A 209985-nucleotide genomic window follows, 5' to 3' on the forward strand; every position below is an offset into this window, starting at 1 on the left:
CTCGTCGTTGTCGAATGCCGTCTGCCGGATCCAGCGCTCGGGCCGGGTGCCGCGGACGATGAAGCCGCCCGGGGTCTCGGGATCGGCGATGACGCTGAAGCCCGTCTCGTCCTTGGCAACCGGGCGGATGATCTGACGCTTGGGCTCGGCCTTCGGGTGCGCCAGACGGTACTCTTCGACCATCTTTGCGAGAGCAAAGGTCAACGGGCGCAGCCCTTCCCGGCTGACCGCCGAGATCGTGAACACGGGCCAGCCGCGCGCCTCGAACTCGGGGGTGATCATCTCCGCGAGCTCCGCCGCGTCGGGGACGTCGGCCTTGTTCAGGATGACGATCCGGGGCCGATCGGCGAGATCGCCGAGGCTCGCGTCACCGGAGAGCGCGGGCTTGTAGGCGGCGAGCTCGGCCTCCAGCGCGTCGACGTCGGAGACCGGGTCTCGGCCGGGCTCGAGGGTCGCGCAGTCCACCACGTGCGCGAGCACCGCGGTGCGTTCGATGTGCCGCAGGAAGTCCAGTCCCAGCCCGCGTCCCTCGCTGGCGCCCGGGATCAGTCCCGGCACGTCGGCGACGGTGAACGTGGTGTCGCCGCTCGAGACCACGCCGAGGTTCGGCACCAGCGTGGTGAACGGGTAGTCGGCGATCTTCGGCTTGGCGGCCGAGAGCACCGAGACCAGCGAAGACTTGCCCGCGGAGGGGAAGCCGACGAGTCCGACGTCGGCGACCGACTTGAGCTCGAGCACCAGATCGCGTTCGACACCCTCCTCGCCGAGCAGGGCGAAGCCGGGCGCCTTGCGGGCCTTCGAGGCCAGCGCCGCGTTGCCGAGGCCGCCGCGGCCGCCGGGGGCCGCGTCGAAGCGGGAGCCGGTGCCGATCAGGTCGGCGAGGACGTTGCCGTCGGTGTCGAGGACCACGGTGCCGTCCGGCACCCGCAGGACCAGATCCGAGCCGTTGGCGCCCTCACGGTTGCCGCCCGCGCCCTGCTTGCCGTTGCCGGCCTTGGCATGCGGGTGGAAGTGGAAGTCCAGCAGGGTGTGCACGTTCTCGTCGACGACGAGCACCACGTCACCGCCACGCCCGCCGTTACCACCGTCCGGTCCGCCGAGCGGCTTGAACTTCTCGCGGTGAACGGAGGCGCAACCATTGCCGCCTTTTCCGGCGCTGACGTGCAGCACCACGCGGTCAATGAATCGGGACATGACTGCCGGATCCTTCCTCAGTCTGGAAAAAAGCAATAGGGGCGGGCCGGGTATGAGACCCTGGCCCGCCCCTATTGGGGAGCTTAGAACGCGTCACGCCTCGATCGAGAAACGATCGGACGAAAGTCGCGGCAGAATCAGGCCTCTGCCGCGGCCGGGACGATGTTGACGGTCTTGCGTCCACGCTTGGTGCCGAACTCGACCGCACCGGCGGCGAGCGCGAACAGGGTGTCGTCGCCGCCACGGCCGACGTTCACGCCGGGGTGGAAGTGGGTTCCGCGCTGACGCACCAGGATCTCGCCTGCGCTGACGGACTGGCCGCCGAAGCGCTTCACGCCGAGTCGCTGGGCGTTCGAATCGCGACCGTTACGGGAGCTGGATGCACCCTTCTTATGTGCCATGTTGTTGACCCTCCTCGGGTGAAATCAGCTGAAGAAGCGCTAGTTACTTGATGCCGGTGACCTTGAGGACCGTCAGCTTCTGCCGGTGGCCCTGACGCTTGTGGTAGCCGGTCTTGTTCTTGAACTTGTGGATGCGGATCTTCGGACCCTTGGTGTGCTCGACGACCTCGCCGGTGACCGTGATCTTGGCCAGCTTGGCGGCGTCGGTGGTCAGCTCGGAACCGTCGACGACGAGAACCGGGGCCAGCGAGACAGCAGTGCCGGGCTCACCCTCGATCTTCTCGACCTTGACGAGGTCGCCGACAGCGACCTTGTACTGCTTTCCGCCGGTCTTGACGATCGCGTACGTTGCCATCGGAGGGCTACCCCTTGCTTCTTCGAACGTGCTCGCGCGGCTTGAACCGCGCGACTGGTCTGGTGTGCTTGCTACCTCGGGCCGGCCCGCCGCCGCCCTCACGGGCGCAGCAGAGCCATATCGCCGGGTAGCGACCGGTCAAGGTTACGGGATGGAGAACCGCAGGGTCAAACTGGTGGACTCCCACTCCCCTCGACCGGCCGTCGGTCAGGCGTCGACGTCCGCCGGCGGTCCCGCCGGCCTGGCCGCGGCCCGACGGCGGGGCCTGCGAGCGGGTGCGGTGGGGGCCGCCACCGTCTCGACCACGCTCGGCTCGACAGCCTTCGGCTCGACAACCTCCGGCTCGACGACCGCGGGCTCGACAACCTCCGGCTCGACAACCGCGGGCTCGGCCGGCTCGGTGGACTCGATCACGACCACGGCGCCGGCCTCGGCCGCCTCCGGGGCCTCTGTCGCGGGGGCGGCGGCCGAACGGGACGCGCGCCGGGAACGACGCCTGCCCTTCGCGGGCGCCGCGGGGGGCTCGGCGGCCACCTCGGCCTCCGGCTCCGCTGCGACCGCGACCTCGACCTCGACCACCGGCTCAGCAGCGACCTCGACCTCGACCTCTGCCGGCTCCGGGGAGACGGCCGCGGGCGCGGCTTCGCCGGCCTCCGCCCGGCGCTCGGCGGACTCGTCGTCGTGGTGATGCGCGGCCATCGCGAGCGCCACCGGGTGGGCGCGCTTGACGGTCGCGTCGACCTCGACTGCGGGCGCCTGACCGTTCTTGGGAGCTGCGGCCGCGGACTCCGCGGCACCGGACTTGTCACGTCCACGCTTCTTGCGTCCGCCGGACTCGCCCTTCGGCGCGCCCGAGCGTCCGGCGTCCTCTCCGGAGCGCACCTCGACCGGTTCCGCATGCACGAGGATGCCGCGGCCGTGGCAGTGCTCGCAGGTGGTGGAGAACGCCTCGACGAGCCCCGTGCCCAGCTTCTTGCGGGTCATCTGGACCAGGCCGAGCGAGGTCACCTCGGAGACCTGGTGACGGGTCCGGTCGCGGCCGAGTGCCTCGGTCAGTCGACGCAGGACCAGGTCCCGGTTCGACTCGAGCACCATGTCGATGAAGTCGACCACGATCATGCCGCCGATGTCGCGCAGCCGCATCTGGCGCACGATCTCCTCGGCCGCCTCCAGGTTGTTCCTGGTGACGGTCTCCTCGAGGTTGCCGCCCGCACCGGTGAACTTGCCGGTGTTGACGTCGACGACGGTCATCGCCTCGGTGCGGTCGATCACCAGGGTGCCGCCCGAGGGCAGCCACACCTTGCGGTCGAGCGCCTTGGCCAGCTGCTCGTCGATCCGCTTCGCCTCGAACACGTCGGGGCCGCCGTTGCCCTCGTACTTCTCGACCCGCGGCAGCAGGTCGGGCGCGACGGTCTTGATGTAGTTCTCCACCGTCGACCAGGACTTCTCGCCCTCGATGACGATCTTGGCGAAGTCCTCGTTGAACAGGTCGCGGACGACCTTGACCAGCAGGTCCGGCTCCTCGTACAGGGCCTTCGGGTTACTCCCCTTGCCCTTGTCCGCGGCCGCGGCCTGCTTCTCGATGTCGTCCCACTGGGTCTGCAGACGCTTGACGTCGCGGGCCAGCTCTTCCTCGCTCACGCCCTCGGACGCGGTGCGGATGATGACGCCTGCCTCCGGCGGCACGATCTCGCGCAGGATCTCCTTGAGTCGCTTGCGCTCGGTGTCGGGCAGCTTGCGGCTGATGCCGGTGGAGCTGCCGCCGGGCACGTACACCAGGAATCGCCCGGCCAGGGAGATCTGCGTGGTCAGGCGGGCACCCTTGTGTCCGACCGGGTCCTTGCTGACCTGGACCAACACCTGGTCACCCGGCTTGAGGGCCTGCTCGATCTTGCGGCTGTTACCGCCGAGCCCCGCGGCCTCCCAGTTGACCTCACCCGCGTACAGCACGCCGTTGCGGCCGCGGCCGATGTCGATGAACGCGGCCTCCATCGAGGGCAGCACGTTCTGGACGCGGCCGAGGTAGACATTGCCGACCATCGACGCGGAGGCCGAGCTGGTGACGAAGTGCTCGACGAGGATCCCGTCCTCGAGCACGGCGACCTGCGTCAGGCCCTCCGCGTGCGCACCGTTCTTCTCCCGGACCACCATGACGCGATCGACGGCCTCGCGGCGCGCCAGGAACTCGGACTCGGTGAGGATCGGCGGGCGGCGGCGGCCGGCGTCGCGTCCGTCGCGGCGGCGCTGACGCTTGGCCTCGAGCCGGGTCGACCCGGAAATGCCCTGGACCTCGTCCTTGACGCGGGCCTTCGTACGCGGCTCGCGCTCGTGCACCACGGTGGTGACGCCGTCATCCTCGGCGGCGGTCTCCCCGTCACCACTGCCCTTGCGACGGCGGCGACGACGACGCCGGCGGCTCGATCCGTCCCCGGCCTCCTCGGCCTCCTCCGCCTCGACGGCTTCGGCCGCTTCGGCCTCCGACTCGGCGGGCTCGGCCGGCTCGGCGCTCTCGGTGGCGGCCTCGCCGCCCTCGGTCACGCCCTCGGCCTCGGTCTGCTCCTCGTCGGCCGCCTGCTCGCCACGACCGCGGCCACGACCGCGACGACCGCGACGCCTGCGGCGGCCCTGCGCCTCGCCGCCCTCCTCCTCGGACTCGGCCTCGACCTCTGCCTGTGCGACCTCCTCGACCACCGAGGTGTCGGCCTCAGGGGCCACGCGCTCCTCGTGCTCGACGACGGTGGTCACCTCGATGGGCGCGTCCTCGCTGGGCGCTGCCGCGCCGCGGCGGGCGCGCCGACGTCGGGGTGCGGCCTCGGCTGCCGCGGCGTCGGGCTGCAGGAACAGCGGGGCCTGGAAGACGGGCGCGACGTCGGCGACGACGTGCACCTCGGGCTCAGCGGTGTGGGTGAACAACGGCGCGGGGGCCTGCTCGGCGACGGCCTCGGGCTGCGCCACGGCCTCAGGCGCCGCCTCGGGCACGGGCGCCGCCTCGGGCTGGGCCACGGCCGCGGGCTCGGCCTCGGTGGCGGGCGACAGCGCGGCGTGCACCCGCTCGGCGAGCGCACGGTCCACGCTGGACTGCGCGCTGCGCACCTCGGCTCCGAACTCGGCGACCTGCGCGAGCACCTGCTTGCTGGTCAGACCCAGCAGCTTGGCGAGCGCGTGAACCCGAATCTTGTCCGGGAAGGTCGGCACCGCATTCGCTGCGGATGAAGTCTGTGAATTTTCGGGCGGCGCTTGATCGGCCACGTAGTCTCCTCGGACCCCCGGGCGCGTCCACCCAGACTCCTACCGGGTGTGACGCGGCCACGCGAGGGCGCTGCTTGTGTACTCATACCGGTGGGCATGAGATTGTCTGGTCTCGCCCCGCACGTCTCGCAGTGACCCGTTAAATCACTGCCAGCTCGCCCGGCGCCTGGCTGGATGGCCGTTCTCCGTGGTCCGTGCGCCTGATCATCCAGCATGCTCACGACCGCGAGGGATTTCCTGCGTGCCGTGGCAGCGATGACCGGGCATCGAACCGTGGTGTCATCCGATCGGACCCGTATGGAACACATCGCGGGTCGACCGCCATCAGTATCCCACACCGGCCGGCCCGACCACGCCAACGGCGCACCGGCACCGATCGAGCGTGGCGGGTTCGGACCGCGTCACGGTACGCGGATCAGCGGCCGGCCAGCTCCGGGAACCAGAGCGCGATCTCCCGCTCGGCCGACTCGACGGAGTCGGAGCCGTGCACCAGGTTCTGCTGACCGTCCAGTGCCAGGTCGGCACGAATGGAGCCGGGGACGGCCTTCTCGACCGGATCGGTGCCGCCCGCGATCTGACGGAATGCCGCGATCGCGCGCGGGCCCTCGAGCACCGCGGCGACCAGGGGTCCGGACGTGATGAACTCGATCAGCCCCGGGTAGAAGGGCCTGCCCAGGTGCTCGGCGTAATGCTGTCCCGCCAGCGCCTCGTCCGCGGACTTCAGCTCGAGGGCCGTGATGGTCAGCCCCTTGCGCTCGACTCGGGAAAGGATTTCTCCGACGAATCGGCGGGCGACGCCATCGGGCTTGATCAGTACCAGGGTGCGCTCAGTCACGGCGGACAGCTTAAGGGGTCAGTCCCGTTGCCCCGGAAGCAGACCCTGTTCGATCCGGTCGGTGAGGTCCCGCTTGAGGTACAGCAGGTAACCCCACACCGCACCGAACAGCAGTCCCACCGCACCGATGGCCGGGTGCACAAAGAAGCCGGCGATCAGCGCGGCCTGCAACGCGAAGTTGTAGGCCATCGCCCACGACTTGCCCTGCACACCTCCGCCGAGCACCATCAGCACCGCGAGTCCGACCAGGTAGACCCCGGACAGCCAGGTGATCCCGCCGCCGACGGTGGCGACCACGGGCAGCGCGAGCAGCACGACGATCGCCTCGAGGATCAGCGTGCCCGCGCAGACCCCGCGAAAGCCCTTCCAGGGGTCGTTCACCGGTGGCCGGAACCGCGGGGCGCCCCCGTCGTCCGCGCTGTCGGGTGTGTTCGATCCCTCAGGTGTACTCACGCCGGGTCCTTTCCGAACAGGGTGCGGGCCATGCCCGCGGTGACCACCGATCCGGTGACCACGACACCGGCGCCCGACACCGACTCACCGGGTTCGGCGACCTCCTCGGCGAGTCCGATCGCGGTCTCGAGCGCATCCGGGAGCGTTTCCGCCACCACGACGCGCTCGTCCCCGAACCGGGCCACCGCCAGGTTGGCGAGCTCCTCGACATCCATGCCGCGTGGGGATCCGTTGTGTGTCACCACGATCTCGTCGAGTACCGGTTCCAGCGCGGTCAGGATCCCCGCCGCGTCCTTGTCGGCCATCACCGCGACGACCCCGACCAGCTTGCGGAAGTCGAACTCCGCGACGAGCGCGGCGGCCAGCGCCTGCGCCCCGTGTGGGTTGTGCGCGGCGTCCAGGAATACCGTGGGCGCGCTGCGCACCCGCTCGAGACGTCCCGGATTGGTCAGCGAGGCAAAGCCTTCCCTGATCGCGTCGACGTCGAGCTGGCGATCAGCCCCGGCCCCGAAGAACGCCTCCACCGCGGCGAGCGCGAGCGAGGCGTTGCGGGCCTGGTGTTCGCCGTGCAGCGGCAGGAAGATGTCGCTGTAGACGCCCGAGAGTCCCTGGAGTTCCAACTGCTGTCCGCCGACGGCGATCCGGCGTGCCAGTACCGAGAATTCGGAACCCTCGCGCGCTACCGCGGCATCGGTCTCGACGGCCCGACGAAGCAGGACCTCGGTCACCTCCGGGGTCTGCTCCGCGAGGATCGCGACGGTCTCGCGCGGCACCAGCGACTCCGGCGCCTTCTTGATGATCCCGGCCTTCTCGGCGGCGATATCGGTGATGTCGGGCCCGAGGAACTCGACGTGATCGAGCCCGATCGGGGTGATCACCGCCACCTGGCCGTCGATGACATTCGTTGCGTCCCAGCGGCCACCGAGCCCGGTCTCGACCACGGCGACGTCCACCGGAGCCTCCGCGAAGGCCGCGAAGGCCATCGCGGTGAGCACCTCGAACTTGCTCATCGCGGGGCCACCCGCGGCCTGGGACTGCGCGTCGATCATCTCGACGTAGGGCGCCAGTTCGCGGTAGGTGTCGACGTAGTGGCGCGGCGAGATCGGCTTGCCGTCGATGCTGATCCGCTCGGTCGCCAACTGCAGGTGCGGGCTGGTGGTCCGCCCGACCCGACGGTGCAGCCGCGTCATCAGCGCGTCGATCATCCGGGTGACCGAGGTCTTCCCGTTCGTTCCCGCGACATGGATGGCCGGGTAGCTGCGCTGCGGCGAGCCGAGCAGGTCCATCAGGGCCGCGATGCGGGCGGTCGAGGGCTCGATCTTGGTCTCGGGCCAGCGCTTGTCCAGCTCGGCCTCGACGAGGGCGAGCTCGGCCAGGTCGACGGGCGAGGGTTGCGATCCCCCGTCCCACCGCTCGGGTGTGTCGGCGTTCACGACTGCGCCTTCAGATCCACGTTCTTCATGTCAGCAGCCTTGAGTCGGGCGGTGATCCGCTCGACCTCCTCGGCGGCCAGGGTCTGCCGGGCACGGATCCTGTCGACCACGTTGTCCGGTGCCTTGCCGAGGAACGCCTCGTTGGACAGCTTGGCCGCCGTGCCCGCGAGCTCCTTCTCCGCCGCCGCCAGGTCCTTCTCCAGACGCTTGCGCTCGGCGACCAGGTCGACGGTGCCCGAGGTGTCCAGCTCGACGGTGACGGTGCCGCGGCTGAGCCGGACCTCCAGCGAGGCCGTCGCGGCGAAGTCGTCGGCCGGGTCGGTCAGCTTGACCAGCGAGGCAACGGCGGCCTGCTTGCCCTCGAGGTCGGCCTCGCCGATGCCGGTCAGCCGCGCGGCCACCTTCTGACCGGGATTCAGGCCCTGGTCGCTGCGGAACCTGCGGATCTCGGTGACGAGCCGCTGCACATCGGCAATGCGCTGCGCGGCAACGGCATCGACGGTCTCGCCGGTCTCGGTCGGCCACTGGGCGATCACCACCGACTCCCCGCCGGTCAGCACCTTCCACAGGGTCTCGGTGACGAACGGCATGACCGGGTGCAGCATGCGCAGCAGCGCGTCGAGGACGTTGCCGAGCACCGCCTTGGTGCCCTCGGCCTCTTGTCCCGCGAACTGCACCTTGGCGAGCTCGAGGTACCAGTCACACACCTCGTCCCAGGCGAAGTGGTACAGCGCATCGCAGGCCTTGCCGAAGTCGTAACGGTCGAACGCGGCGTCGACCTCGGACCGCACCTGCTCGAGCCGGTCCAGGATCCAGCGGTCGGCATCGGTGAGCTCGGCGGGCAGCGGCGCCGGTGCGGCGCCGTTCATCAGGGCGAACTTGGTGGCGTTGAACAGCTTGGTGGCGAAGCTGCGGGAGGCCTTCGCGTGGTCCTCGCCGACGGAGAGGTCGCTGCCCGGGTTGGCACCCCGGGCGAGGGTGAAGCGCAGCGCGTCCGCACCGAACTCGCGCACCCAGTCGAGCGGGTCGATGCCGTTGCCCTTCGACTTGGACATCTTCCTGCCGAACTCGTCGCGCACCAGGCCGTGCAGGAACACGTCCTTGAACGGCACCTGCGGGCCGGACTTGCCCTCGCCGGTGCTGATTCCCCCGTCGCTTCGCTCGCCCCGGCCGGTGATCGCGTCGTCCTCGGAGACGAACGTGCCGAACATCATCATCCGGGCCACCCAGAAGAACAGGATGTCGTAACCGGTGACGAGAACGCTTGTGGGGTAGAACTTCTCGAGCTCCGGGGTCTGCTCCGGCCAGCCCATCGTGGAGAACGGCCAGAGCCCGGACGAGAACCAGGTGTCCAGGACGTCGGGGTCCTGCTCCCAGCCCTCGGGCGCGGTCTCGTCGGGACCGACGCAGCGGACCTCACCCTCGGGGCCGTACCAGATCGGGATGCGGTGACCCCACCACAGCTGACGCGAGATGCACCAGTCGTGCATGTTGTCGACCCAGCCGAACCAGCGCGGCTCCAGGCTGGCGGGGTGAATCGTGGTGTCGCCGTTACGGACCGCATCGCCCGCCGCCTTGGCGAGCTCCTCGACCTTGACCCACCACTGCAGCGACAGCCGCGGCTCGATGGACTCGCCGCTGCGCTCGGAATGCCCGACGCTGTGCAGGTAAGGGCGCTTCTCGGCGACCACACGACCCTGCTCGGCGAGCGCCTCACGCACCTTCACGCGGGCCTCGAATCGGTCCATGCCGTCGAACTGCGTTCCGGTGTCGGCGATCTTGCCGGTCTTGTCCATGATCGTGGGCATCGGCAGGTTGTGCCGCAGGCCCATCTCGAAGTCGTTGGGGTCGTGCGCGGGAGTGATCTTCACCGCGCCGGTGCCGAACTCCGGGTCGACGTAGTCGTCGGCGATGATCGGGATCTGGCGGCCGGTGATCGGGTGCTCGAGGGTGGTGCCGAGCAGGTGCTGGTAGCGCTCGTCGTCGGGGTGCACCGCGACCGCGGTGTCACCGAGCATCGTCTCCACACGGGTGGTGGCCACGATCACGTGCGGCTCGTTGTCGTCGAGCGAGCCGTAGCGGAGCGACACCAGCTCGCCCTCGACGTCCTCGAACTTCACCTCGATGTCGGAGATGGCCGTCTGCAGCACCGGAGACCAGTTGACCAGGCGCTCGGCCCGGTAGATCAGCCCCGCGTCGTACATCCGCTTGAAGATGGTCTGGACGGCCCGCGAGAGGCCCTCGTCCATGGTGAACCGGTCGCGGCTCCAGTCGACACCGTCGCCGAGTCGGCGCATCTGGCCGCCGATGGTGCCGCCGGACTCGCGCTTCCAGTCCCAGACCTTGTCGATGAACAGCTCGCGTCCGAAGTCTTCCTTCGTCTTGCCGTCCGCCGCAAGCTGCTTCTCCACCACGTTCTGGGTGGCGATGCCCGCGTGGTCCATGCCGGGCAGCCAGAGCACCTCGTAGCCCTGCATGCGCTTGCGGCGCGACAGCACGTCCATGAGGGTGTGGTCGAGGGCGTGGCCCATGTGCAGGCTGCCGGTCACGTTCGGCGGCGGCAAGACGATCGAGTAGCCGGGCTTGTCGCTGGTCGGGTCCGCCGTGAAGTAGCCGGCGTCCACCCAACCCTCGTACAACTCCTGCTCTACCGCGCTGGGGTCCCAGCTCTTCGGGAGGGCGTCGGCGGGGTTCTTGGGGTCCTGCGGCACGGCACTGGTCACCCGGTGATTCTAGAGAACCCGCGGGGTCCCCCGACACCGCCGTCCGGTCAGCGCGGCGCCCGCCACATCGCCCACAGCGTCGGACCGCCGTTCGGGATGACGATCTCGCCCGTCACCTCGAAGCCGAATCGCTCGTAATACGGCACGTTCGACTCCTTGCTCGACTCCAGATACGCCGGCGCACGCTCGGCGTCACAGCGGTCGAGCCGCGAGTTCAGCAGCGCCTTGCCGTGACCCGCGCCACGCGCCGAGGGATCGGTACCGATGGTGCTCAGATACCAGTGCGGCTCCTCCGGGTGCGCCTTCTCCACCGCGCCCGCGAACTCGGCGCCCACCATGATCCGGCTACCGAAGGCGCGGACCAGTCCGGGCATCGCCCGCAGCTGGCTCAGTGCCGACTGCCGCCAGCGCCCCGGCGGGTCCCACATGGTGGCCCCGGCCACCGACCCGTCCGGCGCGAGCGCCATCTCGACGCCGCCGAGTGGGAAGTGATGGTGCCGGATGAACGTCCCGAACAGCCGCGGCAGCCCGGCCCGGCGGGACGAGACCTCCGGCCACATCCATTCCATGACCGGGTCGTCATCGAAGGCCGCGGCCAGCACGCGTGCGGCGGCGGGGATGTCGGAGCGGGCGGCGGGTCGTACCGTGACGGCGGCCATGGCGTGAGGCTACCGCCGGGGACGGCTGTCGGCTCGCCGCCGCGCGGCCGGCAGCGAGCGGACTACGCCGGCCGCCCCCTACGTTGTAGGTATGACGGTGGCATGGCTGTTCCTGTCGGTGGCGATCTGTGCGGAGGTGCTCGGCACCAGCCTGCTGCCCCGAACCGAGGGTTTCCGGCGACCGGGGCCGACGGTCCTGGTGCTGGCGCTGTACGGCGTGGCGCTGTACTGCCTCTCGCTGACGCTGCGGACCCTCGACGTCGGTGTCGCGTATGCCATCTGGGCCGGTGTCGGTACCGCCGCGATCGCCGCCATCGGGATGCTGGTCCTGCGTGAACCTCGGTCGGCCAGCCGAATCCTCGGCATCGCCTTGGTGGTTGCCGGCGTGGTCGCACTCAACCTCGGCGGCGGCGGATGAGCGACCGTCAGCGGGCGTGGGCCTTCCTCGCCGCGGCCATCACCTGCGAGATCCTTGCCACGGTGTCCCTCGGCAGCACCGAGCAGTTCAGCCGACCGCTGCCGACGGTCGCCGTCCTGCTCGGCTACGCCACGTCCTTCGCCTGTCTGGCCGAGGCGCTGCGGTCGCTGCCGGTGAGCCTGGCGTACGCGCTCTGGTCCGGGATCGGCACCGCGACGGTCGCCGTCATCGGCATGACCTTTCTCGGCGAAGAGTCATCGGCGATCAAGGTGCTCGGACTCACCCTGATCATCGCCGGCGTGGTGATCCTGAACCTGCGGCAGCCGGCGCCCGAGTAGCGACCCTCGGGCCGTCCATTCCGGCTCATCGCCCTACCGCCGGACGGGGAGGGTGAGGCCGTGCTGTCCGATCGTGTTGTAGATGTGCATGATCGCGCCGGCGAGCATGTCGTGACGCCAGAGTCCGGCGGTCTTGAGTTGGTGATGCAGGACGCACAGGCATTGCAGGTTGGTGAGGATGGTCCAGCCGCCGAGGATCGGGCTGCTCCTGTTGAACGCGACGACGTGGTCGATCTGGCAGTCGGCGGCGGGGATGAGGCAGTCGGGGTGGCGGCAGGTGCCGTCGCGCAGCCGAACGGCCGCGGCGAGTAGGTCGCTGGGTCGGTAGGTGAGGGCGCCGGGCGGCGGCTGCGTGAAGCCGCCGTGGCCGTCCGGGAACGCGGCAACGAGGTCCGCGGGGTTGTCCAGGATGGTGCGGAACAGGCCGGCGATGGCGTCGGCCGGCGAGACGATCCCCGGCTGAGGGAGTTTGCGGACCGGTAGCGCGATCGTGCCCGCGGGCAGGATTGGGCTCCTGAATACGAGCAGGCCGGAATCGGTGGTCGGCTCGGGCGGCGCGTCGGGCTCGGCTTCGGCTTCGGCTTCGGCTTCGGCTTCGGCTTCGGGGCACGGATCTCGCGGGTCGGATGGGTATGGCGGGTCAGGTTCGTGCGCTTCGGGTTCCGCCCCGTTGCCGGTCGGCGAGTGGTCCGATTGCGCATCGACGTCGCCGCCACTTTCGGTGCCATCACCGCTGTCGGTGGCGTCGCACGGGTCGGCACCTGGGTCGTCGGCACCGTCGGTGCAGTCGTGGTCTACACCAATCTCGCGCTGTAGGCGTTCGAGTGTCTGCGTGGCACAGTCGATGATCGCCTGCCAGGTTGCGTCACCGGCGATGGCGCGGGCCTGCCCGGCATCGAGATATCCGTAGCCCTCGAGGTAGGCGGGGTTGTCGGCGAGCCCGAGCAACGTCTCCAGCCCGCACGAGATGCTCAGATTGACCTGCGGGGCAGCGGGTTCGCGATTGCCGGTGGCCGCGCATTCCTTGTCGCCGCATTCGCAGGCCAGGGCCCTCCCGCCCTGCATCAGAACCACGAACGCGTCCGCACACCGCGCATCGAGGGGACGCGGATCGGCCCGGCACACCGTCTTGGCAACCGTCACGATCAGCCCGGTGACCGAAGCCAACTGAGTCGCCGTCAACGTCACCGACAGCACACCCATCCCGTGGGGCAGGCGACGGGAGCGGACCTTGCGTGTGGCCTCGGCCTCGTCGCGGGCGCGTTCCGCCCAGGCGGCGTCGTCCTCGATCAGCAACCGGTCGATCTCGATTCCGAGTGGGGTAGGTGCGAGTCGCCGCGCGGCAGAGAGGATGTCGGCGTCGAGGCGCAGCACCGCGGCGGTGGTGGCCTTGCGGGTGCGCTCGTCGATCACCCGGATCTTCGCCAACGACACCCGTCCCGCCTTGAAGGCGTCGCGGACCTCCGGCATCCGTTCGAGGGTGAACCCGAGTCGCATCAGCGACGACACCGACCTGAAGGTGCTCGACAGCGCCAACGCGACCTCCGCGATCGCGGACCGCTCCGCCTGCTCGGTGTCGAACCCGGCGCCGGGAGCACGGTGGTCGAATGTGCCCCGAGAGTTGGCATACTCCATGATCTGCCCGATCAACCGGGCCGCCGCCGCATTCTCGACGCGCGAGGTCTCGGCGATCGCGTCGAGCAGGGACCGTTCGTGATCGGTCACCACCGAGGCCGTCATGTCCACCACCCCCCGAGATCAATAGAACATATGTTCGAGTCTACTCGGAAACGGCCCGCCCGCAAGGGGTTTTCGAACTCACCCGCAGTGAACTGACGCCACCGGCGGGTCCGGCTGGCCCATTCGTCATCGACTTTGGGATGCTGGACGCATGGCAGTCGGCGCGACGGACGCGGGTGGTGGTCGCTGGGGCGACCACAACGCCGAGCGGCGGCGTCAGATCCTCGAGGCCGCGATCGCGGTGATCGGGGAGAGCCCGCCCGGAGCCGACATCCCGGTACAGCTCATCGCCGATCGGGCCGGGGTGAAGCGATCGGTCATCTACCGCCACTTCGCCGACCGCCAGGACCTCGACCACAGGATCCGCGAGTTCGCGGTCCAGCAGGCGACGGCCCAGCTCGTCCCGGCGCTGAGCCTCGAGGGCAGCCTGGAGGACGCCATCTTCCACGTGGTCGACACCTACGTGCGGATGGTCGCGGCGAACCCGCGCATGCACGAGTGGATCGAGCGGGGACCGGGTAGCGAGGCCCCCTCGGGACAGGCCCTGGTTGCGGGCACGAAGGCGGCCATCGCGACCCAGCTCGGCGAGATGGTCACGCTCGTGGCGGCGATGCTCGGGCAGAGCGATCCCGCGATCGACTCGGGCGCATTCGGCGTGGTCTCGATGGTGGACGGCATGGTCACGAGGTGGCTGGACACTTCCCCGTCAGGGCTCGACGCGGCGCGGCTGGCCGACCTCCTGACGTCATCCATCTGGTATCTGATCGACGGTCACGCACGAGCGAGGGGCGTCGTCCTCGATCCGAAGGCGCAGATCGCCGACCTTCTCGGCGCCGCGTCGAACCGCGGCTGACCCACCCACACCCCCTCGGCTCCCGCACAGCCACTTCCGCGCCGTTCGCCGGGCCGGGCCTTGTCCTCGATCCCAGACCGGCGGTACCGTACGCGATGAGCGCGACAGCGTGTCGCGCTCGCATGGCTTGGTCGAAGGGACACCGATGTCACCATCCGAGACGAGCACCACCCTCGCCGACGCGAGAGGCGACGACACCCCCACCGAGTACACCGAGCTGCTGCGGACGCTCTCGCACGGCTCGGTTCATCGCCGGTTCGACCCGTACCTCGACATCGCGTGGGACTCACCGGATTTCGCCGTTGACCCCACAGATCCGCGGTGGAAGCTGCCGGCTCAGGACCCATTGGGTGGACATCCGTGGTATCTGTCGCTGCCCGAAGACCGGCAGATCGCGCTCGGCCTGTGGCGGCAGGCGAACATCGCCAAGGTCGGCCTGCAGTTCGAGAACATCCTGATCCGCGGCCTGATGCAATACGTCTTCAGTCTGCCGAACGGATCCCCCGAGTATCGGTACTGCACCCACGAGGCGGTCGAGGAGTGCAACCACACCATGATGTTCCAGGAGGTGGTGAACCGCCTCGGGGCCGATGTCCCCGGAATGCGCCGCAGCATCAAGCTGATCGGACCCCTGATCCCGTTCCTGGCCTCGGCTTTCCCCGAATGGTTCTTCGTCATGGTGCTCGCGGGCGAGGAGCCGATCGACCATGCACAGAAGGGCGTGTTGCGGGCCGGAGCGGCCGGCCACCCGATGGTCGAGCGCGTGATGTCGATCCACGTCGCAGAGGAGGCCCGGCACATCTCGTTCGCGCACGAGTACCTGCGCCACCGGGTGCCCGCGATGGGCCGCATCCGCAGGTTCGTGCTCTCACTGCTGTTCGCGCCGACCATGCGGATCACGTGCGACCTGATCGCCGTTCCCACCCGCGAGTTCCGGACCACCTTCTCCGTGCCGAGGTCGGTCCTGCGGGATGTGTACTGGCGCAGTCCCGAATCGCGCGAGTTGCTCGCCGACTTCTTCGGCGACGTGCGGGCGCTGGCCGTGGAGACGGAACTGATGAACCCGGTGTCACGTGTGATGTGGAGGATCTGCCGAATCGACGGCCGGGCCTCACGATTCCGTGGCGAACCGGCCAGGGCTCGCGGCGCGGTGCGGAGAAGGATTCCGTTCGCCTGAACACGAGGATTCCCCGGCGACTCTCCCCCACCGGGGAATTCTCATCGCATGAAGCGGACCAGCGCGCCGACCTCAGCGGAATGACGCAGGTTACCTCGAGCGACTTCAGGCGAGTGTGTCGCGCGCACGCAGCCGCTCGACATGCCTGCGCTGGACCTCTGCGGCTCGGGTGACGAAGCGTTCCACCACGTCGAGCTCGTCGACCGTGAAGTGCGCCGTCACGTTCTGCGTAGCATCCTCGAGCATCGGTCCGAGCATCTTCCATACGCATTCGCGGCCGGCCGGCGTCGCATGCACCAGGACCTTTCGCCGATCGCTGGTATGCCGGGCCCGGGTGAGGTAGCCGGCGCGCTCGAGCCGGTCGAGCATCGTCGTGACGCTCCCCGTCGTCAGGCCGAGGTTGTCTGCGATCGCGCGCGGGGTGACCTCGGATTCCTGTTCGTCCAGAAGCATCTCGAGGCAGCGCAGATCGGTGTTGTTCACGCCCAGCAGCCTCGCCATCTCCCGATCGAAGTCGTCGACGGCCGCCTGGTAGCGCTGCATGGCTTGCCCCACCACATATCCCTTGACGTTCAAGTCGCTTGACATTCAAGATTCCTTTGCTGCAAGATTGCTTGATCATCAAGGTACTACAGATGGGAGACGAGCTCATGACCAAGGCAGTCATCATCGGCGCCGGCATCGCCGGCCCCGCACTAGGGGTGGCGCTGCGACGGATTGGGATGGAAGTGGAGATCTTCGAGCAGCTGCCGGCGGACGCCGATCAGCGGGGCTCGTGGCTGAACTTCCAGGCCAACGGGCTCGATGCGCTCCGCGCGATCGATGCCGGCAGCTGGGTGGGGAAGCTGGGCTACCCGGTCGACACCATGAGCTTCGTCAACGGCAAGGGCCGCGTTCTCGGCGAGCTCCCGATGGCGTTCCGCCGCCCGGACGGACTCACCTCACGGATGATGCCCCGCGCCGGATTGTTCACCGCGATGACCGACATGGCTGTCCACCACGGCATCGCCGTGCACCACAACAAGCGACTCCTGGACGCCCGCAACACCGGGACGGGTGTCGTCGCCCGCTTCGAGGACGGGACCGAGGCGACCGGCGACATCCTGATCGGATGCGACGGCATCCACTCACGCATCCGCAAGATCATCGACCCCGGCGCCATGGCGCCGCGTTACGTTCCCGTGCTCAACACCGGCGGCTACATTCCCGACTTCACGGTCGATGTCCCGCCGAAAGACTTCCGCATGCAGTTCGGAACCAAGTGCTTTTTCGCCTGGATGCCGACCGGCGACGGAGGCACGATCTGGTTCGCGAACCCGCCGATGGCCAAGGAACCACCTCGCGGCGTCCTGTCAGCCATGTCCGACGCGCAGTGGCGCCAATGGCTGCACGAGCTGATGGACGGTGACGTGGGGCCGGCATCTGACATCATCGACGCCGCTCCCGGACCGATCATGGGTTGGGCAACCTACGACATGCCGGTCGTCAAGCGTTGGCATGACAGCTCGCGCATGATCGTCATCGGTGACGCCGCGCACGCCACATCCCCGGCCGCCGGACAGGGCGCCTCGATGTCGCTCGAGGACGCCGTGACCCTCGCGCAGTGTCTGCGTGACTGCCCCGACACCGCATCGGCTTTCGCGACCTACGAGTCGCTTCGTCGCGAGCGGGTGGAGCGCATCGTCGCCAACGGCCACAAGTCCTCCGCCGACAAAGCCGCGGGCCCGTTCATGCGTGTCATCCGTGACCTGATCTTGCCGTTCACGTTCCGAGCAGGAGCGAAGGACGGGGGCCAGTCGATGATGTGGCTACAGGGTCACCACATCGACTTCGACGAGCGCCTCACCCCGGCAACGGCATGACGCGATCGGAGTGAACGCACCACCGCGACTTTCACTCCGATGACGACGCCTGCGCGTACTAACCTTCCCCCATGCGCGCAGTCGTGATCACCAAGCACGGGGACGCCGACGTCCTCCAGGTCCAGGAACGTCCCTCGCCGCCGCTCCGTCCCGGCGGGGTCCGCATCGACGTCCGGGCCGCGGGCGTCAACTTCGCCGACGTGATGGCCCGGCTCGGCCTGTACGCCGACGCCCCGCCGCTGCCGAGCACCGTGGGCTACGAGGTCGCGGGCACGATCGGCGAGGTCGCACCCGACGTGACCGGTCTCGCCGTGGGCGACAGGGTGATCGCGGGCACGAGATTCGGCGGGTACGCCGAGCAGGTGTGCGCCGACTCGCGTGACGTGATCGCATTGCCCGACGCGCTCAGCTTCGAGCAGGGCGCCGCCATTCCCGTCAACTACGCGACCGCGTGGGCGGGACTGGTCGGCTACGCGAATCTCCAAGCGGGAGAGAGGGTTCTGATCCAAGCCGCGGCGGGCGGGGTCGGAATCGCATCCACACAGCTCGCCAAGCACTACGGCGCCGAGGTCTACGGAACCGCGTCGCCAGGCAAACACGACGCCATCCGGGGATTCGGCGTCGACGTGGCGCTGGACTACCGAAAACGCGGATGGGACAGCGGGCTTCCGCCGATGGACGTGATCATGGATGCGATCGGCGGGGAGTCATTGCGACGAAGCTACGGCCAGCTGCGCCCCGGCGGCAGGCTCGTCGCCTTCGGGGCCAGTTCGGTGGTCGCGGGCGACAAGCGCAACCTGCTGCGCGCGGCGCCGCAGGCGCTACGCATGCTGCGGGGGTTCAACCTCATCGACCAGATGAGCGAGTCCAAGGCAGTGATCGGCCTCAACATGCTGCGGCTGTGGGACGACCGCGGCACCCTGGAGCCCTGGATCACGCCGCTGCGGGCACTGATCGAGAACGGCGTCGTGGCTCCCGTGGTGTCCGATGCCGTGCCGTTCGCCAACGCGCCAGAGGCCCACCGGATCCTCACCGAACGCCGCAACGTCGGAAAGGTCGTCCTGGTCCCCTAGCGCGTCGGACGAACAACCACCGGAACTACTTGGTGAGCAGCGGCGCGATCCGCGGCGGGATGTTCTCCAGCGCGTACGGCAGCGACAGGACGGTGCTCCAGGTCATCGCCTCGGCGGCCTCGTCTTCGAGGATGATCGTGCGGCCGTCCTTGACGACGTTCAGCTCCTGATAGACCGGCGTCTTGTCGAGCTCGGCCCGCAGCTTGTCGCCGTAGCCGCCGCCCGCGTACCAGACCAACAGGTCGGCGTCGGCGAGCGAGAGCTGCTCCGTGCTGATCGGAGCGAAGTTGGTGGTCGTGATCTGCTGCGTGACAGGCGGATTGACGAAGCCGAGTTCGGTGAAGAAGCGAACCTTCGGATCCTCCGGCCCGTAGACACCGAACTGACCCGGCCCCTTGAGGGCGCCCACGATCACCGTCTTGCCCGCGAAGGCCGGGTTGGCGGCCGCGACGTCGGTGAACTGCTTCTCGACGGAGGTCACCAGCTCCTTCGCCTTGTCCTGCTTGCCGAGCGCCTCACCGATGATCCGGGTCTGGTCCTGCCACGGCACCCCGTAGTCGGCGAACTCCTTGGGCTGCGCGGCGGTCGGCGCGAGCGCGCTGAGCTTGTTGTACTGGTCCTTGGTCAGGCCCGAGTAGGTGCCGACGATAAGGTCTGGGCCGGTGGCGGCCACCTTCTCGACGTCGATCCCGGTGTTCGCACTGCCGATGATCGCGGGCGTCGCGCCTGCGAGCAGGTCCTGCGCCCAGGGCCACACCGCATTCGGGTAGTTGCCGTACCAGTCGAACACGCCGACCGGAGTGGAGCCGAGCGCCAGGAGCGCGTCCTGGTCGTTGTATCCGACACTGACCACGCGCTGCGGGTCGAGCGGGACCTGGGTCTCGCCGTACTTGTTGCCGATGGTCGCGCCGGTGCCGCCGGACGCCGATCCGCCGTCGCCGTCACTGCTGCACGCAGCGGCGAACGCGAGCAGTGCGCCCGACGTCCCGATCAGAAATCCCCGCCGCGTCAACCTACTGACGTCTGCCATCGACTCTCCTCCATCGTCAACCAAGCTAGGTAAGGCTAGCCGAAATAGTAGGCAGAGTGGCTGAGCCCACTTTCGGCGGGCCTGTCGCGGGACCAGTATGGAGGCATGACTCGCAAGGGACCCGAACGCGACATCGACGAAACAGCGCTGGTCGTCACGCACAGCAAGGACCACGCGGCGGGCATCCCCGCGGTCCTGGTCTCCCTGCAGCGCGGCTTCGAGCAGATGGGTGCGATCCGCACCGCCCGGACGCTGGCCAGGCTCAACCAGCGACACGGGTTCGACTGCCCCGGGTGCGCCTGGCCCGAGACGCCGGGGCACCGCAGGCCCGCCGAGTTCTGCGAGAACGGGGCCAAGGCCGTCGCCGAGGAGGCGACGCTGCGCCGGGTCGACACCGAGTTCTTCGCCGAGCACTCGGTGGCGGAGTTGGCCGGCAAGACCGACTACTGGCTCGGACAGCAAGGGCGATTGGCGCACCCGATGGTCCTCCGCGAGGGCGCTACCCACTACACCCCGATCGAGTGGGACGAGGCCTACCGCCTGATCGCCGACCACCTGCGCGCGCTGCCGAGTCCCGACGGGGCGGTCTTCTACACCTCGGGCCGGACCAGCAACGAGGCCGCATTCCTCTACCAGTTGATGATTCGCAGCTTCGGCACCAACAACCTGCCCGACTGCTCCAACATGTGCCACGAATCCTCGGGCAGCGCGTTGAGCGAGTCGATCGGGATCGGCAAGGGTTCGGTGACGGTGCCGGACCTGGAGTACGCGGACCTGATCCTGATCGCCGGCCAGAACCCCGGCACCAACCATCCCCGGATGCTCTCCACCCTGGAGAAGGCAAAGGAGAACGGCGCCAAGATCATCGCGGTGAACCCGTTGCCCGAGGCGGGGCTACGACGGTTCAAGGACCCGCAGAAGGTCGGCGGCGTGCTCGGTCGCGGCGTCGACATCGCCGACGAGTTCCTGCAGATCCGACTCGGCGGCGACATGGCCCTGTTCCAGGGACTCGGCCGGTTGTTGCTCGAGGCCGACGACGCGGACCCGGGCTCGGTGGTGGACCGCGCCTTCATCGAGCAACACTGCGCGGGGTTCGCCGAGTACGAGAAGAATGTCCGCGCTGTCGATCTCGACGTCGTGCTCGAGGCCACCGGACTGACGATGACGCAGTTGCGCGAGACCGCCGCCGCAATGGCCCGGTCCGAACGGACGATCGCGTGCTGGGCGATGGGACTCACCCAACAGGCTCATGGGGTCGCGACCATCCAGGAGATCACCAACCTGCTGCTGATGCGCGGCATGATGGGCAAGCCCGGTGCGGGCGTCTGCCCGGTCCGCGGGCATTCCAACGTCCAGGGCGACCGCACCATGGGCATCTGGGAGAAGATGCCCGACTCGTTCCTCGACGCACTGGACCGCGAATTCTCGATCGTCAGCCCCCGAAAGCACGGCTGGGACACCGTCTCCGCCATCCGCGGCATGCGCGAGAACCCTGGCAGCGTCTTCATGGCGATGGGCGGCAACTTCATCCGGGCCACCCCGGACACCGACGCCACCGAGGAGGCGCTGCGTTCGTGCGCGCTGACCGTCCAGGTCTCGACCAAGCTCAACCGCTCGCACGTGGTGACCGGACGGACCGCCGTCATCCTGCCCACCCTCGGACGCACCGACAAGGACATTCAGGCCGGCGGGAAACAGATGGTGTCCGTTGAGGATTCGATGTCCATGGTGCACCTCTCGCGTGGCAGCCTGACACCGGTCAGCGAACACCTTCGCAGCGAGGTCGCGATCGTGTGCGAGCTCGCCGAATTCCTGATGGGCGCTGATCATTCGGTGCCGTGGGCCGACTTCAAGGCGGACTACGACCGGATCCGCGACGCGATCTCGCGGGTGGTGCCCGGCTGCGAGAACTACAACGAACGGGTCCGGCAGCCCGACGGGTTCCAGCTGCCGCATCCGCCGCGCGACCGGCGCGAGTTCCCCACCAGCACCGGCAAGGCCAACTTCAGCGCCAGCCCGTTGCAATGGCTGCCCACTCCCCCCGGCCGGCTGATCCTGCAGACCCTGCGCAGCCACGACCAGTACAACACCACCATCTACGGCCTCGACGACCGCTATCGCGGTGTGAAGGGCGGCCGCCGGGTGATCTTCGTATCCGCGGCAGACCTCACCGAACTCGGCCTGGTCGACGGGGCGGCCGTGGACATCGTCTCCGAGTGGACGGGGCCGGACGGCGTGCTGCAGGAGCGGCGGGTGCGGGACTTCCGGGCCGTCGAGTACAGCACGCCCAAGGGCAATGCCGCCGCCTACTACCCGGAGACCAACCCGCTGATCCCACTCGATCACGTCGCCGCGAAGTCGAACACACCGGTGTCCAAGGCGGTGCTGGTGCGCCTCGAACCGGCCGGGGTGCACTGATGGGGCGGGTCACCACGCGCAGGCCGGTGCTGCGGATCAGCGAGGGCGCCACCGTTCGCAGGCCGGACAGCCTCGCGGTGGAGGAACCGCTGGAGATCCGACTCGGCGGCCGATCACTGTCGGTGACCATGCGCACCCCCGGGGACGACATCGACCTGGTGCACGGATTCCTGCTGGGCGAGGGCATCATCGGCTCGGCGGACGACGTCTCGGTGATCCGATACTGCGACGGCGTCGATGCCGACGGCGCCAATACCTACAACGTGCTCGACGTCGCGCTCGCTCCCGGCGTTCCGCAGCCGACCGGCCCCGACCGCCAGTTCCTGTCCACCTCGGCCTGCGGGGTGTGCGGCAAGGCCTCGCTCGAGGCGGTCCGGGTCCGCTCGCCCTACGACCTCACCGATCCCGTCCCGATCGTGACCACCACGACGCTGGCGTCGATGCCGGCGAGCCTGCGCGCGCGACAGCGGGTCTTCGACTCGACCGGCGGCCTGCATGCCGCCGGGCTCTTCACCGCCGACGGCGCCCTGCTCGCGGTTCGAGAGGACGTGGGCAGACACAACGCGGTCGACAAGGTGCTCGGCTGGGCGTTGACCGACGGCCGGGTACCGCTGCGCGAGGCGATCCTGGTGGTGAGCGGGCGCGCGTCCTTCGAGCTCGTCCAGAAGGCCGTGGTCGCGGGCATTCCGATCCTCGCCGCGGTGTCCGCCCCCTCATCGCTGGCCGTCGATCTCGCCACAGAGTCCGGGCTGAGCCTGGTCGGGTTCCTGCGCGGCGACACCATGAACGTCTACAGCGGCGAGGCCCGGATCAAACCCGCCTGACGCCGCACGTCTCCAGGCATCACTCCTGTGGCGCTTCTCGCATCCCGTTCTTATACCCCCTGGGGTATGGTCGACGCATACCCAGCCAGATACCCCCAGGGGCATATCGAGGAGACAGGCATGACGAGCAACACAGCCGAGGTGGACAAAACCCGGTCGGCAACAGCGGTCGGCGACGGCCCGCCGCCGACCGCGCCGGCGGGAGGACTCCTCGGCCGGCTCGGCGCAGCGATGGTCGGGCGCGCGCGGTGGGTGTTCGGCATCTGGCTGATCGCACTGGTCGCGCTCGGCGCCGCCGCGCCGTCGGTGTTCACGTCGCTGGCGGGTGCGGGCTGGCAGGCCAACGGTTCGGAATCCGTGCAGGTCCGCGAGCTCGCCCAGGAGCACTTCGGGGGGAACTCCTCCGCCGCGGTGCAGGTCGTGGTGCACTCGGACACCCTCGCCGTCACGGATCCGCAGGTTCAGGACGTGATCGCCGAGGCCACCTCGGCGTTCGCGGACGACCCTCGGTTCGGCGAGGTCATCGCCCCGCAGCCCGGCATGTCCATCAGCCCGGACGGGCACACCGGCATCCTGATCGCCGGTGCGAACGCGAGCACCGACGACATGGTCAAGGCCGTCGACGAGCTCAAGGGTGAACTGGGCGCGCTGTCCACGGGGGACATCGAGGTCTATCCCACCGGCGCATCGGCGCTCTGGAGCGACTTCAACAAGGCCAATCACGACGCGATGATCCAGGCCGAGATGCTCTCCTGGCCGGTCACGCTCGCGATCATGGTGCTGGCCTTCGGGTCGCTGGTCGCCGCGGGACTGCCACTGTTGCTGACCATGGCCGGCCTGATCGCCTCCGCGGGCGGTCTGGTCCTGCTCAACACGGTCACGCCGATCTCGGTGTGGGCCATGAACTTCGCGATGATGTTCGCCCTCGCCCTCGGCATCGACTACGCCCTGTTCATCGTCTCGCGATTCCGGGATGCGCTGAGCAAGAGCGGTGACCCGCGCGCCGCGGTCGCGGAGACGATGGACACCGCGGGCAAGGCGGTCGTGCTCTCGGGGCTGACCGTGCTCGTGAGCCTGTCCGCGGTGCTGCTGGTCCCGGCGCCGGCGGTGCGGACGATGGCCGTCGGCATCATGCTCGCCGTCACCTTCGTCCTCGCGGCCACGCTGACCCTGCTCCCCGCGGTCCTCGGCAAGCTCGGCGCCAAGGTCAACGCCGGCTCGCTCCCCCACGCCAAGCGGCAGCAGCACCGTTCGCCGCGTTTCGCTGCGTGGGCCAACCTCCTGCACAAGCACCCGTGGCCGTTCGCGATCGGTTCGCTCCTGATCCTGATCGCGCTGTCCCTCCCGGTGCTCGGCCTGAAGGTCGCGATGCCGTCGATCGAGGTGGTCCCGTCCGACGCACCGGTCCGGCAGGGCTACGAGCTCGTTCAGGCACAGTTGGGCGAGGGCGCGCCCGGAATGCTGCAGATCATCGCCCCGGCATCCGACGCCGAGACCACGGCCGATGCCGCGGCCGCCGTCGACGGGATCGCGATGGTCACCCCGCCGCAGCCCGCGATCGACGGTTCCGGCCACGTCATGCTCCAGGCGATCCCGAGTGTCGACCCCTCCGACGAGGCGATGGGCTCGATCCTCACCCAGTTGCGGTCCGAGCTGCCCGCTCAGGCCCTGGTCGGCGGCGCCCCGGCCGAGAACCTCGACCTGCAGCAGGCACTGAACGACTACCTGCCGCTGATCGTCGGCATCATCCTGGTCCTCGGATTCCTGCTGCTGCTGGTCGCGCTGCAGGCACCGCTGATCGCCATCCTCGGGACCGTGGTGAGCCTGCTCTCGACCGCCGCCGCGTTCGGGGTCGCCACGTTGATCTTCCAGGACGGACACGGCGCGGGCCTGCTCGGCTTCACCCCGCAGGGATTCCTCGACGGCTGGGGACCCGTGTTCTTCTTCGCGATGATCTTCGCGATCGCGATGGACTACACGGTCTTCCTGCTGTCCACCGCGAAGGAGCACTACGAACGATCCGGCGATCCGAAGATCGCGCACGTCGACGGGCTCGCGCATTCGGGCCGAGTGATCGCCGCCGCGGCCGCGGTGATGGTGGCGGTGTTCTTCACGTTCGCGCTCGCCGATCCGCTCCCGCCGAAGGAGATGGGCATCATCCTCGGCGTCGCCGTCCTGCTCGACGCGGTACTCATCCGACTCGTCCTGCTGCCGGTCCTGCTGCGGCTGACCGGGCACGCCGCCTGGTGGTCCCCCACCTGGCTGCGACGGGCACTGCCCAACATCAGCTTCTCGCACGGCTGACCCGACACAAGGAGATCCCACATGGCAACACTTCCCCGCCACCAGGGTTGGACGGTCGAGAGGCTCGTACCACTCCTCGCCGGCACCATGGTCCTACTCAGCGTCGCACTCACCGTCGCGTTCTCGTCCTGGTGGCTGATCCTGACGGGATTCGTCGCCGCGAACCTGCTCCTGTACGCCGCCGTCGGATGGTGCCCGGCGAGCCTGCTGATGCAGCGGCTCGGCCTCGAGCGCGTCCAGGACACCACCCACACCCGGAACGGAGACAACTCATGAACCTCGCACTGTCTACGACGCTGCAGTCCTCCTTCGCCGATGCGGTCGCGAAGACCCGAATCGCCCTGCAGGAACAGGGCTTCGGTGTGCTCACCGAGATCGACATGCGGGCCACCCTCAAGGCGAAGCTCGACGAGGACATCGAGGACTACCTCATCCTCGGGGCATGCAACCCGCCGCTCGCCCACCGAGCCGTCACCATCGACCGGCAGATCGGATTGCTGTTGCCCTGCAACGTGATCGTGCGCGCCGATACCAGCACGGACGGCAACGTCATCGTCGAGGCGATGAATCCGGACCTGATGGTGCAGGTCACCGGCGAACCCGCACTCGGGCCCGTCGCGACGGAGGCCGCCACGCGGCTACGGGCGGCGATCGCCTCGCTCGGTGGCGTCGCCGACTGACGCCGGCCGTCGGCAGAGCCACTCGACGGCGGCGCGGTAGCCCTCCACCCCGAGGCCGCACACCACGCCGTCGGCGACCGGCGACACGAGCGACCGGTCCCGGAACGCCTCACGGCCGTGGATGTTGCTGATGTGCACCTCCACCACCGGCACCCCGACGGTGGCGAGGGCGTCGCGCAGCGCCACCGAGGTGTGCGAGTAGCCGCCCGGATTGATCACCACGCCCGACGCGCCGTCGCGGGCCTCATGGATCCAATCGATCAGTACGCCTTCGTGATTGGACTGGCGCGCGTCGACCTCGCGGCCGTACCCGGCGGCGGCCTGCCGGCACAGTGCCACCACGTCGTCGAGAGTGGCCGCCCCGTACACGTCGGGCTGTCGCCGGCCGAGCAGGTTCAGGTTGGGTCCGTTGAGCACGAGGATCGGGCCTGTGGTCGCCATGCGGGTCACGCTAGCTCGCGGGTGACACCGACAGACGGAAAACGGCCGGTGGGAATCCCACCGGCCGTTCCGTGTCTCGTTGTCCGCTGTGCCGACTACGCCGTCTTGTCGCGACGTTCCGGCCGCTCCGGCTTGCGCGGGACGATGGTCGGCAGCACGTTGTCGTTGACGGTCTCGGCCGTCACGACCACCTTGGCGACGTCGTCGCGGCTCGGGATGTCGTACATCACCGGCAGCAGGACCTCTTCCATGATGGCGCGCAGGCCGCGGGCACCGGTGCCACGCAGGATCGCCTGATCCGCCACGGCCTCGAGCGCGTCCGGGGAGAACTCGAGTTCCACCCCGTCCATGTCGAACAGCCGCGTGTACTGCTTGACCAGTGCGTTCTTCGGCTCGGACAGGATCTGGACGAGGGAGTCCTTGTCCAGGCTGGTCACCGAGGCGACGACCGGGAGACGGCCGATGAACTCCGGGATCAGGCCGAACTTGATCAGGTCCTCGGGCATCACCTCGGCGAAGTGATCCTGGGTGTCCAGCTCCGCCTTCGAACGCACCTCCGCCCCGAAACCGATGCCGCGCTTGCCGACCCGGTCGGAGACGATCCGCTCGAGTCCCGCAAACGCACCCGCCACGATGAACAGCACGTTGGTGGTGTCGATCTGGATGAATTCCTGATGGGGGTGCTTGCGCCCGCCCTGCGGGGGCACGCTCGCCTGGGTGCCCTCGAGGATCTTCAGCAGCGCCTGCTGCACACCCTCACCGGACACATCGCGGGTGATCGACGGGTTCTCGCTCTTGCGGGCGATCTTGTCGACCTCGTCGATGTAGATGATGCCGGTCTCGGCGCGCTTGACGTCGTAGTCCGCGGCTTGGATCAGCTTGAGCAGGATGTTCTCGACATCCTCGCCGACATATCCCGCCTCCGTGAGCGCCGTCGCGTCGGCGATGGCAAACGGCACGTTCAGCATCTTCGCCAGCGTCTGCGCGAGGTAGGTCTTGCCGCAACCGGTGGGGCCGAGCATCAGGATGTTCGACTTGGCCAGTTCCACGGTCTCGCCGCGGGCGTCACGACCCTTGTCGCCGGCCTGGATGCGCTTGTAATGGTTGTAGACCGCGACCGCGAGAGTGCGCTTGGCCGCATCCTGACCGATCACGTAGTTCTCGAGGAAGTCCCGGATCTCGGCCGGCTTGGGCAGCTCGTCGAGCTTGACCTCGCTCGACTCGGCGAGCTCTTCTTCGATGATCTCGTTGCACAGGTCGATGCACTCATCGCAGATATAGACCCCTGGTCCCGCGATGAGCTTCTTCACCTGCTTCTGACTCTTGCCGCAGAAAGAGCACTTCAGCAGGTCGCCGCCGTCACCGATGCGTGCCATCTCGTCAGGTCCCTACTTCCTTCTCAGCGTTGGTGACCGTCCCCCGCCCCGCGTGTGGGTCGTCACGACCCACATCCCTGGGCGGACAAAGCCCCTGATGTGACCGTACCCGTAGTTCCGGAACGAGGTCGACCAGTTGCCGATGATTCGACTCGACGCGCAGCCGAGACAAATCTCCGTCGACCGTGCCGCCCCGATTCCGACCGGGGGTTTCAGCCTGACCGGTCGGCTCCCCGACCCGCCGCATCCCGACGAACGCGGCGTGTCGCGGAGCCCTACCGGCTTCGGTGCCCCGGAGGGCGGACGACTGCTACTTCTGTGCGGAGAGCTTCCGGTACTCGAGCACGTCGTCGATGATCCCGTACTCCTTGGCCTCGGCCGCCGTGAGGATCTTGTCGCGGTCGGTGTCCTTGCGGATCACCTCGGCGTCCTTGCCGGTGTGCTTGCTCAGCGTCGACTCCATGAGCCGGCGCATCCGCTCGATCTCGGCGGCCTGGATCTCGAGGTCCGACACCTGACCCTGGATGCCGCCGGTGGACGGCTGGTGGATCAGCACGCGCGCGTTCGGCAGCGCCAGACGCTTGCCGGGGGTGCCCGCCGCGAGCAGCACCGCCGCCGCCGAGGCCGCCTGCCCGAGGCAGACGGTGGTGATGTCGGCGCGGACGTACTGCATGGTGTCGTAGATCGCCATCAACGAGGTGAACGATCCACCCGGCGAGTTGATGTACATGGTGATGTCGCGATCGGGGTCGAGCGACTCGAGCACCAGCAGCTGCGCCATCACGTCGTTGGCGGAGGCGTCGTCGACCTGCACGCCGAGGAAGATGATGCGCTCCTCGAACAGCTTGTTGTACGGGTTCGACTCCTTCACTCCGTAGCTGGAGTGCTCGATGAAGGAGGGCAGGATGTAGCGACTCTGGGGTGCGGCGGGGGCCTGACCGCCCAGCGGGCGGGGATCAAACAGATTGGTCATCGGTTCTCCAATGGGTGAGGTGCGTCGGGGCGGGGTCGGCTAGTTGCTGCCGGTGCCGCCGGCCTGCCGCGCGCGGGAGATGACGTGGTCGACGAAGCCGTACTCGAGCGCCTCGGAGGCCGTGAACCAACGGTCACGATCGGAATCCGCGGTGATCTGCTCGACCGTCTGGCCGGTGTGCTCGGCGATCAGCTGCGCCATCTCGCGCTTGGTGTGGGCGAACTGCTCGGCCATGATCGCGATGTCCGAGGCGGTACCGCCGATGCCCGCGGACGGCTGGTGCATCATGATCCGCGCGTGCGGCAGGGCGTAGCGCTTGCCCTTGGTGCCCGCGGAGAGCAGGAACTGACCCATCGAGGCGGCCAGGCCCATGCCGAAGGTCGCGATGTCGCACTCGGCGAACTGCATGGTGTCGAAGATCGCCATGCCCGCGGTCACCGAACCGCCGGGCGAGTTGATGTAGAGGGAGATGTCCCTGGTCGGATCCTCGGCCGAGAGCAGCAGGATCTGCGCGCACAGCTTGTTCGCGATGTCGTCGTCGACCTGGGTACCGAGGAAGATGATGCGTTCCCGAAGCAGGCGCTCGAACACCGAGTCGCTGAGATTCAGACCAGAGGTGGCTGAAGTCATGGCGGGGCTCAACGAAGCCCCCGGGTTCTGTGAAGTCACGGTACCTGCCTTCTCCATAACTGAATTTCGATGGTTCTTGACACTGACACTAACGAACAGGGACGGCCCCGGAGTCCCGGTGCCGTCCCTGTTCGCTATTGGCGTGAAATCTAGCTCTCGTCCGCGGCCTCGGCCTCGTCGGCCTCCGGGCCGCCGAACAGCTCCGCGGTGTCGACGGTCGCGCCGGTGGTGTCCGTGACGGCCACCTGGTCGACGACGGTCGCGAGCGCCTTGCCGCGACGGACATCGGCGAACACGGCGCCGAGCTGGCCCGCCTGCTGGACCTGCTGGATGAACTGGTCCGGCGAGATGCCGTAACGCTGGGCCTGGAAGATGATCCGCTCGGTCAGTTCCTGCTGGCCGACCTCGGTACCGGCCTGGTCCGCGATCGCGTCGAGCAGCAGCTGGGTCTTCACCGACTTCTCGGCGGCCTCGACGGCGTCCTTGTCGAACTGCTCGCGCGTGGTGCCCTGCGCCTCGAGCAGCGCGTTCAGCTGCTCCTCGTCGTGGTCGAGGCCGTGCACGGCCTCGTGCAGCTGCGCATCGACCTCGGCCTTGACCACGGTCTCGGGCAGCGGGACCTCGATGGTCTCGAGCAGCGTCTCGAGGACCTTGTCGCGGATCTGGCCGGCCTGCTCGACCTTGGCGACCCGGCCGACCCGCTCGCGCAGGTCCTCCTTCAGCGCGTCGAGGGTGTCGAACTCGCTCGCCAGCTGGGCGAACTCGTCGTCGGCCTCGGGCAGCTCGCGCTCCTTGACGGTGCCGACGGTGACCGTCACGACGGCCTCCTTGTCGGCGTGCTCACCGGCGACGAGCTTGGTGGTGAAGTCCTTCGACTCGCCCGCCTTGAGTCCGACGATCGCCTCGTCGAGACCCTCGATCAGCTGACCCGAGCCCACCTCGTGGGACAGGCCGGACGCGGTTGCCTCCGGGACGGCCTCGCCGTCGACGACGGCCGACAGGTCGATCGACACGAAGTCGCCGTCCTGCACGGCGCGCTCGACGCCGGTAAGGGTGCCGAAACGCTGACGCAGCGACAGCAGCTGCTCGTCGACGGCCGCCTCGGTGATCTCGACCGGGTCGACGGTGACAGCGAGGGTGCTGTAGTCGGGCAGGTCGATCTCGGGACGGACGTCCACCTCGGCGGTGAACGCGAGGAGCTCACCGTCTTCGATCTTGGTGATGTCGATCTCCGGCTGGCCGATCGCCTTGACGCCGGCGGTGGTCACGGCCTCGGAGTAGCGCGCGGGAAGGGTGTCGTTGACGACCTGCTCGAGCACGGCGCCGCGACCGACGCGGGCCTCGAGCAGCTTGGCCGGCGCCTTGCCCGGACGGAAGCCGGGGAGACGGATCTGCTGCGCGAGGGCCTTGTACGCCTTGTCGAAATCGGGCTTGAGCTCCTCGAAGGGCACCTCAACATTGATACGGACCCGCGTCGGGCTCAGCTGCTCGACGGTGCTCTTCACGGACATGCTCCTTCGTGTGGTCTTGCTCGTTGCGTCGCGGCCCTGGTCTTCAGTTCCGCGCTGTTATGACGTTGTCCCTGGTCGGGGTGACAGGATTTGAACCTGCGACCCTCCGCTCCCAAAGCGGATGCGCTACCAAGCTGCGCTACACCCCGTTAGGTCCGCGACACGGCGACCGCGCTGGAGATCCGCGCGGCTGCCGCCGAAGGTGAATCCTACGGGCACCCGTTCGACGAGTTCCCGGCCACCCGATGTGGCGAATCCCCGGCCACCCGATTGGCGAATCCAGAACAGGGTTGGGTACAGTCTCTCAACGCAGACGACATCGATGGCGATCCCAAGTTGTCGTGTGCACGGGGATGTAGCTTAGTGGTAAAGCCTCTGCCTTCCAAGCAGATGATGCGGGTTCGATTCCCGTCATCCCCTCCACCTGTTCGAGACAGTCTCGAAACCGCCCGCCACCTGCGCAGACAGGGGCGGGTTTTTTCATGCCCGTACGCGCCCACGAGGGCCGATCCGACGGCCTCGAGAGACGTTCCCCGAGGGCCTCTCCGGCACGGCTCGCCTGCAACGTGCTGCGTCATTCCCGGCCCGATCGACGATTCGTAGTCGGCCACCAATCCGGACGCTCCCAACTAGGGTGGAACCTGTTTCAGTCTTCCACCGCTCACAGTGTAGGAGTGCCGCATGCACACCCCCCTTTGCGACGACCTGGGCATCGAGTTCCCCATCTTCGCGTTCACCCATTGCCGCGACGTCGTGGTCGCCGTCAGCAAGGCCGGAGGCTTCGGCGTGCTCGGTGCGGTCGGCTTCACGCCCGAGGAGCTCGAGATCGAGCTGAAGTGGATCGATGAGCACATCGGCGACCATCCGTACGGCGTCGACATCGTCATCCCGAACAAGTACGAGGGCATGGATTCGAACCTGTCCGCCGATGAACTCACCACGATGCTGCAGAAGATGGTGCCGCAGCAGACCCTCGACTTCGCCCGCAAGATCCTCACCGACCACGGCGTGCCGGTGCCGACCGACGGCAGCGAGAACGCGTTGCAGCTTTTGGGCTGGACCGAGGCGACCGCCACCCCTCAGGTCGAGGTGGCACTGCAGCACCCCAAGGTCACGCTCATCGCCAATGCCCTCGGCACGCCGCCGGCGGACATGATCGCGCACATCCACGCCGCCGGCCGCAAGGTCGCGGCGCTGTGCGGCTCGCCGTACCAGGCGCGCAAGCACGCCGACGCGGGCGTCGACATCATCATCGCGCAGGGCGGCGAGGGCGGCGGACACTGCGGCGAGGTCGGCTCGATCGTGCTGTGGCCGCAGGTCGTCAAGGAGGTCGCGCCGGTCCCGGTGCTCGCCGCGGGCGGCATCGGGAGTGGCCAGCAGATCGCGGCCGCGCTCGCGATGGGCGCCCAGGGCGCCTGGTCCGGGTCGCAGTGGCTGATGGTCGAGGAGGCCGAGAACACCACCGTCCAGCAGGCCGCGTACGCGAACGCGTCCAGCCGGGACACCGTGCGCAGCCGCTCGTTCACCGGCAAGCCCTGCCGGATGCTGCGCAACGACTGGACCGACGCCTGGGAAAAGGACGGCAACCCCGAGCCCCTCGGCATGCCGCTGCAGTACATGGTGTCCGGGATGGCCGTCGCGGCCACCCACAAGTACCCGGACGAGACCGTCGACGTCGCCTTCAACCCGGTCGGACAGGTCGTGGGCCAGTTCACCAAGGTCGAGAAGACCTCGGCGGTCATCGAGCGGTGGGTGCAGGAATACCTCGAGGCCACCGGCACCCTCGAGCAGCTGAACGCGGCCGCGAACGCCTGACCGCGGCTCAATCGGGGAGGATCGGGGTCGTGTCGCCGCGGTCCTTCCCGAGCAGTGCGGCCCGCGTGACGGCCACCGACCCGAACCTCTCACGAACCGAATCCAGGGCGGTGTCGAGCGCCGTCACGTCGCGGGCGGCCGGATCGACCGTCCCGGTGTCCGCCTCGAACGGCAGCGCCAACTGCTCGGCACCGTCCCGGTCGAGATTGGTCAACGCGACGCCGATCAGCGTCAACCCCTGGGCGAGGATCAGCGGTCGCGACTGATCGAGGAGCGCACGCACGGCGGACAGGATCGTCTCGGTGCGCGCAGTCGCCCGCGGCAGCGTGACCGAGCGGGTGGCGCGGGTGAAGTCCGCGAACCTCATCCGCACGACCACGGTGCGGCAGACCCGGTCCGTCCGGCGCAGACGCCGCGTGACGCGGTCGACCAGCGCCGCGGCGAGCACATCGATCTCGTCCTGGGACCGCGGCCGACGGCCGAGCGCGTGCTGGGCGCCGATCGAACGCCGCCGCGTGCCCGTCTGCACCCGTCGCGGGTCCCGGGCCCAGGCCAGTGCGTGCAGGTGACGTCCCGATGCCTGACCGACGACGGCCATCAGTTCCCGCTCGGACAACGCCGCCATCTGTCCGATCGACTCGATCCCGTAGTCCCGCAGCTTGCGCGATGTCACCGCGCCGACACCCCACAACCGCTCGACCGGAAGCGGGTGCAGGAACTCCAGTTCGCGGTCCGGCTCGACGAGCAGCAGCCCGTCCGGCTTCCCGACCGCGCTGGCCACCTTGGCGAGGAACTTGGTCCGCGCGATCCCGACGGTGATCGGCAACCCGACCCGCTGACGGACCTCGTGCCGCAGCCGGGTGGCGATCTCCAATGGCGTGCCCGACACGCGGCCCAGTCCCCCGACGTCGAGGAACGCCTCGTCGATCGAAATGCCCTCGACCAGCGGTGTGGTCTGCCGGAAGACCTCGAACACCGCCTTGCTCGCCTCGGCGTAGGCCGCCATCCGCGGCCGCACCACCACCGCGTGCGGACATAGCCGCAGCGCCAGTGCCCCACTGCTCGGCGTCCGCACGCCGAACGCCTTCGCCTCGTAGCTGGCGGCGAGCACGACTCCCCCGCCCACGATCACCGGCCGGCCCCGCAGCGAGGGATCGTCACGCTGCTCGACCGAGGCGTAGAAGGCGTCGAGATCGGCATGCAGGATCGTGGCCTCGGCCCGGGAGCGGCCGGGGCCCGGCTCGCCGGACGACGACGGAGACGCTGCACGATCAGACACGAACACATGTTCGCATTCGACACCGACACTCGGGTTCCCCCCGCGGCACCCGAGAGGCGTCAGGCCGGCAGCAGGGCCCGTACCCCGCTCGGCGTCCGGCCCAGGTGTGCGCGCATCGTTCGGGTCAGGTGGGCCTGGTCGGCGAACCCGAGGTCCGCGGCGAGCCCCGCGAGGTCCCGCTCCCCCTCCTCGAGCCGCGCCAGCGCCCGGCCGACCCGGACCCGGTTGCGGTAGCGGGTGACGGAGACGCCGGTGACCGCGGTGAAGGTGCGGCTCAACAGGAACGGCGACACGTCGAGCAGGTCGGCCAGCGGAATCAGGCCACCGGATCCCGGAACCTCGTCGAGGATCGCCGCCCGGGCGGCGGCCGCCAGCGCGCGACCGCGCGCGCCGGACCGGATCCGCGCGGGCACCGCGCCGCCCCCGACGCGCGGAGCGATCTCCGCGACGAGGCCCGCCACTTCCTCCGCGACCGCGAACCCGACATCGGAGCTTCCCGCCGCCCGGAGCAACCGCCGGTGCCACAGCTCCACCCGGGCGTCGACGTAGAGGTCCGGCGCACGCTGCGTCCCGCAGTCACCCGCGATCGAGTGCCACAGCTCGGCGCCGATATCGATCGAGGTGCAGAGGTCGCCGCCGGCGGGATGCGCGAACCGCTCCTCCTCGCCCGGTCGGCCGAGGTAGGCGGTCGTCCGGTCCAGCACCGACTCCGCACCATCGGCCCGTCGCAGGAACCGTCCCGCCCGCACGAGCACCAGCCGGTGATCGTCATGACACTCCGGCTCCGACCACGCGGCGTGCTCGCCGGCGCAGGTGACCGCCCAGGCACTGAACTGGGGCAGCTCTGCGATCTGCACCGCCGATTGCATGCGAGAAACGCTACGCGCCGCCACCGACACCCGGCCGCAAGAATGTTCAAGACGGCCGGCGCGCGAACCGGCACCCTCGGGTCATGGCATACCTACGTACCGAAACCCTCGTCGACACCACCCCCGAGCGCGCATGGGATGCGCTCCGCGACTGGGGCGCTCTGCACGAGCGCCTGGCAGTCGGGTTCGTCACGGAGACCACCATCGCCGGGGCCGACCGGATCGTCACGTTCAGCGACGGCTCCGTGGTCCGCGAACGGCTGGTCGCACTGGACGAGACGGCTCGCCGCCTGTCGTGGTCGATCGTCGGCGGGCCCTACGAGCATCACAACGGGTCCGCTCAGGTGTTCGCCGAGAGCGATGGGCGCACCCGGTTCGTGTGGATCGCGGACCTGCTGCCGGATGCGCTGGCGGACCGCACCGCGGCCGTGATGGAGCTCGGCATCAGCGCGATTCGCCGAACTCTCGAGGGCGACCGGGTGCGCGGCGGCTGACCGCCGGGATCGAGGCGGCGGCTCCGCGGACGGCGGCTACGTCAAGATCGCCGGTAGGCTGGAACTCGTCCGATTTGTCCCCATGGGAAGGCCCCCAGTGGAACTCCTCCTGATCCTCGCCGTCATCGGTGTCGTCGTGTTCCTGGTGATGAAAAGCCAGAAGCGCTCTGTCGGCCACACCGCCACCCAGCTCGAGGACGCCAAGGCGGACGCGCGCCAGGCGATCGAGCGACTCGGCGGTCAGGTCTACAACCTGACCGGCACCGACATGGCCTCGAAGCAGGCCCTCGCCGACGCGTCCGAGCGCCACATCGCGGCCGGCTCGCAGATCGACCAGGCCAACAGCCCGGCGCAGGCTCGCCTCGCGAAACAGACTGCGCTGGAGGGCCTCTACTACATCCGTGCCGCGCGTACGGCGATGGGGATGGACCCCGGCCCGGAGGTGCCGAGCATCGACGGTCAGCGCGCCGCCGGTGAGGTGACCGAGAACCGGGACATCGAGTTCGAGGGTCGTCAGGTCTCGGCTTCGCCGAACCCGTCACCACGGACCCCGAACTACTACCCGGGCGGCCGTGTCGCGGGTCGGCCCGTCCCGGCCGGCTGGTACTCCGAGCCCTGGTGGAAGCCGGCGCTCGTCGCGGGCGCGTGGGGCGTGGGCTCGATGTTCCTGTTCTCCGCGATGTTCGGCGGCATGGCCGGGGTGCCCTATGACGCCCAGGCCTTCGAGAACGGCCAGGGCGACGGCAGCGACGCCGGTGGCGCCGGCGAGGGCGGAGACGCCGGTGGTGGCGATGCGGGCGGAGACGCCGGCGGCGAGTACGGCGGAGACACGGGCGGCGGCGACTGGGGCGGCGACGCCGGTGGCGGCGACTGGGGTGGCGGCGGCGACTTCGGCGGGATGGACTTCTAGCCGGCCTGACAGGTCGGGCACCAGAACAGGTTGCGCGCCTTCATGACCGACGCAGCGATCGGCGTGCCGCACACGCGGCACGCCGATCCGGCTCTCCGGTAGACGTAGGTCCGCGGGCGGTCCTTTGCATACGCGGGGTCGCCGTTGTCGTGTTCGGGCCGGACCACGTGCATCTTCCCGCGTCGGACACCGACCTTCATCAGCGCCACGAGATCGACCCACAGCGCGTCCCATTCCGCGGAGGTCAGATCCGTGCCAGGCCGGTTCGGGTTGATCTCGTGCCGGAACAGCACCTCGGCGCGATACACGTTCCCGACGCCCGCGAGCACCGCCTGATCCATCAGCAGCGCACCGATCGCCGTACGCGACCGGGAGATACGGTGCCAGGCCCTCGCCGGATCCGCGTCGGGCCGCAGCGGGTCGGGCCCGAGCCGGTCCTCCAGCGAGCGCAGCTGGGATTCGTCGTAGATCTCGCAGGCGGTCGGCCCGCGCAGGTCGGTCCCGATCTCGGCCCCCACCATGCGCATCCGGACCTGACCCACCGGCGCGCCCATGGGCAGCGGGAGGTCGGTGAACTTGCCGTACAGCCCGAGGTGCACGTGCACGATCAGGCCCGATTCGTAGTGGTGCAGTAGGTGTTTGCCCCACGCCTCGGCCCGCACCAGGACCCTGCCGTCGACGCTCGCGGCGCCGGCCTCGAACCTGCCCTGCGGGCTGGACACACGGACGGGAGCACCGGCGAAGTGTCGCTGGTGCTCCCGTGCGAGGCGGTGAAGTGTGTGGCCCTCGGGCACTCAGGCCTCGGGCAGAGCCGGCGGCACGCCGGTGCGCTCGTACTCCGACAGGATGTCGATGCGCCGCTGGTGCCGCTCCTCGCCCGACCACGGGGTCTCGAGGAACGCGTCGACGATGGCCAGCGCCTCCTCCAGCGAGTGCATCCGGCCGCCGATACCGATCAGCTGGGCCTTGTTGTGCTGGCGGGCGAGCTGCGCGGTCTCCACGCTCCACGCCAGGGCGCAGCGGGCGCCGGGCACCTTGTTGGCGGCGATCTGCTCGCCGTTGCCGCTGCCGCCGAGCACGATGCCGAGGCTGCCCTCGTCCTCGACCACGCGGCGCGCGGCCTCGACGCAGAACGCCGGGTAGTCGTCCACGGCGTCGTACACGTGGGCGCCGCAGTCCACGGCCTCGTGGCCGTTCGCGGTGAGATGGTCCTTGATCTGGTTCTTGAGCTCGAAGCCTGCGTGGTCGGCACCTAGGTATACGCGCATGTGCCAATTCTGACAGGTCGGACCGGCGGCCCCCGACCCGACCACGAATAGGGTCAGTGCCCATGGAGCAGTTCTCACCCGTGGTCGCGCATCACCCACCCGTCCAGGCGGCGCCGGGATTCCCGCCGCCGCAGATGCACCCGGCGCGCGGTCTCTCGCCGTGGGGGATGCCGATCCGGCACCGGCTCGAGATCCCGCTGCTGGTGCTGTCGATCGCGACGACGACGGTGGCCTACCTGGTGTCGGTCGCCCTGATCGCCACGGGCACGTTGGACATGTGGGTGATCATCGTGCTGCTCGCCCCGATCCTGCTGTTCCTCGCCCGCGGGCAGATGTACGCCTCGCAGCGGGTCAACGGCGTGAAGATGACACCGACCCAGTTCCCCGACGGCTACCGGATGCTGGCCGAGGCCGCCGCGCGGTTCGGGATGCCGCAGGTTCCCGACGGCTACGTCATCCTCGGCAACGGCCGGATCAACGCCTTCGCCTCGGGGCACGGGTTCCGGCGGTACGTGGTGGTCTACAGCGACATGTTCGAGATCGGCGGCCAGGCACGCGATCCCGACGCGCTCGCCTTCATCATCGGACACGAGGTCGGGCACATCGCCGCCGGCCACGCGTCGTACTGGCGCCAACTCGGCATGTTCGCCTCCAACTACATCCCGGTGATCGGGTCCTCGCTCTCGCGCGCGCAGGAGTACACCGCGGACAACCACGGACTGTGCAACCGCCCGTACGGGGCGCCGGGGGCCATCGGGGTGCTCGCCGCGGGCAAGTACCTGATGGGCCTGGTCGGATTCGACGAGATGGCCGACCGGGCGCGTACCGAGCGCGGGTTCTTCCCCTGGCTGGTGAACGTCCTCTCCAGCCACCCGGTGCTGACCTGGCGGGCCGCGGCCCTCCGGGACCGCTCCCGCCACGGCCGGATCTTCTAGCCGGCGGCCCCCACCAGCTCACGGTGCGCGCGCACCCTGCGGTTGTCCGAATCCACCCAGCCCTTGGATTCCGCGTAATCGATCATCGACACGAACTGCGGCAGCCAGCCCTCGCCGCGCCCGGGGTGCCTGCGCACGGCGTCCTCGAGCACGCCGATGTCCAGCCAGACGTGGTCCCCGTCCACGACGCCCCATCCTGCGAGCGCGGCCGCGGTCCGTTCCGGGTCGGGTTCACCCCGCACGGTGACGGCCAATCTCGTGAACTCGTCGACACCCGTCAGTTCCACGGTCGCATCAGACTCGCGGAGGTCCACCTCGAGTTGCATCTCGCACATGCCCCTTCCCAGGACGATCACACAACTGGTTCAGTTGATTGAATCGTTCGCTCTATTTCATGTCACGGGGCCGTTCGGCGTCAAGTGTGTGCAAAACTCTCGGCATGTCCACCCCGACCCAGAACCGACAGGGCAATGCCACCCGAACGCGCCTGGTGAAGGCGGCCGAGAAACTCTTCGCGGCCCAGGGCGTGGACGCGGTCTCGATTCGCGCCGTCAACGCGGCGGCGGGGCTCGGGCCGGCCTCGGTGCACTACCACTTCGGCACGAAGGACGATCTGCTCGCGGCCGTTCTCGTCGATCTCGGCGCCGCGGTGCGCGACGAGATCTGGACCAACGTGGAGCGACTCGCCGCCTCGCCCGGCGCGCCGACCGCGGATGCCCTGGTTCGCGCGGTCACCGACCCCTACCTCGAACTACTACTGCGCCAACGAGTCCGCGGCATGAGGTGGGTGAAGATCATCGCGCAGATCTCCCCGGAGGGCCATCCCGCACTGGAGGCCGCGGGCCAGCACCTTCCCGAGACGCTGCTCGACCAGGTCCGCCGCGCGTACCCACATTCGGACCCGGATCGACTCGCGCTCCGCTGGGCGATCTCGGTGATGGGGTTCATCCAGGCCCTGAGCCGGGCCGACGAATGGAGCCACGGCGGCGGACGCCTCTCCCCCGAGGACCTGACCGCCTTCTACGACGACCTCGTCCTCTTCGTCGTCGGCGGGGTCGACCGACTGCTCGGCGCCTGAGCCGCCGCCGGAGACGGCGATCCCCTCCCCTCGGCAGTGTCCACTCAGCGGGAACTTTTTGGATCAGTTGATCCAATCGAATGATAGGAATTAGGGCAGAGCGGATGTGATGCCGCTCACTCTGGAAGCCGATCACCCTCGTTGCCTCTCCCGAGGGCCGGCACTCACCCGTCAAGGAGATGACGCCCGTGTGGACCACCGATTCGATCAAGTTCGGCGCCTTCCTCGCGCCGTACCACCCACTGAACGCCGACCCCGCACTGCAGCTGCGCCGTGACATCGACCTCATGGAGCACCTCGATCACCTCGGATTCGACGAGGCCTGGATGGGAGAACACCACTCCACCGGCGCCGAGATCGTGCCCGCCCCAGACCTGTTCATCGCCGCCGCCGCCGAGCGCACCGAACGGATCCGGTTCGGCACCGGGGTCACCTCACTGCCGTACCACCATCCCCTGGTCACCGCGGACCGGATCACCCAGCTGGACCTGCAGACCCGCGGCCGACTCGTCTTCGGCACCGGCCCGGGCAAGATCCCGCTCGATGCGCACATGATGGGGATCAATCCCTCGGACCAGCGCCGGATGCAGGGCGAGGCCCTCGAGGCGATCCTGGCGCTGCTGCGCGGCGAGGTCGTGAACATGGAGACCGACTGGTTCACCCTGCGCGACGCCCGCGCCCAGTTGCCCACCTACAACTCGGCGGGCATCGAGATCGCGACCGCCTCGACCATGTCGCCCAACGGCTCGGTACTGGCCGGCACCCACGGCCTCTCGCTGCTCTCGCTCGCCGCCAGCTCCCCCAGCGGATTCGACGTCCTCGACCGCAACTGGGGCGTCTACGAGACGGTCTGCGCCGAGAACGGCCATGTCGCCGACCGGTCCACCTGGCGGCTGGTCAACCCGATGTTCCTCGCCGAGACGAGGGCCGACGCGGAGCGGGCGGTGAGCCGCCGGATCGACTCGATGGCGGCCTACGTCAACCGGCAGACCGGGCAGAACCCGGACTGGGCGCAGACCCCCAAGGGGATCATCGACCAGTGGCGCAACGACACCCTCGGTGAGTTCGGCCAGGCGATCATCGGCACACCCGACGAGGCGATCGCCCAGATCGAGCGGTTGATCGAGAAGACCGGCGGATTCGGCACCATGCTGATCCTGCACGTGGACATGGCGAACTGGGAGGACACCAAGCGCAGCTACGACCTGTTCGCCTCCGAGGTGATCCCGCACTTCAAGAACCGCAACGTCGGCCGCGAGGCCAGCCTCCAGTTCGCCGAGGACAATCGCGACTACCTGATCGGAGGCCTGATCGGCGCGATCACCAAGGCGCACACCGACTACTACGGCCAGCCCGCCGAGACCGCAGGAGCACAGGCATGAAGGCAGCACAGTTCAGCGACGGCGCGTTCACGGTCGCCGACGTCCCGGACGCACCCGCGCTCGCACCCGCTCAGCTCCGCATCGACGTGACCGCCTGCGGCATCTGCGGCAGCGACCTCAGCATGTCGAAGGATCCGTGCCGGTTCGTGCACGTGGCCGAGAACGCGGGCTATCCGCTGGCCACCTTCGACACCGATCGGCCCGTCGTCCTCGGCCACGAGTACGCGGGCATCGTCTCCGAGGTCGGTTCGGCCGTCACCGATTTCGCCGTCGGCGACCGGGTGGCCGGCATCGGCCTGGCGACCGACACGTCGACCGGCATCCCGAAGATCATCGGATTCTCCAACGAGTACCACGGCGCCTTCGGCGAGCACATCGTGGTCGATGCGTTCTGGGTGCGGCACGTCCCCGAGGGGCTCTCGCTCGAGCACGCCACGCTCGCCGAACCGCTGCACGTCGGCGAGATGCACATGCAGCAGTCCGGCCTCACCCCCGCCGACTCGGCACTGGTGATCGGCTGCGGCACCATCGGACTCGGCGCCATCGTCGCGGCCAAGGCACGTGGGGCGCAGCTGGTGATCGCGTCCGAGCCGTCGCCGAAGCGCCGCGAGCTCGCCGCGAAGATGGGCGCCGACATCGTGGTCGACCCGAACGAACAAGACCCCATCGAGTTGTGGAACCAGATGGTCGCCGAGGGCAACACCCTGGTCGGACAGGCGGGCGCGGGCATCCTCATCGCCTACGAGTGCAGCGGCAGGGCCGGGATCCTGGGCACCCTGATGCACACGATGCCGTTCAACTCGCGGATCCAGGTGCTGGCGGCACCGTTCGGCGACGAGGTGATCATCCCCGTGGTCGGGCAGTTCCGCCGGATCGCGATCAACTTCGGGCACGGCCCGTACGAGAACGCGTACGACATCACCCTGCAGCGCCTGGCCGACGGCGAGATCGATGCCGAGGCCATCATCACCGGCCGGGTCGGCCTGGACGGCGTCGCGGATGCGTTCACCGCTCTCCGCGACCCCGAGGAGCACGTGAAGATCCTGGTGCTGCCCTAGGCGGCTCCGCCGCCCGTGAGCGGTTGACGAGTGCAGAGACTCGTCAACCGCGCACGGGCGCGTAGCGCCTACTCGAAGGAGGGGTCCTCGGTCCGGGTGCGCTTGAGCTCGAAGAAGTGCGGGTACGAGGCCAGGGCCACGGTGCCGTCCCACACCCGGCCCGCGTCCTCGCCGCGCGGGATCCGCGAGAGTACCGGCCCGAAGAAGGCCACGCCGTTGACGTGGATGGTCGGGGTGCCGACGTCGGGACCGACGGCGTCCATGCCCGCCTTGTGGCTGTGCCGCAGGTCCTCGTCGTGGACGTCGGTGTCGGCTGCCGATGCCAGGTCGGCGGGCAGCCCCACCTCGGCCAGCGCCTCCGCGATCACCGTCGGGAAGTCCTTGTTGCCCTGATCGTGGATGCGGGTGCCCATCGCGGTGTACAGCGGCAGCAGCACCTCGTCGCCGTGATCCTTCGCCGCGGCGATCGCGACGCGCACCGGGCCCCACGCCTTGTCCATCATCTCCCGGTACTGCTCGGGCAGTTCGCGGCCCTCGTTGAGCACCGCGAGGCTCATCACGTGGAAGTTCGCCTCGATGTCGCGGACCTTCTCGACCTCGAGAATCCAGCGCGAGGTGATCCAGCACCACGGGCAGAGCGGGTCGAACCAAAAGTCGGCGGTGTCCCTGGTGTCGCTCACGGGCTGCTCCCCTGTCTTCTCGTCGCGGCCGTCGGCGCGCTCGTCTGGTGGGGACCCGTCCTGTGCGGGTCCATCCGTAGCCAACCACGGACCGGCCCGAATGCTTCCCGGCCGAGAAGCCCCCTACCGGATGACGGTCGGCAGTAGGGTCGAGGACAGCGCCACCAGGACCGTTTTCGTCACAGACTCAGTGTCTCGAACGGAGTGTGAGGACATGTCACCGAACCGTACGTTCGTGATCGTCGGCGGTGGGCTCGCCGGGGCAAAGACCGCGGAAGCCCTGCGCGAGAAGGACTTCGACGGCTCGATCGTCCTGCTCTGCGCGGAGGACCACCTCCCCTACGAACGCCCGCCGCTGTCCAAGGAACACGTCGCGGGCAAGAAGTCACTCGGCGACTTCACCGTGCACCACGGCGACTGGTACCGCGACCACCACGTCGACCTGCGGCTCGGCACCACCGTCACCGCCCTCGATCGCGACGCCCACCAGGTACGGCTGCCGGACGGCTCGACGCTGGGATACGACAAGCTCGCGCTGGCGACCGGCTCGCGCTCGCGACGCCCCCCGATCCCGGGGTCCGATGCCGAGGGCGTGCACTACCTGCGCACCGTCGAGGAATCCGATGCCCTGATCGGTGCCCTCACCACGGATTCCCGACTGGTCGTGATCGGCGCCGGGTGGATCGGGCTCGAGGTCGCCGCCCAGGCCCGCGAGCGTGGCGTCATCGTCACCGTCATCGAGGCCGCGGCGCTGCCCCTGCTCGGGTCCCTCGGCCCCGAGATGGGCACGGTGTTCGCGGAACTGCACCGCGAGCACGGCGTCGACCTGCATTTCGAGGCCACCGTGGAGGAGATCACCACCGACGCAGGGCGGGTCACCGGGGTCCGCCTCGCGTCCGGCGACGTGTTGCCCGCGGACACGGTGCTGGTGGCGGTCGGGGCGCAGCCGAACGTCGAGCTCGCCGAGCAGGCCGGGCTCGCGGTGGACGGCGGGGTGCTCGTCGACGCCGCCCTGACCACGAGCGACCCCGACATCGTCGCGATCGGGGACATCGCGGCGCAGCAGCACCCGGTGCTGGACACCAGGATTCGCGTCGAGCACTGGGCGAACGCGCTCAACCAACCCGCCATCGCCGCGGCGACGATGCTGGGCAGGCGGGCCGAGTACGCCAACCTGCCGTACTTCTTCACCGATCAATACGACCTGGGGATGGAATACGTCGGGTACGCCCCCGCGGGCAGCTACGCGCGCCTCGTCGTGCGCGGCGACGTCACGCGGCGCGAGTTCATCGCGTTCTGGCTGGGCCCGGACGATCGCGTGCTGGCCGGGATGAACGTCAACATCTGGGACGTCACCGACCGGATCAAGGACCTGATCACCTCGGGCGAACCGGTTGATCCGGCCCGACTGTCGGACCCGTCGACACCCCTCTGATCTCAGTGTGATCCGAAGCACAATCCCTTCGCGGCAAATGTGTCGAAGTCACCGGGACGGCTCCGTCCTACTCACGAGAGCGCCACGGGGCGCACCCGAGCAAAGGAACCGACAATGAAGTACATGCTGGTCAAGACCTACAGCCAGGCGGCCTACTGCGACACCCCGATGACCGATTGGACACCCGAGGAGATCGGGGCGCACATCGACTTCCAGCGCGCACTCGGTGAGCAGCTCGCCGCCTCGGGCGAGCTGGTCGATGCCCAGGGGCTGGCCGGACCCGACGAGGCACGCATCGTCAGCTCCGACGGCCGCTCCGCCGCGGTGGTGACCGATGGGCCGTTCCCCGAGACCAAGGAATTCCTGGCCGGATACTGGATCGTCGACGTGGACGGCCCCGATCGGGCCGTGGAGATCGCCGCGCAGGCCTCGGCCGCGCCCGGTCCCGGCGGCAAGCCGATCGGTGAGTACATCGAGGTACGCGCGATCATGAGTGCCCCGCCAGCCGATCTGTGACCGGTACACCACAGGCCGACACCGAGGACCTGTTGCGCGAGCTGCGGCCGCAGGTCCTCGGTGCGCTGGTGCGCAGGTTCGGCGACCTCGCCGCCGCCGAGGACGCCCTCCAGGAAGCGCTGCTCGCCGCCGCGACCCACTGGCCGGTCGACGGTCTGCCCGACAACCCACGCGGCTGGCTCATCCAGGCGGCGCACCGTCGCATGACCGATGCCATCCGCGCGGACGCGGCCCGCCGGAACCGTGAGTCCATCGCCGCCGGGCTGGAGCCGACGCGGCCGCCCGACGTCACGACGCCCGATCGGGACGACACGCTCACCCTGTTCTTCCTCTGCTGCCATCCGGCGCTTCCGCCCGCGAGTGCGATCGCACTGACGCTGCGCGCGGTCGGCGGGCTGACCACCGCGGAGATCGCGCGCGCCTTCCTGCTCCCGGAAGCGACCATGGCACAACGGATCACCCGCGCCAAGAAGCGCGTGGCCACCCTCGATCGCCCGTTCGCGATGCCCCCGCCCGGGCAGTGGCACGAGCGCCTCGGCGCGGTGCTGCACGTGCTGTACCTGATCTTCACCGAGGGCCATGCCAGCACCTCCGGGCCGGAGGTGCGGCGCGCGGACCTGTCGGCGGAGGCGATCCGGTTGGCGCGGGCGGTCCACCGCCTGCTGCCCGATGATCCCGAGGTCGCCGGGCTGCTCGCGCTGATGCTGCTCACGGACGCGCACCGCGCCGCACGCACCGGCCCGCGCGGGGAACTGATCCCCCTCGCCGAGCAGGACCGGAGGCGGTGGGATCGCGCGGCGATCACCGAGGGCGTCCGCTTGACCACCGCGGCAATGGCGTACGGGCTGACAGGCCCCTATCGGATCCAGGCCGCGATCGCGGTGCTGCACGCCCAGGCCCCCAGCACCGACGCCACCGACTGGGGCGGCATCCTGGCGTTGTACCGCCTGCTCGAGCGCGTCGCCCCGAATCCGCTGGTCACCCTCAACCTCGCGGTCGCCACCGCCATGGTGTACGGCCCGGCCGCGGGTCTGGACCTGATCGCCGCGTGCCCGGACCGACTGCCCCGCACCCATCGATTGGCCGCCGTCCGCGCCCACCTCTACGAGATGGCCGGCGACACATCCCGCGCCGTCACCGATTACACCGTCGCCGCGAACACCACCCCCAGCGTTGCCGAGCGGGACTACCTCGTCCTGCGGGCGGCCCGCCTGCGTGGCGAAGTCGAGCCTGACCGGTCGTGATCGTCCGCGTCTCGTGATGGGATGGACCCGAGAGATCAAGCCTCGACACACATCTGTCCCCGAGCACGAGGAGCGTCCGACGTGGCCCCACCGAACCTGACCCGCGAGCAGGCAGCACAGCGGTCCGAGTTGTTGAGCGTCGACAACTACCGCATCGAGCTGGACCTGACCGACGGCGACGGCAAGCCCGGCGAGCACACCTTCTCCTCCCGCACCACCGTCACCTTCGGCGCGACGGCGGGCGGCGCCACCTTCATCGACCTGATCGCGACCGCCATCCGCAGCGCCACCCTCAACGGCGCGGCCCTCGACGTCTCGGGGTACGACGAATCCGAGGGCATCGCACTGTCCGGCCTGGCCGAGCGCAACGAACTGATCGTCGAGGCGGACTGCGAGTACTCGCACACCGGAGAGGGCCTGCACCGCTTCGTCGATCCCGCCGACGGATCCGTCTACCTCTACTCGCAGTTCGAAACCGCCGACGCCAAGCGGATGTTCGCCTGCTTCGACCAGCCCGACCTCAAGGCCACCTTCGATGTCACCGTGACCGCGCCGACCGACTGGCAGGTCATCTCGAACTCATCCGTGGTCGAAACCCTGGCCGCCACACCGGGACTGCACCGGTTCCGCACCACCCCGCGGATGAGCACGTACCTCGTCGCCCTGATCGCCGGGCCGTACGCGTCGTGGACCGACAACTACACCGACGAGCACGGCCACATCCCGCTCGGCATCTACTGCCGTGCCTCGCTCGCCGAGCACATGGACGCCGAGCGGCTCTTCACCGAGACCAAGCAGGGCTTCGATTTCTATCACCGCAACTTCGAGGTGCCGTACGCCTTCGGCAAGTACGACCAGCTGTTCGTCCCCGAGTTCAACGCGGGCGCCATGGAGAACGCGGGCGCGGTGACCTTCCTCGAGGACTACGTGTTCCGGTCCAAGGTGACCCGGGCGTCCTACGAGCGCCGCGCCGAGACGGTGCTGCACGAGATGGCGCACATGTGGTTCGGCGACCTCGTCACCATGACCTGGTGGGATGACCTGTGGCTCAACGAGTCCTTCGCGACCTTTGCCTCGGTGCTGTGCCAGTCCGAGGCAACCGAGTACGTCAACGCCTGGACCACGTTCGCGAACGCCGAGAAGTCCTGGGCGTACCGGCAGGACCAGCTGCCCTCCACGCACCCGATCGCGGCCGACATCCCGGATCTCGCCGCGGTGGAGGTGAACTTCGACGGCATCACCTACGCCAAGGGCGCGAGCGTGCTCAAGCAGCTCGTCGCCTATGTGGGCCTCGAGCCGTTCCTCGCCGGCCTGCGCGCCTACTTCAAGGAGCACGCGTTCGGCAACGCCACCTTCGACGATCTGCTCGCCGCGCTGGAGCGCGCGTCCGGCCGGGACCTGTCCGACTGGGGCGCACAGTGGCTCAAGACCACCGGCCTGAACATCCTGCGGCCGGAGTTCACCGTCGCCGAGGACGGCACCTTCTCCTCCTTCGCCGTGCTGCAGGGCGGCGCGGAACCGGGCGCGGGCGAGCTCCGCGTGCACCGCCTCGCCGTCGGCATCTACGACGACGTGGACGGCAAGCTGGTGCGCACCGAGCGGATCGAGCTCGACGTCGACGGACCGCGGACCGAGGTGCCCGAGCTCGTCGGGGTCGCTCGGGGCAAGTTCGTCCTCGTCAACGACGACGACCTCACCTACTGCTCGGTGCGGCTGGACCCGGACTCGCTGGCCGTGCTGATCGAGCGCATCGGCGACATCGCCGAACCGCTGCCCAGGACGCTGGCGTGGTCGGCGGCCTGGGAGATGACGCGGCAGGCCGAGCTCAAGGCCAGGGACTTCGTCGAGCTGGTGCAGCGTGGTGTCGGCGCGGAGACGGAGGTCGGTGTCGCGTCGCGGCTGCTGATGCAGGCGCACGCCGCGCTCGGCAGCTACGCCGAGCCCGGCTGGGCGACCGAGACCGGCTGGCCCGGCTTCGCGAACCGGCTGCTCGAGCTGGCCAGGGAGGCCGAGCCGGGGTCCGATCATCAGCTGGCCTTCGTCAACTCGCTGACCGGGGCGCGCCTGCAGGCCTGGCACACGGAGGTGCTGCAGGAGCTGCTCGACGCCGATCCGGCGACCGTCGGACTGCCGGGCCTGGTGGTCGACACCGACCTGCGCTGGCGAGTGGTGCAGGCGCTGGCGGCGGCGGGCGAGGTGGACGCGGACGGCCCCGAGGCGCCGTTCATCGACGCGGAGGCGCAGCGGGATCCGACCGCGGCCGGTGTCCGGCAGGCCGCCGCGGCGCGGGCGGCCCGCCCGCAGGCGGCGGTCAAGGAGCAGGTGTGGGCGACCGTGGTCGGCGACGACTCCGTCCCGAACATCACCGCCCGCGCGATCATCGGCGGATTCGCGCCCGCCGGCCAGGGCGAGCTGCTCGAGCCGTACGTGGCCCGCTATTTCGCCGACATCCCCGACGTGTGGGCCCGACGCTCCAGCGAGGTCGCGCAGACCGTGGTCGTCGGGCTGTACCCGGCCTGGTCGATCTCCGAGGCCTCGGTCGCGGCCGCCGACGACTTCCTGGCCGGTGACCATCCGCCCGCGCTGCGCAGGCTGGTGGTCGAGGGCAAGGCCGGGATCGTGCGCGCGCTGAAGGCACGGGCATCCGACGCCGGCTGACCTGCCCCGCAGACAACCGGAGGTGCCCCTCCCGCGGCTGACCGCGGGAGGGGCACCTCCGGTCGAAGCGAAGTCGGACTAACGCACCGCGATGGCGGCGCTCATCACACGGATCGCGCTGACCAAGCCGTCGATCAGGTCGGCCTCACCGAAGGACGACACCGCGGCGGTCACGCCGAGCTGTGCGACACGGTCGGTGACCCGACCGGCCACCCGACGTCCGGAACGGATCTCGACGGCGCGCTGGTTCGGGGAGACCGCGATCAGCACCGAACGCTCGGCCTCGGGGGTCTTCGGGAACAGCGCATCGGCGCCCGCCGCGGTGTCCTCGCCGAGGTCACCGATGTACGCGTTGAAGCGCACCTTGGTCGACCTCGTCGCGTCGGTCAGCGCATCGTCGAGCGCCACCAGCTCGTCGACGCTGAACGGCAGATCGTCGTAGGGATCGCCGATGCGGTGCACGTTCGAGACGCGGCCGCTCGCGGTCACCACAGAGCCCACCGGGAGCTCGGACTCGATCACCGCCGGGAAACGGTTACCACCTGCCACTTGCCGAACCTCCGATCAGATCTGCGGATCCGGACTCGATGGCCGCATGCGCGCCGTGGTGACCGACCGTCACCTCGTCGACCGCGGACCACAGCACCGGCTTGTGGGTCCATTCCTCGTCCAGCGAGTAATGCGCGGGGGTGGTGCCTGCTACCGGCTTGGCCAGGTAGCACAGCCCCGCGATGATCGCCGTGATGAGCGCAGGAATCCCTACGAAGATCAGCGATGTCTCAAGAATGCTCACGTCCCAAACCGTAGCCCAGTCAGCCCAAAAATGGACCGTCGGGGCCGCATTCGAGCGCCGTCGCTACGCGGCGCCCTCACCGAGATAGCGCAACCACACCGGGTCGAGTTCCTTGGTGCTCGCCAGCAGTCGCCAGTGCTGCCCCTTGGGCGTCACCAGCGCGGCCCGCAACGTCCAGCCCAGCTCGCTGAGCAGCTTGTCGGCCTTGCGGTGATTGCAGGGCGCGCAGCAGGCCACGCAGTTCTCCCAGGAGTGCCCGCCGCCGCGGCTGCGCGGGATCACGTGGTCCACCGTCTCGGCCTTGTCGCCGCAGTACGCGCACCGGAAACGGTCACGGTGCATCAGGGCGGCCCTGGTCATGGGGATCCGGGCCCGATAGGGCACCCGCACATAGTTGCGCAGCCGGATCACGGAGGGGACCTGCACGGACCAGCCGGCGGAATGGATGACCTGCCCGAGCGGGTCCTCGTGCACGGAGCTGGCCTTGTCGCAGACGAGTAGTACGACGGCTCTGCGGACGGGGAGCGCGGTGAGCGGCTCATAGGTGGCGTTCAGAAGCAGCACCCGGCGCTTCACCCAGGCAGGCACCGCGTCGTCCTCACCTGGGGTCGAGGGTCTGAGTCCCTCGTCTATCAGTTGCAGCGAAGCCCCCGATCCCCGCTCGACGCGGGCATCAGTGGGCTGGAGTTGTCGGTGCGCTCGGGCGCTGTGCGAGTTCTTCATGCGACCTCCGGGAAGATTGCTCCCAAGTTGACCACGGATGACCGGCTCGCGCACGTCCATTTCGGACAAAGATGCAGGACATTTGGTGAACAACCGGTGACAACGGCAGCGCGTCGACGTCACAGCGCGAGAACGGGCACAATGGACGCCGACATGACTGATGCCGAAGTGAGCTTCTACGAAGCGGTGGGCGGAGCCGAGACGTTCCGCAAACTCACCGCGCGGTTCTACGAGGAAGTGGCGAAGGACGAGATCGTCCGGCCCCTCTACCCCGAGGAGGACCTCGGACCGGCCGAACGCCGCATGCGGATGTTCCTCGAGCAGTACTGGGGCGGTCCGCGAACCTATTCCGACGAGCGCGGGCACCCCCGGCTCCGGCTGCGGCACCAGCCGTTCAGGATCGGTCCGCTCGAGCGCGACGCCTGGCTGCGCTGCATGCACATCGCGATCGCCTCGATCGACGAGGCCACCCTCGACGACGCCCATCGCCGCGCCCTCATCGATTACATGGACATGGCCGCCGCATCGATGGTGAACTCGCCGATCTGATCGAGCGACCTGGCCACATCGTGTTCGAAGTCGTGATGGCCGGGCGGGTTTGGCACTATGTGTCCCTGTGACCACTGACGAGACCGCGCCGGAGGCGACCGATCCCTGGTGGACGAACGCGGTGTTCTACCAGATCTATCCGCGTTCCTTCTCCGACTCCACCGGCGACGGCGTCGGCGACCTGGGCGGCGTCCGCGACCGGCTCGGCTACCTCGAGCTGCTCGGCGTCGACGCGATCTGGCTGAGCCCGGTGATGCGCTCGCCGATGGCCGACCACGGCTACGACGTCTCCGATCCGCGGGACATCGACCCGCTGTTCGGCGACCTCGAGGTGATGGACGCGCTGATCGCGCAGGCGCACGCGCGGCGGATCAAGGTCACCATGGACCTGGTGCCGAACCACACCAGCGTGGCGCACCCGTGGTTCGCGGCCGCGCTGGCGGCCGAGCCGGGCAGCGCCGAGCGGGCGCGGTACCACTTCCGTGACGGCCTGGGTGAGGACGGCTCCGAGCCGCCGAACAACTGGCCGAGCATCTTCGGTGGGCCCGCCTGGACGCGGGTCACCGAGCCGGACGGCTCCCCAGGCCAGTGGTATCTGCACATCTTCGCCGCCGAACAGCCGGACCTGAACTGGGACAATCCCGAGGTCGCCGACGACCTCGCGACGACGCTGCGGTTCTGGCTGGACCGCGGTGTCGACGGTTTCCGCATCGACGTCGCGCACGGCATGGCCAAGCCGGAGGGCCTGCCGGACTACGACTGGGAATCCAATCGACTCCTGCACAACGACGACAACGATCCGAGGTTCAACAACCCCGGCGTCCACGAGATCCATCGCGGCCTGCGCAAGGTGATGAACGAATACCCCGACACGGTCGCGGTCGGCGAGATCTGGGTGCGCGACAACGAGCGGTTCGGCGAGTACATCCGACCCGACGAGCTGCACCTGGGCTTCAACTTCCGGCTCGCGGAGGCGGAGTTCGGGGCCGACAGCGTGCGCGAGGCCATCGAGAACTCGCTGGGCGCCGTGGCCGCGGTCGGCGGCACCCCCACCTGGACGCTGTCGAACCACGACGTCGCGCGTGAGGTCACCCGCTACGGGGGCGGCGAGATCGGCCTGGCCAGGGCCCGCGCCATGGCCATCGTCGAGTTCGCGCTGCCCGGGGCGGTCTTCATCTACAACGGCGCCGAGCTGGGACTGCCGAACGTCGAGCTGCCGGACGAGGCGCTGCAGGATCCGGTCTGGGAGCGTTCCCCGCACAGCGAACGCGGTCGGGACGGCTGCCGCGTCCCGCTGCCGTGGGAGGGTCTGGCCCCGCCGTTCGGCTTCAGCTCGACAGAGGCGTCGTGGTTGCCCATGCCGCCGGAGTGGGCCGATCGCACCGTCGAGGCGCAGATCGAGGACGTGACGTCCACGCTGTCGCTGTACCGGGCCGCACTGGAATTGCGGGCCCTGCGGCCCGAGTTCTCCGGCGACGAGATCGATTGGTACGGAAGCCCGTCCGGGTGCCTCGCCTTCCGTCGACGCGGCGGGCTGGTGTGCGCGCTCAACGCCACGGATGCACCCATCCCGCTGCCGCCGGGTGAACTGCTGCTCTCCAGCGCCCCGCTGGTGAACGGGGAACTACCCCCGAACGCGGCGGCCTGGCTGGTCTGACCGCGCCTTCAGCGGCGCACGGTCAGCCCGATCTCGCCGCCGCGCCTGCTGAACACGGTGCCGAAGCGGGCGTCCAGCCGCAGCCAAGTCCTGGTCGCCCGCACCCGCACCATCTCCGCCGCGTCGATGCGCTCGAGATCGACATCGGCGGTCAGCGGGTCCGAACCGACGTGCGGGATGAAACCCATTGCGGCCAGGGCGAACACCGTCCGCATCGACACACCGACGACGTCCCCTGCGCCCTCGACGCTGAGCACCTCCTGCTCCAGCAGGGATGCGGGTGGGCCGTGGCTGCTGCCGTGCTCCTTCGCCAACGCGGCGCCCTGCTGAGCCAGGTCGATCAGCACCCGGGCCGGGACGTCATCGATGTGCTCGAACCCCGCCTCCGGCGGCAACGCGCCCCGCCACGCCGAATCCATCGAGAAGCCCGGATCGATGTCCGCGCCGGTCGCGGCGGTCACCCCGCGCAACAGCTCGTCGCCCGCGGCGGAGGTGTCGTCCGGGCTGATCCGGCCCGAGACCACCCGCGCGGCCAGCGCGTCGAATCCCGTCGGGACGAAGGCGACCAGTTGTCCCGTGTCCCGCTGCCGCATCCGGACGATCACCGCCTCGTCCAACCGGATCGCCTTCGCGAGGAAGGTCGCGAGGTTCTCCCGTTCGCCGCGGTCCGGGATGGTCAGCACCCGCTCATGCACGCTTCCACCGCTCCAGGTACTCGCGCTCGGGCGCGGTCAGCCGGCGCAGCCGCTGGGTGTCGATGTCGAAGGCGGCGATCTGCGTGGACGCCACGATCGACGGCGCCGAGTCCGGCGCCGCACCTCCGGCGCGCACCTCGTACCCGATGGTGAAGTCCACCGCGCGGACGGACTCGATCCACATCAGCACGTCGAGCGGGCCGTCGTCGTGCCGCAACTGACCGCGGTAGCGCACGTGCAGGTCCGCGATCACCGCGCCGTCGCGGAGGGTGACCGTCGGCCTGCCGTCCTCGAACAGCCACGGGATGCGCGCCTCCTCGAGCAGGGTCACCATCCTTGCGTGGTTGATGTGCTGGAAGACGTCCATGTCGGACCAGCGCACGCCGACCTTCGTGTGGAACCCGACCACAGCCTCGGTCATCGACCCTGCCGTTTCGACGCTCAACCTTCGATCCCTTTCGATCAGGTGCCCGCTCCGCGCACCATGCTGCGAACCTGACGCGCCGCCACCGAGAGCGTCGCGAGGTCAAGCGTCCCAGACTCCGCGATCTCGTCGAGCGCTGCCCTGGCCCTACTCAGCCTCGAGGAGTTCGTGGACTCCCAGTCCGCGATCTTCTCCTCGGCGCTCTCGTCGGGTTCGCCGCCCGCCAGGACGTCGAGGGTGAGCGAGCGCAACGAGCTGTACAGGTCGTCGCGCAGGGCGAGCCTGGCCAGCGAATGCCACCGGTCGCCGCGCTCGAGACCCGAGATGGCGGTGAGGAATCCGTCGATGCCGAGGCGCTCGTCGAGGGCGTAGTAGAGCTCACCGACCTCCCCGAGTTCGCGATCGCTGATGTCCGAGATGTCGATGATGTCGAGCACCGGGAACCCGTCGAGCAGCCCGTACACCCGGCGGGCGAGGTCGTGGGGGCAGCCGCATCCGACCGCGTGCGCCATCCGGGAGTCGAGCTCGGTGACGTGATGCCGACGCAGCCAGCCCGGGATCTGCGGGGTCAGCGCGCGGACCCGCGCGGCGTACCGGTTGATCTCCGCGCCCACCGCGACCGGCTGCGGGCGATTCGACAGCAGCCACCGCGCCGCGCGGTCGAGCATGCGGCGCGACTCCAGCGTCAGCTCGTCGGCCACCGTCGAATCGACGGGCGCATCGCGGATGTCGCTCCACACCGTGCGCAGATCGAAGATCTCGGTGGCCGCGGTGAAGGCTCTGATCGAATCGGTACTGCTGGCGCCCGCCTCCTCGGCGAGCCGGTAGGCGAAACTGATGCCCCCGAAGTCGATGGCCTCGTTTGCCAGGATGGTGGCCACGATCTGGCGGCGCAGCCGGTGCGTCTTGATCAGCGGCGCGAACCGTTGGCGCAGCGGCCGCGGGAAGTACCTGGGCAACCGCACCGCATAGGTGTCGCTGTCGGGCAGCTCACTGGCCAGGAGGTCGTCCTTGAGGTCGAGCTTGACGTGGGCGAGCAGGGTTGCCAGCTCCGGTGAGGTCAGGCCGACGCCCTCCTGGATCCTGACCTCGATCTCCGCGGGTGAGGGCAGCGCCTCGAGTTCGCGGTCCAGACCGCGGCGCTCCTCGAGGTCGGCGAGCTGGCGCGCGTGCACCCCCAGCATCGCCGCGGCGTCCGCGCGCGAGGTCCCCATCAGTTCGTTCTGGTCGATGTTGTCGCGCAGCACCAGACGCGACACCTCGTCCGTCATCGACGCGAGCAGGTCGTTGCGCTCGGCCCGCGGCAGCGCGCCGCTGCTGACGGCGGTGTCCAGCAGGATCTTGATGTTGACCTCGTGATCGGAGCAGTCCACGCCTGCCGAGTTGTCCAGCGCATCGGTGTTGATGCGACCGCCCGACAGGTCGTATTCGATCCGGCCCCGCGAGGTCACCCCGAGGTTGCCGCCCTCGCCGATCACCCTGGCGCGCACCTCGCGTCCGTCGACACGAACGGCATCGTTGGACTTGTCCCCGACCTCCGCATGGCTCTCCGTGGAGGCCTTGACATAGGTGCCGATCCCGCCGTTCCAGAGCAGGTCGACCGGCGCACGCAGGATCGCCCGCACCAGCTCCGGCGGCGACAACTCGGTGACGTCCTCGGCGAGGCCGAGCGCCGTCCGCGCCTGCGCGGTCAGCGGCACCGACTTGCGCGAACGGTCCCACACCCCACCACCCGCACTGATGAGGGCCGTGTCGTAGTCCGCCCACGAGGACCGCGGCAAGGCGAAGAGCCGCTGCCGTTCGACGAAGGACCGCGAGGCGTCGGGGTCGGGGTCGAGGAAGATGTGCCGGTGGTCGAAGGCCGCGACGAGCCGGATGTGCGGGCTGAGCAGCATCCCGTTCCCGAACACGTCGCCGCTCATGTCACCGATGCCCGCGACGGTGAAGTCCTCACCCTGGGTGTCGATGCCCATCTCCCGGAAGTGCCGCCGCACGCTCACCCAGGCGCCCTTGGCGGTGATGCCCATGGCCTTGTGGTCGTACCCGACCGAGCCGCCGGACGCGAATGCGTCACCGAGCCAGAAGTCGTACCGCGCCGCCACGTCGTTGGCGATGTCGGAGAACTGCGCGGTGCCCTTGTCCGCGGCGACGACGAGATAGGTGTCGTCGCCGTCCCGCCGTACCACCCGGTCCGGCGGGAGCACGGTGCCGCTCGCGGGTTCGACGTTGTCGGTGACATCGAGCAACCCGGCGATGAACAACCGATAGCAGGCCTGCCCCTCGGCCGTGAGGGCCTGCCGGTCCACGGCCGGGTCGCCCGTCGGCGCGGGCGCCCGCTTGACCACGAATCCGCCCTTCGCGCCGACCGGCACGATCACGGCATTCTTCACCGCCTGCGCCTTGACCAGCCCGAGAATCTCGGTTCGGAAGTCCTCCCGACGATCGGACCAGCGGAGCCCGCCGCGGGCCACCGGACCGAATCGCAGGTGCACTCCCTCGACCCGCGGCGAATAGGCGAACACCTCGAAACGCGGTCGCGGCCTCGGTAGTTCGGCGATCTGCTGGGGGTTGAGTTTGAACACCAGGATGTCGCGGGGAGTGCCCGCCCCGTCGGTCACGTAGAAGTTGGTCCGCAGCGTGGCCAGGATGAGTCCCAGCATCCCTCGCAGGATTCGATCCGCGTCGAGACTGACAACCTCGTTGATCCGGCCGCGCAGCTCGGCGGCGAGCTGCTCCGCCCGCTCCGACGACGCCATACCGGGGTCGAAGATCGACCGGAACAGCTCGACCAGCAACCTGGTCGTCTGTCCGTGCTCGAGCAGCACGCCCTCGATGTGGAACTGGCTGTACGGGAACCCCGCCTGCCGCAGGTACTTCGAATAGGCGCGGAGCACGGTGGCCTGCCGCCACTCGAGCCCGGCGCGCAGCACCAGCTCGTTGAAGCGATCCGGTTCGGACCGGTCGTGCCAGACGGCGGTGAAGGCGTCGGTGAATCGGTGCTGCAGGGCGAGCGCCTGCGTGGATTCGACGGTCCGGTCCACCTCGTCCAACTCCGAGTCCAGGTTCTCCCCCACCGTCGCGTCCACCAGCTCGGGAGCCGCGGCCAGCCCGAAATCGTAGATCCAGCACGGCACCCCGTCCGGCCGGACCACCCGGTACGGCCGTTCGTCGAGCACCTCGACCCCCAGGCTCTGCAGCACGGGGAGCACCTGGCTGAGCGAGACCCCGGCACCGCTGATGTACAGGGTGAATCGCCACTGACCCGGTCGGGCTTCCTTGAGCCGGTACAACTTCAGATCGATCGCGTCGCCCGACAGCGCCTCCAGCCGGGCGATGTCCCTGACCGCCCGTGCGGCGTCGAAGTCCTGCTTGTACGCCTCCGGGAACGCCGCGGCAAAACGCTGCGCGGTCACCGAGGTCACCCTCGGCTCGGCCGCGACGGCGTCGAGGAGGTCGTCCTCCCACGCCCTGGTCGCCTCCGCCAGCATCGCCTCGATCCGGCCTCGGCCTGCGGCCGAGATGGCCACCGCGGCCTCGGCCGCATCCGGGTCCCTGCGGACGGTGAAATGGACCATCGCGAGATCCGACTCAGTGACCCGTGCGCTGTATTCGAGTGTGCCCCCGCCCAACTCCCGCAGCAGGATCGACTGCATCGCCAGGCGGACCCGGGTGTTGTAGCGGTCGCGGGGGAGGTAGACCAAGGCGGAGGTGAAGCCCCCGAACCGGTCCTCCCGGAGGAACAGCCGCACCTGCCTGCGGAGGCCGATCGCCATCACCGCGGTCACGGTGTCGAACAGGGTGTCGGTATCGCTGGAGAAGAGCTCGGTGCGCGGGAAGGACTGGATGACCTCGAGCATCCGCTGACCGGAGAACGAGTCGAGATCGAACCCGGCCCGCTCGATCACGGTGCGCGCGCGGCGCTCGATGACGGGGATGTCGAGGACGTTCTCGTGCAGCGCGGTCACCGTGAACACGCCGACGAACCGGTGCTCGCCGGTGATGGTCCCGTCGGCGGCGAGGCCGGTCACCGAGACGAAGAACGGGTACACCGACCGGTGCACAGTGGCGGGCGCGTGCCCCTGTGCGAGCCTGAGGATGGGACGGTCGACACTGAATTCGGGTGCGGGAAGATCGATTCGGTGGTCGGTCACCGACGCCGCACCGAGCACCCCCAGCCCACTCTCGGGGGCGATGTGGGCGAGCGGGCGGCCGTGCTCACCCGGATCCCGGAACTCGTACCGCCGGTAGCCGAGGGTGGTGAAGTGTCCCTCGGACATCCACCGCAGCAGCCCCGCCGTGTCCCGGAGATCGAGCGCCTGGAAACCCTGCGGTTCGCCGCTCGCCAGCGCGTCGAGCTGTTCGGCGAGCACCAGCTGTTGGTAGCGCATCGCGTCGGCATCGGCGATCACCTGCCGCACGTCGGACAGCACGTCCCGGACCGCGACATCGACCGTGGCGAGCAGCTCCGGGTCGGTGGTCGGATGCAGCTGCACATGCATCCAGGACTCGGTGAGCGTTGCCTCGCCGGGCACCGTGCCGTTGGCGAAGACGTCGAGGAGGCCACCGTCCCCGTCGCGCCGGACCTGGAGGATCGGATGGATCAGCTCGGTGACCGTGACACCGAGGCGGGCGAGCAGCGCCATGACCGACTCGACGAGCAGCGGCATGTCGTCGGTGACGATCTGCAGGGCCGGCTCCCCCGGTCGGGGCTCGAGAACCCTCGACACCGAGTGGCCGGCCGGGCGCCGCAGCGCGAGGTCGAGGTGGCTGCTGAACACCGTCTCGGCGGCTGCGTGCAGCCGACCCTGTGACCACGCCCAGTCGATGTTCCGGAAGTATGCGTCGCGGACATCCGCCAGGTGTGATGCGAGGGCCGCGGGCAGTGCCACCGCGGCGCCGTGGTCGAAGCGATCGGCAGGTTCGGTCATCTCGCGGCCCACTCCCCTGGTCGAACTGACGTGACGGGTGTGCACGTCCGAGCCTAACCGCGGGGAGCGGGCCGAGAGGTGAACTGACGTGGCCGGCTAGTGTGCCGCTTCCGTGATCGAGTACTCCGACAACACCGATCGCTCCAGTTCCGTCAGCGGAACCGATGATTCGGTCTTCGCGTCGAAGCGCACCATCACCGCGTCCGCGACGCCACAGGTCGCCCCGTGGACGTCGCGGATGACCTGGCGGATGCCGAACGAGGTGTTCCCGACCGCGAGGATCGACACCTCGACGGTGACCGGCCCCGACGCGTCGGTGATCGGCTTGAGGAACTCGATCTCCATCTTGCGTACCACCATCGCCGAGGGCCGCACGCCCGCCGGGAAGACCCGATCGCGGAAGAACTTCACCCGAGCCTCCTGCGTGTACTCCAGGAAGAGGGTGTTGTTCACGTGGCCGAGGCGATCGGAATCGCCCCAGCGCACCTCGACCTCGCAGGTGAAGGTCTTGTTCGGCACGCGCTAGCCCCGGGTGAGCTTGCGATGGGTCACCCGGTGCGGGCGGGCCGCATCGGGGCCGAGGCGCGCGACCTTGTTCTCCTCGTACGCCTCGAAGTTGCCCTCGAACCAGTACCAGGCCGCCTCGTTGTCGCCGAAGGCACCCTCCCAGGCCAGGATGTGCGTGCAGGTCCGGTCGAGGAACCAGCGATCGTGCGAGATCACGACGGCGCAACCGGGGAACTCCTGCAGCGCGTTCTCGAGCGAGCTGAGGGTCTCGACGTCCAGGTCGTTGGTCGGCTCGTCGAGCAGGATCAGGTTGCCGCCCTCCTTGAGGGTCAGCGCCAGGTTCAGCCGGTTGCGCTCACCACCGGAGAGCACGCCCGCGGGCTTCTGCTGGTCCGGTCCCTTGAACCCGAACGCGCTGACGTACGCCCGCGAGGGCATCTCGTTCTGGCCGACCTCGATGAAGTCGAGTCCGTCGGAGACCGTCTCCCACACCGTCTTCGTCGGGTCGATGTTCGCGCGCGTCTGGTCGACGTAGCTGAGCTTGACCGTCTCGCCGACCTTGACGGTGCCCGAGTCCGGATCCTCCAGCCCGACGATGGTCTTGAACAGGGTGGTCTTACCGACGCCGTTGGGGCCGATCACACCGACGATGCCGTTGCGCGGCAGCGTGAAGGACAGGTCCTTGATCAGCAGACGGCCGTCGAAGCCCTTGTCGAGGTTCTCGACCTCGACCACGACGTTGCCCAGACGCGGCGGGGTGGGGATCTGGATTTCCTCGAAGTCGAGCTTGCGGTGCTTCTCGGCCTCCGCGACCATCTCGTCGTAGCGGTCGAGACGGGCCTTGTTCTTCGCCTGGCGGGCCTTCGCGCCGGAGCGCACCCACGCGAGCTCCTCCTTGAGGCGCTTCTGCAGCTTCTGGTCCTTCTTGCCCTGCACCTCGAGTCGCGCGGCCTTTTGCTCCAGGTAGGTGGAGTAGTTGCCCTCGTAGGGGTAGAGCCGGCCGCGGTCGACCTCACAGATCCACTGCGCGACGTGATCGAGGAAGTACCGGTCGTGGGTGACGGCGAGGATGGCACCCGGGTAGGCGGCCAGGTGCTGCTCGAGCCACAACACGGACTCGGCGTCGAGGTGGTTGGTGGGCTCGTCGAGCAGCAGCAGGTCCGGCTTGCTCAGCAGCAGCTTGCACAGCGCGACGCGGCGCTTCTCACCACCGGAGAGATGGGTGACGGGCTCGTCGGCGGGCGGGCAACGCAGCGCATCCATCGCCTGCTCGAGCTGGGAGTCGATCTCCCAGGCATCGGCGTGGTCGAGCTTCTCCTGGAGCTCACCCATCTCCTCCATGAGCTCGTCGGAGTAATCGGTGGCCATCAGCTCGGCGATCTCGTTGTAGCGCTTGAGCTGCACCATCGTCTCGCCGAGGCCCTCCTCGACGTTCTCGCGGACCGTCTTGGCCTCGTCGAGGTGCGGTTCCTGCATGAGGATGCCGACGCTGGCTCCGGGCGCGAGGAACGCCTCGCCGTTGCCCGGCTGGTCCAGTCCGGCCATGATCTTGAGGATGGAGGACTTACCCGCGCCGTTCGGGCCGACGACACCGATCTTCGCGCCCGGGTAGAAGCTCATCGTGACGTCATCGAGGATGACCTTGTCGCCGTGCGCCTTGCGCACCTTCTTCATCGTGTAAATGAACTCCGCCATGGCGACCAGAGTATCGGGACGGCAGGCGGCGCCCCAATCCACACGCCCCCACCGCCCGGTCCGCGCCGACCTGCGACGGGTTCGCGACCCGCCGCAGGTCAGCTCGGGCGGTCAGGCGGTCCCGAACAGCGACCGCACGAACGCGGTCGTATCGGGCAACGCCTCGAACACCGACGAGCCGTGGAAGGCATCGTAAGAGCGGAAGGTCACGGGCTGGCCCGCCAGCTGCAGGTCCGCCGCGAGCTTGGCACCCAGCGGATACGGCACCGTCTGGTCGCGCAGTCCGTGCCCGATGAACACGGGCCGGTCGTAGCCCGTCGTGGGTACCGCGAGGTAGTCGCGCAGCGCCGAGCGGAACAGCTCGTTGTCGAGCGGTCGGCTGATGATCTCGCCGACGCCGATCGGACCGGCGTACTTGTGCAGCGAGAGGAAGCACATGCTCTTCGCAGTCTCGACGAGCTCCAGGCCGCGCGGGGTGAGGTAGTCGTCGACGGGCAGGTCCGGCCGGGCCTGCTGCAGCCCTGCGACCACGTAGGCGGCGAACGCGGTCAGCCCGTTCAGTCCCAGGTTCGGGAACCCGGGACCACCGAGCGGGAAGAGATGCTCCAGGTTGGCCGGGGTCCCGGTCGCGACGGCTCCGCGATAGTCGAGCTCGGGCGCGTACTTCGTCGCCTCGTGAGCGGCGAACATGGCGGCGTGCCCGCCCTGCGAGTGCCCGACGGCCACCCAGGCGGGTGACAGCTCGGGCGTCACCTCGCGGGCCGCCCGGACCATGTCGATCACCGCGCGGCCCTCGCTGCGCCCGTGCAGGTATGCGTGCACCCCCTCGGTGCCGAGCCCCACGTAGTCGGTGGCCACCACCGCATACCCCCGAGTCAGCCAGGCGGAGACGTAGTCGCGGGTGAGCGAGGTGACGTCGAACCCCAGCGCGGGTGCGCAGTCGTCGCCGACGCCCGTGGTGCCGTGCGCCCAGGAGATCACCGGCCACCCGCCCGCAGGCGCGGTCCCGTTCGGCAGGTACACCGCCCCGGTGCTGAGCGCCGCCTCTCCCCTGGGCCCCTCGGTCCAGTAGGTGAGCTGTCGCGACCCGCTCGCCCCGGCGACCTCGGCGGACGTCGGCAGCGCCTCGTTCGACACCACCGTGCCGGGGTCACGGGCCGGGTCTGCTGCGGCGTGCCCGGCGGCCGGTGCCGCGAGAAACAGGAGTGCGAGCGCGGCCGCGCCCAACCGGCGCCCGATAACGACCTTCATTGTGTTCCCCACCCTTGGTTGATTGTGTCCCCACCCGAAGTACCTGGACCGGGTGCAGCGTAGTACCCCGGCCCGACCGGGACGCGACAAACCGGACGCCCGTCCAGGCCCGATCCCGCTCCGGCACTCTGGAACTGCCGGTCTACCGGGTCAGGGGCTCGGCAAACGCCAGGGAGTCGGCCAGGGACGCCGCGAGAGTGTCGGGATGCCCGACGCCCGGGTACGCGACGAACCGCACGTCGGTTCCGCTGCGCTGCAGGTCCCCGACCAGCGTCAGCGTCAGCACGATCGGCACCACGGTGTCGACGACACCGTGTCCGATGAACACGGGGCGGTCGTACCCGCTGGTCGGAACCCCCAGGTACTCCGTGAGCGCCGACCGGACCTCGCCGGTGCCGAGTGACCGAGCGAACAACTCGCCGACCTGGACCCCCCTGACGTGGGGCGCCAGCTCGATCGTGCACAGGCGCTCGGCGAGCCCCGCCAACTCCGCCCCCCGGGGCGACAGGTACCCATCGAGGTCGAGGTCGGGGCGAACCGACCGCAGCCCCACGATGGTGTACAGCGAGAAGACCGTCAGGCCGCGGAGTCCGAGATTCGGGAAGCCCGGTCCGCCGAACGGGAACAACTGGTCGAGGCTCGACGGCGGCCCGAGTGCGACCGCGCCCCGGTAGTCGAGGTCGGGGGCGTAGGCCGTCGCCAGGCGCGCCGTGAGCAACGCGGCGTGACCGCCCTGCGACAGCCCGATCACCATCCACCGGGGCGCGATCCCCGTGTCCGTCGTCCGGGCCGCGCGCACCATGTCGATCACGCTGTGCGCCGCGGCCTTTCCGTCGAGATAGGGCAGCACGCCCGGCGTGCCGAGCCCGAGATAGTCCGTCGCCACGACGGCATACCCCCGCGCCAGCCAGCTCGCGAGGTAGTCGGACTCGATGCGCTGCAACCCCACCGTCGAGGGCGCACAGTAATCGGCGACCCCGACCGTTCCGTGCGCGTACGACACCACCGGCCAGCCCCCCAGGGGCGCGGGCCCCGGGGGCAGGTAGACCGCCCCGGTGCTGGTGGCGGGGGCGCCCCGATGGTCGGTGGTGGCGTAGGTGACGCGGTGGGCCCGCCCGGTCCCCGGGATCCAGAGTTCCCTCGGCAGTTCCTGGGTGGCGATCACCGATCCGGGCGCGAGCGGCGGCGCCGCAGATGCGCCGAACCCGACCGGGACAGCGGTCAGCACGCAGACGATCAGCACCGGGATCAGCAATCTCAGGCGTGCCACGCGAGCCGCCCCCTCACCAGACGGGAAGACCCGTCCAGCCTAAGCCGACACGGTGACCGAATTGCCCGGTTTCGTTCAGCTCGCGCGGGGAACCGGGCGTCCCGGCGGCTTCTCGACCGCTTTGCTCGTGATGGCCAGCACGACCTCGTCCAGTTCGGCCCTGATCGCCTCGGTGTTCCGGTCGACGAGCCAGCGCAGCACCAGCCCGTCCAGGGCGGCGAGACTCCGGTGCGCGATCACCGCGACCGGCTCGGTCCACGTGGTCTCGGTCCGTTCGGCGCACTCGTCGAGGAACGCGGAGACCTCGGCGTCCATGACCGCGTACTGCTCGTCCGCGACGGCGCCGGTGGGCGGGGATCCGGCCGCGCGGAACCGCAGGGCATGCGTGGTGATCTCGTAGGTCAGCAACCGGCGATTCGGGTTGGCCTCCATGGTCGACCACATGCCATCGACCCCGCTCTGGAGCAGCTCGCGCAGCCCCCGCACCCCGGACACCTCCGGCGCCTCGCGCACCGCTGCGAACACCTGGCGAGCCGACGCACTCAACTCCAGGACAAGCCTTTCGGCCATGGCGGCGAGGAGCTCGTCCTTGCCCTCGAAGCAGTAGTGCACCATGCCGAGCGATACACCGGCATGCGCCGCAACGGCGCGGACCGTCACAGCGGAAATCCCGCCGCGTTCGGCGAGATCCAGGGCGCACTCGACGAGTTGGGCGCGACGCTCGTCCACCGGGAGCTTGTTAAGCATTCGTCGATCTTAGGGTAGCGCAACCTCAATGAGTCCTAGGTCCCTCCGCGTGACAGGGAATAGAGGTTCCCCGAGACCCTCGTTGCGACACACGATGGTTTGTCGGATTCGGGGTGGCGCCGATCGTCTAATGGGTGAAGGAGGTGATCCGAGCATGAAATACGTGCTGATGTTCTGCGAGACGGAGCAGTGGGAGAAGGATTGGGAGGCGATGGACCAGGCCGAACGCGATCGCGGCTTCGAGCGGGTCCAGGCGTGGTTGACCGAGCATTCGGACAAGATCCGGCACAACCGCAAGCTCACCGGCCCCGAGACGGCGACGACGGTCCGGCTCGACGGTAGGGGTGGCTCCATCGTCACCGATGGTCCGTTCATCGAGGGCAAGGAGGTCGTCAGCGGCTACGTCGAGGTGGAGGTCGCCGATCTGGACGAGGCGATCCGGTTGGCGCAGACCTGGCCGGCGTGCCCGCTCGTGGAGATCCGTCCGGTGTTGATGTGACCGAGACCGGTGCGGAAACCGTGCTCGTGGAGGTGATGCGCGAGCACGGTAGCCGCCTGGCGGCGTCGCTGGTCGCGCTACTCGGCGACTTCTCCGCGGCCGAGGATCTCGTCGCCGACGCGGTGGAGAAGGCCCTGCGTACTTGGCCGGTCGACGGTGTCCCAGAGCACCCGCAGGCGTGGCTGTTCACCGTCGCACGCCGACGTGGCCTCGACCTGCTGCGCCGCGAGGCCAACTACCGCGACAAATTGCGGCAGTTGGGCTGGCCGGTGCACGAGGAGACCGACGACCGGCTCCGGCTGATGTTCACCTGTTGTCATCCCGCCCTGTCTCGGGAAGCCCAGCTCGCCTTGACTCTGCGCATGGTCTGCGGGCTGAGCACCGCGCAACTGGCCCGTGCGTTCCTGCTCTCGGAAGCGACAGTGGCGCAAAGGATTACGCGCGCCAAGCGCAAGATCACGCAGGCGGGAATCCCCTATCGCGTTCCGGCAGAGGACGAGCTCGACGACCGACTGCCAGAGGTGCTCGCCGTCATCTACCTGCTGTTCAACGAGGGCTATCTCGGCACCGAGCCCACCGATGCCCGGGATCTGGCCGCGGACGCCGAATGGCTTGCCACTCTGGCAGACCGGCTCCTGCCCTCCACACCGGAGATCATGGGACTGCTCGCCCTGATCCGGCTGCACCGGGCCCGGGCTGCCGCGCGATTCGACGTGGACGGCCGGATCGTGCTCATTCGCGACCAGGACCGCACGCTGTGGGACCGCGACGCGATCGCGCGAGCGGTACGGCTGCTGACCGAGGCGGGCCGGGCGCGGCGCCCCGGCCCCTACCAACTGCAGGCAGCGATCGTCGCCTGCCACGCCGAGGCGCCTACCTGGGACGACACCGATTGGCGCCAGATCGTCGTGCTCTATGACCTACTTCTGGCACTGACGCCATCCCCCGTGATCCGACTGCACCAAGCGATCGCGCGGGCCAGGACCGAGGGCCCCGCAACGGCACTGACCGCCGTCGACGACCTTGCCGGCTCGTTGGCGAACTATCACCTGCTCCACGCGACCCGCGCCGAACTGCTCCGAGAGCTCGGGCGCGAAGAGGATGCGCGCGCCGCCGACCAGCGTGCCCTCGAACTGACCCACAATCCCGCCGAACAAGCCCTGCTCGAAGAACGACTCGACCGCCCCCGCCAACGAGACCGATAAGGACAGATATAGAACAGGGTCAACGCCAGACACGGAGCTCGACAGATGCGTTAGTCACGACTAACGTATTTCTTGTGACCGACCCGCTGACTGCCGCTGCCGAGCCGAACCGGCGACGCATCCTGCAGTTGCTGGCATCGCAACCGAGGACCGTCAGCCAGGTCGCCGCCGAGTTCCCGGTGACCCGGTCCGCGATCTCTCAGCACCTTCTGGTGCTGGCCGACGCAGGCCTGGTCGAGGCCGAGAAGGTGGGCCGACAGCGGATCTACCGGGTCCTGCCGAGCGGGCTGCTGAAGTTGCAGGCCGAGATCGACAAGTTCTGGACCGACGAACTCGACCAGCTCGTCGCCGACGCGCACACCCTGAGGAGAAATTCATGAGCTACACGAAGAGGGCAATCCTGCCGGTCAGTCCCGATGAGGCGTTCGCCCTGATCACCGAGCCGGAACGGTTGCGCCGCTGGCAGACCGTCTCGGCGGTGGTCGATCTGCGCGCGGGTGGCTCCTACCAGTGGACCGTCACGCCTGGTCACATCGCGGCGGGCACCTTCCGCGAGGTCGAGCCGGGCCGCCGGATCGTGTTCGGCTGGGGCTGGGACGGCAGTGCCGACCTGCCGTACGACGGGTCAACAGTGACCGTGACCGTGGAGCCAACCGAGGGCGGTTCGCTGGTGACCCTGGTGCACGAGGGGCTCACCGAGGAGCAGGCGAGGTCGCACGCCGAGGGTTGGGATCACTACTTCGCGCGGCTCGAGCGCCTGGCCGCCACCGGAGATGCCGGACCCGATGAGTGGGCCTACGCGCCGGAGAACCTCACCCCGGTCGTGGCCGCCGAGGCGGCATTGGCGGTGCTGCAGCCGATCCTGCGCAATCTGACCGCCGAGGACCGTCCCCGGCCGACGCCGTGCGCGGAGTTCACGTGCCACGAGCTTGCCGAGCACCTCCTGACCTCACTGGGCCAGCTCGGCGCCATGGCCGGCGCCACCGTGCCAGACTCTGCGGCGGGATCGTTGGAGGACCGCGTCTCCACTCTGGCGGGCCGGGCCATCGACGCCTGGCGCACGGTCGACCTCGCCGGAACGGTGCCCGGCCCCGGCGGCGTGCAGATGCCTGCCTCGTTCGCGGCCGGAATCCTGCCGCTCGAGCTCACCCTCCACGGCTGGGATCTCGCCCAGGGGAGCGGGCAGTCCGTGCACATCTCCGACGAGCTCGTCGACTACCTCCGCGGCCTCGCCGAGAAGATCGTCCCCGGCGGCCGGGGGTCGTCTTTCGCCGACGAGGCCACCCCCGCAGGGGACGCCACCGCAATCGACCGGCTTGCCGCGTTCTCCGGGCGAACGCCGCTCGCCGCGTGAGCGCCTGACCCCGACTGACACCGAACACGGCCGGGAACAGCCCGGCACCTCCACAGAAGGAAGAGCAGGCAATGGGAAAGTATGTCTTCATCAACCACGCACCGATGACTCCCGCTGAGGCCGCACCGCCCACCCCGGAGCAGATGGAAGCGGTCATGGGTGAATGGAACGCGTGGGCCGGTCGCGTCGGCGAGCGCATGGTCGACTTCGGTACCCCCCTCGCCGGCGGCGTTCGCGTCACCCCGAGCGGGACGTCGCCCAGCACCCGAGAGGTCGCGGGCTACAGCATCATCGAGGCCGCCGATTTCGCGGCCGCTCTGGAGCTCGCTCAGGGGCATCCACACTTGAACATGCCGGGCGGCTGCGAGATCGAGGTCCACGAGGCGCAGGCCATCCCCGGGATGTGACGGCGGAGCCTCAGGGATGTGGGGATCTCGGGGTCTCGGGAGCATGGGTCTCGTACATCCGGACGGCGACGACCAGACCGGACACCGCCGTCAGGGCGGCGACGGTCCAGATGGCGGCGCGGACGCCGAGGGCATCGGCGACGACCCCGGCAAGCAGTGCGCCGACCGCGAAGCCGCCGTCCCGCCACAGTCGATAGGTTCCGACCGCTCGGGCTCGCCAGGCCGGGTGGGCGACGTCTCCGATCGAGGCGAGCAGCGTCGGGTAGACCAGAGCGGTGCCGGCGCCGAGCATGGCGGCGGCGACGGCCCACACCGCGAAGGACTCGCCGAGTGCGATCAGGCCCAACGCGATTGCCTGGAGCCACATTCCGGCGGCGATCATCCATTTTCGCCCCCACCGGTCCGAGAGTGCGCCGGTGATCAGCTGTCCGACCCCCCAGACCGCGGGGTACAGCGCTGCCAACAGGCCGATCTTTCCGACGGACAGTCCGGCGGCGGCGAACAGGATCGGGAACAGACCCCAGGCGAGGCCGTCGTTGAGGTTGTTGACCAGGCCGGCTTGGCTGGCTGACGACAGGGCCGGCTCGTGGAAGCTGGTCTGGGTGAACACTTCACGATTGGTCAGGTTGTCGTGCAGGTGGTCGTGGCGGCCGTCGGCGTGGGCGACGTGAGTGGCCGCCTCGAGTCGGGCATGGCCACGGGTCTCGCGGACGGCAAGGGTGGACAGGCCCAGGCCGAGCGCGGCGAACGCGATACCGAGCAGGAACGGCGCCGGGCGCAGGCCGTAGGACTCGGCCAGGTATCCGGTGGCCAGGGCGGTGACCGCGACCGCGCCGTATCCGGCGGCCTCGTTCAGGCCCATCGCCAGTCCGCGGCGGGCCGGGCCGACCAGGTCGATCTTCATCACCACGGTGGTGGACCAGGTCAGCCCCTGGCTGATGCCGAGCAGCACGTTCGCAACGATGACCCAGGACCACGACGGTGCCCAGATGAGCATCAGGGGGACGGGGATCGCGACGAGCCAGCCCCATACGAGCACCGGTTTGCGGCCGAACCGGTCGGAGAGGGTGCCGGCGAAATAGTTGGTGGCGGCCTTGGCCACGCCGAAGACGAGGATGAACGACAGCCCGGCGGTGTAGGCGCGGAGCCCGAACACCTGCTCGCCCAGCAGCGGCAGCACGGTCCGTTCCTGGCCGAGCATGCCGCCGACGAGCGCGTTGACGACCACCAGGAGCGTGAACTGGGCGATGTTGGGGCGCAGCCCGAGTCGCGGCGGGCGTGTGGCGGTGGTGCTCACGCGCCGGTCTCCAGGTGGCGACCGGTGGTCCGGGCCCAGTCGTCGGGTCCGCCCTCGAGCACGGTGACTCCGCGGTGGCCGGCCTGCTCGAGCAGGCTGGCCGCACCCATCGCGCGTTCGCCGTGGCCGCACATCACCACCGTCGGCTCCCTGGGCAAGTCGTCGGCCCGGCCGGCAAGGGCGCCGAGTTCGATGTGAACCGCTCCCGGGACATGACCGGCGAGGTACTCGGGCCGTTGCCGGATGTCGAGGACGCGGACGTCCTCGATCTGGTCCGCGCCCACCAGCCGCGTGGACGTGATGTCGCGTTCGGCAGCCCTCCAGGCGTCGATGCCGCCTGCGAGCTCGCCGATCAGGTTGTCGTATCCGATCTTCGCTGCCTGCCAGGCGATATCGTCTGCGTCCTGGTCGCGATCACGGACGATGATCAGCGGCCTGTCCGCGGTCGCGAGCCAACCCAGCCAGCTGGCGAACACCGGGCGAAGCGGGATGGAGAGCGCACCGGGAATGTGCGCTGCCGCGAAACGAGTCAGAGGGCGCACGTCGACCAGGGCCGCCCCGTCGACGAGGAGACGGCGCACGGTGTCGACGTCCAGCGGGGCGAGGGAAGGTTCGCGATCGAGGACCGCGGGCCCGAGTCGATTGAGTTCACCCAGGCGGAGGAAGTAGGGCGGGTAGCTGCCGAGGGATCCGATCAACGCGGTGACGAACGCGTTCTCGTCGGGGGCGCGGAGCAACGGATTGGTGGCGATCTCGGTGGCGATGGTGCTGGTTCGGTCCGTTCCCGGGGGCGCCGAGCAGAAGGATCCGGCGCCATGGGTCGGCCAGACCTCCACATCACCGGGCAGGGTGGCGAGGCGGCGCAGCGATCCGAACTGTTCGCGCGCAAGCGCTTCGGTGCGGTCGGGAGAGACCAGGTCGGTCCGGGCGGCGGAGCCGACCAGCAGCGACCCGCCGGTGAAGACGCCGACTTCCCGGTCGCCGTCGAGGAGCAGGAACGAGAGGTGCTCGTGGGTGTGGCCGGGGGTACTCCAGGCCCGCAGCCGCAGCCCGCCGAGGTCGACTTCGTCGCCATCGCGCAGCCCGGTGTGGGTGAATTCCCGGTGCCCCGCAGCGGAAGCCAGGATCTGCGTTCCCAGTGTCGCGCCGAGTTGGCGGGCGCCGGAGAGGAAGTCGGCGTGGAGATGGGTGTCGGCCGCGAACGCCACCCTGAGCCCGCGCCGCGCAGCGGCCGCGTGCACCGCACGCAGGTCGCGACTGACATCGACCACCAGCGCCCGTCCGTCTCCCAGGTCGACGAGGTATGCGGAGTTGCCGAGTCCTTCGTCGACGAGCGCAACAAGTTCGACCGCGGCCATGGCCTTCTCCTCTGCTGGCCTGTCGGTTGCTTCGGTGCAGCACCCATCTGATGTTCTACACTATTCCAAAGATGATTGGAGAAAGCTATGGGTGACCGCCTCGCGAAGTCGGAATTGTTCGACCAATTCGCGCGCGTGGGCAAGGCACTCAGCAGCGGCAAGCGCCTGGAACTGCTTGATCTGCTCGCCCAGGGCGAACGCACCGTCGACGCCCTCGCGCGCGCCTGCGAGCTGGGTGTGACCACGGCATCGGCCCACCTGCAAACCCTCAAGCAGGCCAACCTGGTATCCACCCGGCGGGAGGGCACCAAGGTGCATTACCGACTCGCCGGTGACGACGTCGCAGAGTTGTTCGCCCTGGCCCGGTCCGTCGCCAGCGCTCACCTGCCCGATGTCGAGGCCGCTCGGGCCGCATATCTCGGCCCGGACACCGATCGGGTCACCAGGGACGAACTGCTGCACCGCGCACGGTCAGGGGACATCACGGTCCTGGATGTGCGGCCGCGGGAGGAATACGACGCGGGCCATATCCCCGGAGCCGTTTCGATACCACTCGACGAGCTCGCACACCGCCTGGCCGATCTGCCGGCGGATCAGGAGATCGTCGCCTACTGCCGTGGCGCCTACTGCGTCCTCGCCCACGACGCCGTCCGCCTCCTCGCGGAGTCCGGTAGGCAGGCGATGCGGCTGGACGACGGCATGCTCGAGTGGCGCCTCGCCGAATTGCCTGTCGAACGCTGATGCGGCCCCCGATGCCCGGGGAGATGTCACGTGACGAGGTCATACATTCGTTTAGGGTTCGGGGAGGCTGCCTGGATCGGAGGAGAACCCATGGGCACCACTTACCCACCCGGATCCCGGCTACCCGCAGCTGTACAGACCATCCTGTTCCAGCGCCGCCGCGCGCAGTTTCTGCCCGCCGTGGCCCGCCGGTACGGCGACGTTTTCTCCCTGCGCGTGCCGCCGTACGCCGACAATCTCGTCGTGTTCTCGCGTCCCGAACACATCAAGGAGATCTTCGCCGCCGACCCCCGCGACCTGCACGCAGGCGAAGGCAACCAGATCCTCGGCGTCGTGATGGGCGAGCACTCCCTCCTCCTGACCGACGAAGGCGAACACGCCCGCGCCCGTCGACTGCTGATGCCGGCATTCAACGGGGCGTCGCTGCGCGGCTACCAGGACCTCGTCACCGGGATCGCCGCTGCCGAGCTCGACCGATGGACCCCGGGCTCGACAGTGATCACCCTCGACCGGATGAACGCCCTGACCCTCGAGGTCATCCTGCGAGTGGTTTTCGGCGTCACGGACGAGAGCACCCGCGCCCAGCTCGCGCCTCGGCTGCACCGGATCGTCACCCTCAACCCGCTGGTGTTCGTCGGCTACATGATCCCCAGGCTTCGCCGATTCGGACCGTGGAAACGATTCCAGGACAACCAGGAAGAGGTCGACACCCTCCTGTATGCCGAGATAGCCGACCGCAGGTGTGCTCCCGACCTCGCGGACCGGACCGACGTCCTCTCCCGCCTGCTACATGTCGGCACCGGCGACGATCACGACGCACCGCTGTCCGATGCCGAACTCCGCGACCAGCTCATCACCCTGCTCCTCGCCGGGCACGAAACCACCGCCGCCGCACTGTCCTGGGCGCTCTACGAACTCGCCGCCAACCCCGACATCCAACGGCAGGCCCGCGACGCCGCGCTCGCCGACGACGACAAGCACCTCGAGGCCGTCATGAAGGAAGCCATGAGACTGCACACGGTGATCGCCTCCACCGCACGCAAACTCACCCGCGACATGACGATCGGCGGCTGGCCGCTGCCCGCGGGCACCGTGGTCAACACCTCGATCCTGCTCGCCCACCGCAGCGACGAAAACTACGCCGACACAACAGCGTTCCGGCCCTCACGGTTCCTCAACGGTGAGGTGGCCCCCAACACCTGGTTGCCCTTCGGAGGCGGCGTGCGGCGCTGCATCGGCGCCGGCTTCTCCCTGATGGAAGGGACGACGGTGCTGCGCGAGATCCTCACCCGTCATACATTGACGCTCCCTGGCGCCGGCAAACCCGAACACGGACGCGTTCGCAACATCACCAACGTCCCGGCAGGAAAGGCCCGGATCGTCGTCACCCCACGATGACCTCGCCGCCGCTAGCCGGAGACAGTCACACGCTCGGGCTCCCCCGCCTCCCCGTTCGCGTCCAGTTCCGGGGACTGCGCCGGCTTCGGCGTCCGGTCGAGCCGCGCGCGACAGCGGGCCAGGTCGGGCCCGACCGCGCTGGCCCGCATCTCGAGATCCGACCGGTCGACCCCGTCCTTTGTCGTGTACTCGGTCGTTCGTAACTGCCCGTAGGCGATCACCGGATCGCCCTTCATGAGCGAGGCGCCGACCCCGGACACCAGGCGCCGCCAGCAGGTCACTGTCAGATAGAGCGTGCCCCCGTCCGTCCATTCCCCGGTCGCGCGGTCCTGCCTTCTCGCGTTGCTCGCCATCCGGAAGCTGAGCACCTCGTCCCCGGAGTTCGTCGGCCGTTTGACCGGGTTGGTGACTACGGTCCCGACCACCGCGGTGTGCGTCTCGTACATGTGACTCCCCCTTCGCGTCCGTGGGCCGGGCGGCCCTCGATGCCCAGCCTCCCCCGGCCGCATGCCGACAGGAGACCGCAGGCGAATCTGTGGATGAACCGATCGGACATCCACAGGTTCACGAAAACGGGTATGCGGAAACGCTATTGGTCGCCCGCGCGTGCTAGGCCGAAGGGCCCCGAGGTGATCGAGGCGGCCAGCGCGCCCGCATAGGTGACCAGACGTTCACCGGTGAAGGTGTCCGGGTCTCCGACCGCGAGCCTGCCGAGCATCTCGGCGAACGAGAGCATCGTGTGCGCGAGCAGCACCGGGTCCAGACCCGCCAGTCCCGGCTCGAGCGCGATTCCCGCCCGGGCCAGGTCCTCCGCCCTCGCCAGCACCGCCGCACGGGAGGCGCGCAGGTGCTCCTGATACTCGGCCGGGGCATGGTCGGGCGCGGTCAGGATCAGGCGCCACCTCGTGGGGTTCTCCACCACGGCGCACACGAACGAGGACACCGTGCCCGCGTACGCGGCGGCGGGACCGAGCGTCGTCAGGTCGGTCGGCATCGCCGCCATCACCTGCTCGATCGCGCGACGATGCTCGCGCTCCAGAAGCGCCTCGACCAACTCCGCCCGGGTGCGGAACACGGTGTACAACACGGGCTTGCCGACGCCCGCCTCGGCCGCGACGGCCTCCATGTTCAGCTCGTGCAGGCCGGATCGCCGCGTCACCTCGACCGCGGCGTCGAGCACCTGGGCGCGTCGCTCGGCGGGCGGCAGTCGCGGCGCATACCTGCGCCTCGTCCGACCGTCCGCGGTCTGCGCTCTCGTCATCTGCCCACCTCCGCGTTCACCTTAGGGTTTCGCCACTCGAGGCCGCGCCTCACCGGATCAATACTACGCAACCGTTGTATTCATCACGGGCAATTGCTACGGTCGCGTTGTATTCATTGAAGCGGGGTGTCGCGACGCCCAGGGCCGAGGAGACTGACACAGATGACACAGGTGACCGGCACGCTGCTTTTCGACCCGATCCGCTTCGCCCCCGACCGGTTCGACCAGGAGACGATCCGGCTCCTGCGCGCGACGATCGACTGGTTCGAATCGCGCGGCAAGCGCCGGCTCGTCTCCGACTACCACGCGAAGATTTTCTACTCGGACTTCCTGGCGTTCGCGGCCAAGGAGAAGCTGTTCGCGACACTGCTCACTCCCGCCGCGGACGCCGACCGGCACCCCGACAAGCGCTGGGACACCTCCCGGGTGGCGATGCTGTCGGAGATCCTCGGCTTCTACGGCCTCAACTACTGGTACCCGTGGCAGGTCACCGTCCTCGGCCTCGGCCCGGTCTGGCAGAGCGGAAACTCCGCCGCCCGACGGCGGGCGGCGGAGTTGCTCGACGAGGGCGCGGTCGCCGCGTTCGGGTTGTCGGAGCGGTCGCACGGGGCCGACATCTACTCCACCGACATGGTGCTCACACCCGACGGCAGCGGCGGCTACACCGCATCGGGCAGCAAGTACTACATCGGGAACGGCAACTGCGCGCGCATCGTGTCGGTTTTCGGCCGGATCGCCGGTGTCGAGGGCCAGGACGGCTACGTCTTCTTCCTCGCCGACAGCGAGCATCCCCGCTTTTCCGTGGTCAAAAACATCGTCCCGTCCCAGATGTACGTGGCGGAGTTCGCGCTCGACGGGTACCCGGTGGGTCGGGCGGACATCCTGCACACGGGTGCCGACGCCTTCAGCGCGGCGCTGAACACCGTCAACATCGGCAAGTTCAACCTCTGCTTCGGCGGGATCGGTTTGTGCACGCACGCGCTGTACGAGGCGATCACCCATGCGCACAACCGGATCCTCTTCGGCAGCCCGGTCACGAACTTCGCCCACGTGCGCCGCGAGTTCGTCGACGCCTACTCCCGGCTCATCGCGATGCGGCTGTTCTCCGATCGGGCGGTCGACTACTTCCGCTCGGCCACCCCGGACGACCGCCGGTACCTGCTGTTCAACCCCGTCACGAAGATGAAGGTCACCACCGAGGCACAACGGGTGATCGCGCTGCTCTCGGACATCGTGGCGGCCAAGGGTTTCGAGAACGACGCGTTCCTGCCGATCGCCAAGGTGGACGTCGACGGGCTGCCCAAGCTGGAGGGGACCGTCGCGGTCAACCTCGCGCTGATCCTGAAGTTCATGCCCGCCTATCTGCTCGACCCGCGGGACCTCCCGCCCGTGCCCACCCGTGACGACGCCGCCGACGACGAGTTCCTGTTCCGGCAGGGCGCGGCCGCGGGCCTGGGGAAGGTGCGCTTCCACGACTGGCGGTCCGCCTACCGGGCGCGTGCCGACGTACTGAACGTGGCGGTCTTCACCGAGCAGGCCGAATCGCTGGCGGCGCTGATCGCCGCCGATCCGGACGGCGTGAAGGGGTCGGACATGGACCTTCAGCTCGCGGTGGGTGAACTCTTCACACTCGTCGTCTACGGCGGACTCGTCCTGGAGCAGTCGCAGATCATCGGACTCGATGCCGACGTCCTGGACCAGATCTTCGAGACCCTGGTCCGGGACTTCTCCGCCGGCGCGACCGATCTGCTCGGCAAGGCTGCCGCGAGCGACACCCAGGCCGACTGGGCGACGGCCGCGATCCGCAGGCCCGCCGTCGACCCCGCGCGGGCCGACCGCGTCTGGCAGCAGGTCGCGGCCCTCTCCGGCGCCTACGAGATGACGCCTTGACCGCGCCGGCGACCGGCCGAACCCACCCCACAGCCACGACGATCCGCAGGAGCACACGATGAGCGAACCCCGCATGCTGGCCGACCGAGGCTGGCCGTTCGACCCAGCTCGCCGCCGCGAGGACAACGGGTTCTTCGGGCCGGGATCACCCACCTGGAAGGTGTGGACCAACCCGACCGCCCTGATCGGCTTTCAGCGATCGGTCACACTCGAGCACTTCGACCCGTTCCTGACCGCCGCGGTCGCCGACGCCCAGGGGATCTACCTCGACCCGAGGGGTCGCCTCGACGGCACCCTGTCCTATTTCCTGATCGTGGCGGTCGGTGACACCCGCTCGGCGATCGAGACGTCGGAGCTGCTGATGCGGGTGCACGCCAAGGCGACCGGCATCGAGCCGATCAGTGGGCAGCGCTACAGCGCCAACAACCCCGACAGCCAGCTGTGGATCCACGTCACGGGCTGGCATTCGGTGCTCAAGTGCTACGAGATGTTCGGTCCCGGACCGCTGAGTCCGGATGAGGAGGCGCGCTACTGGGCCGAATGCGCCGTCGCCGCCGAGCTGCAGACCTGCAAGTCCGCGGACATCCCGCGCTCGCGCACGGAGGTGCACGAGTACTTCGCCGCGGTGCGGCCGCGACTGTGCGCCTCCGAGCGGGCCGTCGAGGGCATGCACTATCTGCTCCGGACCAGGGCCGGGAAGGGCAGGCTCTCCCTGTGGGCGATGAGCCGTCTCATGGCGCCCGCGACGATCGCGACCCTGCCGAAATGGATGCGCGAGCTCGGCGGCTTCGATCAGCCCGCCGTTGTCGACCGGGTCGTTGCGCCACTCGCGCGGGTCGCCGTGCGCGCCACGACCAACCCGAGAACCGAACTGGCCGTGATCAAGCCCCTGCTCCCGATGACCCACTCGGTGCTCGACCAGCACTTCAACGGGACACCGCCGGTGCGGACGGAGACCGTCACCCCCGCGGCGGCGCGTGAGCGCTACGGGGCGCGGGCCGGGCGATCGGCCTGACCCCCCAGCGCACCGACCTCGCAGCGCAACGGCGAGCCAGGCCAAGCCATTCCAGGTGACACGTCGACCGAGCGCACACCGCTCGGTGCCGCCGGCTGCTGGCAGAATCGACGGGGTGGTCAGGGCAGCGGGTTCCAGCACATCACCGGCGGTCGGTCGCGCGCTGGACATCCTGGTCCGGCTCGCGCAACGCCCCGGTCCGGTGCAGGCGGCCGCTCTCGCCCGCGACCTGGACCTGCCCCGCTCGTCGGTGTACCACATCCTGTCGGTGCTGGTGGAGCGCGGTTTCGTGGTGTACGTGCCCGGCGAGCAGGCGTATGGGCTCGGCGTGACGTCCTTCGAGATCGGCTCCGCCTACCTGCGCCACGAGCCACTCGAGCGGCTCGCGCAACCGATCCTGCACCGGCTGGCCATGCACCTCGGGCAGGCCGTGCACCTGGGGATCCTGCACGGCAACGAGACCGTGTACCTGCTCAAGGAACGCCCCACGTCCGGGCCGGCCGCCGAGGTATCACTGATCACCGACATCGGCGTTCGGCTGCCCGCGCACCTGACGGCCAATGGGCGCGCCATCCTCGCCGCCCTGCCCGACGCCCAGGTCAAGGCGTTGTTCTCCCGGCGAAGCGACTTCATCACACGCACCGGACACGGCCCGCGGACGCTGACCGAACTGCGCCGCACCCTCGCGGAGACCCGCTCGCGCGGCTGGGCCGAGGAGGTCGACCTGGTGACGACCGGGTTGCGGTCGGTGGGTACCGCGGTCTTCGACCACAACGGCCGGGCGGTCGCGGCGCTGAGCACCACCTGGCGCAAACAGCTGGCCTATCCCGAGCCGGAGGCCGTGGGACAGACCCTGCTGGGCGGCGCGGAGCGCCTGACCTCCCACATCTCTGGCCACGCCCCCGCTCCGCGCTGAGCGGGCGGACACACCACCTCGGGCCTTGTGAGGCAGTTCACATGGTTGTACAGTCCTGTATATACAACCGCTGCCGCATGAGGAGAAGCCGACGATGACGCAGGCCTGGGACGACGACTTCCGTGACCGGATGGCGGATCCGGTATTGGCGAAGTCCTACATCGGATCCCTGCCGGAGGCATACAAGCACGACTTCGACCCCGCGCGCGCCGCCGCGGACGTCACCCGGATCGAGGCGCTGCGGACCGACTCGTTCGAGGTGGCCCTGCACCCGCCGACGGGCGCGGCACGCGGCCAACTGCGCCTCACGCTCTACATCGACGGCGACGCCGTCTCGCTCAGCCGGATCCTGCCCGTGATCCAATCCCTCGGTGTCGAGGTGCTCGACGAGCGCCCCTATCCGATGACCGACTCGACCGGCAGTCAGTGCTGGATCTACGACTTCGGCCTCACCCTCGACGTCGATCCGGAACCGGACGACCTCGGCATGGCCGCCCGGTTCACCGAGGCCTTCGCCGCCGCATGGCGCGGCGACGCCGAGGTCGACACCTTCAATCACCTGGTGCTGCGCGCGGGGCTGACCTGGCGGCAGGCGTCGATGTTGCGGGCATACGCAAAATACCTGCGCCAGGCGGGTTTTCCGTACAGCCAGGTGCGGATCGCGGAGGTCCTCTCCGCACACCCCGAGTCCGCCCGGTCGCTGGTCGAACTGTTCGGAGCCCGCTTCGACCCGACGGGGAACGACGAGGGCAGGCAGGAGGCCTTGACCGGCCGCCTCGACGAGGCTCTCGCCGAGGTGGTCAGCCTCGACGAGGACCGCATCCTGCGAGCCTTCACTACACTCATTCGAAACACCCTGCGCACCAACTATTTCACCCGCGGCGGCAGCTCACCGCTGCTCTCGTTCAAGTTCGATCCGAACCAGATCGATGAACTCCCCCACCCCCGACCACGATTCGAGATCTATGTCTGCTCACCACGGGTCGAGGGCGTGCACCTGAGGTTCGGCACCGTGGCCCGTGGCGGCCTCCGGTGGTCGGACCGCAAGGAAGACTTCCGCACCGAGGTGCTCGGGCTGGTGAAGGCGCAGGCCGTCAAGAACGCCGTCATCGTGCCGGTCGGCGCCAAGGGCGGGTTCGTCGTCAAACAGCCGCCCTCCCCGACCGGCATGGACGCGACGGATCGCGAGGCGCACCTGGCCGAGGGCATCGCCTGCTACCGGCAGTTCATCGCAGGCCTGCTCGATGTCACCGACAACATCGACTCGGCCACCGGCGCGGTCGTTCCCGCCCGCGACGTGGTCCGCCACGATGCGGACGACACCTACCTGGTGGTCGCCGCGGACAAGGGCACCGCCACCTTCTCCGACATCGCCAACGAGGTCGCCGCCGAGTACGGCTACTGGCTCGGCGACGCGTTCGCCTCCGGCGGTTCCGTCGGCTACGACCACAAGGCGATGGGCATCACCGCGCGCGGCGCCTGGGAGAGCGTCCAGCGCCACTTCCGCGAGATGGGCCGCGACACCCAGAGCGAGGACTTCACGGTCGTCGGCATCGGTGACATGAGCGGCGACGTCTTCGGCAACGGCATGCTGCTCAGCGAGCACATCAGGCTGGTCGCCGCCTTCGACCACCGGCACATCTTCCTCGACCCCGCGCCGGACGCGGCGACGTCGTTCGCGGAGCGCAGTCGACTGTTCGGCCTGCCCCGTTCGTCCTGGGCGGACTACGACCTCGGGCTGATCAGCGCAGGCGGCGGGGTGTGGGCACGCTCGGCGAAGTCGGTGCCGATCGGTGCCGAAATCAGGGCCGCGCTCGGCCTCGCCGACCACGTCACCGCCCTCGCTCCGGCCGACCTGATCGGCGCGATCCTGTGCGCCCCGGTCGACCTGGTGTGGAACGGCGGCGTCGGCACCTACGTCAAAGGCTCGTCCGAATCCCATGCCGAGGTGGGCGACAAGGCCAACGACGGGGTCCGGGTCGACGCCGGCGCCCTGCGCGCCCGCGTTGTCGGCGAGGGCGGAAACCTGGGGCTGACCCCACTCGGCCGTATCGAGTTCGCCCGCGGCGGGGGCCGAGTCAACACCGACGCGTTGGACAACTCGGCAGGGGTCGACTGCTCCGACCGCGAGGTCAACATCAAGATCGCGCTCGCCGGCCTGGTCGCGGCAGGCCGCCTCGCCCCGGGCGACCGCGACGGACTGATGCGGTCGATGACAGACGAGGTGAGCCGACTGGTCCTGACGGACAATCGCTCCCAGAATCGGATCCTCGGGGTGAGCCGATCCAACGCGCCCGCCGCCCTGGGCGTACACGCCCGGATGATCGCCCGACTGGAGCACGACCGGGGACTGGTCCGCGCGCTCGAGGCATTGCCCGACAAGCGCGAACTGTCCCGGCGCGCCCAAGAGAGTCAGGGGCTGACCTCGCCGGAGCTGGCCACCCTCATGGCCCACGTCAAGCTGGCCGTCAAGGACGAGCTGCTGGCCGGCGACCTGCCGGACGACCCGGCGCTCCGCGACCGCCTGCGCGCCTACTTCCCCGAGACCCTGTGGCGCCGATTCGGCGACCACCTCGGCGAGCACCGCCTGCGTCGCGAGATCGTCGCGACGATGCTGACGAACGACGTGATCGACCACGGCGGAATCACTTTCGCATTCCGCCTGGCCGAGGACTCGGCAGCGATCGGGTCCGATGCCGTGCGTGCCCACGTCGTCGCGGCCCGGATATTCGACCTGAACCGGTTGTGGACGGAGATCGCCGAGAGCGGCCTGCCGACCGCCGTCACCGACGCCCTGACCCTCGACACCCAGCGGGTTCTCGACCGGGCCTCGCGGTGGCTGTTGGCCAACCGACCACAGCCCCTCGACATCGGTGCGGAGATCGACCGATTCGCGCCGCGGCTCGCCCTGCACGCGCACCTGGTCCCGGACTGGCTACGTGGACAGGAGCTTGCCGACCTGCACGCGCGAGTCGCCGGGTCGGTCGAGGCCGGCGTCCCGCACGACCTCGCGGCCCGCGTTCACCTGCTGCTCGACCAGTTCAGCCTGCTCGACATCATCGAGGTGGCCGACGTCAGTGGCCGCGAGGTGCCAGACGTCGCGGAGCTGTATTACGCCCTGAGCCAGCATCTCGGCGCCGTGCACCTGCTGCAGTCGGTGTCGCGGCTGGCCTACGACGACCGCTGGAACTCCCTTGCCCGCCTTGCGATGCGGGACGAGCTCTACGGCTCTCTGCGCGCACTGTGCCTCGACCTGCTCGGACATCGGCCCGGCGCCGGAGAATCCGCCGCCGACATGATCACGCGGTGGGAGGAGCGCAACTCCACCCGCATCCGGCGGGCACGCTCGACACTCGACGCGATCTTCGAGAACCCGTCCGTCGACGTCGCGTCCATGTCCGTTGCCGTGCGACAGATCCGGAGCCTGGTCGGCAGCGCCTGAGCGGGGCGTCGTCCGGGCGGCCGGACGACGCTCACTGCGTGTCGAAGGTGCCCTCGAGCCGATAGCGGGAGCCCGGATGCACCAGCCGCGCGGTGCTGACCAACCGGCCCTCGGACCAGGTCCGACGGTGGATCAGCAGACACGGCTCGGTCTCGGCGATCCCCAGCAGCCGGCACTCGTCCGCGGTCCCGAGCACCGACTCCACCACGTGCTCGCCGCGGCCGAGCGGCGCGACGGACATGAGGTAGTTGTTGGGCGTCTGAGCGGTGAAGTCCTGGTCGAGATAGTCGGGTGCGATCTCCGGATTGACGTGCCGATCCTCGACCTGGATGGCCAGGTCATCCTCGAAATGCACCAGCCGCGAATGGAACAACGGGCTCCCCTCGAGCACTCCCAGCTGGTGCGCGATGAGCGCTTCGGCGGGTTCGGCGCGCAAGAAGTCCACTTCGCTGCGATGCCGGTGTCCCCTGTGCACCACCTCGTCGGCGATGTTGCGCACCTCGAAAAGCGCTGAGCTGACCTTTCTTTCGGCGACGAAGGTGCCGACCCCCATCAGCCGGACGACCAGCCCGTCCGCACTCAGTTCGCGCAGCGCCCGGTTGACCGTCATCCGCGACAGCCCGAGCGTGTTCACGAGCTGGTTCTCCGAGGGCAACTGATCGCCCTCCGACCAACGGCCCGAGACGATCTGCTCGGCAATGAGATTCTTGACCCGTTGATAGGCGGGCGCTGATTCGTGCCCTCGGGCCCGATAGAGCGACGCCACGTCGGACTCGTCGATCGCCACCCTCGTCACCATCCACATCCCGCCCGGTCGTAGGCACCCTCGTTCAGTTCAGTCTATCGGCCGGTCGTTCGCCACCCGGCCGGGGCGCGCCAGAGCAACCCGTCTCGTATCCGAGAACCTTCGGCCGCGGCACTGTTCCGGGGTTCACCGGCACGGTGTCATGGGCATCACACCACTTCGTCAGGAGACTCGAGATGACCAACCACTCCACCGCCGGACCCCGGCCCGTCCGCGCACCGCACGGCCCCGAGCTGACCTGCCTCGGCTGGCAGCAGGAGGGCGCGCTGCGCATGCTGATGAACAACCTCGACCCCGAGGTCGCCGAGCGGCCCGACGACCTGGTGGTCTACGGCGGCACCGGGCGGGCCACGCGCAGCTGGGAGGCCTACGACGCCATCGTCCGCACCCTGCAGACGCTGAAGTCCGACGAGACGATGCTCGTGCAGTCCGGCAAGCCCGTCGGCGTCTTCCGCACCAACGAGTGGGCGCCGCGCGTCCTACTGGCCAACTCCAACCTGGTCGGCGACTGGGCGAACTGGGAGCACTTCCGCAAGCTCGAGGCCGAGGGCCTGATGATGTACGGCCAGATGACGGCCGGCTCCTGGATCTACATCGGCAGCCAGGGCATCCTGCAGGGCACCTACGAGACCTTCGGCGCCGTGGCGCGCAAGCGGTTCGGCGGGACCCTCGCCGGGACCATCACCCTGACCGGAGGTGTTGGCGGCATGGGCGGTGCCCAGCCGCTGGCGGTCACCATGAACGACGGTGTCGCCATCTGCGTCGACGTCGACCCGTCCCGCATCGATCGCCGGATCGCGCACGGCTACCTCGACACCAAGGCCGAGAGCATCGACGCCGCCCTCGCGCTGGCAATCGAGATGCGCGACGCCCGCAAGCCGCTGTCCATCGGCCTGGTCGGCAACGCCGCCGAGGTCTTCCCGGCCCTGCTCGCGATGGGCGCCCCGATCGACATCGTCACCGACCAGACGTCCGCCCACGATCCGCTGTCCTACCTGCCGGTCGGGATCGCGCTCGAGGACTGGCACGCGATGGCAGAGAAGGACCCCGAGCACTTCACCCTCGAGGCCCAGAAGTCGATGGCCGCGCACGTCGAGGCGATGGTCGGGTTCATGGACGCAGGCGCCGAGGTCTTCGACTACGGCAACTCGATCCGCGACGAGGCCCGAAAGGGCGGTTACGAGCGGGCATTCGAGTTCCCCGGGTTCGTTCCCGCCTACATCCGCCCGCTCTTCGAGGAGGGCCTCGGCCCGTTCCGCTGGGCCGCCCTCTCCGGCGACCCCAAGGACATCGAGGCCACCGACAAGGCGATCCTGGAGCTCTTCCCCGAGAACGAACACCTCAAGCGCTGGATCACCATGGCGGGCGAGAAGGTTCACTTCGAGGGCCTGCCCGCCCGCATCTGCTGGCTCGGGTACGGCGACCGCCACAAGGCCGGACTGAAGTTCAACGAGATGGTCGCCTCCGGGGAACTCTCCGCGCCGCTCGCCATCGGTCGCGACCACCTCGACTCCGGATCGGTCGCCTCGCCGTACCGGGAGACCGAGGCCATGGCCGACGGTTCCGACGCCGTCGCCGACTGGCCGCTGCTGAACGCCCTCGTCAACACCGCCTCCGGCGCCTCCTGGGTGTCCATCCACCACGGCGGCGGCGTCGGCATGGGCCGTTCCATCCACGCCGGTCAGGTGTGCATCGCCGACGGCACCGAGCTGGCCGCGCAGAAGCTGGAGCGGGTGCTCACCAACGACCCGGGCATGGGCGTCATCCGGCACGCCGACGCCGGGTACGAGCACGCGACCCAGGTCGCGGCCGAGCGCGGCGTTCGCATCCCGATGCAGGAGGCGTAACCGTGTACGACGCACCCGGGCAGGACGGCCGGTGGACGGTCATCGACAACATCGGCACCCTCGTCACCAATGACCCGGAGGCCGGCGACGGCCCTCTCGGCCTGATCCACGACGCCGCGGTGGTCATGGGAGACGGGCTCGTCCAGTGGGTGGGCCCCCGCTCCCGGATCCCCGAGGGCAGCGCCGGGTCGCGGTACGACCTGCGCGGCCGGGCCGCGCTGCCCGGGTTCGTCGACAGCCATGCCCACCTCGTCTTCGGCGGCGAGCGGGCCGAGGAGTTCGCGGCCCGGATGACCGGCGCCCCGTACGGGGCCGGCGGCATCCGGACCACGATCGCCGCCACCAGGGCGGCCTCGGACGCCGAGCTGGGCGCGAACGTGGCCCGGCTCGTGGCCGAGTCGCTGCACTCGGGCACCACCACGATCGAGACGAAATCGGGTTACGGGCAGTCGGTTCCCGACGAGCTGCGCAGCCTCGAGGTCGCGGCCGCGCACACCGCGGAGACGACGCTGCTCGCCGCGCACGTCACGCCGCCGGAGTTCGCGGGTCGCAGCGACGACTACGTACAGATGGTGATCGACGAGATGATCCCCAAGTGCGCCCCGCACGCCAGGTGGATCGACGTCTTCTGCGAGGAGGGGGCGTTCGACGCCGACCAGTCGAGGGCCGTCCTCGAGGCCGGCATCGCGGCCGGACTGACGCCCCGCGTGCACGGCAACCAGCTCAGCTACGGGGCGGGCGTTCAGCTCGCCGTCGAGCTGAACGCCGCGTCGGTGGACCACGTCACGTACACCACCGACGCCGACGTCGCGGCGCTCGCGGCGAGCGACACCGTCGCCACGCTGCTGCCCGGGGCGGACTTCTCCACGCGCAACAAGTATCCCGACGCGCGGGCCCTGCTCGATGCGGGCGCCACGGTCGCGCTGGCCGCGGACTGCAATCCCGGCACCTGCTACACGACCAGCATCCCGTTCTGCATCGCGCTGGCGGTGCGCGAGATGCACATGAGCCCGGACGAGGCCGTGTGGGCGGCGACGGCCGGCGGCGCGGCGGCGTTGCAGCGCACCGACATCGGGCACATCCGGGTCGGCGCGCGAGCCGACCTGATCGCGCTGGACGCACCGTCCCACCTGCACCTGGCCTACCGGCCCGGGGTGGCGCTGGTGCGCGAGGTCTGGAAGGACGGGTACCGACGATGACCACAGTGGACCTTGCCCCCACGGCCTGGTCGGGGCGCGACGACGGACCCGGCAACGAACACCTGCGCTGGCACGGCGCCGTCGCACCGCTCGAGGGCGGAACCGATTCCGGTGCAGGTGTTCTCCTCGGGTTCCGCAGCGACGAGGGGGTGCGCCGCAACAAGGGCCGACCCGGCGCGGCCGACGGCCCGGCCGCGCTGCGCCGGGCGCTCGCGTCGATGTCGCTCGCCACCCCGATGCGGGTGTTCGACGCGGGTGACGTCGAGGTCGCAGGCGAGGATCTCGAAGTCGGCCAGGACCGGCTCGGCTCGGCCGTCACCGGCCTGCTCGACGCCGGGAGCCTCGTCGCCGTCCTCGGCGGCGGACACGAGGTGGCGTACGGCAGCTACCTCGGCATCGCGAACTCGGCGGCCGTCGCATCGGGTGCGCGCCTCGGCGTGCTCAACCTCGACGCGCACTTCGACCTGCGGTCCGACGCGCGGCCCAGCTCCGGAACGCCGTTCCGGCAGATGGCCGACCGGGAAACCGAACTGGGCCGGGCCCTCGACTACGCGGTGCTGGGCATCTCGCAACCCAGCAACACCGCGGCGCTGTTCGCGACGGCGGCCGAACTGGGCGTGCGCCACCTCCTCGACGACGACTGCACGGCGGCGAACCTGCCGGCGGTGGAGTCGTTCGTCGAGGAGTTCCTCGCTGAGGTCGATGTCGTCTACCTGACGATCGACCTCGACGTCCTGCCCGCCGCGGTAGCTCCCGGGGTCAGCGCCCCGGCCGCGTTCGGGGTGCCCCTCGAGGTGATCCAGCGGGTGTGCGACCTGGTGGCGCGCAGCGGCAAGCTGAGGCTGTTCGACGTCGCGGAGCTGAATCCCGCTCTCGACGTGGATAACCGCACGGCGCGGACCGCGGCGCGGCTGATCCACCGGATCGTCGCGACCACGCTCGCTCATCGGGCCTAGCCCGATCCCCCACCGTCCCCGGCTCGACGCGTGCGCCGTGCCGCCGCGTCGAGTCGGGGATTTCCACGGTTCGTTGATTTCGGGTTGGTCCCGTGCGCCCCACGCATAAGATTGGGGCGAGCACTCACTGACTCAGTCGGAGCCAACTGGGCGGGCAGATGATCGTTCAATGGTGTGTGAAGGGCCTCCACCTCGACAACGACGTCGAGGCGAAAGCCATCATCGACTCACGGCGCGGTCTGCTCTGCAATTGGTTTCGGCAACAAGGACCTGTGCGGTTGGCCATGTCCGGCCGGGACGACCAAGGTCGCTGATGCCGATGGAACCTGAACCTGTGTGGACCACCCTCGAAATAGCAAAGCTTGTCGTCGCCGCGTTGATACCCCTCAGCGTCGCCGGCCTCGGCTGGTGGGTTGCTCGTCTCACCAAACGGATTGAGGCCGCCCAATGGCGCAATCAGAAGCTCGTCGAGAAACGTATTTCTTTGGTGGACACGATCGCACCTGACCTGAATGATCTGTACTGCTACTTCCTTTGGATCGGCAGATGGAAGGAGCTCTCGCCGGTGGACGTGATCGCACTCAAACGCAAACTAGATCACTCCATCCACGTCAACCGCCCCTACCTGAGCGGTTCGTGCGTGAATGCGTACAACGACTTCATATCGCAACTCTTCAAGACCTTTACAGGTCCTGGGAACGATGCTCAGCTGCGGACCACCCTTGAGTCGTCCGACGGTAGTCGTCCCGATACGTACAGGGGTCCTACTGGTTGGAATCCCTCGTGGAACACTATGTTCCGTGAGGAAGAGACCGATCGAGCGACCGTGAAGCGGCTATACAGCGATCTGATAGACCAACTCACCGAACAAGTGGGGATCTCTCCCAGGGCATCGTGAACTTCGGGCTGATGTGGCGACTCGAATGCTGTCCGATGTCGCCGCTACCAAATGCCCAGTCTGTGCGCGACCTAAGCCCCGGACCATCGTCAGTCAGTCGACGACACCCGAAGTGCCTGCGGCCCAGTGCGCGAAATCGAGATGATCGCGCACCTTCTCGGAGGCACGGGTGGCATCAATTCGCCGGGCGGCACGATCAGGGCGTCCTCGGTCACGAGATCGAGACAGATCCGGACCGAACCGGAGCGGTCGGGAATCTCTGAAGGCCCGATCTCCACCGACATGTCGACCTCTCCCCGCCTCCCCATGACGTTGAGGGCCCGGGTACGGGACGATGCCCGTGATGCCGGCGCCCACTCGCCCGGAAAAGCCAAGGTGTGCAACGGCTCGACGACGTGGCGCACCACGGTGACCGCATCGACCGAGCCCGGTGGAGAGACGAAGGACGGCCCGATGAGTTCGAGGGATACCGAGCCGATGGGGGTGATCAATCGGTCGACCCCATCGATGACCGAGAACCTCGACTCGGTCGGTTCCTCGGCGATGCTCACCCGCCACTGGTCGGTCGCTGCGACCACCTGGGTGGTGCCCCGGCCGTTGAGCCAAGGCACCACCCTGCGGTCGGACGCCGCGGTACGGAACGACGTTGTCCCGTACTCGGTTTCACCGGAAGTCCGATTCATCATTCGACGGCTAGGAGCAGACCGGATCAGCTGAGGGTGCCGACCACGGACTCGGCGCTCTCGAGCAGCGCGCCGGAGGCGGCCAGCTGCACCGCGGCCTCGATCTCCGGCGCCAGGTACCGGTCGGTGCCGGGACCCTCGACGTGCTGGCGGATCGTGTCACGAACCGCCGCGGTCGCCGGGGACGGCTCGAGCGGGGCCCGCAGGTCCAGGCCGCGCGCGGCGGTCAGCGCCTCGATGGCGAGCACCCGGGTGAGTCCGTCGACGGCCCGCCGCAGCTTGCGGGCACCGGACCAGCCCATCGACACATGGTCCTCCTGCATCGCCGAGGACGGGATCGAGTCGACGCTCGCGGGCGCCGCGAGCCGCTTGAGCTCGGAGACGATCGCGGCCTGGGTGTACTGCGCGATCATGTGGCCGCTGTCCACGCCGGGGTCGTCCGCGAGGAACGGCGGCAGGCCGTGGTTGCGGGCCTTGTCGAGGAACCGGTCCGTGCGGCGCTCGCTCATGCTCGCGACGTCGGCGACGACGATCGCGAGGAAGTCCAGCACATAGGCGACGGGGGCGCCGTGGAAGTTGCCGTTGGACTCGACCCGGCCGTCCAGGGTCACCACCGGGTTGTCGACGGCGCTCGCCAGCTCGTACGAGGCGATGCGCTCGGCGTGCGCGAGGGTGTCCCGGGCGCCGCCCGCGACCTGCGGCGCGCAGCGCAGCGAGTAGGCGTCCTGCACCACGGTGCAGTCGGGGTTGGCGTGGCTGGCGACGATTCCGGAGCCGGCGAGCACCCGGCTCATGTTGGCGGCCGCCACCGCCTGACCGGGCTGCGGGCGCAGCGCCTGCAGGTCCGCCGCAAACACCTTGTCCGTGCCCATCAGTCCCTCGACGCTCATCGCCGCGGTGACATCGGTCAGCGACAGCAGCTTGCGCAGGTCGTGGCAGGCGAGCACGAGCATGCCCAGCATGCCGTCGGTGCCGTTGATGAGGGCCAGGCCCTCCTTCTCCTTGAGCTCGACCGGCTCGATCCCGGCGGCGGCCAGCGCCTCGGCGGCCGGCATGAGCTCGCCGTCCGCGTCCCGCACGGTGCCCTCCCCGATCACGGCCAGCGCCACGTGCGAGAGCGGCGCCAGGTCACCCGAGCAGCCGAGGCTGCCGTACTCGTGCACCACCGGGGTGATGCCGGCCGACAGCAGCGACGCGTAGACCTGGGCCACCTCCGGACGCACGCCGGTCCGGCCGGTCGCCAGCGTGGACAGGCGCAGCAACATCAGCGCCCGCACCACCTCGCGCTCCACCTCCGGACCGGATCCGGCGGCATGGGAGCGGATGAGGCTGCGCTGCAGCTGCGCCCGCAGCTCCAGCGGGATGTGCCGGGTGGCGAGGGCACCGAACCCGGTCGACACTCCGTACACCGGCTTCGGGTCCTCGGCGAGGGCCTGGATCCGGGCCCGGCTGGCCCCGATCGCCGCGAGCGCCTCCTCGGAGAGCTGCACCGGTGCGCCGAATCGTGCGACGCGCACCACCTCCTCCGGGCTCACCGCGCCGACCCCGACCACGACGGCCGCCGGCTTGTCCTGTGCGCGCGTCTCCACGTGCGAGAGGGTGTTCGTGCTCATGGTTGTTCTCCGTTTCGAATGAGCGGTAAATCGAGAAGATGTCGGTCGGTCAGGACAGCGGGATCGCGACGGCGGGCTCCGGCGGCACCGGAACGGGTCGCACCCATCGGCGATAGGCGAGGGCGAGCAGCGCCAGCCACCCCACACCGACGACCAACGCGACGCGGGTGTCGGCGTCGAACGCGAGGACCGCGATCACGAACACCAGGAACCCGATCGCGATCAGCTGCCCGTACGGCCAGAACGGCACCGGGAACTTCAGGGCCGCGGCCTCGGCCGGGCTCATCTGCTTACGGGAGCGGTAGTGCGACAGCAGGATCATCAGCCACACGAAGATCGTCGCGAAGGTCGCGATCGACGCGATGACCAGGAACACCTTGTCCGGCATCAGGTAGTTGAGCAGCACCCCGACCAGCAGCGTGACCGTCATGATGACCACGGTCATCCAGGGCACGCCGTTGCGGGAGACCTGCTTCATCACCGCGGGGGCCTGGCCGCGCTGGGCCATCCCGTACATCATCCGGCCGGCGCCGAAGATGTCGCTGTTGATCGCGGACAGGGCGGCGGTGATCACCACGATGTTCAGCACGGCCGCGGCCGGGCCGATGCCGAGCCCCTGGAAGATCTGTACGAAGGGGCTGCCCTCGGATCCGATCGACTGCCACGGGTTGATGGCCATGATCACGGCCAGGGTGAGCACGTAGAACAGGATGATGCGCACCGGGACGGTGTTGATCGCGCGTGGGATGGTGCGCTCCGGGTCCTCGGCCTCGCCCGCGGTGATGCCGATGATCTCGGTGCCACCGAACGCGAACATGACGATCGCGAAGCAGCTGACGAACCCGCCGAAGCCGGTCGCGAAGAACCCGCCGTCGGACCACAGGTTGCTCACCCCGGTGCCGGTGTCGTGCATGCCGAACCCGAAGATCAGGATCGCGATGCCGCCCGCGATCATCGCGACGATCGCGGCGACCTTGACCAGGGTGAACCAGAACTCCACCTCGCCGAACACCTTGACGCTGAGCAGGTTGATCGCGCCGATGAAGAAGACGATCGCCAGCACCCAGATCCAGCGCGGCACGTCCGGGAACCAGAAACCCATGTAGACACCGAAGGCGGTCACGTCCGCCAGGCAGACGACGATCATCTCGAAGGCGTACGTCCACCCCGTCATGAACCCGGCCAGCGGGCCGAGGTGCTTGCTCGCGTACTCGCCGAACGACCCGGACACCGGATTGCTCACGGCCATCTCGCCCAGCGCCCGGAGCACGATGTAGATCGCCGCCCCGCCGATGAGATAGGCGAGGAGCACCGACGGCCCGGCCCGGTTGATCGCCTCGGCCGACCCGTAGAACAGGCCCGTCCCGATGGCCGAACCAAGTGCGATGAACCTGATGTGGCGTGCCGTCAGACCTCGGGTCAGCGCCGCGGCGGTGTCTTTCACAATCGATCTCCCTGGACTGTGCGGTGGCGATTCGGCCCGGCGGGCCCGTCGCGCTGTGTGGTGAGTCACACGTTCGATGAGTATGTATAGTCCTGTATATACAGCTGAGTCAAGGTCTCACCGCAGGTCCGGGTCCGAGCACCGACGCCACCGGGGCCGCGGGCCGGGAACCCCGCCTGCCCGCCGGGCGACGCTAATCCGTGGGCAGCGTCGTCGGGTCTGTGTTCGCGCCACAGATCACGGCGACGATCCGCTCCCCCTCGACCGGCGTGTACGCACCGCTGAGCAGGGCGGCGACCGGCGCGGCCGCAGCGTGCTCCACGGCCAGGCGGAAGTTGCGCCACAGGAGATTTCGCGCCTCGACGATCGCCTCGTCCTCCACAAGCACCGAACCGATCGCGGCGCGGCGGGCGACGTCCATGGCGATGTCGCCGAGCCTGGTCGCACCGAGCGCGTCGGACGCGATGCTGTCCACCACCACGTCCACCGGTGAGCCGGCGGCGAGCGCGGCGTGCAGGGTCGGTGCCCCGCTCGGCTCCACCCCGACGACCTGCTTGTCCCCGGCCAGCGCGGCGGCGATACCCGCGACGAGCCCGCCGCCGCCGACCGCGACCAGCACCGTGGTCGCCTCCGGCGCCTCCTCGGCCAGCTCGAGCCCGATCACCCCGGCACCCGCGACCACATCGGGCAGGTCGTAGGCGTGCAACTGCTGGGCACCGCGTTGCGCTGCGATGGCCGTCGCCCGGACGTAGGCGTCGGTGTACCGCTCGCCGTCGAGCACGACCTCGGCGCCGAGCGCCCGCAGCCGCTCCACCTTCACCGCGGGCGCCGAGGCGGGAACGACCACCGTGCACCCGATTCCCAGCATTCCGGAGGCGGTCGCCGCCGCGATCCCGGCGTTGCCACCCGACGCAATCACCACCGGCGAATCACGGTGCGCGGCGTCCCGGTTCAGGATCGCGTTGAGGCTGCCGCGGATCTTGAACGAACCGCCGAGCTGCAGTTGCTCGAGCTTGAGCGCGACCGGGAGGTCCCCGCCGGGCGTCGGCAGGACCACCCGCGACACCGGGGTCCGGCGGACCCGCCCGCCGACCCTGCGCCTCGCGGCGAGGACATCCTCGCGCGTGGTCACTGACCGCCTTCGCGGTCGCGCTTCGCCAACTCGGCGAACATCGCGTTGTGCGCGGCCAGCTCGGCGTCGTCGTCGCGGTCGGCGGCACGGTCGACCCGCTTGGCCGTCTTCTGGTCGCTGCGAGACCACTGCACCAGCAGCGCGAGCATCACCAGCACCAGCGGGATCTCCCCGGTGGCCCAGGCGATGCCGCCGCCGAGACGCTGATCGCCGATCAGGTCCGCATTCCAGTCCAGCCCGAGCGCCCGGTAGTACCAGCCGCCCATCACCTCGCCCATGCTCATCAGGGCGATGCCGAAGAAGGCGTGGAAGGGCAGCGACCCGAACACCATCGCCAGCTTCGTGATCGGCTGCAGGTTGCGCGGCGCCGGGTCGATCCCGATCACCACCCAATAGAAGAGGTAGCCGCTGAGGATGAAGTGCGCGTTCATCAACAGGTGCGCGCCGTGTGAGTCGAGCGTCGCACCGAAGATGCCGCCGAGGTACAGGGCGTAGAAACCGCCGACGAAGAGCACCGACGCGACCAGCGGATGGGTCAGGAAGCGCGAGACGGGGCTGTGCAGCGCGGCCAGCAGCCATTCCCGCGGGCCGGGGACGCCATCCGCCCCGGCCGGCTTGAGCGCCCGCAGCGCGAGCGTCATGGGCCCACCGAGCACCAGCAGCACCGGGGCGAGCATCGACAGGGCCATGTGTGCGCCCATGTGCACGCTGAACACCGCGGGCGAGTACCTGCCCAGCCCGGACGAGGTGGCCACCAGGAGCGTCGCGCAGCCCAGCACCCAGGCGACGGTGCGGCCGACCGGCCACGTGTCCCCGCGCCCGCGCAGCCGTCGCACGCCGAGCAGGTAGACCACCGCCATCACGATGGCCGCGGTACCGAAGATCAGGTCGAACCGCCAGTCGAAGGCGAGCCGCGCGAAGGTCGGCGGGCCGTCCAGGTTGTAGCCCAACTGCACCTCGGCCGGAGTCGGGTTGATGTTCTCCGCCGGCGGCGGTGTGCGGCCCAGCCCGACGGCGATGCCGATGGTCGCCGCGAAGACGATGGCTTCGCCGCCCGCGAACCGGAGCAGGGGGCCACGCGCGCTCGGGTCGGCGGCCAGCGCGGGCAGCGCGCTGCGCCGTTGCGCGTACCCGAACACGCCCAACACCACCAGCGCGACGGTCTTGGCCACCAGCAGCCAGCCGTAGGTGCTGGTGAACACCTCGCTCAGCGGGATCCGGACCAGGCCGTTGACGACGCCGGAGATCGCCATCACCACGAACGCCACGGTGGCGACGGTCGAGAATCGCCGCGCCGCGACGTCGGTGTGGGCGCCCCGCCTGCGCGCGTGCGCGAGCAGCGCGAACAGCCCGCCCGCCCAGAACGCCGCCGCGATCAGGTGCCAGAGCAGGCTGTTGGTGGCCAGATCGTGCGATCCGCCGGACGACGAGTGCCCGGTCAGCGCGAGCGGGATCAGCGTCGCCACGCCGAGCACCAGCAGCACCGGGGTCCACGCCCAGCGCAGCGCCAGCCGGGTCCCCACCGCGAGCAGCACCGCCAGGATCGCGGTCGACCGCCACGCCCCGGCGAGCTCGATCTGCGGGATGGCCTTCCACAGGTTGGCGGGCTCGAGCGCGCTGCGCAACGGCTGCCCGGAGGTGTCCGAGACCGTGAGCGGCACCAGGACCAGCGCGCAGGCCGCCCAGACGATGGCGGCGTTCGACGCGGTCCGGACCGCCCGGTACCCGTCGACGTCGAGCACCCCGCTGCGCTGCGGCGGCACGAGGAACGCGGCGAGCAGCAGCGACCCGATCGCGAGGACCGCGGCGACCTCGCCCGCGGCCTTGATCGCGGGCAGCCCGTAGGTGGTGAGGGGGCCGGGGTCGGGGATGCCGAGCAACACCAGCGCATCCGAGGCGGACAACCCGACGACCATCGCCGCGACCAGCCCCGCGATGATCCCGAGTGTCGCGAAGATCGGCACCGAGTTCACCCCTGCCGTGCGGATCGGCGGTGCGGAGGGGGCCAGCTCGGGTGATGCCATGCCCACAAGGGTAGGAGGCGCGCGCCCGCCGGGTTCGTCCAGGTTCGCCGACCCGTAAGCGAACCTATCGAATTTCGGCCCGACCTACCGGTAGACTCCTGAGCCGGTCCTTCGCGGGATCATGCCTCCGTAGCTCAGTTGGATAGAGCAAGAGCCTTCTAATCTCTAGGTCGCAGGTTCGATTCCTGCCGGGGGCACACATGTGCGCAGGTCAGAGCCCCGGTAACCGGGGCGCGACCGGGCCACAGATGGCCCGATCCCACGCTTATTCGCAATTAATGTGCAGCGAACACCCTGCTGAGAGCCTCGGCGGCGGCCGTGTGGACACCGCCACGCCCCATGTATACGTCCTGTGTCATCGACGGCCGAGCGTGGCCGAGGACGTCCGCCGCGACGCGCGCCGACAGCCCGGCCTCGTCCAGAAGGGACGCCACCGTCTTGCGGATGGCGTGGGTGCCGACCCAGCCAAACCCGATGACACCGCGTACCCGCCGCCACTGCGACGCGAACGTGTCGGGGTCGCGGATGGTCCCGGCGGTCGTCGGGAAGATCAGTAGCGGGACGCCCTCGTTGACCGGGCGCAGTTCACGGCGTCGCCGGTTCAGCATCTCGACCGCGAAGTCAGGCAGGGCGATCACCCGCGCCGACCCCTCCGTCTTCACCGCCTCCTCACGGATCAGTACAGACTTGGTGTCGTCGGTCTTCCCGGCCCGCACGACGTGACCGGTGACAGTGATGGTCCTCTCGCGGCGGCTGTAGTCCGACCACACGAGACCGAGCAGCTCGGAGCGACGCAGTCCCGTACCGGCAAGCATGACCATGGGGTCGAGCAGGTCGACGTCTCGTGCGAACGCCGACACCGTCCGCGTCGTGGTCGACTTCTTGGCGCCGATCATCGGCGGCAGCGGTGCATCCGAGGTCCGTAGGTGTTCGATCAGGGTCGCCAGGTCTTCGCCGGTCAGTGAACGCGCGAGGCGGCGCGGCGTCGACCTCGCCCGCACCGGGTCGATGTCCCGCACAGGGCTGCGCTGCACGGCGCCCTCGGCGACCGCGATCTTGAACATGCCGGACAGGATCGTCTTCGCCTGCTTCGCCGTGGTGCGGCCGTGCGCCCTCCCGAGCGCGGCGAGAATCTGTCCGAGGCTGCGAGCGGTCACCTCCTCGACCCGGAGTCCACCGAGCTTCGGACGCAGCTTCGCCGCGACGGCCGCATATGTGTCGACGGTCCGTGCCGCGTAGCCCGCATCGGGATCACGCAGATCCACAACGTGCATGTCGAGCAGGTCAGCCAGAACCGTCCGCCCGGTGACGCGTCCACCAGTGCCGTCGCCGACCAGCCTCTCCAGGGCCGCCTTCAACGCATCTTCGGCCTTCTTGCCGCGCGCATCCCGGCCACCCGGTGGCGAGTCCCTCTGCACGGACCTGGTGATGCCGTCGGCGCCCCTGAACCGACAGCGGGCGCGCCACCGTCCGTCCGGGAGCTGTCGACGGGAGATCTCGCCGTGCGAGTTCAAGGGCAGGGGTGGACGTCCGGCCATCTGGGTTGCCTCCGTGAGGTGGTGCGCTGACTTCACGCGAGAGAAGGTGGATCGGCTGCGGCGCGATTAGAGGCGGAATAGCAGCAGGTTCGACACTACGGGGCTCCATGCGGACCCAGCAGCACCCAAGAGGCTGCGTTATTAAATCGTTACATATGCGGAGAACCCGAAATATCAAGGGCTGTCACGCATTAGCGCAACACCCGCATTCCCCCAGCTAGAGGCTCCAACGAGAAGCCATGCGGCACAGGCAATTAGCAATTACGCGGGACCACACACTCCATGAAGATGTCCCGAGTTAGCGCAAATACCCAGGTCAGAGGGTGTAATCGCGGTGACCTTCCGATAGCTTGACGCCTCGTAGGCATCATTCAGCACCCGCGAAAGGCAGGCACGGACCGTGACCACAGCCGGACCACTCGTCACCTCCCCGACAGGCGCGACCATCGCCCTCGGCAGCTACATCAACTCCGCCGAATGCCGACAGCTGCTCGGCATCTCCAAGAACACCCTCCAGCGTTGGCGCGCCAGCGGGCACGGCCCGACGGCGTACCCCATCGGCCGCCTGTATCGATACAAGACCTCGGAGGTCATCGACTTCATCGAAGGCAAGGACGCGTGACCACGATGATCTACCACCAGACCGACCGAACCGCTCGCCGCCGAAAGCTGCTCGCGGTGTCGTTCATCCGAGCCCACGCGCACACTGGACACCTCGAACTGCTCGGACAGTTCACCGACCCAGCCGCCAGCCCGAGGACCCTCGCCCAGCACGCCGCCGCACAGCTCACCCGAGCACACCGGCTGCCCGCGCACGTCGTGCCTGGCTACTGGGCAACGAAACCAGGCTGGGAACTCGCATTCACGGCTGCCGACTCCGACGGGGACCGCTACCTCGCGGTCGTGCACCCGACCAGCCGCAGCCTCGACGTCCTCGACGTCGTCCGCACGGCCCTGACCGACCACCACCGAGCCGACCAGGACCGACCCGGAACCGCCCAGCGCAACTAGCGCCCACGCGGGCCCCACATCTCCAACCACCCAGCGCCACCACCCATCTCGACAGGTACGGCAGCTGACGGCCGCCCCACCAGGGGGTGACCAGCGAGGAGATTGGAGCCCCACCGTGTACAACATCCGACCGATCCGTGACGTCCTCAACGCCATGACCGGCCCGCAATACCGCCAGTTCACCGACGAGTTCAACGCCAGAACCGCCATCACCGCCGACGCCCACATCCTCTGGACCGGCCCCCGTAACAGCAAGGGCTACGGCATCGTCCGCCTCGCCGGACAAGAAGTGAAAGCCCACCGCGTCGCCTGGGCCCTCACCTACGCCCGAGACCCACACCCTGAATTGGTCCTCGACCACCTGTGCCGGGTCCCCAGCTGCGTCAACGTCGACCACCTCGAAGAAGTCACCAACCCTGAGAACGTCCTACGAGGCAACGGGCCCACCGCCATCAACGCCGCGAAGCTCGAATGCGACCGAAGGCACCTCCTCGCCGGGGAAAACCTTTACATCAACTCGCGCGGCGAGCGGATTTGCCGCATCTGCCACAGGTTCCGCAACCGGCGGTACAAGGCCCGCCAGCGCGCCGCACGCCTCGCCGCCTAACCCCTCACACAGAACGGCGCCCCCCGGACCGCCGAATCCGAGGGGCGCCACCAGAAAGGAGCCAAACCCAATGCATGACCAGGCTAACAGCGGCGAGCAGCCAGCCAGCAGCGCGAGCAGCACCCCGAGCAGGCCCTTCGCTGCTGTCCCGGGTGGCGTCGTGCTCGGCGACGGACTGCCCGAGATGCGGACCGCTGCGCGCGCCCAGAAGATCGCCGAAGCGTTCCGACTCCTCAACGACGGCTGGCAGGCAGCCGACGACACCGAAGCCGCCAAGGAAGCAGCTGCAGCGAAGTTCGGCGCAGCTGTCGAGGCGTGCTGTGGTGCGGGTCTACACATCGGCATCACATACCCCGTCGGTGGTGGCCCCGACCCGACCAAGCCGACAGAGTTCGAGAAGGCCCCAGTATTCCGTCAGCACTGCCTGACCCAAGAACAGGAGGCGTCCGACGAGTTCGAGGGCCTAAAGGGCGTCTACCTGTTCACGAACGACCCCGACAGGGTCCGCCAGATGACCAGGGAGTACCTGAAACACCATCTGGGGGACGGACGGCTGCCGAACCTCGCCGTGCACCTGCACGCGTCCGGTCTGCTGCTCGCCGACTACGACAAGCCCGCCGAAGTCGCCGCGTACGAGAGGGCGCTGCGCTTCGGCGACCCGGACGCCTACACCGAACACCGCGAGCACGGACCCACGGTCCGCACCCCAGGCAAGCTGGATGCCCAAGGCAACTGGGTGCACTCTGATGGTGGGCACACCTATTTCGTCCTCCCGGAGGGCGAGGAGGGCGGCAGCGGCACAGTCGGCAGCGACCCCGACAAATGGTCGATCATCGGCGAGCAAGGCAAGTACGCCCTGCTGCCCGGCTCGGTGCGGACCGAAGGCCGCTACGAGTGCACCGGCGCTCGAATCGGCGTCGCTGGCCCTTGGCTGCTCAAGAACGTCAAGAGCACGCGGAAGCCCGCTAGCAGCGCTAGAGGTTCCCGAACCCTCCGAGCTGTCGCTCCGGATCAGGGGACGACGCCGCTCGACAACTGGGGGCGCGCCCAGAACTGGGGCGTACTGCTCACCGGCGACGGATGGACCGAAACCGGCTCGGGCGGCTGCGGTCCCGAATGCCGCCAGTGGCAGCACCCCGCCGCGTCGTCCGCACGATCCGCCATCGTGCACGCCGAGGGCTGCGGCGAGGACTACAACGCCGGGCACGACGGTCAGTGGCCGCTGCACGTGTTCAGCGAGTCGCATCCCCAGCTGGAGTCCGGCACCTACACCATCGCCCAGTACGTGCAGTTCACCCTCTACAGCGGCGACTGGGCGGCATTCCGCAGCGGCGAAGACATCGACAACTACGAGGACCCCGAACACATGAAATCCTCGCTCGCCCTCGTCGGCGCGCTCAATAGCCCAAAACCGCTCGACGCTGGCCCGATCCTCGACGGCGAGATCGTCAACGAGGAAGTCGAGACCGCCCGCGCGCGGTACGACGACTACATGGTCGACATCCCCACACTGATGGCCACGCCACCCGAGCCGCCGAACTGGCTCGAAGAAGGATTCATCGCCAAGGGCCGGTACTACGGCCTCACCGCCGCCGCCAAGTCTGGCAAGTCGATCCTCACTTACTGGATGGCCGGACATTGGGCGCTCGGACGGTCAGCTTTCGACTCGGCCCGCAAATTCGACCCGCTGACGGTGCTGTACCTCGACTTCGAGAACGGCCCCAACTGGCTGCGAAACCAACTCACCAAGATGACATTCCCGCCCACGGTCGGCGAACACCTCAAGGTGGCCCAGTACCCCCCGCTGCCCGCGCTGAACACGCGGGAAGGCGGTAAGGAACTGGCACTCCTCGTCGCCATGGTGAAGCCGGACGTCATCATCATCGACACCGTGTCGCGGACCGTCAGCGGCGACGAGAACAGCTCGCAGGTGTGGTCCGACTTCTACCGCGAAACCATCATGCCGATCCGACGAGCGCGCCCCGACATCACCATCATCAGGCTCGACCACACCGGCAAGGACGAGACCAAGGGTGCACGCGGGTCCAGCCAGAAGATGAGCGACCTCGAAACGCACTGGGTTCTAGCCGCCGACCCACGCAAGCGCGACAATCTCACGCTGACCCTGGAACGGTCCCGCTTCGACGGCTACGCCGAAGAAATCCACCTCCGCCGCACCGACACCCCACTCGGACACGTCATCCCCACCGGAAAGGCAGGCAGCGGGGGCATCGTCTGGGACAGCATCGACGCCCACCGCGCCGAGTACGAAGCGGTCAACGCGACCCTCGACCGGCTCGGAGCCCCAAACAGCATCTCCAACGCGAAAGCCAAAGACCTCCTCAAGAAGAACGGCGAGCGAGTAGGCAGCAACGACGTCCTCTGCGCTGCACTCCGACAGCGCAAAGACCGCGACGAGGCCCCTGGGATCGCTGCCGGAGAGGACGCCGCATGAGCGCCCACACCGCCGACCGAGGGCATCCTTCGAGAGCTCCCGGATGGCCCAAAACCGTTCCCGGAACGGTGCTGAGAAACGACCGTTCCTTAGGAACGGTAGGAACGGTCAGGAACAGTCGACCTGTGCGAACAAAACCAGCAGGTCAGATGGCAAAAAACGTTCCTAGGAACGGTCAGGAACGGAACGTGAAAACCGTAACGTTCCCCGTTCCTCACCCCATAGGGGAGGAACGGAAGGAACGGCGTTCCCAGGAAGGCGCAGACGCCCGACCGAAACCGCCCGAGCAGAAGGCGCCAGCGGTCCGGAAGGACCTCACTCGCGGCCGCGCCGCAACCCTCCCGCCACGCACGCATTTACGCCTCCCGGAGCCCCGACCATGACCATCCTCGACGGAGCCCTCGACGGCACCGACCGACGCGCCACCCGAGCCCTCGCCGCCGTTGGCCGGCTCCTCGCAGACCGGCAGTGGCACACCCGCCGCGAGTTGCTCACCGCCGCCCGATACCCGAAGCGCGGCACCACCACACTCCTCACCGAAGGCGTCCACGCCGGACTCTGGGAACGGGTGTCCCTCACCGAGGGCCGCTGGCTGTACCGAGGCACCGGAATTCTCGACTGGCGCCCACCGCAACCAGCCCCACAGCAGGACCCGCCACGGCGCCCCAGGCGGCCGAAACCATCCAGGGACACCGCCCCCGCCCTGAAAAGCCGTCCACGGGCCGCACAGCCGTCAATTCGGTACACCCCCGACGAGTGGAGCCGACGCCACGCCACCCGAACAGCTGGGCCGCGTAAACGCAGGGCGCACGCCACCCCATGGCGTCATACCCAACCGCTACCGTCCATGCAGGCCGCGAAATCCGCCGAACCGCAGCCGGATTGCGCTAACGAAGGACATGACCCCATGCTCGAATCCGCCCGGACCACCTTCGACTTCGACCGGCACGGCAACATCACCGCCACCCTGCGATCCGCCCGCACCCACAGGACACCCCTCGCAGGCCGGGCAGCCGCCTACGAAGACGTTCCCACCGGCTGGCACGCCCACGACGCCACCGACGATCTCCTACCCGGCGTGCAGGGCTGGCACGTCCTGGTGCTAACCCTGCCCATACTCAACAAGATCCGCGCTATCGTCGTCAGCCCCGCCTACATGGGTGTGCAGTCCGTCACCGACGTCCTCATGGCGGGTATCGCCGACCGAGCCGAAGCCGAGCAAGCACAGCCCCGCATCCAGGAGAGCACGCGATGACCGACCGCCTCGCAGGCAAGACGTACATGGAGTTCATGGGCGCCTATGCCCGAGCTTCGGAGGAGTTCATGCGGTCATTCACCGCCCGCCACGCCATCCCCGGCCTGGATGAGAGCACCTGGACCGAACGCCAGAAGGACGCCTACTACACCGAGCGCGGCGCGTTCGAGGCCCTCTGGACCGAGAAGCAAACCGCCTGGGCCGCCACCGTGGCCTCGGACGAGGAGTGATCCCGCGTCGCTAGCTGCAAATCTGCAGCAGCAAAAGGCATCTGACCTGCGACTATATCTCGGTCGGACTTCCCGTTCTCGCCGTCAGGCCGGTCCGGTGAGCAGATATTTCTAGATTCCACCTCAATGGGTTGAGCTAACCCGAGACATGTTGCAGCTAGCGCGTTTTGGCGAGTTCCCTCCCCGAAGCACCCACGGCTATGCTCGGTGACGTCGCCGGGTCCGACGCCCGGCGTCGGATCGGATCATTCAACAACGATTGCTAGACGTTGCGGATGGCTGCACTACGGGTCCGCCCCTGGCCGTGAAAGCGGTCGGGGGCTCCGTCGTTTCTGGGCAGGCTTCCCCGACCAGGTTGCTCTAACCCGAGACACCTCAACGGTTTTCACGTTTGCAGCCGTACGTTTGTGGGTGTACTTCACGCGCGCGAACTCATTAGCATTGCGAACATGTCCGCCCGCGCAGCAGCCGAAGGCAGGCGACCCGACCCCAACAAGGTCCCCAGGATCGTCAGCAGCCCGCTGCCCCAGCTGCCCGAGGATCACCCGCTCGTGGCCCTCGTGTACCTCGCCGCCTCCGTCCGAGGACTCGGCGCCGAGCACCGCCGCATCCTCGCCCAGCCTGAGATGAGCATGTTCGCGCCGACCCTGGCCCGACTGCATCGCAGGGCACACGCCATCCACGCGCAAGGCGGGGCCGCAGCACCCCAGCAGCTTCAGACGCTGGTGGACATCGCATTGATCGACCTCGCCGAGCTGCCCACCCGCCAGGAGCTTCGCACCCTCCGCGCCACCCCCGTCCGCACGACCACCGTCGCCTGATCCGACTCGACCACAGGAGAACGCCATGCCCGCTGCACCTCAAGCCCTCGTCTACACCGCCGACGAAGCCCGCGACACCCTGCGCGGTCTCCTCACCGACTCCGGCGTCGTCCCCAGCAAGGACCTCAAGGCCGCGATGGAGAAGCTCGACACCATCACTGCTGCGTACGAGACCGCGCGCGCAGAACTCGACAACGCACTCAAGGAGAACGACAACCTCACCGAGGACATCGCCGACGCCATCGTCAGCGGTGACCTGTCGGTATCCGCCGCCGTCACCAAGGTCCGCCAGAGCGCGCCCAGCCGCGACGAGCGACGCCTCTACAACAAGCTCGCGTTCCGATACGACCAGCAGGCCGACCGTGTCCTGCGGAAGCTCGGCAACACCATCGTCGCCGACATCCTCGCCCCCTGGGCCGAGTCGATCGTCCTCGATCTCGTCACCCCCGCCGCCCACGTGGTCGAACACGGACACCGCACGATCTTCGATGGCCCCGCTGACCCCGACATCTACGACAAGGCCGACCGCCTCGTGGTGGAGCTGCACGCCGTCTACGCGCACGCGAACACCCTCCGAGGCAGGGGCATCCTCACCCCACTCGCCGACGGCATCGACCCCCGACTGCTCGCGTTCACCGCACCCCACCGCCTCGGTGACCTCGACAAGTCGCACCGCCAGACCTGGTGGATGAGCTACGCCATCACCAACGGAGCTGGCCCCGCCATCCGCACCTCCTACGAGGCCGAAGCTGCGGCCAAGGTGCCCGCCGCCTAGCCCATCGGCGGCTCGCCCGGCGCCCGCTGTGGGTTACCGGTCTAGTCGGGGCTCGGCGCAGTGAAGGCAACGAACGCGCTTGCCACTGTGTGGATCGGCCACGAAGTCGTGGTCGAACAGTTTGCGGTGCCCCCTGTTGCGCTCACACGCGCGGCAGTTGCGCCATCCCCTGTTGAGCCTCGTGTTCGCCGGTGTGAACTCGTGACCGTTCGGGCAGAACTGGGGCGTCGCCTGCTTCGCTTCGACGCAGACGAGGCATCGTCGCTCGGTGATAGGACTGCACGGGTCGATGACGTACTCGTGGCCGTGCTTCGGGACATGGTTGGCGTTGAGTCGGCACGCAGCACAGTTGCGCTGCCCCTTAGCGGTGTACTCGGTTGTCAGCTCGGTGTACTCGTGTCCATTGACGCAGTGAGTTCGTTCGGGCTTCGCCTCGAAGCAGGTGAGGCATCTGCGCTTCCTGGCGGGCCCGTCCGGGTCGGGTACGAACGAGTGGCCGAACTGTGGCACATGGGTCCGGTCCCAGATGCACTGCTGGCACACCCGTTTGCCCCGCGTATCAACCCGCTTGTTCTCGGGGGTGTATTCGTGCCCCTGTGGACAGAATTGCGGAGTCATCTCCTCGCGCTGTCGGCAGATCAGGCAGCGTCGGCGCACCTTGCTGGGGTTGTCCGGGTCATCCACGAACGCGTGTCCGTGGGTAGCGACGTGGTAGCGGTCGGTGTTGCACTGGCGGCACCGGCGGTGCCCTTCGGAGCTGTAGTCCGTGTTCTCCCCGTCGTACGGGTGCCCCTCCGGGCACGCCACGATGATGACGGCAGCTCGCCGGAGATTCTCGGCGATGGTCACCGCCTCCAGATGGTTCGGGTTGCAGCACAACCGGACGCCACACAGGTGGTCGATCGTGAGGTTGTGTGCGGACCCATCGCCATTCGCCAACTCGTACGCGAGGCGGTGAACCAGAACGTTCCGTCCCGGCACACGAAGGTAGACGAGGCCATACCCCGCCGGGTTCTTGCCGCCGGTCCACACCAGGCAATCGTCCGTCAACCTGTGGAAAATCTTGCCGCGCTCCGACACCGCCTGCTTCGTGACGTTCTTACGCAACTTCGCCTCAGTGGAATCCGCAACACCCGTGACGCCGTGGCCGTCGATGTAGGTGACGACGGCAACGTGCCCTCCCACAGTGATCAGTTCACCGCAGCCGCAGCCGCACCTGACTTTGTTGGGGTCGCCATGCTTCCTCAGCCGCCTGTAGTGCGGCGTGCATAGCCCGCGTGCGTAATGCGGGCGCTCACACCCGACCAGTTCACACCGGCGGCCCTCAGCCTCCACACTGGGTTGGCTCGGCACCGTGGGCAGCGGCTCATCCTCGGTAGGAGTCGCCGCATCGGACACGGTGTTGAACTTGCGGGCGTTGCACGTCCAGTGGGCAGCCCGGCAGTTCTCCATCGTGTGGGGGCCACCCTTGGACAGCGGGATCACATGGTCGATGACCGGGGATAGAGGTTCGTGCGTGCCCCCGAGCACCCGGGTTGTCCGCAAGAGCTCCGGGATCGTCTCCCCGCACAGGTGACAGATCCATCCGTCTCGCTCGAACACTTCTCGGGCGATGACGAGCTCGGTCTCGACCCCCCACTCCTGCGCACGATTAAGCATGTCGCGAGCTCGGATGAGCTCTTGCTTACGCCGCTTGACGTGCTCTGGGCAGCGCTGACGGCTCGGCCCACGCCCGGTGGGTCGAGGGTCGAACGTCACGTCGCAATCGGCACACTTGGCCAGCAATGAACACCTCCGCCGCTGATTGCATCATCAATGGCCGACATGCCTGTGCGTCTCGCTCGGATGTCCGCAAGAAGCCACCGACACCGAGCCCGACGAGACCAAGCGCAGCGCGCTCACTGCGACGGCCAGGCTGTTCGCGGAGGGTGGGCGGGACGTGCTGACCGGTATCGCCACCGCCATGCTCACCGGCTAACGCAACACGCCACGAGGGGAAGCATGGGCGCACTCTGCCTCCCGTCCGCGTACGCGCGCCTGTACACGCGCGAGAGAGGCGGTCCTCGGCGAGGCGCGCCTACTCCATCCGCCGCTTATCCGCTCCATCCGCCGTTTATTCACCAACTATGGGCACCCACCCATGAAAACCCATGCGTACCCACGAGGCCCCAAACGCCCCTGACATGGACTTTGACCTCGCCCGACTGGGTTCTGGTGGGTCATCCCATATCCCCATACCTGCAAATCTCTAGGTCGCAGGTTCGATTCCTGCCGGGGGCACAAACCTGTGCGGGTATGCGATCTCGTCGCTCTCCGATCTGGGTCCGTTCCCCGAACCTTCGCTTTTCCAGACAGCTCCCCTTCCCCGTCACGCTAGGCTCGGGGGCGTGATCGGCGGCGCGGCGGCGGCTCTACTGAGATTCCAGTACCGCCTCGCCCGCATCCCGCTCCAGCTCATCGAAGAGGGCATGACGCGGCTCGACGAGGGGTCTGCGCTGCGCCTGGGATACGAGCGACTACTGATCGAGTGCGACCGCGCCGCCGCCTACCTGCTCGACGACAAGTCCGCCGCCGCCCGAGCCTGCGCATTGCAGAAGGCAACCGCCCCGGCTCGCGTCACGCGCGCACTCCAGCTGCGCAGGGTCGAGCAGCACGAAGAGGCCGTGGACGCCGCCGAGGCGGAGCTGCTGCACCAGCATCGCGAGCGGTTTCTGCGCCGCCTCCGGGAGCACATCACCGCACCGCCGACGGGTGAATGAGCCCGGCCGCGCAGCCAACCCACAGCGCGCGACAGAGGGACTGATTCTCCGGCGCGCGCCTACGAAAGCCGGGCGTCGCTTCTACCTGATGAAAACGCCGAGACCAATGCTGAGCAGGAACATGTTCCACAACCTGACCCCAGCGTCAACCATGACACCAAAGTCAATCGAGCCCCACATGATCAAAACCTCCCATGTCGAGAGCCGATCCAATCTCCCCGACACACCTCAATCGTACCTGCGCAAGCAACCGAACCAGGAACCACTACGAAATAGAACAGCAGGTCAGACGCATTTTTGGTGTCGTTGATGCTTACCGATCGGCTCAAGGCTCGGGGGTGCGGCGACGCCTTCGTATGAGTTGACGCGATCTCCTGACCGGTAACGACAAAATCGGCGGCCGATTCCTGCAACATTGAACCGAAGCCCAGCGATACACAGGGTTGAGGTGAGTCCCATGACGGACGATTGCACCGCCCGGCGCGCCGGAGCGGGCAGCAGAGCAGGCCGCGGGCATGTCGCGGTCGCCACCTGCCGCTCCCCACCGCCGTTGCGACCGCGCGTTCTCTGATCGCGCTCAGTGACTCCGGAGCCCTGCCGTGGCTTCCGGAAGTCCGATCGGCGTTGCCGTCCTCACGAGCGGTGGGCGGGTAATGCTCGACTGGTGCGCCTCGCATTCAGTTGCGATCACACCGCTCACACCGTGAAGTACCCGTGAAGGTGGCAACAAGATGGACCTCGAAATGCTCGAGAAGCTGATCGATCTCATGATCAAGGTGATGGACATGATGGGCGGCATGCAGGGTGGCGGAGGCGAGGGCGCCGGCCCGCTCGGCAGCCTCGGCGGGGGCAGCCTCGGGTCGTGACCGACCCCACCGCAGGAAGGCTCTCGGCCCGCGGGCCGGGGGCCCTTTCTCGCGCGGGCCGGGGGCCCTTTCCCGCCGGCGGGACCTAACGGCCCGGGCACGATCGCGCCGTTCGGCACAATGCCCCTCGTGGATCGGCGACCACCGCGCTAGTGTTTCTACCTGACTCTTGGCGACCCCCGTGGAGGTGCGCTATGGAAGTGGCCGCATCGAACGGCGCGATCCGAGCTCTCATGTCCGCGCGACCTCCGTCGCCATCAACCGCCGATCAGGCCCGCCGTCCCAGCGACGACTGAATTGGATCTTGGCCATCCAAACCAGTATTGGAGCCCTGCAATGAATCCGACCAAATCCCTTGCCGCCTCCGTCCTCGTGGTCGCCGCCCTCGGCGCTGGCGCGGGAACGGCCTATGCCGAACCACCGCTGGCACCGCCACCGGGCGCCGAGGCCGTCTCGGACGCGATCTGGCCCGACAATCCCAGCAAGCAGTCCGCCTTCGACGCCCTCGCCGCCGAGGCCGCCGTCGGCTGGAACAACGGCGGCGCCCAGGGCGCGTTGATCGGACTGGGCGTCGGCGTCGGCGTGGGATGCCTGACGATCTTCCCCAACTTCATCGCCGGTTGCATCCTCGGCGGCGTGATCGGCGCGGGAGCCGGCGCGATGAACGGGATCAAGGACTCGAATCCGAAGGTGCTGCCCGCGTTCGACAAATTCCTGGCGACGCCATGAGGTGACTGGGCGCCCCGGGAAGACGAGTCCGCGAAACCGGGCGCCCGCTACTTCGACGCGGCCTTGCGCACCACCGTCAGCTTGTGCAGCCGCGAGGAGATCCGCTTGTCGTCGCTGCCACGCAGCAGGGCGATCCCGGAGCGGATCTCCTCCACCGCCCAGGTGCCGGCAGTGTCCGAAATATGCACCAGGTCCCCGACCTGAACTGCCTCACTCATCGCCGTTCTCCGCATCCACTACTCCAGGCAGGCACGTGTCGTCGTCCCGCCGATCATCATCAGCTGGATCAATTATCACGCGCCGGGTGCGAGGCGCCACAGACGGGCGGCGACTACTTCGCAGCGGGGCCGTCGCTGCCGTCCACGTCACCCTTCGCGACGTCCGGTTCCTCGTCGGCGGCGTCCGCCTGCGCCTTCCTCGACGCCTCGCGCATCTCGATGCCGTCGGTGATCCAGTCGCCGATCTCGCGGGTCACGTCCCGCACAGCGCCGGCGATGATCATCGCGATCCTGCCGACGTGCGTGGCCCCGGACTCCGTCAGTTCCTGCACGGTGTCCTTGCGTCGCTCGAACTTGCTCACCATGGACGCGTCACCTCTCACGCTGCGGCCTTCTGACGTTCGACGATAACACCGGGAGCGGCCCGGGAGCCGGTGAGGAACGGCGGCAAGGCGAGCGTGAAGATCTTGCCCCACACCGATCCGATCTGCTTGAAGAACCCGCCGGTGTTGTAGGGCAGGCCGTGCTTCTCGCACAGCGCCCGCACGTGCGGCGCCATCTCGGGATAGCGGTGCGCCGGGATGTCGGGGAACAGGTGGTGCTCGATCTGGTGCGAGAGATTGCCGGACATGATGTGGAACAGCGGGCTGCCCTCGATGTTCGCGCTGCCGAGCATCTGCCGCACGTACCACTGCCCCTGCGTCTCCTCCGCGGTCTCCTCCTCGCTGAAGGTCTGCACGCCCGTCGGGAAGTGCCCGCAGAAGATGATCGAGTACGTCCACAGGTTGCGGACCAGGTTGGCGCTCGCGTTGCCGAGCAGGGTGGTCACGAACAGCGGGCCGGTCAGGGCCGGGAAGACCAGGTAGTCCTTGAGGACCTGGCGACCTGCCTTGCGCCACATGCCCTGCAGCAGCGGCTTGACATCGTGCCACTTGCGCTTGCCCTTGACGATGTTCTCGGTCTCCAGGTCGTGCAGCATCACGCCCCACTCGAAGAAGACCATGAGCGCGAACGCGTAGACCGGGTTGCCCAGGTAGTACGGATTCCATTTCTGGGCCTCGTCCATCCGCAGGATGCCGTAGCCGATGTCGCGGTCGCGTCCGACGATGTTGGTGTAGGTGTGGTGCATGTAGTTGTGCGAGTGCCGCCACTGGTCGGCCGGGCACACGGTGTCCCATTCGAAGACCCGCGAGTTCAGGCCCGGTTCCCGCATCCAGTCGTACTGGCCGTGCATGACATTGTGGCCGATCTCCATGTTGTCCAGGATCTTCGAGATGCCGAGGGCTCCGACGGCGGCGAGCCAGAACGGCGGCAGGAACCCCAGGTACATCAGCCCCCGGCCCGCGACCTCGAATCCGCGCTGCGCCTTGATGATCCGATAGATGTACTCGCGGTCCTGCTCGCCGAGATCGGCGACGATCCGGGCGCGCAGCTCGTCGAGTTCGCGGCCGATCTCCTCGACCTGCTCGTAGCTGAGCACGATCGGGACAGCGGCTTCCTGCTTCTTCGTGCCACCGAGGAACGGCAGCGTCGGGAGCGTCAATCCGAGCATGGTGTTCTCCTTGGTCGATGTGGGTGCGATCTCGGCGTGATCAGATGTCGACGGAGACGTCGCCGACGGCGGCGGAGATACACAGCTGGATCGGTTGATCCGGGTCGGTATCCGTCTCGCCGGTCCGCAGGTTCCTCGTACAACCGGAGGTCTTAACCGCGGTGCAGGAGAAGCAGATCCCCATCCGGCACCCGAATTCGGGCGTGAGACCGGCGGCCTCCGCCTGTTCGAGCAGGCTCGCTCCCGAGTTCCGCGCCGTCACCCCGGACGAGGTGAAGGTGAGCAGGCCGGTGGCGTCCTCGTCACCGGCGGCGACCGGCGCGGCGAACTCCTCGCTGTGCAGCCGGGCCCCGAGCCCGATCCGGTCGTAGTGCTCGCGAACCCCGCGCATCAGCCCGGGAGGACCGCACAGGTAGGTCTGGGCCTCGCCGTGCCAGGGTGCCGCCGCCTCGAGGTGCTCCTGCCCGAAGAAGCCGTGCAGATCACCGCCCTCCGCCTGCCCGGTGTAGGCCAGGACCAACCGCACGTTGGCGTGGCCGTCCGCGATCTCCACCAGCTCGTCTCGGTGGGCCACATCCCGCTCGGTATCGGCGTAGTGCAGGAAGGTGATCTCGCCCTCGTGCCCCTCGTCGACGAGGGTCCGCAGCATCGACAACACGGGGGTGATGCCACTGCCGCCACTGATCAACAGGATCTTCTCGGGTCGGGTGGCGGGCATCCGGAACACGCCGTCGGCCTGCGACAGGCTGACCACGAGCCCGACGCGGGCCTCGGCGTGCAGGTACCGCGACACCATGCCCTGGGGGTGCGCCTTGATCGTGAGCTCGATGCGGCCGTCCGGGCGGTGCTGCGAGCAGGCCGGTGAGTAGCACCGGGTGTGCCGGACGCCGTCGATCACGACCCCGACCTGGACGAACTGGCCGGCCTCGAACCCCCGCCACTGCCGGGTGGGGCGCAGCGTCAGGGTCACGGTGTCCGCGGTCGTGCGGCGGACACCGGTGACCTCGGCCCGCAGGTCGCGCACCGTCGCCATCGGGTTCACGAGCTCGAGATAGCGGTCGATCTGGTGCGGGGCCGCCATCGCCTCGAACAGCGACATCAGCGACAGCCGGCGGGATCCGATCCGGGTCTGCAGGGTCACCACAACCTCCTGGGTCGAGTTTCAGTGAACACTCGTACACAAACAAGTGTGTCAGGAAGTACCAGGTAGGTGTCAACCCCAGGCGTGATGTGATGCCCGTTACAGCCAAGGTGTACACGGAAGAAGTGAACACACATACACTGAGCTACGTGACCGAACCGGAGAGCAGGGCCGAACGCAAGGAGCGCACCAGGACGGCGCTTCTCGCCGGGGCCCTGGAGCTGTTGGAGGACCGCAGCTTCGCGAATCTGAGCCTGCGCGAGGTCGCGAGATCGGCCGGGATCGTGCCGACCGCGTTCTATCGGCATTTCGCCTCGATGGACGATCTCGGCGTCGCGCTCGTCGAGGACAGCATGCGCATGCTGCGGCGGATGCTGCGCGAGGCCCGCCGCGACCCCAGCACGAAGAATGCGGGCACGTCGCTGGAGATCCTGCTGAGGCAGGTCCATGCCCACGAGGCGCAGTTCCGGTTCCTCAGCCGCGAACGCTACGGCGGCGTCGCCGAGGTGCGCCGGGCCATCGCATCCGAATTGCGTTTGTTCGCAAGCGAACTCACCATCGACCTGTCACGGATGCCGGGCCTGTCCGACTGGGAGGTCGAGGACCTCGAGATGGCCGCGGATCTGATCGTCGGCACCATGATGTCCACCGTCGTCAGCGTCCTAGAGGTCGAGCAGCGCGGCGCCCGCGACGAACGCGAGGTGATCGCGCGCGCCGAGCGTCAGCTACGACTGATCATGATCGGGATGAGCGGCTGGCGGCCGCGCCAGATCCCGTCCGATCCGCCCAGGAGCACCTGACCGGGACGGGCGCGGTCCCGTTCAGGTCGATCGCGCCGTCACCCAGAAGGCCTTCCGGCCAAAGTGACTCTTCCCCTCATGATTTCAGCCCATCGGCGCGGGTGCGCGCCACGCGGCACCGCAGCCGGCCCGCAGGCCGAGTGGACGCGGGTGATCGCGCCCTCCTCCGCATGGGTGACCCACAGTCGGTAGGCGGCGCTGACCTCGCGGGGTTGTCTGCTTGCCGGAGGCGAGTAGCATTCCTGTTCGTACCTGAGGGTCGCCAGTCACGTCAGCGTGGAGGCGCCGATGGCTAGTCCAGCGAAGCCGCGAGACCTGGTTGTAGTAGTCACCCCATTCGCCGAGCCGAACGCCCGCTTGGTGGTAGCTGTGGAGCGCGCCGGAGGGATGGGCGTCCTAGATCTGGGACGCAGTCCGGACATCGCGCGCACCGCCCTGTCCGATGTGTGCCGTTGGTGGGCAGGAACTTTCGGGGTCCGAGTGCCATCGACCGGCTGCGAGATGATCCCCGCCGATCTGCCCGACCGAGTCGACACGATTGTGTTGCCTGCGCCCCTGTTGTCCGGCGCGCAGTCGCCGTGGCACACCGCTGGTGTGATGGGCAAGCGGCTGCTGGCCGAGGTGGTCTCGGCGGCCGAGGCGAGCGCGGCAGTGGCGTCCGGTGCACACGGCCTGATCGCCCGGGGAAGTGAGGCGGGTGGCCGAGTCGGGGAGCTGACGACGTTCGTGCTGCTGCAACGGCTCCTTTCCGATCCGCGAATCACCGTGCCGGTCTGGGCCGCGGGCGGGATCGGGATGCATTCCGCGTCGGCCGCCGTCGCCGGTGGGGCGGTGGGGGTCGTGCTGGACACCCAGCTGGCGTTGGTCGCGGAAATGGACCTATCCCCCGCTGTCGCTGCGGCGATCCGGGCGATGGACGGCAGCGAGACGGCGGTCGTCGGCGGCCACCGCATCTACGTGCGCCCTGACCTGCCCGTTGCGGAGCTCGCAGCCGCAGCCGGGGAGGCCGCACCAGATCCGGCCGAGCGGCTCGGCGCGCGTGACCTGCGCACTCAATTGCTTCCGGTCGGCCAGGAAGGTGTCGTGGCCGCGGGGCTGGCACAGCGATACGTCACCGCCGGAGCGGTGGTCCAAGGGGTGCGCGCCTCGATAGCGGCCGACCTGAACACCGTCGTCGAGCGCCGGCCGCTCGAGGCCGGCGGGGCGTTTGCCGCCGCACATGGCCTGCGATTCCCCGTGGCGCAGGGACCGATGACACATGTCAGCGACAGGCCGGCCTTCGCCGCGGCCGTCGCCGCCGGCGGCGGTCTGCCGTTCCTCGCACTCTCGCTGCTGTCCGGCGAGAAGACCAGGGCGCTCCTCGAGGAGACCGCGGCGCTGCTGGGCGACGCGCCCTGGGGGGCCGGGATCCTGGGGTTCGTCCCGGCCGAGGTACGGGATGCCCAGATGGAGGCCATCCTCGCGGTCCGACCGCCCTACGCGCTCATTGCCGGTGGACGGCCCTCGCAGGGTGCGGAGCTCGAGGCGGCGGGCATCCCGACCTTCCTTCATGTGCCCTCGCCCGGGCTGCTCGACCAGTTCCTGGCTCAGGGCTCGCGGCGGTTCGTGTTCGAAGGGCGTGAATGCGGCGGCCACGTCGGTCCGCGCAGCAGCTTCGCGCTGTGGGATGTCCAGGTCGAGCACCTGCTCGCGTTCGGCGAGCGAGCCGCGACGGCGGGCGAACGATTCTTCGAGGACCTGCAGATCCTCTTCGCGGGCGGGATTCACGATGAGCGATCCGCGGCGATGGCGGCCGCCCTTGGCGCTCCGCTTGTCGAGCGTGGCGCAGGGATCGGGGTGCTCGTGGGCACCGCCTACCTGTTCACCGAGGAGGCGGTGGTGGCGGGCGCGATCATGCCGACCTTCCAGCAGGCGGCACTGGACTGCGACTGCACCGTGCTCCTCGAGACCTCGCCCGGGCATTCCACCCGGTGCGCGGACACGCCCTATGTGCGCGCCTTCCTGGACACCAAGCGGCAGCTCGTCGCCGATGGGGCGACCCAGCAGCAAATGTGGGCGGAGTTGGAGCAGCTGAACCTGGGCCGGCTCCGCATTGCCAGCAAGGGTCTGCGACGGCACGGCGAGCAGATCGGCCCGGTCGGCGAGGACGTCCAGCGCGCCGACGGGATGGTCATGATCGGCGACGTCGCCGCACTGCGGTCGGCCACGACGACGGTGCCCGTGCTGCACTCCCAGGTGAGCGAGGGGGCCACCCAACTGCTCGGGTCGCGCGCGGCCGAGCTCGGCTTCGACGCCGATCGCGGCGGGCCACGCGAGCGTGCGGCGGCACCGCTGGACGTGGCGATCGTCGGGATGGCAGGCGTGTTTCCCGAGGCCGGAGATCTGGCGCGGTACTGGTCGAACACAGTCGGCGGCGTGGACGCCGTTTCCGAGGTGTCACCCGACCGGTGGGATCCGGAGCTGTACTTCGACCCGGAGGCGGTGGGACCCGCCGGCGGGCGCAAGACCCCCTCCAAATGGGGCGGCTTCCTGCCGGACGTGCCGTTCGACGCACTCGAGTTCGGCATCCCGCCCGCATCGCTCGCTTCCATCGAACCGGTGCAGATTCTCGCGCTTGAGGTGGCCGTCCGCGCGCTGCGCGATGCCGGATACCGGACACTGGGCACCGGCGGCACCGGCCGCGAGTTCGATCGGGAACGCGTTTCGGTGGTGTTCGGCACGGAGGCCGGCACCGACCTCGGGACTGCGTACGGGTTTCGCGCCCTGTTCCCCGGCTACTTCGGGACCCTGCCGCCCGAGCTGGATACTCACCTGCCCGCCATGACCGACGACAGCTTCCCCGGCGTGCTCGGCAACGTGCTCGCAGGCCGCATCGCCAACCGGCTCGACCTCGGCGGCGTCAACTACACGGTCGACGCGGCGTGCGCCTCGTCCCTGGCGGCCCTGGACGCAGCGTGCAAGGAGCTCCGGGCCGGGACCAGCGACATGGTGCTGTGCGGTGGCGCCGACACCCACAACGGCATCTACGACTACCTGCTCTTCGCCGCAGTCGGCGCGCTGTCCAAGACCGGGCGGTGCCGCACCTTCGATGGTGCCGCGGACGGCATCGCGCTCGGCGAGGGGGTGGGGTGCGTCGTGCTCAAGCGTCTCACCGATGCCGAACGCGACGGCGACCGCATCTACGCGGTGATCAAGGGCCTCGCCGGCTCCAGCGACGGGCGCTCGCGCGGGCTGACCGCCCCGCGGCCGGAGGGTCAGCGGTTGGCGCTCGAGCGTGCCTACCGCATGGCCGGCATGTCGCCCGCTCGGCTGGGGCTCGTCGAAGCGCACGGCACCGGAACCGTTGTCGGCGACAAGACCGAACTGGCCACGTTGACGACCTTGTTGACCGAGGCCGGTGCACCCGCCGGAGCCTGTGCCCTGGGATCGGTGAAGTCCCAGATCGGGCACACCAAATGCGCTGCGGGCCTGGCCAGCCTGATCAAGGCGGCGCGGGCAGTGCACGCGGGAGTGCGTCCGCCGACCGGCCAACTACAGAGTCCGAATGAGTACTGGCAGCGCGAAAGCAGCCCGTTCTCCTTCGACACCGCTCCCCGGCCGTGGTTCGCGCCCGCGACCGAACGGATCGCCGGGGTGAGCGCGTTCGGCTTCGGCGGCACCAACTTCCACGCGGTGGTGTCGGGTTATGGCGGCGCGCCCGAGCCCGCGCACGGCCTCGATGAATGGCCCGCCGAGCTGTTCTTGTTCCGCGGCGCCGACGAGGCCGCGGCGGTGCGGGAAATCGATCACACAGCCGACCTGATTGCGGCAAACGACGCGGCGGGACGACCCTGGCGACTGCGCGACCTCGCGCTCGCGGCCGCGCGCTGGCAGTCGACCGCCGACCTGCCGGTGCAGGTCGCACTCGTGGCCGGTGACCTGGACGAGCTCGCAGCGAAGCTGGAGCCGGCCCGCGCGTTCGAGACCGATGCTTCCGCAGGCGTGTTCGCCCGTGAGCCGCGGGCCGAGTCCGGGCAGGTGGCCTTTCTGTTCCCTGGTCAGGGCTCGCACCGGGTGGGGATGCTCGCCGACCTGTTCGTGGCCTTCCCCAGGCTGCGGGATCTGGTGCGGGACGACGAGACTGCCGGCGCGATGTTCCCGCCCGCGGCCTTCTCGCCGGAGGATTCGGCATGGCAGCGAGCCACCTTGGCCGACACCAGGATCGCGCAGCGGGCACTGGGGGCGGCGGGCATGGCCACACACCAGCTGCTCACCTCGCTCGGTGTCCGGCCCGACGCGGTTGCCGGTCACAGCTACGGCGAGCTCGTTGCGCTGTACGCGGCGGGTGTGTTCGGTGCGGACGAGTTGCTCGACCTGAGCATCGCGCGCGGCGAGGCCATCCACGCCGCCGCAGTGTCGGCGGCAGACGGGGATCCGGGGGCGATGGCAGCTGTGCCCGCCGCTCCGCAGCGGGTCCAGGCCGTCCTCGCCGGGCACGCGGAGTGCGCAGCGGTGGTCATCGCAAACCACAACGCTCCAGGGCAGACCGTCATCTCCGGCCCCACCCCCGCGATCGAGGCCGCACTCGCCCGCGTCGCCGAAGACGGGCTGACGGCCACCAAGCTGCATGTGGCGTGCGCGTTCCACAGCCCGGTCGTCGCCGGTGCAGGCGAGCACCTGGCCGCCGAACTCGGCCGACTCGCGGTGGCCCAACCGTCGATCCCGGTCTGGTCGAACACGACTGCGACACCGTATCCCGGCGAGCCCGGGGCGATCCGGGCGATGCTCGTGCGGCAGATCGCCGAGCCGGTGCGCTTCGCCGACCAGATCGAGGCGATGTACACCTCCGGAATCCGGGTGTTCGTCGAGGCCGGTCCGGGCCGGGTGCTGACCGGGCTTGTCGACCAGATTCTCGCCGGGCGCCCGCACACGGCCGTGGCCTGCGATGTGCCGGGCGAGCCCGGGCTGCGACGGTTGCTGCTCGCGCTCGGCGAACTCGCGGTGGCGGGCGTGCCGCTCGACCTGTCGCCCCTCTTCCAGGGCCGGGACGCGACGGCCGTGTCGGCGTCCGCTCCCCCACGCCGACCCGGATGGATAGTCAACGGCCATCTGATCCGGACCGCCGACGGCCAGTACCTCCCCGGTGCGTTTCGGCCTGCGCGCGAACTCGAAGTGCAACGCCTCCCCGCCGCAGCCGGCCAAGCCGAACACGACCGCGACGGCGCGGTTTTGCAGTACTTGCGGTCGGCGCGCGAGTTGATGGCTGCGCAGCGTGACGTCATGCTGGCGTACCTCGGCGCGCCGGCGCAGGCGCCGCCGACGAGGCCACCGGTACCCGCTGGACCCGAACCATCTGCGGAGGAAATTGATTCAGCGGGTGACGGTGCCCCGGTCACGCCGGAGCGCGCGCTCGAAGCGGTGCGGGAGATCGTCAGTGAACGCACCGGCTATCCGGAGGAGATGCTGAAACCCGATCTCGACCTCGAAGCCGACCTGAGCATCGACTCGATCAAACGGATCGAGATCGTCGGCGCCCTGCAGGAGCGAACGTCCTTCCTTGGAGTCGGTCAGACCTCAACCGACGAGTCGGCCGTTGAGCAACTTGCCCAGCTGAAGACTCTGCGGGCGATCGTCGAGTGGCTCTTGGCCCGGGCCGACGAATCCCCGCAGCCACCCACGCCCGGCGAGATCCCGGAGAGTGAGCGGTCCGAGCCGGAACAGCCTGCCCCAGAACGGTGTTCACGCTACCTGGCGCGGGTCACCCCGCTACCCCCACTGCCCGAGTCAGTGCACGGAGGCAACGGGTCCGATCCGGCGACATTGTTGGCCGGGCGCCGGTTCGCGATCACCGACACCGATCACGGCCTTTGCCGCGCACTGACAGCGCTGCTGCAGCAGCACGGCGCCGCGGTGGACGGGTGGTTGCCGAATGGAAGCGGGCGGAGGCCGCCTTCCGACGCCGACACCGTCGTCCACCTGGGTGCGGTTGCCTCGGAGGGACCGCCGGTGCTGCCGGACGGTTTCGGCGAGATGCGCGAGGCCGTCCTCGGCGGCGCGCGGCGGCTGTTGGTCGTGACGGGGTTCGGCGGCCGCTTCGGTCACGGGTGCCCGGACGGCGAGCGCACCGCGGGCCTGGGAATGCACGGGCTGGTACGAACGATCGCGCAGGAGTTCCCCGACCTCGTCGTGCGCGCCGTCGACGTCGACCCCGAGGATGCCGCGGAGCGGATTGCCACGCACCTGCTGGCCGAATTGCTCTGGGCCGATGAGGAATCGCCCGTCGTTGTCGGGTACCGCGACGGCGAGCGCGCGTCGGAGCGAATCGTGGCGGCCCCGCTCGAGGGTGCGGCGGGCGCGCCGGATCTGGGGCTGAATGCTTCCTCGGTTGTCCTGTTGACCGGCGGCGCTCGCGGCATCACCGCCAAGGTTGCGATCGGATTGGCCCGCGCGAGCGGGTGCCACATCGAGCTGCTGGGCCGGACACCGCAACCGGTCGAGGACGAGGATCCCGCCACCGCGGACGCACCTGATTCGGTGTCTCTGCGACGTGCCGTGATCGACCTCGGCACCATCGTGCCGTCCGAGGTCGAGGCGCGCACCCGCCGGCTACTCGCTGAGCGGGAGATCCGTGCCACGATGGCAGAGCTGAACCGGTATGCCGCCTCTGTGCGGTACCACGCCGTCGACGTTCGAGATTCCGACCGGGTGAAACGCGTCGTCGAGGATGTCTACGCGCGGCACGGTCGGCTCGATGGCGTGGTCCACGGTGCCGGCGTGCTGGACGACCGGATGCTGCGTGACAAGAGTCCGGAGGGATTCGAACGCGTCTACTCGACCAAGGTCGACGGGGCCCGGGCACTCGCCGACGCGGTGGACCCGGACCGCCTTGCCTTTCTCGTGTTCTTCGGCAGCGTGTCGGGTGTCTACGGCAACCGTGGTCAGGTGGATTACGCCGCGGCGAACGACGCCCTGGACACCCTCGCGCACATCTGGGCGAACCGCTTCGCGGGACGCGTCGTGTCGGTGGACTGGGGTCCCTGGGCCTCGTCGGGGGGCGGCATGGTCTCGGCTGAGCTGTTGCGGGAGTATGCCCGCCGGGGCATCGAGGCGATCGACCCCGAGGAGGGCGTCGCCTGCCTGTTGCGGGAGCTGGCTCAGGGCGGGAGCACCGGAGAGGCACAAGTCCTGTACGTGGGTGGCTCCGCCGCGGCATTCGGCGCCGATGCCCGTGCACCGGTGGGGCCACAGAGCAGTGGTTCCCGCGATGACTGAGAGCAGCGGCCCCCACGGCCGGGATGTAGCGGTCGTCGGGATCGGTGCGGTGTTCCCAGGCGCGCCGAACGCCGAGGTGTTCTGGCGAAACATCGTGACGGGCTTCGATGCCATCACCGAGGTACCGGCCACCCGGTGGGACCCGTCCTACTACCAGCCGGAAGCGCCTGCCGCGAGCGACCGGATGTATTGCCGCCGAGGCGGGTTCATCGACGACCTGGCGACCTTCGATCCCGCGGCCCACGGCATCATGCCGCACGCCGCGGCGGGCAGCGAGCCGGACCAACTGCTGGCGCTGCGCGTGGCCACCGAGACGATTGCGGACGCAGGCGGTGAGGGACGCCTGCCCGATCGCAGCCGGGTCGGGGTCATTCTGGGCCGCGGCGGCTACCTGTCGGCTGCAGGCGCGCGCCTGGACCAACGGGTCCGCACGGCGCATCAGCTCGTCACGACTCTGCGCGAACTGGTACCGGGGCTGGCGCAGGACCAGCTGGTGCGAGTGCGCGAGGCCTTCCAGGAGCGGCTGGGACCCGAACGACCCGAGGCCGCGATCGGGTTGGTGCCGAACCTGGCCGCATCGCGGATCGCCAATCGGCTCGACCTACACGGTCCCGCATACGTTGTGGATGCCGCCTGCGCCTCCGCGCTGGTCGCAGTCGACCTGGCCCGCTCCGAGCTGGCCACCGGCCGCTGCGACATGGTGATCGCCGGCGGGGTGCACCACACCCACGACATCGTGATGTGGTCCGTCTTCACCCAGCTCGGCGCGATCAGCCACCGCCAGATGATTCGCCCGTTCCATCGAGAGGCCGATGGCATGCTCATCGGCGAGGGCACGGGGATGGTTGCGCTCAAGCGATTCGCCGACGCCGAGCGTGACGGCGACCGGATATACGCGGTGATCCGCGGTACCGGGGTCTCGAGCGACGGGCGGGCGTCGACCCTGATGGCACCCAGGATGGAAGGCCAGGTTCTCGCACTGGAGCGGGCCTGGCGATCGGCCGGCCTGGACCCCACCGAGCCGGGTGCGATCGGCCTGGTGGAGGCCCACGGGACCGCGACGCCGACCGGTGACGCGACCGAGCTGGACACCCTCACAACGGTTTTCGGGCCGATCATCGGAGCGGCGCCGGACATCGGGATCGGTTCGGTCAAGTCCATGATCGGCCACGCCATGCCTGCCGCCGGGATCGCCGGGCTGATCAAGGCCGTCTGCGCGGTCCACCACGGTGTTCTGCCGCCGACCCTGCATTGCGAGGAGCCGCATCGTGGGCTGGCAGGCAGCCGGTTCGTCCCCATCACCCAGGCTCGTCCCTGGGACAGCCAGGCACACACTCCGCGCCGGGCCGCGGTGGACGCCTTCGGGTTCGGCGGGATCAACGCGCACGTCGTCGTCGAACAGCCGCCCACGGGGCACTCGGGCCGGAGACGGCTCGCCGGTTCCGCCGGTTCCGCCGGTTCCGCCGGTTCCGCCGGTTCCGCCGGTTCCGCCGGTGCGATCATCGCCGGCCCTGATGCTCGTCCCCGCCCGAACGGACACGGCTCCGTCGAACGCGTACTGCTCCTGACCGGGGACACCCCCGAAGCGATCGCACGCCGGCTCGAGGCCGACGGCGAGGCGCTGCTCGCCCAGGCCGCCCCCCTCCCGCACACCGACGGTGGACCGGCCCGGCTGGCCATCGTTGGCCCGACTCCGCAGCGAATTGCGCTGGCGCGCAAGATAGTCGCTCGCGCGACGCCGTGGCGCGGCCGGAACGACATCCACTTCGCGCCACGTCCACTGCTCACCGACTCGAGTGGCCTCGCGTTCGTCTTCCCCGGCCTGGAAGCCGGCTTCGAGCCTCGCGTGGACGAGGTGGCGTCACACTTCGGGATTCCCGCGCAGGCATTGCGGCACGGCGACGACTTCATCGAGCAGGCCGTCGACCTCATTGCGATGGGTCGATTGCTCGCGTCGGCGCTCGGCGAGCTCGGCGTGGTCCCGGGCGTGCTCACCGGGCACAGCCTTGGCGAGTGGACCGCGATGATCGTCGCCGGCCTCTACCAACGCCAAGGAATCGATGCATTCCTCGACTCGCTGCGGCCGGGCTTCGCGAGCGCGCCCGACCTGGTGTACGGGGCGCTCGGCTGCTCGGCCGAGCGCGCGGGGACCGTTCTCGGCGACCTTCTCGGTCCGAATGGCGTCGTCCTCACGCACGACAATTGCCCGCACCAGTCGGTGATCTGCGGCCGCCCGGACCGCGTCGACGCCGCCATCAACCGACTACGTGGCGTCGGCGTGCTGGCCCAGATGGTCCCGGTCCGCACCGGATTCCACTCGCCGATGATCGAGCCCTTGCTCGGGCCCGCGCACGAGGCGCTGCGCCGCCTCCCGCTCGGCCGGCCCCATACCCCGGTGTGGTCGGCCACCTCCCTCGAACCCTTCCCTGACGACCCCGACGAGGTCCGGGCGCTGGTGATCCGGCACCTCGTCGAGCCGGTGCGGTTCCGGCAACTGATCGAGCGCCTGCACGCCCGAGGAGTGGTTGCCTTCGTCCAGGTCGGGCCGGGCAGCCTGCCCGGATTCGTCGAGGACACGCTGCGTGGCCGGGAGCATGTGGTCGTGTCCGCCGACGTTCCGGAGCGCGGCGGACTCGACCAGCTCCGCAGAGTTGCTGCCGCGTTGTGGGCCGCCGGTCTGGCACCGCGGTTCGAGCGGCTCCCAGGCCCCCGGCCGCCCGCAGCGCCGCGGGCCACCACGATGCGACTCGATCTGGGCAACCCGCTGATCCGGCTCGACGGTGCCCTCCCGCCGCTGGATGTACCGCCCGACCTGTCGGCCGGGACCCGAGACTCCGGCCACCCCGTCCTCGCCGAGCTCGACGCCCTCGCTGCCGGTGTCACCGCGGATGCCAACGCGGTCGTCGATGCCTGGCGAACCCGTGGCGACCCACCTGTGCCGGTCACCTCGGCGGGCGATGCCGCGACCCAGCTGAAAGCGACCACTGTCCAGGTGTTCTCGCTGGAGCGGATGCCGGAGCTCATCGACCACTCGCTCCGGCCTGTGCCACCCGGGTGGCCGGACCCCTCCGACGGCTTCCCGGTGGTTCCGCTGACGGTGATGCTCGAGGTGATGGCCGACGCCGCTCGCGCCCTGATTCCCGGCGCGGTGGTCATCGGGTGGGTCGACGTCCGCGCCCTCCGCTGGCTGCCCGTGGCGCCGCCGACCACCGCGACGATCCGGGCGGTCGCCCAGGGCCGGGGTAGCCACGGGGTCGACCGGGTAGCCGTCACGATCGAGGGCCATTCGAGCGGCACGGTCCTGCTCGCCGCATACCACCCCGAGCCGCCGGCGCCCAGCCACGAGCCACTCACCGGTGAACGTCCGCCGGTGGTCGACGTGCCCGAGATCTATACCGAACACTGGGCCTTCCACGGCCCGCGGTTTGCCGGAGTTGCGAACATCCTGTGCAGCGCGGACGACGGCCACCGCGGCGTCCTGGTGAACCTGCCGACACGTGGCGCGCTGCTCGACGCGGCGGGCCAACTCATCGGGCACTGGGCGCAGATCAGCCTGGTCGCCGACAAGACGGTCTTTCCCGTGGGTTTCTCAGCGATTCACCTCTACGGTCCGTATCCCCGAGTCGGAGAACAGCTTTCCCAGACGGTCTGGATCCGCGACGTCACCGCCCGACAAGTCCGCGCGGACTCCGAGCTCGTCGACAGTGCGGGCCGGCTGTGGGCCCGGATCGAGGGCTGGACCGACCATCGATTTGCCAGCGACGAGGTCACCTGGCCGATGAAGTTCGCACCGGAGTCCCACGGTGTCGGCGAGATGCAGACCGGCGGTTGGTGTCTGGTCAAAGAACGGTGGCCGGACAGCGGGTCGCGGGAGCTGGCCATGCGGGGCTACCTCTGTTCGGCCGAGCGCGCCGAGTACGCCCGGCTCGATCCACTGGAACAGCGACGGTGGCTGCTCGGCCGGATCGCCGCCAAGGACGGCGTGCGCAACTGGCTGTGGGACCGCGGTGCCGGTCCCCTGTATCCCTGTGAGCTCACCGTCCACGACGACCAAGCCGGATGGCCGCACGTCAGTGGCGGCCGGGTCCCTGCCGGCCTGCGGGTCTCGATCGCCGACACCAGCTGCCGGGGCAGAACGCCGGCGCTGGGAGCCGCCCTCGTCGGGACGGGTCCTGTCGGGATCGACGTTCAGGCCCTGGCCGAGCGCGACGACGGTGATCCAGCGACGTCGTCAACCCGGTTCTCGGCGGCCACACGGGCGGTCGCCAAGGCGCTGGGCCCGCCCACCCGCTCGGACGACCTCGTCGTCAGCGAGTCCACCCCCACCGCCGCGACCGACGCCGTTCTCACCGTGTCTCGCAGGGAGTGCGATCACCCGGTGTGGCGGGTTCGGACCACGCTCGTCAGGGAAGCGGACGCCGCATACGTCGTGGCGTGGACGGACCCGGCTTCCGAACACCAGAAGGGAGAGCCATGACGGCCGACGGCACCGACACTCGAGTCTTCGACGAGGTGGTCTGCATGCTCACCGAGGTGATCGGTGCGGATTTCCTGCTGGATGTCGAGATCACCGGGTCCACGACGTTCAACGATGACCTCGCGATGGAGAGCATCGAGTTCGTGGCGCTGGGCGAGAAGCTCCAGCAGCGCTACGGCGAGCGGGTCAACTTCGTGGAGTTCGTCGCAGACATGGACCTCGACGAGATCATGGCGATGAACATGGACCGGCTGGTCTCCTACATCGAGCAGTGCCTCGCGCACCCCTCGGGCCCGAGGTGATCGATTCCATGGCGTTCGTGACCGCTCGCGGGGCTCGGTTCCACACGGTGGAGCTGGGGTCTTCCGGACCGCAGGTGGTGATGCTGCACGGGCTGTTCACCGGAAGCATCGCCTCCTGGTATCTGACTGTGGCGCCCGCGGTCGCCGATCGGGCTCGGATCCGGCTCATCGACTGGCGCGGCCATGGTCTGAGCGAGCGCACACCGTCGGGCTACGGCTCCGACCAGATGGCCCGGGACCTCGCCGCGCTGACCGAGGACCTGGAGCGGTTCGCGATCGTCGGACACAGCTTCGGGGCGATCGTCGCGGTGCGCTTCGCGATCGCCCAGCCGGACCGCGTCACCCGAATGGCACTCGTGGATCCGCCACTCGCGGACGGGGCACGCCCCTGGTGGACGCCTGACCAGAGCCTGCTCACGCGTGAGCAGGCACGTGCCGCCACACCGCGGCCCGGCGCGCGGCACCGGGCTGGACTGGCCCTGTGCCACCTGATCGAGGAGACGACGATCCTGCCCGAGCTCGAAGCCGAACCCCCGCTGACCGGTGCCGACGTGCGAGAACTGGCCCGAATTCCGACGACGATCGTCGTCGGCGCCCAGTCGCCGTACCGTGCGGCGGCCGAGGAAATCGCCGGAGTGTGGCCGGGGACGTCCTGCCGCGTGTTGCCGGGCGCCCACGATCTGCAGGTCGCCGCAAGGAAGCCGCTGGCGGATCTGCTGGTCCGCTTCCTGGAGGTGCCCGATGGCTGAGGTCCTCGCGAACGGCCTGCGCTTCCACGTGCAGCGGGTGGCACCGGCGCGGCATCAGCACCTCCCGGCCGACCACCCCACGGTCGTGTTCCTCCACGGCCTCGCCGTCGACGACCTCTCGAGCTTCTACTACACACTCGCCGACCCGGTCGCCAAGGCGGGCTTCGAGGTGATCCTGTACGACCAGCGTGGTCAGGGCCTGTCGGAGCGGCCGCCCGAAGGCTATGGCCTCGACGACGCGGTGGCAGATTTGTTCGCCATCCTCGACGCCGTGGATATCTGCCGTCCTGTCGTCCTGATCGGCAACAGCTATGGCGGAATTCTGGCCGGGCGTGCGGCGCTGGCTCGGCCAGAACGCGTCGCGGGCCTGGTACTGATCGATGCCGGATTTGCCGGCGACATCGTCGACGAGTGGCTCGAACGCATGATCAACACGCTCAGCGCGGCTGCCCTGCAGTACGAGGTCGAACGGATCGGGGAACAGTGCGCCGCCGTGGGATGGCGCAAGATAGCCAGGCAAGCCATCGGAATCAACGCGCTGCTCAACGAGACGACGCTGATCGAGGACCTCGCCGCCGCGCCCGCGGTGGACCCGGCCCGACTGAGCGAGATGGCCTGTCCGGTGCTGGCGGTGTTCGGGGAGCACTCCGAGATGGTCGGCGCCGCACGCGAGTTGGCTGATCAGGTCCCGGACTGCACGGTGAAGGTGCTGCCTGGGCTGGCCCACACCCTGCTGCGGGAGGCGACCGACCCCCTGAGCGAGGTCGTGGTGTCCTGGCTGGGCTCGCACGCGGGTGCACGACGATGAGCCGCTTCGAAGCGGCCGGTGGCGCCGCGACGGCGGCCGGTCACGTGGCGGAGCCGGCGGACCGCTCGCCTGCGCATGCGTGGAGTGGAGGCAACCATGGCTGACCTGGTCTCGCAGCTGGACGCGGCCCTCGACCTGCGGCTCGTTGCCCACTTCTACCAGAAGCTCCACGGTCGGAGTCCAACCGGTATCTGGCAGGCGCCGGGTGCCCTCCCCCTGCTGAGCGACGACGCCGGGGCGGTCGCGACCGCGACCGAATGGGGCGCGATCGTGGCCGTCGAACCACGGGACGGCGACACCGTCGAACTGCGGTCTCTCAACCGGCTGGCCGAGCGGGCCTCGGTGGACGCCGCGAGCTACTCGCCCGGCTCCGGTGTCGCATCGAATCCGGACTGGTCCGTCGAACCGCTTGCCGTGGTGTGGGCGTTTCGCGAGTTCGGGTACTCGCTCGGCGGTGCGGCCATCACCGTCCAGACCGACCTCCCGCGCGGCTGCGGACCGGCGGTGCCGGTGGCGGCGGCGTGCGCGACCGGACTTGCCCTTCGCGACCTGCTCACACTCGACCTACCCGACACCGACCTCATCGACCTGGTCAGCGTTGGGCTGCAGGCCTTTTCGGTTCCCCTCGCGGCGCCGGGGCTCGTCGCCGCGTCGCTGCTGCTGGACGGCGGCGAGGCGCTCGCGTGCGATGGCCGCAGCGGCTCCCGCGACCGCCTCCGATTGAACTTGAGGGATGCGGGGCTTCGGCTGCTGATCGTCGACACCCGGGTGCGCCGGCACCTCGCCGAGGGGGACCTCGTGGCCATGAGCCGAATCGGCGCCGGTGGCCCCAGCCTGCCCGGACAGGCTGCGGCGCTGCTGCACACCGACGACGTGCGAGGCCTTGGACCGCTACTCACCGCATCGCACGCGGCCCTGTGGCAGGCGGGGTGGAGCAGTCCCGAGCAGGACCTGGTCGTGGCGGCGGCACTGGAGGCGGGCGCCCTGGGGGCCCGCATGGTCGTCGACGACAGCGGCCTCCCGGTGATCGCCCTGGTGCGCATCGAGCAGGTCGGTGCCGTCCGGTCGGCGATCGCGCACGCGTTTCGCCGGAAGGGCCGGCCGCCACCGCGGTCGCTGTCCACCACAACCGCCACCTCCACCGCGCGTAGCGCTCGGCGCGTCGCCTGAGGTCGTACCGGAAGGGGCACCGACATGAGCTCGCTCGCAGGGGATCGCCGGAGGTGGACCGACTGGCTGCCTTTGCTGTTCGCTACCGGCGTCCTCGTCAACGGCATCCGGCTTCGGCGTCGCCTGCGACGCCTGTCCGTGCTGGAGCCGGCCACGGAACCAGTAAGCGGTACCCACCGTTTCCTCACCGCAACTGGTGTGGAGCTGGACGAGGACACCAGGCGAGCCGCGAGCGCCTTCGCGCGCGGCCGAGGATTGGACGTCCTCGACTTGGTCCCCGCTGATCTGTCGGTTGATCGGGTGATGGACCTCGGGAGGGGAATCGACCCAGCCACCTACCGCACCGACCCGTTCGCGCCTGGGCGAGGCGCATACCACGCGATTCTCGCCGACAAGGACGTTCTCGAGCGGGCGGGCGTCATCTCGGACGACGGAGTAGGGCTGACCGAGCTGGCCCGAATCACGCTGCTGCTCAAACTGCATGCCTTCGCATCCACGGACGTGGTGGTTGCGCCGGGTCTGCACGCGATGCCGGAGCAGAGCGACAAGGGCCGCGCGATCCTGCGGGTGCTCTTCCCCGTCGGGCATCAGGTCGCGTTGGCCGTACCGGGTGTCAGCTACGCGGCTCTCACGCTGTGCGTTCTCGTCAATCCGGCATGGGGTCTGGCAGCGGCGGCCCTGTTCTGCCTCCAGCCCTACCTGATCGTTGCCGGACAACGCCACCGATTCGCTCCCACCGATCTACACGGTGCCGCGCTGCTCCGGCTGGTTCGCGGCCCGCGGCGGTGGTGGCGCACCCTGAGCGGTCCCGCGCCGAAGGCGAAGACCTGGCGCGACCTGGTCGCAGACCGGCGACCCGCATACGCGGCCGACCTGTCCGCCGGGATCGGGCGGTTCTTCGAACCCCGTCGGACCAGCTGTCCGTGGTGCGGCGGGAGCGAGCTGTTGGTCCGCGTCACCACACCGGACCTCCGCCAACACAAGCCCGGACGATTCACGCTCGAACAGTGCCGGCAATGCGGACACACTTTCCAGAATCCGCAGCTCACCCTGGCCGGGCTGGAGTTCTATTACCGCGACATCTACGACGGCCTCAGCGCGGATTGGCAGGAGGGGGCCTTCGCGCACCCGTACCCGAAGGACATGTATCAGGCCCGGGCCTCGATGCTCGCTCCGTTCACGACGCCGAAGTCGTGGCTGGATGTGGGGACCGGTTACGGCCACTTCTGCGCGGCCGCCAGCCTGGTCTGGCCCCGGACGGTCTTCGACGGGCTGGACATGTCCGTCAGTATCGAGGAGGCCGAGCGACGTGGCTGGATTTCCCGAGGCTACCGGGGCCAGTTCCTCGAACTGATCGAGGAGTTGGCGGGTCGATACGACGTGGTGAGCATGCACCACTACCTGGAGCACACCCGCGATCCCGCCGCCGAACTGGGCGCCGCCGCGCGAGTACTGCCGCCCGGCGGATTCCTCCTCATCGAGGTGCCGGATCCCGAGTGGCCGCTGGGCCGGCTCCTCGGCAGGTACTGGCTGCCGTGGTTCCAGCCACAGCACTTGCACCTGATCCCGATCGCCAACCTCAAACGGACCCTGCGTGATCTGGGGTTCACGACAGTTGCCGAGGAGCGTGGGCGGGCCCACATCGGCGCTGATCTCACTCAGGCCGCCGTGCAGTTCCTGCGGAATCTGATGCCGCACATGGACTATCCCTGGTCGCAGACCCCTGCGACGCTGCCACGCCGGATATGGCAAGCCGGTGTATGGGTCGGAGGCTCGCCCCTGCTGGCCGCCGGTGTCTTGACCGACCCGATCCTCGACGGGTTCACCCGCCATACCAACCGGGGTGCTGCCTACCGGGTCCTCGCGCGGCTGGATGGTGGGCCGATCCCATGAGCCGTTTTCTGTTCGTCGTGCCGCCACTTGCCGCACATGTCCACCCGACCGCGGCGGTCGGAGCCGAGTTGGTCGCGCGCGGTCACGACGTCGCGTGGGTCGGCCACCTCGACTACATCAGGCCCATGCTGCCGGCGGGCGCCTGCCTGATCGAGGTGGGCTACCCGGACAGCGGATCCGCCGAACCGGTGGGGTCGCGGCAGTGGGGCGAGTCGATGCAGGGTCGTCGCATGGGGATGCGGGGGCCGGCGGCGTTCGTGTTCCTGTGGGAGGAGTTCCTGATCCCGCTCGCCACCTCGATGGTGCCCGGCATCGGGGCCGCCGTCGACGCCTTCCGCCCCGACGTGCTGGCCGTGGACCAGCACACCCTCGCCGGCGCGCTCGTCGCCCGCGCTCGCCGCCTGCCATGGGCCACCTTGGCCATCATGTCCGCGGAACTGGTTGATGCCCTGGGGCCCTCACTGCAGGCCTGGGTCACGGAGCGCGTGGACGGGTTCGTGCGCCTCTTCGACGGTCTGGGTTCGGACCCTGCCGAGGCGGGCGACCTGCGCTTCTCCGAGCACCTGGTGCTGGCCTTCACGACGGCGGCGCTTGTCGGCCCGCTCGACCGATTCCCCGACCACTACCGGTTCGTCGGACCCTCGAACTTTCCCCGTGGCGGCGACTTCCCCTGGGAGCGGCTCGATCCGGCCCGTCGACATGTGCTCGTGACGCTCGGGACCGTCAGCCGCGATGTCGGGCGGCGCTTTCTCGCTACTGCGATCGAGGCGGTGGAACCCCTGACGGATCGAATCCAGCTGATCGTGGTCGCCCCACCCGGGTCGGTCGACTCGGCCGGGCCGGATGTACTGGTGCGCGACTTCGTGCCCTATCTGGAACTGCTGCCACATCTCGATGTCGTGGTGTGCCACGCCGGGCACACCACGACCTGCGAGGCCCTCTCCATGGGCGTGCCGCTGGTGGTGGCCCCGATCCGCGACGACAACCCGGTCGTCGCCGCGCAGGTCGAGGGCGCCGGAGCCGGGATACGGGTCAAGTTCGGCCGGGTTCGGGCCGCCGAGCTGCGCGAAGCGATGCTGACGGTCCTGGACGATCCGTCCTACCGCCAGGCGGCCTTACGGGTGCAGGCCTCCTTCGCGGGCGCCGGCGGCGCCGTGGCCGCGGCCGAGTGTCTCGAGGGATTGGCATGAGCCGCCTGCGACCGTCCGGAGTGTTGCCGCTGTTGATTGCCGGTGGGCTGATGTGCAACGGCTGGCGGCTGCGCCGACGGCTCTCCGCGTTGCGAACCTTGGCGCCGGCCGACGCACCGGCCGGCGGGTGGGTGCGTTTCGTCACCGCGGAAGGCGTCACTCTGGCCGACGCCGTCCAGCGCTCGGCGGCGGCCCATGCACGCACCCGGGGGCTCGCCGTGCTCGATCTCGTGCCGGCGGACCTGCCGGTCGAGGCCGCGCTCGACCTGGCCCGCGTGGTGGATCCCGCCACCTACCGCACCGAGCGGCTGTGCGTCGGACGCGGTGCGGCACATGCCCTCGCAGTCCAGCCGACGGTGTTGGAGCGAGCCGGGATCGACACGATCGCCGGGCTGGATCCGGTGGAGATCACCAAGTTCACCGCCGAGGCGAAACGATGCGCCCCCTCGGACACGGACCTGGTGGTGGCTCCCCCCTTCGAGGCGGTTGACGTCGACCTCGGCAAGCGGCGAGCCGCACTGGAAGCCACCGGATTTCCAGGGGTGTGGGCGTTGACCCCCATGGTGGTCCGATATGTACTGCTGGCCGCCGGGTTCTGCGCCCATCGCGGTTGGGGTGTGGCCGCGGTACTCGCGTACTGTGCCCAGCCCTACCTCGTCGTGGCCGGGGGCCCGCTGCGTCCCCGGGACCTGCGGTGGGCTTGGCTGCGGCCTGTCCGCGAGCCATACACCTGGATCAGGACGGCCTTGGGCACATGGCGGTCGCCGGAACAGGAGCGGGAGCGCGAAGTGGAGGCCGCTGCCAGGCAACGATATTCGCGGGACCTCGCATCCGGCACGGCCCGATTCTTCGAGAGTCGTCGCGAGACCTGCCCGTGGTGTGGCGGTCATGCGTTGCGGAAATCGGTCGAATCGCCGGACTTCAGCCAGCGTAAGCCCGGAATCTTTCGGTTGGACAGGTGCCTCGATTGTGGCCATGTCTTCCAGAATCCGCGGCTGTCGGTGGCCGGCTTGGAGTTCTACTACCGCGACTTCTACGACGGTGCCGGTGCGGAGAATGCGGATTTCGGTTTCACCGTGACGGCGCCGGTCTATCGGGACCGGGCGGTGATGGTGGCTCCGTTCACCACACCCACGCGCTGGCTGGACGTCGGCACGGGCCAGGCGCACTTCTGCAATGCCGCACGCGAGGTGTGGCCGGACACGGTCTTCGACGGGCTGGACATGAGCGCGAACGTCGAGCGGGCGCAGCAGCGCGGTTGGATCTCCCGTGGCTTCCGCGGGTCCTTTCCCGAACTGGCCGAGGAGTTGGCCGGGCGCTATGACGTGGTCAGCATGCACCACTACCTGGAGCACACGCGCGACCCCTTCACCGAGCTCGATGCCGCGGCGCGGGTACTGCTGCCCGGCGGCTACCTGCTCATCGAGGTTCCCGACCCCGAGTGGCCGCTGGCGCGGCTGCTCGGGCGGTACTGGCCCGGCTGGTCGCAGCCGCAACACCAGCACCTCTTCCCGCTCGGCAACCTCCGAACGGCGTTGGCCGACAGGGGTCTCACCGCGGTCGCCGAACAACGTGCACAAGCTCAGATGCCCTTGGACTTCGGCGGATGCGCTCTCTTCCGAGTCACCACCCTCATGCCGGACCTGTCTCCGTGGTCGCCGCTCGCCGCGACCCGTTTGCGTCGGCTGTGGCGCGTGGGGGCCTGGACCCTCGGGGCGCCGGTCATCCTCGCAGGCGGCCTCGTCGACCAGGTGATCAAGGCCGCGCTTCGCGACAGAGGCAGGAGCAACTGCTATCGACTGCTGGCCCGCAAGGACTGAGGTCCTGCGGAGGAAGGAGTTCTGTGCGCCATGCCCGGCCCCCTCATCATCCACGCAATAGGATCGCTGGGCGATGTCGCGCCACCGATCCTGCTCGGCCGGGAACTGCGGCTGCGTGGTCACCAGGTGCGGGTGATCGCCGGCGAGCGTTATGCACCTCTCGTGGCGGACGCGGGACTGGAACACCGACCGCTCGGCATCGATTTCGAAGAATTGGTGCCCGTCCCTTCCTGGCAGGTGTGGTCCGACGGCAAGGGCCTCGCGCACACGATGCGCGATGGGTGGCGGCGACTCCGCCCGGCGCTCGAGACGATGCTGTCGGAGACGGATGCCGCCTGCATTGGGGCGCAGGCGATCTTGAGTTCGACGTTGGCGGCGGTCGGCTACCACATCGGTGAGAGCCACCGTATCCCGTACGCGTCTCTGCAGATGCAACCGTGGGAGCCGACCCGCGAGTTCCCACACAGCATGGCGTTCTCCGGCGGCTGGTCCGGCGGCTGGTCCGGCGGCTTGACCAATCGCCTTGGCTACACGCTCGTCGACCAGGTGCTCTGGCAGCTGACTCGCTCAGCGGTCAACCGGTGGCGCACAACCTCGCTGGGGCTCGATCCCCTGCCGTGGTACGGCCCCGCGAATCGCGCGCGTCGGCAGCAGATCCCCGTCTTGTGCGCCTTCAGTCCTCATGTGGTCACGCCGCCGGACGACTGGGGTTCCCATGTCCACGTCACCGGCTACTGGTTTGCCGAGGGGCCGACAGACTGGGAGCCGACGCCGGGGTTGGTCGATTTCCTGGGCGCTGGGCCGCCCCCGGTCTACGTCGGCTTCGGCAGCTGGCAACCCGAGGACGAGGCTCGAGTGCATGCGCTGGCGTGTTCCGCGCTTCGCGGAGCCGGAGTCCGCGGTGTCCTCCAGGGTCGTTCTCTCGAGACCAGCGATCCCCACCGCTACGGCACGGACATGTTTGTCGTGGGCCGGATCCCGCATGAATGGCTCTTTCCGCAGACCGCTGCCGTGGTCCACCACGGCGGGGCCGGAACCACCGGCGCGGGGCTGCGGGCCGGTGTGCCGAATGTGGTGTGTCCATTCCAAGTCGATCAACTGTTCTGGGGGACACGGGTGGCCGCGCTGGGAGCCGGGCCGCGTCCGCTGCCCGTCACCCACTTGCGAGCCGATGTCCTCGGCAGTGCCATCAGCACCGCGGTCCGCGACCCCGGGATGCGGGCTGCCGCAGCGATGCTGGGCGAGAGGCTGCGCGCCGAGCGTGGGATCGAGCGGGCCTGCGATGTGATCGAAGACTGTGTGCGCCACCCCGTCATCCCAGGTCAAGCCGACCACTAACAGGACGAGAGCACCCGCGTGATCGAGTCCTTCTCCGCCTGCGTGACCCACAACCGGTATGCGGCCTTGACCTCGACCTGCTTCGAGACGTAGGTGCACCGATACGACTTCGCCGAGGGAAGCCACGTCGCCGCGTCACCGTCTGACTTCTGCTGGTTCGTCGGACCGTCGACCGCGAGCAGGTTCCGCGGATCGTTGGCGAAGTCGCGGCGGGTCGGCACGTCGAGTTGCTGCGCACCCTTCTGCCAGGCATCGCTGAGCGCGACCACGTGGTCGATCTGGACCGCACTGGAGGTGCCGGAACCGCGGGTGAACGCGATCGACTTTCCGGTGTACGGGTCGTGCAGGGTGCCGGTGAGCACAACACAGTTCCCGGTCCCGGCCTTGAACACCGTCTCGACCAGGTCGCGGGCGAGGATGTCGTTGCGAGTGTCGCATCCGTTCCGGCCGCCCGCCACGGCGACATCATCGGTCCACGCCGGCCCGAACAGGTCGCGCTCGTACCCGGTCTTGGGCGCCCGGCCCTTCACCGGGATCGTCTCCAGCACAGCGAGAGTGGTTGCCACGCCCGCGGCCGGGCCGGCACCGGGAATTCCGTTGTCCGCGCTCCCCGTCGGCATCGCCTCCGCCGCCGGAGCAGCGCAGCCGGTCAGGGCGAGCGCGGCCACCGCCGTGGCGATCAGGAACAGACGCGGACGAGTGGCCGAACGAAAACGCAAGGGGGAACTCCTGTTCGAGATGTGAGCGGGCCGCCCAGTATGGCGCACAAAGGGGTCGGCCCCCGCGCGACGCGCGGAGGCCGACCCCTTTGTTGACCCACATCACGGACCCTGGGTGGTCCCGATGTACATCGCGGCTAGCGATGGTCCCGGACGATCGGCCCGGACTGGTCGCGATGGTCCCGGACGATCGGTCCGGCCCCATCGGAAGGCCCGACGCTCACGCCACCGGGAGGGTTCGGGTCGGCCCCGTCTCCCCGATGGTCCCGAACGACGGGATCGGACACCGGGGCGGCGGGCGGCGGATCCACCGGACCCACGACCGGACCGCCCGGCTTCGGGCCCGGATCCACCGGCCCCGGATCCACCGGCCCCGGATCCACCGGTCCCGCGGGCGGCGGGACCACCGGATCCGCAACCGGTCCGGCGGGCTTCGGGTGCGCCGGCATTGGGTCCGCCGGCTTCGGGGCCGCCGGATTCTGGCCCACGGGCCCGGCCGGAGCCTGACCGACCGCAGCCTGACCGACCGCAGCCTGACCGACCGGAACCTGACCGACCGGAACCTGACCGACCGGAGCCTGGCCGACCGCCTGGCCGACCGGGGGCGCCGAATCCGGTGCCGTCGCCGCGTCGACCGGCGCCACGACCGCACGCTGATTCGCACCGTCATCCGTGGTGCGGCTCTTGTCGGCCCCCGGCACGACCGCACCCCCGGGTCCGACCGGGGCCTCGACACTCGTCGCCGATCCCGGTTCGGTGTGCGAGGCGATCGACACGACACCTACCCCGGCGAGGGCGATCGCGGCGACTGCCGCGGCTGAGGCGAGGACTGTGCGGGTCATGGTGGTCTGGCGCATGGGATGTCGCTCCGTTCGGTTCGGTGTCGAGGTTGGACTTCAAGCCTCGCCCGCCGCGCTACCTCCCGAAACACACCCAAGGGTGAGCAATCCGGTCCCCCTCCACTACCCGACGACAGTGGATGCGACTCGGCGCCACTCCCCCTGGGGGTCGATGCGGTCCCCCTTGGGTTCCAGACGGTCACCCTGGGGGTCCTCGTCTGGTGCGAATTCGTGGATCAGGGTGGGAATGTCCGGTAGACGGGAGTATCACCATGGATCGCCACATCGTCCTGCGTGGCCGCGTCGCCCGAGCATCCGCCGGCGCCATGACCGCGGCCCGCCGCGACGCACACGCCGTCGTCATCGGCGGCAGCATCGCCGGCCTGCTCGCGTCCCGCGTCCTGGCGGACTACTTCGGCACGGTCACGATTTTCGAGAAGGATCACCTGGTCGACAACGCCGAGCCGCGTACGGGGGTGCCCCAGGGCCGCCACGTCCACAGCATCTGGAAGCGGGGCCTGACCCTGATGGAGGAATCCTTCCCCGGCCTCACCTCCGATCTGGTCGAGGGCGGATCGGCCGAGGTCGAGATGACGAAGGACTTCGCCTGGTACCACCGCGGCGTGTGGAAGCTGCGGGTACCCAGCGGCATCCTCATCACGTGTCAGACGCGACCGTTCCTCGAATGGCACATCCGGCGGCGGGTGGGCCAGATCTCCAACATCAGTCTCGTCGATCGGTGCACCGTCAAGCGATTCGCCGCCGAAAGCGGCCGGGTCACCGGGGTGGTGATCCAGTCGCACCGAGCCGGCACCACCGAGGAGACCGTCGCCGCCGACCTGGTGGTCGACGCGAGCGGTCGCGGTTCCCGGACGCCGCACTGGCTCGAGGACATGGGGTACGAACGACCCGCGATGTCCGTCATCGACGTCGATGTCGGCTATGCGACGCGGTTCTATGCCCGACCGCCGCTCGAGGACCGCCCGTGGAATGCGCTGATCATCGCGCCCACGCCCCCACACGGAACACGGTTGGGCGTCGTGTTCCCAGTGGAGGGTCAGCGCTGGATCGTCATGCTCGGAGGCTGGAACGGGGACCACCCGCCGCGCGACGATGACGGACTTCTCGAGTTCGCGCGCAGCCTCGAGGCACCCGACATCTACACGTTCATGCGCGACGGGGAGCCCCTGACACCGAGCGTGACGTACAGGTTTCGCGCCAACACCCGCCGATATTACGAACGGATGCACCGCTTTCCGGGCGGTCTGATCGTGCTCGGCGACAGCCTGTGCAGCTTCAACCCGATCTACGGCCAGGGAATGACGACCAGCGCCCTGGACGCGATGACGCTGCGGGAATGCCTCGAACGGGGAGTCCACAAGGGTGACAACCTCGATGCGATCGCCCACCGTTTCCGGAAGAGAGTGCCGCGGAGGCTCGAGGCGCCGTGGCGGATGGCCGCCGGGGAGGACATGAACTGGCCTGGAACACAAGGCGATGCGCCGTTCGGCACCCCGTTCATGAACTGGTACTTCGGCAGAGTCCACGCGCTCGCGGCGCGCGATCCGCAGGTGTTGGTCCGATTCGTACGTGTGGCGAACATGATCGATTCGCCGGTCCGGATCTTCCACCCCAGGGTCCTGGCGGCGGTCCTCACCCGATCAGCGCGGTGAGTCGCCTTCGGCTCTCCCATGGGCTTCGGATCCCGCGCCGCCCAACTGGCGGACCCCCACGACCGGCGCTGCGGACCGAGCCGGCGGGTGAGCGAGGAGAATGGCCCCGTGACGTCAAAAAAGGAGGCACCCTCCGATCCGGCACGCATGGTGGCCCTGTTGTGGGGGCAGCACGGGAAGACCGGACGCAAGGGCCTGACCGTCGAGGCGATCGTGGCCGCGGGCATCGGACTCGCCGACGCCGAGGGCCTGGACGCGGTCTCGATGCGCAGGGTCGCCGAACGGCTCGGCGCCGGCGCCATGTCGCTGTACACGCACGTACCGGGCAAGGCGGACCTGGTCGACCTGATGCACGACAGCGTGCTCGGCGGCCTCTACGTGGACCTCGGCGAGCCGACCGGGGCGCCCGGCGGATGGCGCGGCGGTCTCGAGTTCATCGCCGCGCGCAATTGGGACCTCTACCAGCGCCACCCCTGGATGCTGCAGCTCGTCGGGGTACGCCCCGTTCTCGGCCCCAACACCATCCGCAAGTACGAGGCCGAACTGCGGCCGCTGGACGGAATCGGCCTGTCCGACATCGAGATGGATTCGGTGCTGACCCTGGTGTTGACCCACGTGGTCGGGACCGCCCGCCTGCTCGCCAGCGTGGCCGCGACCGCCGAGGAATCCGGGTTGACCGACGCCCAGTGGTGGGACCTGGTCTCGCCGACCCTCGAGCAGCTGATGGACCCCGCCGACTACCCGATCGCCGGGCGGGTCGGTGAGGCCGCCGGGCTCGAGTTCCAGTCCACCGGCGACCCGGTGCACACGCTCCGATTCGGGCTCGAGCGCATCCTCGACGGCGTCGCGGACCTGATCCGCGAACGGTCGCGATCGGGTCAGTCGGACTCGGCGTAGCCGTCCGACGAGGTCAACGAGACCGTCGCCGCCACACCACGATGGTCCGAGCCGGGCAACTCCACCGACTCGACATCGCCGGCCACGGCGCCGGAGACCAGGATGTGGTCGATGGCCAGGACCGGCGGCCACCACCGGTCGGCGGGGTAGGTCGCGAGCACGCCCGCACCGGACTGCTCGGCCGCGTCCCGGTAGCCGTCGCCGACGAGGGCGCGGAACTGCGCGTGGTCGTACGTCGCGTTGAAGTCGGCGCCCACGATCACGGGTTCCCCCTGCCCGCGCAGACCCTGCAGGATGTTCCGCACCTCGCCCATCTCGCGATTCCAGATCGTCGACTGGGGCCGGGGCCACGGGGGAATCGGATGCGCCGCGACCACTCGGTAGGGGCGTTGCCCGGGCTCGTGCACCCGCGCCGAGACCATGTTGAGCACGAACCCGAGATGCTCGGTCTCCTCAGACAGCGGATGACGACTCCAGATCCCGGTGCCGCCACCGCCCCACTCCATCGGCCTCAGATACCGATACGGCAGCTCGGCGTCCAACCCGGCCGCGCCGAGCCGCGGCACCGCGTCGTCCGTGAGCTCGTTCACCGTCAACACGTCCACCTCACGGGCGCGGACCTGCTCGACGAGGACGGCGGGATCCGCCTGCCCGAACAGGATGTTCGCCTGCAGGACGCTCACCTCGGGCACCTCCCCCGGCCGCGCCGACTCGCCGAGATACAACGGGAGCTGGGTCCACACCGAGGCGGCGACCACGAGGGCCGCCACCACTGTCCCCGCCCGCTGCCGGGTGAGGGCGAGCACGAGCAGACCGACCACTCCGGCCGCCATCAGGAACGGCGCAAAGGACGCGACCACCACGAGCACGGTCACCGTCGTGTCCAGGTAGTGCACCGCGACGCCGACCGCCGCGGCCAGGACCGCCAGCCACGCCAGCACCACGAGCGCACGCCTCATCCACCGCACAGTTCCCCCTCGAGTTCGTCCCACCACTATGCCCGAGGTCGGGCCGCTCACCCCAGCGCGCGTCGCGCCGCCAACGCCGCCCCCACGTGCGGAAGGTCCGCCGGGTCCGCCGGATTGAGCCCCGTCAGTTCCGCGACGCGCCGCATGCGGTAGTCGACGGTGTTGGCGTGCACCTGCAGAGCGGTCGCCGTCGCGCGACGGTTGAGTCCGCTGGCCACGTAGGCCTCGAGCGTCTGCATCAGCTCCGGCCTCGCAACCAGCGGCTCGAGCAGGCCGGCCAGCTCGGGATGGGCAGGGCTCGGTCTGCTCAGCTGATACTCGAGCAGGACGTCGCGCAGCCGGTACAGCCCGGGCGGGCGCCTCGACCGCGAGACGAGCACGATGATCTCGGCGGTCTGCTCCACGGCGGCGGGCACCTCCGTCGGCGCCGCGACCACTGCGGCGGCACGGATCTCGGTGCCGACCACCGCCTGCGCGCGTTCGATCATCCGCTGCAACGCGTCCCATTCCGGCGGGTTCCCCGGACATGGGATCAGCGCCGTCCCGCCTCCGCTGTCGATCACGGTGAGCGCGGGCTCGCCGGTGATGCGATCCAGCTCGGCCTGCAGCCGACGCAGCTTTCGCCTGCCCGCCACCGTGCCGCTGACGCCCTCACTGCGCTCGTCGGCGTGCTCCCCGATCGACAGGGTCATCGCGAGGTAGTGCGGGGCGAGGCGGAGTCCGGTCCGCTGCGCAATGGCGTCGAGGGGCTCGCCCGCGACCAGCGCGGTCATCAGGGAGCGGCGGCCCGAATTCTCCTGACTGTCCATGATCTGGCGCTCCTCGAGGTAGGACGAGCTCACCTCGAGCGTCAGCTGGCGCAGGAAATCGAGCACCATCGCCATGATCGTCTGCGCATCGGCCATGTCGCCTGGTTCCGCGTCGGCGAACATTTCCTTGGTCGCCATCCCGATGCCGACGTGGTAGGCGTGCAGCACGGCATCGAGTGGGACGCCCTCCTCCGCACGCCGCGCCGCGGAGTTCCGCTGCTCGACGAATTCGGCCGCCCGTGCGGGGCGGCGTTCACGGAGCAGCGTCGCGAACAGTTCCATGTTGTGATGCACGATCCCCGCGATCTCGCCCTGCACCTCCTCTGCCGGCAGCTCCCGGTAGATCGGGAGGTCGTCCACGAGGCGTTCGATCACCGCGACGGTCAGGTCGGTCGCGGCGGCGTCCAGCCAGTTGGCCACCGACCGCCCTGCGATGCGCAGGGGCTCGTCATCGCGGATCCCGCCATTGAGACTCGTCACAGTTCACTCCCGATAGCCCTGAGTGCTGCCCCAGGTCACCTGATACCCACAGATACTTAGCACGTATCCGGAACCGGGCGAACCGGATCGGCGGATGCGCTCACCGGACCGTCATCCAACCCGTGCGCCGCGCCGATCGCGCCACCGGTGGGGCCCACCACGAATGCCGCCCTTTTCGCGCCCCGGGCGGTAATCTCGGGCCGTACGGGGCACGGCAACGACGAGCGTTGAAGGACAAGTGGATTCCGTGGACGCACACACTCCCACCGCAGTGACCGTCGGCGGCCTCACCTTCGACGTCGAGGAGTCCGGTCCCGCCGACGGGACCCCGGTGGTCCTGTTGCACGGATTCCCCCAGACCCTGGCCTGCTGGCGACCCCTGACGCCGCTGCTGACCGCCGCCGGCCTGCGGGTCATCGCGCCGTCGCAGCGGGGCTACTCCCCCGGTGCCCGACCGGTCGGCGTCGAGCACTATGCGATCGAGCATCTCGCCGACGACATCCTCGGTTTGATGGACGCACTGGGCGTTGCGTCCGCGCATCTGGTCGGGCACGACCTGGGTGGGTCCGTGGCCTGGTGGCTCGCCGCTCACCATCGGGACCGAGTCGAGACCCTGACCGCGGTCTCCACGCCACACCTCGCCGCATTCGGCTTGGCGATCCGCGAGGATGCAGACCAACAGAAGCGCTCCTCCTATTTCGGTGCGTTCCGGTACAGCGAGTCCGTTGCGGACCTGCTCCTCGCCGACGATGCGCGGCGGCTGCGCTCATCATTCGGCGATCTCGACCGCGCCCAGGTCGACGAGTACGTACGCGCACTGAGTGCACCAGGGGCACTCGATGCAGCCCTGTCCTGGTATCGGGCGATGCGGGACTTCCGCGGCCTGCCCGCGGTCGCGGTACCCACGACCTACGTCTGGGGCTCGGGCGACGCGTTTCTCGGCCGGGTGGCCGCCGAACGCTGCGGCGAGTTCGTTGACGCCCCATACCGATTCGTCGAACTCGACGGCGTCAGCCACTGGATTCCGGAACAAGCAACCGACGCACTGGCCGACGCTGTCCTCGCGCGAATCGAAGGGAACGAGAAATGATGAGCGGTCTCGCGGTACTGCTGGTCGGAGTCGTCCTCTGCTTCTGGGGAATCGGCTCGCTGCACGTTGCGGTGCTCGCCGCCGGCTTCGGTCTCGGTTGGCTGGTCGCGGACCTGTTCAACGCCTCGCTGACGACGCTGTTCCTGTTCGCGCTCATCGGCGCCGTCACCTCGTGGGTGGTCACCACGCTGATCTTCAAGTTCTCCGCGTACTTCATCGGCGGCCTGACCGGCGCGATGGCGGGCGCGAAGATCGCCGACGTGCTCCAACCCGGGGACAACAACTGGGCGCTCAGCGCGATCGTGATCCTCGCGGTCGCGGTGGCCGCCGCGTTCCTCGCCGACAAGTACCGGGCCCGGGCGCTGCTGTGGCTCACCTCGATCGGCGGTGCGAGCATGATCCTGACCGGCCTGGGGCGCACCACCGACGCCCTCGCGTTCCTGCACGAACCGCAGGCAGGTTGGGAGCAGATCACCTCGACCGTGCTCTGGATCGTGCTCGCCGCGGCCGGCTGGATCGTGCAGCGGCGGCTGTTCCCGGACAAGCTCGGGATTCAGACCGACGAGCGCTCCCGGCGGTAGTCGCGCTCGGGTGCCCGCACCGGCAGCAACGCCGCCAGTCCGAGCGCCAGCACCACGAGCAGCCCCACGATGCCGGCCCGGTCGCTGGCGAACGCCCACGCGAACACACCGAACAGGGTCGGCGCGAGGAACGAGACCGCCCGGCCCGTCGTCGCGTACAGGCCGAACATCTGACCCTCGCGGCCGACCGGGGTGATCCGCACGAGGAAGGTCCTGGACGCGGACTGCGCGGGGCCGACGAAGACGCACAGCAGCAGCCCGAACACCCAGAACGCCGCCGGACCCGTGACCACCAGCAGCACCGCCCCCGCCACCAGCATCGCGGCGAGCGAGGCGACGATGACCGTCTTCGGTCCGAGGGCGTCGTCGAACCGACCGGCCGCCAGTGCCGCGACACCCGAGACGACATTCGCGGCGACGCCGAACAGCAGCACGTCCGATGCCGCGATGCCGTAGACGTTGACCGCGAGGACCGCGCCGAAGGTGAACACACCGGCCAGACCGTCACGGAAGAGCGCGCTGGCGAGCAGGAACCCGACGGTTCGGCGATCCACCCTCCAGAGGTCCTTGAGATCGCGCCACAGCACGCCGTACGACGCGAAGAACCCCGCTCGGGCAGCCCCGAGCTCGGCCTGCGTGCGAGGCAGCTCAGGTACCGCGATCAACACCGGAATCGCGAACGCCGCGAACCACAGTGCCGCCACCAGCGCCACCATCCGGATGTTGAATCCCCCGTCGGTGGTCAGGCCGAGCAGTCCGCGGGTGTCGCCGTCGCCGGCGATGAATCCGAAATAGCAGACCAGCAGCAGGACGATGCCGCCGAAATAGCCCATCGCCCAACCGAAGCCGGAGACCCTGCCGATGTTCGCCGGGGTGGACACCTGACGCAGCATCGCGCTGTACGGGACCTCGGCGAGCGTGAACAGCACCGACCCGACGCCGAGGAGCGCCAGCCCGGCCCACAGGTACTGATATCGGTCCTCGACGAGGAACATCGCCGCCATCACGACCACGACCGCCGCCGTGAGGAGGGTGAGCGAACGCCTCCGGTGACCGGTCGCGTCCGAGCGCTGCCCGGTGACCGGCGCCAGGACCGCGATGAGCAGGCCGGAGGCTCCGAGCGACCAGCCGAGCCAGGTGCTCGCCGAGACGGAGCCCGGCAGGTCGTCGCCGACCGCGTCGGTGAGATAGACCGAGAAGACGAAGGTGACGATCACCGCGTTGAACGCGGCCGAACCCCAGTCCCACAGTCCCCACGCGAGAACCTGCTTGCGGGTGACGCCGTCGCCGAGCACCGCTGGACCCATGATCGCGAGCCTAGGCGAGCGAACCGCGTCCGGCTCCCTCTCCGTCGAGACCGTATGCGCGGTGGGCGTTGTCCGCGGCGATCAGGCGCGCGATCCGTTCCGCGTCGAGGTGGGACCAGGCATCGTCGGCGACGCCCGCCGCCAGGAAGTCCGACAACGCCCGGCGGAACAGCGTGGCGCTGACGTGGAACAGCTCGGGCAGCCCGTAACCGTCGGAGGAGAACACGACCGACCCGAACGGTGCCAGTTCGAGCAGCTCGGCCAGCACCTGACCGGCCCGGCTCCCGACGTTCTGCATCGCGAGTCCGACGTCGACGAAGACGTGGTCGAACACCTGCGCCAGAGCGCCCGCATGCCGGTGGAAGGGGTAGGTGTGGAGCAGCATGATCGGGACCCCGAGACCCGCGGTGGCGCGCAACAGCGGCGCCAGCAGCAGCGGATCGCAGCGGCCGAGGTCCGCGTCGGCGTCGCCGAACCCGGTGTGGAACTGGATCGGCAGGCCGAGGTCGACGGCGGTCCAGATCAGGAACCGGATCAGGGTCTCGTCGGCCAGCCGGATCGGCGCGCCCCGTTCGATCCCGGCCGCCCACCGCGCGGCCGCGGCGGCCACCTCGCTCGTGGCCGGACGATCCGGGGCCAGGTCCAGGCCGACCCGATATGCGGCGATCGACTTGAACCCGATCGCCGTCGCCGCCGCGGCCGCCAGCCCGTCCCGGCAGGTCGCGACGAAATCGCCCGCGCGGTGGTCGGCGATCACCCGCTCCGCCACCGATTCCAGCCGGACGATCTCCCGCGCCGAGGCACCGGCACGGGCGGCCAACTCGTCCGGCGTGGTCAAGCCGTCAGGCCGAAAGCCGGTGTCCACGAAGAACTCGGAGATCCCGGCGCCGCGCAACAGCCGCCGGGCCACCTCGTCGGAGCCGAGCTCGGCGCGCCGCGCGAGGTAATCATCGGCAGGCGCGTGCGGCGCCAGGTCGAGCAGGGGGCTGCACAGGCGCCGGACCGCGAGCCCGACCTGGGTGTCGAACAGCGACCCGTGCCACGGTCCGGGCGCGTCCGCCTCGCAGAGCAGCGATTCGAACCCCGCCCGGTCGAGCGGGCCCCGCACGATGCCGTGGCAGTGATGGTCGACGAACGCGACCCGCCCGACCAGCTCCTCCAGGCGCCGCCGTTCGCCCGATCTCGACGGCCCGGCCGACGTATCGTCTGAGGATCGTGCCATGACCGCCATTCTGCCGCTGAACGACGATCGCCGCTGATCAGAGACTGCGCGAAGGAGCCGCAATGGACCGGGACGAGCGTGAGCGGCGGGCCGCGCAGGCCGGCCCGGTGGCGGCCCGACTTGCCGATCAGGGTGTGGTCGGCGTGGCACTGACGTGGGTCGACAACAGCGGGATCACCCGGATGAAGGCGGTCCCGGTCGATCGGCTGGCGAACGCCGCGGCCTGGGGCGTCGGTGCCTCGCCGGTGTTCGACGCGTTCGCGACGGACGATTCGATCATCACCGGCCGCTGCGCGGGTGGCCCGGTCGGCGACCTGCGCCTGCTCCCGGACCTGAACCGGATCACCGCCCTCGCCGCGCAGCCGGGCTGGGCGTGGGCACCCGCCGACCGCTACACGCAGGACGGGACCCCGCACCCGCAGGACGCCAGGGACGTCACCCGCCGCGCGGTCGCGCGACTGGCCGAGGCGGGGCTGACCGCGAAGGCGGCGATCGAGGTGGAGTGGACCCTCGGGCGGGGCGGGGACGATTTTGTGCCCGCCACCCGCGGGCCCGCCTACGGCTTCACCCGACTCGTCGAACACTCCGACTACCTGGCGGACCTGCTCACCGCACTGCACGAACAGGGCATCGCGGTCGAGCAGATCCACCCCGAGTACGCGGCCGGACAGTACGAACTGTCGGTCGCCGCCGACGATCCGGTCGGTGCCGCCGACACCTTCGTCCTGGTCCGCGAGACGATCCGGGCGTTGAGCGCCGACCGCGGCCTGCGGGCATCGTTCTCCCCGAAGGTGGTCGCCGACGGCGTCGGGAACGGCGGGCACGTGCACCTGTCCGTCTGGCGCGGCGCGGACAACCTGCACCACGGCGGCGATGGTCCCTGCGGCATGACCGACGCCGCGGAGTCCTTCGCGGCGGGCATCCTGCACAGGTTGCCCGCCCTGCTCGCCGTCGGCGCCCCCTCGGTCGCGAGCTACCTGCGGCTCGTTCCCGGCCACTGGGCGGCTCCGTACCAGGCGTGCGGACACGAGAACCGCGAGACCGCGCTGCGCCTGATCACGGGCAGCCAGGGCGACGAGGGGCGCGCGGCCAACCTGGAGGTCAAGGTTCTCGACCAGTCGGCCAACCCGTACCTGTGCATCGCGGGTCTGATCTTCGCCGGCCTGGCCGGGCTCGCCGAGCGGTCCCGGCTGCCCGCGCTGGTGGACGTCGATCCCGCCGGCCTGACTGTCGACGAGCGGGCCAGGCGCGGGATCCGTGCGCTGCCGGGCACGCTCGCCGAGGCCACCGACGCGTTCGAGACCGATGCCGTACTCGGTCCTGCGTTCGGGCCGGAGCTGGCGGCCACCCTCGTCGATCTCCGTCGCGCCGAGATCGCACGCTTCGCCGGCTCGAGCCCCGCGGAGATCGTGGCGGCGCTCCGCTGGGTCTTCTGACCACCCGAGCCCCGCGTTCGTCGGCGGGGAGAACGACGTAGTTATGAACTCAGTTGCATAGTCTCCTCGTTGCATAGATACTCGACCTCGTGGCACTCGAACACGCACTGTTGGTCTCGCTCTCCGAACACTCCGGGTCGGGATACGAGCTCGCGCGCCGCTTCGACAAGTCCATCGGCTTCTTCTGGAGCGCCAGCCACCAGCAGATCTACCGCGTGCTCAAGCGCATGGACGAGGCCGGCTGGGTGGACGGCGAGACCGTCGGCCAGGACGGCCGCCCGGACAAGAGGGTCTACCGCGTCAGCGACGCCGGCCGGGCCGAGCTGCGCCGGTGGATCGCGGAGCCGACCGAACCCGGGCACCTGCGCGACGAGCTGGCCGTGAAGATCCGCGCCGCGTCCTACGGCGACCTCGACGACGTGCGCGCCGAGGTCGGCAGGCACCGCGACGACCACGCCCGGCGGCTCGAGGTCTACCGCCTGATCGAGAAGCGCGACTTCCCCGCACCCGACCGGCTGTCCGGCACCGACCTGCACCAGTACCTGGTCCTGCGCGGCGGCATCCGCGTCGAGGAGGGCTTCACCGCCTGGTGCCAGGAGGTGCTCGATGCGCTGTGAACCCTGGTCGCTCCGCGGGCTCCGCTCCTGCGCCCCCGACCCCCACCCCACGACTCCAGCCCGAGTCCGACCCGAAAGGCCGCCCACGTGAGCAACCCGTACCCGAACCTGTTGTCCCCGTTGGACCTGGGCTTCACCACGCTGCACAATCGCGTGGTGATGGGCTCGATGCACACCGGGCTCGAGGACCGCGCACGCGACATCCCGAAACTCGCCGCGTATTTCGCCGAGCGGGCCCGCGGCGGCGTCGGCCTGATCATCACCGGCGGCTACGCGCCGAACCGCACCGGCTGGCTGCTGCCCCTCGGCGCCAAGCTCACCACCCGCAAGGCGGCGAAGCTGCACCGCGAGGTGACCGACGCCGTCCACGCCGAGGGCGGCAAGATCGCCCTGCAGATCCTGCACGCGGGCCGGTACTCCTACCAGCCCCTGAGCGTGTCGGCGTCCTCGATCAAGTCCCCCATCAACCCCTTCCGGCCCCGGGCGCTGACCGGCCGCGGCGTCGAGAGCACCATCGACGACTACGTGCGCTGCGCGGAGCTCGCGCAGTCCGCCGGCTATGACGGCGTCGAGATCATGGGCGGCGAGGGATATTTCATCAACCAGTTCCTCGCGGCCCGCACCAACAAGCGCAAGGACAAGTGGGGCGGCAGCGCCGAGAACCGGCGCCGGCTTGCCGTCGAGATCGTGCGGCGCACCCGCGCGGCGGTCGGGCCGAACTTCATCATCGTCTTCCGGCTGTCGATGGCCGACCTCGTCGACAATGGCCAGACCTGGGACGAGATCTCCGCCCTGGCAACCGAGCTCGAGGACGCAGGCACGTCGATCATCAACACCGACATCGGCTGGCACGAGTCGCGGGTGCCCACCATCGTCACCTCGGTGCCGCGCGCCGCCTTCGTCGAGTTCACCGCCAAGGTCGCCGCGGCCGTGTCGATCCCGGTCTGCGCGTCGAACCGGATCAACATGCCCGAGGTCGCCGAGGAGATCCTCGCCCGCGGCGACGCCGAGCTGATCTCGATGGCCCGGCCGATGCTCGCCGACCCCGAGTGGGTCCGCAAGGCCGGGGCCGACCGCGGCGACGAGATCAACACCTGCATCGCCTGCAATCAGGCCTGCCTCGACCACGCCTTCGGCAACAAGAAGGTCTCCTGCCTGCTCAACCCCCGTGCCGGCCGCGAGACCGAGCTGGTGCTGGCACCGACCCGGCGCGCGAAGAACGTGGCCGTCGTCGGGGCCGGACCCGCGGGCCTGTCCGCGGCGCTGGGCCTCGCGCAGCGCGGCCATACCGTCGACCTCTTCGAGGCGGGCGCCGAGATCGGCGGCCAGTTCGGCATCGCCCGGCGGATCCCCGGCAAGGAGGAGTTCGCCGAGACCATCCGCTACTACACCCGGCAACTGGAACTGACCGGGGTCAAGGTGCACCTGGGCACACGGGTCGACGCCCGCCGGCTGATCGACGGCGGGTACGACGAGGTCGTCCTCGCCACCGGGGTGACCCCACGGGTGCCGAGCATCCCGGGCATCGACCACCCCAGCGTGCTCTCGTACGCCGAGCTCGTCCGCGACGGCAGGCCCGTCGGCGACCGGGTCGCGGTGATCGGTGCGGGCGGTATCGGCGTGGACGTCTCCGAGTACCTCACCCACGCCGTCTCCCCCACCCTCGACCTGGACGAGTGGAAGCGCGAGTGGGGCGTCACGGTCTCCGACACCGCTCCCGGCTCGCTCACCACGCCGGAGACCGAGCCGTCGCCGCGGGAGGTGTACCTGCTCCAGCGCAAGCCCGGCCCGATCGGCGCGCGTCTGGGCAAGACCTCCGGCTGGGTGCACCGGGCCGCCCTGAAGAAGAAGGATGTGCACCAGATCTCGGGCGTGAACTACGAGCGGATCGACGACGACGGGCTGCACATCACCTTCGGCGAGAAGCGCGAGCGACCGCAGGTCCTCGCCGTCGACAACGTGGTGATCTGCGCGGGCCAGGAGTCGGTGCGCGAGCTCGTCGGCGACCTGGAGTCGGCCGGGGTGACCATCCACGTGATCGGCGGGGCGGATGTCGCGGCCGAGCTGGACGCCAAGCGGGCCATCGACCAGGGCACCCGGCTTGCCGCGGTCCTCTGACCCGTTAGCCTGACCCGGTGAGCCTGCCTACCCCCACCCCTGACTCCCGCGCGGTCGTGACCGGCGCCTCCTCCGGCATCGGCGAGGCGCTGGCCGCCGACCTGGCCGCGCGCGGCCACTCGCTGATCCTGGTGGCCCGCCGCGGCGACCTGCTCGACGCGCTGGCGGCGAAGCTGACCGCGGCGCACGGCGTCGAGGTCGAGGTCCGCGCGGTCGACCTGTCCGATCGAGACCAGCGCGGCGTCCTGGTCGCCGAGCTCTCGCAGCGCCCGATCAGCATCCTGTGCAACAACGCCGGGATCGCCACCTTCGGCCCGGTGTCCGAGCTCGATCCCGGGTACGAACGCGCCCAGGTCGAGCTCAATGCCGTTGCCGTGCACGACCTCACGCTGGCCGTGCTGCCCGGGATGCTCGCGCGCGACTCCGGCGGCATCCTCATGGTCGGATCGGCGGCGGGCAACATGCCGATCCCGAACAACGCCACCTATGCGGCCACCAAGGCGTTCGTGAACACCTTCTCCGAGTCGCTGCGCGGCGAGCTCACCGGCACGGGCGTGCACGTCACCCTGCTGGCTCCCGGACCGGTGCGCACGGAGGTCCCGGACCCGGCGGAGGCGTCCATCGTCGACAAGCTGGTGCCCGACTTCCTCTGGATCTCCAGCGAGTACACCGCAAAGCTGTCGCTGGACGCGCTGGCCAAGAACAAGATGCGGGTGGTGCCGGGCATCCTGAGCAAGGGCATGTCGGTGGCAGGCCAGTACAGCCCGCGCGCGGTGATCGCGCCGATCGTGGGCACGTTCTACAAGAAGCTGGGGGGCTAGCGGCCCACCCCGGCCGACCCTCCTTCCACCTGGAGCCGAGAACTCCGGAAACACACCGTCTTCGGTAGATAGTTCGGCTAAGTTCACGACTACGCCGGACAATCGGCGCTGAGAAGAGTCGGAGGACACCGTGGAATTTGTTGGCTCTGTCGCCGGTATCGCACAGATGGTCATCGGCACCATCCTCGCCAACACCGGATCGGGAGGATCCGGCTCCGGCTGGTGAACCCACGACCGGATTCGGCTCGCCGGCAGCGAGCCGAATCCGGTTGTCGCACCAGGGGGCGATCGGCGACCCCTAGGGTGCCTACCGTCGGGCCCGGCCGGGTCCGACGCTGGAGTGGCAAGACAACATCCGCCACCTCAGGAGATGAACGATGGCCACCCCGATCACCGCCACCACCGGCTCACCGCACAGCGCGATCATCGGGCTGGGTGTGTACCGCCCGTCCCGCGTGGTCGACAACGCCGAGATCTGTCAGAGCATCGACTCCAGTGACGAGTGGATCCAGACCCGCTCCGGGATCAAGTCCAGGCGGTTCGCCGGGCCGGAGGAGTCGGTCCTCGAGATGTCCGTCGCGGCAGGCCACCGGGCGCTGGCGTCGTCCGGGGTGTCGGCCGAGCAGATCGGCTGTGTGATCGTCGCGACGTCCACCTACCTCTACCAGTCCCCCGCCGTCGCCCCGCAGATCGCCCACCGACTCGGCATCTACGGGGCGGGCTTCGACGTCTCGGCCGGGTGCGCCGGCTTCTGCCACAGCCTCGCTGTCGCCTCCGACATGGTCCGGGGCGGCAGCGCGGAGCACGTCCTGGTCATCGGTGTCGAGCGGATGAGCGAATGCCTCGACATGACCGACCGGACGACCGCGTTCATCTTCGCCGACGGCGCGGGGGCCGTGGTGGTGGGACCGTCGCAGAGCCCCGGGATCGGACCGGTCGAGTGGGGCTCGGACGGGTCACAGTCGAATGTGATCTGCCAGGCCCCGTCCTGGGACGTCTACCGCGACAATCCGACCGGGCCGCGGCCGACCGTCAAGTTCGACGGAAGGGCCGTGTTCCGTTGGGCGGCATTCGAGATGGAGAAGGTGGCCGGGGCCGCGATGGACCGGGCCGGTGTCGCGCCCGAACAGCTGGACGCTTTCATCCCACACCAGGCGAACCTCCGGATCACCGACATCATCGCCAAGCGGCTGCGGCTCTCGCCCGATGCCGCCGTGGCGCGCGACATCGTCGACGCAGGCAACACGTCGGCGGCGTCGGTCCCCCTGGCGATGGACACGCTCCTGCGATCCGGAGAAGCGCGCGAGGGCGGCACGGCCCTGCTGATCGCCTTCGGGGCCGGCCTGTCCTACGCCGCCCAGGTGGTCCGGCTGCCCGCGGCGCCCGGCCCGTCAGCGTGACGTCAAGCCGGGACGCGTCGACGTCAAGGTCGCGTCAGGGGCCGCGGCACCGCGGCGGAACGCGAGTACTCCGGAGAGTGAACCCACACCCCTAGGAGAACCCGGTGACCCTTCTCGACATCTTTCCGTCGCTGCGCTCTGCCATGGCCCCGCGGCTCGATCCCGCGGTGTGGCCGGTCAACACCCACCACGACGACCTCGGCCGGATCACCGTGGGCGGCGTCGCGCTGGCCGACATCGCCGACCAGTACGGAACGCCCAGCTATGTGATCGACGAGCTGGACGTCCGGCACCGCTGCCGCACCTACCGCGAGATCTTTCCGGAGGCCGAGATCGCCTACGCGGGCAAGGCCCTGATGACCCGGGCCCTCGCCTCGTGGGTGGGTCAGGAGGGGTTGGCCCTCGACGTGTGCTCGGCGGGGGAACTGGCGATCGCGCTGTCGGCGGGGTTCGACGCACGCCGAATCATCATGCACGGCAACGCCAAGACCCCGGCCGAACTCGGCGCCGCGCTCGAGGCGGGCGTCGGCCGCATCGTCATCGACTCGCACACCGAGATCGTGGTTCTCGGCTCGACCCTCGACCACAAGCAGGACGTCCTGGTCCGGGTCACCCCGGACATCGACGTGCACGGTCACCGCGCCGTCAGAACCGGGGTCACGGACCAGAAGTTCGGCTTCCCCATCGAACACGGCCAGGCCGACGCCGCGATCAAGCGGGTGATCGACCAACCACACCTGAACCTGATCGGCCTGCACTGCCACCTGGGGTCGCAGATCACCGAACCCGAGCACTTCGGCACCGCGGTACACCGGATGATCGCCCAGATGGCGCAGGTGTACCACGATCACGGACTCATCCTGACCGAGCTCAATCTCGGTGGCGGCCACGCGGTCTCGTACGGTTTCGACGGCGTGGCACTGGACCTCACCCAGCTCGCCTCGACCATCGAGGACGCGCTCGACGAGGCCTGCGCGCGGCACCGGTTCCCCCGACCGCGCATCACCCTCGAGCCGGGACGCGCCATCGTCGCCAGGGCGGGGGTGACCGTGTACCGGGTGGTGTCCGTCAAGCACATCGTGGGCGGGCGCACCTTCGTCTGCGTCGACGGCGGCATGAGCGACAACCCGCGCGTGTGCCTCTACGGGGCCCGGTACGGCGTCGCGCTCGCCAATCGCCACCCGGTGGGCGCCCAGGTCCCGGTCACCATCGCGGGTCGGCACTGTGAGTCGGGTGACGAACTGGCCGTCGACGTGCAACTGCCCGCGGACCTGCACCCCGGCGATGTGCTGGCGATACCCGGCACCGGCGCGTACCACCACAGCCTCGCGTCCAGCTACAACTCGGTGGGCCGGCCGCCGATCATCGCGGTCTGCAACGGCGCGGCCCGCGAACTGGTCCGCCGCGAGACCGTCGACGACCTGCTCCGAAGGGAGGCTTCGCTGTAGTGATCGGGCACCCACTGGCAGCGATCCTTACCGCCGAGTAAGTTACTGGGGACTGTGGCCGCCGCCATACGCCCCCAGAGCCAGGAGGACACCGACGAGATGCCGAGCGTTTCCGGAGCAACCGACCTACTCAAGGGGCTCGTGCCCGTCACCAAGGCCGGCATCGTCGGCCCGATGGGGCCGGGGCGGCTCGCGGGCGTCGTCTCGGCCTGGTATCAGTGGGACTTCACCGCGGGTGGACTCCTCGCGGTGGCCGCACGTCGCGACGGCGACCGGATCGCCGTCGTCGACGACCGCGGGCCGGTCAGCTACCGGCAGCTCAACGCGGACGCCCGCGCACTCGCCACCGCGCTGCGCGAGCGTGGGCTGCGCGAACGCGGACGAATCGGCATCCTGGCCCGCAATCACCGCGGCTTCCTGATCGCGATGGGCGCCTCCGCCCGGCTCGGCACCGACCTGGTGCTGCTGAACACCGGGGCCTCGACCACCCAGCTCGCCGAGGTGCTCGCCGAACAGAAGATCGACTGGTTGCTGGTCGACTCCGAGTTCACCCCGCTGCTGACCGACACCGCCCCTCGGGTGGCGGTGTTCGCCGACGCGGAGCCCGCGGAGCGTCCGAAGAACGCCGACGCGGAGCCCGCGGAGCGTCCGAAAAACGCCGACGCGGAGCCTGCGGAGCGTCCGAAAAACGCCGACGCGGAGCCTGCGGAGCGTCCTGGAACTGCAGACCGGGTGGGTGTCGAGGATCTGCTCGCGAGCGGGCGGCGGAGCACGGCCTCGCTCCCGCGCCGCCCGAGGCGTGGCCGGATCGTGGTCCTCACCTCCGGCACGACCGGCACCCCGAAGGGCGCCACTCGACCCGAACCGCGAAGCTGGATGCCCGCGTCCGCACTGCTCTCCCGGCTGCCCCTGCGCAGCGCGGAGACCACCGTCGTCGCCTCGCCGATCTTCCACACCTGGGGCCTGGCCGCCGCTCAGGTCGGCCTGGCGCTGCGCTCGACCATGGTGCTCGCCCGCCGATTCGACCCGTCCGCCACCGTCGCCCAGATCGGCGAGCACCGGGCCACCGCGCTGTGGGTGGTGCCGACGATGCTGCAGCGGATCACCGATCTGCCGCCCGGCGACCGGGACGTGGATCTCTCCACGCTGCGGGTGATCGCGGCCAGCGGCTCGGCGATCCCGACCGGGGTGGTGCACAAGACCTTCGAGGTGTTCGGGTCCGTGCTGTACAACTTCTACGGCTCCACGGAGGTCAGCTGGGCGTCGATCGCGCAGCCGCACGAGCTGCGCGCGCATCCCACCACCGCCGGCCGTCCACCGCTCGGGACCGTCGTGCGGGTGCTCGACGATCACGGAGCTCCGGTGCCGCACGGCACGGTCGGGCGGGTGTTCGTCGGCAACGGGATGCTGTTCGAGGGCTACACCCGCAGCGGTAGCGAGAAGGAGGTCAGCGGCGGGCTCATGTCCACCGGCGACCTGGGGCATTTCGACCCGAGCGGCCTGCTGTTCCTGGACGGACGCAGCGACGACATGATCGTCTCGGGCGGCGAGAACGTCTACCCCCGTGAGGTGGAGAACCTGCTCAGCGAGCTGCCCGGGGTGCTGGAGAACGCCGTCGTCGGCATCGACGATCCGGAGTTCGGGGCGCGGCTGGCGGCCTACGTGGTGCGCACCGACGACCCCGCCGGTGCCGGCCTCACCGAGGACGGGATCAAATCGCACGTGAAGGCGCACCTGGCCCGGCACTGTGTCCCGCGCGAGGTGGCGTTCCTCGACGAACTCCCCCGCAACCCGACCGGCAAGGTGGTCCCCCGCCTGCTCCCGAAGGCGTAGGCGGCTGCGCCGCCTGTGCGCGGTTGACGAGTCCAGGGACTCGTCAACCGCGCACAGGTGCGTCAGCGCCTGCGGCGGCGGCCCGTGCCGAAGATCGAGCGCGAGATCTCCCGTCCGGCGACGGTGGCCGCCGACCGCAGAAAGCTCTTGACCGCGCTGTTCTCCATGATCCGTTCCACGGCGCTCGGCTCGTCCGGCGGCGGGGGCGGCAGATCGGGCAGGTCCGGCAGGGCGGGCGGCAGCTCGATGCCGTCCGCGTTCGGCGCACCGGACACGCTGGCGGTCAGCTTCTCGTAGGCGGATTCGCGGTCGATGGTCTGGCCGTACTTCGCGTGCAGCGGGCTCGCCGCGGCCGCCGCCCGGATCGCCGGCTCACCGATCGTGTCCATGAGCGAACGCGGCGGCGGGATCTTCGCCCACGCCACCGGTGTCGGCGCGCCCTTCTCGGACAGCACGGTCACCACCGCCTCACCGATACCCAGCGAGGTCAGCGCCTTCTCCAGGTCGTAGTGCTCGGTCTTCGGGTAGGTCCGGACCGTCTTGTTCAGCGCCTTCTGATCGTCCGGTGTGAACGCGCGCAGGGCGTGCTGGATCCGCGCACCGAGCTGCGAGAGCACGTTGTTGGGCACGTCCGTGGGCAGCTGGGTGCAGAAGAAGACACCGACGCCCTTGGAGCGGATCAGCTTGACGGTCTGCTCCACCTGCTGCAGGAAGGCCTTCGACGCGTCCGCGAACAACAGGTGGGCCTCGTCGAAGATGAACACGAGCTTGGGCTTGTCCACGTCGCCGACCTCGGGCAGCGACTGGAACAGGTCCGCGAGCACCCACATCAGGAAGGTGGAGAACATCACCGGCCGGGCCGCCTGCGCACCCAGCTCGAAGAGCGTGATGATGCCCTTGCCGTCCGGTCCGACCCGCAGCAGATCCTCGGTCTCGAGCTCGGGCTCACCGAAGAAGGTGTCGCCGCCGTCCGCCTCCAGATTGACCAGCGCGCGCAGGATCACGCCCGCGGTGGCCGAGGAGACGCCGCCGATGCCCTTGAGGTCGGCCTTGCCCTCGTCGGAGGTCAGGTGCGCGATCACCGATCGCAGGTCCTTGAGGTCGAGCAGCGCGAGCCCCTGGGTGTCCGCCCAGTGGAAGATCAGCCCGAGGGTGGACTCCTGGGTTTCGTTGAGTCCCAACACCTTGCTCAGCAGGATCGGCCCGAAGCTGGTGATGGTGGCGCGCACCGGGATTCCGATGCCGTCGGTGCCGAGCGAGAGGAACTCGACGGGGAACGCCGTCGGTGCCCAGTCGTTGATTCCGGTCGAGACCGCGCGGGCGGCCATCTTCTCGCTGGCCTCGCCCGGCGCGGACAGACCCGACACGTCGCCCTTGACGTCGGCCATCACGACGGGCACGCCCGCCGCGGAGAGCTGCTCGCAGATTCCCTGCAGCGTCTTCGTCTTGCCGGTACCGGTCGCGCCGGCGACCAGTCCGTGCCGGTTGATCGTGGCGAGCGGGATCCGCACGCGCGCAGCGGGATCGACGACATCGTCGATGATCACCGTGCCCAGCTCGAGCGCCGCGCCCTCGAACGCGTACCCCGCGGCGATCTCCTGGGCCGCCGGATTCGGCGCAGGCGCGTCCGCCGCAGCCGCGGGCGCCGCGGCCGGAGTCGCTTCTGCCGGAGCCGCTTCGGCCGCACCCGCGTCGGCGGACGTCGTGTCCGCCGGGGCCGCGTCGTCCGGCGCCGGCCTGGCCGGCGTCTTCGCGGCCTGAATGCGCGCGGCCTCGGCGGCGGCCTGCTCGGCTGCCTGCGCGGCCGCCAGCGCCTCCGCCGCTACACGGGCGGCTTCCTCCGCGGCGGCCTTGGCCGCCTTGGCTTTCTCTTCGAGCGATACCGAGTCCACCTGTGCAGCGGATTCACCGGATGAGGTTGGATCCACGGTCATTCATGCCCTCCTCGGAGCAACAACGCTACGAATGTGTCCGCCGCCGACCACCCGAACGGGTGCCTGCGAAGCGACCAGTTGACCTTAACCCGACCCTCTCCTGACTACTGTGTTCCTCGTGCAGGACAAACTTGTGTGGATCGATTGCGAAATGACCGGACTCCGGCTCGGCACGGACAAGCTGATCGAAGTGGCCGCGCTGGTCACCGACAGCGATCTGAACGTGCTCGGCGAGGGGGTGGACATCGTCATCCACGCGGACGACGCCGCGCTGGCCGACATGCCCGACGTCGTCAAGGAGATGCACGAGCGCTCCGGGCTGACCGAGGAGGTACGCCGGTCCACGGTCACCCTCGAGGAGGCCGAGCAGCAGGTGCTCGCCTACATCCGCGAGCACATCCCCACCGCGGGCACCGCCCCCCTTGCGGGCAACTCGATCGCCACCGACCGCGGATTCCTCGCCAGGGACATGCCCGCGCTCGACGAATACCTGCACTACCGGATGATCGACGTCAGCTCGATCAAGGAACTGTGCCGCCGCTGGTACCCCCGGATCTACTTCGGCCAGCCGGAGAAGGGGCTCGCACACCGCGCGCTCGCGGACATCCAGGAGTCCATCCGCGAACTCAAGTACTACCGCCGGACCGCGTTCGTCGCGGACCCCGGGCCCTCTACCGGCGACATCGCCGCGGTCGTCACGGATCTGGTCGCCGAATAGATATCGATTGGCGTTCCGGCGACGAGTCAGGCTAATATCGTGCACGCCGCTGCGAACGGCCCGAGAGGGCCAAGCGTGACGGCGATGGTGACTGTAGTTCAGTTGGTAGAGCACCAGGTTGTGATCCTGGCTGTCGCGGGTTCGAGTCCCGTCAGTCACCCGAAGGGAATGCCCCTCGACTCCGGTCGGGGGGCATTCCTCGTTTCCGGGGCGTGTTCCCCCACCCCGCCCGGTTCGGCGGTCCGTACAACGGCGAGGGCCCCGCACCCTGGATGGGTGCGGGGCCCTCGCCGTTGCCTGTGCCTCAGGCGTTGCCGGCCTTCCAGGTCGCCCACGGGACATTCCAGTCACCGAGGCCGTCGGTGCCCGACAGCGTGCCGCCGACGGTGTTCTTCACGATCGCCAGGTCGCCGCGCTTGGTGTTCTCGAACACCCACCGGGCGTTGGCGGGGCTGAGGTTCAGGCAGCCGTGGCTGACGTTGACGGAGCCCTGGTCCCCCACCGACCACGGCGCGGAATGGAAGAAGATGCCGCTGTACGACATTCGGGTCGCGTAGTCGACGGGAGTCTTGTAGCCCTGCGGCGAGTTCACCGGGACGCCGTAGGTGGACGAGTCCATCACCAGGTGCTCGAAGCGGTCCCCGATGATGTACACACCGTTGTCGGTGGGCGAGCTGTCCTTGCCCATCGAGGTCGGCATCGTCATGACCACCTGGCCGTTGCGCTCGAAGGTGACCTGCTTGGTGTTGTCGTCGGCGTAGGCGATCATCGCGTCGCCGATCCGGAACTCGCGGTGCTCGTTCGCCTGACCGAACAGGGTGCCGCCGAGGTTCCGGCCGAAGACGTTGACGTCCACGGTCACCGCGGTGCCCGGGGCCCAGTAGTTCTCGGGCCGCCAGCGCACCTCGCGGTCGTTGACCCAGTAGAAGGCGCCCGGTACCGGCGGGTTGGTCACCACGGTGATGGCATCCTGCGCGGCCTTGCGGTCCGGGATCGACTCGTCGAACTGCACCGCGACGGGCTGGCCGATCCCGACGACGTCCCCGTCCCCCGGCATCACGTACGGCTTGGTGAGGTTCCCGGGCGAGCTGGTCGTGAAGCTCGACACGGTCGTACTCGCGCCGCCGAGCCCGAATGCGTCCGCCTGCAGACGGTATTCACCGTTGTAGGTCAGCGGCTGCGTGTTGACCCAGGACTGACCGTCGGGGGCGATGGCGCCGGCCACCGGAGCGCCCGACTGGTCGACCAGGGTGACGTTCGACAGCTTGCCGTCCGCGACCTTGACGGTGACGGGGTCGCCGGGCGAGTGCCCGACCGCGCCGTCCGCGACGACCGACGTCACCTTCGGCTTGATCAACTCGAACACCGGGTTCAGGTCGATCGCGGCCTGCGCGGGCGCGGCCTCGGCACTCTCACCGAATTGCACCGTGCATCCGGTCGCCAGAAGTATCGCTGCAGCCGAGAGAGCCACCGCACTCAGCGTTCCCCGTATGGTCGCCACCCTGATCCCCACCCTCGTGTACTCGTATCCACCAAACACGCCGTCTGCGTCCGGTCACCGCGGGGCGCACACCGGTCCTGCAGAGCTGTGAACTGCCATGATGCCAGGCACGGCACCGAGTCATCCAACAGCCTCTCGGCCTACGCCATAACGTTCACATTCCAATCGCCTCCGGGACCGCGTGCGTTACCCCGGCAGCGCTCTGACCAGGCCGCCGAGGGTGGACGAGGGGCTGATTTGCATTCGCTCGGATCGCTCGTCTAATGTTCTCCACGTCGCAGAGAGCGGGGCGCGAGCCCCGAGCGAGTGACAATGCGCCTATAGCTCAGTTGGTAGAGCAAGTGACTCTTAATCACTGGGTCCGGGGTTCGAGTCCCTGTGGGCGCACACGAGAAGGCCCCGACCGTCACGGTCGGGGCCTTCTTTGTCGTGGTCGAGGGGTCGACGCCTGTCGCGGACCGTCCTCGGCTCGCGCCGGTTCTCAGTTGGCACCGGTTCTCAGTTGGCGAAGTGCCGTTGCAGCTTTCGGTGCCGGTGGGCGAAGAACAACGCGAGTCCCCGCTCCAGCAGCCAGGGCAGCCCCGGGACCGCGACGAGGGGACGTCGCGGCTCGAAGCGCACGCGGTCGCGGACGAGGGTCCGCCGCCCGGCCTCGGCGGTCAGCGTCCGCTCGTGCTCCCAGACGCGCATCGAGGCCATCGTCGAGCGCTCGTGGAACCGGTGCCCCGGCTCGAGCTCGGCGATCAGCAGGTCGTCATGGTCGAACGGGACGACACCGAACAGGAACAGCCGGCACCGCCCGATCCGACGGCCGACCGGGACGGTGTCCACCGTCAGTCCCCGCACGCCCCTGGGCATCGCCATCCGCATCACGGGCATCATCTCGTCGTTGATGCCCTGCGGGGTGACGATCCTCGCCCAGACGGCCTCGCGCGGAGCCTCGACGACCGAGGTCCGCTCGAAGGCGCGGGATCGGGTGGACACCGCCGACGATCAGCGGAAGATCTTGCGCAGCACCAGCACCGCGACCAATGCGCCCGCCCCGATCAGGGCGAACTTGACCGGCGGCTCGTTGACCTTGGCGACGAGGCCGGCCTTGGCGTTCTCGACCAGTCGCTTCGGGTTGGTGCGGACGCTCAGTTCGTCGAGCGTGCTGGCGAGCTGGTTGCGGGCCCTCTCGATGTCGCGCTCGATGCTCTCGGTGTCCCTGGGCACGTGAATCCCACTTTCTCTCTTCGTCGACCTTGCTTGTCATGACCGTACCGGTGCGACGCGTGGCAGCGTAGGGAGGAAGTAGCCTGGGCCCGTGACCGAGAACATCAGACTCGCCGCCGGGGACACCGCGCCCGGCTTCACCCTCCCCGACGCCGACGGCAAGGAGGTCTCGCTCGCCGACTACCGCGGGCGCAAGGTGATCGTGTACTTCTACCCGGCCGCCAGCACCCCCGGCTGCACCAAGCAGGCCTGTGACTTCCGCGACAACCTGGCCGAGCTGATCGGCGCCGGCCTGGACGTCGTCGGGATCTCTCCCGACAAGCCCGCGAAGCTGGTCAAGTTCCGCGACAACGAGGAGCTCACCTTCCCGTTGCTGTCGGACCCGGAGCGGGAGACGCTCCGGGCCTGGGGCGCGTTCGGCGAGAAGACCATGTACGGCAAGACCGTGCAGGGCGTGATCCGCTCCACGTTCCTCGTCGACGAGCAGGGCAAGATCGAGGTGGCCCAGTACAACGTCCGGGCCACCGGGCACGTCGCCAAGTTGCGCCGCGACCTCTCCGTCTGACACCCGCCCCGCGGGTCAGCGGATGGCGGCGAACCGCCCGAGGAACAACGCCTCCGCGACCGCGAGGTTCTCGATCTCGGACGGATCGACGCTCTCGTTGGGGGCATGGATCAGGCAGCGCGGCTCCTCGACCCCGAGCATCACGATCTCCGCGGCGGGGATCATGTTCGCGAAGACGTTGCAGAGCGGGATCGAGCCGCCCTGGCCGACAGTGCCGAGCGGCTTCCCGAAGGCCTCGGCCATCGCGTCCGCGAGGGCCGCGTAGCCGGGCCCGTCGGTGCCGGCGCGGAACGGCGATCCGATCTGCTCCGGCTCGACGGTCACGCGTGCGCCCCACGGGGCGGCGGCCTCGAGGTGCGCGATGAGCGCGTCCTGCGCCTTCTGCGGGTCCATCCCCGGCGGCACCCGAAGATTCAGCCGCGCGGACGCCCTCGGCTGGATCGCGGCGGCCGATCCGACGACCGGCGGGCAGTCCATCCCGAGGATCGTCAGCGCGGGCCTGGCCCACACCGAATCCGCGACCGAACCCGAACCGGCCAGGCCCACCCCGTCGAGCACGCCCGCGTCCGTGCGGAACTGCGCTTCCGGGTACTCGGCGCCATCCCATGTCTGCCCCGAGTCGAGGCCCTCGACCACGGTGTTGCCGTCGGCGTCGCGGAGCGTGGCGAGCATCTGCACCAGCGCGGCGAGGGCGTCGGGCGCGGGGCCTCCGAACATCCCGGAGTGCACCTCCCCCGCCATCGTCTCGACGTGGACGACGACGTTCGCCACCCCGCGCAGCGTGATCGTCGCCGTCGGCTCACCGACCTCCGCGTTGCCGGTGTCCACCACCAGGATCATGTCCGCCTCGAAGAGATCGGGACGCTGCTGCACGAGTGCCTCGAGGCCGCCGGTGCCCATCTCCTCGGACCCCTCGACGACCACCCGGATGCCGACCGGAAACGGCGTGCCGAGGGCCCGCAGCGCGAGCAGGTGCATCACGATGTTGCCCTTGCAGTCCGCGGCACCGCGTCCGTACCAGCGCCCGTCCCGTTCGGTGAGCTCGAACGGCGGCGTGTGCCACAGCTTCTCGTTGCCGGGCGGCTGAACGTCGTAGTGGCAGTACAGCAGCACCGTCGGGGCGCCCTCGGGTCCCGGCTGATGACCGACGACGGCGTTCGAGCCATCCGGGGTCTCGATCAGCTCGACCTCGCCGATGCCGGCCGCGGCGAACGCATCTCGCACCCAGTTCGCCGCGTCGGCACACTCCTGCGGCGGGAACTGGCGGGGGTCGGCCACCGACTTGAAGCCCACCAGCGTGGCGAGCTCCGTGCGCGCCGTCGGCATCAGATCCCTCACCTTGGTACGAATCTCATCTGACATGTGCCACCTCCAGGGCTGTCACCGACGGCCGCCGCTAGCCACCGTCGACCAGTTTCAGATCGTTCAGGTCTTCCTCGAACCCCGCCGACTGCTGCGGGCAGTACACCGCGATCACCAACCGCTCCCCCGCCACCACGTCGTGGGTGGCGAGAATGGGGCGCTGGCCGGGGCCCGCTGCGCCGTTGACGAGTTGCTGGTGGAGGGCGCCCGCCTTGAGCGCACCATCCGGATCGACGCAGGCCGGACCACCGGACGTCCCGAGAACCCGCGCGGTCGCGTCGACGTCGAGGGCGCCCAGTCCGGCCGCCTCGTACCGCTGCGCGAGCTCGGTGGCCTTGGCATTCGCCTGGGCGGTTCGCTCGTTCTGGTGGAAGGCGACCAGCCCCCAGACCGTCAGCGCGACGAACAGCGCGAAGGCCGCCAGGTACAGGATCCAGTGGGTGTTCTCCGGGCGCTCGTGCAGATCGTCGACGGCCGCGATGCTGACGTCGCCTTCTGCCGGACGCTCGGAGCCCGCGGGTGTGGTCATCACGCCTCCTTCGCCAACGGATCGACCGTGATCTCCTGTTTCCACGACGGTTTGCGCATCGCCAGGATGAGCAGGGGGACCCCGAGCCCGACGATCCCGAACCCGCCACCGACGATGAGGATGTACACCAGGACACTGCCGTTGCCGAACTGCGAGGGCGGCACGAACCCGATGCAGAACGCCGCGAGGCTCGAGACGATGCCGACCCAGCAGAGCAGGAACAGCGCGGGCGCGCGGTAGCCGCGCGGCTGATCCGGCCGGTTCTTGCGCAGCCGCATCGCCGCGACGAACATCAGCACGTACACCACGAGGTACACCTGCGTGGTGATCACCGACAGGATCCAGTAGGCGCTCGAGACCTCCGGGATGAAGGCGTACAACAGCGCGATGAGGGTGGTGACCACGCCCTGTGCGACGAGGATGTTCTGCTGGATCCCGTGCTTGTTCAGCCGCTGCAGGATCGGCGGCAGGAATCCGTCCTGACGGCCGATCATGAGCAGTCCCTTGGAGGGGCCGGCCAGCCAGGTGAGCATCCCGCCGAGTGAGGCGGCGATGAGCATCAACGCCAGAATCGGTGTCGCCCACCCGAATCCGAAGTGCGCGAAGAACGTGTCGAAGGCCTGCATGACACCGGCGGTGAGTGACAGCTTCTCGGCCGGCACCACCCAGCTGATCGCGATCGCGGGCAGGATGAAGATCGCGAGCACCAGCCCCATCGCGACGAACATCGCGCGCGGGAACTCGCCGGCCGGCTTGCGCAGGCTCGAGACGTGGACGGCGTTCATCTCCATACCGGAGTAGGACAGGAAGTTGTTCACGATGAGCACCAGGCTCGCGATGCCCGTCCACGCGGGCAGCAGCGCGCTGAACTCCATCGGCGCGGCCGAGGCATTGCCCTGACCGAGGAACACCACGCCCATGATGATCAGCAGCACACCGGGGATCAGGGTGCCGAGAACGAGGCCGGCGCTGGACAATCCGGCCACCGCCTTCATCCCCCGCGAGGAGACGAAGACCCCGGTCCAGAACAGGGTGACGATGATGATGGCGGTATAGAGCCCGTTCGAGGCCAGCGACGGGTTGATCACGTAGGCGAACGTGCTCGCCACGTAGGCCAGCAGCGTCGGGTAGTAGAAGATCGTCATGGCGAACTGACACCAGACGGCGAGGAAACCCGCCTTGTCGGAGATGCCCTCGCCCACCCAGCGGTACACCCCGCCCGACCAGCCCGACGCGAGTTCCGCGGCGACCAGCGAGGTCGGCAGCAGGAACACGATCGCCGGAACGATGTACAGGAACACGCAGGCGAGTCCGTACACCGCCATCGACGGGGCCGAACGCAGGCTGGCCACCGAGCTCGTGGTCATCATCGCCAACGCGATCCAGGTGATGTACTGCTGCCGGGGTGCGACGGTGATCCGCTTCGGCGCGGCAGCGCTTCCCGCGGGCCCCACTGTGTCAACGCTCATCGGTTCCCACCAATCGACGTCGGACCGGGTCACCGACGCGACCGCGGGCTTCCCAAGCACTATCACCCCCGCACAACAGATTTGCAGCGGATCACGCGCTTCCCTGACACGAATTCACCCGGTTCGGATGAGGGCGCTCACCCGAACCGAGGACCGGGCGCCGGCCCCTCAGCGGTGCGCGATGATCAGCTTCTCGATGCCATCGAGCAACAGGCCGAGCGCGAAAGCGAAGTCCGCATCGTCCCAATCGACTTCGCGATCGGTGTCGAAGGCGCCGCCCGTGATCGCCCCGATCAGGTGGGGGAACTTCGCCGGGTCGAGCAGTCGCGGCAGCAGCACCGGATAGTCCAGCGCGGCCGCGTACTCGGGCGACACCGTGGCGGACGCGGCCGCGAAGTCCGCCGCGAAGCGCGCCCGTCCGATCACGTACAGCGAGGTGTTGAGGACGATCTGGAAACGCAGCGGCTTCGGCAGCGGGGTGTCGGCCAGGCAGCCGAGTCCGGCCTCCAGCCATGCGATGTTGTTGGGTCCCGTCGGCGGCACGCCCCCGATGGACAGCTGCAGCCACCACGGGTGCCGCATCAGCACCTCATACTCGGAGGTGGCCCACAGCGCCAAGGCCTCCCGCCACGGCGTGCCCGGCTCGATATGCGGTGCGGGCCCCACCACCCGGTCGGTGATCAGCTCGATCAGCTCGTCCTTGCTCTTGACGTACCGATACAGCGACATGGTCGTGAAGCCCAGTTCCTTGGCCACGCGCGCCATCGACAGCGATGCGGCTCCCTCCGCGTCCGCGACTTCGATTGCGGTGTCGAGAATCTTCTCGATGGTCAGCCCGCGGCGCGGTCCCCGGCTGCCCGGTTCCGCGAGCCCCCAGGCGAGCTTGACGGCTCGGGGCAGGTCCCCGGTCCCCGTGTTGTCCGCACCAGTTGTCTCCATCCTCCACCGCTCCCGTCGTCACCTCTTGCGCTCATCGTAAAACTGTGTACGTTATAAACTGAAGTTTATGACATACACAGTTTTCGAATCCGGGAGAAGTCCGATGACTCACGAAGAACCCACCGGCGCGATCTCCGTCGCCGGGCTCACCAAGTCCTACGGCGACCACACCGTCCTCGACGGGCTCGACCTGTTCGTGCCCGAGGGAGGGGTGTTCGCCCTGCTCGGCGCGAACGGTGCAGGAAAGACCACCACCGTCCGGATCCTGTCCACCCTGCTGCCCTTCGACTCCGGCTCGGTCAGCGTGGCCGGACACGACCTGCCCGGATCCGCGCAGGCGGTCCGGGGCAGCATCAGCGTCACGGGCCAGTACGCGGCGGTCGACAAGCTGCTCACGGGCCGCGAGAACCTCGCGCTCATGGGCGAGCTCAATCACCTCGGCAGGCGCGAATCACGGCGCCGCGCCGCCGAACTCCTGGATCGCTTCGACCTCTCGGACGCGGCGGACCGGCGCTCCGAGACCTACTCGGGCGGCATGCGGCGACGCCTCGACCTGGCGATGAGTCTGGTGGCGCACCCGAAGGTGGTGTTCCTCGACGAACCCACCACCGGACTCGATCCGCGCAGCCGCCGCGACATGTGGACCGTCATCCGCGAACTGGTCGAGGGCGGCGTGACCATCTTCCTCACCACCCAGTACCTCGACGAGGCGGACGAGCTCGCCGACCGCATCGCCGTGATCGACGGGGGCCGGATCGTGGCCGAGGGCACCGCCGACGAACTCAAACGATTGGTCCACGGCGGCCACATGGAGCTGCAGTTCACCGATCCCGCCCAGCTGGACCGGGCCGCGATCGCGTTGCCCGGGTCCGTCGCGCACCCCGAAACCCTGACCGTCGAGGTGCCCACCGACGGCAGCATCGCGTCCCTGCGGTCCCTGCTCGACCGCATCGACGACGACATCTCGGTCGAGAGGTTCGCCCTGCACACACCCGACCTCGACGACGTCTTCTTCGCCCTCACCGGCTCGCCCCGCGACGCCGACGCCCCCACCACGAAAGCAGCGGCCCGATGAGCACACCGACCATGACCCGCCCCACCCTCGCAGCCGATTCGCTGGCGATGCTGCGCCGCAGCCTCAAACACCTTCTGCGCAGCCCGGACTCGATGATCATGGCGGTCGCGCTGCCGATCATGCTGATGCTGCTGTTCGTGTACGTCTTCGGCGGCGCGATCGAGACCGGCACCGCGTACATCAACTACGTGGTGCCCGGAATCATCCTGCTGTGCGCCGCCTTCGGCGCCTCGACGACCGCGGTCGGGGTCTCGTCCGACATGACCGAGGGGATCGTCGACCGATTCCGGACGCTGCCCATCGCCCAGTCCTCGTTCCTGACCGGGCACGTGCTCGCCAGCGTGGTCCGCAACCTGCTCACCACGGCGATCGTCTTCGCGGTCGCACTGCTGATGGGCTTCCGCCCGACCGGCGACCCGATGAAGTGGCTCGGTGTGATCGGGATGATCGCGGCCTTCGTCTTCGCCCTGTCCTATCTGTCGACGGCCCTCGGCCTGCTGGCCAAGAACCCGGAGGCGGCGAGCGGGTTCACCTTCGTCATCATGTTCCTGCCGTACGTCAGCAGCGCCTTCGTGCCGGCCGAGACGATGCCGTCCTGGCTGCGGTGGTTCGCCGAGAACCAGCCGGTCACCCCGATCATCGAGACGGTCCGCGGCCTGCTGATGGGCACCCCGATCGGGACCAGCGCCTGGCTCGCGGTCGCCTGGTGCGCGGCGATCGCGGCGGTCGGCTTCGTCTGGTCGGGCATCCTGTACCGCAACCGCGTCACCCGATAGCCCCGAGTTACCCGGTACCCCTAGAAACACCCAGAACCCGGGGTTCATCGGATCCGGCGGCAAAGGCGGATAACCTGGACAGGTGGAGCCCATGACCAGCAGCCGTACCTCGCGCCGCGCGGACCCGGCCCTGGAGGCGGGAGCCGGCCCGGCTGCGCTGTCGGCGGGAACCGGCCCGGCCGCGCTGGAGGAAGCTCCGCAGGAACTGCTCCCCCGCAAGCGGCCGACCCAGGAGCGCAGCAGGCGCAAGTTCGACGCGTTGCTCGCGTCCTCCCGGGAACTGCTCACCGATGTCGGGTTCGAGTCGTTCACCTGCGAGGAGGTCGCGTCCAGGGCCGATGTCCCAATCGGCACGCTCTACCAGTTCTTCGCCAACAAGTACGTGATCGTGTGCGAGCTGAACCGGCAGGACTTCACCGCCGTCCGCGACGAACTCGAGCAGTTCAACGGCGAGGTGCCCTCGCTCGACTGGCTGCGCTTCCTGAACAATTTCGTCGACCACCTCGCGAAACTGTGGACCTCGGACCCGTCGCGGCGCGAGGTGTGGCTGGCGATGCAGTCCACCCCGTCCACCCGCGCCACCGGAAAGATCCAGGAGAAGCAGCTCGCCGAGCAGATCTCCCGGATGCTCGCCCCGCTCACCCCACGCACCGAACGCGACCGCCGCACGATGATGGCGGACGTCCTCGTCCACGTCGTGTACTCGATGCTCAACTTCTCGGTCCAGGACGGGCAGAGCCACTCCGACGCCGTCGACGAGCTGAAGCGGCTGATGGCCGCCTACCTGCTCGTCGCCGAGAAGGAATCCCGCTCCCCCTGACGACACTCAACGACCGCGACACGCAACGACCGAGGCCGGCCGACGGATCACTCCGTCGACCGGCCTCGTGTCTGTCCGGTGCCGCCGCTCAGTTCGCGACGGGTGCCACGATGTCCGGCTCCTCGATGACGACCATGGCGCCCGCCATGTCACCGTCGTGCGTCAGCGACAGGTGGATGATGGCGCCCGGCAGGAACTCCGCGGCCTCGTCGTGCAGTTTGATGCTCGGCCGGCCCCAGGCGTCGTTGACCACCTCGATCTGCGCGTAGGCGTTGTCACCCACTGACGGCGGACGGGCGAACCGCGAGGACGCCCACGCCTTGATCACCGCCTCCTTCGCCGCCCAGCGCACCGCGTAGTGGCGCGCCGGGTCGGTGCTCTTGGACTCCGCGTAGCGCCGTTCCCCCGGCCGGAAGCTGGACAGCATCGCCGTGCCCGGTCGCTTCATCTGCTCCGCGAACTCGGAGACGGTGACCAGGTCATAGCCGATTCCCAGGATCGCCATCAGTTGCACCCCGGCATCCCGGAGCGGTAGACGTCGTCGTCACCGAGCCGCGCCTGCTCGTGCAGCAGCACGTCCGCCTCGAGCTGGCGAGCCGCAGGGGCGGGCACCGCGTCCCCACCGAAGCGGCGGTCCGCGGGCCGCTCGTATAGGTCCGCGCCCCCGCACATCGCCGACGCGAGCCGACGCTGACCGGCGATCGTCCGCTCCTGCGCCTTCGCCAGGTAGTCCGCGCGCTCGGCGGCCGGGATCGACTCGACGAACGCCTGCGGGTGGACCACCGCGATGAGGCCGGACACGTGACCGAAGCCGAGGCTGGTCAGCAGGCCCGCCTTGAGCGGGAGCCGCTCGCCGAAGCGGATCGGTTCGCGCGGCCAGACGAGGTGCGAGAACTGCGTCATCTTGTCGTCCACGCAGTCCAGGCTGCGGTTCGGCGGGATGACGCCCTGGGCGAGGACCTGGCACAGGCCGATCAGCTGGAACGCCGCGGCGCCACCCTTCGCGTGTCCGGTCAGGCTCTTCTGCGAGACGACGAACAGGGGGGCCCCGTCACTGCGGCCCAGCGCCGATGCCAGCCGCTCGTGCAGCTCGGCCTCGTTCGGATCGTTTGCCGCCGTGGAGGTGTCGTGCTTGGACACCACGGAGATGTCGTCGGCGGTGACGCCCAGCGCGTTGAGCGAGAGCGCCAGCTGCGAGTCCTGGCCGCCGCGACCGGCACCGAGCGCGCCGATTCCGGGAGCCGGGATCGAGGTGTGCACGCCGTCGGCGAACGAGCCGGCCCAGGCGACGACACCGAGCACCGGCAGTCCCATCGCCAGCGCCAGGTCTCCCCTGGCCAGCAGGATGGTGCCACCACCGGCCGACTCGACGAACCCGCCGCGGCGACGATCGTTGGCGCGGGAGAAGCGACGCTCGTCGATCCCCTTGGCCAGCATGTCCTCCGACTTCGCCGTCGCCGACATGTCGCCGAAGCCGACGATGCCCTCGATGCCGAGGTCGTCGAACCCGCCCGCGACCACCAACTGCGCCTTGCCGAGCCGGATCTTGTCGACACCCTCCTCGACGGAGACCGCGGCGGTGGCGCAGGCCGCGACCGGGTGCACCATCGCGCCGTAGCCGCCGACGTACGACTGGACCACGTGCGCCGCGATGACGTTCGGCAGCGCCTCCTGCAAGATGTCGTTGGCGCGCGACTCACCCAGCAGGGTGTCGATGTACAGCGAACGCATCGACGTCATGCCGCCCATGCCGGTGCCCTGGGTGTTCGCCACCGTGGAGGGGTGCACCCAGCGCAGCAGCTCCGACGGGGTGAAGCCACCGGTGAGGAACGCGTCCACCGTGGTCACCAGGTTCCACAGACCGACCCGGTCCACAGACCCGGCCATGTCCGCGGGGATGCCCCACTTGGTGACGTCGAAGCCGGTGGGGATCTGGCCACCGACGGTGCGGGTCAGCTTCACCTTGCGCGGCACCCGGATCTCGGTGCCGGCCCGGCGGGTGACCTGCCAGTCGCCGCTGTCCGGGACGGCCGCCGCGACGGTGTGCTCCGGGTCGGAGTCGACGAAGGCCCGGGCCTCCGCCTCGCTGCCGACCACGAAGGTCAGGTCATTGTCGAGGAACACCGAGGTGAGCAGCGGGGCCGTGTTGTCGACCATGGCGCCCTCGTCCCCGTAGGTGCGGATGCCGCACCTCTCGACGACGGTGTCGTGGTAGCGGTCCGCGATCTCCGCCTCCGGCACCAGCTCACCGGACTCGGTGTCGTACCAGCCCGCGACGGGGTCGCTCTCCCACGTGACCAGCCCGGTGTTCCAGGCCAGCTCGAGAACGCCTGCCGCCGAGAGCTTCTCGTCGACCTCCATCTCGAAGCGGGTGCGGGACGAGCCGTAGGGTCCGAGCTCACCGGCACCGACGATGACCACCAGGTCGGACGGGTTGACGTCCAGCTCGGGCCACGACGGCGCGGCCGGGCCCTCCGCGATCCGCGGGGGCGCGGGCAGCGCGTCGACCGTGTCGGTCGCGTCGTCCTCGGCCGTGACCGCCTCCGCCTTCTCGGCGTCGGCCGCCTCGCGGGCCAGGGCCACCAGGTCCAGGTCGACCTCCGCCAGGCCACCGGTCAGGTCCAGCTGGACCGGCGCGGCGGTGGCCGCGGTGACGGTCTCCTTGGTGCAGGCGGCCAGCAGCTGCTCGGCCATCTCGTCGGTGGACCAGGTGCGCACGCCCTTGGCCTCGACGGCCTCGACCATCGGGTCGTTGCCGCCCATCAGCCCGGTGCCGCGCACCCAGCCGATCAGGGCGTGTACGAGGGTGACGCGCTCGGCCCAGGTCCGCTCCGCGCTCCAGCGCTTGACGACCGCGTCGAGCGCGGCCTTCGACTCGCCGTAGGCGCCGTCGCCGCCGAACAGGCCCCGGTTCGGGGAGCCCGGCAGCACCACGTGCAGGTGGGTGTCGACGTCGCGGTCGTAGCCGATCTTCGACAGCCCGCCGATCAGCCGCTCGACCGACCACAGCAGGACCCGCATCTCCATCTCGGCGCGGGCACCGGCGTCGGAGAGCTCGCCTGCGACCCGGGGCGCGGCGAACGGGAAGAGCATCGTCGGGGTGACGGCCTCCTTGACCAGCTTCTTGGCTCCGCCCGCGGTCTCCGTCTGCTCCTCGCCGATCCAGGAGATCAGCGCGTCGACGTCGGCGTAGGACGCCATGTTGGCGGGCACCACCCAGAGGGCCGCGCCGGCACGGGCGTTGGCGCGGTACAGCTTCCGGTAGAAGCCGAGCCGCTCGGAGTCCAGGCGCGAGGTGGTCACGAAGACCGTCGCGCCACCGCGCAGCAGCGAACCGGCGACCGAGGCCGCGATGGATCCCTTGCTGGCCCCGGTGACCACAGCGACCTGGTCGGCCCAGACGCCGCGCTCGTCGTCGGCGACGGCGGCCGCCGCGGCGATGTCGGCGTAGGCCTGGACCAGCTCGTCGCGGCCCTCGGCCTCGGCGCGCTGACGCCACCAGTCCGCATGCGCGGCCACGGCGCTGCCTGCGCCGGTGAAGTCCGCCTCGGTCACGGAGACCACCGTCGCGTGGTCGCCGACCCACAGCCGGGCCAGGTCCTCGCGGGCGGTAGCCCACCGGTCGTCGATCAGGACGGCCTTGCGGGCGTCGAACGCCGGGGCGACCAGGCGCGGCCAGTCCGCACCGAGCTCGGCGGACACCAGGTCGGCCAGTTCGGTGTCGGCCGCGACCGCCACCGTGGGCTCGTCCTGCAGTCCGAGCTGCTCGAGCACCAGCCGGGCCGCGGAGGCGAGCACGCCGTTGCGGCCGGTGATGTGCTCGGTGAACTCGCCGAGCGCGGCCGCGTCCACGGTGCCGCCCGCGCCACCACCGGTGGCGGGCAGCGACACGGCGACGCCCCGACGGGCGGCGACGGACTGGACCGCGGCGTCGATCACCGCGTCCACGGCGGCGCCGTCGGAGAGCGCGCCCTCGTGCAGGCCGCCGAGCGCCCCGCCGCGAACGCTCGACCCGTCGCGGGTGCCGAGCGCCACCTCGGCGGTGACGTGGCTGGCCCACCCGGATCCGAGCTCCCACACCTTGGCGACCCGCTCCGCGATGGCGGCCGGGCGCTTGCCCGACGGTCCGAAGACCTTGCGCAGGTGATCGTTCACGGAGTCGGTGAGCACCGGGCCGAAGGGCTTGTAGGTGCGGGCCAGCTTGTTGACGGTCACCGCGAGCGAGCCCATGTCGGCATCGGCCGCGCCGTCGATGGCGCCGAGGGACAGCTCCGCGCCGAGGTCGACGAGCAGCTGGTTGCGGCGCGAGGACACGCCGTCGCACAGCGCCTCGATCGTGTCGACCGGCCCGATCTGGTCCGGGCGCAGCTTGGTCCACAGCCCGATGAGCACGGCGGTGGCATCCGAGGCCGAGAACGCGATGTCGTCGGGACGCGGGCCTCCGGTGGCCGCAGCCGGTGCGGCGACGGGTGCGGGCGCCGCCGCGGCGGCGGGTGCCTCCGCAACCGCTTCCGCCACCGGCTCGTCGTCCTCGACGGGAGCCGGGTCGGTGTCGGTCGAGAAGACGATGCCCGCCTCGCGCTCGATGTTGAGCACCTCGACCGGGTTGCCGAAACGACCGGGCAGCTTGAGGGTCTGCGAGGCCAGGTTCGCCACGGTGGGCACCGCGCCGAGACCGATCTCGACGAAACGCTCCACGCCGAGGCCGCCGTCGGCCTCGTCGGCGAACAGCAGATCCTGCGTCTCGATCCAGCGCACCGGGCTGGCGAACTGCCACGCCAGCAGCTCGGACAGCACGATGCGGGTCAGGCCGGCCGGATCGGCTGCGTGCCCGTCGAAGTCGGCGAGCACCGCGGCCAGCGGCTCGGAGGGCACCAGGTCGGCGATCTCCTGGATGAACTCACGCTCGAGCGAGAACGGCTTGGGCACCAGGTTCGGGATGTAGCGCCCGATCAGGATGGCCGGGTCGATGTCCTGGGGAAGCAGGTCCAGCAGGCGACCGCGGAAGTCGTCCACGCCGCCGCGCAGCACGGTCGAGTGGAACGGCACGTCGATGCCCGGGATCTGGATGTACGCCCGCTTGCCGCCGGTCTCGGCGCGCTTGCGGTCGATCTCCTTCTCGAGCGCGTCGAGTCCCGCGACGGTGCCGGCGATGGCGTACTGCGAGCCGCGCAGGTTCAGGTTCACGATCTCCAGGAATTCCCCTGTACGAACTCCGATTTCTCCAACAAATTCCGCCAGATCCTCATCGGCAACGCCGATCTGCGACGGCCGGATCGCGGCCAGGCGGTAGTTGGAGCGGCCCGCCGCGTCGCGGGGCACCAGGGCGTGCATCGCGGAACCGCGCTGGAAGACCACCTCGAGGACGGCCTCGAGCGGCAGCACACCGGCGACGGCGGCGAGCGCGTTGTACTCGCCGACCGAGTGGCCGGCCAGCAGTGAGTCCTCCACGAAGGCGCCGGCCTCGCGCAGCTCCGCCACCTGGGCGACGCCCAGCACGGCCATCGCGACCTGGGTGAACTGCGTCAGGTGCAGCACGCCGTCGGGGTGCTTGTGGGTGACCCCACGCGCCTTGAGGACGGTCGGGTTGTCGCGGACCACGGCGAGGATCGAGAAGCCGAGGGCCCCGCGGGTGTGCTTGTCGGCGCGGTCCCAGATCTCCCGCGCGGCCTTGGACCGGGCGCGGGCGTCGAGACCCATGCCGGGGCGCTGGATGCCCTGACCGGGGAAGGCGTACACGGTCTTCGGCGCGGCGGTGCGGCCGGAGGCGACCATCACCAGGTCACCGTCCACCCGGCAGCCGACCTCGATGACCTCGGCGCCGCCGTCGAAGGCGATGCGGTCGACGCGGACGTCGATCTCGGCGCCGGGGCGGACCATGCCGAGGAAGCGGGCGGTCCACGCGGTCAGCCGGCGCGGCGGCACGGTCGCCGACGGGTCGACCGCGGTCACGACCTGCTGGGCGGCGGCGGAGAGCCACATGCCGTGCACGATCGGGCTGCCGAGCCCGGCGAGCAGCGCGGCCGCGTCGGAGGTGTGGATCGGGTTGTGGTCGCCCGAGACACCCGCGAACGCGCCCATGTGCCGGGGCGCGACGATCGTGGCCTGGCGGCGGCGGCGACGCGGGGTGTCGGTGACGGCGTCGGTCAGCGAGCCGCCGGCCCGGGCCGGGTCGGCCAGCTCGCCGGCACCGGTGCGGCCGCGGATCGCGAAGCGCTCCACCAGCTTTGCGAAGGTCGGCGCGGCGGTGCCGTGCTCGCGCATGGCCCCCACCTCGACGTGCACCTCGACGACGCGGCCCATGTCGGTGTCGACGACGGAGACGGACTCGGCCTTCACGGTGAGCACGCTGGTCTCGGCCGGGATCGCCCCGGTCAGGTCGACGGCGTGGTCGAGGTGGACCAGGTCGAGCATGCCCTCGATGACGTGTGCGCCCTCGCCCGTGGTGGCGGCGCCGAGCACCGCGAACACGGCGGGCCAGCAGGCGCCGACGACGACGTCCGGCACCGCGTTGGTGCCGATCGCGAGCGACTCCGGCAACCCGGCGCCGGTGACGCCGGCGTGGTCGGCGACCCGGTCGGGCACCCAGGCCAGGTTGACGCGCGCCACCCCGTTCTTGACGGCGGGCAGCTCCTGGCCTGCCGCGACCCCGAGCAGCGCGGACATGGCGGCCTCGGCGTCGGCCGCGGTCACCACGGGGGCGCCGCCGTCGCGGGTCGAGGCGGGCACGGTGATCCGGATCCGCACGGCGCGGTCGGCGAGCAGCGGGACGGTGAGTTCGGCGTGCTCGGCGTCCACCGCGTGCAGGGTGGCCCCGGTCCGCGGGTGGGTGGCGACGTCGCCGTCGACGGTCCAGTCGGCGAGGTCGCCGAGCCGGTGCACCGGGTTGCGGGTCAGGCGCGAGGCCCACAGCACGTCGGGCGCGGACAGCACGACACCGAGCAGACCGCGGGCGGTGGCCGCGTGCCTGCGGCTCGCGACCGCGGTCGGTGCGACGCCCTCGGCCAGCAGCTCGTCGGTGGTGGCGCGCTCAAAGCGGTCGAGCAGGTCGCCGACCGGCTCGTCCACCTGGGTGATGCCCGCGACGGCGACGGTGCCGGGGATGATGCACACCTGGTCGGCGGAGTAGCGCGGATCGTGCGCCTGCCACAGGGAATCCGAACGCCACCAGCGGCGGACGTCCTTGTCGATGACCGGCACGAAGTTGACCGGCTTGCCGGGGGTCTTGCACAGCGAGGTGAAGAACGGCACGTCGGCCGGGTGCAGCACGACGGAGCCGGCGTCCGGGTAGGCGGCCTTGAGGGCGCACAGCGCGGCCTCGGGACGCTCGAGGACCAGCTCGTCGTTGAACAGGGTCCGGATCGGGCCCCGGTCGTTGCGGTGCAGCCGGGCCTCGGCGCGGCGCAGCATCTCGGCGAAGCGGTCGCGCCAGGTGCCGTCGAGCCAGACCGACTCGGTCGCGTCGGCGTAGGCCTCCGCCCAGTCGGTGCCGCAGTCGAACGTCTTGGCCGAGTCGATGCCGACAGCCAGCTCGAGGTAGCGGCGCAGCCAGCGCTCGTAGGTCATGGTGGCGACGTCGCCGAAGTACGGCTTGGCCGTGACGTCGAGCGCGGCGATGATCTCGTCGCGGCGCTCCGCGACGGCGTCGGCGTCACCGGCGACCTCGTCGAGCAGGCGGCCGGTGCGCGAGGCGGCGTTGTCGATCTCGTGGATGTCGGCGCCGAGCTGGCTGCGGCCCGAGGCCATGCCTCCGGTCGCGGTGCCTGCGGCGACCCAGTCCGGGGTGCCGGGGGTGTCCACCAGCAGCTGCTTCACGTCGGGGGCGGTGGTGGCCTCGAGGGTCGCCATCGCGGCGGTGCCCACCAGGATGCCGTCCACCGGCATCGCCGGGTAGCCGGCCGCGGTGGACCAGCGTCCGGTCAGGTAGTCGGCGGCCCGCTCCGGGGTGCCGATGCCGCCGCCGACGCAGATCACCAGGTTCGGCCGGGCGCGCAGCTCGGCGTAGGTGGTGACGAGCAGATCGTCGAGGTCCTCCCACGAGTGGTGCCCGCCGGCCTTGCCGCCCTCGATGTGCACGATCACCGGGAAGTCGGGGACCTCGTTGGCGATCCGGACCACCGAGCGGATCTGAGCGACCGTGCCCGGCTTGAACGCGATGTGGCCGATGCCGACCTCGGACAGCTCCTCGATCAGCGCGACGGCCTCGTCGAGCTCGGGGATGCCGGCCGTGACGATGACGCCGTCGATCGGGGCGCCCGCGGAGCGCGCCCGCTGCACCAGCCGCTTGCCGCCGAGCTGGAGCTTCCACAGGTACGGGTCGAGGAACAGCGAGTTGAACTGGACCGCGCGACCCGGCTCGAGCAGCGTCTGCAGCTCGGCGACCCGGTCGGTGAAGATCTTCTCGGTGACCTGGCCGCCGCCGGCCAGCTCGGCCCAGTGGCCCGCGTTGGCCGCCGCGGCGACGATCTTCGCGTCGACGGTGGTCGGGGTCATGCCCGCGAGCAGGATCGGCGAGCGCCCGGTCAACCGGGTGAACGCGGTCTCGACACCCACCTTGCCGTCGGGCAGGGACACCAGGGTGGGGCGGAACTCGCTCCACGCCTTCTGCACCTCGGGCGCCGCACCCGGGGTGATGAGGTTGCGCTGGCCGCCGCGCGTGGATGCCGCGACGATGCCGACGCCGCGACCGCGAAGCGCGCCCGCCGTCATCCGGGTGAGCAGGTCGCCGGGGCCGAGGTCCAGGATCCAGGCCGCGCCCGCGTCAACCGCGGAGTCCACGGCGGCGACCCAGTCGACGGGGTCGACGAGGCAGTAGCCGGCGAGCTTGCTCGCGAGTTCGGGGTCGAGGCCGCAGCGGACGGCCCAGGCGCCGACCGTGTCGACGGCGTCCGCGAGCGCCGGGTGGTGGAAACCGATCTCGACGGCGAGCGGCTCGAAGACCGGGGCGAACACGGCACCGCCGCGCTTCTTGGCGTCGCGCTCGCGCGCCTCGTCCTCGGCGATCTGCTCAGCCCGCTGCTGCACCCGGGCCAGCTGCGCCGGGGTCCCGGAGACCACCACGCGGCGACGTCCGTTGCGGATGGCCATCACGGCGGCGCGCTCGGCGTCCACGCCCGCGCCGATCTCGTCCACGATGGCCTGGATGCGATCCGGGTCCACATCGGAGATCGCGAGCATGGGGGCGCGCTCGGCGCCGCCGATCACGCCACGGCGGCGGCCGACCAGGACCGCCGCCGCGCCGATCAGCTGCGCGATGGCCAGGAGGGAGCCGTCGGTGGCGCCGCCGTCGGCGACGGCCTGAGCGCCGAGCAGCCCCTGCGAGTGACCGATCACGGCGACCGGCGGGTTCTGGGCGGGGTCGAGGCCCTGCAGCCGCAGCGACCGCAGGGCGGCGAGCTGGGCGAGGAAGACGCCGGGCAGCGACACCGAGGCGGAGAGGAGGGCCGCGGCCGACGGGCCGGCCGGGGTGGCGTCCTCGTCGACGACGTCCTGTTCGAGGATCCAGCCGATGGGGTCGAAGCCGGCGGGCCGGACCACGAGCAGGTCCTGCGCGACCGGGGCGAGGATGGCGGCGGCCTCGTTGACGAGTCCGGTCATGTCCGGCTCGAGGCCGTTGTCCCGGATCAGCTCCTCCAGGGGAGCGAGCCAGGCGGCACCCTGGCCGCCGAACGCGAGGGCGTACGCCTCGCCGGCAAGGATCCGATCTCGTAGGGCGGTCTTCGGAGACCCGGCGCGCGCAGAGATCCGCGACCCTCCGGTGCCGCTTCCCTTACCCGCAGGCGTGCTCTCGTCGATCGTCACGATTGACTGTCCTCTCCTGGTCGATGCCCACCGAGAACTCGGGCCACACGCGGCGCTTCGGCGGGCCGCGGAGGGATCTTCGGGGACGCGATCAGGCTCGCACAGAATCGTGAGGATTTCCTCACGTTTGCGACCTGGACAAGCGTTCTACCAGGTAGTAGGCGTGACACGGATCACAAATCGGCTTTCGAAGTGACTCGCGAGTAGGGAGCGAACGCGCTGGCTGGGCCGAAAACGACCCGACACGAAACCTGAGGAACCCCTCATATTGATCGTTATCAACTCGTTATCTTTGGGTGCGCGGCCCGTTCGCGCTTTTCACCCCGATCGGGGTGAAAAGCGCCCACGGTTCCGGCTACGCGGACCGCCGGTCGAGTCGGCGCGCGAATGCCTCCGGATCGTCCACCCCGACCACGAGCGCGGCGAACGGTTGCCCCGACAGCTCGATCCGCAGCGCGGGCTGCCCCCTGCGCACGTCGACGAACTCGCGGCTCCCCCGCGAGCGCCAGGTGCCGAGCTTGCGTCCACCGGGCACCCCCAGCCCGGGCGCACGCATCCCGCGCGGCGCCGACGGTCCGTCCAGGCAGACCTCGACGGCGCGGATCGCACTCAACGGGACCTCGACGTCGCCGTGGAGGGCGCCGAGCTTCTCCAGGGTCGAGAGGGTCAGGCGGAGGGTGCTGTCGGTGATCGTGAGGGTTCCCATGTAGTCAGCTCTACCAGGGCGCTCGACGGAACTCTGGGAGCACGAGCCGAGCGGCGACCGGTGTCGGCCCTCCTCGATACCGTCGACGGCGACACGACCACACGGGCCCGCCGGGGGGATGGGATGAAGTACACGAAAGAAATCCTCCAGGCGGCGGTAGAGAATTCGACGAGCGTCGCAGGTGTCCTCCGCTATCTCGATCTCGCCGCGACCGGAGGATCTCACGCCCACCTCAGCCGGCGAATCAAGAAGCTCGGGATCGACACATCTCACTTCACCGGGGGTGCGCACCTGAAGGGCCGGCCGGCCCCCAACCGCCTGACTCCAGCGGACATCCTGGTCGTACGCCCGCCCGGGAGTCCGCGCGTCAAACCTCATCAGTTGCGACGCGCTCTCATCGAAGCCGGTGTGCCGCACCTCTGCGCCGCATGTGGAATCGGGCCCGTCTGGAACGGCTGGCCCCTGACACTGCACGTGGATCACATCAACGGCGACTACCTCGACTCACGGCTCGAGAACCTCCGGTTCCTGTGTCCGAACTGTCACACCCAGACTGCGAGTTGGGCGGGTAGGAATCGGGCCGCGCGCCCGGCGTCCGACACACCCCCGGACGACGCGGTGGCGTAGTCTGTTGCGGCACGCGCGAGTGGCGGAATGGCAGACGCGCCACACTTAGGATGTGGTGTCCAACGGACGTGGGGGTTCAAGTCCCCCCTCGCGCACCACGAGCAGTTCCAGGAACTGCGTACGACGAGGCCGCGAACCCGAAGGGGTTCGTGGCCTTGTTCATAGGGCTTGGTCGGACGCAGGATGCACGCGGCGACCAGCCCGCGTTCGCCGTCGGCAGCACGTCGTCCAGGCCGCCCGCCTGCCCAGTCAGTGGGCGGGCGCGGTCGCCGCAATGAGGTCGGCGGCCAACGCGCGCAGCTCGGCGGCGGGTCCAGTCGTCGAATAGAGACCGCCCACTGCCAGCGCGCCCACTATCGCGATGTGCAGTCGGTCGGCCAGACGATCGCTGTCGGCAACACCGAGTCGGACGGTCAGCGCCCGGAGGCGGCGCCGGAGCTCCTCCTCGTGCTGAAGACAGCGTTCTCTGATGTTTCCCGCTTCCTCGCTGTCGAATTCCGCTGCGGTGTTGACGAACGCGCAACCCCGATAGGCGCGCTTTGTCGCGAGCTCCTGCAGCCAGGTCAGCTGCGCGTCGAGTTGGTCCCGAGGGTCGGTGTGCCGCGCTGCCGTTTCGTCCCACATTGCCCAGAAGGTGTCATCGCGACGTTGCAGGACCGCGAGGACGAGGTCGTCCTTCGCCGGGAACCAGCGATACAGGCTCGCCTTCGCCACCCCGGCCCGACGGACGACCTCGTCCACGCCGACGGCGCGAACACCGTTGGTATAGAAGAGATCCGCCGCGATATCGATCAGCTTCTCGCGCAGCGCCGGGCCGCGCACCTGCTTGGACATCTCGCGGGCACTTTCCTTCCTAGCTGCCCATCACGATCGCGGCCTTGCCGAAACCGCTCCGGGCCTGCACCCATTGCTGGGCCTCGGCGGCCCGATGCAGGTCGAACTCGGCACCGACGACAACCCGAATCAGTCCCGCGTCGATCAGGGTGGTGATCGCCCGCAATGCTACGGGGTCCGGTTCGACGAGGTACGAGACCGCCCGGATACCGTATTCCGCCGCTGTTGCAGCGTATTCCGGTATCGACCACGCGGTTGCCAAGGCGACCGCACCCCCGGCCGCGACCAGACCGAAGAGCGACCTGCCGAATTCGCCACCCACCAGATCGATCGCAGCATCGACTGTTCCGATCGCCGCGACCGCCGCGGCATCGGAGTAGTCAACGCACGTCCCCACTCCCAGCGCGTACAAGGCCGCGTGATCACCGGCACGCGCCAGGGCAACGACGGTGGCGCCGCGGGCGACCGCCAGCTGCACGGCCAGATGCCCGACCCCACCGGAAGCGCCGCTGACGAGGACGCGATGTCCGGAGCTCACTCCGGTGGCGTCGAGCATCTGCCACGCCGTGAGCGCGGCCATCGGCAGGCACGCCGCCTCGGTGAACGACATCGAGGCCGGCATCGGTGCCAGATGATGGGCGGGGACCGTCATGTACTCCGCATACGTTCCCGCGGGGTAGGGAAACCACGCCAGACCGAAGAGCCGGTCGCCGACGGCGTGGCGAGTCACGCCATATCCGAGCGCATCGACCACGCCCGCGACATCCCAGCCGGGAATGAACGGTAGGTGCATGGACTGCTCGTAGCCGGCATTGAGTCCGGTGTACACGTCGATCGGGTTCACGCTGGTTGCCTTGACCGCGATACGCACCTCGCCGGCGGCGGGTTCGGGTCGGGGAACGTCGGCGATCTCGAGTGCCGAGCCCCAGCATTCGTGCCGGGCCGCCAGCATTGTGGCGCAGCTGGCCCGGCGTGCTCCGACGATCATGACGCCCGGACCAGGGCAGACGCGTCGACGCCGCACTGACGGGCCACCCCGGCGACGTCGAAATGGAAGCTCTCGTAGCTCACGCGGTCGTCCTCGAATCGGAACAGCATGAAAACGGGGACCGTCGCCCGCCGGCCGTTCGGAACCGCTCCGGTCCACGTGAACGCGGGCGTGAGGGAGATCTCGCCCCAACAGCACAGGGTGTCACCGTCCATGGCGTGACCGTCCACGCGCACCTCGTAGTCGGGTGCGAACGCGAACCACCCCTCGATCGCCCACTTGACCTCCGGTCCGACCGACCGGGTCCCCAGAGGTGGTGATTCGAGGACGGCCTCCGGGTGGTAGATCGCCATCGCTCCCGCCGCGTCCTGCCGGCTCTTCGCGTGCGCCAACCCCTCGACCACCTGGATTGCCCTGCTTACCGAAATTGCTTGATCGACCATCCTGCACTCGCCCCTTCAGTTGCCTATCGAGACAGATCTGTCTCTTTTTAGCACCGCGGGGGCGGGCCTTGTCAACCAGCAGACGCACGCCAAATGGATCGGAGCATCACGTCGACTTCTCCGCGATGATCTGGATGAGGTTGCCGCACGTGTCGTCGAAGACCGCCACGACCGCGGTACCGATGTCGGTCGGCGGTTGCGTGAACACCACACCCCTTCCGGTCAGCCGGGCATGCTCGGCCTCGACGTCGTCGACGGCGAACTGCGCGAGCGGAATGCCGTCCTCGGCAAGGGCATCCCGGTACGGCTTCACCGCCGGGTGGTGCGCCGGCTCCAGCAGGAGCTGCGGGCCGTCGGGCGATTCGGGCGAAACGACCGTGAGCCACGAGTCGTCACCAAGGGGAATGTCGCGATGCTTCGTGAAGCCGAGTACATCGGTGTAGAAGGCGAGGGCTGCTCGCTGGTCGTCGACGAACAAACTCGTCAGGTTGATTCTCATCGATCGTCTCTCTCTCGGACAGGCCATCGCCTGGCGATCTCGGCGAGTGGCTCGGGGTTGAAGTAGTGAAATTTGGCGCGTCCACGCCGCTCCGTCGCGACCAGCCCCGCCGACTCGAGCACACCGAGGTGCTGAGAGATCGCCTGACGCGTGAGGCCGAGACCATGCCGCACCGCGAGCAGGGAACAGATCTCGAACAGCGTCTGGCCGTCGCTCGCCGCCAGTTCGTCGAGGATGACACGCCTCGTCTCGTCATCGAGAGCGCGGTAGACAGTGACCACGACCCCACCATATGCAAGTCAACACTTGCATATCAAGGCCCGCCCCGGCCATCGCGGGCCTGGTCAGGGTGATCCACGCCTCCCAGGCTCCGTACCGGCGGCGCCGCCGGCTCGGGTACCGTCGTTGTGTGGCCAGTTCACCCTCCCGTCGCAGACCAGCGCTGATTCTCTTCGTCGTCATCGTTGCGGCCGGGTGTCTCGCGTTGGGCTGGTGGCAGTGGACCCGCTTCGAGGCCGTCGGCGGCACCGGGCAGAACCTGGGCTACGCCTTCCAGTGGCCGCTGTTCGCGGCGTTCGTGGTGTACGCGTACCGGCGGTTCGTGCAGCTCGAGGACCGCGACCCGTCCGAGGACGCGCCCTCCGCCTCGGAGATCCGCGAGATTCCCGCCGACGTGCTGCCCACGCGCACCCGGTCGGGCGACCAGCGACTGGACGCGGACAACCCGGACGACGAAGCCCACCAGGCGTATAACAACTACCTCGCGCAGCTCAGAGCGGGCGAGGCCGATAGGAGCAGCACGTGAGCACGGCCCCCGACCAGACCCTCACCGCGACCCCGGTCCGCGACAACAAGAAGATCGCCTCGGCGCTGCTGCGCTACCGCGTCCTCGCCTACGCCACCGGCATCTGGCTGCTCGTGCTCACCGCGGAGATGGTCGCGAAGTACGTGTTCAAGGTGGACAACCTGCCGAGCTGGATCGCGATCGTGCACGGCTGGGTCTACTTCGTCTACCTGATCCTGACGATGGATCTCGCCGTGAAGGTGCGCTGGCCGGTCGGACGGACCATCGGCACCCTGCTCGCGGGCACCGTCCCGTTCCTGTCGTTCTTCGTCGAGCACTGGCGCACCCAGCAGGTCAAGCGCGACTTCGGCGTCTGATCGCCGTGCCGCCCGTCGAGCGTGCACCTTCCGTCGCATCGCCCGAGAGCGATCGCGCGGAACTGCACGCTCGACGGGACGGGCGGACCTAGCTGCCGGCCAGCGCGGCGATCGCGGGCACCAGCTGTGCCAGCGCGCGGCCGCGGTGCGAGGCCGCGTCCTTCTCCTCGGGGGTCAGCTGCGCCGCCGAGCGCTCCTCCCCGGCCGGGACGAACACCGGGTCGTAGCCGAAGCCGCCGTCGCCGCGGGGCTCCCTGGCGATCGCACCCGGCCAGGTGCCCCGCACGACCGACTCCGCACCACCGGGCACCACGAGGGCGCACGCGGACACGAAGGCCGCTCCCCTGCGCTCGTCCGGCACGTCGGACAGCTGCGCGAGCACCAGCGCGGTGTTCGCCGCGTCGTCGCCGTGCACGCCGGACCATCGCGCCGACAGCACCCCCGGCATCGCGTTCAGCGCGTCCACCTCGAGCCCCGAATCGTCCGCGACACACGGCAGCCCGGTGGCCGCCGCACCGTCGCGGGCCTTGGCGAGCGCGTTGCCCTCGAAGCTCGCCTCCGTCTCCGGCGCCTCGGGGAACGGCGGCACCTCGTCGAGGCCGACGAGTTCGATTCCGCTCACCCCGGCCGCCTCGAGCACCCGACGAAGTTCCTTGAGCTTCTTGGCGTTTCGACTGGCAACGAGAAGCCGGACGGCGTCAGGCACCGAACTTCTTCTTCGCCGCCTCGGGCTCCTTGGGCTCGGGCAGCTCGCCCGGGTACGGCAGCGCGAGCGCCTGCTTCTGCACCTCGAACAGCTGCTCGCAGCCGGCCAGCGCGGAGTCGAGCAGCTTGTCCAGCGTGGTGCGCGGGAAGGTCGCGCCCTCTCCGGTGCCCTGCACCTCGACGAGGGTGCCGGTGTCGGTCGCGACGACGTTCATGTCGACCTCGGCACGCGAATCCTCCTCGTAGGGCAGGTCCAGCCGCACCCGGCCGTCGACGACGCCGACGCTGACCGCGGCGATCGCGCACGAGAGCGGCTGCGGGTCGACCAGCCGGCCGGCCGCGCGCAGGTAGGTCACCGCGTCCGCCAGGGCGACGTAGGCGCCGGTGATCGCGGCGGTGCGGGTGCCGCCGTCGGCCTGCAGCACGTCACAGTCGATCGCGATGGTGTTCTCGCCGATCGCGGCGAGGTCGATGCAGGCGCGCAGTGAACGGCCGACCAGCCTGCTGATCTCCTGGGTGCGGCCGCCGACCCTGCCCTTGACGGACTCGCGGCCGCTGCGGGTGTGGGTCGCGGCGGGCAGCATCGCGTACTCGGCGGTCAGCCAGCCGAGCCCGGAGCCCTTGCGCCAACGCGGCACGCCCTCCTCGACGCTCGCGGTGCACATCACGCGGGTACCACCGAACTCGACGAGAACCGATCCGGCCGGATGGCTCGTGAAGCCCCGGGTGATCCGTACCTCGCGGAGTTCGTCGTCCGCCCTGCCGTCCAGTCGTCTGCTCACGGGCGCAAGCCTAGACGTCCCGCGACTCAGATCTCGAAGACGTCCCCGGGCGAGACGGCGTGGACCGGTCCGGAGAACTCTGCCTTGGCTTCGGCGATGACGTCCTCACGGGAGGTCCACGGCGGAATGTGCGTCAGCAGCAGCTCGCCGACCCCGGCCCGGGCCGCCACCTGCCCGGCCTCGGTGCCGGAGAGGTGGATGCCCTTCGGCCGGTCGGGGTGATGCGTCCAGGAGGCCTCGGCCAGCAGCACATTCGCGCCGCGGGACAACTCGACGACCTCGTCGCACATCCCGGTGTCGCCGGTGTAGACGAGGGTCCGGCCCGCGGGATCGCTGATCCGCAGCCCGTACGCCTCCGGCGGGTGGAACACCCGGCGCGAGGTGACGGTCAGGGCGCCGTGGCTCACGGACCCGCCGTCGGTGAAGGCGCGCAGGTCGATCGTGTCGGAGATGTCGTCGAGTTCGCCCCCGCACTCCGAGGAGGCGGCCCCGATCCGGCAGGCGGTGTCCGTCGGGCCGCAGACGACGGCCCGGCCGACAGGCGGGTTGGGGTGGTAGCGGCGCCACACGAGCAGGCCGGGCAGGTCCAGGCAGTGATCGGCGTGCAGGTGGGTCAGGAACACCGACACCTGACCGGGGTCGGCATAACGCTGGAGCGCACCGAGCACACCGGGGCCGAAATCGAGTACCGCCGGCGGGGCGTCCGGAGCGGTCAACAGGTAGCCCGACGCGGGCGAGTCGGGGCCCCCGACGCTGCCCGAACAACCCAGGACGGTGATGCGCATGTTTCCCATGCTGCCACGCACACCTGATCCGGAAAAAGCTTCGGGTGGAATCGAGACCAAAAGCGACGACGGTTCCCGCTGCGCCGGGCGTCACACCTGCGCCTTCGCTACGTGCTCAACGCCTTCGCCTCGCGCGCCTTGCGGACATCGGACGCCAGCACCCAGGCCGCGACGACGCCACCGATCGCACCGAACAGATGCCCTTCCCAGGAGATCCCGGGCTGGCCGGGGAGCACGCCCCACAGCGCCCCGCCGTAGATCACCAGGACGACGAGCCCGAGGGCCATCTGCCCGAAATGCCGGGTGAAGATGCCGCGGCTGATCAGGTAGGTGAGCCAACCGAACACGAGCACCGAGGCGCCGAGATGGTTGTTCACCGAACCGAACAGCCAGACCCCGACGCCGCCGATCACCCAGATGATGCCGGTGGCCGCGAGCCCGCGGCCGATGCCCGAGAGCATCACCAGGAATCCGAGGACCAGCAACGGGATCGTGTTCGCGACCAGGTGCGCCCACCCGCCGTGCAGCACCGGCGCGAAGACGATCCCCCACAGACCGTCGACGGTCCGCGGCTCGATGCCGCCGTTGTCGAGGCTGCCCTTGACGAGCATGTCGATGAACTCGAGGACGTACAGGCCGACGACGAAGCCGCCGATGACCGCGGCCGCCTGCTGCCACATCGGGCGCTCGGCCGCCGGCCTGGTCGCGGGCGGGCTCGACGGCCCCGACAGGGCGGGGTCGGTGTACTTGAACGGGTCACCCGGGGTGCTCACGCCGAACCTCTTTCCGTCACGCCCACAGCTGCCCCTCGAGGGCCGCCTCCGCATCCTCGAGGGTACCGGCGTAGGCACCGGTGGACAGGTACTTCCAGCCGCCGTCGGCCACGATGAAGGCGATGTCCGCACGGCCACCGGCCTTGACCACCTTGGCCGCCACGCCGAGCGCCGCGTGCAGGACCGCCCCGGTCGAGACGCCCGCGAAGATGCCCTCCCGCTCGATCAGTTCCCTCGTCCGCCGCACCGCGTCGAAGGGCCCGACCGAGAACCTCGCCGTCAGCACCGACTCGTCGTACAGCTCGGGGATGAAGCCCTCGTCGATGTTGCGCAGGCCGTAGACGAGTTCGCCGTAGCGCGGCTCGGCGGCGACGATCTCGATGCCCGGGACGTGTTCGCGCAGAAAGCGTCCGGTGCCCATCAGGGTGCCGGTCGTGCCGAGCCCGGCCACGAAATGCGTGATCTCCGGGAGGTCGCGCAGCAGCTCCGGGCCGGTGCCCTCGTAGTGCGCGGCCGGGTTTGCCGGGTTGCCGTACTGGTAGAGCATCACCCAGTCGGGGTTTTCGGCGGCAATCGACTTCGCCCGGGCCACCGCCTCGTTGGAACCGCCGCGCGCGGGCGAGTCGATGATCTCGGCGCCGAACATGGTGATCATCTGCCTGCGCTCGATCGAGGTGTTCTCCGGCATCACGCACACCAGCCGGTACCCCTTCAGCTTGGCCGCCATCGCCAGCGAGATCCCGGTGTTGCCGCTCGTCGGCTCCAGGATGGTGGCGCCGGGGGTGAGCAGTCCGTCCCGCTCGGCCTGCTCGATCATCCGCAGGGCCGGCCGGTCCTTCACCGAGCCGGTGGGATTGCGGTCCTCCAGCTTGGCCCACAGCCGCACCGGCGATTCACCGGTCCATCGCGGCGACAACCGAGGCAGCCCGACCAGCGGTGTGTCGCCCAGGGTTTCGATCAGCGAGTCGTACCGGGCCACCGGCGATCAGCCCCCGGCGACCGCGGGCAGGATGGTGACCGAATCACCGTCGGCCACCTCGGTCTCGAGGCCGCCGGAGAACCGCACGTCCTCGTCGTTGACGTACACGTTGACGAACCGGTGCAGCTTGCCGTCGTTGATCAGCCGGTCCTTGAGCCCGGCATGGTTCGCCTCGAGATCGTCGATCACCGCGGCGAGGGTGGAACCCGTTGCCTGCACCCGCTTCTCGCCGCCGGTGTGATTGCGGAGGATGGTGGGAATGGACACGATGACAGCCATCGGGGCTCCTAGTGTGGGTTCTGCGCGTAGGGGTAGCTCGGTACGACCTCGACCGGTTCCTCGGTGACCTCGCCGTCGACGATCCGGTAGCTGCGAAGCTCGTGCGCCCTCGGATCCCGGGTGGAGATCAGCACATAGTGCGCGCCGGGCTCGGACGCGAAGGAGATGTCGGTGCGACTCGGGTACGCCTCGGTCGCGGTGTGCGAGTGGTAGATCACCACGGGCTCCTCGTCGGCCGCCTCCATCGCACGCCAGAGCCGCAACTGCTCGCCGGAGTCGAAGCGGTAGAAGGTCGGTGAGCGCTCGGCATTGATCATCGGGACGTGTCGCAGCGGCCGATCGCTGCCCTCGGGACCGGCGATGATGCCGCAGGCCTCGTCGGGATGATCGGCGCGGGCATGCGCGACCATGGCCTCGACGAGGTCGGATCTGATCACCAACACCTGCGCCTCCCGATGTGTGCGCCCTGCTCAGACGTCGAATGCTGACGGAAACAGCTCCCGGTAGCTCGGTATTCCCGCGACCGGCGTCGCGGCGAGCACCGCGCCGACGATCGCCCGCTCCACCGCGTCGGCCGCGGCCGCGCAGACCGAGTCCAGGACCGCCAGGTCCGGCGGAAAGGCGGCGGGCATCGGCGCCTCTGGGGGCGCGCTCGCCCGGGTTCCGGTCGCGAGCGCGAACAGGGTGTCCCCGTCCAGCGGAGAGTGTGCGGGCCGGATCGCGCGGGCCAGGCCGTCATGGCCCGCGACGGCGACGCGTCTGCACCCGGCCTTGCTCAGCCCGGCGTCGGTGGCCACCACCCCGATGGTGGTGTTGAGCACCGTTCCCTTCTGCCCGAGTGCGGTCGCGGCGGCGAGCTCGGCACGGTCCGGGATCCGCAGCCCCCAACCCGCTGCCTCGGACACCCCGACACCCCACGGCAGGCCGGTGCCCGGATCGAACACGGAGCCAACGGGGTTGGCGACGATCAGCGCCGCAACCGTGACGCCCTCGGCCGCCCCGGCGCCGAGCACGATGCTGGCGGTGCCGACGCCGCCCTTGAGCACCCCCGCACGCGCACCGACCCCGGCGCCCACCGACCCGACCGCGAAGTCCACGGCCGCCGCCTCCGCCGCGAGGAAGCCGTGATCCGCGGTCGGCCGCACCGACCAGTCCCCCACCGGCAGATCGAAGATCACCGCCCCCGGCACGATCGGCACGACGTGACCGTCGGCGTCCATCGGGATCCCGCGGCCGTGCTCCTCGAGCCAGCGCATCACCCCGTCCGCGGCGGCCAGGCCGTAGGCGCTGCCCCCGGTCAGGAGCACCGCGTCGACCCGCTGGACGGTGTGGCTCGGGTCGAGCAGGTCGGTCTCGCGTGTGCCCGGACCACCGCCCCGCACGTCGACGGACGCGGTGGCCCCGCCGGGCGCCAGCACGACGGTGCACCCCGCCGCCCGGCCGGAACCCAGGCTCGCGTCCCGGTCCAGCTCGTGGTGATGCCCGACGAGCAGGCCCTCGACGTCGGCTAGCGAGTTCCGCGGCCCCGTCCGCACCCCCGCGCCCGTCACGGGACCAGGACCTGCACCAGGGAGTCCTGCATCCAGGTGAGCCAGTGGTAGACGTCCAGGTGCGGCGCCCGCGGGTCGTCGGGATCCAGCTCGTCCGGGGTGTCGGCGTCGATCCCGATGGTGGTCCCCAGCGCGAGCCGGACGTCGTTGAGTCCGGCCAGCCACGCGTCGGCCTGCTCGGGGGTGAGCGAGACCTTGCCGCCCTCGGCGGGAACGGTCTGCAGGATCACCGATCCCGCCGCCAGCTTCGCGTCGATGATCTCCGGTTCGTGCAGACTTCGCAGTGCCGCATTGAGGTTCGTGCCCTGCGCCTCGGTGCCGGAGCGATCCGCGGATGCCCGGTAGAAGTCGGGCAGCAGCCGGGCCAGCGCGGCATCCGTTGGGGCGTCACTGTTCCCGGTGCGCAGGCCGGTCAGCTCGGCGAGATCGTCCTGCGGCGCCGCGGCGGCGCGATCCTCCAGCAACGAGAGGACCGACGAGACCAGCGAACGGAGAACCGAGGCCTCTCGTGCGTCCATCTCGGAGCGAATCTTCACGCCCCCCAGCGAATTCTTTCGGCTCCATGTGCGCACGTCGCGTACCTGCGGGTCCTTTCGGTGTCGGTTGGTGGGCCGCTAGCTGTCGCGCTGCATCGTCGCCCACAGCCCGGCCTGGTGGAGACGGTTCACATCGTGCTCCATCTTGTCGCGGGATCCGGACGAGACGACGGCCTTGCCTTCCTTGTGGACCTGCATCATCAGGTCGGTGGCCCTCGCCTTGCTGTAGCCGAACAGCTTCTGGAAGATGAAGGTCACGTAGTGCATGAGGTTCACGGGATCGTCCCAGACGACCGTCACCCAGGGTTTGTCCTCCGCTTCCAGGATCTCCTCGACCTCGGATTCGGCCGGCGTGACCTGGGGCGACGCTGCGGGCATCCTCGCCATCGGGATAGTTGTCGGGCACTGGGCCATGACTCAAGAGTACGACGTGCCCAGGAAAGAGAAAACCTCCCGGCGCAGGACGGCGCGCGCCGCATCTCGGTCCCGAGACTCGTATGGTGAGCGCGTGACGAACGATGCCTCGGTCTGGTCCCAGCCGAATACGAGCACCGCGCTGCTCACCGACCAGTACGAGCTGACGATGCTCTCGGCCGCCCTGGGCGACGGTTCCGCCGATCGCCGCTGCAGCTTCGAGGTCTTCTCCCGCAGACTGCCCGCCGGGCGTCGATACGGGGTCGTCGCCGGCATCGGCCGGTTGCTGGACGCGCTGGCCAGGTTCCGGTTCGGCGAACCCGAACTGGCCGTCGTGTCCCGGTTCCTCAACGAGCAGACGGTGGACTGGCTGCGGAACTACCGCTTCTCCGGCGACATCGACGGCTACCGCGAGGGCGAGCTGTACTTCCCCGGCTCGCCGATCCTCTCGGTGCGCGGCACCTTCGCCGAATGCGTGCTCCTGGAGACCTTGACGCTCTCGATCCTCAACCACGACAGCGCGATCGCCTCCGCCGCGGCGCGCATGGTCAGCGCCTCGGCGGGCCGGCCGATGATCGAGATGGGCTCGCGGCGCGCGCACGAGGAATCCGCGGTCGCCTGCTCGCGTGCGGCCTACCTGGCCGGCTTCACGGCCACCTCGAATCTGGAGGCCGTCCGCCGCTACGGCGTGCCCGGCGCGGGCACCAGTGCGCACGCGTTCACGCTGTTGCACAACACCCCCGACGGGCCCGACGAGGCCGCGGCCTTCCGCGGCCAGATCGCGGCGCTGGGCCTCGGCACCACCCTGCTGGTGGACACCTACGACATCACCGAGGGGGTGAAGACCGCCATCGCTGTCGCGGGCCCGGAGCTCGGCGGTGTCCGGCTCGATTCCGGCGATCTCGGCGAGTGGGCCCGCCAGGTGCGCAAGCAGCTCGACGAGCTGGGCGCAACCGAGACCAAGATCGTCGTCTCGGGTGACCTGGACGAGTACTCGATCGCGGCGCTGCGGGCCGAACCGGTGGACACTTATGGGGTGGGGACCGCCCTCGTCACCGGCTCGGGCGCACCCACGGCGGGAATGGTCTACAAGCTGGTGGAGGTGGAGGGGATCCCGGTGGCCAAGCGCAGCGCCGACAAGGCCTCGCGCGGCGGGACCAAGGCCGCGGTCCGATTCGCCCGGCCCAGCGGCACCGTGGTCGAGGAGGTCGCCTACCCGATGGGCAACCCTGTCCCCGAGTCCGGCCGGCTGATCCCGCGCGAGCTGCTGACCCCGATGATCCGGGGCGGCGAGCGGGTGGCGGGGCTGCCGACCCTCACCGACAGCCGCGACCTGGTGGCGAAGGGTCTGGTGAGCCTGCCGTGGGAGGGCCTGAAGCTCTCGCACGGCGACGAGGCGGCCATCCCGACCCGATTCCTGAGCTAGAGGAGGCGCCATGAGCAGAGCACTGATCATCGTCGACGTGCAGAACGATTTCTGCGAGGGCGGATCGCTGGCCGTGGCGGGGGGTGGCGCCGTGGCGAAGGCGATCTCGGGGTACATCGCCTCGGAGGCGGGGCGCGACTACGACGCGGTCGTCGCGACCAGGGACTACCACGTGGACCCCGGCGCGCATTTCTCGTCGGACCCCGACTACGTGGACAGCTGGCCGCCGCACTGCCGGGTCGGCACGCCCGGCGCCGACTTCCATCCGGCGCTGGATCTGAATCCCGTCGAGGCGGTGTTCTCGAAGGGCGCCCACTCGGCCGCCTACTCCGGGTTCGAGGGGACCTCGACGTCCGGGGGTTCGCTGTCGGCCTGGCTGCGGGCGCGGGCGATCGACTCCGTCGACGTGGTGGGGATCGCCACCGACCACTGCGTCCGCGCGACCGCGCTCGACGCGGCGCGGGAGGGCTTCGAGACCAGGGTGCTGCTGCGGTACACGGCCGCGGTGTCCCCCGACACCGTGCCGGCGGTGCTCGAGCGGCTCCGCGAGGCGGGCGTCACCCCGGTGGGACAGGTCGCTGCGGCGAACTGACGGCGGGGCACAGTAGCCTTGGTCGGTGCCTGAACTCCCCAATGTGCCCGACCTGCTCTCCGTGGCGGTGCAGGCGTTGGGCGGCGCCGAACGCACGAACCAGCTGACCATGGCGTCGGCGGTCGCGCACGCCATCGACACCGGCGAGCACCTCGCCGTGCAGGCGGGTACCGGCACCGGTAAGTCGCTCGCCTACCTGGTGCCCAGCATCCGGCACGCGGTCGAGAGCGGCCGCACCGTGGTCATCTCCACCGCCACCATCGCGCTGCAGCGCCAGCTCGTGGACCGCGACCTGCCCCGCCTGTCCGATGCCCTCGAGGGCTCGCTGGGCAGGCGGCCGGAGTTCGCGATCCTCAAGGGCCGCAACAACTACCTGTGCCTGAACAAGATCCACACCGGGGCGTCAGAAGACACCGCGGAGTCGGCGGAGCTGTTCGACGCGTTCGCCATCTCCCGGCTCGGCCGCGAGGTGCAGCGGCTGACCAGGTGGTCCTCCGACACCGAGACCGGCGACCGGGACGAGCTGGTGCCCGGGGTGAGCGATCAGTCCTGGCGCCAGGTCAGCGTCACCTCGCGCGAGTGCCTGGGCAAATCGAGCTGCCCGGTCGGCGAGGACTGCTTCGCGGAGCGGGCGCGGACCGAGGCCTCGAAGGTCGACGTGGTGGTCACCAACCATGCGATGCTCGCGATCGACGCGATCACCGGCATCGCTGTCCTGCCCGAGCACGACGTCGTGGTCATCGACGAGGCGCACGAACTGGTCGACCGGGTGACGGGGGTTGCCACCGCGGAGCTCGCACCCTCAACCATCAGCGCCGCCGCGCGCAGGTGCGTCAAGCTCGTGGAAGAGCAGGATGCGGACCGGTTCGAGGCCTCCGCGGAGGGCTGGGACGCGGTGCTCGAGGAGCTTCACGCCGGCCGGTGGGAGGCACTGCCCGACGGCGCGGGCCACGCACTGGCCGCCGTCCGCGACGCGGCGTGGGCGGTGCGCACCGCGATCGGCCCGGCGCGGCCGGGGATGAACGCCACCGACCCCGAGGCGGCCGCCGCCCGCAACGCGGCGCTCGCAGCCGTCGACGAGGTTCACGACAACGCCGTCCGCGTGCTCACCGCGTTCGACGAACCGGACCCGGCCAAGCGCAAGGACGTCGTCTGGCTCGCGGACGAGGAGCGGCGCGGCAAGCTCGTGCGGATGGCGCCGCTGTCGGTCGGTGGATTGCTGCGGTCGCGGCTGTTCGCGGAGTCGACGGTGGTGCTCACCTCGGCGACCCTGACGGTCGGCGGATCCTTCGACGGGCTCGCGGTGAACTGGGGCCTGCCCGCCGAGTCCGGCTCCCGCATCGATCCGGCCATGGCGACGGGTACAGAGGCGCCGGCGGACGAGGCGAGCATCCGATGGAACTCGCTCGACGTGGGCTCACCGTTCGACCACGCCAAGGCGGGAATCCTGTACGTGGCCAAGCACCTGCCCGCCCCCGGACGCGACGGGTTGGCGCAGAGTTACCTCGACGAGATCGCCGAGTTGGTGACCGCGGCAGGCGGCCGCACCCTGGGCCTGTTCTCCTCGATGCGCGCCGCGAAGGCGGCCGCCGAGGTGATGCGCGAGCGCCTCGACACCCCGGTGCTGTGCCAGGGCGACGATGCCACCGGTCAGCTGGTCCGCAAGTTCGCCGAGGACGAGGCCACCTCACTGTTCGGCACGCTGTCGCTGTGGCAGGGCGTGGACGTGCCCGGCCGGTCGCTGAGCCTGGTGATCCTGGACCGGATCCCGTTCCCCCGGCCGGACGATCCGCTGCTGGTGGCGCGCCAGCGCGCGGTCGAGTCGCGCGGTGGCAACGGCTTCCTCGCGGTCGCCGGGAACCACGCGGCGCTGCTGCTGGCGCAGGGCGTCGGGCGACTACTGCGCAGCGTCGACGACCGCGGCGTGATCGCGATGCTGGACTCGCGGCTCGCGACGGCCCGCTACGGCGGCTACCTGCGCGCCTCGCTGCCGCCCTTCTGGGAGACCTCCGACCCAGAGGTCGTGCGCAAGGCCCTCGCGAGGCTCACGGCCGGCTGAGCCCGCGGCCGCCATGCCTCCGGTCGCCTGCCGGAGTTGGCCTACACCGGCCGGTGGGACCACCCCGCCAGCGCGCGAAGCCGAACCCAGTCGACCGCCACCTTGAAGGGTGGCACCCCCGGGCGGTTCCTCGGCAACCGCACGCGCAACGCACCCGGCCTGACGGTGCACCGCACCGGCGTGGCGAGCAGGAGCGATTCGCCGTCGACGCCGACGGGTATCTCCGGCGCGTCGGCGTCGACGGTCACCTCGAGGGCCGTGTGCTGGGTCATGCCGCGTTCGTGCGCCCGATTGAGCAATCCGACGGCCTGGCGCGCGCCCTCCACCGCCACCGTCACGACCCCGAGGACTCCGCGGTCCAGGCGCGCACGCCGGCCGAGGCCCGCGAGGTCACTTGTCTGGTAGGGACCGTTGCTCACCAGCACCGCCTGCGGGCCCTCGACCGTAAGGCCGCCCGTTCGGGCGGTCAGGCGCGCGCCCGCGCTCCCACCCAGCAGGTCCGGCAGCATCCGGAGCACGGTCCCGGTCTTGTCCTCCCGGTACGCCGGACTCTGCACCACCTCGGCGTACACCCCGAAGGAGGCGTTGTTGACGAAGGTGCGCCCATCGATCTCGCCGAGGTCGACGCGGACCTCGACGCCGTCCCGCAACGCATCGAGGCCCGCGGCCGGATCGTCTCGATCGAGCCCGAGATCCAGCGCGAAGTGATTGCGCGTGCCCGCGCTGATCACCAGGAACGGTAGGTCGTGTTCGGCGGCGACCCCGGCGACGAGTGCCTGGGTTCCGTCCCCGCCCGCCACCCCGAGCAGGTCGGCCCCTCTCCGCACCGCATCGCGGGCCAGCGCCTCGACATCGACGGTGCCCGGCCCCTCGAGCAGGGCGACCTCCGCGCCGAGTTCCTCGGCCTTGCGCTGCAGACCGAACCTGACCACCTTGCCGCCACCCGAGTGCGGATTCATCACCAGAAAGGGATGCCGGGGCGGCGGGACGGGGCGCTCGTCCATCTCGGACTCGGCGCGCTCCTCTTCCAGCGCGATGCGGGCACACAGGGCCGCGAGGAGCACGAGCGCGTACGAGACCAGCACCACCCACAGCAGGTTCGCGCTCACGAACGCGGACAGGACCGCGATCGGGACGAGCACGGCCACTCCCAGCCAGATCCACCGCGGCACACCGCGATGGGTGAGGAACCAGTACAGCGCGGCCACCATCACCGCGACCCCGCCGATGCCGGTGGCCAGCAGCACCAGTGTGCTCAGCAGGCCCGCGGCCACGATCGGGACGACGGCCGCGGACACGGCCGCCGCGAACGCCGTCCTGGCCCACCAGCGCCGATTCCTGCCGGGGTTCACCGAGCGGGCCACGTCAGAGTCCGGACCGCGCGACGATCCGCCCATCGGCGATCGCCCCGAGCAACGCCGCGTGATCGTGAGCGGTCTGCGCTGCGTAGGACTGCGCGAACGCCGTGACGGCCTCGTCGAACTCGGCGCTGGACCCGAGGTACTCGGCGATCGCGATCCGGTCGCCCGCCCGGGCATGCGCATAGGCCAGCGCGCGGCCACACAGGCGCCCGTACAGTGTCATTCCCGTGGGCGTCATCGCCTCGATCACCGCTGATCCCTTGCCATCTCGCAACTGCCGGAGATAGTAGTCGCGCCGCACGCCGTCCACCCCGACGCCCTGCTGCCACCCGAGGAAGATGTCGCTGGCGGCCTGCATCAGCCGCTGACCGTGCACCACCCGCTCGCCCTCTCTCTCGAACGAGGGCCCCTCGAGGTACCCCGACAGCACGGACGGCACCGCCTCCTTGGCCTGCAGGAACAGCGGGTCCTCGTCGTCGACGCCGCGCAGCAGGACGATCCAGGACCGCGTTCCGACGCTGCCCACCCCGACCACCTTGCGCGCCACCTGGACCAACTCGAACTGCTGGAGCGGCACCCGGCGGTCCCACTGCAGCGTCGAGCTGTAGTCGCTCAGCCGCTGTCGCAGTTCGCGATACAGCTCGACGGCATCCGCGTCGGCGAAGACCTCCTCGATCGGGACCAGCAGGGGCGGGTTGCTGAGGATCGTCCGTTTGCCGTCGACCACCGTGGTCAGCTTCCCCAGCGCCTGGACGCTGTCGCGGCTCCACGACTTCTCCAGCGTCTTGCGCATTCGCTTGCTCGACGACGAATCCAGTTGATCGGCCAGCTCCACCATTTCCTCGGTGGGTTCGATGTGGGAGTACCACACCGCCAGGGTGCCCCGCTCCGCCTGCAGTGCCATCGTCTCCCGGTACTCGGCGGCGCACGCCCGGGTGACCCTGGCCCGCTGCTTGTGGCTGAAGCCGGTGTCCCGCGACGCGACCTCGAGGCTGGCTACCAACCGCTTGACGTCCCACTCGAAGGGACCGGGATAGGTTTCGTCGAAGTCGTTGATGTCGAAAGCCAGCCTGCGTTCCGGTGTCGCGTAGATCCCGAAATTGCTCAGGTGCGCGTCACCGCACAGGTGGGTGTTCAGGCCCGTGGCCGGGGTGCGCGAGAGATCGTCCGCCATGACGAGGGCGGCGCCGCGGAAGAAGGCGAACGCGGAGGTCGCCATCCGCCCGTATCGAACCGGGACGAGCTGCGGGATCCGGGGCGCCGCCTGTTTCTCGAGCAGGCCGAGCGGATCACGCGCCGCGTCGGGATGGTGCTCCGCGAGTGCGGCGAACGGCGTCTCCCGGCGCGCGGCGCGACCTCGCTCCGCGCGCTCGGCCCTGCTCGGGTGTGCACTCGATCCCGCTCCCGGCGCCACGCCTTTCATTGTCCACGCCGCCGTCCGTTCCCACACCGAGTTCGCGCCCATCCGTGGCCGGACGCGGCGCGGCGCCTTGTCGGCCGACCCCGCGATCCTGCTAGAGGTGCGGCTCCGCGACCAGCGCCGGCTCCGCATCGCTCGCGAGCAGCGGATGATGCGGCAGCACCCGAACGGTGTATCCCACCGAACCCGACAGCGGCACGGAGGTGTCGGCGACGAACAGCTCACCGAGCTCGTCCGAGCCCGCGTGCCGCATCGGCACGGTGACGACATCGGTGAGTTCCTCGTCCGCCCCGACGCGGCCGAGCACCGCCTGCACCGTCACCTCCGAGACGGCCAGACCGCCGAGCCGCAGGTACGCGCGCAGCGACAGGGCCGCGCCGATCACCGGGGTGTCCGGCAGCCCGGAGCTGTCGACCTGCACCACCCGCACGTCGGGCCAGGCGGCCTCGACCCGGCCGCGATACTCGGCGACCTGCCGCGCCGCGGCGAATCCGTCCGCGACCGCGACCCGCGCGGACCGGGCGGCGGGCGCGTAGTAGTCGACGACGTAGTCGCGAACCATCCTCGACGCCAACACCTTCGGGCCCAGGTGCTGCAGCGTGTGCCGGACCATCTGCACCCAGCGGGCCGGGACCCCGTCCGCGTCGCGGTCGTAGAACTTCGGCAGCACCGAGCGCTCCAGCAGCTCGTACATGGCGCCGGCCTCGAGGTCGTCGCGACGCACCTCGTCGGTCACCCCGTCCGCGGTGGGGATCGCCCAGCCGTTCTCGCCGTCGAACATCTCGTCCCACCAGCCGTCGCGGATGGACAGGTTCAGGCCGCCGTTGAGTGCCGACTTCATCCCCGACGTGCCGCAGGCCTCGAGCGGGCGCAGCGGGTTGTTCAGCCACACGTCACAGCCCCAGTACAGGTACCGGGCCATCGACATGTCGTAGTCGGGCAGGAACACGATCCGGTGTCGGACCTCGGGGTCGTCCGCGAAGCGCACCACCTGCTGGATCAGCGCCTTGCCGCCCTCGTCTGCGGGGTGACTCTTGCCCGCCACCACGAGCTGCACCGGCCGCTCCGGGTCGAGCAGCATCGCCCGCAGCCGGCCCGGATCGCGCAGCATCAGGGTCAGCCGCTTGTAAGTCGGGACCCGCCGGGCGAATCCGACGGTCAGCACCTCGGGATCGAAAACACCGGAGACCCAACCGAGTTCGGCGTCGGTGGCACCACGTTCGAGCCATGACGCGCGGACCCGCCTGCGGACCTCCTGCACCAGCTGCTCGCGCAGCGTGTTGCGCGTCGACCACAGGTCGGTGGGCGCGATCTCCTGCAGTCGCTCCCAGCCACGAGCCTCCTCGACCAGCTCGGGTCCGACCGCGCGGCGGGCCAGGTCCATCCACTCGCGGGCCGCCCAGGTCGGCGCGTGGACGCCGTTGGTCACCGAGCCGATCGGCACCTCGTCGGCGTCGAACCCCGGCCACAGTCCGTTGAACATCTCCCGGCTGACGATCCCGTGCAGCTTCGAGACGCCGTTGGCGCGCTGGCCGAGGCGCAGGCCCATGTGCGCCATGTTGAACACCGACGGGTCGTTCTCGCGGCCGAGGTCGATGATCCGGTCCACCGTCAGCCCGGGTAGCAGGGCGGACTCGTTCTCGCCGTGGACCCCGCCGAAGTAGTGCCGGACGAGGTCCACCGGGAACCGGTCGATCCCGGCAGGTACCGGGGTGTGCGTGGTGAACACCGTGCCCGCCCGCACCGCGGCGAGCGCCGACTCGAAGTCCAGACCGGACCCGGTGATCAGTTCCCGAATCCGTTCCACCCCGAGAAAACCCGCGTGCCCCTCGTTCATGTGGAAGACCTCGGGATCGGCCAGGCCAAGCGAATGGGTGTACGCGCGCACCGCGCGCACGCCACCGATTCCCGCCAGGATCTCCTGCTTGATCCGGTGGTCCTGGTCGCCGCCGTACAGCCGGTCCGTCACCCCGCGCAGCTCCGGGTCGTTCTCCGCGATGTCCGAGTCGAGCAGCAACAGCGGCACCCGTCCCACCTGCGCGATCCACACCCTGGCCCGCAGCACCCGGTTGCCCGGCATCGCCACCCGCAACAGCACCGGCGCCCCGGACCCGGGCTCGGTGAGCAGCCGCAACGGAAGGCCCTGTGGGTCCAGCGCGGGATAGTGCTCGGCCTGCCAGCCGTCCGCGGTCAGCGACTGGCGGAAGTACCCGGACCGGTAGAGCAGGCCGACCGCGATCAGCGGCACACCGAGGTCCGAGGCGGCCTTGAGGTGGTCCCCCGCCAGGATCCCGAGCCCACCCGAGTAGTTCGGGAGCACCTCGCTGACCCCGAACTCCATTGAGAAGTAGGCGATCCCACCGGCCAGGTCGGCGCCCTTCGCCTGCTGGTTCTGGTACCAGCGCGGCTGCCCGAGATAGGTGTCCAGGTCCCGCTCGAGCCGGTCGAGCTCGGCGACGAAGTCCCCGTCGATCGCGAGCTCGTCCAGGCGGGCGGGCGACACCTCGCCGAGCATCCGGATCGGGTCGTGGCGGACCCGCGTCCACAGCGCGGGGTCGATCCGGCCGAACAGGTCCTGGGTCTCCGGGTGCCAGGACCAGCGCAGGTTCGTCGACAGCGGCTCGAGGGCGGCCAGCCTGGCGGGGAGGTGGGCACGGACGGTGAACCGACGCAAGGCTTTCACCCTGCGAAGACTACCCATCGCAGGCGTTTTTGGGAGTGCTGGCCGCGGAGCGACCCGAGCCACCGACGTGTTGCGCGGGACGCGAGATTCGGCCAGCGCTCCCCGTACAACTACCCGTAAGGTCTAATCCATGACCGGGCGGATAGGCATCGACGACGTCGCCCCCGAGATCTCGGGGGGACGCCACCCCGCGAAGGCGGTCGTCGGCGAGATCTTCCCGGTCTCCGCGACCGTGTGGCGCGAGGGGCACGACGCGGTGGCGGCGACCCTCGCGGTCCGCGGGCCGGAGTCGAGCACCACCATTCGGATCCCGATGTCCCCCGGCCCGCTCCCGGACACTTTCGCGGCGGTGTTCACCCCCACCGCCGTCGGGGCATGGACCTACCGGATCGAGGGCTGGAGCGATCCGATCTCGACGTGGCGACACAATGTCGAGGCCAAGCTGTCGGTCGGCCAGGGGGCCGCCGAACTGGCCAACGACCTCGAGATCGGCGCCCGCCTGTTCGAGCGCGCCGCCAAGGCCGTACCCCGCGGCGACCGACGGCGGTGCACCGCGGTCGCCGACGCCCTGCGTAGCGCTCAACAGCTCTCGGCCAGGGTCGCCCCCGCCTTCGCCGCCGACATCGCCGAGCTGCTGCGGGTCCACCCGCTGCGCGATCTGGTCACCAAGGGCCGGACCATCCCGGTGTGGGTCGACCGCAAGCGGGCCCTCGTGGGCGCCTGGTACGAGTTCTTCCCCCGCTCGACCGGCGGCCGCGGCGCCGACGGCACCCCCGTACACGGCACCTTCGCGACGGCGGCCGATGACCTCCCCCGCATCGCCGCGATGGGCTTCGACGTGGTGTACCTACCGCCGATCCACCCCATCGGCCGGGTGAACCGCAAGGGCCCGAACAACTCACTGACACCCGGCCCCGACGACGTCGGCTCGCCCTGGGCGATCGGCGCCGAGGAGGGCGGCCACGACGCCGTGCACCCCCGCCTGGGCACGCTCAAGGACTTCAGGGACTTCGTCGCCAGGGCGCGCCGGCTGCGGCTCGAGGTCGCGCTGGATCTGGCCCTGCAGTGCGCGCCCGATCACCCGTGGGCGCAGCAGCATCCGGAGTGGTTCACGGTGTTGCCCGACGGCACCATCGCCTTCGCCGAGAACCCACCGAAGAAGTACCAGGACATCTACCCGGTCAACTTCGACGACGACCCCGAGGGCATCTACGCCGAGGTGCTGCGGGTGGTGCGGTTCTGGATCAAGAACGGGGTCAAGATCTTTCGGGTCGACAACCCGCACACCAAGCCGCCGGATTTCTGGGAGTGGCTGATCGAGGAGGTGAAGCGGTCGGACCCGGACGTGCTGTTCCTCTCCGAGGCCTTCACCCGTCCGGCTCGGATGTACGGTCTGGCGAAGCGCGGGTTCAGCCAGTCCTACACCTACTTCACCTGGCGGGTGAACAAACACGAGCTCACCGAGTTCGGACTGGAGATCGCCGCGAAGGCCGACGAAGCCAGGCCGAACCTGTTCGTCAACACGCCGGACATCCTGCACGAGAGCCTGCAGCAGGGCGGTCCGGGGATGTTCGCGCTGCGCGCCGCGCTGGCCGCTACTCTGTCGCCGACCTGGGGCGTCTACTCGGGATACGAACTGTACGAACATGTTCCGCTGCGGCCCGGCAGCGAGGAGTACCTCGACTCCGAGAAGTACGAGCTGCGCCCCCGCGACTTCGACGGCGCCCGCGCCCGCGGTGAGTCACTGGAACCCTGGCTGGCCACCCTGAACCGGATTCGGCGCGCCCACCCCGCGCTGCAGCAGCTCCGCAACATCACCTTCCACCACACCGACAACGACGCGCTGATCGCGTACTCGAAGTTCGACCCCACCACCGGCGACGCCGTGCTGACGATCGTGAACCTCAACCCGTACGGCGCGGAGCAGGGCATCATCTGGCTCGACATGCCCGCCCTCGGGCGCGACTGGCAGGATCACCTCACCGTCCTGGACGAGGTCACCGGGGAGCAATACCACTGGGGTCAGGCCAATTTCATCCGGCTCGAGCCCTGGCGCGCGGTTGCCCACATCCTCGCGTTGCCCGCCGTCCCCTACCCCGCGCGGATACCCCTCGCCCACCGCGCTCCACGCACATGAGCGCGGATCGGGTCGCGCAGGTCGCGGCGCCCGCACCCGCCGATCTGGCCCGGCTCGCCGAGGGCACGCACCACAACCCGCACTCGATCCTCGGTGCGCACGCGCACCCCGGCGGCACCGTGATCCGGGCGCTGCGCCCCCACGCGGACGAGGTGTCGGTCCGCATCGGGGGTGTCGACCACCCCCTGCAGCCGGTCTCCGATGGGCTCTTCAGCGCGGTCGTGCCCGTCGAGGACCTCATCGACTACCGGCTGGTGGTCGAGTATCCCGGCGGACACACCCTCGTCACCGCGGACGGCTACCGGTTCCTGCCCACCCTCGGCGAGTTGGACCTGCACCTGTTCGGCGAGGGCCGACACGAACGACTGTGGGAGATCCTCGGCGCGCACCCGCGCGCGTACACGACCCCGGACGGCGAGGTGACGGGCACCTCCTTCGCGGTGTGGGCGCCCTCGGCGCGGGGCGTCACGGTGATCGGCGACTTCGACGGCTGGGGCGGGCGCACCGCGCCGATGCGCATGCTCGGGTCCAGCGGGGTCTGGGAACTGTTCGTCCCCGGCGTCGGTCCCGGCGCGCTGTACAAGTTCCGGGTGCACGGCAGCGACGGCTCCGTCCGGGAGAAGGCCGACCCGATGGCGTTCGCCACCGAGGTGCCGCCGCGCACGGCCTCGGTGGTCGGCCTGACCACGCACCGGTGGGCCGACGCCGAATGGATGGCCGTCCGCGCGCGCACCGACCCGAACCTGGCCCCGATGAGCGTGTACGAGGTGCATCTGGGGTCCTGGCGTCCCGGCCTGAGCTACCTCGAGCTCGCCGACCAGCTGTCGGCCTACGTCGTCGAGCACGGGTTCACCCATGTCGAGTTGCTCCCCGTGGCCGAGCACCCGTACGGCGGGAGCTGGGGCTACCAGGTGACCTCCTACTACGCCCCGACCGCGCGCTTCGGATCCCCCGACGACTTCCGTGCCTTCGTGGACCGGATGCATCTGGCCGGCGTCGGTGTCATCGTCGACTGGGTGCCGGCGCACTTCCCGAAGGACGACTGGGCGCTGGCCCGGTTCGACGGCGGCCCGCTCTACGAACACGCGGACCCCCACCGCGGCGAGCAGTTGGACTGGGGCACCTACGTTTTCGACTACGGGCGACGCGAGGTGCGCAACTTCCTGGTCGCCAACGCGCTGTTCTGGATCGAGGAGTTCCACGTCGACGGGCTGCGCGTAGATGCGGTCGCCTCGATGCTCTACCTCGACTACTCGCGGCCGGAGGGTGGCTGGACACCGAACATCCACGGTGGCCGCGAGAACCTGGAGGCCGTCGCGTTCCTCCAGGAGATGAACGCCACCGTGCACCGGCAGCACCCCGGCGTCGTCACCATCGCGGAGGAGTCCACCGCGTGGCCCGGCGTCACCCGCGCCACCACCGTCGGGGGCCTCGGCTTCAGCATGAAGTGGAACATGGGCTGGATGCACGACACCCTCGGCTACCTCGGCCGGGACCCGGTGCACCGCAGCTTCCACCACCACGAGATCACGTTCTCGCTGATGTATGCCTGGAGCGAGTGCTACCTGCTCCCGATCAGCCACGACGAGGTGGTGCACGGCAAGGGGACGCTGTGGACCCGGATGCCGGGCGACGACTTCGCCAAGGCCGCCGGGCTGCGGAGCCTGCTCGCCTACATGTGGTCGCATCCCGGCAAGCAACTGCTGTTCATGGGTCAGGAATACGGCCAGCGCACCGAGTGGTCGGAGGAGCGCGGGCTCGACTGGCATCAGCTCGACGAGGGGTACGTCGGCGAGCTGCACCGTGGGATCCTCGCGCTGGTACGCGATCTCAACGCCGCCTATCGACGGCACCCGGCGCTGTGGACGCTCGACAACTCCCCCGGCGGATACTCCTGGATCGACGCCAACGACACCGAGAACAACGTGCTCAGCTTCCTGCGGTACGGCTCCGACGGGTCCATCGTGGCGTGCCTGTTCAACTTCTCCGGCTCGGCGCACTCGGAGTACCGGGTGGGTCTGCCCGAGCCCGGCCGGTGGGTCGAGATCCTCAACACCGATGCCGACGCCTACCGCGGCGCCGGCATGGGTAACTTCGGGGCCGTGACCGCGACCCTGCAGCCCTGGCACGGACGACCCGCGTCGGCGTCCGTTGCGCTGCCCCAGAACGGCGCGATCTGGCTGAGCCTGGAGCGTGGCTGATGCGCCGCCGACGACCACTGGTCGCGCTCCTCGCGCTCCTCGCACTCCTCGCGGGTTGCTCCTCGACCATCGACGGACGCGCCGTGTCGATCTACGACAATCCCTTCACCGTGGCCGGCCTGCCCGCGACCTCCGGCCCCAGCGGGCCCCGCGACGGCGTGCCCGCGTCCTCGCTTCCGGTTCGCGGCGCGGACGGCTCCGAGGCCGACGTGCTGGCCACCAACTCCGTGGAGGACATCTCGGCGTTCTGGCAGGCCGAGTATCCCCGGGTGTTCAGCGGCGACTTCACCCCGGTCAAGGACCTTCTCTCCTGGGACCCGGACGCGGATCGGGCGCAGGCCCCGACGTTCTGTGGTGACAGCACCCACGGTTTCGCCAACGCCGGCTACTGCACCCGAGACGGCTCCATCGGCTGGGACCGCACCGTGCTGCTGCCCTCGCTCATCGACGCCTTCGGCCCGATGGCCGTGGTGATGGTCATGGCGCACGAGTACGGGCACGCGGTCCAGTACACCTCGGGGCTCGGGGGCGACGACGACCTGACCCTGGTGCTCGAGCAGCAGGCGGACTGCTTCGCCGGCGCCTACATGCGGCACGTCGCGGAGGGCCGGTCCGAGCACTTCACCCTCAACACGTCCGACGGGCTCAACTCGGTGATGGCGGCGATGGTGGCGGTGCGCGACAGCGACCCGAACGACCCGGAATCGGTGCACGGCTCGGCGTTCGAACGGATCACCGCGTTCCAGATCGGCTTCACGGACGGCGCGAAGTCCTGCACGAAGATCGACGAGGCCGACGTGGTGTCGAGGCAGGCGGAGCTGCCCCAGCAGTTCACCGCGGAGGGCGACACCGGCGAGATGCCGGTCACCGAGGAGTCCGTGCGGCTGACGCTGGACTCGCTGCAGGCCGTGTTCGCCCTGCCGGAGAAGCCGAAGGTCGACTTCTCGGGGGCCGACACGGGGTGCTCGGACGCGGAGAGCACGGAACCGGTCTCATACTGCCCGGCGACGAACACGATCGGCGTCTCGTTGCCGGAGCTGATCGAGCGGGGCACCCCGCACCCGGAGTCCGGGGACGAGCTCGCCGCCGACGTGCGCGGCGACTTCGGCGCGTACGTCCTGGTGGCCTCTCGCTTCACGCTGGCCGCACAGGCGAACGACGACAAGTCGCTGACCGAGGCCAAGACCGCGGTGCGGGCCGCCTGCCTGTCCGGCGCGTGGACCGCCGCGACCGCGGTGGGCGAGGCCGGCGGCTTGACGCTGTCGCCCGGCGACCTCGACGAGGCGGTGTCGGGGCTGCTCAGCGACGGACTGATGGCCAGCGACGTGAACGGGAACACCGTGCCGAGCGGCTTCGCCCGGGTGGACGCGTTCCGGTCCGGGGTCCTGGGCGGCGATCGGGCCTGCGACAACCGCTACGGGTGATGCGCTCCGCGCTGGTGCGCGATTCTCACCCCAGCCGGGGTGAGAATCGCGCACGTGCGCGTAGCGCTAGTAGAGCGCGGACGCGAGCTTGCGTCGGGCGGCGATGACGATCGGATCCGCGGGGTCGAACAGCTCGAACAGCTCGAGCAGTCGGGTCCGGGCGAGGGTCCGCTCGTCGCCCGCGGTGCGGCGGATCGTCTCGATCAGGCGCCCGAAGGCCGCCTCGGGCTGCTGGCTGTAGAGCTCCGCGTCGGCCGCGTCGAGCTGCGCGGACACGACGGCGGGGTCGGCGTCGGCCCGGGCGACGGCGTCGGGCGCGAGGTCCTGGACGCGAGCGATGAACCGGACCTGACGAATCGCGCCGAGCGCCTGCGCGTTCGCGGGCTCCGCGTCCAGGATCACCTGGTACGCAGCCTCGGCCCCGGCCAGGTCGCCCTCGCTCAGCGCGGTCTCCGCGGCCACGAATCGCGGGTCCTCGGCCTCCTCGGGTTCGCCCTCGCCCACGGACTGCGCCGGGCCGGAGAGCTTCCCGTCGGTCGCCTGCAGCACCGCGTCGATCCACTGCCCGAGCTGAGGCTCGTCACCGTCGAAGTCGGCCAGCGGGCGGCCGGCCGCGACCGCGACGACCGCGGGCAGCGCCTGCACACCGAACGCCTGCGCGATCCGCGGGTCCGAGTCGACGTTCACCCGGGCCAGCACCCACGTCCCGTTTCCCGCCATCGCGAGCGAGTTCAGGGTCGCCGAGAACACCGCGGTGGACGGCATCGACGCCGCGACCAGCTCGACGACGACGGGAACCTGCGTGGAGCGGGTGAGCACCTCGGCCTCGAAGTTGGCCTCGGTCACCTCGACGACCGGCGCCGGCGCGCCGCTCGCGCCGGGTGCGGTCGGCGGGCCCGCGGGTGCGGCCTGCGCGCGTTCCTTGAGGGCGGACAGATCCACCGCGCCGGACATGGCGGCAGCCACCGCGGCCGATGGACGTGAGGGTGGGCGGGAACCGGGTCGAGTCACATGTTCAGTTTGTCACGATCGAGAGTTCAGCTCAGCGCGGGTGCCGGTTCCTTGGCCTTGTCGACCGAGAGCTCGGCGAGGCGGCCCGACCGCGCGGCCCAGGCCTCGAACACGATCGTGCCGAAGGGCGGGACGCTCGCGACCAGCGCCCAGAAGGTGGTCACCAGCGACCACGAGAGCTTCTTCGCGGTGACGAGCGCCACCAGGACGTACAGCACGAACACACCGCCGTGGATGGGGCCGAAGATCTTCACCCCGATCTCGTTGCCGTCTGCAGGCAGGTACTTGAATGCCATGCCGAGCAGCAGGCCCAGCCAGGTGATCGCCTCGAGGACGGCCACGAAACGGAAGCGCTTGGCCCAGGTGCTGAGATCGAAGATGTTCGCCATGGGCCCCATTGTGCCCGACGTCCTACGACGCCCTGTAGTTGAGGCCGTCGACCGCGACCACCGGGCGTCGGCGGCTACTGCTTCGGAACGCGGATGATCAGGGCGTCACCCTGCCCGCCGCCGCCACACAGCGCCGCCGCACCGACACCACCACCGCGCCGGCCCAGCTCCAGCGCCAGGTGCAGCGCGATCCGCGCGCCCGACATCCCCAGCGGATGCCCGATCGCGATCGCCCCACCATTCACGTTCACCTTCGACTCGTCGAGCCCGAGCTCCCTGGTCGAGGCGATGCCGACGGCCGCGAAGGCCTCGTTGATCTCCACGAGGTCCAGGTCCTTCGGATCGATACCCTCGCGCTCACACGCCCTCGCGATCGCCCGCGCCGGCTGCGACTGCAGGGTGGAGTCGGGGCCCGCCACCACGCCGTGCGCGCCGATCTCGGCGATCCAGCTCAGCCCGAGCTCCTGTGCCTTGGCCTTGCTCATCACCACGACCGCCGCGGCGCCGTCCGAGATCTGGGAGGCCGAGCCCGCGGTCACGGTGCCGTCCTTGCTGAAGGCGGGCCGCAGCGTGCCCAGCGACTCCGCCGTCGTGTCCGCCCGGATGCCCTCGTCGGTGCCGACGACGATCGGATCGCCCTTGCGCTGCGGGATCTCGACCGGCACCACCTCGGCGTCGAACAGTCCGTCCTTCCACGCCGCCGCGGCGCGCTGATGCGACGCCGCCGCGAACGCGTCCTGATCCTCACGGCTGATCCGCTGGTCGGCGTCCTGATTGCGTGCCTCGGTCAGGTTGCCCATCGGCTGCTCGGTGAAGATGTCGTACAGCCCGTCGTACGCCATGTGATCGCGCATGCTCACGTCGCCGTACTTGAAGCCCTCGCGGGACTTCTCGAGCATGTGCGGCGCCCGGGACATGGACTCCTGGCCGCCCGCGACCACGATGTCGAACTCGCCCGCGCGGATCAGCTGGTCGGCCAGCGCGATCGCGTCGATGCCCGAGAGGCACACCTTGTTGATCGACAAGGCCGGCACGTCCATCGGGATGCCGGCGGCCACGGCCGCCTGCCGCGCGGGCATCTGGCCTGCGCCCGCAGTGAGCACCTGGCCCATGATCACGTATTCGACGCTCTCGGGCGCGACGCCCGCCTTCTCCAGCGCGCCCTTGATGGCGATGCCGCCGAGATCCGACCCGGAGAGGCCCTTGAGCGAGCCGAGCAAACGGCCCACCGGGGTCCGGGCTCCGGCGACGATGACTGAACTGCTCACGGCTTCCTCCAACGATCAACACGGTGGTCAGCGACCAAAGTCACATCCCATAGATGAACTACAAAGACGGTAGCGCTACCGTCATCGACATGACGAACTCCGCCTCCAACGCTGCCGCGTCCGTTCTCGCTTCCGACCTGGTGACGGCCATCGACCACGTCGGCATCGCGGTGCCCGACCTCGACGCCGCGATCGCCTGGTACGGCGAGCACCTCGGACTGGTGTCCACCCACGAAGAGGTCAACGAGGAACAGGGTGTCCGCGAGGCGATGCTGTCCGTGCCCGGCAGCCCGGACGGCGCCACCGCGATCCAGCTCCTCGCCCCGCTCAACGACGATTCGACGATCGCCAAGTTCATCGCCCGCAGCGGCCCCGGCCTGCAGCAGCTCGCCTACCGGGTCACCGACCTCGACGCGATCTCGGCGCGCCTGCGCGCGGGCGGCGTCCGGCTGCTCTACGACGCCCCGCGCCGCGGCACCGCGGACTCGCGGATCAACTTCCTGCACCCCAAGGACGCGGGCGGCGTGCTGGTCGAGCTCGTGGAGCCGGCCGCACACCCGGCACACTGAACTCTGCACCAACCCCTTCATCACCGTGGTGCGCCCGAGCGCGTCGACCACATCACACCGGAGCGACGGTAAATTATGACCATGCCCAACGAGATCCAACTGCCCTTCACCATCGCGCGGAAGGGCTACGACCGCGACGAGGTACGCAACTACTTCGAGCGCTTCGACGCGGAACTCCGGGTCACCGCGACCGATCGTGATGCGGCGGCGGCGCAGGCCCGTGACCTCGCCCAGCAGTTGGAGGACGCCCGCGACGAGATCGACGACCTGCGCAAGGACGTCGACCGCCTGTCCGTTCCGCCGACCACCGCGGAGGGCATGAGCGAGCGCATCTCCCGGATGCTCCGCCTCGCCTCCGACGAGGCCTCGGAAGTACGGGCCACGGCCCAGTCCGAAGCCGCCGAGATGGTGTCCATCGCCGAACAGGACGGCGCCGCGCTGCGTGGCAAGTACGAGGGCCTGCTTGCCGAGCTCGAGGACAAGCGGAACGCCATGGAGGTCGAGCACACCCAGACCATGGCGACCGCCCGCACCGAGGCCGCCCGTCTCGTCGAGAAGGCGCAGTCCGAGGTCGCCCAGCTCGAGGCGGATTCCGAGGCGCGGCGCAACGATATCCAGCAGGACTTCGAGATCACCATGAGCGAGCGCCGCACCAAGGTGGTCAGCGCCGTGAACGAGCTCGAGGCCACCAGCAAGGCGGAGGCCGAGCGCAGGCTGACCGATGCCACCAACGAGGCACGCCGCCGACTGCAGACCGCCACCGAGCAGGCCGAGAAGCGGATTGCCCACGCGAAGGAACTCGCCGAGGAGCTGCGCGTGCTCCGTGGCCGGGTCTTGGCTCAGCTCTTGGGTATTCGCGGACAGCTCGACTCGGTCCCGGCCATGCTCGCCTCGGTCAACCGGGAGGGCGAGCTGCTCGACGGCGCCGACACCGCCGGGCGCGGCACCCCGGCCGAGGACGAGGACCGAGACGACGCATCGGAGTCCTCCGAGGAGTCGGTCACGACCAACGCCGGGTGATCCCCCGCGACCCGCGCCCGTTCCAGCACCCGGTGTGCCAGTGCCTGCGGTCCTCGGCCCCGCCGAGTTCGTCCGCAGGCCAGGCCACCAGGTGCGGGACACCGGGCCGGATCTCGTGGTCACAGCCGGGGCAGCGATAGGTCTTGGTGGCGCGTGATCCCGGCACCGGGCGCACCAGGTAGCGCTCGTCGTCGTATCCGGCGGGCCCCGAATCGACCCGGGACTCCAGCCCGCCCGAAGGCGTCGGCCGGTCGGTCCGATGTCGCTGATTGCGTCGGGGCATGACTACAGCCTAGGTTCCGGTCAGAAGAGCCGGAACTCGGTGCTCTCGGTCCCTCGGAGCACGTCGTAATCGAGTGTCAGGCAGCGGATCCCGCGATCCTCGGCAAGGGTCCGCGCCTGCGGCTTGATCTGCTGGGCGGCGAACACCCCCGTCACCGGCGCGAGAAGCGGATCGCGGTTCATCAGCTCCAGGTAGCGGGTCAACTGTTCGACGCCGTCGATCTCGCCGCGGCGCTTGATCTCCACGGCGACCGACGCGCCGTCCGCATCCCGGACGAGCAGGTCCACCGGGCCGATCGCCGTCATGTACTCACGCCGCACCAGGGTGTAGCCGGGACCGAGCGTCTCCACATGTTCGGCCAGCAGTTCCTGCAGGTGCGCCTCGACGCCGTCCTTGATCAGGCCCGGGTCGACACCGAGTTCGTGCGAGGAGTCGTGCTCGACCTCGTGGATCGTGATCCGCAGCTCCTCGCCGGCCTTGTTGGTCACCACCCACAGCTGGGTGCCCTCCTCGCCGTCGTTCTCGACGAGCCAGCACGGCGGGCTCATCCAGTTCAGCGGCTTGTACGCGCGGTCGTCCGCATGGATGCTCACCGAACCGTCGGACTTGACCAGCAGGAGCCTGCGCGCCTTCGGCAGGTGTGCGGTGAGACGACCGACGTAGTCGACATGGCAGCTGGCAATCACGAGGCGCACCCGACCACCCTAGAGCACCGATCGATGCGCGCCGCAGACCCGCCACGCCTCGCCGGGTCGGCGGGTGGTCAACCCATTACGCTGGAGCGACCATGCCGCTCCCGTTCCGCTCGATCGCGCCGCTGGGCTCGCGGCTGCTCGGCGCCCCGGACGAGAGCCCCCGCCGCCGCCGGATCCGCGTCCAGGTCCTTCTGACCGCAAGTCTGGTGCTGTCCAACCTGATCGGGGCGCTGGTGGTCGGCGCCCTCATCACCGTCGTCGTGCCCGGCCCCACCCTGTTCAAGAGCGAGTTCCTGCTCATCAACGCGGTGATCGGGCCGGTCTACATCGCCCTGGCCGTCGCGGTCGGGATCCTGTGGGGCACCCTCCGCGCGACGAAGGACCTGCGGTGGGCCATCGAGAATCGGGAACCGACCCGGGACGAGGCCGCGGCGGCCCTCGCGATGCCGTGGCGCCTGACCCGCATGCAGATTCTGCTGTGGACGATCGGCTTCGTCATCTTCACGATCAGCTACGGACTCATCGACCCGGAGTCCATCCCCAAGGTCGCCTTCACCATCGCCATGGGCGGGGTCACGGTCTGCGCATTCAGCTACCTGCTCAGCGAGTTCTCGCTGCGCCCCGCGGCGGCGCGCGCCCTCGAGGCGGGCGACCCACGCCGAGTCCGCATCGCAGGCGTGACCGGCCGAAACCTGTTGGCGTGGACCCTGGGCACCGGGGTGCCGGTGGCGGGCCTGATGCTGATCGCGGTCTTCAGCTTCATCCGCCCCGAACACGTTGATGTGGAACAACTGGCGGTCTCGATCCTCGCGCTCGGCGCCATCACCCTGGTCTTCGGGCTGCTGCTGACCCTGCTCGGGGTGGGCGCCACCGTCGCGCCCATCCGCGCGGTCCGGGCCGCCATGATGCGCGTCGAGCACGGGGAGCTCGACACGCAGGTCGTCGTCTACGACGGCACCGAGCTCGGCGAGCTGCAGAGCGGTTTCAACCGGATGGCCGAGGGCCTGCGCGAGCGCGAGCGCATCCAGGAGCTCTTCGGCAGGCACGTGGGCCACGAGGTGGCCGAGGCCGCGATCGCACGCAATCCGGAGCTCGGCGGGGAGGAGCGCGAGATCGCGGTCTTCTTCGTCGACCTGGTCGGGTCGACCGAGCTCGCCGCATCACGTCCACCGAAGGACGTCGTCGACCTGCTCAACCGATTCTTCGACGTGGTGGTCGACGAGGTGGATCGGCACGGCGGCCTGATCAACAAATTCGAGGGCGACGCCGCCCTCGCGATCTTCGGGGCCCCCGCCGAGCTCCCGGACCCCGCGGCCGCCGCGCTCGCCGCGGCGCGCGCCATCCGGTCCCGGCTCCTCGTCGAGGTACCGGACTGCAGCGCCGCCATCGGGGTCGCCGCGGGCACCGCAGTCGCGGGAAACATCGGCGCCCGCAAGCGATTCGAGTACACCGTCATCGGGGACCCGGTGAACGAGGCGGCGCGCCTGTCCGAGCTGGCCAAGACGATCGACGGCGCACTCGTGGCCTCCGAGCGAGCCGTCGAGAGCGCGGGGCCGATCGAGTCCCGCCTCTGGGAACTCGGCGACTCCGTGGTCCTCCGCGGACGCAACGCGGCCACGCGTCTGGCCACCCCCACCCGGCCGACGCCGTAGCTGCCCGTCACGAGGTTCCCGGCGTCGACGCCACTGTCGGTGGACTCTGGTACATGTGGGGCATGGGTGTGACTGTCGACGAATTCCTGACCATGCTGGACACGCTGCCCGAGACCGAGCAGAGCGGCGGTGGCGGCGGCAGCTGGGTTTCGCTCAAGGTCAACGGCAAGGGCTTCGGATACGTGTGGGAGAAGACCGAGACGGTGGGGCTCAAGACCACCCTGGACGAGCAGATCGCCCTGGTGGCCGAGCGACCCGAGGTGTTCGAGGTCCAGTTCACCACCAGTCAGTTCGGGTGGGTCGTGGTGCAGCTGGCGAAGATCGAGCCCGACGAACTACTGGAATTGGTCACCGAGGCCTGGTGCCTGACCGCACCCAGGCGACTCGTCGAAGCGCACGAGTTCGGAAGCCTCTACGACGAGTAGCCCCAGCGGCTGTTGCAGCGACGGTCAGCGACGTGCGACACCCGATCGACCTGCCCACACAGGTCTGGTCCGGCTGGTTGAATGCGGATCGTGACGCCCGCGCCGATGCACGCCGAAAGAACCTCCTCGCACAGTCCCCCATCGCGATCCACCGGTGTCTCCGGTCGCGCCTTCGCTGCGCTCGTCGCCATCGCTGCGGCCCTCGCCGCCGCGTTCGTCTTCGCTCCGCGGATGCTGGCGGGGAGCAGGCCGGGCGGCGGCTTCTTCGACCAGACAAGCCTGGTCGAAGCCGTCCGCGTGGCGTTCGTCGAGTATTGGAGTTCCGGCGACGAGGATCTCTCCGCGGGCTTGGCGACGGTCGTCGACTACTGGTTCCGATATCACGTGGCCAAGGCCGTGATCGCCGCGATGCTGCTGATCGTGCTCGTGGCGCTCGGCGTCCTTCTCTGGAAGGCATTCCTGAGGGCCGGCGGACTGGAGGCGGGAAAGCGGGCCGCGCTCGCGTCTGCCGGTGTCCTCGTCTCGATGCTCGCGCTGTTCTCGTTGGTGCTCGTGATGGCCAACGTCCAGGGTGCGGTGGCGCCCTTCTCCTCGCTGGTCTCGATGCTTCCGGTCCGCGAGACCGACGGAGCGCTCGCCGAGACGCTCGGCCAGGTCAGGCAGCACCTGGCCGACCCCCTGAGTGCGGGTGACCAATCCACGCCCGCCCTCGAGGTGATGGTCAGCGACTTCTCTCGATATCACCTGGCAATGGCCTTGATTGCCGCGATCGCGGCCGCCGTCCTCGTCGGGCTGAGCGTGGTGTTCTGGAAGTGGTTCGCGGCAACGGAGTCATCCGACAGGGCTACGCGGCGCGTGCTGGGGACGTTCGGGGTTCTCTCGGCGTTGGTGTCGCTGGGCCTGCTCGTCGTCGCCGTAGCGAACACCACCACCGCAGCAAACCCGGCACCTGCCCTCCTGGCCTTCTTCAATAGCGGGCTCTGAACAACCTTTTGGCGTCGAGTGTGCAGGTGTCGGGGCATCGGCCGAGAAGCGCGCCGGTAGGTGCGCACTCGGCCGGCCCCGGGGGGGTGCAGCGGCCGACGGCAGGTATGTGTTCGTGCCCTGGATATGCGAAATGCCTCGCATTGCAGTCTCTTGCAAGACTGCAATGCGAGGCATTCGCAATGTATGTTCGGCGGTGTCCTACTCTCCCACACCCTGTCGAGTGCAGTACCATCGGCGCTGGAGGGCTTAGCTTCCGGGTTCGGAATGGGGCCGGGCGTTTCCCCTCCGCTATGGCCGCCGTAACTCTGTGAAATTTTCACACGGAACCTGGTCGGAAACCAAATCATATTTGGAATCGTTTCCGGTTCTTGAAACAAGACGTGTGTTGTTTCAGATACCGCACAGTGGACG

180 protein-coding genes, 6 tRNA genes, 1 rRNA gene and 1 pseudogene (1 of these 188 only partly in view) are annotated in these 209985 nt (G+C 69.5%); 96 read left to right on the forward strand and 92 right to left on the reverse strand.

Going from position 1 to position 209985, the window contains the following annotated elements; translation table 11 throughout:
• The 9 genes from obgE to ACFQS9_RS23080 all read right to left on the reverse strand — a co-directional run.
• Positions 1 to 1194, reverse strand: partial view of a GTPase ObgE gene (obgE, locus tag ACFQS9_RS23040; protein ID WP_378408879.1) — the 5' portion only. 267 nt of this gene lie to the left of the window's left edge; the window shows 1194 of its 1461 coding nt (coding positions 1–1194); the start codon lies at positions 1192 to 1194; the stop codon falls past the left edge of the window.
• A gap of 137 nt (positions 1195 to 1331) precedes the next feature.
• On the reverse strand, positions 1332 to 1595 hold the full coding sequence (gene rpmA / locus ACFQS9_RS23045; RefSeq protein WP_027499903.1) for a 50S ribosomal protein L27: 264 nt from the start codon (positions 1593 to 1595) through the stop codon (positions 1332 to 1334).
• A 43-nt stretch (positions 1596 to 1638) separates the two neighbouring features.
• Entirely contained in the window at positions 1639 to 1950 is a 312-nt protein-coding gene (gene rplU, locus ACFQS9_RS23050) for a 50S ribosomal protein L21 (protein ID WP_027499902.1), read from the reverse strand.
• Positions 1951 to 2157: 207 nt separating this feature from the next.
• Positions 2158 to 5199: a translation initiation factor IF-2 N-terminal domain-containing protein gene (locus ACFQS9_RS23055; protein ID WP_378408880.1), complete on the reverse strand. Its 3042-nt coding sequence runs from the start codon at positions 5197 to 5199 to the stop codon at positions 2158 to 2160.
• 415 nt (positions 5200 to 5614) lie between these two features.
• Positions 5615 to 6034 (reverse strand): nucleoside-diphosphate kinase, encoded by a 420-nt coding sequence (gene ndk, locus ACFQS9_RS23060; RefSeq protein ID WP_378408881.1) that lies wholly within the window; start codon positions 6032 to 6034, stop codon positions 5615 to 5617.
• Between the two features lie 18 nt (positions 6035 to 6052).
• Positions 6053 to 6487: a DUF4233 domain-containing protein gene (locus ACFQS9_RS23065; protein ID WP_378408882.1), complete on the reverse strand. Its 435-nt coding sequence runs from the start codon at positions 6485 to 6487 to the stop codon at positions 6053 to 6055.
• On the reverse strand, positions 6484 to 7920 hold the full coding sequence (gene folC / locus ACFQS9_RS23070) for a bifunctional tetrahydrofolate synthase/dihydrofolate synthase (protein ID WP_378408883.1): 1437 nt from the start codon (positions 7918 to 7920) through the stop codon (positions 6484 to 6486). Before folC ends, ACFQS9_RS23065 begins: the two co-directional genes overlap by 4 nt.
• Positions 7917 to 10643, reverse strand: coding sequence for a valine--tRNA ligase (locus ACFQS9_RS23075; RefSeq protein ID WP_378408884.1), 2727 nt, complete (start codon positions 10641 to 10643; stop codon positions 7917 to 7919). Before ACFQS9_RS23075 ends, folC begins: the two co-directional genes overlap by 4 nt.
• 47 nt (positions 10644 to 10690) lie before the next feature.
• Positions 10691 to 11302, reverse strand: a complete 612-nt coding sequence (locus ACFQS9_RS23080) for a GNAT family N-acetyltransferase (RefSeq protein ID WP_378408885.1) — start codon at positions 11300 to 11302, stop codon at positions 10691 to 10693.
• Positions 11303 to 11393: 91 nt separating this feature from the next.
• Here ACFQS9_RS23080 and ACFQS9_RS23085 point away from each other — a divergent pair, with 91 nt between their 5' ends.
• A complete protein-coding gene (locus ACFQS9_RS23085) occupies positions 11394 to 11720 on the forward strand; it encodes a DMT family transporter (protein ID WP_378408886.1) in 327 nt (108 codons plus the stop codon).
• Positions 11717 to 12058, forward strand: a complete 342-nt coding sequence (locus ACFQS9_RS23090) for a DMT family transporter (protein WP_378408887.1) — start codon at positions 11717 to 11719, stop codon at positions 12056 to 12058. Before ACFQS9_RS23085 ends, ACFQS9_RS23090 begins: the two co-directional genes overlap by 4 nt.
• A 33-nt stretch (positions 12059 to 12091) precedes the next feature.
• Here ACFQS9_RS23090 and ACFQS9_RS23095 read toward each other — a convergent pair whose 3' ends face one another.
• Positions 12092 to 13798: an HNH endonuclease signature motif containing protein gene (locus ACFQS9_RS23095; RefSeq protein WP_378408888.1), complete on the reverse strand. Its 1707-nt coding sequence runs from the start codon at positions 13796 to 13798 to the stop codon at positions 12092 to 12094.
• Positions 13799 to 13949: 151 nt separating this feature from the next.
• Between ACFQS9_RS23095 and ACFQS9_RS23100 the strand changes: the two genes are divergently transcribed.
• Both ACFQS9_RS23100 and ACFQS9_RS23105 read left to right on the forward strand, forming a co-directional pair.
• Positions 13950 to 14651 carry a TetR/AcrR family transcriptional regulator gene (locus ACFQS9_RS23100; RefSeq protein WP_378408889.1) on the forward strand — a complete coding sequence of 234 codons (702 nt, stop codon included), beginning with the start codon at positions 13950 to 13952 and terminating at the stop codon, positions 14649 to 14651.
• A 145-nt stretch (positions 14652 to 14796) separates the two neighbouring features.
• Positions 14797 to 15828: an AurF N-oxygenase family protein gene (locus ACFQS9_RS23105; RefSeq protein ID WP_378408890.1), complete on the forward strand. Its 1032-nt coding sequence runs from the start codon at positions 14797 to 14799 to the stop codon at positions 15826 to 15828.
• Between the two features lie 105 nt (positions 15829 to 15933).
• On the opposite strand, the gene ACFQS9_RS23110 is transcribed toward ACFQS9_RS23105, so the two are convergent.
• A complete protein-coding gene (locus ACFQS9_RS23110; protein ID WP_378408891.1) occupies positions 15934 to 16416 on the reverse strand; it encodes a MarR family winged helix-turn-helix transcriptional regulator in 483 nt (160 codons plus the stop codon).
• Positions 16417 to 16478: 62 nt separating this feature from the next.
• Between ACFQS9_RS23110 and ACFQS9_RS23115 the strand changes: the two genes are divergently transcribed.
• Complete coding sequence (locus ACFQS9_RS23115) at positions 16479 to 17690, forward strand: FAD-dependent oxidoreductase (RefSeq protein WP_378408892.1); 1212 nt, start codon at positions 16479 to 16481, stop codon at positions 17688 to 17690.
• A gap of 71 nt (positions 17691 to 17761) precedes the next feature.
• Complete coding sequence (locus ACFQS9_RS23120; protein ID WP_378408893.1) at positions 17762 to 18763, forward strand: synaptic vesicle VAT-1 family membrane protein; 1002 nt, start codon at positions 17762 to 17764, stop codon at positions 18761 to 18763.
• Positions 18764 to 18788: 25 nt separating this feature from the next.
• On the opposite strand, the gene ACFQS9_RS23125 is transcribed toward ACFQS9_RS23120, so the two are convergent.
• Complete coding sequence (locus ACFQS9_RS23125; RefSeq protein WP_378408894.1) at positions 18789 to 19793, reverse strand: iron-siderophore ABC transporter substrate-binding protein; 1005 nt, start codon at positions 19791 to 19793, stop codon at positions 18789 to 18791.
• Between the two features lie 105 nt (positions 19794 to 19898).
• Here ACFQS9_RS23125 and ACFQS9_RS23130 point away from each other — a divergent pair, with 105 nt between their 5' ends.
• The 5 genes from ACFQS9_RS23130 (at position 19899) to ACFQS9_RS23150 (ending at position 26019) form a co-directional block, all read left to right on the forward strand.
• Positions 19899 to 22211, forward strand: coding sequence for an FdhF/YdeP family oxidoreductase (locus tag ACFQS9_RS23130; RefSeq protein ID WP_378408895.1), 2313 nt, complete (start codon positions 19899 to 19901; stop codon positions 22209 to 22211).
• On the forward strand, positions 22211 to 23035 hold the full coding sequence (gene fdhD, locus ACFQS9_RS23135) for a formate dehydrogenase accessory sulfurtransferase FdhD (RefSeq protein WP_378408896.1): 825 nt from the start codon (positions 22211 to 22213) through the stop codon (positions 23033 to 23035). Before ACFQS9_RS23130 ends, fdhD begins: the two co-directional genes overlap by 1 nt.
• A 120-nt stretch (positions 23036 to 23155) precedes the next feature.
• Complete coding sequence (locus tag ACFQS9_RS23140; protein WP_378408897.1) at positions 23156 to 25339, forward strand: MMPL family transporter; 2184 nt, start codon at positions 23156 to 23158, stop codon at positions 25337 to 25339.
• A 21-nt stretch (positions 25340 to 25360) separates the two neighbouring features.
• Entirely contained in the window at positions 25361 to 25615 is a 255-nt protein-coding gene (locus ACFQS9_RS23145; RefSeq protein WP_378408898.1) for a YgaP family membrane protein, read from the forward strand.
• Positions 25612 to 26019, forward strand: coding sequence for a DUF302 domain-containing protein (locus ACFQS9_RS23150; protein ID WP_378408899.1), 408 nt, complete (start codon positions 25612 to 25614; stop codon positions 26017 to 26019). The genes ACFQS9_RS23145 and ACFQS9_RS23150 overlap by 4 nt, the downstream gene beginning before the upstream one ends.
• Here the strand turns inward: ACFQS9_RS23150 and aroQ are convergent.
• From aroQ to ACFQS9_RS23180, 6 genes are all read right to left on the reverse strand, one after another.
• Positions 25978 to 26460, reverse strand: coding sequence for a type II 3-dehydroquinate dehydratase (gene aroQ, locus ACFQS9_RS23155; protein WP_378408900.1), 483 nt, complete (start codon positions 26458 to 26460; stop codon positions 25978 to 25980). The genes ACFQS9_RS23150 and aroQ overlap by 42 nt on opposite strands.
• Positions 26461 to 26555: 95 nt before the next feature.
• Positions 26556 to 27836 (reverse strand): ATP-dependent Clp protease ATP-binding subunit ClpX, encoded by a 1281-nt coding sequence (gene clpX / locus ACFQS9_RS23160; protein WP_378408901.1) that lies wholly within the window; start codon positions 27834 to 27836, stop codon positions 26556 to 26558.
• A 310-nt stretch (positions 27837 to 28146) separates the two neighbouring features.
• Positions 28147 to 28809, reverse strand: a complete 663-nt coding sequence (locus tag ACFQS9_RS23165) for an ATP-dependent Clp protease proteolytic subunit (RefSeq protein ID WP_378408902.1) — start codon at positions 28807 to 28809, stop codon at positions 28147 to 28149.
• A gap of 39 nt (positions 28810 to 28848) precedes the next feature.
• On the reverse strand, positions 28849 to 29496 hold the full coding sequence (locus ACFQS9_RS23170; protein ID WP_378408903.1) for an ATP-dependent Clp protease proteolytic subunit: 648 nt from the start codon (positions 29494 to 29496) through the stop codon (positions 28849 to 28851).
• A 92-nt stretch (positions 29497 to 29588) separates the two neighbouring features.
• Positions 29589 to 30944, reverse strand: coding sequence for a trigger factor (gene tig, locus ACFQS9_RS23175; RefSeq protein WP_378408904.1), 1356 nt, complete (start codon positions 30942 to 30944; stop codon positions 29589 to 29591).
• Positions 30945 to 31022: 78 nt separating this feature from the next.
• Positions 31023 to 31099: transfer RNA gene (locus ACFQS9_RS23180), tRNA-Pro, on the reverse strand.
• 200 nt (positions 31100 to 31299) lie between these two features.
• Here ACFQS9_RS23180 and ACFQS9_RS23185 point away from each other — a divergent pair.
• Both ACFQS9_RS23185 and ACFQS9_RS23190 read left to right on the forward strand, forming a co-directional pair.
• Positions 31300 to 31373: transfer RNA gene (locus ACFQS9_RS23185), tRNA-Gly, on the forward strand.
• 258 nt (positions 31374 to 31631) lie between these two features.
• Positions 31632 to 32765, forward strand: coding sequence for a nitronate monooxygenase (locus tag ACFQS9_RS23190; protein WP_378408905.1), 1134 nt, complete (start codon positions 31632 to 31634; stop codon positions 32763 to 32765).
• 7 nt (positions 32766 to 32772) lie between these two features.
• Here ACFQS9_RS23190 and dinB read toward each other — a convergent pair whose 3' ends face one another.
• Both dinB and ACFQS9_RS23200 read right to left on the reverse strand, forming a co-directional pair.
• Positions 32773 to 34050, reverse strand: coding sequence for a DNA polymerase IV (dinB, locus tag ACFQS9_RS23195; protein ID WP_378408906.1), 1278 nt, complete (start codon positions 34048 to 34050; stop codon positions 32773 to 32775).
• Positions 34051 to 34103: 53 nt separating this feature from the next.
• Positions 34104 to 34913 carry a helix-turn-helix domain-containing protein gene (locus tag ACFQS9_RS23200; RefSeq protein ID WP_378408907.1) on the reverse strand — a complete coding sequence of 270 codons (810 nt, stop codon included), beginning with the start codon at positions 34911 to 34913 and terminating at the stop codon, positions 34104 to 34106.
• Positions 34914 to 34996: 83 nt separating this feature from the next.
• On the opposite strand from ACFQS9_RS23200, the gene ACFQS9_RS23205 reads away from it, so the two are divergent.
• Complete coding sequence (locus ACFQS9_RS23205; RefSeq protein WP_378408908.1) at positions 34997 to 35407, forward strand: SRPBCC family protein; 411 nt, start codon at positions 34997 to 34999, stop codon at positions 35405 to 35407.
• A 97-nt stretch (positions 35408 to 35504) separates the two neighbouring features.
• Complete coding sequence (locus ACFQS9_RS23210) at positions 35505 to 36317, forward strand: DUF1542 domain-containing protein (RefSeq protein ID WP_378409057.1); 813 nt, start codon at positions 35505 to 35507, stop codon at positions 36315 to 36317.
• Here the strand turns inward: ACFQS9_RS23210 and ACFQS9_RS23215 are convergent.
• Both ACFQS9_RS23215 and ACFQS9_RS23220 read right to left on the reverse strand, forming a co-directional pair.
• Positions 36314 to 37111 (reverse strand): Fpg/Nei family DNA glycosylase, encoded by a 798-nt coding sequence (locus ACFQS9_RS23215; RefSeq protein ID WP_378408909.1) that lies wholly within the window; start codon positions 37109 to 37111, stop codon positions 36314 to 36316. The genes ACFQS9_RS23210 and ACFQS9_RS23215 overlap by 4 nt on opposite strands.
• The gene (locus ACFQS9_RS23220; RefSeq protein WP_077042121.1) at positions 37112 to 37585 is read right to left on the reverse strand and encodes a ribose-5-phosphate isomerase; all 474 of its coding nucleotides are present in this window, start codon (positions 37583 to 37585) and stop codon (positions 37112 to 37114) included.
• A gap of 62 nt (positions 37586 to 37647) precedes the next feature.
• On the opposite strand from ACFQS9_RS23220, the gene ACFQS9_RS23225 reads away from it, so the two are divergent.
• A complete protein-coding gene (locus tag ACFQS9_RS23225) occupies positions 37648 to 38520 on the forward strand; it encodes a M48 family metallopeptidase (RefSeq protein WP_378408910.1) in 873 nt (290 codons plus the stop codon).
• On the opposite strand, the gene ACFQS9_RS23230 is transcribed toward ACFQS9_RS23225, so the two are convergent.
• Positions 38517 to 38855 carry a hypothetical protein gene (locus ACFQS9_RS23230; RefSeq protein ID WP_378408911.1) on the reverse strand — a complete coding sequence of 113 codons (339 nt, stop codon included), beginning with the start codon at positions 38853 to 38855 and terminating at the stop codon, positions 38517 to 38519. The two genes, ACFQS9_RS23225 and ACFQS9_RS23230, sit on opposite strands and share 4 nt — an antisense overlap.
• A 104-nt stretch (positions 38856 to 38959) precedes the next feature.
• Between ACFQS9_RS23230 and ACFQS9_RS23235 the strand changes: the two genes are divergently transcribed.
• The 3 genes from ACFQS9_RS23235 (at position 38960) to ACFQS9_RS23245 (ending at position 42038) form a co-directional block, all read left to right on the forward strand.
• A complete protein-coding gene (locus ACFQS9_RS23235) occupies positions 38960 to 39598 on the forward strand; it encodes a TetR/AcrR family transcriptional regulator (RefSeq protein WP_378408912.1) in 639 nt (212 codons plus the stop codon).
• 179 nt (positions 39599 to 39777) lie between these two features.
• Complete coding sequence (locus tag ACFQS9_RS23240; RefSeq protein WP_378408913.1) at positions 39778 to 40980, forward strand: LLM class flavin-dependent oxidoreductase; 1203 nt, start codon at positions 39778 to 39780, stop codon at positions 40978 to 40980.
• Positions 40977 to 42038: an alcohol dehydrogenase catalytic domain-containing protein gene (locus ACFQS9_RS23245; RefSeq protein WP_378408914.1), complete on the forward strand. Its 1062-nt coding sequence runs from the start codon at positions 40977 to 40979 to the stop codon at positions 42036 to 42038. The genes ACFQS9_RS23240 and ACFQS9_RS23245 overlap by 4 nt, the downstream gene beginning before the upstream one ends.
• A gap of 68 nt (positions 42039 to 42106) precedes the next feature.
• On the opposite strand, the gene ACFQS9_RS23250 is transcribed toward ACFQS9_RS23245, so the two are convergent.
• On the reverse strand, positions 42107 to 42718 hold the full coding sequence (locus tag ACFQS9_RS23250) for a DsbA family oxidoreductase (protein WP_378408915.1): 612 nt from the start codon (positions 42716 to 42718) through the stop codon (positions 42107 to 42109).
• 214 nt (positions 42719 to 42932) lie between these two features.
• Here ACFQS9_RS23250 and ACFQS9_RS23255 point away from each other — a divergent pair, with 214 nt between their 5' ends.
• From ACFQS9_RS23255 to pepN, 4 genes are all read left to right on the forward strand, one after another.
• Complete coding sequence (locus ACFQS9_RS23255; RefSeq protein WP_378408916.1) at positions 42933 to 44153, forward strand: NAD(P)/FAD-dependent oxidoreductase; 1221 nt, start codon at positions 42933 to 42935, stop codon at positions 44151 to 44153.
• Between the two features lie 114 nt (positions 44154 to 44267).
• On the forward strand, positions 44268 to 44669 hold the full coding sequence (locus ACFQS9_RS23260; RefSeq protein WP_378408917.1) for a YciI family protein: 402 nt from the start codon (positions 44268 to 44270) through the stop codon (positions 44667 to 44669).
• Positions 44666 to 45913 carry an RNA polymerase sigma factor gene (locus ACFQS9_RS23265; RefSeq protein WP_378408918.1) on the forward strand — a complete coding sequence of 416 codons (1248 nt, stop codon included), beginning with the start codon at positions 44666 to 44668 and terminating at the stop codon, positions 45911 to 45913. The genes ACFQS9_RS23260 and ACFQS9_RS23265 overlap by 4 nt, the downstream gene beginning before the upstream one ends.
• 81 nt (positions 45914 to 45994) lie before the next feature.
• A complete protein-coding gene (pepN, locus tag ACFQS9_RS23270) occupies positions 45995 to 48571 on the forward strand; it encodes an aminopeptidase N (RefSeq protein ID WP_378408919.1) in 2577 nt (858 codons plus the stop codon).
• A gap of 78 nt (positions 48572 to 48649) precedes the next feature.
• On the opposite strand, the gene ACFQS9_RS23275 is transcribed toward pepN, so the two are convergent.
• The 3 genes from ACFQS9_RS23275 to ACFQS9_RS23285 form a co-directional block, all read right to left on the reverse strand.
• The gene (locus tag ACFQS9_RS23275) at positions 48650 to 49120 is read right to left on the reverse strand and encodes a DUF5130 domain-containing protein (RefSeq protein ID WP_378408920.1); all 471 of its coding nucleotides are present in this window, start codon (positions 49118 to 49120) and stop codon (positions 48650 to 48652) included.
• Complete coding sequence (gene ctaJ, locus ACFQS9_RS23280; protein ID WP_378408921.1) at positions 49107 to 49364, reverse strand: aa3-type cytochrome oxidase subunit CtaJ; 258 nt, start codon at positions 49362 to 49364, stop codon at positions 49107 to 49109. Before ctaJ ends, ACFQS9_RS23275 begins: the two co-directional genes overlap by 14 nt.
• Before the next feature lie 63 nt (positions 49365 to 49427).
• Complete coding sequence (locus ACFQS9_RS23285; RefSeq protein ID WP_378408922.1) at positions 49428 to 50087, reverse strand: HNH endonuclease; 660 nt, start codon at positions 50085 to 50087, stop codon at positions 49428 to 49430.
• Between the two features lie 153 nt (positions 50088 to 50240).
• On the opposite strand from ACFQS9_RS23285, the gene ACFQS9_RS23290 reads away from it, so the two are divergent.
• Both ACFQS9_RS23290 and ACFQS9_RS23295 read left to right on the forward strand, forming a co-directional pair.
• The gene (locus ACFQS9_RS23290; RefSeq protein WP_378408923.1) at positions 50241 to 50636 is read left to right on the forward strand and encodes a globin; all 396 of its coding nucleotides are present in this window, start codon (positions 50241 to 50243) and stop codon (positions 50634 to 50636) included.
• 67 nt (positions 50637 to 50703) lie between these two features.
• On the forward strand, positions 50704 to 52293 hold the full coding sequence (locus ACFQS9_RS23295) for a glycoside hydrolase family 13 protein (protein ID WP_378408924.1): 1590 nt from the start codon (positions 50704 to 50706) through the stop codon (positions 52291 to 52293).
• An 8-nt stretch (positions 52294 to 52301) separates the two neighbouring features.
• On the opposite strand, the gene ACFQS9_RS23300 is transcribed toward ACFQS9_RS23295, so the two are convergent.
• From ACFQS9_RS23300 to ACFQS9_RS23335, 8 genes are all read right to left on the reverse strand, one after another.
• Positions 52302 to 52988, reverse strand: a complete 687-nt coding sequence (locus tag ACFQS9_RS23300) for a DUF8185 domain-containing protein (protein ID WP_378408925.1) — start codon at positions 52986 to 52988, stop codon at positions 52302 to 52304.
• Positions 52981 to 53409, reverse strand: a complete 429-nt coding sequence (locus ACFQS9_RS23305; RefSeq protein WP_378408926.1) for an acyl-CoA thioesterase — start codon at positions 53407 to 53409, stop codon at positions 52981 to 52983. Before ACFQS9_RS23305 ends, ACFQS9_RS23300 begins: the two co-directional genes overlap by 8 nt.
• 41 nt (positions 53410 to 53450) lie before the next feature.
• On the reverse strand, positions 53451 to 58340 hold the full coding sequence (locus tag ACFQS9_RS23310; RefSeq protein ID WP_378408927.1) for an NAD-glutamate dehydrogenase: 4890 nt from the start codon (positions 58338 to 58340) through the stop codon (positions 53451 to 53453).
• Between the two features lie 96 nt (positions 58341 to 58436).
• Positions 58437 to 58859 (reverse strand): acyl-CoA thioesterase, encoded by a 423-nt coding sequence (locus tag ACFQS9_RS23315; protein ID WP_378408928.1) that lies wholly within the window; start codon positions 58857 to 58859, stop codon positions 58437 to 58439.
• A 3-nt stretch (positions 58860 to 58862) separates the two neighbouring features.
• A complete protein-coding gene (ettA, locus tag ACFQS9_RS23320) occupies positions 58863 to 60542 on the reverse strand; it encodes an energy-dependent translational throttle protein EttA (protein WP_378408929.1) in 1680 nt (559 codons plus the stop codon).
• A 111-nt stretch (positions 60543 to 60653) separates the two neighbouring features.
• Entirely contained in the window at positions 60654 to 61793 is a 1140-nt protein-coding gene (locus tag ACFQS9_RS23325; protein ID WP_378408930.1) for a lipase family protein, read from the reverse strand.
• A gap of 142 nt (positions 61794 to 61935) precedes the next feature.
• Positions 61936 to 63063 (reverse strand): lipase family protein, encoded by a 1128-nt coding sequence (locus ACFQS9_RS23330; protein ID WP_378408931.1) that lies wholly within the window; start codon positions 63061 to 63063, stop codon positions 61936 to 61938.
• A gap of 75 nt (positions 63064 to 63138) precedes the next feature.
• Positions 63139 to 63810 carry a TetR/AcrR family transcriptional regulator gene (locus ACFQS9_RS23335; RefSeq protein WP_378408932.1) on the reverse strand — a complete coding sequence of 224 codons (672 nt, stop codon included), beginning with the start codon at positions 63808 to 63810 and terminating at the stop codon, positions 63139 to 63141.
• Between the two features lie 154 nt (positions 63811 to 63964).
• On the opposite strand from ACFQS9_RS23335, the gene ACFQS9_RS23340 reads away from it, so the two are divergent.
• The 5 genes from ACFQS9_RS23340 to ACFQS9_RS23360 all read left to right on the forward strand — a co-directional run bounded on the left by ACFQS9_RS23340 (position 63965) and on the right by ACFQS9_RS23360 (position 67275).
• Entirely contained in the window at positions 63965 to 64309 is a 345-nt protein-coding gene (locus ACFQS9_RS23340) for a YciI family protein (RefSeq protein ID WP_378408933.1), read from the forward strand.
• Complete coding sequence (locus ACFQS9_RS23345) at positions 64306 to 65514, forward strand: RNA polymerase sigma factor (RefSeq protein WP_378408934.1); 1209 nt, start codon at positions 64306 to 64308, stop codon at positions 65512 to 65514. The genes ACFQS9_RS23340 and ACFQS9_RS23345 overlap by 4 nt, the downstream gene beginning before the upstream one ends.
• A 74-nt stretch (positions 65515 to 65588) precedes the next feature.
• The gene (locus tag ACFQS9_RS23350) at positions 65589 to 65894 is read left to right on the forward strand and encodes an ArsR/SmtB family transcription factor (protein WP_378408935.1); all 306 of its coding nucleotides are present in this window, start codon (positions 65589 to 65591) and stop codon (positions 65892 to 65894) included.
• On the forward strand, positions 65891 to 66868 hold the full coding sequence (locus ACFQS9_RS23355) for a TIGR03086 family metal-binding protein (protein WP_378408936.1): 978 nt from the start codon (positions 65891 to 65893) through the stop codon (positions 66866 to 66868). The genes ACFQS9_RS23350 and ACFQS9_RS23355 overlap by 4 nt, the downstream gene beginning before the upstream one ends.
• A gap of 71 nt (positions 66869 to 66939) precedes the next feature.
• Positions 66940 to 67275, forward strand: a complete 336-nt coding sequence (locus tag ACFQS9_RS23360) for a YciI family protein (RefSeq protein ID WP_378408937.1) — start codon at positions 66940 to 66942, stop codon at positions 67273 to 67275.
• A 10-nt stretch (positions 67276 to 67285) separates the two neighbouring features.
• Here the strand turns inward: ACFQS9_RS23360 and ACFQS9_RS23365 are convergent, their stop codons facing one another.
• A complete protein-coding gene (locus ACFQS9_RS23365; RefSeq protein WP_378408938.1) occupies positions 67286 to 68572 on the reverse strand; it encodes an MFS transporter in 1287 nt (428 codons plus the stop codon).
• Positions 68569 to 69930 (reverse strand): MBL fold metallo-hydrolase, encoded by a 1362-nt coding sequence (locus tag ACFQS9_RS23370; RefSeq protein ID WP_378408939.1) that lies wholly within the window; start codon positions 69928 to 69930, stop codon positions 68569 to 68571. Before ACFQS9_RS23370 ends, ACFQS9_RS23365 begins: the two co-directional genes overlap by 4 nt.
• 87 nt (positions 69931 to 70017) lie before the next feature.
• On the opposite strand from ACFQS9_RS23370, the gene ACFQS9_RS23375 reads away from it, so the two are divergent.
• Entirely contained in the window at positions 70018 to 70671 is a 654-nt protein-coding gene (locus tag ACFQS9_RS23375) for an ArsR/SmtB family transcription factor (RefSeq protein ID WP_378408940.1), read from the forward strand.
• Between the two features lie 90 nt (positions 70672 to 70761).
• A complete protein-coding gene (locus ACFQS9_RS23380; protein ID WP_378408941.1) occupies positions 70762 to 72069 on the forward strand; it encodes a cytochrome P450 in 1308 nt (435 codons plus the stop codon).
• Positions 72070 to 72080: 11 nt separating this feature from the next.
• Here ACFQS9_RS23380 and ssb read toward each other — a convergent pair whose 3' ends face one another.
• Positions 72081 to 72515, reverse strand: a complete 435-nt coding sequence (gene ssb / locus ACFQS9_RS23385) for a single-stranded DNA-binding protein (protein ID WP_378408942.1) — start codon at positions 72513 to 72515, stop codon at positions 72081 to 72083.
• 143 nt (positions 72516 to 72658) lie between these two features.
• The gene (locus tag ACFQS9_RS23390) at positions 72659 to 73330 is read right to left on the reverse strand and encodes a TetR/AcrR family transcriptional regulator (RefSeq protein WP_378408943.1); all 672 of its coding nucleotides are present in this window, start codon (positions 73328 to 73330) and stop codon (positions 72659 to 72661) included.
• Positions 73331 to 73492: 162 nt separating this feature from the next.
• Here ACFQS9_RS23390 and ACFQS9_RS23395 point away from each other — a divergent pair, with 162 nt between their 5' ends.
• The 4 genes and pseudogenes from ACFQS9_RS23395 to ACFQS9_RS23410 all read left to right on the forward strand — a co-directional run.
• A complete protein-coding gene (locus tag ACFQS9_RS23395) occupies positions 73493 to 75220 on the forward strand; it encodes an acyl-CoA dehydrogenase (RefSeq protein WP_378408944.1) in 1728 nt (575 codons plus the stop codon).
• A 58-nt stretch (positions 75221 to 75278) separates the two neighbouring features.
• Positions 75279 to 76235, forward strand: a complete 957-nt coding sequence (locus ACFQS9_RS23400) for an oxygenase MpaB family protein (RefSeq protein WP_378408945.1) — start codon at positions 75279 to 75281, stop codon at positions 76233 to 76235.
• A gap of 115 nt (positions 76236 to 76350) precedes the next feature.
• Complete coding sequence (locus tag ACFQS9_RS23405) at positions 76351 to 77151, forward strand: IclR family transcriptional regulator (protein ID WP_378408946.1); 801 nt, start codon at positions 76351 to 76353, stop codon at positions 77149 to 77151.
• Between the two features lie 100 nt (positions 77152 to 77251).
• A pseudogene (locus ACFQS9_RS23410) lies at positions 77252 to 80593 on the forward strand (NAD-glutamate dehydrogenase); the annotation flags it as partial.
• A gap of 31 nt (positions 80594 to 80624) precedes the next feature.
• Here ACFQS9_RS23410 and hutC read toward each other — a convergent pair.
• Positions 80625 to 81392: a histidine utilization repressor gene (gene hutC / locus ACFQS9_RS23415; RefSeq protein WP_378408947.1), complete on the reverse strand. Its 768-nt coding sequence runs from the start codon at positions 81390 to 81392 to the stop codon at positions 80625 to 80627.
• Positions 81393 to 81574: 182 nt separating this feature from the next.
• Between hutC and hutU the strand changes: the two genes are divergently transcribed.
• The 4 genes from hutU (at position 81575) to ACFQS9_RS23435 (ending at position 86298) form a co-directional block, all read left to right on the forward strand.
• A complete protein-coding gene (gene hutU / locus ACFQS9_RS23420; protein WP_378408948.1) occupies positions 81575 to 83245 on the forward strand; it encodes a urocanate hydratase in 1671 nt (556 codons plus the stop codon).
• A gap of 2 nt (positions 83246 to 83247) precedes the next feature.
• On the forward strand, positions 83248 to 84444 hold the full coding sequence (hutI, locus tag ACFQS9_RS23425) for an imidazolonepropionase (protein ID WP_378408949.1): 1197 nt from the start codon (positions 83248 to 83250) through the stop codon (positions 84442 to 84444).
• Complete coding sequence (gene hutG / locus ACFQS9_RS23430) at positions 84441 to 85400, forward strand: formimidoylglutamase (RefSeq protein ID WP_378408950.1); 960 nt, start codon at positions 84441 to 84443, stop codon at positions 85398 to 85400. Before hutI ends, hutG begins: the two co-directional genes overlap by 4 nt.
• A 313-nt stretch (positions 85401 to 85713) precedes the next feature.
• A complete protein-coding gene (locus tag ACFQS9_RS23435) occupies positions 85714 to 86298 on the forward strand; it encodes a hypothetical protein (protein WP_378408951.1) in 585 nt (194 codons plus the stop codon).
• Between the two features lie 89 nt (positions 86299 to 86387).
• Here ACFQS9_RS23435 and ACFQS9_RS23440 read toward each other — a convergent pair whose 3' ends face one another.
• The 5 genes from ACFQS9_RS23440 to ACFQS9_RS23460 form a co-directional block, all read right to left on the reverse strand.
• Positions 86388 to 86984 carry a HutD family protein gene (locus ACFQS9_RS23440; RefSeq protein ID WP_378408952.1) on the reverse strand — a complete coding sequence of 199 codons (597 nt, stop codon included), beginning with the start codon at positions 86982 to 86984 and terminating at the stop codon, positions 86388 to 86390.
• A gap of 23 nt (positions 86985 to 87007) precedes the next feature.
• Positions 87008 to 88594, reverse strand: a complete 1587-nt coding sequence (gene hutH / locus ACFQS9_RS23445; RefSeq protein ID WP_378408953.1) for a histidine ammonia-lyase — start codon at positions 88592 to 88594, stop codon at positions 87008 to 87010.
• Between the two features lie 49 nt (positions 88595 to 88643).
• Positions 88644 to 90038 carry an amino acid permease gene (locus ACFQS9_RS23450; RefSeq protein WP_378408954.1) on the reverse strand — a complete coding sequence of 465 codons (1395 nt, stop codon included), beginning with the start codon at positions 90036 to 90038 and terminating at the stop codon, positions 88644 to 88646.
• Between the two features lie 193 nt (positions 90039 to 90231).
• The gene (locus tag ACFQS9_RS23455) at positions 90232 to 91170 is read right to left on the reverse strand and encodes a serine/threonine dehydratase (RefSeq protein WP_378408955.1); all 939 of its coding nucleotides are present in this window, start codon (positions 91168 to 91170) and stop codon (positions 90232 to 90234) included.
• Positions 91167 to 93194, reverse strand: coding sequence for a bifunctional copper resistance protein CopD/cytochrome c oxidase assembly protein (locus ACFQS9_RS23460; protein ID WP_378408956.1), 2028 nt, complete (start codon positions 93192 to 93194; stop codon positions 91167 to 91169). The genes ACFQS9_RS23455 and ACFQS9_RS23460 overlap by 4 nt, the downstream gene beginning before the upstream one ends.
• A gap of 123 nt (positions 93195 to 93317) precedes the next feature.
• On the opposite strand from ACFQS9_RS23460, the gene ACFQS9_RS23465 reads away from it, so the two are divergent.
• Positions 93318 to 93391: transfer RNA gene (locus ACFQS9_RS23465), tRNA-Arg, on the forward strand.
• Positions 93392 to 93469: 78 nt separating this feature from the next.
• On the opposite strand, the gene ACFQS9_RS23470 is transcribed toward ACFQS9_RS23465, so the two are convergent.
• On the reverse strand, positions 93470 to 94768 hold the full coding sequence (locus tag ACFQS9_RS23470) for a tyrosine-type recombinase/integrase (protein ID WP_378408957.1): 1299 nt from the start codon (positions 94766 to 94768) through the stop codon (positions 93470 to 93472).
• 364 nt (positions 94769 to 95132) lie between these two features.
• Between ACFQS9_RS23470 and ACFQS9_RS23475 the strand changes: the two genes are divergently transcribed.
• The 8 genes from ACFQS9_RS23475 (at position 95133) to ACFQS9_RS23510 (ending at position 101886) form a co-directional block, all read left to right on the forward strand.
• Entirely contained in the window at positions 95133 to 95354 is a 222-nt protein-coding gene (locus ACFQS9_RS23475; RefSeq protein ID WP_378408958.1) for a helix-turn-helix domain-containing protein, read from the forward strand.
• A complete protein-coding gene (locus ACFQS9_RS23480; protein WP_378408959.1) occupies positions 95351 to 95743 on the forward strand; it encodes a hypothetical protein in 393 nt (130 codons plus the stop codon). The genes ACFQS9_RS23475 and ACFQS9_RS23480 overlap by 4 nt, the downstream gene beginning before the upstream one ends.
• 115 nt (positions 95744 to 95858) lie before the next feature.
• Positions 95859 to 96350 carry an HNH endonuclease signature motif containing protein gene (locus ACFQS9_RS23485; protein WP_378408960.1) on the forward strand — a complete coding sequence of 164 codons (492 nt, stop codon included), beginning with the start codon at positions 95859 to 95861 and terminating at the stop codon, positions 96348 to 96350.
• 70 nt (positions 96351 to 96420) lie between these two features.
• Entirely contained in the window at positions 96421 to 98805 is a 2385-nt protein-coding gene (locus ACFQS9_RS23490) for an AAA family ATPase (RefSeq protein WP_378408961.1), read from the forward strand.
• 907 nt (positions 98806 to 99712) lie between these two features.
• Positions 99713 to 100060: a hypothetical protein gene (locus ACFQS9_RS23495; protein ID WP_378408962.1), complete on the forward strand. Its 348-nt coding sequence runs from the start codon at positions 99713 to 99715 to the stop codon at positions 100058 to 100060.
• Positions 100057 to 100290 carry a hypothetical protein gene (locus tag ACFQS9_RS23500; RefSeq protein WP_378408963.1) on the forward strand — a complete coding sequence of 78 codons (234 nt, stop codon included), beginning with the start codon at positions 100057 to 100059 and terminating at the stop codon, positions 100288 to 100290. The genes ACFQS9_RS23495 and ACFQS9_RS23500 overlap by 4 nt, the downstream gene beginning before the upstream one ends.
• Before the next feature lie 449 nt (positions 100291 to 100739).
• The gene (locus ACFQS9_RS23505; protein WP_378408964.1) at positions 100740 to 101111 is read left to right on the forward strand and encodes a hypothetical protein; all 372 of its coding nucleotides are present in this window, start codon (positions 100740 to 100742) and stop codon (positions 101109 to 101111) included.
• A gap of 25 nt (positions 101112 to 101136) precedes the next feature.
• Positions 101137 to 101886, forward strand: a complete 750-nt coding sequence (locus ACFQS9_RS23510) for a hypothetical protein (RefSeq protein WP_378408965.1) — start codon at positions 101137 to 101139, stop codon at positions 101884 to 101886.
• Positions 101887 to 101919: 33 nt separating this feature from the next.
• Here the strand turns inward: ACFQS9_RS23510 and ACFQS9_RS23515 are convergent, their stop codons facing one another.
• Entirely contained in the window at positions 101920 to 103644 is a 1725-nt protein-coding gene (locus ACFQS9_RS23515; RefSeq protein WP_378408966.1) for an HNH endonuclease, read from the reverse strand.
• A gap of 629 nt (positions 103645 to 104273) precedes the next feature.
• Between ACFQS9_RS23515 and ACFQS9_RS23520 the strand changes: the two genes are divergently transcribed.
• The 3 genes from ACFQS9_RS23520 (at position 104274) to ACFQS9_RS23530 (ending at position 106240) form a co-directional block, all read left to right on the forward strand.
• On the forward strand, positions 104274 to 104645 hold the full coding sequence (locus tag ACFQS9_RS23520; protein ID WP_378408967.1) for a hypothetical protein: 372 nt from the start codon (positions 104274 to 104276) through the stop codon (positions 104643 to 104645).
• A 731-nt stretch (positions 104646 to 105376) separates the two neighbouring features.
• The gene (locus ACFQS9_RS23525) at positions 105377 to 105511 is read left to right on the forward strand and encodes a hypothetical protein (protein WP_378408968.1); all 135 of its coding nucleotides are present in this window, start codon (positions 105377 to 105379) and stop codon (positions 105509 to 105511) included.
• Positions 105512 to 105847: 336 nt separating this feature from the next.
• Positions 105848 to 106240 (forward strand): hypothetical protein, encoded by a 393-nt coding sequence (locus ACFQS9_RS23530; protein ID WP_378408969.1) that lies wholly within the window; start codon positions 105848 to 105850, stop codon positions 106238 to 106240.
• Between the two features lie 47 nt (positions 106241 to 106287).
• Here the strand turns inward: ACFQS9_RS23530 and ACFQS9_RS23535 are convergent, their stop codons facing one another.
• From ACFQS9_RS23535 to ACFQS9_RS23550, 4 genes are all read right to left on the reverse strand, one after another.
• Positions 106288 to 106458 (reverse strand): hypothetical protein, encoded by a 171-nt coding sequence (locus ACFQS9_RS23535; protein ID WP_197023548.1) that lies wholly within the window; start codon positions 106456 to 106458, stop codon positions 106288 to 106290.
• Between the two features lie 113 nt (positions 106459 to 106571).
• Entirely contained in the window at positions 106572 to 106823 is a 252-nt protein-coding gene (locus ACFQS9_RS23540; protein WP_378408970.1) for a hypothetical protein, read from the reverse strand.
• A gap of 14 nt (positions 106824 to 106837) precedes the next feature.
• Positions 106838 to 108010, reverse strand: a complete 1173-nt coding sequence (locus ACFQS9_RS23545; protein ID WP_378408971.1) for a fatty acid desaturase family protein — start codon at positions 108008 to 108010, stop codon at positions 106838 to 106840.
• Positions 108011 to 108050: 40 nt separating this feature from the next.
• Complete coding sequence (locus ACFQS9_RS23550; RefSeq protein ID WP_378409058.1) at positions 108051 to 109109, reverse strand: ferredoxin reductase; 1059 nt, start codon at positions 109107 to 109109, stop codon at positions 108051 to 108053.
• Between the two features lie 191 nt (positions 109110 to 109300).
• Here ACFQS9_RS23550 and ACFQS9_RS23555 point away from each other — a divergent pair, with 191 nt between their 5' ends.
• The 11 genes from ACFQS9_RS23555 to ACFQS9_RS23605 all read left to right on the forward strand — a co-directional run bounded on the left by ACFQS9_RS23555 (position 109301) and on the right by ACFQS9_RS23605 (position 130949).
• On the forward strand, positions 109301 to 109951 hold the full coding sequence (locus ACFQS9_RS23555) for a TetR family transcriptional regulator (protein ID WP_378408972.1): 651 nt from the start codon (positions 109301 to 109303) through the stop codon (positions 109949 to 109951).
• Positions 109952 to 110431: 480 nt separating this feature from the next.
• Entirely contained in the window at positions 110432 to 117202 is a 6771-nt protein-coding gene (locus tag ACFQS9_RS23560) for an SDR family NAD(P)-dependent oxidoreductase (RefSeq protein ID WP_378408973.1), read from the forward strand.
• Positions 117195 to 121679: a beta-ketoacyl synthase N-terminal-like domain-containing protein gene (locus ACFQS9_RS23565; protein WP_378408974.1), complete on the forward strand. Its 4485-nt coding sequence runs from the start codon at positions 117195 to 117197 to the stop codon at positions 121677 to 121679. The genes ACFQS9_RS23560 and ACFQS9_RS23565 overlap by 8 nt, the downstream gene beginning before the upstream one ends.
• The gene (locus ACFQS9_RS23570) at positions 121676 to 121981 is read left to right on the forward strand and encodes a phosphopantetheine-binding protein (RefSeq protein ID WP_378408975.1); all 306 of its coding nucleotides are present in this window, start codon (positions 121676 to 121678) and stop codon (positions 121979 to 121981) included. Before ACFQS9_RS23565 ends, ACFQS9_RS23570 begins: the two co-directional genes overlap by 4 nt.
• 8 nt (positions 121982 to 121989) lie before the next feature.
• Positions 121990 to 122730: an alpha/beta fold hydrolase gene (locus tag ACFQS9_RS23575; protein ID WP_378408976.1), complete on the forward strand. Its 741-nt coding sequence runs from the start codon at positions 121990 to 121992 to the stop codon at positions 122728 to 122730.
• On the forward strand, positions 122723 to 123538 hold the full coding sequence (locus ACFQS9_RS23580; protein ID WP_378408977.1) for an alpha/beta fold hydrolase: 816 nt from the start codon (positions 122723 to 122725) through the stop codon (positions 123536 to 123538). Before ACFQS9_RS23575 ends, ACFQS9_RS23580 begins: the two co-directional genes overlap by 8 nt.
• A 96-nt stretch (positions 123539 to 123634) precedes the next feature.
• The gene (locus tag ACFQS9_RS23585) at positions 123635 to 124708 is read left to right on the forward strand and encodes a GHMP family kinase ATP-binding protein (RefSeq protein WP_378408978.1); all 1074 of its coding nucleotides are present in this window, start codon (positions 123635 to 123637) and stop codon (positions 124706 to 124708) included.
• Positions 124709 to 124732: 24 nt separating this feature from the next.
• Positions 124733 to 126601, forward strand: a complete 1869-nt coding sequence (locus tag ACFQS9_RS23590; protein ID WP_378408979.1) for a class I SAM-dependent methyltransferase — start codon at positions 124733 to 124735, stop codon at positions 126599 to 126601.
• Positions 126598 to 127791: a glycosyltransferase gene (locus ACFQS9_RS23595; RefSeq protein ID WP_378408980.1), complete on the forward strand. Its 1194-nt coding sequence runs from the start codon at positions 126598 to 126600 to the stop codon at positions 127789 to 127791. The genes ACFQS9_RS23590 and ACFQS9_RS23595 overlap by 4 nt, the downstream gene beginning before the upstream one ends.
• Positions 127788 to 129611 (forward strand): class I SAM-dependent methyltransferase, encoded by a 1824-nt coding sequence (locus tag ACFQS9_RS23600; protein ID WP_378408981.1) that lies wholly within the window; start codon positions 127788 to 127790, stop codon positions 129609 to 129611. Before ACFQS9_RS23595 ends, ACFQS9_RS23600 begins: the two co-directional genes overlap by 4 nt.
• Positions 129612 to 129641: 30 nt before the next feature.
• Complete coding sequence (locus ACFQS9_RS23605; RefSeq protein WP_378408982.1) at positions 129642 to 130949, forward strand: glycosyltransferase; 1308 nt, start codon at positions 129642 to 129644, stop codon at positions 130947 to 130949.
• On the opposite strand, the gene ACFQS9_RS23610 is transcribed toward ACFQS9_RS23605, so the two are convergent.
• Together ACFQS9_RS23610 and ACFQS9_RS23615 are read right to left on the reverse strand one after the other, a co-directional pair.
• A complete protein-coding gene (locus ACFQS9_RS23610) occupies positions 130946 to 131668 on the reverse strand; it encodes an HNH endonuclease family protein (RefSeq protein ID WP_378408983.1) in 723 nt (240 codons plus the stop codon). The two genes, ACFQS9_RS23605 and ACFQS9_RS23610, sit on opposite strands and share 4 nt — an antisense overlap.
• Before the next feature lie 137 nt (positions 131669 to 131805).
• Positions 131806 to 132525 carry a hypothetical protein gene (locus ACFQS9_RS23615; protein WP_378408984.1) on the reverse strand — a complete coding sequence of 240 codons (720 nt, stop codon included), beginning with the start codon at positions 132523 to 132525 and terminating at the stop codon, positions 131806 to 131808.
• Positions 132526 to 132779: 254 nt separating this feature from the next.
• On the opposite strand from ACFQS9_RS23615, the gene ACFQS9_RS23620 reads away from it, so the two are divergent.
• Positions 132780 to 134180, forward strand: coding sequence for an FAD-dependent oxidoreductase (locus ACFQS9_RS23620; protein ID WP_378408985.1), 1401 nt, complete (start codon positions 132780 to 132782; stop codon positions 134178 to 134180).
• A 108-nt stretch (positions 134181 to 134288) separates the two neighbouring features.
• Complete coding sequence (locus ACFQS9_RS23625; protein WP_378408986.1) at positions 134289 to 135077, forward strand: TetR/AcrR family transcriptional regulator; 789 nt, start codon at positions 134289 to 134291, stop codon at positions 135075 to 135077.
• Here ACFQS9_RS23625 and ACFQS9_RS23630 read toward each other — a convergent pair.
• Together ACFQS9_RS23630 and ACFQS9_RS23635 are read right to left on the reverse strand one after the other, a co-directional pair.
• Positions 135059 to 136036: an endonuclease/exonuclease/phosphatase family protein gene (locus tag ACFQS9_RS23630; protein WP_378408987.1), complete on the reverse strand. Its 978-nt coding sequence runs from the start codon at positions 136034 to 136036 to the stop codon at positions 135059 to 135061. The genes ACFQS9_RS23625 and ACFQS9_RS23630 overlap by 19 nt on opposite strands.
• A 56-nt stretch (positions 136037 to 136092) precedes the next feature.
• Positions 136093 to 137334: a PucR family transcriptional regulator gene (locus ACFQS9_RS23635; RefSeq protein ID WP_378408988.1), complete on the reverse strand. Its 1242-nt coding sequence runs from the start codon at positions 137332 to 137334 to the stop codon at positions 136093 to 136095.
• Between the two features lie 247 nt (positions 137335 to 137581).
• Here ACFQS9_RS23635 and ACFQS9_RS23640 point away from each other — a divergent pair, with 247 nt between their 5' ends.
• Together ACFQS9_RS23640 and ACFQS9_RS23645 are read left to right on the forward strand one after the other, a co-directional pair.
• Positions 137582 to 138424: an alpha/beta fold hydrolase gene (locus ACFQS9_RS23640; RefSeq protein WP_378408989.1), complete on the forward strand. Its 843-nt coding sequence runs from the start codon at positions 137582 to 137584 to the stop codon at positions 138422 to 138424.
• Complete coding sequence (locus ACFQS9_RS23645; RefSeq protein WP_378408990.1) at positions 138424 to 139005, forward strand: DUF4203 domain-containing protein; 582 nt, start codon at positions 138424 to 138426, stop codon at positions 139003 to 139005. Before ACFQS9_RS23640 ends, ACFQS9_RS23645 begins: the two co-directional genes overlap by 1 nt.
• On the opposite strand, the gene ACFQS9_RS23650 is transcribed toward ACFQS9_RS23645, so the two are convergent.
• Positions 138978 to 140312 carry an MFS transporter gene (locus tag ACFQS9_RS23650; protein ID WP_378408991.1) on the reverse strand — a complete coding sequence of 445 codons (1335 nt, stop codon included), beginning with the start codon at positions 140310 to 140312 and terminating at the stop codon, positions 138978 to 138980. The genes ACFQS9_RS23645 and ACFQS9_RS23650 overlap by 28 nt on opposite strands.
• A gap of 10 nt (positions 140313 to 140322) precedes the next feature.
• Positions 140323 to 141534: an amidohydrolase family protein gene (locus ACFQS9_RS23655; RefSeq protein ID WP_378408992.1), complete on the reverse strand. Its 1212-nt coding sequence runs from the start codon at positions 141532 to 141534 to the stop codon at positions 140323 to 140325.
• 62 nt (positions 141535 to 141596) lie between these two features.
• Between ACFQS9_RS23655 and ACFQS9_RS23660 the strand changes: the two genes are divergently transcribed.
• From ACFQS9_RS23660 to ACFQS9_RS23690, 7 genes are all read left to right on the forward strand, one after another.
• Positions 141597 to 142970 carry a glutamine synthetase family protein gene (locus ACFQS9_RS23660; RefSeq protein ID WP_378408993.1) on the forward strand — a complete coding sequence of 458 codons (1374 nt, stop codon included), beginning with the start codon at positions 141597 to 141599 and terminating at the stop codon, positions 142968 to 142970.
• Between the two features lie 89 nt (positions 142971 to 143059).
• On the forward strand, positions 143060 to 143587 hold the full coding sequence (locus tag ACFQS9_RS23665; protein ID WP_378408994.1) for a PadR family transcriptional regulator: 528 nt from the start codon (positions 143060 to 143062) through the stop codon (positions 143585 to 143587).
• Positions 143588 to 143674: 87 nt separating this feature from the next.
• Entirely contained in the window at positions 143675 to 145705 is a 2031-nt protein-coding gene (locus tag ACFQS9_RS23670; protein WP_378408995.1) for an oxidoreductase, read from the forward strand.
• Between the two features lie 17 nt (positions 145706 to 145722).
• Positions 145723 to 146526, forward strand: a complete 804-nt coding sequence (cmrA, locus tag ACFQS9_RS23675) for a mycolate reductase (RefSeq protein WP_378408996.1) — start codon at positions 145723 to 145725, stop codon at positions 146524 to 146526.
• A gap of 377 nt (positions 146527 to 146903) precedes the next feature.
• The gene (locus ACFQS9_RS23680; protein ID WP_378408997.1) at positions 146904 to 147926 is read left to right on the forward strand and encodes a beta-ketoacyl-ACP synthase III; all 1023 of its coding nucleotides are present in this window, start codon (positions 146904 to 146906) and stop codon (positions 147924 to 147926) included.
• 104 nt (positions 147927 to 148030) lie between these two features.
• Positions 148031 to 149374: a diaminopimelate decarboxylase gene (gene lysA, locus ACFQS9_RS23685; RefSeq protein ID WP_378408998.1), complete on the forward strand. Its 1344-nt coding sequence runs from the start codon at positions 148031 to 148033 to the stop codon at positions 149372 to 149374.
• 54 nt (positions 149375 to 149428) lie between these two features.
• Positions 149429 to 151207 (forward strand): AMP-binding protein, encoded by a 1779-nt coding sequence (locus tag ACFQS9_RS23690; protein ID WP_378408999.1) that lies wholly within the window; start codon positions 149429 to 149431, stop codon positions 151205 to 151207.
• 62 nt (positions 151208 to 151269) lie between these two features.
• Here ACFQS9_RS23690 and ACFQS9_RS23695 read toward each other — a convergent pair whose 3' ends face one another.
• Positions 151270 to 153141 (reverse strand): helicase HerA-like domain-containing protein, encoded by a 1872-nt coding sequence (locus tag ACFQS9_RS23695; RefSeq protein WP_378409000.1) that lies wholly within the window; start codon positions 153139 to 153141, stop codon positions 151270 to 151272.
• A gap of 118 nt (positions 153142 to 153259) precedes the next feature.
• Between ACFQS9_RS23695 and orn the strand changes: the two genes are divergently transcribed.
• Positions 153260 to 153859 carry an oligoribonuclease gene (gene orn, locus ACFQS9_RS23700; protein WP_378409001.1) on the forward strand — a complete coding sequence of 200 codons (600 nt, stop codon included), beginning with the start codon at positions 153260 to 153262 and terminating at the stop codon, positions 153857 to 153859.
• A gap of 87 nt (positions 153860 to 153946) precedes the next feature.
• Positions 153947 to 154019: transfer RNA gene (locus ACFQS9_RS23705), tRNA-His, on the forward strand.
• A 144-nt stretch (positions 154020 to 154163) separates the two neighbouring features.
• On the opposite strand, the gene ACFQS9_RS23710 is transcribed toward ACFQS9_RS23705, so the two are convergent.
• Positions 154164 to 155351: a L,D-transpeptidase gene (locus ACFQS9_RS23710; protein WP_378409059.1), complete on the reverse strand. Its 1188-nt coding sequence runs from the start codon at positions 155349 to 155351 to the stop codon at positions 154164 to 154166.
• 323 nt (positions 155352 to 155674) lie between these two features.
• Here ACFQS9_RS23710 and ACFQS9_RS23715 point away from each other — a divergent pair.
• Positions 155675 to 155747 (forward strand) — tRNA-Lys (locus ACFQS9_RS23715).
• 111 nt (positions 155748 to 155858) lie between these two features.
• Here ACFQS9_RS23715 and ACFQS9_RS23720 read toward each other — a convergent pair.
• Both ACFQS9_RS23720 and ACFQS9_RS23725 read right to left on the reverse strand, forming a co-directional pair.
• A complete protein-coding gene (locus ACFQS9_RS23720) occupies positions 155859 to 156344 on the reverse strand; it encodes a hypothetical protein (RefSeq protein ID WP_378409002.1) in 486 nt (161 codons plus the stop codon).
• Between the two features lie 9 nt (positions 156345 to 156353).
• Positions 156354 to 156575, reverse strand: coding sequence for a DUF3618 domain-containing protein (locus ACFQS9_RS23725; RefSeq protein WP_378409003.1), 222 nt, complete (start codon positions 156573 to 156575; stop codon positions 156354 to 156356).
• Positions 156576 to 156666: 91 nt separating this feature from the next.
• On the opposite strand from ACFQS9_RS23725, the gene bcp reads away from it, so the two are divergent.
• Positions 156667 to 157140, forward strand: coding sequence for a thioredoxin-dependent thiol peroxidase (gene bcp / locus ACFQS9_RS23730; RefSeq protein WP_378409004.1), 474 nt, complete (start codon positions 156667 to 156669; stop codon positions 157138 to 157140).
• 15 nt (positions 157141 to 157155) lie between these two features.
• On the opposite strand, the gene ACFQS9_RS23735 is transcribed toward bcp, so the two are convergent.
• The 4 genes from ACFQS9_RS23735 to ACFQS9_RS23750 form a co-directional block, all read right to left on the reverse strand.
• Complete coding sequence (locus ACFQS9_RS23735; RefSeq protein ID WP_378409005.1) at positions 157156 to 158502, reverse strand: dipeptidase; 1347 nt, start codon at positions 158500 to 158502, stop codon at positions 157156 to 157158.
• Positions 158503 to 158536: 34 nt separating this feature from the next.
• Positions 158537 to 159031, reverse strand: a complete 495-nt coding sequence (locus tag ACFQS9_RS23740) for a hypothetical protein (protein WP_378409006.1) — start codon at positions 159029 to 159031, stop codon at positions 158537 to 158539.
• On the reverse strand, positions 159031 to 160500 hold the full coding sequence (locus ACFQS9_RS23745) for a glutamate/gamma-aminobutyrate antiporter GadC (protein ID WP_378409007.1): 1470 nt from the start codon (positions 160498 to 160500) through the stop codon (positions 159031 to 159033). Before ACFQS9_RS23745 ends, ACFQS9_RS23740 begins: the two co-directional genes overlap by 1 nt.
• A gap of 168 nt (positions 160501 to 160668) precedes the next feature.
• Positions 160669 to 161439, reverse strand: a complete 771-nt coding sequence (locus ACFQS9_RS23750) for a TetR/AcrR family transcriptional regulator (protein ID WP_378409008.1) — start codon at positions 161437 to 161439, stop codon at positions 160669 to 160671.
• A gap of 103 nt (positions 161440 to 161542) precedes the next feature.
• Here ACFQS9_RS23750 and ACFQS9_RS23755 point away from each other — a divergent pair, with 103 nt between their 5' ends.
• The 3 genes from ACFQS9_RS23755 to ACFQS9_RS23765 all read left to right on the forward strand — a co-directional run bounded on the left by ACFQS9_RS23755 (position 161543) and on the right by ACFQS9_RS23765 (position 164110).
• Positions 161543 to 162514, forward strand: coding sequence for an ATP-binding cassette domain-containing protein (locus tag ACFQS9_RS23755; protein ID WP_378409009.1), 972 nt, complete (start codon positions 161543 to 161545; stop codon positions 162512 to 162514).
• A complete protein-coding gene (locus ACFQS9_RS23760) occupies positions 162511 to 163290 on the forward strand; it encodes an ABC transporter permease (RefSeq protein ID WP_378409010.1) in 780 nt (259 codons plus the stop codon). The genes ACFQS9_RS23755 and ACFQS9_RS23760 overlap by 4 nt, the downstream gene beginning before the upstream one ends.
• Positions 163291 to 163381: 91 nt before the next feature.
• Positions 163382 to 164110 (forward strand): TetR/AcrR family transcriptional regulator, encoded by a 729-nt coding sequence (locus ACFQS9_RS23765; protein WP_378409011.1) that lies wholly within the window; start codon positions 163382 to 163384, stop codon positions 164108 to 164110.
• Positions 164111 to 164198: 88 nt separating this feature from the next.
• Here ACFQS9_RS23765 and acpS read toward each other — a convergent pair whose 3' ends face one another.
• The 3 genes from acpS to ACFQS9_RS23780 all read right to left on the reverse strand — a co-directional run bounded on the left by acpS (position 164199) and on the right by ACFQS9_RS23780 (position 174617).
• Positions 164199 to 164615 (reverse strand): holo-ACP synthase AcpS, encoded by a 417-nt coding sequence (gene acpS, locus ACFQS9_RS23770; protein WP_378409012.1) that lies wholly within the window; start codon positions 164613 to 164615, stop codon positions 164199 to 164201.
• Positions 164615 to 173911, reverse strand: a complete 9297-nt coding sequence (locus ACFQS9_RS23775) for a fatty acid synthase subunit beta domain-containing protein (RefSeq protein WP_378409013.1) — start codon at positions 173909 to 173911, stop codon at positions 164615 to 164617. Before ACFQS9_RS23775 ends, acpS begins: the two co-directional genes overlap by 1 nt.
• Positions 173912 to 174266: 355 nt before the next feature.
• On the reverse strand, positions 174267 to 174617 hold the full coding sequence (locus ACFQS9_RS23780; protein WP_378409014.1) for a hypothetical protein: 351 nt from the start codon (positions 174615 to 174617) through the stop codon (positions 174267 to 174269).
• Positions 174618 to 174740: 123 nt separating this feature from the next.
• Between ACFQS9_RS23780 and ACFQS9_RS23785 the strand changes: the two genes are divergently transcribed.
• Both ACFQS9_RS23785 and ACFQS9_RS23790 read left to right on the forward strand, forming a co-directional pair.
• Positions 174741 to 175244 carry an HNH endonuclease signature motif containing protein gene (locus ACFQS9_RS23785; protein ID WP_378409015.1) on the forward strand — a complete coding sequence of 168 codons (504 nt, stop codon included), beginning with the start codon at positions 174741 to 174743 and terminating at the stop codon, positions 175242 to 175244.
• Positions 175245 to 175257: 13 nt separating this feature from the next.
• Positions 175258 to 175342: transfer RNA gene (locus ACFQS9_RS23790), tRNA-Leu, on the forward strand.
• Between the two features lie 151 nt (positions 175343 to 175493).
• On the opposite strand, the gene ACFQS9_RS23795 is transcribed toward ACFQS9_RS23790, so the two are convergent.
• The 5 genes from ACFQS9_RS23795 to ACFQS9_RS23815 form a co-directional block, all read right to left on the reverse strand.
• Positions 175494 to 176078, reverse strand: coding sequence for a TetR/AcrR family transcriptional regulator (locus ACFQS9_RS23795; RefSeq protein WP_378409016.1), 585 nt, complete (start codon positions 176076 to 176078; stop codon positions 175494 to 175496).
• A gap of 19 nt (positions 176079 to 176097) precedes the next feature.
• Positions 176098 to 177066: an NADP-dependent oxidoreductase gene (locus tag ACFQS9_RS23800; protein WP_378409017.1), complete on the reverse strand. Its 969-nt coding sequence runs from the start codon at positions 177064 to 177066 to the stop codon at positions 176098 to 176100.
• Complete coding sequence (locus ACFQS9_RS23805) at positions 177063 to 177509, reverse strand: nuclear transport factor 2 family protein (protein ID WP_378409018.1); 447 nt, start codon at positions 177507 to 177509, stop codon at positions 177063 to 177065. The genes ACFQS9_RS23800 and ACFQS9_RS23805 overlap by 4 nt, the downstream gene beginning before the upstream one ends.
• Before the next feature lie 106 nt (positions 177510 to 177615).
• On the reverse strand, positions 177616 to 178008 hold the full coding sequence (locus ACFQS9_RS23810) for a VOC family protein (protein ID WP_378409019.1): 393 nt from the start codon (positions 178006 to 178008) through the stop codon (positions 177616 to 177618).
• Positions 178005 to 178289 carry an ArsR/SmtB family transcription factor gene (locus ACFQS9_RS23815; protein WP_378409020.1) on the reverse strand — a complete coding sequence of 95 codons (285 nt, stop codon included), beginning with the start codon at positions 178287 to 178289 and terminating at the stop codon, positions 178005 to 178007. The genes ACFQS9_RS23810 and ACFQS9_RS23815 overlap by 4 nt, the downstream gene beginning before the upstream one ends.
• Before the next feature lie 128 nt (positions 178290 to 178417).
• On the opposite strand from ACFQS9_RS23815, the gene ACFQS9_RS23820 reads away from it, so the two are divergent.
• A complete protein-coding gene (locus ACFQS9_RS23820; protein WP_378409021.1) occupies positions 178418 to 178813 on the forward strand; it encodes a transcriptional regulator in 396 nt (131 codons plus the stop codon).
• Positions 178810 to 179169, forward strand: a complete 360-nt coding sequence (locus ACFQS9_RS23825; protein ID WP_378409022.1) for a DUF3817 domain-containing protein — start codon at positions 178810 to 178812, stop codon at positions 179167 to 179169. Before ACFQS9_RS23820 ends, ACFQS9_RS23825 begins: the two co-directional genes overlap by 4 nt.
• A gap of 88 nt (positions 179170 to 179257) precedes the next feature.
• Here ACFQS9_RS23825 and rdgB read toward each other — a convergent pair whose 3' ends face one another.
• The 10 genes from rdgB to clpS all read right to left on the reverse strand — a co-directional run bounded on the left by rdgB (position 179258) and on the right by clpS (position 185972).
• Positions 179258 to 179875: an RdgB/HAM1 family non-canonical purine NTP pyrophosphatase gene (gene rdgB, locus ACFQS9_RS23830; protein WP_378409023.1), complete on the reverse strand. Its 618-nt coding sequence runs from the start codon at positions 179873 to 179875 to the stop codon at positions 179258 to 179260.
• Entirely contained in the window at positions 179868 to 180656 is a 789-nt protein-coding gene (gene rph / locus ACFQS9_RS23835; RefSeq protein WP_378409024.1) for a ribonuclease PH, read from the reverse strand. The genes rdgB and rph overlap by 8 nt, the downstream gene beginning before the upstream one ends.
• Positions 180657 to 180682: 26 nt before the next feature.
• Positions 180683 to 181441: a cyclic nucleotide-degrading phosphodiesterase gene (locus tag ACFQS9_RS23840; protein WP_378409025.1), complete on the reverse strand. Its 759-nt coding sequence runs from the start codon at positions 181439 to 181441 to the stop codon at positions 180683 to 180685.
• Between the two features lie 107 nt (positions 181442 to 181548).
• On the reverse strand, positions 181549 to 182121 hold the full coding sequence (locus tag ACFQS9_RS23845; protein WP_378409060.1) for a rhomboid family intramembrane serine protease: 573 nt from the start codon (positions 182119 to 182121) through the stop codon (positions 181549 to 181551).
• 109 nt (positions 182122 to 182230) lie between these two features.
• Positions 182231 to 183193, reverse strand: a complete 963-nt coding sequence (locus ACFQS9_RS23850; RefSeq protein ID WP_378409026.1) for a PLP-dependent cysteine synthase family protein — start codon at positions 183191 to 183193, stop codon at positions 182231 to 182233.
• Positions 183194 to 183199: 6 nt separating this feature from the next.
• Entirely contained in the window at positions 183200 to 183472 is a 273-nt protein-coding gene (locus ACFQS9_RS23855) for a MoaD/ThiS family protein (protein ID WP_378409027.1), read from the reverse strand.
• An 8-nt stretch (positions 183473 to 183480) separates the two neighbouring features.
• Positions 183481 to 183915 carry a M67 family metallopeptidase gene (locus ACFQS9_RS23860; RefSeq protein WP_378409028.1) on the reverse strand — a complete coding sequence of 145 codons (435 nt, stop codon included), beginning with the start codon at positions 183913 to 183915 and terminating at the stop codon, positions 183481 to 183483.
• Positions 183916 to 183942: 27 nt separating this feature from the next.
• Positions 183943 to 185022 carry a P1 family peptidase gene (locus ACFQS9_RS23865; RefSeq protein WP_378409029.1) on the reverse strand — a complete coding sequence of 360 codons (1080 nt, stop codon included), beginning with the start codon at positions 185020 to 185022 and terminating at the stop codon, positions 183943 to 183945.
• On the reverse strand, positions 185019 to 185594 hold the full coding sequence (gene aosR / locus ACFQS9_RS23870; RefSeq protein ID WP_378409030.1) for an oxidative stress transcriptional regulator AosR: 576 nt from the start codon (positions 185592 to 185594) through the stop codon (positions 185019 to 185021). The genes ACFQS9_RS23865 and aosR overlap by 4 nt, the downstream gene beginning before the upstream one ends.
• Before the next feature lie 42 nt (positions 185595 to 185636).
• Positions 185637 to 185972 carry an ATP-dependent Clp protease adapter ClpS gene (clpS, locus tag ACFQS9_RS23875; protein ID WP_077043788.1) on the reverse strand — a complete coding sequence of 112 codons (336 nt, stop codon included), beginning with the start codon at positions 185970 to 185972 and terminating at the stop codon, positions 185637 to 185639.
• Between clpS and ACFQS9_RS23880 the strand changes: the two genes are divergently transcribed.
• The 3 genes from ACFQS9_RS23880 to ACFQS9_RS23890 are packed head-to-tail and all read left to right on the forward strand — an operon-like array spanning position 185971 to position 190049.
• Positions 185971 to 187398 (forward strand): nicotinate phosphoribosyltransferase, encoded by a 1428-nt coding sequence (locus ACFQS9_RS23880; RefSeq protein WP_378409031.1) that lies wholly within the window; start codon positions 185971 to 185973, stop codon positions 187396 to 187398. The two genes, clpS and ACFQS9_RS23880, sit on opposite strands and share 2 nt — an antisense overlap.
• Before the next feature lie 10 nt (positions 187399 to 187408).
• Entirely contained in the window at positions 187409 to 187990 is a 582-nt protein-coding gene (locus tag ACFQS9_RS23885; protein WP_378409032.1) for an isochorismatase family protein, read from the forward strand.
• A 25-nt stretch (positions 187991 to 188015) separates the two neighbouring features.
• Positions 188016 to 190049 (forward strand): ATP-dependent DNA helicase, encoded by a 2034-nt coding sequence (locus ACFQS9_RS23890; RefSeq protein WP_378409033.1) that lies wholly within the window; start codon positions 188016 to 188018, stop codon positions 190047 to 190049.
• Between the two features lie 41 nt (positions 190050 to 190090).
• Here the strand turns inward: ACFQS9_RS23890 and ACFQS9_RS23895 are convergent, their stop codons facing one another.
• The 3 genes from ACFQS9_RS23895 to glgP form a co-directional block, all read right to left on the reverse strand.
• Positions 190091 to 191446 carry a diacylglycerol/lipid kinase family protein gene (locus ACFQS9_RS23895; RefSeq protein WP_378409034.1) on the reverse strand — a complete coding sequence of 452 codons (1356 nt, stop codon included), beginning with the start codon at positions 191444 to 191446 and terminating at the stop codon, positions 190091 to 190093.
• Positions 191415 to 192824 carry a DUF2252 domain-containing protein gene (locus ACFQS9_RS23900; RefSeq protein ID WP_378409035.1) on the reverse strand — a complete coding sequence of 470 codons (1410 nt, stop codon included), beginning with the start codon at positions 192822 to 192824 and terminating at the stop codon, positions 191415 to 191417. The genes ACFQS9_RS23895 and ACFQS9_RS23900 overlap by 32 nt, the downstream gene beginning before the upstream one ends.
• Positions 192825 to 192924: 100 nt before the next feature.
• Positions 192925 to 195513 (reverse strand): alpha-glucan family phosphorylase, encoded by a 2589-nt coding sequence (gene glgP, locus ACFQS9_RS23905; protein WP_378409036.1) that lies wholly within the window; start codon positions 195511 to 195513, stop codon positions 192925 to 192927.
• A 130-nt stretch (positions 195514 to 195643) separates the two neighbouring features.
• Between glgP and ACFQS9_RS23910 the strand changes: the two genes are divergently transcribed.
• From ACFQS9_RS23910 to ACFQS9_RS23920, 3 genes are read left to right on the forward strand one after another with little or no spacing between them, the layout of a single operon-like run.
• A complete protein-coding gene (locus ACFQS9_RS23910) occupies positions 195644 to 197650 on the forward strand; it encodes an alpha-1,4-glucan--maltose-1-phosphate maltosyltransferase (protein ID WP_378409037.1) in 2007 nt (668 codons plus the stop codon).
• Positions 197647 to 199851 carry a 1,4-alpha-glucan branching protein GlgB gene (glgB, locus tag ACFQS9_RS23915; RefSeq protein WP_378409038.1) on the forward strand — a complete coding sequence of 735 codons (2205 nt, stop codon included), beginning with the start codon at positions 197647 to 197649 and terminating at the stop codon, positions 199849 to 199851. The genes ACFQS9_RS23910 and glgB overlap by 4 nt, the downstream gene beginning before the upstream one ends.
• Entirely contained in the window at positions 199851 to 201275 is a 1425-nt protein-coding gene (locus ACFQS9_RS23920) for a neutral zinc metallopeptidase (RefSeq protein WP_378409039.1), read from the forward strand. Before glgB ends, ACFQS9_RS23920 begins: the two co-directional genes overlap by 1 nt.
• 66 nt (positions 201276 to 201341) lie before the next feature.
• Here ACFQS9_RS23920 and ACFQS9_RS23925 read toward each other — a convergent pair whose 3' ends face one another.
• The 3 genes from ACFQS9_RS23925 to ACFQS9_RS23935 form a co-directional block, all read right to left on the reverse strand.
• Positions 201342 to 202229, reverse strand: coding sequence for a co-chaperone YbbN (locus tag ACFQS9_RS23925; RefSeq protein WP_378409040.1), 888 nt, complete (start codon positions 202227 to 202229; stop codon positions 201342 to 201344).
• Positions 202230 to 202312: 83 nt separating this feature from the next.
• Positions 202313 to 202675: a DUF3817 domain-containing protein gene (locus ACFQS9_RS23930; RefSeq protein WP_378409041.1), complete on the reverse strand. Its 363-nt coding sequence runs from the start codon at positions 202673 to 202675 to the stop codon at positions 202313 to 202315.
• Between the two features lie 74 nt (positions 202676 to 202749).
• On the reverse strand, positions 202750 to 203943 hold the full coding sequence (locus ACFQS9_RS23935; protein WP_378409042.1) for an acetyl-CoA C-acetyltransferase: 1194 nt from the start codon (positions 203941 to 203943) through the stop codon (positions 202750 to 202752).
• 89 nt (positions 203944 to 204032) lie between these two features.
• Here ACFQS9_RS23935 and mce point away from each other — a divergent pair, with 89 nt between their 5' ends.
• Positions 204033 to 204512, forward strand: coding sequence for a methylmalonyl-CoA epimerase (gene mce, locus ACFQS9_RS23940; protein WP_378409043.1), 480 nt, complete (start codon positions 204033 to 204035; stop codon positions 204510 to 204512).
• Positions 204513 to 204593: 81 nt separating this feature from the next.
• A complete protein-coding gene (locus ACFQS9_RS23945) occupies positions 204594 to 205532 on the forward strand; it encodes a coiled-coil domain-containing protein (protein ID WP_378409044.1) in 939 nt (312 codons plus the stop codon).
• Here ACFQS9_RS23945 and ACFQS9_RS23950 read toward each other — a convergent pair.
• On the reverse strand, positions 205513 to 205815 hold the full coding sequence (locus ACFQS9_RS23950; protein WP_378409045.1) for an ATP/GTP-binding protein: 303 nt from the start codon (positions 205813 to 205815) through the stop codon (positions 205513 to 205515). The genes ACFQS9_RS23945 and ACFQS9_RS23950 overlap by 20 nt on opposite strands.
• Before the next feature lie 20 nt (positions 205816 to 205835).
• Positions 205836 to 206510 carry an endonuclease NucS gene (nucS, locus tag ACFQS9_RS23955; protein ID WP_378409046.1) on the reverse strand — a complete coding sequence of 225 codons (675 nt, stop codon included), beginning with the start codon at positions 206508 to 206510 and terminating at the stop codon, positions 205836 to 205838.
• Positions 206511 to 206602: 92 nt separating this feature from the next.
• Between nucS and ACFQS9_RS23960 the strand changes: the two genes are divergently transcribed.
• The 3 genes from ACFQS9_RS23960 to ACFQS9_RS23970 all read left to right on the forward strand — a co-directional run bounded on the left by ACFQS9_RS23960 (position 206603) and on the right by ACFQS9_RS23970 (position 209571).
• Positions 206603 to 208162, forward strand: coding sequence for an adenylate/guanylate cyclase domain-containing protein (locus tag ACFQS9_RS23960; RefSeq protein WP_378409047.1), 1560 nt, complete (start codon positions 206603 to 206605; stop codon positions 208160 to 208162).
• A 62-nt stretch (positions 208163 to 208224) separates the two neighbouring features.
• The gene (locus ACFQS9_RS23965; RefSeq protein WP_378409048.1) at positions 208225 to 208587 is read left to right on the forward strand and encodes an MmcQ/YjbR family DNA-binding protein; all 363 of its coding nucleotides are present in this window, start codon (positions 208225 to 208227) and stop codon (positions 208585 to 208587) included.
• A 90-nt stretch (positions 208588 to 208677) separates the two neighbouring features.
• Entirely contained in the window at positions 208678 to 209571 is an 894-nt protein-coding gene (locus tag ACFQS9_RS23970; protein ID WP_378409049.1) for a hypothetical protein, read from the forward strand.
• Positions 209572 to 209759: 188 nt separating this feature from the next.
• On the opposite strand, the gene rrf is transcribed toward ACFQS9_RS23970, so the two are convergent.
• Positions 209760 to 209876: ribosomal RNA gene (rrf, locus tag ACFQS9_RS23975) — 5S ribosomal RNA — on the reverse strand.
• Positions 209877 to 209985: the final 109 nt, after the last annotated feature.

Origin of the sequence: Rhodococcus daqingensis (assembly GCF_042665615.1) — a bacterium.
Lineage (GTDB): Bacteria > Actinomycetota > Actinomycetes > Mycobacteriales > Mycobacteriaceae > Rhodococcus_G > Rhodococcus_G daqingensis.

What these genes read in the sequence shown, in the direction of transcription:
- ACFQS9_RS23910 (WP_378409037.1), top strand. Translation starts at nt 195,644, where the DNA reads ATGACCGGGCGGATAGGCATCGACGACGTCGCCCCCGAGATCTCGGGG.
- ACFQS9_RS23335 (WP_378408932.1), bottom strand. Translation starts at nt 63,810, where the DNA reads ATGCTTAACAAGCTCCCGGTGGACGAGCGTCGCGCCCAACTCGTCGAG.
- ACFQS9_RS23115 (WP_378408892.1), top strand. Translation starts at nt 16,479, where the DNA reads ATGACCAAGGCAGTCATCATCGGCGCCGGCATCGCCGGCCCCGCACTA.
- ACFQS9_RS23120 (WP_378408893.1), top strand. Translation starts at nt 17,762, where the DNA reads ATGCGCGCAGTCGTGATCACCAAGCACGGGGACGCCGACGTCCTCCAG.
- fdhD (WP_378408896.1), top strand. Translation starts at nt 22,211, where the DNA reads ATGGGGCGGGTCACCACGCGCAGGCCGGTGCTGCGGATCAGCGAGGGC.
- ACFQS9_RS23235 (WP_378408912.1), top strand. Translation starts at nt 38,960, where the DNA reads ATGTCCACCCCGACCCAGAACCGACAGGGCAATGCCACCCGAACGCGC.
- ACFQS9_RS23540 (WP_378408970.1), bottom strand. Translation starts at nt 106,823, where the DNA reads ATGGTGAGCAAGTTCGAGCGACGCAAGGACACCGTGCAGGAACTGACG.
- ACFQS9_RS23245 (WP_378408914.1), top strand. Translation starts at nt 40,977, where the DNA reads ATGAAGGCAGCACAGTTCAGCGACGGCGCGTTCACGGTCGCCGACGTC.
- ACFQS9_RS23395 (WP_378408944.1), top strand. Translation starts at nt 73,493, where the DNA reads ATGACACAGGTGACCGGCACGCTGCTTTTCGACCCGATCCGCTTCGCC.
- ACFQS9_RS23205 (WP_378408908.1), top strand. Translation starts at nt 34,997, where the DNA reads ATGGCATACCTACGTACCGAAACCCTCGTCGACACCACCCCCGAGCGC.
- ACFQS9_RS23190 (WP_378408905.1), top strand. Translation starts at nt 31,632, where the DNA reads ATGCACACCCCCCTTTGCGACGACCTGGGCATCGAGTTCCCCATCTTC.
- ACFQS9_RS23510 (WP_378408965.1), top strand. Translation starts at nt 101,137, where the DNA reads ATGCCCGCTGCACCTCAAGCCCTCGTCTACACCGCCGACGAAGCCCGC.
- ACFQS9_RS23100 (WP_378408889.1), top strand. Translation starts at nt 13,950, where the DNA reads ATGGCAGTCGGCGCGACGGACGCGGGTGGTGGTCGCTGGGGCGACCAC.
- ACFQS9_RS23800 (WP_378409017.1), bottom strand. Translation starts at nt 177,066, where the DNA reads ATGATCGTCGGAGCACGCCGGGCCAGCTGCGCCACAATGCTGGCGGCC.
- ACFQS9_RS23525 (WP_378408968.1), top strand. Translation starts at nt 105,377, where the DNA reads ATGGACCTCGAAATGCTCGAGAAGCTGATCGATCTCATGATCAAGGTG.
- ACFQS9_RS23090 (WP_378408887.1), top strand. Translation starts at nt 11,717, where the DNA reads ATGAGCGACCGTCAGCGGGCGTGGGCCTTCCTCGCCGCGGCCATCACC.
- ACFQS9_RS23785 (WP_378409015.1), top strand. Translation starts at nt 174,741, where the DNA reads ATGAAGTACACGAAAGAAATCCTCCAGGCGGCGGTAGAGAATTCGACG.
- ACFQS9_RS23795 (WP_378409016.1), bottom strand. Translation starts at nt 176,078, where the DNA reads ATGTCCAAGCAGGTGCGCGGCCCGGCGCTGCGCGAGAAGCTGATCGAT.
- ACFQS9_RS23680 (WP_378408997.1), top strand. Translation starts at nt 146,904, where the DNA reads ATGGCCACCCCGATCACCGCCACCACCGGCTCACCGCACAGCGCGATC.
- ACFQS9_RS23855 (WP_378409027.1), bottom strand. Translation starts at nt 183,472, where the DNA reads ATGGCTGTCATCGTGTCCATTCCCACCATCCTCCGCAATCACACCGGC.
- ACFQS9_RS23140 (WP_378408897.1), top strand. Translation starts at nt 23,156, where the DNA reads ATGACGAGCAACACAGCCGAGGTGGACAAAACCCGGTCGGCAACAGCG.
- ACFQS9_RS23575 (WP_378408976.1), top strand. Translation starts at nt 121,990, where the DNA reads ATGGCGTTCGTGACCGCTCGCGGGGCTCGGTTCCACACGGTGGAGCTG.
- ettA (WP_378408929.1), bottom strand. Translation starts at nt 60,542, where the DNA reads ATGGCGGAGTTCATTTACACGATGAAGAAGGTGCGCAAGGCGCACGGC.
- mce (WP_378409043.1), top strand. Translation starts at nt 204,033, where the DNA reads ATGACGAACTCCGCCTCCAACGCTGCCGCGTCCGTTCTCGCTTCCGAC.
- ACFQS9_RS23370 (WP_378408939.1), bottom strand. Translation starts at nt 69,930, where the DNA reads ATGGCCGCGGTCGAACTTGTTGCGCTCGTCGACGAAGGACTCGGCAAC.
- ACFQS9_RS23895 (WP_378409034.1), bottom strand. Translation starts at nt 191,446, where the DNA reads ATGGGCGGATCGTCGCGCGGTCCGGACTCTGACGTGGCCCGCTCGGTG.
- ACFQS9_RS23105 (WP_378408890.1), top strand. Translation starts at nt 14,797, where the DNA reads ATGTCACCATCCGAGACGAGCACCACCCTCGCCGACGCGAGAGGCGAC.
- ACFQS9_RS23645 (WP_378408990.1), top strand. Translation starts at nt 138,424, where the DNA reads ATGAGCGGTCTCGCGGTACTGCTGGTCGGAGTCGTCCTCTGCTTCTGG.
- ACFQS9_RS23600 (WP_378408981.1), top strand. Translation starts at nt 127,788, where the DNA reads ATGAGCCGCCTGCGACCGTCCGGAGTGTTGCCGCTGTTGATTGCCGGT.
- ACFQS9_RS23285 (WP_378408922.1), bottom strand. Translation starts at nt 50,087, where the DNA reads ATGAAGAACTCGCACAGCGCCCGAGCGCACCGACAACTCCAGCCCACT.
- ACFQS9_RS23260 (WP_378408917.1), top strand. Translation starts at nt 44,268, where the DNA reads ATGAAGTACATGCTGGTCAAGACCTACAGCCAGGCGGCCTACTGCGAC.
- ACFQS9_RS23490 (WP_378408961.1), top strand. Translation starts at nt 96,421, where the DNA reads ATGCATGACCAGGCTAACAGCGGCGAGCAGCCAGCCAGCAGCGCGAGC.
- ACFQS9_RS23230 (WP_378408911.1), bottom strand. Translation starts at nt 38,855, where the DNA reads ATGTGCGAGATGCAACTCGAGGTGGACCTCCGCGAGTCTGATGCGACC.
- ACFQS9_RS23960 (WP_378409047.1), top strand. Translation starts at nt 206,603, where the DNA reads ATGCCGCTCCCGTTCCGCTCGATCGCGCCGCTGGGCTCGCGGCTGCTC.
- hutC (WP_378408947.1), bottom strand. Translation starts at nt 81,392, where the DNA reads ATGGTGACGAGGGTGGCGATCGACGAGTCCGACGTGGCGTCGCTCTAT.
- ACFQS9_RS23930 (WP_378409041.1), bottom strand. Translation starts at nt 202,675, where the DNA reads ATGGCGAACATCTTCGATCTCAGCACCTGGGCCAAGCGCTTCCGTTTC.
- ACFQS9_RS23755 (WP_378409009.1), top strand. Translation starts at nt 161,543, where the DNA reads ATGACTCACGAAGAACCCACCGGCGCGATCTCCGTCGCCGGGCTCACC.
- ACFQS9_RS23615 (WP_378408984.1), bottom strand. Translation starts at nt 132,525, where the DNA reads ATGCGCCAGACCACCATGACCCGCACAGTCCTCGCCTCAGCCGCGGCA.
- aroQ (WP_378408900.1), bottom strand. Translation starts at nt 26,460, where the DNA reads ATGGCGACCACAGGCCCGATCCTCGTGCTCAACGGACCCAACCTGAAC.
- ACFQS9_RS23435 (WP_378408951.1), top strand. Translation starts at nt 85,714, where the DNA reads ATGCCGATGGAACCTGAACCTGTGTGGACCACCCTCGAAATAGCAAAG.
- ACFQS9_RS23225 (WP_378408910.1), top strand. Translation starts at nt 37,648, where the DNA reads ATGGAGCAGTTCTCACCCGTGGTCGCGCATCACCCACCCGTCCAGGCG.
- ACFQS9_RS23460 (WP_378408956.1), bottom strand. Translation starts at nt 93,194, where the DNA reads ATGGCATCACCCGAGCTGGCCCCCTCCGCACCGCCGATCCGCACGGCA.
- rplU (WP_027499902.1), bottom strand. Translation starts at nt 1,950, where the DNA reads ATGGCAACGTACGCGATCGTCAAGACCGGCGGAAAGCAGTACAAGGTC.
- ACFQS9_RS23760 (WP_378409010.1), top strand. Translation starts at nt 162,511, where the DNA reads ATGAGCACACCGACCATGACCCGCCCCACCCTCGCAGCCGATTCGCTG.
- ACFQS9_RS23565 (WP_378408974.1), top strand. Translation starts at nt 117,195, where the DNA reads ATGACTGAGAGCAGCGGCCCCCACGGCCGGGATGTAGCGGTCGTCGGG.
- ACFQS9_RS23095 (WP_378408888.1), bottom strand. Translation starts at nt 13,798, where the DNA reads ATGACGGCCTCGGTGGTGACCGATCACGAACGGTCCCTGCTCGACGCG.
- ACFQS9_RS23495 (WP_378408962.1), top strand. Translation starts at nt 99,713, where the DNA reads ATGCTCGAATCCGCCCGGACCACCTTCGACTTCGACCGGCACGGCAAC.
- ACFQS9_RS23880 (WP_378409031.1), top strand. Translation starts at nt 185,971, where the DNA reads ATGACTCAAGAGTACGACGTGCCCAGGAAAGAGAAAACCTCCCGGCGC.
- acpS (WP_378409012.1), bottom strand. Translation starts at nt 164,615, where the DNA reads ATGGCGATCCTGGGAATCGGCTATGACCTGGTCACCGTCTCCGAGTTC.
- hutG (WP_378408950.1), top strand. Translation starts at nt 84,441, where the DNA reads ATGACCACAGTGGACCTTGCCCCCACGGCCTGGTCGGGGCGCGACGAC.
- ACFQS9_RS23920 (WP_378409039.1), top strand. Translation starts at nt 199,851, where the DNA reads ATGCGCCGCCGACGACCACTGGTCGCGCTCCTCGCGCTCCTCGCACTC.
- ACFQS9_RS23595 (WP_378408980.1), top strand. Translation starts at nt 126,598, where the DNA reads ATGAGCCGTTTTCTGTTCGTCGTGCCGCCACTTGCCGCACATGTCCAC.
- ACFQS9_RS23740 (WP_378409006.1), bottom strand. Translation starts at nt 159,031, where the DNA reads ATGACCACACCCGCGGGCTCCGAGCGTCCGGCAGAAGGCGACGTCAGC.
- ACFQS9_RS23735 (WP_378409005.1), bottom strand. Translation starts at nt 158,502, where the DNA reads ATGTCAGATGAGATTCGTACCAAGGTGAGGGATCTGATGCCGACGGCG.
- ACFQS9_RS23240 (WP_378408913.1), top strand. Translation starts at nt 39,778, where the DNA reads ATGACGCCCGTGTGGACCACCGATTCGATCAAGTTCGGCGCCTTCCTC.
- ACFQS9_RS23845 (WP_378409060.1), bottom strand. Translation starts at nt 182,121, where the DNA reads ATGTGGCAGCAGGCGGCCGCGGTCATCGGCGGCTTCGTCGTCGGCCTG.
- ACFQS9_RS23590 (WP_378408979.1), top strand. Translation starts at nt 124,733, where the DNA reads ATGAGCTCGCTCGCAGGGGATCGCCGGAGGTGGACCGACTGGCTGCCT.
- ACFQS9_RS23965 (WP_378409048.1), top strand. Translation starts at nt 208,225, where the DNA reads ATGGGTGTGACTGTCGACGAATTCCTGACCATGCTGGACACGCTGCCC.
- ACFQS9_RS23200 (WP_378408907.1), bottom strand. Translation starts at nt 34,913, where the DNA reads ATGCAATCGGCGGTGCAGATCGCAGAGCTGCCCCAGTTCAGTGCCTGG.
- ACFQS9_RS23885 (WP_378409032.1), top strand. Translation starts at nt 187,409, where the DNA reads ATGAGCAGAGCACTGATCATCGTCGACGTGCAGAACGATTTCTGCGAG.
- ACFQS9_RS23655 (WP_378408992.1), bottom strand. Translation starts at nt 141,534, where the DNA reads ATGGCACGATCCTCAGACGATACGTCGGCCGGGCCGTCGAGATCGGGC.
- ACFQS9_RS23805 (WP_378409018.1), bottom strand. Translation starts at nt 177,509, where the DNA reads ATGGTCGATCAAGCAATTTCGGTAAGCAGGGCAATCCAGGTGGTCGAG.
- ACFQS9_RS23580 (WP_378408977.1), top strand. Translation starts at nt 122,723, where the DNA reads ATGGCTGAGGTCCTCGCGAACGGCCTGCGCTTCCACGTGCAGCGGGTG.
- hutU (WP_378408948.1), top strand. Translation starts at nt 81,575, where the DNA reads ATGACCAACCACTCCACCGCCGGACCCCGGCCCGTCCGCGCACCGCAC.
- ACFQS9_RS23840 (WP_378409025.1), bottom strand. Translation starts at nt 181,441, where the DNA reads ATGCGCATCACCGTCCTGGGTTGTTCGGGCAGCGTCGGGGGCCCCGAC.
- ACFQS9_RS23780 (WP_378409014.1), bottom strand. Translation starts at nt 174,617, where the DNA reads ATGGGAACCCTCACGATCACCGACAGCACCCTCCGCCTGACCCTCTCG.
- ACFQS9_RS23570 (WP_378408975.1), top strand. Translation starts at nt 121,676, where the DNA reads ATGACGGCCGACGGCACCGACACTCGAGTCTTCGACGAGGTGGTCTGC.
- ACFQS9_RS23125 (WP_378408894.1), bottom strand. Translation starts at nt 19,793, where the DNA reads ATGGCAGACGTCAGTAGGTTGACGCGGCGGGGATTTCTGATCGGGACG.
- ACFQS9_RS23750 (WP_378409008.1), bottom strand. Translation starts at nt 161,439, where the DNA reads ATGGAGACAACTGGTGCGGACAACACGGGGACCGGGGACCTGCCCCGA.
- ACFQS9_RS23505 (WP_378408964.1), top strand. Translation starts at nt 100,740, where the DNA reads ATGTCCGCCCGCGCAGCAGCCGAAGGCAGGCGACCCGACCCCAACAAG.
- ACFQS9_RS23310 (WP_378408927.1), bottom strand. Translation starts at nt 58,340, where the DNA reads ATGACCGAACCTGCCGATCGCTTCGACCACGGCGCCGCGGTGGCACTG.
- ACFQS9_RS23390 (WP_378408943.1), bottom strand. Translation starts at nt 73,330, where the DNA reads ATGACGAGAGCGCAGACCGCGGACGGTCGGACGAGGCGCAGGTATGCG.
- ACFQS9_RS23255 (WP_378408916.1), top strand. Translation starts at nt 42,933, where the DNA reads ATGTCACCGAACCGTACGTTCGTGATCGTCGGCGGTGGGCTCGCCGGG.
- ACFQS9_RS23290 (WP_378408923.1), top strand. Translation starts at nt 50,241, where the DNA reads ATGACTGATGCCGAAGTGAGCTTCTACGAAGCGGTGGGCGGAGCCGAG.
- ACFQS9_RS23130 (WP_378408895.1), top strand. Translation starts at nt 19,899, where the DNA reads ATGACTCGCAAGGGACCCGAACGCGACATCGACGAAACAGCGCTGGTC.
- ACFQS9_RS23380 (WP_378408941.1), top strand. Translation starts at nt 70,762, where the DNA reads ATGGGCACCACTTACCCACCCGGATCCCGGCTACCCGCAGCTGTACAG.
- ACFQS9_RS23085 (WP_378408886.1), top strand. Translation starts at nt 11,394, where the DNA reads ATGACGGTGGCATGGCTGTTCCTGTCGGTGGCGATCTGTGCGGAGGTG.
- ACFQS9_RS23150 (WP_378408899.1), top strand. Translation starts at nt 25,612, where the DNA reads ATGAACCTCGCACTGTCTACGACGCTGCAGTCCTCCTTCGCCGATGCG.
- clpS (WP_077043788.1), bottom strand. Translation starts at nt 185,972, where the DNA reads ATGGCCCAGTGCCCGACAACTATCCCGATGGCGAGGATGCCCGCAGCG.
- ACFQS9_RS23650 (WP_378408991.1), bottom strand. Translation starts at nt 140,312, where the DNA reads ATGGGTCCAGCGGTGCTCGGCGACGGCGTCACCCGCAAGCAGGTTCTC.
- ACFQS9_RS23945 (WP_378409044.1), top strand. Translation starts at nt 204,594, where the DNA reads ATGCCCAACGAGATCCAACTGCCCTTCACCATCGCGCGGAAGGGCTAC.
- ACFQS9_RS23110 (WP_378408891.1), bottom strand. Translation starts at nt 16,416, where the DNA reads ATGTCAAGCGACTTGAACGTCAAGGGATATGTGGTGGGGCAAGCCATG.
- ACFQS9_RS23620 (WP_378408985.1), top strand. Translation starts at nt 132,780, where the DNA reads ATGGATCGCCACATCGTCCTGCGTGGCCGCGTCGCCCGAGCATCCGCC.
- ACFQS9_RS23925 (WP_378409040.1), bottom strand. Translation starts at nt 202,229, where the DNA reads ATGTCCGGCGCGGTGGATCTGTCCGCCCTCAAGGAACGCGCGCAGGCC.
- ACFQS9_RS23950 (WP_378409045.1), bottom strand. Translation starts at nt 205,815, where the DNA reads ATGCCCCGACGCAATCAGCGACATCGGACCGACCGGCCGACGCCTTCG.
- ACFQS9_RS23145 (WP_378408898.1), top strand. Translation starts at nt 25,361, where the DNA reads ATGGCAACACTTCCCCGCCACCAGGGTTGGACGGTCGAGAGGCTCGTA.
- clpX (WP_378408901.1), bottom strand. Translation starts at nt 27,836, where the DNA reads ATGGCACGCATCGGTGACGGCGGCGACCTGCTGAAGTGCTCTTTCTGC.
- ACFQS9_RS23325 (WP_378408930.1), bottom strand. Translation starts at nt 61,793, where the DNA reads ATGAAGGTCGTTATCGGGCGCCGGTTGGGCGCGGCCGCGCTCGCACTC.
- ACFQS9_RS23660 (WP_378408993.1), top strand. Translation starts at nt 141,597, where the DNA reads ATGGACCGGGACGAGCGTGAGCGGCGGGCCGCGCAGGCCGGCCCGGTG.
- ACFQS9_RS23220 (WP_077042121.1), bottom strand. Translation starts at nt 37,585, where the DNA reads ATGCGCGTATACCTAGGTGCCGACCACGCAGGCTTCGAGCTCAAGAAC.
- ACFQS9_RS23375 (WP_378408940.1), top strand. Translation starts at nt 70,018, where the DNA reads ATGGGTGACCGCCTCGCGAAGTCGGAATTGTTCGACCAATTCGCGCGC.
- ACFQS9_RS23355 (WP_378408936.1), top strand. Translation starts at nt 65,891, where the DNA reads ATGAGCTACACGAAGAGGGCAATCCTGCCGGTCAGTCCCGATGAGGCG.
- ACFQS9_RS23360 (WP_378408937.1), top strand. Translation starts at nt 66,940, where the DNA reads ATGGGAAAGTATGTCTTCATCAACCACGCACCGATGACTCCCGCTGAG.
- ACFQS9_RS23695 (WP_378409000.1), bottom strand. Translation starts at nt 153,141, where the DNA reads ATGACCGTGGATCCAACCTCATCCGGTGAATCCGCTGCACAGGTGGAC.
- ACFQS9_RS23500 (WP_378408963.1), top strand. Translation starts at nt 100,057, where the DNA reads ATGACCGACCGCCTCGCAGGCAAGACGTACATGGAGTTCATGGGCGCC.
- ACFQS9_RS23340 (WP_378408933.1), top strand. Translation starts at nt 63,965, where the DNA reads ATGAAATACGTGCTGATGTTCTGCGAGACGGAGCAGTGGGAGAAGGAT.
- ACFQS9_RS23585 (WP_378408978.1), top strand. Translation starts at nt 123,635, where the DNA reads ATGGCTGACCTGGTCTCGCAGCTGGACGCGGCCCTCGACCTGCGGCTC.
- ACFQS9_RS23810 (WP_378409019.1), bottom strand. Translation starts at nt 178,008, where the DNA reads ATGAGAATCAACCTGACGAGTTTGTTCGTCGACGACCAGCGAGCAGCC.
- ACFQS9_RS23170 (WP_378408903.1), bottom strand. Translation starts at nt 29,496, where the DNA reads ATGGAGAAGGCAGGTACCGTGACTTCACAGAACCCGGGGGCTTCGTTG.
- ACFQS9_RS23080 (WP_378408885.1), bottom strand. Translation starts at nt 11,302, where the DNA reads ATGGCCGCCGTCACGGTACGACCCGCCGCCCGCTCCGACATCCCCGCC.
- ACFQS9_RS23305 (WP_378408926.1), bottom strand. Translation starts at nt 53,409, where the DNA reads ATGACCGAGGCTGTGGTCGGGTTCCACACGAAGGTCGGCGTGCGCTGG.
- ACFQS9_RS23530 (WP_378408969.1), top strand. Translation starts at nt 105,848, where the DNA reads ATGAATCCGACCAAATCCCTTGCCGCCTCCGTCCTCGTGGTCGCCGCC.
- ACFQS9_RS23605 (WP_378408982.1), top strand. Translation starts at nt 129,642, where the DNA reads ATGCCCGGCCCCCTCATCATCCACGCAATAGGATCGCTGGGCGATGTC.
- ACFQS9_RS23765 (WP_378409011.1), top strand. Translation starts at nt 163,382, where the DNA reads ATGACCAGCAGCCGTACCTCGCGCCGCGCGGACCCGGCCCTGGAGGCG.
- ACFQS9_RS23545 (WP_378408971.1), bottom strand. Translation starts at nt 108,010, where the DNA reads ATGCTCGGATTGACGCTCCCGACGCTGCCGTTCCTCGGTGGCACGAAG.
- ACFQS9_RS23630 (WP_378408987.1), bottom strand. Translation starts at nt 136,036, where the DNA reads ATGAGGCGTGCGCTCGTGGTGCTGGCGTGGCTGGCGGTCCTGGCCGCG.
- ACFQS9_RS23550 (WP_378409058.1), bottom strand. Translation starts at nt 109,109, where the DNA reads ATGTCGCTGTTCGAGGCGATGGCGGCCCCGCACCAGATCGACCGCTAT.
- ACFQS9_RS23535 (WP_197023548.1), bottom strand. Translation starts at nt 106,458, where the DNA reads ATGAGTGAGGCAGTTCAGGTCGGGGACCTGGTGCATATTTCGGACACT.
- ACFQS9_RS23400 (WP_378408945.1), top strand. Translation starts at nt 75,279, where the DNA reads ATGAGCGAACCCCGCATGCTGGCCGACCGAGGCTGGCCGTTCGACCCA.
- rpmA (WP_027499903.1), bottom strand. Translation starts at nt 1,595, where the DNA reads ATGGCACATAAGAAGGGTGCATCCAGCTCCCGTAACGGTCGCGATTCG.
- hutH (WP_378408953.1), bottom strand. Translation starts at nt 88,594, where the DNA reads ATGAGCACGAACACCCTCTCGCACGTGGAGACGCGCGCACAGGACAAG.
- glgB (WP_378409038.1), top strand. Translation starts at nt 197,647, where the DNA reads ATGAGCGCGGATCGGGTCGCGCAGGTCGCGGCGCCCGCACCCGCCGAT.
- ACFQS9_RS23745 (WP_378409007.1), bottom strand. Translation starts at nt 160,500, where the DNA reads ATGAGCGTTGACACAGTGGGGCCCGCGGGAAGCGCTGCCGCGCCGAAG.
- ACFQS9_RS23165 (WP_378408902.1), bottom strand. Translation starts at nt 28,809, where the DNA reads ATGACCAATCTGTTTGATCCCCGCCCGCTGGGCGGTCAGGCCCCCGCC.
- ssb (WP_378408942.1), bottom strand. Translation starts at nt 72,515, where the DNA reads ATGTACGAGACGCACACCGCGGTGGTCGGGACCGTAGTCACCAACCCG.
- ACFQS9_RS23440 (WP_378408952.1), bottom strand. Translation starts at nt 86,984, where the DNA reads ATGATGAATCGGACTTCCGGTGAAACCGAGTACGGGACAACGTCGTTC.